Genomic DNA, 180,087 nt, shown 5'->3' on the forward strand with positions numbered 1-180,087 from the left:
GCCGTGGTCAACGTGACCGATCGTGCCCACGTTCACGTGCGGCTTGGTGCGGGTGAATTTACCTTTTGCCATTTTTCGACTCCGAAAAAAACGATTTCAACGCATGCAGATGGGTCGCAAGCCTGTCGTTGCAACCCCAGAAAACTGGTGCCCTTTGCGGGAATCGGACCCGCGACCTCTCCCTTACCAAGGGAGTGCTCTACCACTGAGCCAAAAGGGCTTTTGTTCTAACCAAATCGCTTCCGGCGCCGAACCGGGTCTCTGGAGCGGGAGACGGGAATCGAACCCGCGTCATCAGCTTGGAAGGCTGGGGTTCTACCATTGAACTACTCCCGCATCGGGGGCACTTCAAGGCACCCAAAGCGCTAGATCCAATCGCTCTTAGAAACCAAATTCATCGCTGGTGGAGAGGGCTGGATTCGAACCAGCGTACTCGTAAGAGGGCAGATTTACAGTCTGCTGCCATTAACCACTCGGCCACCTCTCCGGCGAACCTCGAAATATAGCACGATTTTGTGACTACACAGGATTCCCAGCAAAAGATGAAGCGTGGAAACCTGCTCGAGGTGTGAAGCCTCTGATTATGAGCGAAGTTCGGAGCCTCCCGACTGCTGCGCCTCACGCCATGCACGGGCTTGACCAAAATGACCGCAGCCGATGAATGGAACCGGTGGCCGAAGCGCAGAAAGCGGCGAGGGATGATTCGACATCAGCACCTTATGGCGCCCAACATCGATCAACGCACGCTTACTTTGCGCGTGCGAGCCCCATAGCATAAAAACAACAGGTCGTTCGCCCTGCGCCACATGGCGAATCACGGCGTCGGTCAGCACTTCCCAGCCGCGGCCTGCATGGCTGGCCGGCTGGGCTTCCTCGACCGTCAGACAGGTGTTGAGCAGCAGCACGCCGTGCGTCGCCCACTTCACGAGACTGCCGCCCGGGTTCGGAAACGCCGGCGGCGGCGTGCCCAGATCGCGCTGGAGCTCCTTGAAGATGTTGCGCAGCGATGGCGGCAGCGCCACGCCCGACGCCACCGAGAAGGCCAGCCCCTCGGCCTGCCCGCGCCCGTGGTACGGGTCCTGGCCCAGGATCACCACCCGCACGTCTTCCGGCGGCGTGAGTTCCAGCGCCCGCAGCGGCTGCGGCGGAAAGATCACCGCCCCGGCGTCGAGGCGCTCGCGCAGGAAACCCTGCAGCTTCTGGCCGACCGCGCTGGCGAAGAACTCGTCGACCAGCGGCTGCCAGCCCGGCGCCACCGGCCAGTCGGCAGGATCGCTGCTCGACAGCTGGTCCGGCCGCGTCATTTGAACAATGCGGCGAGCGCCTCGCCGGGTTCCTTGGCGCGCATGAAGGCTTCGCCGACCAGGAAGGCATTGACGCCCGCGGCGCGCAGCGTGGCGACGTCCTCGCGCGTGGCGATGCCCGATTCGGTCACCGGCAGGCGATCGGCCGGCAGCTTCGGCAGCAGATCGATCGTCGCCTGGATCGACACCTCGAAGTTGCGCAGGTTGCGGTTGTTGACGCCGATGAGCGGCGTCTTGAGCTTCAGTGCGCGATCGAGTTCGCCCGCGTCGTGCACCTCGACCAGCACCGCCATGCCCAGCCCGCGCGCGATGGCTTCGTAGTCCTTCATCTGCGCGTCGTCGAGGCAGGCGGCGATCAGCAGGATGGCGTCGGCGCCCATCGCGCGCGACTCGTACACCTGGTAGGCGTCGACGATGAAGTCCTTGCGCAGCACCGGCAGGTCGCACGAGGCGCGCGCCTGCTTCAGGTAGTCGACGCCGCCCTGGAAGAACTGCTTGTCGGTCAGCACCGAGAGGCAGGCCGCGCTCACCACGCCGTCGCCTTCGGCATAGCTTTGCGCAATGTCGGCCGGAATGAAGTCTTCGCGCAGCACGCCCTTGCTCGGGCTGGCCTTCTTGACCTCGGCGATCACCGCCGCCTGGCCGACCGCAATCTTGGCGCGCAAGGCGGCTTCGAAGTCGCGCGTGAGCACGCGGCTTTCGGCGTCGAAGCGCACGGCCTCGAGCGGGGCACGCTTCAGCGCGGCAGCGACTTCCTGGCGTTTGACGGCGACGATCTTGTCGAGAATGTCTGACATGGCTTGCTCTGCTTTCGATGGCACGACGGCCTGATTCTCAGAAGGAGGTGGAGGCCTTGACCAGCTCATCGAGCTTGGCCCTGGCCGCACCGGACGCGATGGCCTGGCGCGAGCGCTCCACGCCCGCCGGCACCGAGTCGACCACGTTGGCCGCATACAGCGCCGCGCCCGCGTTGAGGAGCACGATGTCCAGCGCCGGCCCGGCCTGGTTGTCCAGCACGCCGATCAGCATGGCCTTCGACTGCTCGGGCGTCTCGACGCGCAGCGAACGGTTGCTCGCCATCTGGAAGCCGAAGTCTTCCGGGTGCAGCTCGTACTCGCGGATCTCGCCGTCCTTGAGCTCGCCGATCATGGTGGCCGCGCCCAGCGAGATCTCGTCCATGCCGTCGCGGCCGTAGACCACCACCGCATGCTCGGCACCTAGGCGCTGCAGCGCGCGCACCTGGATGCCCACGAGGTCGGGGTGGAACACGCCCATCAGGATGTTCGGCGCGCCGGCCGGGTTGGTCAGCGGGCCGAGGATGTTGAAGATCGTCTTGATGCCGAGCTCCTTGCGCACCGGCGCCACGTTCTTCATCGCGGGGTGGTGGTTCGGCGCGAACATGAAGCCGATGCCGACCTGCGCGATGCACTGCGCGATCTGTTCGGGCTTGAGGTTGATGTTGACGCCCAGCGACTCCAGCACGTCGGCACTGCCCGACTTGCTCGACACGCTGCGCCCGCCGTGCTTGCTCACCTTGGCGCCGGCCGCGGCCGCCACGAACATCGAGCAGGTCGAGATGTTGAAGGTGTGCGAGCCGTCGCCGCCGGTGCCGACGATGTCGACAAGGTTCGTGGTGTCGGCCACGGGCACCTTGGTCGACACCTCGCGCATCACCTCTGCCGCAGCGGTGATCTCGCCGATGGTTTCCTTCTTCACACGCAGGCCGGTGATCAGCGCGGCCATCATCACGGGCGAACACTCGCCGCTCATGATGAGCCGCACGATGTGCAGCATCTCGTCGTGGAAGACTTCGCGGTGTTCGATGGTGCGCTGCAGCGCTTCCTGGGGGGTGATCATGGGAATGTCTCCTCGGTGTGTGCGTGTAGCCAGGCGTCAGGCCTTGAAGAAGCCGCGGATCGCCGCGACGGTGCGGTCGACGCCCGCGGCATCGACGTCCAGGTGCGTCACGAAGCGCAGGCGGTACAGGCCGGTCGCAAGGATGCCCTGCTGGTTGAGGCTGGCGAGCAACTCCGCAGAACGCGCCTGCGCCGCCCCCGTGAGATCGACGAACACGATGTTCGTGTCCGGCGCCTCGACCTTCAGGCCTTCGATGCCTTCGAGCCCCTGTGCGAGGCGCTGCGCCAGCGCATGGTCGTCGGCCAGGCGGTCGATGTGGTGGTCGAGCGCATGCGAGGCCGCGGCCGCCAGCAGGCCGGCCTGCCGCATGCCGCCGCCCGCCATCTTGCGGATGCGATGGGCGCGCGCGATGAACTCGCGCGAACCGACCAGCGTCGAGCCGATGGGTGCGCCCAGGCCCTTGCTGAAGCACACCGACACGCTGTCGAAGCACTGCGCGATGCGGCGGGCTTCGGCGCGGATGTCGCTGCGCTTGTTCAGCGCGGCCTGCGCGGTGGCGGCATTGAAGAGCCGCGCGCCATCCAGGTGCCGCTGCAGCCCCTTGCTTTTCGCCAGGTCGGTCGCGGCCTGCACGTACTCGAAGGGCAGCAGCTTGCCGCCCAGCGTGTTTTCCAGCGCCAGCAGCTTCGTGCGCGCGAAGTGCGCGTCGTCGGGCTTGATGGCCGCCTCGATCTGCGCGAGCGGCAGCGTGCCGTCGGACGCGTGGTCGAGCGGCTGCGGCTGCACGCTGCCGAACACCGCGGCACCGCCGCCCTCCCAGCGGTAGGCATGCGCCTGCTGGCCGACGATGTACTCGTCGCCGCGGCCGCAGTGCGACAGGATCGCGCACAGGTTGCTCTGCGTGCCGGTGGGCACGAACAGCGCCGCCTCGAAGCCCAGCAGCGCCGCGATCTTCTCCTGCAGCGCATTGACGCTCGGGTCGGTACCGAAGACGTCGTCGCCCAGCGGCGCTGCCGCCATGGCCTCGCGCATCGCGGGCGTGGGCTGCGTGACGGTGTCGCTGCGCAGGTCGACGATGGAAGTGCGTTCGGTCATGGTGAGTCAGTCCAGGAAGTTCTTGAGCATGGCGTGGCCGTGCTCGGTGAGGATCGATTCGGGATGGAACTGCACGCCCTCGATGCGCACGTCGTGCGCAAAGCCGGTGTGCCGCACACCCATGATCTCGCCGTCGTCGGTCCACGCGGTGACAGCCAGCTCTTTCGGGCAGCTCTCGCGCTCGATCGAGAGCGAGTGGTAGCGGTTGACGATGAACTTCTGCGGCAGCCCCGCGAACACGCCCTCTTGCGTGGTCGTGATCTCGCTGGTCTTGCCGTGCATGAGCTGCTGGGCGCGCACGATCTTGCCGCCGAAGGCCGCGCCGATGGCCTGGTGGCCCAGGCACACGCCCAGGATGGGCAGCTTGCCCGCGAAGGCCTCGATGGCCGCCACCGACACGCCCGCCTCGGCCGGCGAACACGGACCCGGCGACACCACCAGCCGCGTCACGCCCGAAGCGATCAGCGCGCCGATCTGCTCGACGGTGATCTCGTCGTTGCGGTGCACCTGCACGTCCGCTCCCAGCTCGCCGAAGTACTGGACGATGTTGTAGGTGAACGAATCGTAGTTGTCGATCATCAGCAGTTTCATGGCTTGCTCACAATCCGGTGCACGCCCTTGACGACGGGGAACACGTTGAAGTTGATGAGAAGGCCCAGCTTGAGGCCCGAGAGGCGCAATGCGGCCAGCACCTGCGCACGGTGCAGGTCGGTCAGCACATCGACCGCCTTGAGTTCGACGATGACCGACTGCTCGATCACGAAGCCCGCGCGGTACACCTCGCCCAGCGACCGGCCCTTGTAGCTGGCCGACAGCGCCACGTCGCGCGTGAAGCCGATCTCGCGCTCGGCGAGTTCGATGGCCAGCGCTGCGGCATAGGCCCCTTCGTCGAGCCCCGTGCCGAGCACGCGCTGCACCTCGACGGCGGCGCCGATGATCTCGTGCGAGAAGTCGTTCTGGATGTCGGGTACGTTGCTCATTCCAGGCCTTCCTCGACCAGTTCGGCGGCACGCAGGAGTGCGCGCGCCTTGGCTTCTGTTTCCTTCCACTCCAGCTCGGGCACCGAGTCGGCCACCACGCCGGCCGCGGCCTGCACGTGCAGCATCTGGTCCTTCACGATGCCGGTGCGGATCGCGATGGCCACGTCCATGTCGCCCGCGTAGCTGATGTAGCCGCAGGCGCCGCCGTACAGGCCGCGCTTGGTGGGCTCGAGCTGGTCGATGAGTTCCATCGCGTGCACCTTGGGCGCGCCGGTCAGCGTGCCAGCAGGGAACGTGGCCTTGAGCACGTCGATGGCGGTCATGCCGTCCTTCAGCGTGCCTTCGACGTTGCTCACGATGTGCATCACGTGGCTGTAGCGCTCCACCGCGAAGGCCTCGGTCACCTTCACGGTGCCGGTCTTGGCGATGCGCCCGATGTCGTTGCGCGCCAGGTCGATCAGCATCACGTGCTCGGCGCGCTCCTTCGGGTCGTTGATGAGCTCCACCTCGGCCGCCTTGTCGAGCTCGATCGACGCGCCGCGCGGACGCGTGCCGGCCAGCGGGCGGATGGTGATCTTCTGCTCGCCGTCGCCCGTGTTCTCCTGGCGCACCAGGATCTCGGGCGAGGCGCCCACCACGTGGAAGTCGCCCAGGTTGTAGTAGTACATGTAGGGCGACGGGTTCAGCGAACGCAGCGCGCGGTACAGCGACAGCGGCGACTCGGTGTAGCGCTTGCTGATGCGCTGGCCCACCTGCACCTGCATGAAGTCGCCGGCGGCGATCATCTCCTTGGCGCGCTCCACGGCCGCAAGGTAGTCGGCCTTGGCGAAGCTGCGCTCGGGCGGGTGCGCCTGCGTGGGCTTCACGACGGGCGCGCTCACCGAGTACTTGAGCTTGTCCTTCAGCTCGCGCAGGCGGCGCTTGCCCACGGCGTAGGCCTCGGGCTGCTTCGGGTCGGCGTAGACGATGAGGTAGAGCTTGCCCGACAGGTTGTCGATGACCGCGAGTTCTTCGCACTGCAGCAGCAGGATGTCGGGGCAGCCCAGCGCGTCGGGCGGGCAGCTTTTTTCGAGCTTGCGCTCGATGTGGCGCACGGTGTCGTAGCCGAAGTAGCCGGCCAGGCCGCCACAGAAGCGCGGCAGGCCGGGCCGCAGCGCGACCTTGAAGCGCTTCTGGTAGTCGGCCACGAAGTCCAGCGGGTTGCCCTTGGCGGTCTCGACGACCTGGCCGTCGGTCACGACTTCGGTGACGGCCTCGTCGCCAAAGCCGCTGGCACGCAGCAATGTGCGCGCCGGCAGGCCGATGAAGCTGTAGCGCCCGAAGCGCTCGCCACCCACCACCGATTCGAGCAGGAAGCTGTGCTTGCCGCCGCCCTGCGAATGGGCGAGCTTGAGGTACAGGGAAAGCGGGGTTTCGAGGTCGGCAAAGGCCTCGGCCATCAGCGGGATGCGGTTGTAGCCCTGGGCGCTGAGGCTCTTGAATTCAAGTTCGGTGATCACGGATCGTTCTCCAGTTGCCTGCCGACGCTCCTTTGGCCGGTGGCAAGGTCATTCACGAGAGTGGCCCGGTGCCGGCATGCGTGCCGGCTCGGAACCGCGGGCGCACGGCGTGCGCCGCGCAATCAAACAGTCAGCGATGTATGGCGACGCCAGGGCCAGGCTCCCCGGCTGCCTTCACCTGTTTGAATGATGTGATGAACGAACATGGAGCGCCGAGTTTAGCCCACGAAAACCAGGCCTTGTGCAACCGCAGGCTTCAGGGTTCCCCCGGAGCCTGCGGGATAAAACGAAAAGATACATTCGCACGACCGTTCGCAAATTCAAGGAGACTCACTTGCTCGCACCCCTGCTCCCGGCCGTGTTCTCCCGCCTCGCGGCGCTCGCTGTCCTCTCGGCCGCGCTCTGCGGCAGTGCCTTCGCAGCGCAGGTCGAGGTGGCGGGCGTCAAGCTCGACGACCAGATGGACCTGCGCGGCGCCCCGCTGGTGCTCAACGGCGCGGGCATCCGCTACAAGACCATCATCAAGGTCTACACGGCCGGCCTGTACCTGGGCAAGAAGGCCTCGACCACCGAGGAGGCGCTGGCCGTGCCGGGCCCCAAGCGCGTGGCGATCACGATGCTGCGCGACATCGATGCCAACGAACTCGGCAAGCTCTTCGTGAAGGGCGTGGAAGACAACTCGCCCAAGAGCGAAATGGTCAATCTGATCCCCGGCCTGCTGCGCATGGGCCAGATGTTCGCGGACCAGAAGCAGCTCAAGGCCGGCGACACCTTCACCATCGACTGGGTGCCCGGCACGGGCACGCTGATCACGGTGCGCGGCGTGCCGCAGCCCGACCCGGTGAAGGAAGTGGCGTTCTTCAATGCGCTGATGCGCATCTGGCTCGGCCCGAACCCGGCCGACTGGAAGCTGAAGGACGCGCTGCTCGGAAAGCAGTAAGGGAGCCCCTCAGGCCGCCGCGAGGTCGGCCAGCGACGCCACGAATCCGTCCGCATCCACGCCGCGCACCGGCTCGCCGTGGTTGTAGCCGTAGGTCACGAGCACCACGGGGCAGCCGGCGGCGCGCGCGGCACGCGCGTCGTTGCTCGAATCGCCCACCATCAGCGTGCGCGCGGGCACCGTGCCCAGCGCCTCGCAGGTCTTCAGCAGCGGCAGCGGATCGGGCTTCTTGCGCTCGAAGGCGTCGCCGCCGAACACCTGCTCGAAGAAGCCATCGAGCCCCTTCGCGGCCAGCAGCGGCTTGGCAAAGGCGGTCGGCTTGTTCGTCAGGCAGGCCAGTCGCAGCCCGCGCGCACGCAGCGCCTTCAGGCCCTCGACCACGCCGGGGTACGCGGCCGAGTACCGGCCGTTGATCTCCAGGTAGTGGTGCTGGTAGCGCTCCCACGCGCGATCGAACAGCGCCGCCGGGGCCGGCGCGCCCACGTGCGCCAGCGCCGACAGGATCAGGTGCTCCGACCCCTTGCCCACCATGCGCTCGATGGCGGCGGACGCCACGGGCGGCAACTCGAGGTCGCGCAGCATGCGGTTCAGGGCCTCGGCAAAGTCGCCGAGCGTGTCGACCATGGTGCCGTCGAGGTCGACGATGGCGGCGTCGAAGCGGGAGAGATCGGTGCGAAGAGTGTCCAAGACAGGCGGCTCCCGGGGAGCGAAGTGGGTGGTGGATGCGCGAGGCACGCATTGTCCCCCGGCCGCAAAATAGGCGCCCATGACCCCCACGACGCCCCCGCCCTCCGCCCCTCGCCCCATCCGCACCGCCGCCACGCTCGTCGTCCTGCGCGACGGCCCCGAAGGCCTCGAGGTGCTGATGCTGCGGCGGGCCGAGAAGGCCAATGACCAGAACAGCGGCGCCAGCGTCTTCCCGGGTGGCATGGTCGATGCGCACGACCGCCTGCTGCACCCGCTGTGCGCGGGCCTGGACGACGCCGCCGCGAGCGCGCGGCTGGGCCTGCCCGAAGGCGGGCTCGACTTCCACGCAGCGGCGATCCGCGAATGCTTCGAAGAAGCCGGGCTGCTGCTCGCGAACGATGCGCAGGGCCGGCCGGTCGAGCTGCTCGCGCTCACGTCGGGCGAACTCGACGGGATGCGCGCCGCCGCCGAACGCAGCACCGACGCCCTGCTCGCGCTGTGCGCCGAACGGGGCTGGTGCCTCGCCGTCGACCGCATCGCGTACTTCAGCCACTGGCTGACGCCGCCCGGCATGCCGCGCCGCTTCGACACGCGCTTCTTCGCGGCCGCGATGCCCGCCGGCCAGGACGTTCACCCCGACGGCCGCGAGACCGTCGAGCACCTGTGGCTGAAGCCTGCCGACGCGGTCAGCCCCGAACGCGGCCTCAAGCTGCTGAACGTGACGCGGCGCGTGCTCGAGCACCTGGCCACCTTCGCCCGCGTCGACGACTTCATGGCCCATGCGCGCGCGCTGCGCCGCATCCCGCTGACCATGCCGCGCCTGGCCGACGGTCCCAAGGGCCGACGCCCGGTGAACATGGAAGAGCCCGCCTACGACGAGATCGGGCACCTCGATCCCGACGGCCAGGGCGGCGGCCGCTATGCGCTCGAAGCGGGCCTGGTCACGCCGCTGTCCGCGCGCGTGCTGCGCGTCGTGCACGACAGCGGCCTCAACAGTTTTCTCATCGGCGGCACCGAGGGCTGGGCGCTGGTCAACCGCGTGCCCGGCGACGCGGCGCACGAGGCCGCGCTGCGGGCGGCGGCGCCCGGGCCGGTGCGGTGGGTGTTGTCGGCCGATGCGGCGCCGCAGTCCCTGGACCTCGGCGGCGCCACGCTCCAGGTGCTGGGCGCACAGCGCTTCCTGCTGGCCGAGGAGCGCATGCTGTTCACGGACGACACGACGACCACCGCCGTCGAGACGGATCACCGCGTCGAATGGATCGTGCCCGCGCGCGGCTTCATGCGCCGCCCGGCGTCGGCGCTCGCCGACTGAGCCGCGTCTTCAGGCCTGCTGCGCTTCCGTCAGCGCCTGCGCCGCCACCACCGCTTCGGTGCGGTTGCGCACGTTGAGTGCCCGGAAGATGGCTGCCAGGTGGATCTTCACCGTGCCTTCGCTGATGCCCAGGCTGCGCCCGATCAGCTTGTTCGGCTTGCCTTGCGACAGCAGTTGCAGCACCTCGACCTGCCGCTCGGTGAGCACGCTGCGCAGGTGCTCGAGCGTCTGGGTGCCGCCACCGCCGTTGCCGCCGCGCGCAAAGGGTTCGCCCGCCGCGGCCGACGAGGGCGACACGCCGGCCACGATGCCCGGCGGCAGCGCCGTGAGCATCATCGGCGGCACGTACACGCCGCCCGCCAGCACCAGGCGCACGGCCGACAGCATGACGTCGGGCGAATAGGCCTTGGGAATGAAGCCGAGCACGCCGCGTTCGAGCGCGCTGCGCATGATGGACGGGTCTTCGTAGCCCGACAGCACGATCACGGGCACGGCCGGGTGTCGTCGCCGGATCTCGTCGATGTGGGCCTGCCCGTCCGCACCGGGCATGTTGAGGTCGATCAGGGCCAGGTCGAGATCGTCGGTCGCGCCGGCAAGCAGTTCGTCGACGCTCAGCGCCAGGACGAACTCGATGCCAGCTCCCAGCTCCGACAACTTGGCTTTGACCGCCTCGATGACGAGCCGGTGGTCGTCGGCGATCAGAATTTTCATGGCATACCCCAGTGTCCCAACGTCAATGTGCATTGGATTCTTCTGCGACTGCGAAGATAACGGCGATTGCCCCGTCCAGCAAGGCCGCCGCGCCCCACCAACGGCATAGACCCCAAGCGGTATGGCGGCCCCGTGGGCCCGTTGAAAAAATGAACGCCCACTCCAACGACCGGGGACATGGGCATGTGCGATCGCTGCAGACGCCGGTGCAAGGCATGCTTCGCAATGCACGCTTGAGAAGCGGGCATCCCTCATGGCCCGCCTGCTCGACTGCTTCTCGCCCTTCATTGCCTTCGGTCTCGGCCTGGACGCGTCGATCGCGGCCGGCCACCCCACCCTCACCCACGGCGACGCCCAGCGCGAGGCCCTGCGCCTGCTGGACATCGCACGCGCCGACGCCGACGTGGCCGGCGCCACCGCCACGCAGATCGAGTCGGCCGCCTTCGCCATGGTCGCGTGGCTCGACGAGATCCTGGCGCGCCACCCCGACGCGGTGGACGGCGCCGCGCCGCTGCAGGTGCAGCTGTTCAACTCCAACAACGCGCACAGCGAGTTCTTCCACCACCTCTCGGCCCTCAGCGCGCAGGACCACGCGGTGCGCGAGGTCTACTGGCACGCGCTGGCGCACGGCTTCAAGGGCCAGTACTACTTCGAGTCGGGCGACGAGGGCGAGCTCGGCAAGCTGAAGGACCTGCACGGCCGGCAGCTGCAGCCGCCGCCGCTCGAACTCGGCAGCCTCGCGCAGGACCACATCACGCCCCAGCCCTACGGCGTGCCCGACCCGCGCGGCCCGGCCGACATGCGCCGGCGCGACCGCACCGTGCTGCGCACCGGCGCCGCGCTCGCCGTGCTCGTGCCCGCGCTCTTCCTGCTGTGGCACTGGCTGGCGGGGCCGCCGACCGCCGGCACGGCGCTCACGCAGCGCATCGACCGGCAACTCGCCAGCTACGCCTGCGCCGACCTCGAGGCCTCGATCGACCCCGACGGCCGCCCGCGCGTGACCGGCTTCGTCTCGCAGCGCGACGACCTGCTCAAGGTGGCGGAGGACGTCGCGGCCATTCCCGGCGTGCGCGCGCCGCAGTTCGACATCGGGCTGCGCGTGTGGCCGCATTGCGAGGTGTTCGCCATCCTCAAGCCCTCGCAGGCACGCAACCGCCAGAAGAACCACGGGCTGAGCGTGAGCGCGCCGTCCGCGCGCGACGGCCGGCTGCGCGAGGGCGACGCGGTGCGTGTGCAGGTGGTCGCGCCGCGCCACGAGAGCTACATCTGGGTCGACTACTACACCGCCGATGGTTCCGTGATGCACCTGAACACCGGGCCGGCCCCGACGCGGCTGCGCGCGGGCGAGTCGCTGGAACTCGGGTCCGACATTCCCTCGAGCTGGCTCGTGAGTCCGCCCTTCGGCAACGTGCTGATCACCGTGCTGTCGGCGCCGATGCCGTTCAGCGAAACCTCCGACCGCCCGCCGTACGAGATGGCCTCGGCCTACCTGCTTCGCCTGCGCGAGGCGCTGGCGGCCAGCCGGAACAGCGAGCGGCTGATCGCCGATTTCATCTCCCTCGAAACCGTGGCGCGCTGACCTCGCCCTTCCCCACCATGTTCGACACGCTGTCACCCGTGCACCTCTTCTGGCCGCTGCTCGCGGTCTGCCTCGCCGGCCTGGCGCTGCTGTACGCCGCCGTGCGCGACGCCGGCCGCGGCGCGCGGCGACGGGGACTGCTGCGGCGCGTCGACGCCCTCGGCGCGCCCGCCGACCACGCCGCCGTCGACGCGCTGAAGGAGGCCATGGCGCAAGCGCGCACCTCGCTGCGGCAGGCGCCGCGCACGCGCGCGACGGCGCCGTGGTTCCTCTTCATCGGCGGCCCGGCCACCGGGCTGCCGGGGCTGCTCTCGGCCGCCCGCGCCGAGTGCGTGGCGCCGCCGCCGCACGAGGCACCCGGCACGCCCTGGTGGCGCTGGTGGACCACCGGCGCGCTGACGGCCATCGAGCTGCATCCCGACGCCATCGGCGACCAGGCCGGCACGGCGCCCGCGCGCGGGCTCTGGCTGCAGTCGCTGCTGGCGCTTGCCGAGCGGCGCGAACGCCTGCCGCTGCACGGCGTGGTGGTGTGCGTGGCGGCCGGCGACCTGCTGTACGGCGACCCGGCCCTGCGCAAGCGCGCCACCGCGAACATGCGCCGTCTGCTCGACGAAGCCAGCGACACGCTGCGCCTGCAGCTGCCGGTCTACCTCGTCGTGACGGGCCTCGAAGGCCTCAAGGGCTACGCCACGCTGCGCGCCGCGCTGCCGCCCGAGGTGCTCGCGCAAGCGCTCGGCCACCGCGTGGAGCACCCGTTCGCGGCGCACGCAGCGCGCGCCGCCGACCGGCTCGATGCGCTGTTCGATCCGCTCGTGGCGCAGCTGCACGGCCTGCGCATGGCCCTGTTGCGCGAGCAGCCAGGCCCCGCGGGACGGCTCGCGCTGCATGGCTTCGTGGAGAGCGTGCGCACCTTGCAGCCGGCCTTGCGGCAGGTGGCGCAAGGGCTGTTCGAGGGGCACGGCAAGGGAGTACGCGCGCCGCGCTGGCGCGGGCTGTACCTCACGGCGACGGCGTCGGAGAACGGCACGGGCGCCGCGTTCGTGAGCGACCTGTTCGGCCGCTTCCTGCCGTCGGACCAGCCGCTGGTGCGGCCGGGGCGCTTTGCGCCCACGGTGCCGGCGGAACTGCGCTGAGGCCGCCGTGCAGCTGGCGTTACTTGGCGGCGTCCACCCGGATCTGCCGCGCGCCGAAGGTCACGTTGAGCACCTGCGCCTGGCCCGGCGTGACCGCGCGCACCTCGCGCCAGCGCGCGCGGTCGAGGTCGCGGAACGCGGCCATCACGCCGATCGCCTTGGCATCGGCCGGCAGCGTGAGGTCGAGCTTCTTGCTCTCGCCGGGGCGCAGCAGCATTTCTTCGCGCTGCACCAGTTCGGCGCCGAGCGTGGCCTGGTCTTTCTCGAACAGCGAGAAGAAGTCGGCGCCTTCGAAGGGCCCCGGCGTCTTGAGCGCGTAGACGCGCACCGTGAGCGGCGAGGCGCGGCCGCGCGCGTCGGGGTTGGCATCGGCGCCGGCCGTGAGCGTGATCGACACCGGCGTGACCACCGGTTTGCTCGCGCAGCCCGCCATCAGAAGACCCGCTGCAGCAAGGCCAAGGGCTGCGATACGGCGTCGCGATGCGACAGCAAGGAGGCCCTCATAGGACGAATGGTGTGTACCCAGCGTGCGCATGCTATTCCCTTCGTTGCATTGACCGGTCCTGACGCATCTTTGATTATCACCAGCGAACTCGAACAGGCAACATGCTGACTCCCCAACTCGTCGACGCACTGCTCACGCCCATCGGCGAGGCCTCGCCTTGCGGGGACGACCTGGAGTACGACGCGGACTTCATGGCCCTCACGACGGCGGCACAAGGCAAGGCCGAGCAGCAGTTCGGCGACACCGTGATCCCCGCCGTCGAACCCGACTGGCGCGACGTGGCCGAACGCGCCGATGCGCAGCTGCGCCGCAGCAAGGACGTGCGCGCCGCCGTGCTGCTGCTGCGCGCCGCGACGCGCCTGCAGGGCGTGGCCGGCTTCACGGCGGGCCTGCAATTGCTCACCTCGCTGCTCGACACCTTCTGGGACGGCATACATCCAAAGCTGGATGCGGACGACGACAACGACCCCACGATGCGCCTGAACGCGCTCGCGCCGCTGAGCGACGACAGCATGGTGCCGCGCGACCTGTACGACGCCGCGGTGGGCAACGCGCCGGGCGTGGGCCCGATCCGCGTGCGCGACATCGCCATTGCGCACGGCGTGCTCAACGCCGTCGGCGGCGAGGCCTCGTATTCGCCCGCGCAGGTGCATGGCGGGCTCGAGGCCCTGCACGCCGCGCACCCCGAACAACTGCAGGCCGCCATCGGCCTGCCTGCACTGCTCGATCGCCTGCAGAAGCTGCTGGGCGAGCGCACCGGCCGCACCGATGCGGTGGACCTGGGCACGCTGCGCACTGTGTCGCGCACGGTCGCCAAGGCCTGCACGGCGGCAGCCGGCGCACCGGAAGCCTCGGCCGATGAAGGCGTGGCCACAGACGGCGACGCACCCTCCGGCAACGCAGCCCGCCCGGCCGCGCCGCGCGGCGAGATCCAGAACCGCCAGGACGCGGTGCAGATGCTCGACCGCGTCATCCGCTACCTCGAACAGGCCGAGCCCGGCAACCCCGCGCCGCTCCTGATCGAACGCGCCAAGAAGCTCATCGGCGTGAGCTTCCTGGACATCATGGCCAACCTCGCGCCCAACGCGATGGACACCATCGAGACCGTGACGGGCAAACGCCAGTCCGAATGACCGCCGCCGTTTCCACCCGTCCCCTTTCATTCCCGCAAGGAGCATCGCCATGGCCAAGAGCAGTCAGAAATTCATCGCACGCAACCGCGCGCCCCGGGTCCAGATCGAATACGACGTGGAGCTCTACGGCGCCGAGAAAAAGATCCAGCTGCCCTTCGTGATGGGCGTGCTGGCCGACCTGTCGGGCAAGCCCGCCGACCCGCTCGCGCCCGTGGTCGACCGCAAGTTCCTCGAGTTCGACGTCGACAACTTCGACGCCCGCATGAAGGCCATGAAGCCGCGCGCCGCCTTCGCGGTCGAGAACTCGCTCACCGGCGAGGGCGACCTGAAGGTCGAGCTCACCTTCGACAGCATGGACGACTTCTCGCCCGCCGCCGTGGCCCGCAAGGTGGGCGCGCTCAACAAGCTGCTCGAAGCGCGCACGCAGCTGTCGAACCTCGTGACCTACATGGACGGCAAGGGCGGCGCCGAAGACCTGCTGGCCAAGGTGCTCGAAGACCCGGCCCTGCTGCAGACGCTGGCCGCCAGCAAGAAGCCCGGGGACGGCGAAGCCGCCGCCTGAGCCCACCCCCGATTCCTGACAGACACACACCGGTACACGAGGAGAAACCATCATGGCCGACGCACTCGAGCAGAGCGCACTGAAAGACGTTGCGTACGCGGGAAGCGACTTTTCGTCGCTGCTGCAGAAAGAATTCAAGCCGCGCAGCGACGAAGCCAAGAGCGCCGTCGAAGCCGCCGTGCTCACGCTGGCGCAGCAGGCGCTGAGCAACAGCACCGTCATCGGCAAGGACGTGACCAAGTCGATCCAGGCCATGATCGCCGCGATCGACGCCAAGCTCACCGACCAGGTGAACAAGATCATCCACCACCCCGACTACCAGAAGCTCGAGAGTGCGTGGCGCGGCCTGCACTACATGGTGAACAACACCGAGACCGACGAGAACCTGAAGATCCGGGTGATGGACATCTCCAAGCAGGAGCTGGCCAAGAACCTCAAGAAGTTCAAGGGCGCGGCCTGGGACCAGAGCCCGATGTTCAAGAAGATCTACGAGGAAGAGTACGGCCAGTTCGGCGGCGAGCCCTTCGGCGCGCTGGTGGGCGACTACCACTTCGACCAGAGCCCGCCCGACGTCGAGATGCTCGGCGAGATGGCCAAGATCGCCGCCTCGGCCCACGCGCCCTTCATCACCGGCGCGAGCCCCAACCTCATGCAGATGGAGTCGTGGCAGGAGCTGGCCAACCCGCGCGACCTGACCAAGATCTTCTCCACGCCCGAGTACGCCGGCTGGCGCTCGCTGCGCGAGTCGGACGACTCCAAGTACCTGGGCATGTGCATGCCGCGCTTTCTGGCGCGCACGCCCTACGGCGCCAACACCAACCCGGTGGAAGAGTTCGACTTCGAGGAAGACACCGCCGGCGCCGACCACAGCAAGTACGCCTGGGCCAATGCCGCCTATGCGATGGCGACCAACATCAACCGCTCGTACAAGCTGTACGGCTGGGGTTCGCGCATCCGCGGCATCGAGTCGGGCGGCGCGGTGGAAAACCTGCCGCTGCACACCTTCCCCAGCGACGACGGCGGCGTGGACCAGAAGTGCCCCACCGAGATCGCCATCAGCGACCGGCGCGAGGCCGAGCTGTCCAAGGCCGGCCTGCTGTCGATGATCCACCGCAAGAACTCCGACTTCGCGGCCTTCATCGGCGCCCAGTCGCTGAACAAGCCGGCCGAGTACGACGACCCCGATGCCACGGCCAACGCCAACCTGGCGGCGCGCCTGCCCTACCTCTTTGCCTGCAACCGCTTTGCGCACTACCTGAAGTGCATCGTGCGCGACAAGGTCGGCAGCTTCAAGGAGCGCGAGGACATGCAGCGCTGGCTCAACAAATGGATCATGAACTACGTGGACGGCGACCCCGCCAACTCGTCGGAGACCACCAAGGCCCAGAAGCCGCTGGCCGCCGCCGAGGTGATCGTGGAAGAAGTCGAGGGCAACCCGGGCTACTACACGTCCAAGTTCTTCCTGCGCCCGCACTACCAGCTCGAAGGCCTCACGGTCTCGCTGCGGCTGGTGTCCAAGCTGCCGACGGCCAAGGGGGCCGGTTGAAAAAAATCTGCGGATTCTTCTTGAATTCCGGGTTCCGTTTCGTTCTATGAGTAGCTGCCGGGCATCGGAACTTTTCTCCCACCGCCGGCAGCCATTTTTTCCGTTTCGATCATCAACCGCCCGAATGCAATCGGGTTCCAAGGAGTAGGAACATGTCATCTGACTTTCACATCAAGCTCGACGGCGTCAAGGGCGAGTCTTCTCACAAGGACCACAAGGACGAGATCGAGATTTCGTCGTGGTCCTGGAACGTGAGCAACGCATCGGGCGCGGGATCGGGCGGCGGTTCGGGCAAGGGCAAGGCCACGCCGGGTGAATTCAATTTCACGCACACCTACGACAAGGCATCCCCCGTGCTCGCCAAGAACTGCGTGAGCGGCAAGCACTTCAAGGACATGGTCATGACCTGCCGCAAGTCGGGCGAAGGCCAGCAGGAGTACCTGAAGGTCACGCTCAAGGAAGTCTTCATCTCCAGCGTGGGCCCCGGCGGCGCACAGGGCGGCGACGTGCACGAGCAGGTGTCCTGCAGCTTCAAGGACATCGAGTTCGCCTACAAGGGACAGGACGAAAAGGGCGCCGGCGGCGGCGAGGTGAAGTTCGGCTGGAACGTTGCCACCACCGAAACCCGCTGACGGGCGACGGACCCGCCAGCCCCGTCCGCCCCAGGCACCGCACGGTGCCGGGGCCGGTCCCTGCCCGTGTCCTCACCGGAGCAATGCCATGGCATTCAGCACCACACTCATCGGTACCAGCGGCAAGCTGCACACGACCTACAACTCCGATTGGTCGGTCGGACGGATCGGCTCCAACACGCGTGAAGACGTGATGCTGGTGCAGGCCCTGTTCAAGATCTTCTACTACGAGCTGCTGGGCTTCAACCACGACTTCGACCCGCCCCCCGGCGCGACCGAGGTGATCGTGGTGGACGGCTACTACGGGCCGGTCACGCAGAAGCACATCACGCACTTCCAGGAACAGGCGATCGCACGCGGGCGCAAGGTCCTGCCGGACGGCATCTTCGATCCGTTCCGCGAGCCCGGTGCGTCCAGCACGATCAGCAAGACGCGCTACGCGCTCGACCTGCTGAACAACGGCTGCGCCAACAGCTGCGAAGAGCAGAACATCGACAACTACAGCAACCTGCCGAACCGGGAAGACATGCCCGCGTTGCTGCGCAGCGCGCTGAAGAAAGTCAAGAAGAAGGCCAGCAAGTACAGCTGAACAGTCTCAGCGGCCCCAAGCAAAACGCCCATCCATCGGATGGGCGTTTTTCTTGAAGGATGGCGCCACGCTCAGGGGTCTGTCGACGCGACGTTCTCGGGCAGCAGCCGCGTCAGGTCGTCGTCGGCGTCCTCGATCACCCACAGCGTGAGCGCCGTGTAGTTGTCGTGGCCCGGCTTGGCGTTGGCCTTGATCTGCGCGTCGAGCAGCTCGGTCCACTGGCTCGGTGTGCGCGAGGCGTGCAGCGTGTCGACCAGGCACTCGTCGCCCAGCGGCTCCCACACGCCGTCGCTGCACAGGAGCAGCACGTCGCCGGGCAAGAGGCGCATGCGGTCGGACACCGCGATGTCGGGCGCCTCCTCGATCGAGCCCAGTGCCGACAGCAGCATGTTGCGCTGCGGATGCAGGCGCGCGCCCTCCTCGTCGAGCATGCCGCCCGCCACCATCTGCTGCACCAGGCTGTGGTCGGTGGTGCGCGCCACGATGGCGCCGCCGCGGAACAGGTAGGCGCGGCTGTCGCCGCTGTGCACCCAGGCCAGCACCTCGCGCTCCAGGTCGATCACCGCGAACACCACCGTGGAGCGCATGCCGGCGAGCTTGCCGCCTTCGGCCTGGCGCGCCACCACGTCCAGGTTGGCGCGCTCGATCAGCGCGCGCAGCGCGGCCTCGTCCAGCGAGGGCGCGCCCGAGAAGCCGCCGAGCACGCTGGCGCGCACCGTGGCGGCCGCCACGTCGCCGCCGCCGTGGCCGCCCGCGCCGTCGGCCACCAGGCAGGCGACGTAGCGCTCGTCGTGCCAGTGGCCGTGCACGTCCTCGTTGTAGGTGCGCCCGCCCTGCCGGGAGAGCGTGACGATTTCGATTTCCAAGCGGGGTGCCTCGCGAGTGCTGGGGGTTGTTCTGGTTGTCTTCTCAGGTGTCGGACTTCAGGCGCGCCATCTGCTCTTCGTAGGCCGCGAGGAAGGCCTTGCCGAAGAGGCTGTGGAAGTCGTCCTCGGCCTCGCTCGCGATGCCGCCGTACAGCGCCACGAACTGGTCCCAGAGCTTGGCCTTGCGGTTGGCGGCAAAGAGCGCGTCGAGCGCGGTCTTCGCGCTGATCTTCTTCTCGAGCTCGGCCGGCTCGAAGCGTCCGATGACATGGGCCAGCGCCGCGCGCATGCCCACCATCACGCCGAACTGGTGCGCGCGCAGGTCGTCGAAGGCGTCGCGCATCGCGGCCTCGGGCGGCATGAAGCCGCGCACGCCGGGGCCCAGCAGGTGCGCCAGCGCGACCTCGACCGTGGGCGAGAACTTGAGCGGGTTGTTGGCCTGCGACGCGATCATCGTGACCTCGGCGCGCACCTCGCGCTTGAACTCCTGGCGCGTGAGCAGCAGCTGCAGCGTGCCCTCGGTGGCGGTGCGCAGCATCGAGCCGATGCGCTCCATGAGCCCGGGCGTGAGCATTTCGGGCGGCTGGTGCGTGCTCGCCAGGCCGCGCAGGAAGGCGGCGAGCAGCTCGTCGTCGGAGGCGGCGCGCGTGGACGCTGCTGCTGGTGCTGGTGCTGGTGCCAGCGGCGCGACATACACGGGCGGCGGCGGTGGCGGAGGGGGCGGCGGCTCGGCGACGCGGCCGGCGTTCTCGGGCCCGCTGATGCGGATCGGCTGGCCGGTCACGTCGTCGAACTTCGCCAGCGGGGCCACGGGCACAGGCGCAGGAGGGGGCGGCGGCGGTGGCGGTGGCGGCGTGATGGCCTTCGGCGGCTCGAAACCGAACTGGTCGATCGGCAAGTGATCGGAACGCGGCACCGGCGTGGCGGGCGCCGCGCGCTGCAGTGCGGCCAGCGGGTCGGCGTCCGATGCGGTGTTGGGCTGCAGCAGCGGATCGGCCAGCGGCGACAGCGCAAGCGGATCGCCGCCGATGCCGCCGGCGCCCGGCGAACCGCCGAACAGGTCGTCGATGCTCGCGGCCTTGCCGTGCGCGGGCGGCGCGCCCAGGTCGGAAAAATCGTCGAGCGCGCCAAGCCCGGCAGAGGGTGCGGCCGACGGCGTGGGGCCCAGCAGGTTCGCGAACGGGTCGACCTGGTCGGCCTGCGCATTGCGCGAGCCGCTGGCCATGGGGTCGGGAAAGAGCAGCGACTCGGCGGGCGCGGCGGCGGCGCGGGCTGCAGCAGGCGCCGGGGCGGGAGCGGCCGGCGACCCGAGTCCCGCGAGCAGGTCGGCGAACGGATCGTCGCTGCTGGCGGCGGGCGCGGCGGCCGGCGCCGACATCACGGTGTTGGGGATGACCGGCGCGCGGGGTGCCGCCGCGGCCGCCATCACGCGCACTGAGAGTTCGAAGCTGCCGATGACGAGCCGCGCACCGTCGGTCAGCGCCGCTTCCTTGCCCGCGCCCAGCGACACGCCATTGCATTGCATCGCGTTGCTGCCGCGATCGACGATGAAGTACTGGCCGTCGCGGCACAGCACCTGCGCGTGCACGCGCGAGACGGTGCGGTCGGGGTCGTCGAGCACCAGCGCGTTGGTGTCGGCGCGGCCGATGGTGCCGCCGCCGGGTCCGAAGTCCGCGGCGATGGACGGTCCGGCCGGCATGCCTTGCCGGGTGATGACAGCGATATGGATCATGAATCGGCCCCCGATGGCGGCTGCGCCCGTGCAATCTCGCAAGGAGTATTCATTCCGTGGGGCCGGTTGGCAATCTCGCCTTAAGAGGTATGCCGCATGCGCGTCGTCGCGGCCTCACGGCGCCAGCAGCAGCACGAGCGACTGGCTCGGCACCGCGCGCACGCCCGGGCAGTTGGTGCTGTTCTGCAGCGAGTTGCTGGTCAGGCGCGTGGCGGGCATGCCCTGGAACAGCACGGTGAACGCACCCGTGAGATGGCGGCACGGCCCCATCACGGTGCCGGAGGCCACGCCCAGCAGCACCCCGGGGTTGTCGCCGTTGCTCATCGGGATCGTGGTGCCCAGGTTGTGCGCCGGGCCGCCCATGATGAGGATCGTGGGGCAGTTGGGAATGGCCATCGCGCCCATCGCGATGTTCGGGTACGGAATGGGCAGCGGCGACGGCGCGGCCGGCGTCATGCAGACGTCGGGGAAGGCCATGTCGGTGCCCATGAGCTGGCAGTTGGCGAACATGGGACGTCTCCTCAACCGAAGTGGATCTGCGCGCCGCGCGTCTTGACCAGCTTGCCGCCGTTGACCATCACATGCTCGGCCTTGAGCTGCATCAGCTGCTGCGCCTCGTGGTCGATGTGCATGGCCTGCACGCGGTCGGTGCCCTGCGTGGTGCGCAGGTAGTGGCGGCTGAAGTGGGTGACGCGGTCCATCACGCTCGAGAGCACCGAACCGACGAACTTGATGGTGCCCGCGCACAGCCGGAACTGCCGCGCGGCCACCTCCACCTCGTCGGCCACCAGGTGGGTGCGACGCCCGCGCAGCTCGAGCTGGTCGGCATCGAGCTGCAGCCGCGCGGCCTCCAGGTGCAGGGCGCCGTCGCACCGCAGCACGACCGGCTGCGCCGCGTCGCGCTGCAGCACCGCCAGCACCCACAGCTCCGACGGGCCGGTGCGCAGGCAGGCCACGGTGTCGCCGACGGCCGGCACCAGCAGGCAGCTGGCCGCACGCCGCGCCTGCACCTCGCCCCGCAGGCCGACGCGCACACGCACGGTGGCATCGGGCCCGACGGCGGTGACGAGGCCGCCCTGGCAGGCGCCGGCGATGGCGACGGTGGGGTCGACCGCCGGCGCGCAGACCGGTTGGCTCTGGCTGTGCGGGCTGCGCTGGCTGGGGCTTCTGCCGGGGGTTCGGGTCTTGCTCATGGGGCTCTCCAGGATGTGCGGATGGGGTCAGGCGGCGACGGCGCGCCAGCGCTCGGCCTCGGCGCGCTGCGGGTCTTGCGTCAGCGCGCGGGCGTGGTCGTCGATGCGCGCGCCTTCGGTGAGCGCGCCGTGCAGCTGGACGCGCAGCAGCGAGGCGCCCTCCATGTCGCAGCCGCGCAGGTCGGCGTGGCTGAGGTCGGCGTGGTCGAGCACCGCGTTCTGCCACTGCGCGCGTGCCATGCGCGCACCGGCGAAATGCACCTGGTGCAGGCGGGCGCGTGCGAACACGCTGCCTTCGAGCAACGCGCCGGTGAACAGCGCCTGCGTGAGGTCGGCGCCCGAGAAGTCGACGCCGGCCGCCTGCGCCTCGCAGAAGATGGCGCGCGGCGCCTGCACGCCGGCCAGCCGCGCACCGCCCAGCAGCGCGCCCTGGAAGCTGCACTGCGGCAGGCGGGCGTCGGTGAAGTCGGCGCCCTGCAGGTCGACCCCGGCGAACTGGCAGCCGCGCAGCGACTGGCCGCGAAAGTCCTGCCCCACCAGCGGGGTCTTGACGAACACCGTGCGCTCGAAGTTGCCGCCGCTCCAGTTCAGGTGACGCACGTCGCATTCCATCAGCGTCGCCTGGCGCCAGTTGACGCGCTCCGCGCTGGCATCGAACAGGCTGCACTGGTTGAAGGTGGCGTTGTCCAGGCTCGCGTCCTGCAAGCTGGCGTGGGCGAACTTGCTGCGGTTGGCCACGAGCATGGACGCGTCGGCGCCGGCCAGCCGCGCGTGCGACACCTCGCACTCGTTCAGGGTGGTGGCATGCAGCCGTGCCTCGCCCAGGTCGGCGTGCGTGAGCTGGCACTGGTTGAAGGTGGCCCGCCGCAGATCGGCCGTGCCCAGCAGCGTGCCGCGCAGGTCGCACTGATCGAACACCGCCTCGTGCAAGTCGGCGCCGCGCAGGTCGGCCCGGCGCAGGTCGACCTTGCTGAACAGCGCGCCGGCCAGCGCGGCGCGCGCGAAGTGGCCGCCCTGCAGATCCAGCGACTCGATGGGCTCGCCGATGGCGGCGGCCATGGCCAGGACTTCGGGCGTCATGGCACGGGCTGCGCCTGCTCGGCGGCGCTCAGCCGCGGCCAGGTGCGGGTGCGTGTGAGCAGCGCGTCGTCCAGCCGCACATCGCCGTCCAGGCGCACGCGCGACAGGTCGGCCTGGAACAGGTTGCTGCGTCGCAGGTCGGCGCCGCGCAGGTCGGCATGCTGGAGCATGGCGTCGCGCAGGTCGGCGCCGGACATCCGCGCCCCGCGCAGCACGGCCTTGCGCAGCAGCGCACCGCGCGCCGAGGCCAGGCGCCAGTCGCTGCCGGGCATGCGCGCGCCGGTGAAGTTGGCGCCGTCGGCCACGGCGCCGGCAAAGCTGGCGTCGGCCAGCGCCACGCCGCCGAAGTTGGCATGCGCGAGGTCGGCATGACCGAGGTCCGCGCCCGTCATGTCGCACGCGGGCGTGACGACCACGCCGGCGGCGCGCGCCTGCGTCCAGCGCGCGCCCTGCAGTTGGCAGTCGACGAAGTTGGCGCCCGCGAGGTCGGCGCCGCGCAGATCGATACCGCGCAGGTCGCACTCGACGAAGCTGGCGCCGGCCAGCGTCGCGCCCGTGAAGGCGACGGTGCGCAGGTCCGCGCGATAGAACACCTGCCCGTCGGCCTGCGCCTCACTCCAGTCGCAACGGCCCCAGGCCGCTTCCAGCAACGAGGTGCCGCCCAGCTGTGCGCGCGCGCCGCGTGCGCCTTCCAGCTGGCAGCGCTCGAGCACGGCGGTGCGCAGGTCGGCGTCGTCCAGCACGCAGCCGTCCAGGCGGCTCGCGCCCAGGTTGGCACCCTCGAAGTTGGCGCCGATGGCGATGGCGCCGCTCAGCTCGGCATGCGCCAGCACCGCATATGAAAAGTTGGCGCCCGAGAGGTTGGCCTGGCGCAGGTCGGCGCTTTCGAGCCAGGCGCCGGTGAAGTCCGCGCCGCGCAGGTCCAGCCCGTGCAGGTCGGCGCCGGTAAGGTCCATGCCGCGGAAGGCGCGAAAGCCCGATGCCGCCGCCCGCCGGATCTCGTCGCGCAACGCCGCGGCCGCATCGGGCGCCATGCGATCGACCGGCGGCTGCTGGTGCGCCGCCTGCAGGTAGCCCAGCGAGTCGGCGCCCTCTTTCTGCAGCAGCGGGCCGTAGACCACCTCGGGCCGGAAGTCGCGTTTCTCGTGCCGCGCGGTCTGTTCGAGCTGCTTCAGGTCCTGCTCGGCGCGGTAGGTGGGCGGTCCGCGGTGCTGCAACTGCGCCAGGTCGACGCCGCGCTCGCGCGCCATCGCGATGGCCTGCTCCATGTGCGCGAGCACGTCGTTGAGTGCATGCAGCTGCTGCAGCTCGGAGGCTTCGATCTGCCGCTGCAGCACCTCGGCCAGCTCGTCGGGCTTGGGCACGGGCTCGCGCGGCGGCATCGTCACGCCCAGCGCGTCGGGGTCCTTGCCGAGCCCGCGCAGCTGTTCGCGGGCCATGGCCACATCGAGTTCGGCGCGCCGGTACTGGGCCTGCGCCTGCACGCCGTCGCTGGCAAAGGGCGCGCGCGCGGCCTCGGCGTGCGGATCGGTGATGTCCAGGCCCTCGGGCAACAGGTCGCTGTCGCGCAGGCTGTGGACCAGGCCCAGGCGCGGATCGGCGCGCTGCGCGATCACGTGCAGGTAGTGCGCATCGGGGCGCGGCGCCTCGGTGATGCGCTCCACGCCGCAGGTCATGCCGCGGATGTCGCTGCCGTCGTCGCTGGCCATCTCCGCCAGGCCGTGGAAGACCAGCACCAGCCGCTGCGCATGCGGAAAGCACCACACGGTGGTCAGGCGCATCGGCACTTCGCGCAGCGCGTCGTCCTGCCCCGCACCCATCGCGTAGGCGGCGAACACGCGCGCGCGCAGGCCGGGCAGGCGCCCGGTGAGCGTGGGGTGCTCGGGATGCAGGTGGACGAACTCGAGCTCCTCGTCGCCGCGCAGCGGTTCGGCAAACCACTGGTCGGCGGGGGCCACGTTGAAGAAGCGCCAGTCGGTGTCGGGCGCAAAGCCGGGCGCGTGCTCGCGCATGTACTCCGGCCCGTAAGTGCCGCGCCAGGCGGCACGCGCCGGGTGCATCGGATCGAGGCGGCCGAAGCCGGCCGGCTCCGCCACTTGGTCGGGATGGTGCAGCGGTGCATGCGGCCATTCCACATTGGGCAGCGGGCGCACGCCCTGCACGGCGGCCCGGCCGATGCCTGCCGGGTTGGCCGCGAAATCGGCACCGCCGTAGGCGCGCTCCCAGCCGATCGGCATCTGCGTGTAGGGCTGCGGCGCGCTGGCGCGTTCGCCCTCCCAGTGCCGGTCGCCCATCACCACCAGCGTCTTGCTCACCGGCCCCACGCGCACGCGCACCGCGCAGCCGGTGGCCGGTGCCGACGGCGGGCAGGCCCGGCCGTGCACCAGGAATTCGGCGGTGAGCTTGGCCACGCCTTCGTCGACCAGGGGCTGCGCCATTTCTTCGGCCAGAAAGTCCCACATCGACTGCTCGCCCCACAGCCGGCCGTGCGCGCCCTGTTCCAGCGGCACATGCAGCAGCGCGCTGATGCACAGCGCGCGCCGGCCCCGGTACTCGATCGGGCGGGTGGACAGGCCCAGGGCCTGCGGCTTGTTGATCTGCATCGCGTGCGGCCCGGCCCGTCAGGGCGTGCCCGACCCGCCGGAGCTGTTGGGGTCTTGCGAGCTGGTGGGTCCGGGCGTGCTCTGGGGCCCGTCCGCCGCCGGCGGCTGGTTCGAGCTGACGGGCTCCGCCGGTTGGCTCGAACTGGCAGGCTCACTGGTGGGCCCTGCCGGTTGGCTCGAACTGGCGGGTTCGCTCGGCCCCGCCGGCTGGCTCGAACTGGCGGGCTCGCCGGTGCCGGCCGGTGCCGTCTGCGCCGGCGAGGGCTGGGGGGTCGGCTGGGGCGCGGGCACCGAGCCGTCCTCGGCCGGCTTGAGCGCATCGGCCTGGTCCTCGGCACCGCTGCCCATCGCGCGGCCCATCGCGCCGATCGGACCGCCCACCACGGCGCCCGCGACACCCAGCACCGGCGACGCGATGATCGCGAACGGCCCGGTCACCAGGCCCAGCGCTGCGCCGGTACCCGCACCGATCGCCGTGTCGGTGCCGTAGTGCGAGCCCGCCAGCGCCTCGCCCTGCGCCTTGCGATCGCGCGCCAGTGCGGCCATGTCCTGCAGCCGCTTCTGCAGGCCGGGAATGCGGCCGACGTCCGGGTCCTTGGCCGCCTCCTCGAGCTGCTTGGCCGCGTTCTCGTACTGGGTGAAGGTGGCGTCCACGTCGCGCGCACCCAGGAACAGCCCGCGGATCGCGCCCACCGCCGAGAAGAGCGCGGCCACGCGGTTCAGCGGTGGCGGTCCACCGCCCCCGCCCCCGCCGCCGCCGGCCTTGAAGATGTGGATCGGCGCCTCGCGCAGGCTGCCGAGCTTGCGCTCGATGCCCATCGAGGCCACCGTCTCGAGCTTGAGCGCGATGGTGTTCTCGATCTGCATGCCCATGAAGTTGGCCACCGCCAGCCCCACGGCGTTGTCCATGCTCATGCCCAGGAAGGTGGAACGCGCCGCGCCCAGGTTCGCCTCGCTGTTGGTGCCGATGTAGCCGCTGCTGTTGGCGCCGAGCACCGTGGTGTTGGAGCCCAGCGAGGTCTGGTTGATGTCGCCGATGGCCATCAGGTTGATGTGCGTGTTGCTCACCAGGCTGTACTGCATGAAGTTGGCCTGGAACGGCGCCACGCCGGCGTCCATCTTCATCGAGTTGCCGCCGGTCACCTTGAACTCGATGTGGCCGGCCTCGAAGGTCATGCGCGACGCCTTGTGCGCCATGTTGCCGGCGATGGTCACCGTCTGGTTGCCGCCCACGGTGCGGCTTTCGTTGGAGGCCGTGAAGTCGGTGCGCGCGGACTTGGTCTCGATGCGGTGGTCGCCCTTGACGACCAGCGCGTGCGCGCCGTCCACGTTGGTGGTCTGGTTGGCCACCACGTGCACGTCCTGGCTGGCGCCGACGGTGATCTTCTGCGCCACCTTGACGCTCTTGGTCTCATTGTTGGTGACGTTGACCGTGCGGTTGCGCTGCACGCTCACGGTCTGGTCGCGATCGACCTTGAGCGACTGGTCGCGGCCCACGCTGCCCGAGTCGTCACGCTCCACGCTGCGACTCATGTCGAGTTCGGCGTGGATGTTGATGTTCTCGGACCCCTTCTTGTCCTCGAACATGATCTCGTTGTAGTTGTTCACGCCGCCGCCCGGCGTGGACCGGGTCCGGAAGCCGCTCTGCGTGGGCGATTTGTACGGAATCGGCTGGTCGTCGTTGTAGACGCGGCCCACGATCACCGGCCGGTCGGGGTCGCCGTTGAGGAAGTCGACGATCACCTCCTGGCCGATGCGCGGCGCGAAGTAGCCGCCCCAGCCCTTGCCGCCCCAGGGTTGCGACACGCGCACCCAGCAGGTCGACTTCTCGTTGCTCTCGTCGTAGCGGTCCCAGTGAAAGTGCACCTTCACGCGGCCGTGGTCGTCCACGTGCAGCTCGTCGCCCTTGGGGCCGACCACGATCGCCGTCTGCGGGCCGGGCATGGTCACGCGCGGCGTGAGGCGCGGCGCGCGGAACGGGCGGTCGACCGGCATCACGGTGAGCAGGAAGAGGCTGCTGCCGGTCTGCGCGGCGGCCAGCGCGGGCGTGGCGGCGATGAGTTCTTCCAGCACCGGCAGCGTGTCGGCGTTCACGGCGTCGTCGCGCAGCACCTCGGCCAGCGCGCGCTGCACGGGCTGGGCCGGCGCGCTGGCGCTCACGCCTTCGTAGCCGCGGTGGCTGGCGATGAAGGTGCAGGCGGCGATCACGTAGTCGCCGTTGCGCGTGCCGTCGGGGTCGTCCTCGAACTTGAAGCTGCGCCCGGCCGCGACGTCGGGCCACGGCGTGAGCGCCCAGTGGCGGTCGCGGCGCGCGTTGAGTTCGTCGCCGCGCAGCTTGGCGCGCGTCTCGGCGTCGTCGCCGCTGAAGTAGCCGCCGGGGAACTCGAACATCTCGAACTCAGCGAGCTCGTGCTGGTCGGAGCTGTCGATGTCGGCGCCCAGCTTCTTCTTGATGGCCTTGAAGTCGCTGTCGCGCGACGAATGCTTGCCGGTGTCGAACTGCCGCGCGCTGACCCAGCGCGAGATCTCGTTGAAGCGCGGCTCGGCCGCGTTGACGGCCATGTGGCGCAGCGTGTCGGTCGCGGGCAGCTTGTCGTGCGCCATGTCGCTGGCGTCCGACAGGTGCATGGTGCCGGGCGCGTCGTGCGCGTCGAACCAGTAGTAGATGCCTTCGTCCTCCAGCAGGCGCGACAGGAACTGGTAGTCGCTCTCCTGGTGCTGCACGCAGTAGCGGCGCGGGTTGTGCGTGCCGATGACGTTGGTGGCCTTGGTCTTCTTGAAGCGCTTGATCGGGCTGTCCTCGAACACCGCGTCGAGCACCTCGAGCACCTTCTTTTCCTGGTGGATGCGCGAGTTGGCGCGCTTGGTGAGCAGCCAGAACCACGAGCGCAGCGCGATGCGGTACTCGTAGTGCCGCCCGATGTGGCCCGCGCGCACGAAGCGCACCGCGTGGCCCTGGCAATGCCGCTCGTGCGCGCCGCCGTCGGCGTCCTTGAACTCGATGACGACGTCGAAGGCGTGGCCCAGGATGTCCTTGGCGGCGAGGTCCTTGTTCCTGGACAGCACGGTGAGCTCGTAGGCCGCGGGGCGCGCCAGCGCCTCGTGCCCGACGATGCGCCAGAACATCAGGTCGTCCTTGGCGGGCGAATCGCTCTCGATGCGGAACTCGTGGTCGGCCATCTTGGGTCTCTCGGAAGTGGGGCGTCGCGCTGCAGGGGGCTCAGTCGAACGCGTAGGTGAAGTCGGCGTCCTTCACGTCGAGCGCCACGCGGCGGATCTCGCCACCCGAGGCCAGGCGTTGCAGGTACTCGACCGAAATGGTGGGCAGCACGGTGTTGGTGAGGATCGCGTCGATCACGCGCCCGCCCGACTCCGGGTCCTGGCAGCGCGCGACCACCTGCTCGATCACCGCCTCGGTGTATTCGAAGGGCACGCCGTGGTTGGTCTCCACGCGCTTCTTGATGCGGCCCAGCTGCAGCCGCACGATCTTCTTCATCATCTCGGGCGACAGCGGGTAGTAGGGAATGGTGACGATGCGGCCCAAGAGCGCGGGCGGGAACACCTTCATGAGCGGCGCCTTCAGCGCATCGGCCAGCGCGTTCGAATCGGGCAGCAGCTCGGGGTCGCGGCACATGCTCATCACGAGCTCGCTGCCGGCGTTGGTGGTCAGCAGGATGATCGTGTTCTTGAAATCGATCATGCGGCCCTCGCCATCTTCCATCCAGCCCTTGTCGAAGACCTGGAAGAAGATCTCGTGCACGTCGGGGTGGGCCTTTTCCACTTCGTCGAGCAGCACCACGCTGTAGGGACGGCGGCGCACCGCCTCGGTCAGGATGCCGCCCTCGCCGTAGCCCACGTAGCCCGGAGGCGCACCCTTGAGCGTGGAGACGGTGTGCGCCTCCTGGAACTCGCTCATGTTGATGGTGATGATGTTCTGCTCACCGCCGTACAGCGCCTCGGCCAGCGCCAGCGCGGTCTCGGTCTTGCCCACGCCCGAGGTGCCGCAGAGCATGAAGACGCCGATGGGTTTCTGCGGGTTGTCCAGCCGCGCGCGCGAAGTCTGGATGCGGCGCGCGATCATCTCCAGGCCGTGCTTCTGGCCGATGACGCGCTGGTTGAGCGTGTCGGCGAGCTTGAGCACCGCCTCCACTTCGTTCTTCACCATGCGGCCGACGGGAATGCCGGTCCAGTCGGCGACCACCGAGGCCACGGCCTGCTCGTCGACCGACGGCAGGATGAGCGGCGACTCGCCCTGCACCGCGTGGATCTTCGCCTGCAGTTCGTGCAGCTCGGCCAGCAGCGTGGCGCGGTCGGGGCCGGCCTCGGCGGCGGTTTCACCGGCCGCCGGTTCATCGACCGGCTTGTTGCCCGCGCGCAGCTTGCTGCGCAGTTCGAGCAGGCGGTCGACCAATCCCTTCTCTTCCTGCCAGCGCGCGTTCAGCGCTTCGAGCTGCACCTTCGATTCGGCCAGCAGAGTGGCCACCAGCGCGGCGCGCTTGGTCACGTCGATGCCGATGGCTTCTTCGCGGCCGATGATCTCCTGCTCGACCGTGAGGCCCTCGATGCGGCGCATGCAGTCTTCGACTTCGGGCGGCGTCGCGTGCTGCGACACGGCCACGCGCGCGCAGGCCGTGTCGAGCAGGCTCACGGCCTTGTCGGGCAACTGGCGCGCGGGAATGTAGCGGTGCGAGAGCTTCACGGCCGCCTCGATGGCCTCGTCGAGCAGCTGCACGCGGTGGTGCTTCTCGAGCACGCTGGCGACGCCGCGCAGCATCAAGATCGCCTTGGTCTCGTCGGGCTCGGGCACCTGCACGACCTGGAAGCGCCGCGTGAGCGCCGGGTCTTTCTCGATGTACTTCTTGTACTCGGCCCAGGTGGTCGCGCCGATGGTGCGCAGGTTGCCGCGCGCCAATGCCGGCTTGAGCAGGTTGGCCGCATCGCCGGTGCCGGCCGCGCCGCCTGCGCCGACCAGCGTGTGGATCTCGTCGATGAACAGGATGATCGGCGTGGGCGAGCTCTGCACCTCGTCGATCACCTGGCGCAGGCGCTGCTCGAACTCGCCCTTCATGCTCGCGCCGGCCTGCAAGAGGCCGATGTCGAGCGTGAGCAGCTTCACGTCCTTCAGCTGCGGCGGCACGTCGCCGCGCGCCAGGCGCTGCGCGAAGCCTTCCACCACCGCGGTCTTGCCCACACCCGCCTCACCCGTCAGCAGCGGGTTGTTCTGGCGGCGGCGCATGAGGATGTCGACGATCTGGCGGATTTCCTCGTCCCGCCCGGTCACCGGATCCATCTCTCCCTTCTTGGCTTTCTCCGTGAGGTCGACAGCAAATTTCTTGAGGGCGTCACCCTTGCCCATGGCGGCCGGCGCCATGGCGCCCGAGTCTTCGCCGGGTGCACCGCTGCCCATGCCGGTGCCGTCCTGGGCACGCATCTGCGCTTCGGGCGAGGCGTCGCAAATCTTGGGGAAGTTGTCGGCCAGGTCTTCGACCTTGATCTTCTCGAACTGCTTCGACAAGCCGAACAGCGGGTTGCGCAGGCTCTGCGTCTTGAGCATGCCCACCAGGATGTAGCCGGTGCGCACCTGCGCCTCGCCGAACTGCAGGGTGGCGTAGGTCCAGGCGCGCTCGATGGCGTTCTCGATGTGCGGCGAGAAATCGCTGATGGCGGTGGCGCCGCGTGGCAGGCGGTCGAGCGCGGCCGTCATGTCCTTCGCGATCACCGACACATCGAGGCCGTAGTGCTGGATCACGCGGTGCAGGTCGGAGTCCTGCGCCTGCAGCAGCTGGGCGAACCAGTGCTCCAGCTCCACGTACGGGTTGCCGCGCATCTTGCAGAAGACGGTGGCGCCCTCGATGGCCTTGTAGGCCAGCGAGTTGAGTTTGCCGAAGAGGGCGGTGCGGCTGATTTCACTCATGGAGGACTCCGTATCTCTTCTGAACGAATGAAGATGGGTTTATTGAAAAGAGGCGGGCTGCTTCGGCAGGCGCGCCCTCGACGGCTGGCTGGCAATGCGCACGTCGGCCGCATCGCGCGTGCGCGCGCGTTCGCCGAGCCACGAGACCCAGCCCAGGCGCGGGCCGTTGCCCCGGGCCTGGCCCAGGCGCGTGGGCGGCACCTGTACTTTCTCGAGCACCAGCTGCGCATCCCATTCGAGGGTGTCGCCGAGCAGCTGCTGCATCCAGCGCTGCAGCACGGGCTGCGCGTCGCCGGTGGGCAGGAACATGCGGTACTGGTCGATCGTGAGCGGCCCCAGGTGCAGCCGCACGCGGTGCTGGCGGTCCCACGCGCGCGTGCCGAGCATCGCGCCCATGCCCATCGAGCGCGAACTCTCGCCCTGCCCCAGCCGCGTGACCTCGTCCGTGGGCACGCGCATCCAGTGGCCGACCCAGCGCTCCAGCTTCACCGGCACGCCGAAATAACTGCACAGCACCGACTCCACGCTTTCCGCGTTGTGCACGCGGCGCGCGAGCCAGCCCGAGAAATGCAGGCGCGCGTCGTCATGGATCTCGTCGCGGTCGATGCGCCCCGGCGTGCCGATGCCGACCAGCGCGCCGACCTGCAGGCGAAAGCGGTCTTCGCCCGGCCGGTCGAGTGCCACGGCGGGCCGCGACTGCGCCCACGCGCGGTAGAAGTGCAGCGAGAAGCGGTGCGAGAAGGTGTCGAGAAAGGCCAGCCAGGTCGGGTCGCCGTGGTTCAGGCTGCGCTCGCGGATGAAGTCGCTCAGGTGCACCGGCAGCGGGCCGTTGGGGCCGATGTAGCCGAAGAAGTGCTGGCGCAGGCGCGGCGGCGAGTGCGCGGTGGCCGGCTCGAAACGGCTGAAGCTGGCGGGCGCGAACGACAGCGAGGGCTCCTGCCCCACGCGCACCGGCTCGGCGCTGGGCAGCAGGGCGCGGCCCCAGCGCGGCGTGGTCTTCGCGACGGACTCGATGCGCCGCATCACGGCGAAGTAGTCGAAGTCCCACGGCTGCGCCGACCACCCGCGCAGCGCGAGGTCCACGCGGCTGTTCACAGAATCTGGCGTGTCCCGCACAGCGGCCTCCAGCGCATGGCTTCGCCCTTGCCCGCGACGCGCAGCACGGTCTCGACGAAGTGGTTCACCTCGACATGGCGCGCGAGAAACTGCGCCAGCACGGCGCCGAACAGGAAGGCGCTGTGGCCGTGGAAGGCGTCCTTGTCGACCTCCAGCGTCACCTCGAGCCCCCGCCCGAAGGCGATCGGGCCCGCGAGCGGCAGGCGCCGCGCCACGGGCTTGCTCTTCACCGACAGCAGCCCGCGCACCTGGCCCTGGCGCATCTCGTCGGCATGCACGGCGTAGAGCATGAGCGTCTCGCGCAGCGCGGCGGCGCCCTGCTCCGGCGTGCTGTCGGACAGCGACAGGTAATTGAGCGCCAGGTGATCGATGACGCGCCAGCCCAGCCCCTGGCTCACGACCGGCGACACCGGCCGCGACGGCCCGCGCACCATGCGCACGCGCTGTACGGGAAAGGAGTCGACGCAGTCGAAGTCGTTGTCGCGCCCCAGCGGCATCAGCAGCGGCAGGTCGCGGTTGGTGCACAGCGCGGTCACGGCGAGCTGGCGCAGCGTGGCGGCATACGGCGCCTGCTGCGGGTCGACGATCTGCATGTAGACCTCGGAGCCGATGTGGCTGCTGCGGTGGCCTTCGGTGCGCTGGCGCACCGAGAGCATGCGCGGCTCGCGCGTGGTCGTGAAGTAGGCCGGGTGGCTGTTGCGGCTGCCGTGGAAGGCCGAGTAGAACGGCCGGAACGGCTGCTCGGCCACCGCGGCGTCGGCCCCGGGCGCGCCGTGGCCGATGACCTCGGTGACGGTGTGCACCTCGAAGTCCTGCGGCCGCGTGCGGTCGGGCACCAGGTGGAACTGGCTCACGCCCTCGGTCACGGGCACGCGGTCGAGCCGCTTGGTGAAGAGGTTGACGGCGGGCACGCAGTGCAGCTGCACGTTGTCGGCGCTCACCAGCTTCTCGAGCGCCGCATCGCCGCGCGAGAACAGCAGCACGATCTCCAGCTCGGTCACCGGCATCGTCGCGAGCAGCGCCTGCAGCCCGCCGATGCGCACGAACTGGAAGCGCTGCGGGAACGCGAAGTACTCCTGCAGCAGCCGAAAGCCCGAGAAGCCCGTGGCCGTGACCGGCAGCAGCGCCTCGTCGTCCCCGAAGCCGACCGCGCCGATGGCGCTGCCCGGCAGGCTGCGCATGGCGCCTTGCAAGGCGCCACCGGCCGTGAGCGGGCGCACCCACACGCCCACGGGCTGGCCCAGCGCGCATTCGTGCAGCTGCCAGGCCACGTCTTCCGCGCCGCCGAAGTGCAGCACCAGCTCGTCGAGCGCGATCTGGCTGAAGTCCAGCCCCGCCGTGGCGCGCAGTGCGATGCGCAGGCCGCCGCGGATGGCGCGCGACTGCGGGTGGGTGTTCAGCGGCAGGTCGGGCGCGTAGGTGAAGTACTGGGCGCGCTGCACCTCGATCGGCCAGATGCGCAGCGCGGCGGCGGTGCGGAACTCGCAGTGCGTGTTCTGCCCCACGGCCTGGCGCGCGCGCAGGCCGGCGCCGCGCGGCAACGTCGGGCCGGCCGCGAGGTTGGCGTCTTCCGGGTCGGGCACGAACGACACCACCGTCATGGCCGGCGTCGGCGCCAGGAAGTGCGGGTAGACGATGTCCAGCAGGTGGCCCGTGAAGCGCGGGTATTCGGCGTCCAGCTTCAGGCCCACGCGCGCCGAGAGAAAGGCCGTGGCCTCGATCAGCCGCTCCACGTACGGGTCGGCGACCTCCTGGCCCTCGATGCCCAGCCGGTGCGCGATCTTCGGGAACGCACGGGCGAACTCCGAGGCGCTTTCGCGGAAGTAGCGCAGCTCCTGCTCGTACAGGCTCAGCAGCCGAGGGTCCATGTGGACTTACCTTGGGTTTTGCGCCATGTCCACGATCTCTATGCGGCCCTCTTCCAGATCGACGCGGCTTCGCATGAGGAACTCGAGCGGCACGGGCTGCGCCCACAGCATGCCGCGGATCTGCAGGCCAATGCTGTTGTGGGACTCCAGGGCCGGGCCTTCCATGACGAGTTCGACTTCGAGTGTGCGGGACAAAATGCGCGGCTCGAACTGCAGGATTGCGTTCTTCAAAGCCTGTTCCATGCTGACACGCTGCACCGACGAGGTGAACTGGCCAGACAGCATAGGCAATCCGTAGTTGATGACGGAGCGCGCGGCATTCGGGTGCTGCTTGTCGTCCATCGACAGGCCGTGCCCCGTGGCATTGAAGAGCCAGCCGAGGTCGCGCAGCACGGCCTGGCGCAGCGCCTGCTTGGTGAGCGTGCGCTTGTCGTCGCCCTCGCGCTTCTCGTCGGGCGCGTGGTCGACGAGGCGGTCCAGCAGCGAGGGCTGCAGCCGCTCCTGCGCAGTGAGCTCAGCCACCGCCGCTGCTTTCGCCGCCCTCGGCCGCGTCGGCGGCAGCGGGCGTGAAGAGGATCTCGCGCACGTCCATCAGCGCGTACTCGCCCGCGTCGCTGCCGAGCACGCGCTGGCCGTAGCCGGCCCAGACCTCGGGGCGCAGCTCGCGCCACTCGGTCTTGCGCGCCAGGCGCAGCTCGCCGTCGTTCTGCGCCTCGGTGCCTTCGTAGCGCGTGGGAATGAGGGCCAGCGTTTCGCCGCCGTTCTCGAACTGCAGGTGCGCGGGCATCCAGACGCAGTCGCGCAGGTCTTCGGGCGGCTCGATCTTGATGTGCGCCAGCCGCGCGTAGGGAATCCAGTAGTACTTGCCGTTGACGAAGGCCTCGAGCACCGGGCCCAGGCGCATGTCGGCGTCGGCCAGCCATTCGAAAGGCACGCCGTCGATGGTGCCGGCGATGGCGGGCGCGCCGTCGAAGGCGCGCTGGCGCAGGTCTTCGGCCAGCCCGCTCTCGCCGCGGCCTTGCCGCAGCAGCGATTCGATGAGCAGTGCCAGCCATTCATCGGGCTGGCCGAAGATCATCGGCGTGCGCGTGCCGGCGAACACGTCGGCGCGCAGGCCTTCGCAGCGCACGGCCTCGCCGTACACCTGCTTCATGGGCACGGCGAGCGCGTCGAGCTCGGCCGCGACGGTGAGCTGGTTGAGCGCGCGCTCCCACTGCCCGAGCACGCACAGGAGCTGCGCCATGAAGACGCGGTGCTTGGAGTCGGAGGGCTTGGCGCGCACGTCGTCGCTCAGGGCCTTGAGGGCGGCCACCGGGTCGGCGGCCTTGAGGAAGTCTGCGGCGGTCGTCGTCATGGCGGTGTGCTCCTGGGGGCGTTCGGAATCAGGTCCGGGTGAACTGGCATTCGCGCACCGCGCCGCGCGCGCCGCTGGTCTTCTGCGGGGCCGACTTGATCTTCACCGTGCGGTAGCTGATGGAGACCAGCTCCGAGGGCACGCCCCAGTGGCCGCCGGAGTTGAGCACCAGCCGGCAGATGCGCGCGTTCTCCAGCGAGATCTCGAAGGTCGCCTGCGCCTCGGGCGACTGCGGATCGCCGCCGGCCTTGTAGGCGCTGATGACGACCTTCAGGTCTTTCTCCTGCGCGCGCAGCAGGCTGGCGAGCGTGGCCGTGGCCGCGTCGCTGCGGCGTGCGACGACCAGGTTGTGGGGCACGACCTGGTTCTGCGCGGATGATTCGGGCACCTGCACCGACCAGTAGTAGCCGCCGATGTTCAGGCGCGCCTTGCCGTCGTCGAAGACGCGTTCGAGTTCGCCTTCGACGGGCGAGCCCTTGCTCTCGATCATCATGACCAGGTCGGTCTCGGCCGAGCCGGTGCCGATCAGTTCGTAGAACTGCCGTGCGTCTTCGGGGCTCCAGGAGCCGTCTTCGAGAAATGCCATGTCAACCTCCGGATTCGGACAAAGAAAACTGGACCGGGACCACGCGCGCCCGCCTCATGGCCGCGCACCACCGTCTGCCGTGCCAGCGCTCCTGCGCAGCAAGGCCGCGAACACCTGGCGCTCGCCGCCAGCGGCCGGCGGCTGGCCGCCGCGCACGCGCACTTCCGACACGTCGGCCTGCGCCGCGGTGGCCACGCCGAACAGGCGAGGCGCGCTGTGGGGCGCGGCCGGCACGGCCATGACGAGCAGGCGCGCCTCGCCGGCCGCATCGAGCCAGGGCAGGTCGAAACGCTTGACCGCCGGCTGCTCGGGCGTGCCGCGCTTGAAGCGGTTGGTTTCGCCGGCCCCGTCGGGGTACACCGCCTGCAGCGCGCCGCGCGCGTCGATGCCGGTGATGACGAGGTCGAGCGAACGGCCGCTGGTGTTGCGCACGTTCAGGCGCACGCGCTCCCCCGTCCGCAGTGCAGGCAATGCAGGCAGCACGCTCGCGGCCTCGGCGACCGGCACGCTGCGCAGCAGCCGGTCGGCACTCCAGACTTCGAGCGCCGCATCGAAACCGTCGAGCTGGCCACCCCTGGCATGGGCCTGCAGCTGCGCCAGCCACTTGAGCTGCGCCATCGCCTGCAGGCGGCGGCGCAGCGCGGCCACGTCGGGCACCACGACGGTCGAGGCGGCGGCGCCGAACACGGGCGCGAGCGCTTCGAGGCGATGGCCCGCGGGGCCGAGGTCGGTCCAGCGCACGTCAGCGCTCGCGGGGTCGTCGGCCAGGCGGATCGCGGCCGGGTAGTCGAGGCTCAGGCCGGCGGGCAGCGGCTTGTCGGCGCGCACGCGCAGGGCCGTCGCGGCCGGCTCGGCAATGGGCGTGACGCTCCAGAACGCGCTGCCCGGCAGGTCTTTCAGCGCCGCGGGCACGGCGAGCCAGGCGCCGCCGAGCTTGATCTGCGCGATGGCGGCCGGCGCGCGGCGCACGGTGCCGTCGTCGAGCGTGGCGAGCACGCGCACCTCCTGCTGCGGCGCCAGGCCGTCGAGCAGGCCGGCCTTGACGGCCAGGCTGTCGCCGCTGCGCTGCGCGCCCCACACCGGGCGCGTGGACGCGGGCGCGCCGCTGTTGGCGAACAGGGGCGCATCGAGGTTGCCCTCGGCCACGGGCGACGGCAGCTCGCGCGTGGGAAAGCGCTGCGCGAGCTCGTCGATGACCGGCGGGTACAGCGCGAGCACGCCGTCGAACAGGTCGCGCCAGGTGGCGGGCTTGCGCGCCAGCGACTCGACCACGGCCCAGGTCAGGAGGCCCTGCGGCCGGGCGCTGCGCGCCTTGCGCGGCAGGCGCAGCTCGGGCGTGATCTGGTGGCTCTCGGACGCGAACAGCGCCACGTAGCGGGCGCGCGGCACGGCGTCGCCGGTCGCTGGCGGAGACAAGGACCGTGCGGGCGATGCACCGCCCATGAGCTGCGTCGTGCGCAGGCCGCGCCAGCGCACCTCGTCGTCGGCCGGGCCCTCGGCGGTCGCGGGCGCATCGCCCGTGCCGCGCGTCATGGAGTTGGCGGAGCAGGTGTCGAACACCGAAGCGACGAAGACGTTCTTCGCGAGGAAGGCCTGGATCCAGGCGTCGAAGTCGACGTCGCGCAGGTCGCCACTGAGCGCGGCATCGGCGCCGAACGTGCCGCGCACGTCGCGCGCGAGAAAGTTCTCGGACAGGCCGTCGGGCTCCTGGTAGCGCTTGGCCACGTCGCGCAGGCGCGTGCCGTGGCCGGAGAAGTACAGCAGCACGAAGTCGCCGCTGGCCGACTGCGCGAGCAGCCGCGCCAGGGCCTCGTGGATGGCCTGCGATTCGGGCAATGCGGCGCCGGGCACGCCGTCGGCGAGCACGGCGATGTCGGGCGCGGTGAAGCCCTGCTTCAGCAAGGCATCGCGCATGAGCATCACGTCGTTGCGCGGCGCCTGCAGCCACAGGGCCTGCGGCTGGTTGACGAGTTCGGAGACGCCGACGAGCAGCGCGCGCTGCGCGGCCTGCGCGGCGACACCGCCCGCGCCCCACACCACCAGCGCGAGCAGGAACCGCAGGCTGCACGCGCGCAGGTTCATGGCGGCTCCGAGGCCGGTCCGGCCGACGCGACCAGCGGCGACGTCGCGAGCACCGACAAAGCACCGACCGGATCGGCCACGCGCAGACGCCACACGCCGTTCGGCCCCGGCCCGCCGACCACTTCGGCCGACATCGTGCGCAGCAGGCGATCGGCCTCGTCGATGCGAACGCCCTCGTTCCAGCGCACGACCAGGTTGGCCTGCGCCGCGACCGGCGCCGTGGGCACCGAGCGGAAGCGCACCTCATCGTCTTCGGTGGTGCCACGCCCGCCGATGAGCCCCACGTTCTGGATCACCGCGAACAGCGCCACCGCCGCAAAAGCCGGGCGTGCCCAGCCTTCGGCGCCGAACCAGCGGCGGATGCTGCCCCACCAGCCGTCCTCGGGCCGCGGAAGCGGCCGGGCGGGCGATGGCGGCGGCGCGGCGGGGGCCTCCTCCTGCGGTTGCGCCAGCGCGCGGCCGAGTTGCAGGCCGGCATCGCGGTACAGCGCCTGGTAGTCGGTGCGCGGGTCCTGCGGGCCCAGCGGCGTGCCCGAGAGCACCGAGAACGCGCCGGCCACGCCGCGCAGCGCGATGCGCCCGGGCTCGGGCGCGATGTCGGGCGCCGCATGCGCGGCCCATTCGTCATGCATCGCGCGGATCGCGGCGAGCCGCGTGGCCGACACCTCGCCGAGCACGCGCGCGGCCAGCTGCGGGCTGGGTTCGAGCGTGAGCACGTTCCAGGCCTGGACCACGCCGAACATCGGCTCGAAGGGCTCGTCGTCGGGCTCCAGCAGCACGTCGAAGGGGCCGGCCCAGTCGGGCTCGCCCGCGGCCATCCAGCCCTGCCAGAGGTCGCCGTGGATGCAGCGGTCGAGCAGCACGCCGAGCAGGCGCCCGTCGTGCACCACGCTCACGAGGCGGCCCGGCGCCCAGCGCGCGGTGAAGGCGCGCCGGGCGACAGCCTCGCGGCGCCGGGCCAATTCGGTCAAGGGTAGAAGCAGGTCCGACACCACCGGCGTGCCCGCGCCCGCGCTGCCGTGCGGCATCGCGATGGGTGCGGCGTCCGGCGCGGCATCGCCGGGCGGCGCACCGGTTTCGAACGCATGGCGGATCACGCTGAGCGGGGGCCAGAGGTCGGTGGTCATGGCGTCTGTTCCTGAATGGCTATGTCTTCAGACATAAGACGCTTCAGCCCCGAGGATTTTGAAAACCTGCAGGATCGCCGCCATGTTGTCGGCCTCGATGGCGATGCCCAGGGTCTGGCCGATCCAGCTGCCGATGCGGGTCTGCGCATAGCCGGCGCCCAGCCCTTCGCGCTTGTGCACGAGGCCCAGCCGGCCGGCGCGGTAGTGGTACGAGGCGATCGCATGGCGCGAGGCCACGCCCGACAACCCGCCCTCGGCCTCCTGCCCGAAGCCCTCGCACAGCAGGATGCGCTCGGGCTCGGGCAGCCCGGCGATGAAGGCGCGCGCCGCCAGCTGCACGGCCTGCGCGCTGAGGCCGTGCTCGGCCAGGCAGCCGTCGAGGTCTTCGCCCGGGCCAAGTTCGTCTTCGAGCTGGGCCTCGGTGATCTGGTCGCCGATGGAGACCTTGCGGCGAAACGAACTGGCGCGCGTGCAGTCGATGAGGTAGCGGCGGAAGTACGCGCACAGCGCGAAGGCGGTGGACGGCGCGCTGTGGCCGGCGCGCTCTTCCGACTCGTCGGGGTCGGCATCGAGCCGCAGCACCTTCACGTAGATGAACTGCGCCACCAGCTCCTGCCGCCCCTCGCCCAGCACCTGCAGCTCGGGCGGGTTGCAGGCCACGAGCGCATCGCCCACGATGCGGTACATGGTGCCCATGTCGTCCGAGGACAGCGTCTGCCGGCGCCGCCAGAGGCGGACGAGTTCAGAGCTCTCGGCGGACGAAAGGGTTTCCTGCATGAAGGGCCAAGGGGGTCGAAAGAAAAGAGGTCAGTCGTCGACGCAGACGCCTTCCGTGGGCACGAGGCACTGCGGAAGATTGGCGCCGACCGGGCCACCGCGCGTGCGGATCGCACCTGACACCGCCGCCTGCGCCACGGCGAGGCCGCGCGGCAGCAAGATCCACAGCTGCCCGCGCTCCTTCATGCGGCGCGCGTTGGTGGCGGCCTGCTGGCCGTTGCCGAAGAAGTAGTCGGCCCGCACCGCGCCGCGGATGGCGCCGCCGGTGTCCTGCGCGATGGTCAGGCGCTGCATGGGCGCGCCGCTGCCAGGCGTGCGCGTCGACACGAACACCGGGTAGCCCAGCGGCGTGCTGCGCGGATCGACCGCGATCGAGCGGCCGGCCGACAGCGGCACGCCGAAGGCGCCCACCGGGCCGCCCGCGGGCGAGGTCGACTCCTTGAAGAACACGTAGCTCGGGTCCTTGATGCCGGAGCCGGTCACCGCGCCGGCCGTGCGCCGCCCCGGCACCACCACCGCGCCGCTGGCCGTGGGCCGCGCCAGCGTGAAGCCGCGCGTGCGGATCACGCTGTTGTCGATGGCGCCCGTGTCTTCGTCGTCGCCGTCGTCCAGCGTCAGCTCGAGCGAGCCGCCGCGCACCTTCACGGCGCTGCGCGGCTTGCCGTTGGCGGCCTGCGCGATGGTCGGGCGGAAGGGCTGGCCGTTCTGCTCGGCATACGCCACGCGCACGACCTCGCCGCTGGGCAGCTTGATGCGGCCCGAACCCTGGATCTGCATCTCGTACAGCGCGGTGGCGCTGCTCACGAAGGCCAGCACCTTGGCGTTGGGCGCGCCCTTGGTCTCGATCTCTTCGCGCGTGTAGTACGGCAGCAGGCGCTTGCCGTCGATGCGCAGGCGCACCTTGCGGTCGAGCGTGTCGCGGGTGATGGCCGACAGGTCGAGCGCGTACAGGCCCGGTGCGCCCATGTCGCGCGTGCTCAGGCCGCTTTGCACGACCACGTTGCGGCCTTCGACCTTCGCGGCCACCGTGCCGCTGCCGGCCGGGAGCTTGCGCGCATCGACGAACAGCATGTCCTCGGGCTGGCCGTAGACCGGGTAGATGAACGGCGCGACGTAGGTGCGGCTGCCCGCGATCTCGGGCTCGAAGTAGCCGGTGACCACGCCGTCGGGCTTGCGGTCGTCGTCGCGGATCTGGTAGGCCGAGAACTCGCTCTCGAAGAAGCCGCGAATGGCCTGCGTGCTCTTGCCGTCGACCTTCAGCGCGCGCTCGCACACCTCTTTCCATTCGGCGCCGCGACCGTTGAGCACCTTGCAGCTGCCCAGGAAGGCCGGCCAGCTTTCCGAGAAGTCGTCGCGCGCCCAGCCCGGCACGGCGTCGAAGCCGACCGAGGTGTAGGTGGCGAGCTGGGTCGAGAAGGTGCGCGCCTGCCCGGCAACGCTGCCGCCAGTGGGGCGCGCCGGTGCGGTCGCGGGGTCGGCCGTGGTGGGCGCGGTGGTGGCCGTGCCCGTGGCGGTCGGCGGCGTGTTGGCGCAGGCGGCCAACAGCACCAGTGCGACCACGGCGGCCGTTCGGCAAAGGGGAAGCGCGAAGTGCGGCGACGGTGACGTGTGCATGAAAGTCTCCTGGTCGTGGAAAGGGGGCCGAAAGCGGCCGACGCTCTACAGACGATTACTTCTCGACGATTTTGAAATTCGCGACGCCATAGACGTCGTTGCACGGCGGGGCGCCCGGCGCGCAGACCGGTTTGCCCAACAGCGGTGACGGCCCCGTGCCGCGCGTGGCTTCGAGTGCCGCGAGCACCGGCAGCGGGAACTGCGGGAACACGCCTTCGTTCTGCACGCCCGAGGCGCCGAAGTCGCGCTCGTGCTCGCTCACGAGCACCGCGAACTGGTTGGTGCCGGCCGGCCCGCCGGCGTCCATCGGCCAGGAGGCGCGCGGCAGCGCCAGCGCGGCGTTGGCGGTGATCTTGTTGTACTTGTCCAGCAGGTTCGGGAACAGCAGGAACATCTCGCCGCCGCTGGACAGCAGGAACACGTAGACGAAACCGTCGCGCTTGCTGCGCACCTCGAAGGCCAGCTTGTCCTTGCCGATGGCGACCTCGGCCTTCTTCGGCGTGGCCGTGACCTCGAAGCCCGGGGCGGCGCCTGCCGCGAGCGATTGCAGGGATTCGGCGGGGGTGCGTGGCTTGGGAGGCGGCGGGGGTGGCGGCGGCGGTGGGGCCTCGGCGACCTGGGTGGGGGTGTCGGGTGGGGGCGCGGGCGTGGCGGTTTGCGCCGTCTTGCCGGCATCGCCTTCGCTGCCCGAGCGGCCGAGGAACCACCATCCGCCGCCTACTGCAACGATCAGCACGGCGGCGGCGACGGCGCCGAGGACGGCCTTGTTGCTGCCGCTCTTGCTGTTGTCAGCAACAGGTGACTTGGCGGCGATCGGCTTCGGCATGTGGGCCGTGCCGATCACCGTCGGTGCATCGGCACCCGACTGACTGCTTCGCGCACCCGACGGCGGCACGGTGCGCGGCGTGGGCGCGATGCTGTGGCCGACCTCCAGGCCCAGCGCAGCGCGCAGCTCCGCCATCGACTGCGGCCGTGCCTCGGGCCGCACGCCCAGGCCCGCGTCGATCGCTGCAAGCAACCGGTCGCTGTAGCGCTGGCGCAGGATGTCGTTGCCCGCCAGCGGCACGTAGCTGTCGGACAGCAGCCGCGCCACCGAGGGCGGCGGTGCGCGGCCGCACACGGCGACGTGCATCACTGCGGCGAGCGCGTAGACGTCGGTCCATGCGCCCTGGGACATGTCGGGCATCTCGGCGTACTGCTCGATGGGCGCGTAGCCGGGCTTGAGGATGACGGTGATCGCCTGCGTCTTGTCGGTGATCACGCGGCGCGCGGCGCCGAAGTCGAGCACCACGGGGCGGCCGGAGCCTTCGAGCAGGATGATGTTGTCGGGGGCGATGTCGCGGTGGTAGCAGTGGGCGTTGTGCATCACGGCCAGGGCTTGCGTGACGCCGTCCATGATGCGGGTGAGCCAGGCTTCGTCGACGCCTGCGGGGATCGCTACGAGTGCCTCGCGCAAGGTGTCGCCCTTGTAGAAGGGCATGACCATGTAGGTGGTGCCCTTTTCTTGCCAGAAGCGGTAGACCTTGAGGAGCGAGGGGTGGTCGAACTGGGCGAGGAGGCGGGCTTCGTTGATGAAGCTGCGCATGCCCAGGTCGAAGGTTTCTCTGTGTCTTTCTGAGAGGGGGACTACGGTGCCGTCTTGCTGTCTTGTCGATAGGGACGTGGGGAGGTATTCCTTGATGGCTACTACGCGTTCAAGCGTGTGGTCCCAGGCTTCGTAGACGACGCCGAAGCCGCCTTGGCCTACGACTCGGGTGACTTCGAATTCGGCGAGGCGGCTGCCTACGGGGAGGAGGCCTGCGTCGTGGGTGGCTGTGGCGGGACTTGTTACCGGGGTGCCTGAGGCTGTGGTGAAGCCGCCGGCTGTGATGACTGTGGCCCCGCCTGTGTCAGCTTCGGTTGTGGGCGTGCGTGAGACGACTCGGGTGCGGTCGTCTTCCGGGGGAAGGGCGTTGTCGGTCATTGACCTGCTCCTGCTAGGTGAACGCCGTTTTGGGTTTGCTTCCCGAGGCCGGGTCTCGCCCCGGCAGGCGACCTACTTTTCTTTGCTTCGCCAAAGAAACGTAGGCAAAAGAAAGGCGACCCTACTGTCTGCGTCCCTACGCTTCGCTTCGGGCAACCTGCGGTGCTCGCGTTTCGCGGGGTCTCGCCCAAACTCGCTTCGCTCAAACAAGGGCGAGCCCTGATCCGCGAAACGCTGCGCTCCTCGGCGCATACAGAAGGGCTTTGGATACCAGCGGGCCATCGCTCCGCTCGGCCAGTGGGCTGCAGCAGGCGCTTTGCGCCTGCTGCAGCGGGGATTGGCAGTGGCGTCCGCAGAGAAATGCGCGCAGGCGAAGCCGCGCGCATGGGCGTTGGATTGGGCTGTTGGTATTGCAGGGCCGAGCGCAGCGACGGCCCGAGTTCCCCCTCCCCTCTGGCTGCGCCGAGGAGCGCAGCGTTTCGCGGATCAGGGCTCGCAGCTGTTTGAGCGAAGCGAGTTCTGCGAGACCCCGCGAAACGCGAGCACCGCAGGTTGCCCCGTAGCGAAGCGCAGGGGTCGCAGACAGTGGGGTCGCCTTTTCTTTGCTTACTTTCTTTTGGCGAAGCAAAAGAAAGTAAGTCCGCCGCCGGGCGGAACTCCCGGCCTCGGGAAGGAAAAGGAAGCACCGCCCTCATTCCCCACCCCCAAGAAACAAAGCCTCAAACTGCAAATCCCGAGGAAGCCCAGTAGCCAACATCCGAACCCCGCCTTCCAAACCAGGCGTCTCCATCCAAAGCGAGGTTCCAGCCAAAGGCAGCTCGAGCGATCGGCCCTCAACAGCGGCCTCGTCGGCAGCAGAAGTCACAAACAACTGACTCAGCACCGCATCAAACCGCAGCGCATCCAAATCACCCTCAAGCCCTTCAAGCACAGCCTGCGTCCCCAACGCCCACCACCGAAGCGCAGCAACAAGCGCCTCTCCATGCAGCGCACCAGGTACGCCTTCATCCAATTCAACGGCAAGAGTGAACGGAAAGTACCGCCCCACCCCATCCACCGAAGGCATCAACACCCCCATCCACCCCCGTTCCCCCACCACCTGCGCCCCCAGCGCAAAGCACCACACAGGCGCCTCCAGGTAGTGAGCAGTCCAATCCGCATGCCGATCCCGCAGCCGTGCCAACCCGCGCTGCAACCACGGGTCCCACACCGAGCGAAACGCCTCTGGCAACCGCCGATGCGCAAAGTCCCCCATCCCCGGCAACTTGCCAAACCACCCCGGCAACTCAGAGGAAACGAAGAGAGAAGAAGAAGAGGCCAGACTCACAACCCCTCCGGACAAGAAAACTCCCGCAATTCCTTCAACCGGATCGGATGCTGCACGCTGTTCGTAGTCACCTCAAACCGCGTCTTCCGCGCCCCCACCTGGAACGTGATGAAGAACTTCTCCGGCGCATCCCCCGCTTCCAGTTGCCCGTCGTCCAACGTACGGAACAAAGCCCAAGGCCCATCCATCGCCGACCCCGAACTCCCCGTCGTCGACGGTGGACTCACCTGAACGCGCACCTGGTTGCTCCCCTTCGGCCCCGGCCACTGCACCGCCATCGGCACCACCGGCCCGTGCGCGTACTTCACCAGCTGCCCGTCCACGTCGAGGATGAACTGCGTGATGCCCGCATCCATCTCCACCGGCTTGAAGTCCAGCCGCATCGACGGCCCACGACCGCCGCCGCGGAAGAAGATGTCCTTGATGCGCGCCGCACGCTCGAACTGCGCCAGCGCCTGCGTGGTGATCGCGCCGCGCTCGGCCACGGGCTTGTAGCGCCACGGCCGGGTGCTGGTGTCCACGATCGCGGCCAGGCGCTTCTGGAAGAAGTCGTCCATCAGGCCGCCGGCGCCGAACATCTGGCCGAAGTCCTCGGGCAGCACGTCGCGCTTGCTGCTTTGCACGAAGGGGTAGCGGCCCGCGATGGCGCGGTTGCAGAACTCGGTCACGGGGCGCAGGTCCTGGCTCAGGTTGCCGCGCTCGGCCACCTGCGCCTGCGCAGCGCCGGTCTGGCTCAGGTTCTCGATCATGCTGCGCACCGGCTCGGGCAGGCGGCCCGCGTCCGACTTGAGCTTGCCGGCCACGTCGCCCGGCGGCGGCGAGGTGCGGCCCTTCACGGCCGTGTCGACGGCGTTGAGGTACACGTACACCTCGTTGAAGAGCTTGAGCGCGTCGTCGATCGGCGCGGGCTGGTTCGGGCCGCCCGCGGTGACCAGGCGGCGCAGCGACTCGAAGCGGTCGTCCACGATGCTCTCGATGCGCTTGCCCGGCGCCACCTGCTTGCCGGGGTCGCTGCCGAACAGGTCTTCCAGGCCCTTGCGCGTGTTGCGCACGGTCTCGGTGGCCTTGCTGACGACGTCCTTGTTGGCATCGGCCGCAGGAATCAGCGTGGTCTGCTTGACCACCGCACGCAGGAAATTCGCGAGCGGCGAATCGACGCCCGACAAGATGCGCGCGGTCTCGATGTTCTTCTCCAGGCCGCTGACGCGGATCAGTCGCACGTCGGCCAGCAGCGCCTCCCACTGCTTGACGTACTCCTCGAGGTACAGGCGCCGCACGCGGTCGGTGAGCGCGCCGAGCGCCGCGGCGTCGCGCAGGCGCTCGCTGGCGTTGCGGTCCTGGCCGAGCACCCACGGGTCTTCGGCGGCCAGCAGGCCGGTGAGCACCACGACCTCGTTCTGGAAGCGCTTGTGGTACCCGTCGTAGGTGAACATGCCCGGCACGCCCTCGCTCAGCGGCTTGCCGCTGATGCGCTCGAACACGAGCGGGCCCGACGGGCCGGTGGCCTGTGCCACGCTGAAGCCCGGGATGTCCTTGGTGGCGCGCTGGCGCTTCAGGCGGCTGAACACGCGCTGCTCCAGCGGGTAGCTCGCGAGCACGGCGCGCACGCTGCGCACCAGGTTCTCGTCCATCTTCAGCGGCGAGCGCGGCGGGCCCTGGGCGATGAGCACGTCGAGCTGGTCTTCGAGCGCCTTGCGCTGGTCTTCGGGAATGCCGCGGTCGAGGTTGCGTGCCCAGTCGAGCGTGATCCAGGCCTTCAGCGCCTCGGGGTCGAAGCGCTCGGGCTGGTAGAGCATCAGATAGCTCTTCAGGGCTTCATAGGTGAACTCGAGGTTGTCCTTCTGCGCGGTGCGCAGCTGGTCCTCGATGCGCTTGGCGATCTGCGGCAGGAAGGCGTCGTTGAGCGCGCGCTGGTGCGTGAGCATGGCGGCGGCATCAAGCTTGTCGCCCTGGTACAGGCCCAGCGTCATCGACAGCGGCTCGTCGCCCTGGCGGTTGTCGGGCGTCTTCCAGATGTCGCGCAGGCCCTGCAGCACGGGCGCGATCTCGACCAGGTTCTGCACGCGCGTCGGCAGCGCGGCCAGGGTCTTCTGCGCGGGCTCGACGCGGGCCTCGACCGACTTCAGGTAGTTGTTGTTCTGCCAGGTGCTGTAGCCCCAGGCTGCGAGCAGGCCGACGGTGACCAGCGTCATCGCGGCCACGCCCGCCAGGCGCAGCGTGTTGCGGCGGCGCTCCAGCTTCACGTCGGCGCCGGCCAGGCGTTGCTCGGGGAACACCACCTCGCGCAGCAGCGCGGTGAGAAAGTAGCTGCGCCCGCTGGACTTCTGCGGTGCGAGCATGGCGCGCTCGATGCCGAAGCTGCGCGCCAGGCTGCCCATCACGCGGTCGATCGGGCTGCCCTCCTGCGTGCCGCTGGTGAAGTACACGCCGCGCACCCACGGCGGCTGCGCAAAGCGCGAGCCGGTGAACACCTGTTCGAGCAGATCAGAGAGCAACGGGCCGACCGAGCCGAACTGCGCCGGAAAACCGAAGATCGCCGCGCGGCGCGTGCCGTCGGTCTCGCGCTGCATGCGCGCGATGAGGCCGTCGTTGACGCGGTTGTGCAGCAAGGCGAACTCGCGCTGGAAGGCGGCCGACAGGCCCTTCTCTTCAAGCTGCACGTTCTCGTCCGCCGGCAGTGTGAAGCCGAAGACCTGCGCGCGCTGTTCCTTGCCGAGGTCGTCGAAGTAGTCGGTGAAGCCGTAGAGCAGGTCGCTCTTGGTGACAAGCACGTACACCGGCAGGCGCGTGGTGAGCTTGCTGTCGAGTTCGAGCAGGCGCGCGCGGATCGAAGCCGCGAGCTGCGTGCGCGCCTCGGGGCCCTGGCTCAGCAGGTCGCCCACGCTCACGGTGAGGAACACGCCGTTGAGCGGCCGGCGCGGGCGCGCCTTTTTCAGCAGGCCGAGGAAGCCTTCCCATGCACTCTTGTCTTCCGACTGGTGGCTGTCCTGCGTGGTGTAGCGCCCGGCGGTGTCGATGAGCACGGCCTCGTCGGTGAACCACCAGTCGCAGTTGCGCGTGCCGCCCACGCCGCGGATGGCGCCGGGGCCGAACTTCTCGGCCAGCGGGAACGAGAGGCCCGAGTTGACGAGCGCCGTGGTCTTGCCCGCGCCCGGTGCGCCGATGAAGACGTACCACGGCAGGTCGTACAGGTAGCTGCCGCCCGAGATCGACAGCCAGTCGCGCCAGCCCGGCTTCTTGCCGGCGGCATGCAGGCGCATCTGCTTGAGCGTGGCGACGGCTTCGCTGAAGCGCGTGTCGAGGATCTTCTGTTCGCCGTCGACCGGTGCACCGGTCTTGGCGGCCGGCGCCTTCATGAGGCCGTCGGTCAGGTGCTGGCTTGCGCGGCGCGCGCGCCAGCGGCGGTACAGCGCGCGCAGCACCACGATGAGCACGATCACGCCGATGACGATGGCGCGTGTCATCTCGCCTTCGAGCGGCGCGAGCGAACCGATCTTCACCAGCGGGCCGATCCACCAGATCAGCAGCGCGACGACGAGCAGCGCGAGCAGCGTCAGCAGCAGCGGGCTGAACAGGAAGCCGAAGATTTTCTTGATCATTTCGTCGCTCCCGGGGCTGCGGCAGCGAGCCGTTCGGGTTCGGTGAGCAGCACGATGTCGACACGGCGATTGCGCGCGCGGTTGGCCGGCGTGTCGTTGGCCACCACGGGCTCGGCGTCGGCCTTGCCGTCCGAGCGCATGCGCGCGGGTTCGACCAACGTGGAGAGCGCGCCCTTCACCGCATCGGCGCGCGCGGCCGACAGGTGCCAGTTCGACGGATAGCGCAGCGAGCGGATCGGCTGGTTGTCGGAGTGGCCGGTGATGAGCACCTCGCCCTTCACCTCGGCCAGCGCCTGGCCGATGCGACGCAGCACCGGCAGCGAGGCCGCCATGGGCTCGGCACTGCCCGAGCCGAAGAACGAATCGCCGCGCAGCCGCACCACGCTGCGGTCAGCCTCGTCGGTCACGGTGACCAGGCCCTGCTTGATCTCGGGTTCCAGGAAGCGCGCGAGCCGCGGCGACTTGGCCGGCGCGGCGGGCGGCGCGATCTGGATGTTGGGCACGCGCAGGCTCGACACGGCCGCGTAGGTGGTGTCCGAGCGGTGGTTGAGCGTGAGCCGCAGGCCGAACCATGCGAGCGCCAGCAGCAGCGCGAAGCCGGCCGCGAACACCCACAGCGGCAGCGACTCGCGCAGCCGCACCGTGCCCGCGCCCTGCCCGCGCCAGTGCGGCGACAGCTCGGGTTCGACCGGCGGACGGTCTTTCGCGATCAGGTCGGCCAGGCGCTGGCGCACCGAGTCGAGTTGCGCACGGCCGTTGTCGACCACGCGGTAGCGGCCCTCGAAGCCGAGCGCAAGCACGCTGTAGATCAGCTCCAGCAGCTGGCGGTGCGTGGGCACATCCTGCGCGAGCTTGGCCAGCAGCTGGAACACCTTTTCGCCGCCCCAGGTCTCGTTGTGGAACTGCACCAGCAGGCTCTGCTTGTTCCAGCCGGCCTGCACGCCCCAGGGCGTGTTGGCCACGGCTTCGTCGAGCGCGGTGCACAGCACATAGCGCGCGGCCAGCACCGACTCGTTGCCCACGCCCGCGCGGCGCGCCGCGGCGTCGAACTGGTTCACCGCATCGGCGGTGGACGCGCGCAGCGCCGGCACGTTCGGCGGCTGCGCGAGGTTGCGCAGCTTGCCGATCAGCACCAGCAGCTTGCCCGCGGCCGAGACCAACGGATTGAGCAGGCCGATCTCGCCCACCTCGGCCACGGGCGTCGGATCGGCGCCGCCGAAGAACGGCGCGGGCGCAGCGGCCGGCGGCGTGCCGCCCGGCGTGCGCGGCTTGGGCTTGATGACCGTGCGCTCGGACTCGAAGGCGGCAAAGGGGTCGGGAGGGGTGCTCATGGTGATGTTCCGTTTCCGTCAGCCGGAGGCGGCTAGGAACGAATGGCCCAGAACGCGAGGTCCAAGCCGGGGAAATCGCCCGCGATGTGCATCGCGATGCCGCCCGATTGCTCGAGCTGTCGCCACAGGTCGCTGTTGCGCGTTTCGAGTTCGAAGTAGTTGGCGCCCGTGTGGAAGGGAATCTGGCGCGGCGCCACCGGCATGGGCGTCAGCGTGACACCCGGCAGCGCGAGGTTCACGAGATCGCGGATGCGCTCGACCGGTCCGATCTTCACCTGCGTGGGGAAGCGCGCGCGCAGCGCCTCGCTCGGCATGTTCGCGTTCACCACGAGCACGAAGGTCGCCTTGCGCTGCAGTTCGACGTCGGTCACCATCGCCACGCGCACGCCGTGCTTGCGGTCGTGCAGCTCGATGCGGATCGCCGACTGCTCGAACACCATCGACAGGCTGCGGCGCAGGTCGTCCATCACCGGGCGGAAGCTCAGCGCCAGGTCGTCATGGATGTAGGGCCCGAAGCGCATCACGCGGCGCGTGTCGCGGAAGCTCGCGAGATCGCCAGCCAGCCCGAGCGCGTGCTCGAAGAAATGCTGCGGGTGCAGCATCGCGCTCTTGGCCAGGTGCGCAAAGATGGCCTCGTTGCGGTTCACCGCCTGCAACAGCATGAAGTCGGCGATCTCGGCCACGCCGCCGGTGCCGCCTTGCGTCATGCGCCCCGCCAGCGCCTCGCCGCGCTGGCGCAGCAGGCCCAGCAGCTCGTCGAGCCAGGCGCGGATCACCGCGTGGCCGGCCACGTCGAGCAGCGGCGGCAGCATCGCGCGGTCGAGCTGCACCTGGTTGTCGACCCGGCGCTCGACCACACGGGCCACGCCCAGCGTCGCCCAGGCATCGGTCGCTTCGCTGGCACGCATCAGGCGCGTGTGGAGCTGGCCGAGTTGCAGCATCGCGGTGCGCTCGCCGGCCGTGTTGGAGTCGGGCACGTCCGACTCCAGCACGCGGTGGCGCACCAGCTCTTCGTATTCTTCAGCGTCGGCCTCGCGCGCCCCGGCGCGGCGCAGCGGCAGCGCCAGCACCACGGCCTCGTCGCGCATGGACGCGGGAATGTCGATAGGCTCGGGCAGCGGATCGACCGCCGGCATGTCGAACACCGTGCCATCGCCGAAGATCCCCACCGCCCGCACCAGCGCCAGCTTGCCCAACGTGAGCGCCGCCGCGTCGATCTCGACTTCGGCGAATCCCCAGGCGTAGGGCGTGGTGGTGCGCAACAGCACATGCCGCGCATGATCGGCATGGCGCTCGCTCTGCTGCAGGTGCTGAGGCTGCAACAGCATCCCCTCGCTCCAGACCACTTTGGTTCGCCAACTCATCCGCACTCCGTCAACGGCAAGGGTGCCGGGAAGAAAGAAACACGAAGTTTCCGGCGCGGGGGGCTGCGGGCAAATCCGTCTAATGGCCTAGACGGTGGCGATTTGCGTACGGCAAAGGGAGTAGATGGCCAGGGAGAGCGCGTCGAAGGACACGGCCCGGGGAATGAAGCAGCGGCGCGGCGGCTTCAGCGAGGTGCGGCAGAACCGCGCAGCGCCTCCACCTGCGCCGCATACGCCTTCTCGATGCGCTGCAGCCGCTGCTCCCGTGCCGCATCGTTGACCCAAGCCGCCGACAACGCGCGCTGGCGCCCCAGCTGGTATTCCAGCTTGGCTTCCGGCAGCAGCGCACTGTCGTCCGCCGCGACGTAGCCGTACGCCGCGCGCAGGTTCTTCAGCACCTCGCGCTCGGCGTCGGCGCGCGGGCCCTTGCCCTTGCCGTAGCCGATCAGGAAGGCCTGCAGCTTCGCCTGGAACTCGGGCGGGTAGTCGCGGCGCACCACCATCGGCGCGCCGGGCGGTGGCTCGGACTCCCAGATCACCTGCAGCCGCGCGGCCTCGACCGGGAACTGCTGGCGGAAGCGCTCGAAGTCGGTGGTGTTGTTGGTGGCCACGTCGGCGTCGCCGTTGGCCACGGCCAGCGCGGTGGCCTGGTGGGTGCCGACGAACTCGCTGCGAAAGCGCGTTTCCATCTCGATCTGGTTGGGCAGAAAGAGCTGGCTCTGCGGCACGATGAAGCCGGTGACCGAGCGGCTGTCGCCGCGCGCGAGCCGCCAGCGTTCGGGCTGGGCCAGCAGGCCCTCGAGCGTGTTGAGCGGCCCGGTCTTGCGCGCGAGCAGCACGGCGCGGTGCTCGGGCATGCCGTCGCGCCGCGCGATCTGCGCCACCACCTTCATGCGCCGCTGCATGACGGCGTCGAGCGCCATCTTGGCCGAGAGAAAGGCCATGTCGATCTCGTCGCGGCCGATGGCACGGTCGAGCTCTTCGTACGACGGCACCGAGTACGCGCTGACGGGCAGGCCCAGCGCGCGGCTCATGTCGGCCATGAGCGGCGTCCACAAGGCGCGCGACTCGACGGTGCCGCCCAGTGGCAGCACGCCGAAGCGCACCTCCTTGATCACCGGCGTGCCTTTGGCGGAGGGCACTGGTGCAGGCTGCGCGCCCGCCGGCCATGGCGCCATCAGCGACGACACGGCCAGCGCGAGCATCGTGCGACGGTTCAAGGGCTCACATCCTTCAAGACAGCCAACTGGTCGGCATAGCCGTTTTCCAGCCGCTGCAGCCGCGCCTGCCGTGCCGCGTCGTTGACCCACTGCGCGGTCTTCGCGTTCTGCATCGCGAGCTGGTAGGCGAGCTTGGCAGCGGGCAGCAGCGAGCTGTTGTCGGCGGCCACGAAGCCGGCCAGGTCGTGCAGCGACTTGAGCACCACGCGCTCGGCGTCGCCGCGCGCTCCCTTGCCGCGGCCGTAGGCGACCAGGAAGGCCTGCACGCGCAGGCGCAGCTCGGGCGGGTATTCGCGGCGCACGACGATCTGCGCGTGCGGGATCAGCTCCGACTCCCACAGCACCTGCAGCCGCTGCGCCTCGGCCGGAAAGCGCAGCTTGAAGCGCTCGAAATCGGCCGAGTTGTTGGTGGCCACGTCGGCCTCGTTGTTGGCCACGGCCAGCGCATTGGCCTGGTGCGTGCCGACGACCTCGCTCAGGAAGCGCGTCTCCATGACGATGTGGTTCGGCAGAAAGAACTGCAGCTGCGGCACGATGAAGCCCGACACCGACTGCCGTTCGCCGCGCGCCAGCCGCCAGCGCTCGGGCTGGTCGACGAGGTTTTTCAGCGTGTTGAAGGGCGGCGCCTTGCGCGTGAGCAGCAGCCCACGGTAGCCGGGCAGGCCGTCGTGCCGCACGACCTGGGCCACGACCTTCATGCGCTTCTGGCTCACGGCGTCGAGCGCCATCTTTCCCGACAGGAACGCCATGTCGACTTCGCCGCGCTGGATGGCCTGCTCCAGCGCTTCGTACGAGTTGACGGAGAGCACGCTCACCGGCCGCTGGATGGCGCGGCTGAGTTCGGCCAGCAGCGGGTCCCAGTCGCTGCGCGACTCGAAGGCACCGCCCAGCGGCAGGATACCGAAGCGCACCGGCGCGTCCGCAGCGGGCGCCGAAGCCTGCGCCGCCGCCGGCAGCGGCAGCAGCAAGAGCCCCATGGCCAGCGCCAGGGCCGCACGGCGGCCGGTGCCGGGGAAACTGCCGAAACGACGCAAGAAGGCGTGCATGGAAGGAGCGGAAGACACGGGGCCCGCGGCGAGCCGGCGGGGTCTAACATGGGCGACGCGGACGCCATTACATCCCAAATGCGAGTCTTTCTCGTGATGTTTTTCCGGTCTTCCCTGTTCGGGGCCGTGGCCCTAAGCTCGCGCCCCATGCGTTCAAGGCCTTCATGAACTGGAACTTCCGCCTCCTGCGCGGGCTGGCCCGCCTCACCTTCGCCCAGCAGCTGATCCTGCTGGCGCTGGTGCCGGCGACGGCGGCCACGCTGGTGGCCATCGCGGTGCTCACGCGCCAGCACCTGGGCAACCTCACAGAGCTGATGCGCGCCAACGCGCAGACGGTGGCGCTGCAGGTGGCCACGGTGGCGCAGGCGCCGCTGGCGCGCATGGACCGGCGCGCGCTGGCACGCACCGCGCAGACCGGCACCTACCAGCCGCACGTGCAGCAGGTGCAGATCTGGACGGAAGACGGCGAGATCGTCGCCAACTCCGAGACCGTCGACCGCCGGCGCGGCGAAGGCCTGCAGGTGGTGGTGCCGATCGTCAGCGACGACGGACGCCACAACGGCAAGGTGATGGTCGAGATCGGTCTGGACGCGGTGCAGAGCGCGCGCCGCTCGGTCTGGCTCAACGTGGCGCTGGTGCTGGCCATGAGCCTGCTGGGCGTGGGGCTGGCGGGCTGGTGGGCGGCGCGCCGCATCAGCGAGCCGATCCGTGCGCTGGGCGAGGCGGTCGACCGGCTCGGCGCGGGAGAGGCCGCCAGCGTGGCGATCGAGGGCACCTCCGAGGTGCGCCATCTGCAGCACGGCTTCAACCAGGCGGCACGCGCGCTCGCCGAAAGCCACCGGCTGCTGCAAAGCCGCATCAACGAGGCGACGGCCGAGCTGGCGCGCAAGAACCAGCTGCTCGAGGTGGCCAGCCAGGCCAAGACGCGGCTGCTGGCCGCCGCCAGCCACGACCTGCGCCAGCCGCTGCACGCGCTCACGCTGTTCTCCGACGGGCTGGCCAACGGCGAGACCGACCCGGTGAAGCTGCAGCGCATCGGCCACATCCGCGAATGCGTGGATTCGCTCGACCGGCTGTTCTCGGAACTGCTGAACCTGTCGCAGCTCGACGCCGGCGTGCTGCAGCCGCAGTGGGCCGACTTTCCGCTCGACCGGCTGTTCGACGAGATCAGCCGCAACTTCCGCCCCGTGGCCGAGCAGCAGGGCCTGCGGCTGGTGGTGCGCAAGACCGAGCTGTGGGTGCGCTGCGACTACGTGATGCTCTCGCGCATCCTCAACAACCTGGTGTCGAATTCGCTGCGCCACACGGTCGAGGGCGGCGTGCTGATCGGCGCGCGCGCCCGCGGCAAGGGCGTGCGCATCGACGTGGTCGACACCGGCGTGGGCATTGCCGCGCACCACCAGGCGCGGGTGTTCGAGGAGTTCTACCAGGTCGAGCCGGCCAGTCGCAGCAACGCGCCCGGCGGCGCGCGCGGCATGGGCCTGGGGCTGGCCACGGTGCAGCGGCTGGCCGAGCTGCTGAACACGCGCGTCGAGCTCAGCTCGCGCCTGAACAAGGGCACCTGCGTGCGCGTGCAGGTGCGCGCCGCGCCCGCCGCGCTGCCGGCACCGGTGGCACCGGCCCCCGCGGCGGCCAGCGCCGACGACGAGAGCAACGGCGACAGCCTGGCGGACCTGCGCATCCTCGTCATCGACGACGAGCGCACGATCCTCGAAGGCCTGAGCGTGGTGCTGTCCAACTGGGGCGCCACCGTGCTGGCCGCGCAGACGCGCGCCGAGGCGCTGGCGCTGGCCGACCACTGGGACACGCCGCCCGACGTGGTGGTGAGCGACCTGCTGCTGCAGGGCGGCGACAACGGACTGGACGTGATCGCCGCGCTCGAGCGCCACCCGAACGGCATCGGCGCCGGCACCGCGCGCCTGCTGGTCACCGGCGAGACCAAGCCCGACCGCCTGCGCGAGGTGGCCGCCGCCGGCATCGCCGTGCTCTACAAGCCAGTGTCGCCGCGCGTGCTGCGCCAGGCGATCCAGGCGCAGCGCGCGGCCGCGCTGGTGATTGCGGCGGGCCTCTGACACGGTACCTTCCCTGTAGGCGCCGGGTAGTCCGTCGGACATAGACCAAGCAGCCGCCGCGGTGTGATCTTCCTCACACGCGCAGGCCCTCGCGCATGCGGGCATAAGCCCTCCGCCTTATCGCGGGAAACAGGGCACGTCCTTACATTGGACCATTGCCTCTCGCTGCACAAAGCAGTCCATGTCCGTCGCTGTGAACCCTCCCATTCCGCTTTTCTCCGGAAGAGTGCACCGTGCTGTCCACGCGCTGCTGGCCTTCGGTCTCGTGTTGTGCCTGGCCGCCGCGCCGCGCGTGGCATCGGCGGCCACGCTGACGGTGCTCGTCGGCGACGACCAGGCCGCGTCGGCCGAGTTCGTGCAGCAGCTGCGCACCGGCCAGCCGGCCTCCGGCAAGTTCGAACTCGTGCGCATCGGACCGGGCGCCACGGCCGCGGAACCGGCCAGCGCCGACACCGAGCCCGCCGCCAACACCGGCGTGCGCACGCGCAGCCTACGCACCGCGAGCGATGCGGGCCTCACCGTGGCGGTGGGCACCGCCGCCGCGCGCGCCGCCCTCGAACGCCCCGGTGCCGAGCCGCTGGTGCTCGCGATGCTGAGCCGGCTCGACTACGAGACCCTCAAGGCCGCCAGCCCCACTGCCCTGCGGCGCGGCGACCGGCGCGTGGGCGTGCTGCTGCGCGACCCAGCCATGGCCGACCAGCTCGCACTGGTGAACGCCGTGCTGCCGCAGAAGCGCCGCCTGGGCGTCATCGCCACGCCCGAATCCGAGCCACTGGTGCGCGAACTGCAGCGCGCCGCGCAAGGCGCCAACCCGGCCTGGGACCTGCAGGTCGAGATCGCGCCCGACGCACGCTCGCTCGCCGCCGCGCTGCGCGCCCTGGTGCCACGCAGCGACGCCCTCATGGTGCTGCCCGACCTGATCGGCGACAGCCAGGCCGCCACGCTCTCGGTGCTGCATGCCGGCGCCGGCGCGGGCCTGCCGGTGTTCGGCGCCAGCGAGGGGCTGGTGCGCTCGGGCGGCCTGGCGGCGGCGGTCTCCACGCCCGGCCAGCTCGCGCAACAGGCGCGCCAGCTCGGACAGAAAGTGGCCAGCGCAGGCAGCACCGGCAACAGCAACAGCCCGCTGGTGGAGGCGGCCACGCCGGCCACCGTGCGGATCAACGCGACCGTGGCACGCGGGCTCGGCCTGCGTCCGCCGGAGGAACGGGAGCTCACCGAACGACTCGCAGCCCCGCGATGAGCACCACGCCGGTCCCCCCGAGCCCGCTGGTCCGCCCGACGGCGGCGGGAGCGGCCACGGCGACCGAATCGCCACCGCCCCCTCCCCCACCGGCCGCCGCCTCGCTCGTCGTGCGCGGCAACCTGCAGCGCGACCTGTTCCGCCTGGGCGTCGTGCCCTGCGCGGCAGTGGCGCTGGCGCTCACCGGCTGGTTCACGCACAACCGGCTGCAGACGCTCGAAGCCGCCTTCGACGCCGAAGGCCAGGCGGTCGCCCGGCAGGTGGCGGCGATGTCCGACCTGAGCCTGTACGCGGGCGACCTGCCGGCGCTGCAGAACGTGGCGTCGGCAGCGTTGCGCGGCGGGCAGGTGACGCGGGTGGAGATCAGCAACAGCGCGGGCGTGTACGTCACGGCCGGGCCCAAGAACGAATCGCTCGCGCAGCTGCGCATGTTCAGCGCGCCGGTCACGCTGCGCGAAGCCTCGCGCGCCAGCGCCTTCGCGCCGGCTGGCTCCACCGCGGCGGGCGACACGCCCATCGGGCTGGTGCAGACCTTCCGCGACACCACCGCCTACACGCACGAGCGCAGCCGCTCGCTCATCGCCGGCATCGGCATCGCGCTGGTCGCGCTGCTCGCGGCCTGGGCCTCGGTGCGTCACATGGCGCGCACGGTGGCGCGGCCGCTGCGGCGCGTGTCGCGCACGGTGGCGGCGCTGGAGGCCGGCCACTTCGAGGTGCGCTGCGACGTGGTCGAAGGCGGCACGCGCGGCACGCACGAGCTGGCCGTGCTCGCGCACGACATCGACCGCCTCGCCGAACGCCTGCAATACAACCGCCAGGTGAGCGAGGAGCGCGTGCGCGAGGCCACCGCCGTCGCGCTGCAGCGCATGGCCGAGGCCGAGCAGGCCGCCCTGTCGCGCGCGCGCTTCCTGGCCGCCGCGAGCCACGACCTGCGCCAGCCGCTGCATGCCATGGGCCTGTTCATCGACGGCCTGCTGCCCAGCGCCACCGAGGCGCAGCGCCCGGCCGTGCTGCGGCTGCAGGAGAGCACCGGCTTCATGGGCGTGCTGCTCGACGACCTGCTCGAAATCTCACGCCTCGATGCGCAGGTGCTCACGCCCGCCATCACGCGCGTCTCGCTGGCCGCGCTGTTCGACCAGCTCGACGCGCAGCACGCGCCCGCCGCCAATGCGGCGCAGGTGCGGCTGCACTGGCGCGACCGCGGGCTGGCGGTGCGCAGCGACGCGGCGATGGTGCAGCGCATCGTCGGCAACCTGGTGGCCAACGCGCTGCGCCACGCACCCGAAGGCGGCACCGTGCTGGTGGCCGCGCGGCGCAGCCGGGCCGGCGTGCGCATCGAGGTGCGCGACAACGGCGTGGGCATCGCGCCCATCCACCAGGGCCGCATCTTCGAAGAGTTCTACCAGGTGGCCAACACCGAGCGCGACCGGCGCCGCGGCTTCGGCCTGGGCCTGGCGATCTGCGCGCGCATCGCCACCCTGCTGGGCACCCGCATCACCGTGCGCTCGGCGCTGCAGGCGGGCAGCACCTTCGCGTTCACGCTGCCGCCCGCGCGCAAGGCCGACGTCGCGCCGCCCGAGCCCGCACCGGTGGCACCGGCGCCGCTGGCCGGCCTGCGCTGCCTCGTGGTGGACGACGACCCCGCCATCCTCGACGGCACGCACGCGCTGCTCACGCAGTGGGGCTGCGAGGTCGAATGCGTCACCACCGGCGCCGAGGCGCTGGCGCGGCTGGGCACCGGCGACATCGTCTACGACGCCGTGCTGTGCGACCTGCAACTGGCCGGCGACGCCGACGGCGTGGAAGTGATCGACGCCGCCCGCCGCCTGCAGCCCGGCGCGCTCGCCGTGCTGGTGTCGGGCGCCACCGGGCCCGAGGTGCTGCAGCGGCTGCGCCACGGCGGCGTGACGCTGTTGACCAAACCGGTGGCGCCGGCCAAGCTGCGCGCACTGCTCACCACGCGGCGCCACGCGCCCGGCGCCTGACCCCGCATGCCCACCGCCATCGACCTGAAAGACGTCCGCCCCTTCGTCGCCACGCCCTGCCACGGCGGCGCGGTCGGCACCGAGTGCGCGCGCAGCCTGCTCGGCCTGGTCAACCTCGCGTGGACCCACGGCTTCGCGATGCAGACGCGCTTTCTGGACGGCGACAGCCTCGTCACGCGCGCGCGCAACCGGCTGGCCGCCGAGTTCCTGGCCGACACGCGCTGGACGCACCTGTTCTGGATCGACGCCGACATCGGCTTCGAGCCCGAGGCCGCGCTGCGGCTGCTGGGCGCGGGGCGCGACGTGGTGGCCGGCGTGTACCCGCACAAGAGCGACGGCTGGCCCGAAGGCGGCCTGCGCGCGCCGCTGCCGGCCGGCACCACGCGCGCCGACTTCGAGGCGCTGCATGCGGCGTTTCCGGTCAACGTGAACGATGCGGGCGCACGCGTCGACGCCGACGGTTTCCTCGAAGTGCTGGACGCGCCCACCGGCTTCATGCTGATCGCGCGCCGCGTGCTCGAGCAGATGGCGCAGGCGCTGCCCGAGCTGCGCTACACACCCGACCGCATGGACGACCCGGTCGCCGCGGCGCGGCCGCACTACCGCTTCTTCGACGTGTTCGCCGAGCCGGGCAACGGGCGCTACCTCAGCGAGGACTACGGCTTCTGCCGGCGCTGGCAATCGATCGGCGGGCGCGTGCATGTCGACACGCGCTCGCGGCTGTCGCACCAGGGCCTGCGCACCTACCGCGGCGACTTCGCGAGAACGCTGGGGTTGGGCGACTGAGCCGCTTGCAGGTCGGGCGGCAAGGTGCGGCGGTCGTAGTCGCGGTCGGGCTCGATGCGCATCAACTGCAGCCCCGGACCTTCTTCCGCGAGGTAGTCGTAGCCGATGGCCTGGAACTGCCGCGCCGGATCGAGCCGCGTGTACAGGTCGCGCCGCGCCACGCGGTCCGCATGCCGGATGCTTTTGAGGTGGTAGAGCCGGTAGCGGCTGTAGAACATCAGGCCGTGGCGCTGCGCGTCGTCGGGCAGCCAGGGGCCGTGCAGTTCCGAACTCGATTCAAACGAGATCTGCTGCGGCAAACGGAACAGCCGTGCGCGCGACTTGCGGCCCCACGGGCCGTCGCTGCGCCAGGCGTCGGGCGAGTTCCAAAGCTCGCAGGACACGAGCGACAGGCTGGCGAGCTGGTTGTCCGGCAGCGAATCGACAGTCGCGTGCAGGTGGCGCAGGAACAGCTGCTCGTAGCGCTCGTCGGCATCGCACACCAGCACCCAGCCCGCGCCGTGGCGGCGCGCCGCTTCGAGCAGGCGGCGCTTGTTCTTGTTCTCTCGCCACACATGCGCGCCGTCGGCGCACGGCGGGTTCGACAGCAACTCCAGCAGCATCGGTTCGCGCCGCAGGATGTCGGCGGTGCCGTCGGTCGAGCCGTCGTCGAGCGCGACGATGCCGTCCACATGGCCGCGCAGGTGGTCGAGGCAACCCGGCAGACAGCGCGCTTCGTTGCGCAGCTGCAGCACGCAGACGATGCGCAGCCGCGAGGTGAGACGCTGTGCGATCAGCGGGCGCGCGCACCGCGGGCAATGAAAGGCGCTGGGCTCGTGGTGCAGCAGGCGCGCGCAGACCTCGCACTGGCGACGCGAACCCATCGGCACCACGGGTGCGGCGGCCGGCCAGTGCGGCGCTTCGGCGGACCATGCGCTGGTGCTGTCGTCGCGTGCAATGCGGTCGAAGTCGCAGCCCCAGCCGGCATCGCCTGCACGCGCCTCGTGCGGCGTGCATTTGATCCAGTCGACGTCGCGGTCGAACTGCTCGCCGCCCGTGCGCGTTTCGTCCGACAGGTGCAGCAGGTGCGCGTCCGGGCAGGCCAGCAGCTGCCAGCCCGCCATCTCCAGGCGCACGCGCAGGTTGTCGTCGTCGCCGCCCCATTCTTCGAACGATTCGTCGTAGCCGTGCACGGCCTCGAAGGCCTCGCGCGCGCAGCACAGCGAGCCGTAGAAGGTCTGCAGCAGCAGCTCGGGCGGCACCTGGCGTGCGAAGACGGCGTCGAGCGTGTCCGTGAGTTCGTCGAAGCGCGCGAAGCCGACACGACCGACCGCCACGCCGCGCGCGTGCCCCATCGCGGCGTGCAGCAGCAGGGCCGGCGCATCGCCCACGTAGGCGGACTCGGGCGAATGGACCAGCACGAAGCACCCCGCGCTGCAGCGCACGCCGGCATTGATGGCCTTGCAGGGCGGGCGCCATCCATGCGCCACCTCGTTCACCAGCACCTTCCAGCGGATCTGCGGAAAGCGTTCGACCAGCGCCAGCACGCCGGCTTCCTCGCCGGGCTCGTCGAGTGCGATCACCACCTCGATGCCGGGCCGCGCCCAATACCCCGCGTTCATCGGCAGCACACGCTCGAATTCGGCAAGCTTGCGGTAGAAAGGCAGCACGACGCTGAGCCACGGACGGTTCGTGTCGGCCTCACGACCTTCCGACGCCATGATGTTCACTGCATCGCTCCTTCGGCGATGACGCACCGGAGATGCCCATGCAAGGCTGCTACATCAACCTCGAGCGAAGCACCGAGCGCCGTGCCGCGATGGACGCGCAGCTGCAGCGGCTCGGGCTGACGAATGTCCGGCGGCACGCAGCCATCGACGCACAGGCACTCGCACCCGGCAACACGGCGATCACGCCCGGCGAGCGCGCCTGCTTCCTCTCGCACGCCGAAGCCCTCACCCGCGCGACCCCCGACGAAGCGCTGCTGGTGCTCGAAGACGACGCACAGCTCAGCGAGGCCCTGCCGGCCGTGCTGCGCAGCGGCGCGCTCGCGCAACTGGAAGCCGAAGGCTGCGACATCGCGTTCCTCGAATGCCAGCCCGTGACCTCGACGCAGCACCTGCTCGCGCTCTGGCACAGCCTGCAGCGGCGCCTGCCGCCACGGGACAGCGGTGCGCCGCGTCATGCGCTGTCGGGCATCGACTTCCTCGATGCACGCACGATCTACAACTGGGGCGCGGTCGCCTACCTCGTCACACCGAAGGGCCTGCGCGTGCTGCCCGCGCTGCTGCAGGAAGCGCTCGCGCACGGGCCATTGCAACCCTACGACCTGACGCTGGGCAGCTTCCTGCGCGATGGCCGCCTGCAAGGCGTGGTGCTCTCGCCCTTCCTCGCCACGCCGGCATGGGGCAGCCATGCCGACAGCACCCTCGGCAGCCCAACGGAATCGGCCGCGCACGACGTGCTCGGCGGTGCGCTGCGGCGCCTGTTCTTCGCCGGACCGCTCGACGGCCTCGAGGCCCATGCCGCGCCGTGGCGCCACGCCCCGCTCACCGACGACCCGCAGCTGCGGCTGCTCGCGGACCTGATGGCGCAGCTCTTCGTGCTCACGGCCCGCGATCACGCGCCGCGCTGACACGCGTGCGGTCTCAAAAGTCCGAACAGCCGTTGCGCCGCTCGGTGTTCACGCAGCTCAGCAGGTTGGGCCGCGAGCGCACGCGCGACCATTCGCGCGCCAGCACGTCGGCACCCTGCTGCGCGCGGTCGCCGTCCAGCGGGCCGGTGGCCAGGCAGATCGGCGCCTGGCCGATGTTCCGGTCGTACAGGTACGAGGTCAGCGGCTCGCGCACCACGTCCACCGAAGGCAAGAGCGGCAGGCCGCTCACGCGCAGCTGGCCCGGCACCACGCGCACCGCATAGCCCTCGGCCGAAGTGAAGGTGCCGTTGATCGGGTACAGGCCCGTCGGGCTGCCCGGCAGCGCCGGCGAGAACATCGAGCCGCTGAAGCCCGCACCGGTGTCGCCCAGGATCAGCCCCGTGATGCTGTAGATGAAGAAGGGGTTGGGCGCGCCCACGGTGCGCGAGGCGTCGGCGATCACGATGGTCGCGGTCGGCTGCTGCGCGTAGATGAAGTGGTTGTCGCCCGGCGTCACGCTCACGGTGCACAGGCCCAGGTAGGCGCAGTGATAGAAGTTCGGCAGCGGGCCCGAGCCGGCCAGGCCGCCGCGCGTTTCGCCGACCCAGGTGTCGGCCCACACGCGCCACAGCGCACCCGAGATGCCGTGGCCGCCCGGGTTCTGGAAGCGCGCCGCCGCCACGAGGTCGGTGCCGCTGCTGCTGCTGACGGGCGCGCCCAGTGTGAGGTCGCCGCTCAGCGTGCGCACGAACACGGTGTTCGCGGCCATCGAGTCGGCCGAGGTGACCTGCGGCAGGTTGCCCGCCGCATCGAAGCCCGTGACCGACACCGGCCCGATGGTGACCGCGTTCGCGTCCACGTAGGCAAAGCCGCCCGCCGCGCCGCCGCCGACCGTGGTCACGTCGTTGCCCGGATTGCGCAGGTCGACGCTGCCGCTGCGCGAGCGCGCGAGCAGCGTGCCCGCCGTGATCGTGCCCGCGCCCGACTGGCTCACGTTGCCGGCCGACAGCAGCCCCAGCGTCGCGGCCGAGACCGGCGCGTTGAGCGCGATGCCGCCGCCACCGCCTTCGTTCTGCAGCGTGAGCGCGCCCGAGGTCGTGAGCGCGCCGGCCACCGTGATGGCGCCCGCGTGCGTGGTGCTGCCCGCGACGATGGTCGGCGCCGACAGCTGCGCGAACTCCGCGCCCGACACCGAGAAGCCGTTGACCGTCGGGCCGCCCAGCACGATGGGCGTGGCCGTGTCGTCCGACGCGACCATGTTGGCATCGACCCCGCCCGGGCGCAGGTCGATGGTGCCGGCCGCGACCACCGGCGCCTCGATCACGATCGAATCGCCGCTGCCGTCGTTGCTCGCGCGCAGCAGCACGTTGCCGCTGCTGCGGATGCCGGGCAGCGCGCCCGGCGCAGTCGGCGCACCGCCGGCCTGCAGCACGACGCCGCGCCCGCCGTTCTGCGAACGGCCCGTGACCTCGATGTTGCCCCCGCCCGTGGTGACGAGCTGCGCGCCGTTTTCCAGCCGCACGCCGCTGTCTTCGGTCACGCCCGGCGCCGAGGGGTCGTTGTTGAAGTTGTAGCCGCGCACCGCGATGTTGCCGCTGCCGGTGGTGATGGAACTGCCGCCGTTGATGAGCACGCCGTGCGCCGCCGCGAAGGTCGACGAGGCCTGGCGCCGCGCCACGCCCTGCACCGTGACGTTGCCGCTGGTGGTGCCGATGGTGCTCGGGCCGATCTGGCCGCTGGTGATGACCACACCGCTGTCCCAGGTGGTCGAGGTGCCGCGGATGTCCACGTTGCCGGTGGCGCTGGCGATGCGCGCGCCCTGCAGCAGCACGTCGCCGCCTTCGATGCGCACGTTGCCGCCCGCGCCCGCGTTGCTCTGGCCGACGCGCGTGTCGACCTGCACGTCCTGCGTGAGGATCACGGTGCCGGTGGGCGCACCGGGCTGGCCGCTGAGCAGCGACACGTTGCCGCCGTCGGTGATGACCTGCCCGCCGTTCAGGCGGATGAAGCCGCTGCCGGGCGTGCCCGTGCCCAGCGCGTTCATCGTCACGCTGCCGCCCTGCGTGAGGATGTTGCCCCCGAAGTCGATGAAGCCGCTGTTGCCCGAGGGCGTGCCGTCGGGGTTGACGCCCGCGTTCATCACCACGTTCAGGTCGTCGCCGCCGGTCGCGCGGATGGTGGTGCCCGGCGTGCGCGTCTGGATGCCGCTGGCGGCGTCCAGCTGCAGCGTGAGCGGGCCCTTGGAACCGGTGTAGCTGATGTCGACGTCGGCATCGAGCGTGATGACGCCGCCACCGCCCGTGCCGGTGCCCGTCGTGATCTTCACGCTGGTGCCGCCGTTGAGCGCGGTGTTGATGTCGCCGTCCTGGATGGTCGAGTTGGCGACCGCGTCATAGGGGTTGGTCGGCAGCGTGCCCGCGGCCGTGCCGTGGGCGATGGTGAGGTCGAAGGGGTCGATGAACCACTGCCCCGCCGCGCCCACCGGTGCCGACGCGTCGACGCGCGCGCCGCGCAGGTCGAAGCGCCCGGCCGAGGTCTCGATGCGCCCGCCGTCGCCGCCGGCCGCGCCGCCGCGCGCCGAGAGCTGACCGTGCGCGCGCAGCGACTCGGTCGCCACCACCTTGATGCTGCCGCCGTTGCCCGCGCCCGTGCCCGCGTTGGCTTCCAGGCGCGTGTTGCCGCCGACGGCGATGGCGTTGGTGGCCGCGATGTCGATGCTGCCGCCGCCGGTCGCGCCGCTGGCGTCCAGGCGCGCCACCGCGGGCGAGCCGTCGGAATTCGTGGCGCCGTCGATGAGCACGTTGCGCCCTTGCACCGAGATGCTGCCGCCCTTGCCGCTGTCGCTGGCCACCGAGGCCAGCGTGCCGACGCTGGTGCCCACGCCGGAGATGAAGGTGACCATGCGCATCGAGACGTCGGTGCCCTGGGCGTCGATGGCGATGGTGCCGCCGCTGGTGCGCAGCGCCGTCGGATGGTCGGCGTCGACCGTGACGGCCACGCCGTAGGTGGGCGTGGTGGACGGCGTGATGATGATGTCGGGGCTGCCGAGCGTGGCGCTGAAGCCTTCGCTGCCCGCGTGGCCGATCACGTCGATGCGCCGGCCCGCGCCGGCCGAGACCTCGCCGCGGATGGCGACACCGTTGCCGCCGCCGGCCGACATGTTCCCCGCCGCGAAGCCCGTGTCGGTGCGCAGGCCGTCGAGGTTCGCGCCCTGGCCTTCGATGCGCACGTCGCGCTCGCCGGCGACGGTGGCATCGTCGATGACGACCGCCGTGCTGGCGCCCACCGCGGCCCCGCCGATGTTGGAGGTCCAGGTCGGGCCCTGGCCCTTGATGCCGATATCGCCCACGGACTTCAGCACCGCGCCGCTGCCGATGGCCACGCCGCTGCGCCCGTAGCCCGCGAGGCCGTCGACCTGCAAGCCGCCGGCGCCCGCTTCGACCGTGCCGCCCGTGATCGACACGCCGTTGCTGCCGCGGAAGATGAAGTCGCTGTTGTTCTGGTCGTCGATCCAGGTGCGGCCCTGGCCGCGCATCGTCACGCGGCCTTCGCCGCGGGTGGTGACCTGGCTGCTGGCGAGCGTCACGCCGTCGCGCCACACGAAATCGCCGGTGTCGCCGCCGAGCGGGACGATGCCGCCGATGGCGCGGCCGTTCTGCGTGTCGCCCTGGCCGAAGAAGCGCACGTCGCCGCCGTTGGCCGCGATGGTCGCGCCGGTCAGCACGATGGCGCCGGCATAGTCGGTCTCCGCAGAAGGGTTGCCGCTGCTGTTGTTGATGTTCTTCGCGTTGGTGGCGACACGGCCGGTCGCGTCGGCGTTGAAGTCGACGTGCAGCGCGCCTTGCTGCGATGTGATGGCCGAGCCCTCGTTCATCACGATGCTGCCGGCCGAGTCGACGCGCAGCCGCGCCGTGCCGCCTTCGCTCTTGACGACCTGCACGCCGGGCGCAAAGGTCACGCCCGCGCCGAGGCCGGTGCGCCCGCTCGCCAGCGTCACGTCGGTGCCGCGGCCCAGCGTGTCGCCGACACTGCCGGCGCTCACGGAGCCGCCGGTGAAGGCCGGCAGTTTGCTGTCATACGCCGGCACGTTGCCGGCCTCGACGATGCCCAGGTCGGACTGCTTCGCGTTCACCGTCCAGCTGCCGTTGGCGCCGCCCTGCGCGCCACCGCCTGCGTCCACACGCACGGCCTGCACACGCACCGCATCGGCTTCGTTGGAGATCGCACCGCCCTTGCCGGCGCCCGCGCCGCGCGCGGTCATCTCGCCGTAGGCCTGCAGCCGCGACTCGCGCTCGGGCGCCGGATCGGCCTCGCCCACCAGGGCCTGGCCCTGGGCACTGGCCGTGGTGACGGTGCCGCCGGCGCCGCCCGTGGTGGCGTCGGCGCGCAGCACCGAGGTGGACGACAGCGCCACGTCGTAGCCATGCACCGACACGCTGCCGCCGCCGGCCTGGCCGCTGGCATCGATCACCGCGCGCTGGTCGCCGCCGCCGGTGCCTTCGATGCGCACCTGCCCCGCCGCGATGCGGATGGTGCCGCCGTGCTGCCCCGCGCCCATGCCGGTGGCATCGAGCGTGCCGCCGTTCATCTCGATGCGGTTGTTGCTGCCGGCGCCGAGCACGATCTCGCCGTTGACGTTCTCCAGCGTGCGCGCGCGCACCGTGCCCGACTGGTTCACCACCAGCTCGCCCGCCGTGGTGGAACTGCCGATGAGCATCACGCGCCCGCCGTCGGCCTGCAAGGTGGCACCTGCGGCGTTGACCACCTTGGCACTCGTGGCCATCGCATCGGCCGCGACCACGAGGTTGGTGAGCCCGTCGTTGCCCAGGTCGAAGCTGATCTTGCGGCCCGAGGCCAGTGCGACGGTGCCGCGGTTGGCGGTGATGCTGCCGGTGTTGGTCACCTCGGCGCCCATCAGCACCACGGGGCCACCGGTGGCGGTGAGCACGCCGGCGTTGCTCACGGCCGTGGTCTTGTTGTCGTCGCGCAGGAAATCGAGCTTGGTGCTGGCAGCAGTGAGGAAGTCGTTGTCGGTGGTGGTCAGTGCCAGCGTGGACGCCACGAGGCCGCCCACGTTGACCGTCGCGCCCTGGCTGAACATCACGCCGTTCGGGTTGACGAGGAACACGCGCCCGGGGGACGTGAGCTGTCCGGCGATGGTCGAGAGCTCGTTGCCCGTCACGCGGTTGAGCAGGATGCTGGCCGCGGCCTGCGACGGGTTGGTGTGGCTGATGTTGACCGCGTCCTTGGCACCGATCGAGAAGCTGTTCCAGTTGATGATCGCGCGCAGCGACGACTGCGAGATGCCCAGTGCCTGCCCGCCCGCACTGGAGGCCGACGTGGTGGTGCCCACGGTCACGCCGCCCTGCGTGGTGTAGCCGTTCGGGCCGAAGCTCGGCAGGATGGTTTGTGCCAGCGCCGGGGCCAGGCCCATGCAGGCGATCGAAAGCGCCAGCGGACGCAGCGGATGCCGGGGTTGGAAGGTGGTGCGGGGCTTCATGGTCAGAACGCCTTCTGCAGCTGCACGTACAGCCGCGGGTTGCGCCCGCCGCCGTCGGTCTGCGCGGGCGGTGTGCCGGCGCGCCAGGCGAGCGTGGCGTTGATCGAGAAGTTGCCCGGGCGCGACCAGCTCAGGCCGATGCCGTAGCCGCGCAGGCTGTGGGAGTTCTCGCCGTCGAAGGGCGAGGGATGGCGCGCGATCTTTCCGCGTGCCGCGTCGTAGAACAGGTAGGGCGTGATCTCGTCGGTGGCGGCCCAGCGGTATTCGAAGGTGCCGATCAGGCCCTGGTCCACCAGCAGTTCGCCCGAGGGGTAGGCGCGCACCGCGCGTGCGCCGCCGAGCGCGAGTTTTTCCGAGGCGTCGAGGTTCTTGCTGGCCCACTGGCCGCCGACCGAGAAGTACAGCGAGTGGCGCGGCACGATGGCCTGCAGGCGCGACACCTGGAAGCTCAGCTTGGTGAAGCCGCCTTCGGTGTGGCGCCCGCCGAACTGCTGGTCGGACTGGAAGCTCTGCGCGTCGCGGATCGACAGGTCGCCGTGGTACAGCGTGCCCGAGCTGGCCCAGTAGCCGCCGCCCAGCACCTCGTCGCGCCGCTCCCAGGCCCAGCCGATGCCGAAGCCCTGCACGCGCTTCTTGGCCGTGAAGTCGACGCCGCGCAGCTCGTCGGTGAGGTCCTTCACGTCGGCCGTGAGGCGCAGGAACAGGTTCTGCTGGCGCTGGCGGATCAGCGGGTAGTTGAGCGACACGTCGAGCACGTCGGCGCGGCCACGCGCGTCGAGGTCGACGAACTTGCCGCCCAGGTCGTAGCTCACGCGCGAGATGCCGATGCCCGCGCGCAGGCCGCTGGTGCCCAGCGGCGCCTCGTAGGCCACGCGGCCGTACTGCAGCGCGTTGCTGTTGGACAGCAGCAGGCGCGCATCGAGGTTGTCGCCGATGCCGAAGGGGCTGAGCCAGCGCGCCGTGCCGCCCACGCGGTAGCGCCCCGCCTCCTTGGTGCCGTGGTTGTCGGCCTCGGCCGAGAAGGCCCAGCGCGCGCCGGCCTCGACCTCGACCGACAGGTCGGTGGTACCAGCCTGCGCGCCTTCCTGCAGGCTCGACGAGACCTTGAGGCCGGGCTGGTCCGACAGCAGCAGCATGGCGCGCTCGTAGGCCGGCGCGTTCACCGCCTCGCCCGGCTGCAGCGCCGCCAGGAAGCCGCGCACGCGCGCCTCGCTGATCGGCGCCTCGGGCGCGACCAGCACGTCGACCTTGCCCAGCCGGCCTTCGATGATGCTGATCTCGACGATGCCGTCACGCACGGTCTGCACCGGCACCACCGCCTGCGCGAGGAAGTAACCGCGTTCCTTGTAGCGCGTGGTGATGGCCTGCGCGAGCCCTTCGAGGTCGCCGAGCGTGACGTCGCGGCCGATGTAGGGCGCGGTGATGGTCTGCAGCTCTTCGTTGCTCAGCGCCTTCACGCCGTTCAGGCGCAGGTCGTTGAGCTTGAAGCTGCCCGCGCCTGCTGCAGGCCGGGGCGGCGCGGGCAGGGTTTGCGGCGCGACGGCGCCGGTGGCCTGCGCCACGGGGCGGTCGCAGCTGCCGCACGGGTCCTTGGTGGGCAGCAAGGTGGTGGCTTCCTGCGCATGGGCGCGGGGCATGGCGACCCACAGCGTGGCGCCGACGAGTGCAGTCGCCGCGATGGCGATCGGCGTCGGCCGTGGACGAAGGCGGATCGCAGGGGCCATGGCAGTGCTTCTTTGCAGGAGGGAGCGTGGCGAAGACATGGTCAGCTCCCGACGGTGAGGCGCCAGTTGCCGATCAGGTTGAACGGCGCCCAGAAGAAGGGGTGGGACATCTTGGGGTCCTTCAGCACGGCCAGTTGCCCGGCCTGCATCGCCTTCTGGATGTCGCGGCCCTTGGCCAGTTCGCCGTAGAGCGTGCCCATGAGCACGGCGGTGGCGTCGTCCGACACGGGCCACAGCGAGGCGATGAGGCTGGAGCTGCCGGCCGAGAGGAACGAGCGCGTGAAGCCCAGCACCTCGTCGCCCTGCGCGATGCGTCCCAGGCCCGACTCGCAGGCCGAGAGCGTGACCAGCGCCGTGCCGTCCATCGGCAGCGCCAGGATCTCGTGCGCTTCGAGAAAGTTCTGCTTGCCGCCTTCGTTGGCCAGCAGGATGCGCGAGTACAGCGGATCGACCTCGTCGGCCTCGGCGTGCGCGGCCACGTGCATCAGCGGCGAGCGCGAGGCCACGTCGCGAAACTGCGTCTTGGTGGCGGCCGCGCCCATGTACACCGTGTTGCGCGGGAAGAGTTGCGCGAGCTGCTTCACCTCGGTCTCGGCGCCCGGCAGGTCGTACTTGTCCTCGATGCGCGGATTGCCGAAGGCCGTGAGCGACGCGTTCACGCGCGGCGTGCGCTGCGCCAGCTGCACCGCGATGCTGATCGACGGCGCCACCGACACCGGGTGCGTCTCGATGAGGTAGCGCCCGTCCAGGCGCAGCGCCTGGAACGGCAGGTAGTGCAGCGGCCCGTGCGGCACCACCACCACGCGCTGCCCCGGCACCAGGCCCAGCGGCCCGAGCAGCGCGGCGCCCAGCTTGTCGGCGTTGGTGATGGCGGCGCGGCGGCCACGCACGATCGAATTGCGGAAGGTCTCGACGAGCTCGGTGAGCTCCTCGCGCTTCACCGCGATGCGCTTTTCGACGATGCTGTCCGGCCCCACGACCCAGACCATGAGACGGTCGGGCAGCGCGTGGAACTGCACCACGCGCTCGTCGGCCGCCAGCGTGCGCTGCAGCGCGGCCACGCCGACCGTGCCGGCCGACGATTCGCTGAGCTTCGCGCGGCCGCGCACCGCATCGAGCAGCGCGCGCGAGCGGCTGTGCTCGCTCACCTCGAAAGCGCGCTGCGGATCGCCCGCTTCGCTGTACACCGCCACGCCGCGCTCGAACACCGACTGCAGGTCGGAGAACAGGCCCATCTTCACTTCTTCGCTGCGAAAGCGCGCGCGCACCTGGTCGACATCGGCCAGCGCGCGGCCCGCAGCCTCGGCGGCGGCCTGCTTCTGGCCCAGCGCGAGTTCGCTGCGCGCCACGCCGTCCCAGGCCCAGAGCCGGTAGTAGGCGGTGTCGGTGCCGACCTGGCGCGTGGTGAGCGCGCGGTACTTGTCGCGTGCCTCGGCCGGCTTGTTCTCGGCCAGCAGCAGGCGGGCGCGCGTGCGTTCGAGCTGCGCGGCCAGCGGCGCCTCGCGCGGCTCGGCCATGTCGCCGAGCACCTGGCGCGCGCGTGCCGCGTCACCCGATTCGATGAGCGCGTTGACCAGCGAGGCCTGCACCAGCGGCGCATAACGCGGCGAACTGTTGGCCAGTGCCTCGTCGTAGCTGAGCACCGCGCCGGCGAAGTCGCCGCGCCGCGTGCGCACGTCGCCGATCACCTTCTGCACCGGGCCGACCACCAGCTTGGGGTCGCGCGCGGGATGGCGCAGCGCTTCGCGCGCGAACTCCTCGGCCTTCTCGAGCTGGCCCGAGTAGCTGTAGACGATCGCCAGGTCGCGGTTGGCCACGGCGCGCAGGTTCGGGTCGCTGGTGGCGTTGGCCAGGTGCAGAGCCTTGCTCGCGGCGCGCACGCTCTGGCGGAACTCGCCCGCCTCGGCCAATGCGACTGCCTGGCTGCAGTATTGATAGCCCGAGAGCTTGACCGCGTCCTGGCCGTAGAGCACCGCGCCTTCGCTGGTCAGGGCCAGCAGCGTGTCGGTGTCGGCCAGCCGCGCCTGCGCCATGCGGTCGGCCGCGGCTTCGGCATTCGGGCCGCCCGCTGAAGCAGCGGGGGTTGCAGGTGGTGGCGCCGGACGTTGTGCCTGCGCCGAAGGGCCGCCGGGGCCCAGAAGCAGCACACCCACCAGGCCGACCGCACCGGCAAGACCGGCACGGCGACGCGCCGGATGCGCACATCCCCATCTCGAAAACCACGCCATTGAACCCCCTCGACCCATGCACTCGCTGCCGCGAACGCTCGACGCCGCGGGAGTGCGCGCCGTTCAGGCCTCGTGGGAAAGTCTAGGAGCGGGTGTTCACCTCGCCTATTCGCAATACGGTCTAGCGCAAATGGCGTAGAGCCGGTTCACGCTAGGCGGGCACGCTGTCGATGTTGAGTCGGTCCCAATGCCGGTGCTTCGCAATCGCCGCAATGAAGTCGTGCGCGATCTGCGTCGCCGCCGTGGCGTCGCCCAGGTTGGTGACAGGCGTCTCGGCCACCACCACGCCGGCCGGCGCCTCGCCCTCGGGCGTGACGCCCAGCGTGGCCAGCAGTTGCACGCCCTCGCCCACCGCGCAGATCGGCTTGCAGTGCTTGTAGGCCTCGAGCACGAAGTGCACGGCATCGCCTTGCGCCGCGAGCGCGGCGGCGCCCTCGGCACCGGCGGGCACGAGCACGGCGTCGAACAGCACCGAGGCGGTGTTGGTGAAGGTCATGTCGACGTCGATCTGACGCTTCGACGCGCTGGCCACGGTGCCGAGCTTCGGGCCCACCACCTTGCACAGCACGCCCACCTGTTCGAGCGCGTCGCGAATGGGCTTCAGCGAGGCCGAGTCGACGCCGTCGGCCACGAGGATCGCGACCTTGCGCGTGCGCACCACGCCGTCGGCGCTGCCGTCGCTCATGCGCAGCGCGGGCGATTCGTCGATGGGCAACTCGATGCGGTGCTCGCGAAAGCCCGAGTACCCTGCGGCCGCTTTCGCATCGGGCTCGCCGATGCCCAGCGGCTCGGCCACGCGGCGCGCGAGTTTCTCGTCGACGTGCGCGAGGTTGTCGACCATGCGCTGGCGGATCGCCGGCACTTCGAGCTTCGAGAGTTCGAAGCGGAAGGCCGCGACGATGTGCTCCTTCTCGGCCATGCTCTGGCTGTTGAAGAACAGGCGCGCCTGCGTGAAGTGGTCGTCGAACGACGGGCTGCGGCGCCGCACCTTCGGCGACTCGATCTCTTCGGGGAACGACTGGAAGCCGTGGCTGCCGCCGTCCACGCGGAACTCGGTGCCGCTGCCCAGCGTGTTGGGCTCGTAGGCGACCTGGCCGCGCGCGATGGTCTGGCGGTGCATGCCGTCGCGCTGCATGTTGTGGAACGGGCACACGGCCTTGTTGATCGGCAGCTCGTGGAAGTTGGCGCCGCCCAGTCGCGAGATCTGCGTGTCGGTGTAGCTGAACAGGCGCCCTTGCAGCAGCGGGTCGTTGCTGAAGTCGATGCCGGGCACGACGTGGCCCGGGTGGAAGGCCACCTGCTCGGTCTCGGCGAAGAAGTTGTCGGGGTTGCGGTTGAGCACCAGCTTGCCGATGCGCTGCACGGGCACCATCTCTTCGGGGATCAGCTTGGTCGGGTCGAGCAGGTCGAAGCCCAGCGACTCGGCCTTCTCGGGCGCAATGAGCTGCACGCCCAGCTCCCACTCGGGGAAGTGGCCCTGCTCGATGGCCTCCCAGAGGTCGCGGCGGTGGAAGTCGGGGTCCTTGCCAGCGATCTTCTGTGCCTCGTCCCACACGAGGCCGTGCACGCCGAGCTTGGGCTTCCAGTGGAACTTCACGAAGTGGCTCTCGCCGCGCGCGTTGACGAAGCGGAAGGTGTGGACGCCGAAGCCTTCCATCATGCGCAGGCTGCGCGGAATGGCGCGGTCGCTCATGGCCCACATCAGCATGTGGGTGCTCTCGGGCATGAGCGAGGCGAAGTCCCAGAAGGTGTCGTGCGCGCTCGCGGCCTGCGGCATCTCGTGGTGCGGCTCGGGCTTGACGGCGTGGATGAGGTCGGGGAACTTCATCGCGTCCTGGATGAAGAACACGGGGATGTTGTTGCCCACGAGGTCGTAGTTGCCCTCGCGCGTGTAGAACTTGACGGCGAAGCCGCGCACGTCGCGCACGGTGTCGGCCGAGCCGCGCGAGCCGGCCACGGTCGAAAAGCGCACGAACACGGGCGTCTTCGCATCGGGGTCCTGCAGGAAGTCGGCGCAGGTGTACTGCGACATCGACTGGTAGACCTGGAAGTAGCCATGCGCCGCCGAGCCGCGCGCGTGCACGGCGCGCTCGGGAATGCGCTCGTGGTCGAAGTGCGTGATCTTCTCGCGCAGGATGAAGTCTTCGAGCAGCGTCGGCCCACGCACGCCCGCCTTGAGCGAGTTGTGGTTGTCGGGAACCTGCAGGCCCTGGTTGGTCGTCAGGTGCGTGGGGTGCTCGGTGGTGAAACCCTCGAGCTGCAGCTGCTTGGCGTTGGCGCCGTCACCGGTCTTGGCGGTGCTGGCGCGGCGGCCTGCGGCGGCCTTGTTCTGGGGGGACATCGGGGTTCTGGGCATCGATGCGGGTCGGCTCAGCCGGCCTCGTTGCTGTTGCCGCTGCCGATGAAGATGTCGAGCACGTTCACCACGGCGATCAGGCCGATGCAGGCGGTCACGGCAGCCACCGCCCAGATCAGGATGTCGTCGCCCCAGGTGCCCATGAGCGAATCGAACAGTGCCGAGATTTCCATGATGTTTTTCCCTCCGAGAGAAGCGGGGCCGCGCGCCGGCAAATCCGCAAAGAGGAAGCTTAGGTGGGGCCCGGTGCGCGGGCCGTAGTGGCCGCCCCTCCCCGTCTGTGGGAGAAGGTGGGCGTCACCGGTAGGAGGGCGCCGACAGGCGCGAGCCTCAGACGGTCGGGTCGAGCACGCGCTCGCTGGGCCGCGCGAAGTAGAACCACTCGGCGCCCGGCAGCGCCATCGCGTTCGGGAACACGATGAAGCCGTCGTCGGGCGCGCTGACCAGCGTGCCGTCGTGCCGCATGCCCACGGGTTCGCCGCGCTGCACGGGGTCGAAGGTGGCCCAGTCGCGCACGAAGCTGTCGTCTTCGTGCAGGCGGTCGGTCACGCTGGCCAGGCGCAGCAGTTGGGGCGGCTGCGGGGGCGCGGCCGACAGGCCCGGCGGCAGCGCCGCCATGCCCAGCAGCGCGAGCGTGCGGCGGATGGCCGCCCACGCCACCTGCGGCGCCTGCGGGTCCTGGTGCTGGCCGCATTCGAGGGTGACGCCGTAGCCGCCGCAGCTGCGGATGTATTCGTTGGTGCCGCGGCCGAAGTCGATGGCGGCCTCGTCGACGGCGGCGCCGCGCTGCGCGAGGCCGGCGGCGTAGATGTCGAGCCAGCCCTCGACGACGATGGGCGTGCCGATGTGCAGCGCGAGCCGGCCTTCTTCCTGCGCGCGCGCAAAGGGTTCGAGGCTGCCGCTGTTGTCGCGCGGGCCAATCATCGCGAAGGCCTCGCCCTCGCTCTGGAAGGAATGCAGGTCGAGCAGCACGTCGTGGCGCGCGATGACGGGCGCCAGCCGGTTGGTGATGCGGGCTTCGTAGTCGGCGGGCGTGTCGCTCGGGCGGAACAGGCGGTTGAGGTTGCGCTGGCCCTCGCGCTGCAGGCGCCGCCGCGCGAGCGGGTTGGCCACGGGCACGAGCGTGAGTTCGCCGCGCAGCAACTGCAGCGCGCCGCTATCGAACTCGGCCAGCACGCGCGCGATGCCTTCGGTGCCGCAGGTCTCGTCGCCATGCACCCCGCCGATCACGAGCAGGCGCGGGCCGGGGTTCAGCGACGCGAAGGCATGCAGGCGCAGGCTGTCGGTGGCGGTCGCGGCGTCGTCGAAAAGCGGGGTGGACATGCGGGCGATTATGCGGAGGCGACTGTGGCCACGCAAAAGGCAAGACCCTGTGGCATGGCGGGCGCACAGCGCGAACCTACAGCCGCGCCCTGGCCCGTCCTACCGCCCCGTGGCGGGGCGCCGCGCAAGCTGGCGCCAGACCCGAACTTTGAAGGAGCACACGATGGCCGAGCCCCCGCGCAAGGACAAGAAGGACACCACCCGCGTCGCACAGGACGGCGAATCGGCGCCGCGCCTGCCGCACGAGCGCGACCAGTCGTCGGACAGCCAGGTGATGCAGGACGGCCAGCCGCCCGAGAAGGGCCGGCGCGGTTACGAGGACGTGGAACGCGGCGTGGTCGACACCGACCGCGGGCTCACGCCCGAGCGCACCGCCGACGGCAAGGTCAGGCCTTGACGGTGGCCAGCTGCTGGCGCATGTCGCCGATCACCGCGCCGTAGTCCTTGGCGTTGAAGATCGCGCTGCCCGCCACGAAGGTGTCGGCGCCGGCCGAGGCCACGCGGGCGATGTTGTCGGCCTTGATGCCGCCGTCCACCTCCAGGCGGATGTCGCGCCCGCTCTGCTCGATGCGCTTGCGCGCCTGCTCGATCTTGCGCAGCGCGGAGTCGATGAAGCTCTGGCCGCCGAAGCCGGGGTTGACGCTCATGATGAGGATCAGGTCGATGTCGTCGATGGCCCAGTCCAGCGCCTCGAGGCCGGCGCCCGGGTTGAACACCAGGCCGGGCTTGCAGCCGGCGGCCTTGATGGCCTGGATGCTGCGGTGCACATGGGTCGAGGCGTCGGGGTGGAAGCTGATGTAGTCAGCGCCCGCTTGCGCGAAAGCCGCGGCCAGCGCGTCGACTGGCTGGATCATCAGGTGCACGTCGATGGGCACGGGCGTGCCGTCGGCGGTCTTGGCGTAGGGCTTGAGGGCCTGGCAGATCATGGGGCCGAAGGTCAGGTTCGGCACGTAATGGTTGTCCATCACGTCGAAGTGGATCCAGTCGGCGCCGGCCGCGATCACGTCGGTCAGTTCCTGGCCGAGGTGCGCGAAGTCGGCGGAAAGAATGGAGGGCGCAATGCGGAACGGGGTGCTGCTCATAACCCCGGATTCTCGCAGCCGTCGGAAGTCCGAGGAAAGGCCTCCGTTACCATGCGCCCCATGTCACACAGCCCCTTCAGCGTACAGGTCGAACCGCGTTACCTGGCCGACCAGTCCTCGCCCAAGGACAACGTCTACACCTTCTCCTACACGATCACCGTCACCAATGTGGGGACGGTGGGCGCGCAATTGATCGCGCGCCACTGGCTCATCAACGACGCCTCGGGCCATGCGCAGGAGGTCAAGGGCCTCGGCGTGATCGGCCAGCAGCCGCTGCTGGCGCCCGGCGAATCGTTCCGCTACACCAGCGGCTGCCGCCTGCAGGCGGCCAGCGGCACCATGCACGGCAGCTTCTTCGTGGTGACCGAAGAAGGCGAGCGTTTCGACGTGCCGGTTCCCATGTTCGTGCTCGAAGCCGACGTTGGCGGAACCCCGGTCTCCCGGGTGCTGCACTGAGCGCGCGACGCGCTCTTTTTCTTTCTTTTCTCTTCCGCTCCCCCATGGCTGCCGCATCGCGCGATCTGCAGGGGCTGCTTGCCGGCCTCGACCCCACGGCCGATGTGGCGCAGCGCCACATCTGGCTCATCAACCTCTTCGACTGGCTGCGCGGCGACCGTGCCTCGCCGCAGGCCGCCATCGGCCGCGTGCAGCTGCTGCTCGACGCCGTCGAGGCACGCCCCGAGCTGTGCGACCGGCTGCGCGCCTGGTGGCGCGCGTTCACGCAGTCGGTCGACCTCACGGCGCTGCTGGCCGACTACGGCTTTGCGCCGCGCACCGCCTTCCTGAGCGAATTCGGCGAGCGCATGCGCCGCAAGATCCTGCCGGGCACGCCCGAGACCACCGACGCCTCGGACCTGTTCCGGCTGGTGCTGCCCGGCGTGTTCGACGCCGGCTGGATCGCGCTGCTCGACGACACCCAGCTCGCGCGCATCGGCGCGCTGCTGGCCGACGCCGCGCCCATGCCCGACGGCTCGGCGCGCTGGCGCCACACGGTGATGGACGCCGTCACCTACTGCTGCAGCCAGGTGGTGGCGACGGGCTTTTCGCCCGAGCTGCGGCTGCGCATCAGCCCCGAAGCGGGCGAGGCGCGCCCTTTCCACGCCCTCATGGCCGACCTGGACGCGCTGCGCGAGCAGATGTTCGCCCTGCCGCGCGACGAAGAATCCCTGCAGGCCGCCTTCGTGGCCTTCCGCGACCGGCTCGACGCCTGCCGCTCCAGCGCCTCGTCGGTCTACACGCACCTGGAGGACAACGGCATCTCGGTCGGCCTGGTGTTCCGGCTGCGCCAACTGCGCGAGCGGGTGCTGCGCATCCGCGAGCTGCTCGACTGCCTGATGTCGCCCGTGCCGGGGCCCAGCATGGCGCGGCTGGTCGGCAAGCTGGTGCTGGCGGGCGGCGAGCGCAACAGCATCCGCGCGCTGATCGCCTCCAACTCGTCGATGCTCGCGGCCAAGGTGACCGAGCGCAGCGCCGAGACGGGCGAGCACTACATCACCCGCGACCGCCGCAGCTACCTGCAGATGGTGAAGAAGGCCGCCGGCGGCGGCGCCTTCACGGCGCTGACGGTGCTGGCCAAGTTCGGCATCTACGCGCTGGCTTTGTCGGCCTTCTGGAGCGGGCTGGCCGCGGGCCTCATGTATGCGGCCAGCTTCGTGGCGATCCAGCTGCTGCACCTCACGCTGGCCACCAAGCAGCCGGCCATGACCGCCCCCGCCATGGCGGCGCGGCTGCGCGACATCAAGTCGGACGACGCCGTGGACCAGTTCGTCGACGAGGTGGCCAACCTCGTGCGCTCGCAGGTGGCGGCCGTGCTGGGCAACGTGCTCCTGGTGGTGCCGGCGGTGGGCCTGCTGGTGCTGGGCTGGCAGGCCGCGCTGGGCCGGCCGCTGCTGGACGCGGCGCATGCCGCCTCGACGCTGCATTCGCTGTCGCTGCTCGGACCGACCGTGCTTTTCGCGGCAATCACCGGCATCCTGCTGTTTTCGTCCAGCATCATCGCCGGATGGACAGAAAACGCCTTTGTCCTGCATCGCCTGGACTCCGCCATGCGTTACAACCCTCGCATCGGCGCCTTTCTCGGTGCCGCCCGGGCCCGTCGCTGGGCCGCCTTCATGCGCACACACATCTCAGGCTTCGCCTCCAACATCTCGCTGGGACTCATGCTCGGACTGCTGCCCGCGTTCGCGGGCTTCTTCGGGCTCGGGCTGGATGTGCGCCATGTCACGCTGTCGGCCGGCCAGATCGCGGCCGCGGCGGCATCCATCGGGTTGCCGGCACTGCACCAGCCGGCCCTGTGGTGGGCGGTTGCGGCGATCCCGGTGATCGGCGCGCTCAATGTGAGCGTGAGTTTCTACTTCGCTTTCCGGCTGGCGCTGCGCGCGCACAGCGTGAGCCTCGGTGACCGCGCCCGCATCCGCAGCGCGATCTGGGCCCGCTGGCGCAGCCGGCCGGTGAGCTTCTTCCTGCCTACATGAACCTGACCGCACTCCTCGCCGAACTCCAGGGCTTCTGGGCCGAATGGGCGCGCCCCTCGGCCGGCCTGCCCACCGTGCTCTGGGCCCTGCTGGTGGCCGCCGCCGCGGCCTCCGGCCACCTGGTGCAGCGCTACCTGGGGATGCCGAAGGTCATCGGCTATTCGGTGGTGGGCGCGGTGGTGGGTTTTGCCGGCTTCGAGGGCGCGATCTGGCCGCTGCGCGGCATCAGCCTCTTCTTGCTGGAGCTGGGCGCGGCCGTGGTGCTGTTCGAGGCCGGTGGGCGGCTGCCGCTGCGCTGGTTCCGCCACAACCCGATGGTGCTGGTGCAAAGCCTGCTGGAGGCGGGGCTGACCTACTTCGGCGTGTACTGGATCTTGATTCTTCTGGGCCTGCCCGAGCCGGTGGCCAACCCCATCGCGCTGATGGCGATCGTCGCCTCGCCGGCCGTGCTCAGCCGCGTGATCATGGACACCCGCGCCGCCGGCCCGGTGACCGAGCGCGCCATGACGCTGGCCACGCTCAACACCTTCTACGCCCTCACGCTGGGCTACGCGCAGGCCGGCCTGATCGAGCGCGCACCGCAGTCGCTGATGCTCAAGCTCTACCCGGTCGCGGTGGTGCTGGGCATGTCGTTCGTGGTCGGCGCGATCATGGCGCTGGCGCTGCGCTCGGCGCTGCGCGTGATGAGCCCGAACAGCGAGAACACCTCGATCCTGCTGCTGGCGATCATCGCGGCGGGCGCGGCGCTCACGGCCCACATCGGCGGCTCGGCGCCGCTGGCGGCGCTGATCGGCGGCGTGCTGCTCAAGACGCTCAACCCCAAGCCCTGGGCCTGGCAGCGCCAGCTCGGCACCGCCTCGTCGCTGCTGACCATGCTGATGTTCGTGCTGGTGTCGATGGTGGCGGCCCAGGCCGACTGGACCCTGCCCGTGGCCAGCGTGGTGCTGGCCGTGATCGGCGTGCGCCTGGTCACCAAGATCTCGGGCGTGGCCATTGCCAACCCGGGCAGCGGCGCCAGCTGGAAGCAGGCCTTCTGGGTCGGCTGCGCGATGACGCCGCTGTCGTCGATCGCCCTGCTGATCGCCTCCAATTTCGCCTCGGCCTCGCCGCTTCTGGGCACCATGATCACGCAGGTCGCCCTGCCCTCGATCCTGCTGATGGAAGTGATGGGCGCCGTGCTCGCCACCGTGGCGATCCACGCCGTGGGCGAGAGTTCGGTCCCCTGGACGCCACAGGCCTTCAGCACCACGGAAGACACGCAGCGATGAGCAGCAACAGCAACCCCACCTCCGTCCTCCCGATCGATCCGGACAGCGACGACGTGCGCTCCGCGCCGTTGCCCGCCGATCCGGCGAGCCGCGCCGTCAAGCTCGAGCCCTTCAACAAGTCGGAGGCGCTGTCGCTGGGCGTGGAGCTCGAGCTGCAGCTGGTCAACACGCACGACTACGACCTCGCGCCGTACGCCGAGGACATGCTGCGCCTGATGGCGCAGACGCCGCTGCCCGGCAGCGTGGTGCCCGAGATGACGTCGAGCATGATCGAGATCTCGACCGACATCTGCCATTCGGCGCAGGACGTGATCACGCAGCTGTCGCCGATCCGCGAGGCGCTGATCAAGAACGCCGACAAGCTCAACATCGCGGTGGTCGGCGGCGGCACGCACGCGTTCCAGCAGTGGCACGAGCGGCGCATCTACGACAAGCCGCGCTTTCGCGAGCTGTCCGAGCTGTACGGTTACCTGAGCAAGCAGTTCACCATCTTCGGCCAGCACGTGCACATCGGCTGCCCCGACGCCGACTCGGCGCTGTTGATGCTGCATCGCATGTCGCGCTACATCCCGCACTTCATTGCGCTGTCGGCCTCGTCGCCGTTCGTGCAGGGGCAGGACACGCAGTTCGACTCGGCACGCCTGAACTCGGTGTTCGCGTTCCCGCTCTCGGGCCGCGCGCCCTTCACCACGAGCTGGAAGGAATTCGAGGCCTACTTCGAGCGCATGACCCGCACCGGCGTCGTGCGCAGCATGAAGGACTTCTACTGGGACATCCGCCCCAAGCCCGAGTTCGGCACCATCGAGATCCGCGTGTTCGACACGCCGCTCACCATCGAGCGCGCCGCCGCGCTGGCGGGCTACGTACAGTCGCTGGCCGCATGGTTCCTGCAGGAGCAGCCTTTCGAGCCGAGCGAGGACGACTACCTCGTCTACACCTACAACCGCTTCCAGGCCTGCCGCTTCGGCCTGGACGCGGTGTACGTCGACCCGGCCAGCGGCCAGCACATGCCGCTGCGCGACCACATCCTGATGACCATGACCCAGCTCGAATGGCACAGCGAGGCGCTCAACGCCACGCAGGCGCTGGGCGAGCTGCGCACCAGCGTCGAGGCCAACCGCAACGACGCGCGCTGGCTGCGCGAGAAGCAGGGCAAGGAACGGCTGCTGGCGGAAGTGGTGCGCCAGGCCTCGCTGCGTTTTCGCGGCGCGGCCTGACGTTGTTCAGGCGGCCACGGCCTCCTGGGAGAACTGCCGGCGGTACACCGTCGGCGACACCTTGAACGCCGTGGCGAAGTGCTTGCGCAGCAGCACCGCCGAGCCGAAGCCCGCATCGGCCGCCACGCGCTCCACGGAACGGTCGGTCGTTTCGAGCAGCCGCTGCGCCAGCGCCAGGCGCTGGTTCTGCAGCCACTGGCCGACCGTCGTGCCCGTCGATTCGCGAAAACGCCGCGTGAAAGTGCGCCGGCTCATGAGCGCACGCCGGGCCAGGTCATCGAGTTCGTGCGGCACCTGCAGATGCCGCCCCAGCCATTCGAGCAACGGCGTGAGCCGGTCGCGCTCGGCCGCCGCCGGCACGGGCTGCTGGATGTACTGCGCCTGACCGCCCTGCCGGTGCGGCGCGACGACCATGCGCCGCGCGGCGCGGTTCGCGGTGTCGGCGCCGTAGCGCACGCGCAGCAGGTGCAGGCAGCAGTCGATGCCCGCGGCCGTGCCCGCCGAGGTGAGCACGTCACCGTCGTCCACGTACAGCACTTCGGGCTGCAGCACGACCTGCGGGTACTGTTTGGCGAAGGCTGCGGCCAGGTGCCAGTGCGTGGTGGCGGGCCGGCCGTCGAGCAGGCCGGCCTCGGCCAGAACGAAAGCACCCAGGCACAGCCCGACCACGGTCGCGCCGCGCCGGTGCGCCGCCTGCAGCGCACGGATGAGCGCGGGCGGCGCGGGCCGGCCGTCGTCGCGCCAAGACGGCACCACCACGATCTGCGCGCGGCGGATCGCCTCCAGCCCGTGCGGCACCACGAGCGTGAAGCCCGCGTTGGTGGCCAGCGGCCCGGGCTCGGGCGCACAGACCTGCACGCGAAAACGCGGCGCGCCGGTGTCGGTGCGGTCTTCGCCGAACACCATGCAGGGCACGGAAAGGTGGAAGGGGCTGATGCCGTCGAAGGCGACCACGGCAATGGTCTCGGCGATGGTTTTGGCGGCAGATGAGCGCATGGCCCGATCTTATCGATGAATGGCTTTCGGGCCACTGTCGCAAAACCCGTGGTGCGCGAAGAATCGAGCCATTCCAGACACAACCACCGAAGGAGATCCCCATGAGCCAGTCCGCACCGCGCCGCGCCCTCGTCGTCATCGACGTGCAGAACGAATACTTCGAAGGCGGCGGCCTGCCCATCGAATACCCGCCGGTCGAAAGCTCGCTGCCGAAGATCGCGCAGGCCATGGACGCGGCGCGCGCGGCCGGCGTGCCGGTGGTGGTGGTGCAGCACCACGCGCCGAAGGGCGCGCCGGTCTTCCAGGCCGACAAGTTCCACGGCCAACTGCACCCCGAGATCGCCCAGCGCCCGCGCGACCACCTCGTCACCAAGGCCTTCCCGAGCGTCTTCACCGGCACCGACTTCGCCGACTGGCTCGCGCGCCACGAGATCGACACGCTGAGCGTGACCGGCTACATGACGCAGAACTGCGACGCGTCCACCGTGTTCGAAGCCATGCACCGCGGGCTGAACGTGGAGTTCCTGTCGGACGCCACCGGCGCGCTGCCTTACGAGAACGCAGCCGGCCGCGTGAGCGCCGAGGAAATCCACCGCGTCTTCAGCGTCGTGTTCCACAGCAACTTCGCCGCCGTGGCGACGACCGATGCGTGGATTGCTGCGCTGAAGAGCGGCACGGCGATCGAGAAGGACAACGTGGTCATGTCCAACCGCCGCGCGCGCGGCGTCTGAACTTCACAAGAGTTCAGGCCAGGTTCAGCGGCTGCAGCACGGGCTGCCAGCGCTGAACCGCGATCTTCTTGAAGCCGCGGCCGTTGGGGTGCAGCTCGTTGGCCCAGTCGGTCGGGCCCAGCGTGCCCCGGCTGTCCACCACGTGCAGGTGCTGCGGGTCGCCCGCGGCGATGTTCTGCAGCATGCCGTGGAAGCCGTCGATGAGGTGGTCAACGCAGGGCTTGAACAACTCCGGTGCTACGCCCGCGTCGACCAGCGCCGGGCGCAGCCAGCCTTCGCGCCCGAACAGCGCCTTGCCCGTGGGCGGCGCGTAGTCGTAGCTGTGCATGACGATGTGGCAATCGACGCTGGTGCGGGTGTAGATGAGGCCGATGAGCGCGCGGTACTGCTCGTCCATGTCGACGAGGAACTGGTCGAAGCCGCCCTTGCCGTTGCGAAAGCACTGCGCGGCCTGCGTCTCGCCCGTGCAATCGGACTTGAGCAGCGGGCGCAGGTCGTTGAAGCCCGCGAAGTCGTTGCCGCCGCCGCTGATGAACACCGCCGACAGCGTCGGCCCGTACAGGCGCAGCGACTCGCGCACGGCGTTGCGGTACTTGCCTTCGACGTAGTCCTGGGCTTCCGCGCCGTTCATGCCCTTGGCCAGGATCACGTGGCCGCGCGCGCCGACCACGTCGCCCAGGAAGTTCAGCAGGCTGCCGCCCGGCAGCGGGTACCAGAACCACGAATCGCCGAAGGCGAGGATGGTCGCGGTGCCGTGCGGGCCCATCTGCATCTTGGTCTCGTCCCAGTAGACAGCCATGGCGAACTCCTCGTGTAGAGGGCGCCATGGTTCTCGCAACCGCCGCGCGGCGCCATCCCCCGTTCGCAGTAGAACCTGCTGCTCAGTCCCGCAGCGACTGCACCAGCAGCACCAGCTCCGCCTGCCGGTGGCAGTCGGTCTTGCGCATCACGTTGCGCAGGTGGCTGCGTGCCGTGTGTTCGGAGCAGTGCTGCGCGGCGGCGAAGTCCTTCACGGTCTTGCCGCTTGCGAGGAGCAGCGCAAGCCGTGCCTCGGTCGGACTCAGTCCGAGCAGGCTTTCCAGCTGCCGCGGCTCCACGGGCGCCGCCTCGGCCGAATGGGCGAAGACCACGAGCGCGCGGTGGCGCTGGCGCAGCACGGCCAGCGGGTGCGAGGGTTTGAGCGGCAGCACCGTGATGCGGACCACGCTGCCGGCCACGGGCAGGTGCAGCACGCCGGCCCGCGCGCCACCGGCCGGGGCGCAGGCCTCGCGCACCCGCTGCTCGAAGGCCGACTGCAGCGCGGACGACGCGAGCCGCAATCGCCCCTGCGCGCTGTCGAACAGGCCGCCGCGGCCCGCGCACCCCGCCGCGCGCGCGTTCAGGTGGTCGATGCGGCAGGCCTCGTCGACCACGGCGATGCCCTGCGGCAGCGCGTCGAGCGCCGACAGCCCGGTGGCCGCGTGCTCGCCCAGCTGCATCATGCGGGCGCGCAGCTCGCTGGCGCGCACCAGGTGCGGCGACAGGCGCCGGCAGAAGGCCTCGCTCTCGGGGCCGTAGGGCGCCTCGGCCCGGGGGCGGATGAAGCCGAGCACTTCGCGCGTGTCGTCGTCGGCGCGCAGCCCCATGGCCAGCGTGTGGCGCAGGCCGAGCGGTGCCAGCCAGTCGACATAGATCGGACTGCGCGACAGCGTGCGCGCGCCGAAGTAGGCGTGGTCGGTCACCGGCGTGCCCAGCGGGGCGTTGACCGGCATCTGCATGCGGATGTCGTCGCGCGCCAGGTGCTGCTCGTACTCGCGCACCTTGTCGGGCGGGCTCTCCAGGTTGGCGAGCCCCGCGCCCACCACCGAGCAGTCGGCGCGGCGCACCGTGAGCGTGTGAAAGCACGCGGCACCGAGCACCTCGCGCATGGCATCGAGCGCGTCGTACCAGTCGCCGGGACAGGTGATCCCGTCGTACAGCAAGGCAACGATCCGGTCGGTGTCTGCCTCGGCGGACACGCCTCCCTGCACGATGGCTGTCATGGCGGCCTCCTCCTGTTTGGACTTTCGGTGTATCCGCTTGCATGACGGTATTACAAAATGCTTCCAGTGTCAGCCCCCATTTCCCGCGGGCGCCGCGGCGGGCGGCCCCGCGCCAGGTCGTTATGCTCTCGCACCCATGGGTGAATTCGACCTGATCACACGCTATTTCAAACGTCCCGCCACGCGCTCGCCGCTGGGCGTGGGCGACGACTGCGCCTTGCTCGCGCCGGCCGCGGGCATGCAGCTCGCCGTGTCCTCCGACATGTTGGTGGAGGGGCGGCACTTTCTCTCGACCGTGGAGCCGGCCCGGCTCGGCCACAAGGCGCTGGCCGTGAACCTCAGCGACCTGGCCGCCTGCGGCGCGAAGCCGCTGGCCTTCACGCTCGCGCTGGCGCTGCCCGGCGTGGACGAACCCTGGCTCGAAGGTTTTTCGCGCGGCCTGTTCGCGCTGGCCGACGCCCACGGCTGCGAGCTGGTGGGCGGCGACACCACGCGCGGCCCGCTCAATATCTGCATCACCGTGTTCGGCGAAGTGCCGGCCGGCGCCGCGCTGCTGCGCTCGGGCGCGCGCGCGGGCGACGACCTGTGGGTGAGCGGCTCGCTCGGCGATGCGCGGCTGGCGCTCGAGGTGTTCCGCGGCACGCTGAGCCTGCCCGCCGAGGCCTTCGCACAGGCTCGCGCACGCATGGAACAACCCACGCCGCGCGTGGCGCTGGGCCAGGCGCTGCGCGGCATCGCCACCTCGGCGGTGGACGTGAGCGACGGCCTGATCGGCGACCTGGGCCACATCCTCGCGGCCAGCGGCGTGGGCGCCACGCTCGACGCCGATGCCACCACGGCGCTGATCGCGGTCGACACGGCCGGCCTGCCCACCGAGGCGCTGCGCACCTGCGCGCTCTCGGGCGGCGACGACTACGAGCTGGTGTTCACTGCGCCGGCCTCGGCCCGCGATGCAGTCCTGCAGGCCGGCGTGAACAGCGCCACGCGCGTGACGCGCATCGGCCGCATCGAGGCGGACGCGGGGCTGCGCATCGTCGATGCGAGCGGCGCGCCGGTGTCACAGCGCTTCGGCTCCTTCGACCACTTCGTCTGATCAAGAGCCGCGCATCACCGCGCGCATCTTGTCCTGCGCGGTGTTGATCGCCGCCGACTGCTTGCCCATTTGCTGCGCCATCTTGTTGAGTTCGTCCCCCACGGCCGGGTCGGTCACGGTGAGCGTGCCGCCGGAAACCCGAAGCTTCGACTTGTTCTTCTCCATGAAATCGGCGATGGCCAACGCACTGTCGATCACGGCGTCGACCGGAGGGAACACCTCCTTGAACGTGGTGGCGGGCGTGGTCACGGTCTTCTCGTAGGCCTTGGCATAGACCTGCTTCAGGTCGTCGGGCTGCTTGAGTTGCGCGCGTGCCGCATCGGCCTTGGCCAACTGCTGATCGAGCGCGGTGCGAAGGCCGCCCAGGCCCTCCTTGGCGGCCTTGAGATCGTCACGGCGTGCCGGCAGATCGACGAACGAGCGCAGCGCGCCCTTGTTCATGACCTGCGTCATCGGCTGGCTCACCGACTTGTTCATGCCTTCGTTGAAATCGGTGATCACCGCGTAGTGCTGCGCGTAGTCGCCGAACGAGGCTTTTTCTTCGGCGGTGGGCGTGGGCACGCGCAAGCCGGGCTTGTCGAGCACGCGGGTCTGCAGGTAGGCGATGAAGGCGCTGCGCTGCTCGGCCTCCTTGTTGCCGCAGGCCACGAGCAGCATCGACAGCATCAGGCCGAATGCCAGGACCAGCCATGCGGAAGAGAAACGGGACCGTGTGGTTGTTGTCATGGGGGCACCTGCTTTCGCGCAAAGAGAAAAGACCGGCCAGCATACGACCGGCCCGCCCCCGCGGCTACTGCAGGCTCTGCTTCAGCGCCTCGATGAACGCCCGCGCCGCCGCCGACAGCGAATGGCCGCGCTTGGTGACGATGGAGATGTCGCGCACCACGCGCGGCGCGCTGAGCACCTTCACCACGAGCACCGGGTTCTTCTCGGCGCGCGCGAAGGCCGACGGCATGATCGACGCGCCCATGCCGGCCGCCGTCATCCACAGCGCGGTGGACAGGAAGGACACCTCGTTCACCACGTCGAGCGTCACGCCCGCCTCCGCCGCCGTGCCGTCGATCAGCGGGCGCACGCCGTAGCCGGGGCGCACGGTGATGACCGGGTGGCGCCCCAGGTCCGACCAGCGCACCACGCGTGCCTTGGCCAGCGGGTGGTCGGTGCGGCACACCACGGCGAGGTGATCGCGCAGGAGGCGCTGCACCTCGACCTCGGGGCCGGGCCGCTCGGGCGTGCCGATGCCGAAGTCGACATGCTCGCCGAGGATGCGCGACAGGAACTGGTCGGGCGCACAGTCGTTCACCAGCACGCGAACTTTCGGATGCTGCTCGCCGAAGGCACGCAGCGCATCGGGCAATAAAAATCCGGCCAGCGTGGGCGTGATGGCCAGCGTCACGCGACCGCGTTCCAGCGTGGCGAGTTCGCGGAAATCGGCCGAGAGCGAATCGACGTCGCGCAGCACGCGCTCGACGGTGGAAATCATCTGTTCGGCTGCGGCCGTGGGCTTGAGCGCGCGCGTGGTGCGGTCGAACAGGCGCGTGCCCAGGCCCTCTTCGAGCTGGCGGATCAGCATGCTCACGGCCGACTGCGTGACGAACAGCCGCGTGGCCGCGGCGCCCAGCTTGCGCAGCTGGTAGACCGCGAGGAACGCACGCAGCTGGCGGATCGTAGGACTGAAGTTCGTATTCATCAGAAAATTTGAAAAATCATTCGGAATTTCTTGATTTACGAATGAATGCTGCCATCGTTCAATCTCCGATCAAAGCACCGAATTCAAGGAGAGGCCCGAATGACAGCACCCATCGCCCGCGGCATGCACGCATTTCGTGGGCGACGCAGGCAACTGCTGTGGGCCGTGGCCGGCGCGCTGGTGGCCGGCACCGCCCTGGCACAGGCCCCGGCAGGCGATTTCCCCACCAAGCCGATCCGCATGGTCGTGACCTTCCCGCCCGGCGGCAGCGCCGACGGCGTGGTGCGCATGCTGGTGCCGCGCCTGAACGAGAAGCTGGGCCAGCAGGTGGTGGTCGACAACCGCCCCGGCGCGGGCGGCAACGTGGGGCTGACGCTGGTGGCCAAGGCGCCGGGAGACGGCTACACGCTGGGCGTGGGCGCGGCGGGCGCGCTGGCGGCCAACGTGAGCCTGTACCCGCAGATGCCCTTCGATCCGCAGAAAGACCTCAAGCCCGTGGGCATGCTGGCGGCCATTCCCTTCGTGCTGGTGGGCCACCCGTCGGTGGCCGCGAAGACGCAGCGCGAACTCATCGCGCTGGCCAAGGCGAAGCCGAACACGCTGTCGATCGGCCACGGCGGCAACGGCACGGCCATGCACCTGTCGGCGGCGCTGTTCAACCAGATGGCGGGCACGCGGCTGGTCGAGGTGCCCTACCGCGGCTCGGGCCCGGCGGCGCTCGACGTGCTGGGCGGGCAGATTCCGCTGGCGGTGGTCGACCTGCCCTCGTCGCTGCAGCAGATCCGCGCCGGCAAGCTGATCGCCTTCGCCGTGACCAGCCCGCAGCGCCTGCCGATGCTGCCCGAGGTGCCGACGGTGGCCGAGGCCGGCCTGCCGGGCTACGACTCGACGGGCTGGTTCGGCGTGGTCGCGCCGGCCGGCACGCCGGCGCCGGTGGTGGCGCGGCTCAATGCCGAGCTCAACGCCGCGCTCGGCGACGAGCAGGTGAAGACCGCGATGCGCGCGCTCGGCGTGGAGCCGGCACCGGGCTCGGTCGAATCCTTCGACAGCTACATCCGCGCCGAGACGAAGAAATGGGCCCAGGTGATCCAGGACGCCCACATCAAGCTCGATTGAACGACAAGCCGATAGAGACATGACGAAGACCGCCGACACCTCGATGCAAGCCGACGTGCTGATCGTCGGCGCCGGCCCCGTGGGCCTCACGCTGGCGATGGACCTGGCCTCGCGCGGCGTCTCGGTGATCCTGTGCGAGACGCGCCGCTTCGCCGAGCCGCCGAACGTGAAGTGCAACCACGTGGCCTCGCGCACCATGGAGCAGTTCCGCCGCCTGGGCGTGGCGCAGCAGCTGCGCGATGCGGGGCTGCCGGCCGACCACCCGAACGACGTGGTGTTTCGCACCACGGTGACGGGCACCGAGCTCACGCGCATTCCCATTCCGTGCCGGCGCGACCGCTATACCGAAACCGAGGGCCCCGACGCATGGTGGCCCACGCCGGAGCCGCCGCACCGCATCAACCAGATCTACCTCGAGCCGATTCTGCTGAAGCACACGGCCGCGCTGCCGGGCGTGACGCTGCTCAACCGCACGCGCTTCGAGCGCTTCTCACAAGATGCCGAGGGCGTGAGCGCCATCGCCACCGACATGGACAGCGGCGCCACGCGCAGCATCCGCTGCCGCTACATGGTCGGCTGCGACGGCGGCAGCTCGCCGGTGCGCAAGCAGATCGGCGCCAAGCTCGAAGGCACGGCCGTCATCCAGCGCGTGCAGTCGACCTTCATCCGCGCGCCGCAGCTGCGCGACATGATTCCGGGCAAGCCCGCGTGGTCGTACTACGCGATGAACCCGCGCCGCTGCGGCACGATGTTCGCCATCGACGGCCACGAGACCTGGCTGGTGCACAACCACCTGAACGCCGAAGAGCCCGAGTTCGACTCGGTCGACCGCGACACCTCGATCCGCGAGATTTTGGGCGTGGGGCCCGACTTTCATTACGACATCATCAGCAAGGAAGACTGGATCGGCCGGCGCCTCGTGGCCACGCGCTTTCGCGACGGCCGCGTGTTCCTCGCGGGCGACGCCGCGCACCTGTGGGTGCCCTACGCGGGCTACGGCATGAACGCCGGCATCGCCGACGCGCTCAACCTCTCGTGGCTGCTGGGCGCCTGCGTGCAGGGCTGGGGCGACGAGGCCATCCTCGACGCCTACGAGGCCGAGCGGCTGCCGATCACCGAGCAGGTGTCGCAGTTCGCGATGGACCATGCGCAGAAGATGATCCGCGCGCGCCGTGCCGTGCCGCCGGACATCGAGGCGCCCGGCCCGGCGGGCGACGCGCAGCGCGCCGAGATCGGCCGCGAGGCCTATGCGCTCAACGTGCAGCAGTTCTGCTGCGGCGGGCTCAACTTCGGCTACTTCTACACGGGCTCGCCGATCATCGTGCCCGACGGCGAGCACCGCGCGCCGCCGTACTCGATGGGCGAGTTCACGCCCTCCACCGTGCCCGGCTGCCGCGCGCCGCATTTCTGGCTGGCCGACGGTCGCTCGCTGTACGACGCCTTCGGCCCGGGCTACACGCTGCTGCGCTTCGACCGCAGCGTGGACGTGCGGCCGCTGGAGCGCGCGGCCGCCGCGTACCGCATGCCGCTCACGGTGCTCGACATCGAGACCGCGAGCCTGCCCAAGGCCTATGCGCACCGCCTCGTGATGTGCCGCGCCGACCAGCACATCGCGTGGCGCGGTGCGCACCTGCCGGCCGATGTGTACGACCTCGTCGCCACCTTGCGCGGCGAAACGCGCCGCGAACGTGGCCGCCGGCGCGCGCTGGCCTGGGAAGGCGTGCTGGCCTAGCGCCGCGCCACCGCGCGCCACGCCAGCCAGGCGGCGATGGCAGGCGCCAGCGCGAAGACCGTGAACAGCCAGATCGCCGCCGAACGCGCACCGTCCACACCGCCGGGCACCGTGAGCCCCGCCGCATTCGCCACCAGCCCGGCGACGGCCGCACCGACGGCCATGCCGTACAGCTGCACGGTCGTGATCGAGGCGGAGGCCAGCCCCTCTTCGCCGCGCGGCGCCAGCGCCATCACGCGCGTCAGCAGGTGCGGCCAGCCGATGCCCACGCCGAAGCCGACCGCGGCCAGCGCCACGGCCACGAGCGAGGTCTCGACATTGGCGTCCAGCGCACCCGGCGTCGGCAACAGCCACGCGAGCGCCAGCAGGCCTGCGGTGCAGACCACCGGCCCGGCGCGCAGCATGCGGTCGGCGCCTGCGCCAGTGCGGCCCGACGAGGTCAGCGAGCCGATGCTCCAGCCGCCCGCCATCGCCGCCGTGAGGTAGCCCGCCGCAAGCGGCGTGTGGCCGTGCAGCAGCTGCAGGAAGTAGGGCACGAAGATCTCGGTGGTGGTGCCGATCAGCAGCAGCGCCACGCTTGCGTAGATGGCGCCCAGCGGCGTGCCAAGCGCATAGGCGCCGGTCGGCAGCAGGCGCACGGCGCCGGCGCGGCGGTCGATGCGGGTGGCGGCGAAGCCGATGGCCAGGCCCAGCGCCACGCCCACGGCCTGCCCCGCGAGGCCGGGCCAGAAACCGCTGGCGGCAATCACCAACACCGACAGCGCCAGCAGCGCGATCTGCGGCGTCGGCACGCGCGGCATCTGCGCCGGGCGGTCATGCCGGATGCCGGCCGCGGGCCGCAGCTGCACCGCCACCAGCAGGGCCTGCGCCGCCGCCACCGGCAGCAGCGCCCAGAAGGCCCAGCGCCAGTGGCCGGCCTGCGCGAACAGCCCGCCCACGGCCGGCCCGCACAGCGTGGCGACGCCCCACATGCCCGACACCAGCGCCACCGCGCGCGGCCACAGCCGGGGTTCGAACACGCGCTGGATCAGCCCGTAGCTCAGCGCCGCCAGCAGGCCGCCGCCCAGGCCCTGCACCGTGCGCCCCGTGAGCAGCCACGGCATGGCCGGTGCCAGCGCGCAGCCCACCGAGCCGGCGGTGAACACGGCCAGCGCCGTGAGGCAGGCGCCGCGCGGCCCGCGCGCGGCCAGCAGCCGCACCGACAGCGTGGCACCGAGGATCGAGCCGACCACGAACAGGGTCGTGCTCCAGGCGTACCAGTCGAGCCCGCCGATCTCGCGCACCACCGAGGGCAGCACGGTGGTCACGATGTGGACGTTGACCGCGTGCAGCGCGACGCCGCCGGTCAGCGCCAGCGCGCGCCAGCCGTTGCGCCCGCTGAACAGCTCGCGCCAGGCGGCGGTGGGCGGCGGCGCGCCAACGGCGGCAGCGTCGAGAGAAGAAGTGGAGGAAGACATGGGACAGAGGAGAACGCCAAAGGAGCCTGGATACTAGGCGGCGCCCCTCAATTAAACAAGTTATTGCTTTGATAAATAGAAACTTCGGCGCGCTGCCGTCGCACAGGATGCGCGACACTTCGAAACCGATGCACGCCGCTTCTTCTTCCCCTTCTTCCTCGATGGATTCTTCTTCCGCCACCACCGGCGCCCTGCCCCGTCCCCCGATGCGTCGCCCCACCCTGCGTTTCCTGCTCTCGCACCCCGCGCACTTCATCGCGCTGGGCTTCGGCTCCGGGCTGTCGCCCTTCGCGCCGGGCACCGTGGGCACGCTGTGGGCCTGGGCCGCGTTCGTGGTGATGCAACTGTGGTTCACGCCCGCGACCATCGGCTGGATCATCCTGGCCGGCCTGCCGATCGGCTGGTGGGCCTGCACGGTCGCTGCGCGGAACATGAACGTGTCCGACCCCGGCGCCATCGTGTGGGACGAGGTGGTCGCCTTCTGGCTCGTGCTCTGGCTGGTGACGCCGGCCGGCCTGTGGGCACAGGTCGTGGCCTTTGCGCTGTTCCGTTATTTCGACGCCGCCAAGCCCGGCCCGGTGGGCTGGGCCGACGCCGCCTTCAAGCCGCACGACCCCGCGCGGGTGCAGTGGTGGCGCGCGGGCTTCGGCATTCTTCTGGACGACCTCGTGGCGGCCTTCTGCACGCTGCTGGTCATTGCGCTGTGGCGCGCATGGTGACCCCGATGCAACCTTCCGCTCCCCCGGCCTTGGCTGAACAGGACGTCCCCGCGCTCGTCGCGACGCTGGCCGAACGGCTGCAGGCCCGGGGCTGGATGATGGCCACCGCCGAAAGCTGCACCGGCGGCCTGATCGCCGGCGCCTGCACCGACCTGGCGGGCTCCAGCGTGTGGTTCGAGCGCGGCTTCGTCACCTACTCGAACGCCGCCAAGACCGAGATGCTGGGCGTGGACGCCGCACTCATCGAGGCCCACGGCGCCGTGAGCGAGCCCGTGGCACGCGCGATGGCCGAGGGCGCCATTGCCCGTGGCGCCCCGGCGCGCGCGGCCGTGGCCGTGACCGGCGTGGCGGGCCCCGCGGGCGGCTCGCCCGACAAGCCGGTGGGCACCGTGTGGTTCGGCTGGTCGGTCGACGGGCAGGTGCGCACCGAGCGCCGGCGCTTCGACGGCGACCGCGCCACGGTGCGCGCGGCCACGGTGCACTACGCGCTGCAGACGCTGGTCCAGCTGCTGGCGCGCTGATCGCACGCGGGCTGTTCAGGCCTGCATGAAATCGCCGACCGGCCGGCGCGGCGCGGGCGGCACCGGCGCCGTCGGAAAGCCCAGGCGGCACATCATCTGCACGGTCGGGCTGCGCGCATGGCGCGACGGCGCGGCGCCGATCAGCATGTCGTGCGCCGCCGCGTGGTGCGGCGCCATCTCCGGAAATTCCTCGAGCGGCTGGCTCATCGGCTGCATGCCCAGGCCCAGGTCGGTGGCGCGCAGCTGCTGGCGCACGTAGGCGCGGCCCGCGGCGATCTGCTCGCTGCGGCTGTTGCCGCCGGTGCTGATCCAGACGAAGCCCATCGCCGTGTGGGCCTGGTCCTCGAACATCCGCAGCGTCTGCCGGAAGGAGAGGCTGTCTTCGGCCGCCGGCACCTCGCGGTCGAAGCGACCCAGCGCGACCGCCATGCGCAGCGCCGGGTCGTTGAGCGAGAAGCCGTCGCGGTGCGCCAGGATTTCCTGCGGCCCGATGCGCAGCAGGCGCAGGTTCTCGCGCGCCGTGTGGGGCGTGACCAGTTCCACGCGCGCCGCCGCCGCACACAGCTTGCGCAGCGGCAGCACGCGGGCCATGTCGACCGTGCCGGCCGATTGCACGCCCCCACCCGCCCCCGAGGCCACGGCCGCGGTGAGCCCCTGCAGCATGTCGGCCGACACCGTGCGGCCGGTGTCGAAGCGCTGCTTGGGCGTGCGCCGCCGCAGCACCTGCGCGAACAGCGGATCGGGCGTGCCGCCGCGCGACAGCGTGAGCCGCGCCACCGGCAGGTCGGGCCACTGCTGCGGTGCATCGCCCACCAGCTCGCCCTGCGGCCACAGCTGCACGCGCGCCTGCACGCCCTGCTGGGCCAGCGCCATCACCAGCAGCTCGATGAACGCGCCGTGGCCGATCATGAGCTGGCGGCCGAAGGGGTCGGTGGCGGGCTGCACGCGGGCGCGGTCGGCGTGCAGCACGATGGCATCGGGCTCGCGCAGGTCGACCCGCCAGGGCTGGCCGTTGTAGGCCGTGGGCGCGGTGACGGCATAGGCGACGGCGCGCTTGCGCACATCGGGCTCGTCGCCCGGGCCGTTCCAGATCTCGAAGGCGGCGGCCGGCACGTCGGCGTGGAGCCACCAGGTGGCCAGGGCCGTGGCGCCCGCCGCCACCGCGAGGCCGCCGCCCAGCAGGCGCACGAAATTTCTGCGTTCTCTCATGGGCTCGATCGGTTGAAGCATCGGGCGCGTGACACACAGCCTGCCCGTGGCCGATTGCAGCACCGCGCCGCGCGGCGCCATGCGACCCCCTGTCGTTTCCGACAGGGGTAGGTCGGGCCGGCTCAGGGCGTGAGCAGGCCCAGCGCCAGGGCCCGCGCGCAGGTGGCGGTGCGGCCCTGCGTGTCGAGCTTGCGGGCGGCGCCCACGAGGTGGAAGTACACGGTACGCTCGCTGATGTGCAGGATCTCGGAGATTTCCCAGGTCGACTTGCCCACGGCCACCCAGTGCAGCACCTCGCGCTGGCGCGCGCTCAGCACCGGCACCTTCGCGTCACCCTGCAGCCGGCGCACGGTCGAATGCAGGCAGGAGGCGAAGTAGTTCATCGGCGCCAACGTCGCACGCAGTTCGCGCAGGTCGGCGGTGGCGTCGGTGGTCAGGGTCATGAAGGCCCAGTCGATGCCGGGCGTCCACAGCGGCACGGTCAGCCCCGCCTTCAGCCCGTGCTCGCCGGCGCTGCGCAGCAGGCCGCGGGCGCGCTGCCCGATGTCGGCGCGCGTGTGGCTCACCTGCCCGAGCCAGCTCCATGCGGTGGCCGGCATGCCGGCACGCACATGCTGCACGCGGGCGTCGGCCTGTTCGCCGGCGCTGCTGCGCAGCGACTCGTAGCGGGTGCGGGCCCACGCCGGGGGCAGGTCGTGGAAGAACACCAGCGCGTCCTGCGCGGGGGCGTCGGCACGGGGCGCGGGCACCGGGCGCTTGAGCACGTAGGCGCCGTGGTTGAAGCCCATCGCCCGCATCGCGCGGCGGTTGACCTGCGCGACCTCCTCGAGCGTGCGGGCGGCCATGACGGCCTCGACGAACTGCCAGTCGTTGATCACCTCGGCCATGGATGCGTCCCCTCGGGTTGTGTGCGGCGGGCGCAGCGACTGTGGTTCTGGTTTTTCTGCGCCACCGCCAGGGCGCCGGCCCTGCAAGGACCGGCATCGGGGCGCATGTTAATGCGGGACACCCGGAATCACCCGTGCACTTCCTTGCACGGCGCATCCGGGCGATGATCCGGCACCACCCATCCCGAGGCCCCATGACCGCTGCCACCCACGCCCCGACCATCGAGCGCTTCTACAGCGCGTTCTCGCAACTCGACGCCGCCACCATGGCCGCCTGCTACGCGCCCGACGCGGTGTTCGACGACGAGGCTTTTTCGTTGCGCGGCCGGCGCGAGATCGGCGGCATGTGGCGCATGCTCTGCGAGGCCACCAAGGCCAAGGGCGCCGACGTGTGGCGCCTGAGCTGGCGCGACGTGCAGGCCGACGCCCGCACGGGCAGCGCGCACTGGGACGCGCACTACCGCTTCAGCGCCACCGGCCGCCTGGTCGACAACAGCATCGACGCGCGCTTCACTTTCACGCCCGACGGCCTGATCGCCACGCACCGCGACAGCTTCCCGTTCTGGACCTGGTCGCGGCAGGCGCTGGGCACGCCGGGCCTGCTGCTGGGCTGGACGCCGATGCTGCGCAACAAGGTGCGCGCCACCGCCGCCGCCAACCTCGCCACTTTTCTTGCACGCCAACCCTCATGACCACTTCTTCTTCGACCGCCCTCACCTTCACGAACAACGAGGCGCAGCACCGCTACGAAGCCTCGCTCGACGGCAAGCTCGCGGCCTACGCCGAGTACAACCTGCTGACCGACGCGATCATGTTCACGCACACCGAGGTGCTGCCCGAGCATGAGGGCAAGGGCGTGGGCTCGGGCATTGCGAGGCACGTGCTCGACGAGGCGCGCGCCAACGGGCGGCATGTGATTCCGGTGTGCCAGTTCATCGCGGGCTACATCCGCAAGCACCGCGAGTACGCCGACCTCGTGCGGCCGGACATTCAACGCGCCTTCAAGATCTGACGGAGGCCGCCTTCGGCGCGGGCAGCCACGCGAAGGCGGCGATGCCGGTCACCAGCAGCGCCGCAATGACCGCCAGCACGGCGGTCAGCGGATCGCCGCCATGCGCCGCGGCCACCGAGGCGGCCACGCCCGTGCCCCACTGCATGAACGCGACGCCCAGGAACATCGCCATGGTGAAGACGGCCATCGCGCGGCCCGTGAGCGCGGCCGGGTAGGCCACGCGCACGTCGGCGTACTGCCAGACGATGAAGCCCGAGAGCACGCCGATGAGCACCATGCCCGCAATGTCCAGCCAGGCGGAATGCACCACGGCGATGAGCGCGAACAGGCCGGCGTAGAAAAGGCCGCAGGCCACGATCCAGCGGCGGCGCGCGGCGCCGTCGCGGTCGAAACGGCCGAACAGCGGCGAGCCGAACAGCGCGATCACCGACACCACGAGCGCGACGTTGCCGCTTTGCACCAGCGAGTATCCGTGGCGCTCCATCATCAGCGGACCCAGCCACAGCCCGCGCAGCGAGATGAAGGCCGCATACGTCACCGCACCCAGCACCATGATGCCCAGCGTGTGCGGCATGGCGAACAGCGCGCCGAACTGGCGCACGGCTTCGGGAATCGATTCTTTCACCTGCGGCACGGCCGACGCGGGCTCGTGCACCCAGCGCCAGATCGCGAGCCAGGCCAAGGCAGACGCCAGCGCGAGCACCAGGAAGCCCGCGCGCCACGAGTAGGCCTGCACCAGCCACGCGAGCGGCGTGCCGGTGGCCAGCATGCCCAGGCCGCCGATGGCCAGCACCAGGCCCGACACGGTGGCGAAACGCGCCGCCGGAAAGTGCCGCGCAATGAACACCGTGCACACAAGGAAGGCCGGCGCGCAGCCGACGCCGATCAGCGCCTGCCCGGCCACCAGCACGAGGTAGTTCGGCGACACGGCCGACAGCAGCGCGCCCGCGATCGCGACGGGAAAGGCCACGAGCACGGTGCGGCGCACGCCGTGCAGGTCGATGCCGATGCCCATGAAGAGCTGCATCGCGCCGAACGCGAAGTGGAAGGCGCCCGAGAAGATGCCGAGGGCCTGGGCGGAAAGATGAAAGTCCGACTGCAGCGGGCTCGCCATGATGGCGCCGACGGTGCGGAAGGCCTGGCTGAGCGCAACCCCTGCGCAGAGGGCGAGGACCATGACCCAGGCGGCTCGGGGTGTCAGGGGCTGTGCTGCAGGGCTCATGATTCGTCAGTGTTCTTGCTGTGATTCAGGGCGCGTGCACAGGCCACCGGGTACTTCCCTCCGCGAATGTCCCCCGGGGCTTCGCCCCTCCTCCTTGATTTCGCTGCGGGAAGCACCCAGTGTCCTGCGCACGATGGGCGCGGTCGTTGTGTGGCCGATCAACAGCTGCACTGCCCAACGCTCACGCCGATGGGGTGCCTTGCGCAGCGAAATTAAGGAGGAGGCCGCAGGCCGGGGGACATTCGCGGAGCAAGGTACCCCGTCGGCGGGAGCGCGCCCCGAACGGCAAGCCGTCCGGGACGCCTGGGACTCAACCCAGTCACTCACCGTGGCACTTCTTGTACTTCTTGCCGCTGCCGCAAGGGCACGGATCGTTGCGGCCGGGCGTGGCCTCCTTGCGGATCGTCTCGACCTTCGGGCCCAGGCTCTTCCAGAGCTGGCGCAGGTCGTACACCGCCCAGATTGCGGCGCCGAAGTCGTCCAGGCGCTGCTGGCTCACGCTGGGCGGGCCGTTCTCGTCGTACATCGACAGCGTGGGCTTGGCGGTGTCGTCCTCGGTCAGCGCGACGATGTTGTCGAGCGCGTCGTCGAGCATCTGCGCGGCTTCCTTGTCGCGCGGGGCGGCCCAGTCCTCGGGCCAGTTCTCGACCGCGTACATGAAGCCCAGCGCCCAGACCTGGGCGAACGAAGGGATCTCTTCGGCGGCCATCTCGGCACGCTCTTCCTCGGGCAGCGAGGCGATGGCGCCTCGGGTGTCGAGCACCTCGGGCTGCCAGCTGCGCTCGTCCTCGAGCGATTCGACCGGCGCGTCGAGGCCTTCCTCGATCTCGCGCCAGCGGCGCTTCCAGTTCCAGACGAACTCCATGTGCTGGGCCGGCACGAAGTGGTCGCCCAGCAGCACGGGCCAGTATTCGGTGGGGTCGATGGGGCGGCGCGTGCAGATCAGCGCGGCCATGAAGCCTTCGCAGAACTCCCACTGGGGAATTTCCTCGTCGTGCTCGCGCATGGCGTCGAGCGCGCTGTCGAGGGCGTCGAAATCGTCGGGCCCCAGGGCTTGCGAGGAGGCGGCCAGGGCGGTGTCAGGGGTATCGGGGGTGTCGGGTGTGGTCGTCATGGCAGCAGTCATGGCAGGTTGGGGGCAGCCCTCTATGATGCAGCAGGCTCCAGCCGACATCTGATGACTATGCCCACGATTATTCCGTTTCCCGCACGCTACAGCGCGTTCGCCCTGTGTGTGCTGGGTTTGGTCGCCTGCCTGGCGCTGGTTCTGGCCTCGCCGCACCTGTGGCTCGCGTGGATCGGCGTGGCCGCGTTCGCGGTGCTCACCGGCACCGGCGTGCACGACCTGCGCCAGGCGCGCCACGCCATCCTGCGCAACTACCCGGTCATCGGGCACCTGCGCTTCCTGCTCGAGTTCATCCGCCCCGAGATCCGCCAGTACTTCATCGAGAGCGACGCCGAGGCCGCCCCCTTCTCGCGCGCCCAGCGCTCGCTGGTGTACCAGCGCGCCAAGGGCGAGCCCGACAACCGGCCCTTCGGCACCCAGCTGAACGTGTCGGCCGCAGGCTACGAGTGGATCAACCACTCGATGCAGCCCACGAAGCTGGCCGGGCACGATTTCCGCATCGTGATCGGCGGCACGCCGCAGCCGGCCGATGCGAACCTGGCGCAAGTCTGTACCCAACCGTACAGCGCGAGCGTGTTCAACATCTCGGCAATGAGCTTCGGCGCCCTGTCGGCCAACGCCATCCTCGCGCTCAACCAGGGCGCGCAGATGGGCGGCTTTGCGCACGACACCGGCGAGGGCTCGATCTCGCAGCACCACCGCGTGCACGGCGGCGACCTGATCTGGGAAATCGGCTCGGGCTACTTCGGCTGCCGCAACGACGACGGCACCTTCAATGCCGAGCGCTTCACCGCCAACGCGCGCGACCCGCAGGTGAAGATGATCGAGATCAAGCTCAGCCAGGGCGCCAAGCCCGGCCACGGCGGCGTGCTGCCGGCGGCCAAGGTCACGCCCGAGATCGCGGCGGCGCGCGGCGTGCCGGTGGGCGTGGACTGCGTCTCGCCCTCGTCGCACAGCGCGTTCTCCACGCCGACCGAGATGATGCATTTCGTCGCCAGGCTGCGCGAGCTGTCGGGTGGCAAGCCGACCGGCTTCAAGTTCTGCCTGGGCCACCCGTGGGAATGGTTCGGCATCGTCAAGGCGATGCAGGCCACCGGCATCACGCCCGACTTCATCGTGGTCGACGGCGCCGAGGGCGGCACGGGCGCGGCGCCGGTCGAGTTCAGCGACCACGTCGGCGCGCCCCTGCAGGAAGGCCTGCTGCTGGTGCACAACACGCTGATCGGCGTGAACCTGCGCCACCGCATCAAGATCGGCTGCGCCGCCAAGGTGATCACCGCCTTCGACGTGGCCCGCATGATGGCGCTGGGCGCCGACTGGTGCAACGCGGCGCGCGGTTTCATGATGGCGCTGGGCTGCATCCAGGCGCAGAGCTGCCACACCGGCCACTGCCCCACCGGCGTGACCACGCAGGACCCGGTGCGCCAGCAGGCGCTGGTGGTGCCGACCAAGGCCGACCGCGTGCGCAACTTCCACCGCAGCACGCTGCATGCGCTGCAGGAGCTGGTGCAGGCCGCGGGCCTCGACCATCCGCAGCAGATCACCGCGCACCACATCGTGCGCCGCATCTCCGACACCGAGGTGCGCCTGCTGAGCAACCTGGTGATGCAGGTGCAGCCCGGCGCGCTGCTCGGGCCGCTGGACAACCAGCACACCGTTTTCCGCACCTACTGGCCGCTGGCCAGTGCACAGAGTTTCCAGCCCGTGACGCAGGGCCCGCACGGGCTGCTGGCGCCGGGCTTCGCCATGGCCGCATGAATCCACTGAGACGAGGAGGCGCCGCGACGCGCCTGTACAGCCAACGGGGCGCCGCATCGGCGCCCGCGCCGCTCGACGACGCCCCGGGTTCGGCGCCCGGCGACTACGCCGAGTTCCTGCGCGTCACCCTGCCCAGGCAGGCCAAGAACGTGGCCAGCCACCGCTTCGGCAGCGAACGCGTCTGGCTCAAGAAGGCCGGCCCGCGCCACGGCAAATGGGGCTATCGCGTGATGGCGCTGGCCGCGCGGCTGGCCGGCCTCGACGTGATCAAGCCCGTGCCCAACCCGGGCGGCGAGGCCGCCATCGCCACCGAGGCACGGCGCCTGAAGCAACTGGCCGCGGCGGGTCTGCGCGTGCCGATCGTGCTGGCGCAGCAGGCCGACGGGCTGCTGATTTCCGACCTCGGCGAAAGCGGCCGTGCCACCGTGGTGCTGCAGGAGCGCATCGACCAGGCCGCCGCCGCCGGCCCCGCCGCCCTGCTCGCCGTGTGGCGCGAGGGCCTGGCCGCCATCGCCGCCGTGCACCTGTGCGGCCAGCACCTGAGCCAGGCCTTCGACCGCAACCTCGTGCAGTGCCCCGACGGCGTGATCGGCTACATCGATTTCGAGGACGACCCCTCCGAGGTCATGACCCTGGCCGAATGCCAGGCCCGCGACTGGCTGAGCTACCTGCACTCCACGGCCATGATGCTCGAGGCCGCCGCACCGCAGGCCGCAGGCCAACACTGGCATGCGGCACTGAGCAGCGTGAACGAGGAAGTGCGCGAGCGCATCGCGAACGCGGCGCGGCGCATGAAGTGGGCGCAGAAGCTGCCGGCCAGCCGGCGCTGGGGGCGGGATACGCAGCGCGTGCGGGCCGTCGCGCGCTTGCTGGGACAGTGGTACGAGCTGAACAAGGCCTGAGCCAGATCGGCGTGGCCTACGCCAGCGCCGAGCGCACCGCCACACCGCGCAGCGCCAGCCGCTTCTTCATCGACAGCACCGCCTTGTCCTTGCTGAACAGCTGCGCCCCGTGCGCGACGGACAGGTCGATGAACACCTGGTCGTCCGGATCGCTGCACACGCAGGGCGCGCGCGCCGGCACCTCGGTCACCAGCTGCACGCGCGCATCGAAATCCGCGAGCACCACGGGAATCGTCAGCTCGCGCTGCGCCATGCGCCGGGCGATCAGCGGGTAGCCCAGCACGCGTTCCAGTTCGCTGCGCATCGCGGGCGTGGCCAGCCAACGCAGCGCGCCGCGTGCGAGGTCGTCGACCAGTGGCGCCCAGGCCGGGTCTTCGAAGACCAGCAGGTCGAGGGCGATGTTGGTGTCGATGACGACGAGGTCGGAGGCAGGCAAGGTCATGGGGGGCGTGAAAACGGTCGAGCGCCGATGTTGCACCATGCGGGCGCCACGGCCGCCAGCTAGCGCGCCGCCGGCCGCCCCGCAGGCATGGCCAGCACCTTCGCGTCGGCGACGAGCCGCGCGTAGGCGAAGTCGGTGAAGGCCTTGATCCGCGCGACCTCCTTCAGGTCGGGATGCGTCAGCACCCAGACCTGCGTGTCGAGCGCCTCCCGCGGCGGCTCGACCTGCACCAGCTCCTCCTCAGCGTCGGCCAGCATGCACAGGAGCATGCCCAGGCCCAGGCCGCGCTTCACGAGCTGCGTCATGCCGACGAGGCTGTCGACGCGCGCCGCGATCCGCGCCGGCGGCACCTGCTCGCGCAGCCACTTGGCCTGCAGCAGGTGCGACAGGCCTTCGTCGGGCGCGACCCAGTCGTGCGCAGCCAGCGGGGTCGTCGCCGGGTGCTTCGCGAGGTAGGCCTTCGACGCGTACACCGCCGTCTGCAGGCGCCCGGCCCGGCGCCCGACCAGGTGGTCCGGCGGGGCGTTGGTCGGGCGGATCGCCACGTCGGCCTCTCGCTTGGTCAGGCTCAGGAAGAGGTTGTTCATCACCACCTGCAGCTCGATGCCCGGGTGCAGCGCCCGGAAGTCCGCCAGGATCGGTCCGAGCAGCCCGGCCATGAAGGTGTCGGTGCTGGTGATGCGGATGACGCCGGTCAGCCGCAGGTCGAGCCCCATGAGGTGGCGCTGCGCGGCGTCGATCTGCTCGCCCACGCCCTGCAGGCGCTCGCGCAGCGCCTCGCCGGCCAGCGTCATCGCGTAGCCGGCGGGCAGGCGGTCGAACAGGCGCACCGCCATGCGCGCCTCGAGCGCGCCCAGGCGCCGCAGCACGGTGGAGTGGTTCACACCCAGCTGCCGCGCGGCGCCGGAGAGCGAGCCGGCCTGGCCCACGGCCAGGAACACGCGAAAGTCGTCCCAGTCTGTGTCCTGCATTTATGCATACCCCGGATGCGATTTTTTCGAATGGCTTTGCAAACGTGCCGATCCTACAGTCGTCCGCAGGGGGCCGCGATTCGCCTGCCCCTCATCCACACCACACGGAGGTCGACCCACCATGGACGCGTTTTTCATTCCCGCCTCGCTCGTCGCCGGAGGCCTGCTCGCGGTGCAGGCCGGCGCCAACGCCCAGCTCTCCAAGGCCACGGGCAGCCCGTTCACCGCCACGACCTTGCAGCTGTCGGTCGGTACGCTGGCCCTGCTGGCGGTGGCGCTCGCCACGGGCACGCTGACGGCGCTGGCCGGCCTGCCGGGCGTGCCGTGGTGGCACGTGATCGGCGGCACGGCCAGCGCCTTCTACGTGGTCTCGACCATCCTGCTGTTCCCGCGCCTGGGCGCGGTGGCGGCGGTCGGCCTGTTCATCGCGGGGCAGATGCTGGCCTCGTTCGCGCTCGACACCTTCGGCCTGCTCGGCGTGGCACCCAAGGCGCTGACACCGGCCATGGCCGGCGGCACGCTGGCGGTGCTGCTCGGGGCCGGAGCCATCGTCGCCGGGCAGGCCGGCAGCCTGCGCCAGGCGCTGGCGGGCAAGGCCGGCTGGATCGTGCTGGCGCTGCTGGCCGGCGCGGTGCTGCCGGTGCAGGGCGTGGTCAACGGCCTGCTGCGACAGGACCTGGGCGCGCCCTTCGCGGTGGGCGCGGTGAGCTTCTTCGTGGCGACGCTGGCAATGGCCCTGGCGCTGCTGCTCGTCACGCTGTTCCGGCGTGCGCCCGCCCCTGCGGCGGTCGCACCGCAAGGCACCGCGCTGCGCGGCATGCCGTGGTGGGGCTGGCTCGGTGGCTTGGCGGGCGCGGCCTATGTGACGACGGTGTTCACGGCGATCCCGGCCATCGGCGCCGCGGCCGCGGTCGGGCTGACGGTGGCGGGGCAACAGGTGGCGTCGGTGTTCGTCGACCGCTACGGCTGGTTCCGGCTGCCGCAGCGCCCGGTGTCGGGCCTGCGCATGGCGGGCGTGGCCGTGCTGCTGCTCGGCGTGGCCATCATCAAGCTGCTGTGAAAGGAGCGAACACCATGGCCTGGTTTCTTCTGCTTGCCGCCGGACTGGTGGAGATCGTGATGGCCCTCGCGCTGAAGGCCGCGGCGGGCTGGGAGCGCCCCGGCGCCGGCGCGCTGGGCCTGGGCGCCGCGCTGGCGAGCATCGTGCTGCTCACCGCCGCGATGAAGACGCTGCCGGTCGGGACGGCCTACGCGATCTGGACCGGCATCGGCGCCATCGGCGTCACGCTGATCGGCATCTTCTTTTTCCAGGAGAGCGCGGCGCCGCTGCGGCTGGCGTGCATCGCGCTGATCTTCCTGGGCATTGCAGGCCTGAAGCTGCAGAGCTGATTCAGGTGCCGGCGTCTGGCGGCGCCGCCCGGTTCGAGCCCCGCACCATGTCGAAGCGGAACAGCCGGCATTCGATGGGGCCGTTCCACATCGGCACGCGGCGCGACTCCTTCAGGCGCATCTGCTTGGGCAGCTTCAGGTCGGGCGTGAGCACCCAGGCGGTCCAGCCCGCGTAGTTCTTCTTCCAGTGGGTGGCGAGCTGCGGAAAGAAGTCACCGCCGTCGCCGCCTTCACCGTCGCCCGGGGTCTGGGCGGCTTCGCGGGCGCCGAAGCGGGCCACGCCACCGACCTCGATGCGCTCGCCGTACGGCGGGTTGAGCATGATCACGCCGCCCTCGGCCGGCGGCATGCGCTGCAAGGCGTCGCCGCCGCGGAACTCGATGGCGCCCGCCACGCCCGCGCGTTCGGCGTTGCGCTCGGCGAAGTCGACCATGCGGTGCGACACGTCGGAGCCGAAGACGGCGATGGCGCTCGCATGCTGCGCGTTGGCGGCTTCATTCTTGATGGCGGCCCAGACATGCGCCTGGAACGGCAGCAGCTTCTCGAAGCCGAAGCGCCGCAGCGAGCCCGCCGCGATGCCGCTGGCGATCTGCGCGGCCTCGATGGCGATGGTGCCGCTGCCGCAGCAGGGGTCGTACAGCGGGGCCTTCGCGACCTCGCCGGTCTCGGGGTTCCACCAGCCGCTGGCGGCCAGCATGGCGGCGGCCAGGGTTTCCTTCAGCGGGGCGTCGCCCTTGTCCTGGCGCCAGCCGCGCTTGAACAGCGGCTCGCCCGAGGTGTCGATGTACAGCGTGCAGCTGTCGGTGGTCAGGTGCGCAAAGATGCGGCAGTCGGGCCACTGGGTCTCGATGCTCGGGCGCACGCCGTTGGCCTTGGCGCGGAAGCGGTCGGCCACGGCGTCCTTGATGCGCAGGGTGGCGAAGTTCAGGCTCTGCAGCGGGCTGTGCTGGGCCGTGGTCTCGATCTTGAAGGTCTGCTTGGGCGTGAACCAGATCTCCCAGGCCACGCCGTTGGCGATGGCGTACAGGTCGTTCTCGTTGCGGTAGGGCCCATGGGCCAGTTCGACCAGCACGCGCTGCGCGAGCCGGCTGTGCAGGTTGAGCTTGAGGCCGTCGCGCCAGTCGGCGCGCACGCGCACGCCGCCGCGCAGGGTGAGCAGGTCCTGCCCGGCACGGCCGGTCAGGGCATGCACCTCCTGGGCAAGGAATTCCTCGACGCCGGCGGCGCAAGGCAGGAAAAATGAGAGATCGTTCACGGAAAGTCGGCCATCGGGAAGCCCGCTAAGGGCCCCCATTGTCGCCGGGGCTGGGGCCTTCTCTATATAGTCGATTTGCCCATGACGCCCACCCCCGCCTCCGCGGCCCCCCCGGCAGACGCCCGCGACGGCGACCACCGCTTCGCGATCCAGTGCGAAGTGCTGCGCTTGTCGATCCGTCCGCTCGGGCCGGTGCTGCTGGTGCAGTACCTGCTCAACTGCGGCGTGGCGGCGCTCTTCGCCTGGCAGTTCTCGCCGGTGCGCGCGCTGGTGTGGCTGGCGCTGGTCACCGGTGTCACGGTGATGCGCGGCTTCTTTCCGCAGCGCCTGCCAGAGCCCTTCACCCCCGCCACCCTGCGCGCCGCGCAGCGCCAGCACACGCTGCGCACGGCCATCTGGGAGCTGGCGCACGGCCTGGCGGGCGTGCTGCTGTTCAACCCCGAGCGGCCCGACCTGCAGCTGCTGCTGGGCCTGATCCTCATGGGCATGACGCTGTCGTCGGCGTTCTCGGTGTCGTTCTACACGCCGGCCACGCAGCTGGCCATCACGCTGCTGCTGGCGCCGGTGATCGTCACGGGCCTGTGGCTCGGGGCGCCGGTGATGATGGCCGTCGCGGTGATCGGCATCGGCCTGACCGCGATGATGTGGAAGCTGGTGGCCGACCATTCGCGCCAGCTCGAGGAGAACATCGGCCTGCGCCTGAACGAGCGCACGCTGCGCGAACAGGCGCTGGCCGGCCTGCGCGCCTCCGAGCAGGCCCAGGCCGAGCGGCTGCGTTTCTTCTCGGCGGCCAACCACGACCTGCGCCAGCCGGTGATGGCCATCGGGCTGCAGGCCGAGGTGCTGCGCCAGCAGCTGCAGCACGGCACCGACAGCGCGGCCGTGCAGCACACGGTGGCCTCGCTCTCGCGCGCGCAGCAGGCGCTCGAGGGCCTGACCAACCAGCTGCTCGAGATCGGCCGCATCGAGGCGGCGGTCGATCCGCTGCGCCCGGCGGCGGTGGCGCTGGCGCCGCTGCTGAACGAGCTGGCGCGCCAGGCCGGCGAAGGCCGCGTCGCGGTGCGCTGCCCGGCGGAGGCGGTGGCCTGGACCGACGCCGTGGCGCTGCGCCGCGTGCTCTCCAACCTGCTGGACAACGCGCTCAAGTTCACGCCGCGCGGGCGCGTGCTGCTGGCCGTGCGGGCGCGCCGCCGGCCCGGCACGGACACCGGGCGCGCGTGGCGCGTCGAGGTGCGCGACAGCGGCATCGGCATCGCGGCCGAATCGCAGACGCGCGTGTTCGACGACTTCGAGCAGGTCGGCAACGTGGAGCGCAACCTGCAGCACGGCCACGGCCTGGGGCTGGCGATCGTGCGGCGGCTGGCGGGGCAGCTGGGCATCGAGGTCGCGCTGCGCTCGGCGCCGGGCAAGGGCTCGGTCTTCAGCTTCGAGCTGCCGGCGGCCCGCCTCGGTGCGGCGGCCGTGCCGGCCCCCGCGCCCTCCGTGGCGCTGGACGAGCCCGACGCCGACGCCGAGCTGCGCCCCGGCCTCGCCGTGCTGGTGGTCGAAGACAACATCGTGGTGGCCGACAGCCTCTCGGCGCTGCTGCGGCACTGGCACGTGGCGCCGCGCATCTACGCCAGCGCCGCCGAGGCGCTCGCGCTGGCCGACCTGGACGCGCTCGACGCGGCGCTGTGCGACATCCGCCTGCCCGGCGCGTTCAACGGCATCGCGCTGGCCGAGCGGTTGGCGCAGCGCAAGCCCGCGCTGACGATCGCGCTGATCTCGGCCGACATCACCGAGGCCACGCAGCAGCTGGCCGCCACGCGCGGCTGGCACGCGCTGCGCAAGCCGGTGCAGCCGGACGCGCTGCGGCGCGTGCTGCTGCGGGCCCAGCAGCAGCAGCAGCAGCAGCAGCAGCAGCAACCGCCGTCGTCGACGTAGCGCTCGGCGCGGGCCGGCCCCGCTGCGGTGTCATCGCTTCCGAGCTATGCTCCGCGCACAGGCCGCCGCCGCCCCTGCCCCGATGCCCGTCGAACCACTTTCCGCCCCTGCCGTTGGCGCCGCCGCCCTGCGCGAGCCCCGCTACGGGCGGGTCGCGATGGCCCTGCACTGGCTGCTCGCGGCGATGATCGTCGGCTCGCTCGGCGTCGGGCTCTACATGACGGGCCTGCCCTTCTCGCCCCAGCGCCTGAAGCTCTACAGCTGGCACAAGTGGGCCGGCATCACCATCCTCCTGCTGTCGGCGCTGCGGCTGCTGTGGCGCCTCACGCACCGCCCGCCGCCGCTGTCGGCACGGGTGCTGGCGGCCATGCCGACCTGGCAGCGGGCCGCCCACCGCATCAGCCATGCGCTGATGTACCTGCTGTTCTTCGCGGTCCCGCTGTTCGGCTGGGCCTACAGCTCGGGCATGGGCGTGCCGGTCGTGTGGTTCGGCCTGCTGCCGCTGCCCGACCTGGTGGCGGTCGACAAGGACTTCGCCGAGGCCGTGCTCAAGCCGCTGCACCAGCGCAGCGCCTTCCTGCTGGCCGGCGTCACGCTGCTGCACGTGGCGGCGGCGCTCAAGCACCACTGGATCGACCACGACGGTCTGTTGCAACGCATGTGGCCCGCGCCACGCAAGGAATCCGCCGGATGACGACCCGTCTTTTGTGGGGCACCGCCGCCCTCCTCGGCCTCGCGCTGCACGCCGCGGCCGAACCCATGCCGGCCACCACCGCGAAGTTGGTGCCCGAGAAAAGCCAGATCGCCTTCGTCAGCAAGCAGATGGGCGTGCCGGTGGAAGGCAGTTTCAAGCGCTTCGACGCGCAGGTCGCCTTCGACCCGAAGAAGCCCGAGGGCGGCTCGGTCGTGCTGCAGATCGACACCGCCAGCGCCGGCTTCGGCGTGCCCATGAGCGATGCCGAGCTGCCCAAGCCGACCTGGTTCGACACCGCGCATTTCCCGCAGGCCAGCTTCCGCTCGAGCGCCATCAAGGCGCTGGGCGAGGGCCGCTTCGAGATGGCCGGCAAGCTCACCATCAAGGGCGTCAGCAAGTACGTGACGGTGCCCGTGAGCATCGTGTCGTCGGGCGGCGCGTATTCGGTCGCCACGGGCACCCTCACGATCCAGCGGCTCGACTACAAGGTGGGCGACGGCGAATGGACCGACACCTCGGTGGTTGGCAACGAGGTGCAGGTGCGCTTCAAGCTGACGCTCGCGGGCCTCGGGCCGCTGTGACGACGATTTCATTTCCCATGCATCCTTCTTCCCTTGCCATGAACAAGCTCTTCTTCGCCGCGGCCCTTTGCGCGGGCGCGGCCCTGCCCCTGGCCGCCACGGCCCAGGAATACACCGCGCCGCCGCTGGCCGCCAAGCCCGCGGGCGGGCCGGTCAAGAACGCCAGCTACGTGATCGACCCGACCCACACCTTCGTGATGTACGAGATGGGCCACTACGGCACCACCACCAACCGCGGCCGCTTCAGCACCAAGGACGGCTCGGTGCAGATCGACGGCAGCGGCACCGGCGGCAAGGTCGACATCACGATGGACATCAGCTCCATCAACACCGGCGTCGACCTGCTCAACCGCCACGTGCAGAGCAAGGACTTCTTCAACGTGGCCGAATTCCCCACCGGCCGCTTCGTGGCCGAGCGCATCGACTTCAGCGGCGACAAGGTGACCGATGTACCCGGCACGCTCACGCTCATGGGCCAGACCAAGCCGGTGACGCTGAAGGCCGTGCGCTTCAACTGCTACCTGAACCCGCTCATCAACCGCCAGGTCTGCGGCGGCGACTTCGAGGCCACCGTGCAGCGCAGCGACTGGGGCATCACCTGGGGCCTGAACTTCGGCTTCGAGAACAAGGTGAAGCTGCTGGTGCAGGTCGAAGCCGTGAACGTGCAATGAACCCATCCCCCACCGGAGTCCACTCATGACCGACGCCCACCTCCTGTCCCTGCTCGGCATTGCCGGCGCCATGGCCGTGGGCGCGATGAGCCCGGGCCCGAGCTTCGTGATGGTGGCGCGCACCGCCGTGGCCTCGCGCAGCGACGGGCTCGCGGCGGCGCTGGGCATGGGCGCTGGCGGGCTGGCGTTCTCCATCGCGGCGCTGGCCGGGCTGCAAGCGGCGTTCCTCGCGGTGCCGGGCCTGTACCTCGCGATCAAGGCCTTCGGCGGCGCGTACCTGATCTACCTGGGCTTTCGCATCTGGCGCGGCGCGCGCCAGCCGCTCGCGATCACGCCCGACACGGACGCCTCGCCCCGAAGCCAGGGCCGCAGCGGACGCACCTTCCTGCTCGGCCTGGCCACGCAGGTCAGCAACCCGAAGACGGCGGTGGTGTACGCGAGCATCTTCGCGGCCTTCCTGCCGCGCGAGGTGCCGCTGGTGCTGGCGCTCGCGGTGCCGGCGGTGATCTTCTGCATCGAGACGGGCTGGTACGCGATCGTCGCGCTGGCGCTGTCCTCGGCCGCGCCACGCGCGGCCTACCTGCGCTACAAGACCTGGATCGACCGCGCGGCCGGCGGCGTGATGGGCCTGCTGGGCCTGCGGCTCGTGTGGTCGGCGGTGCGCGGCACCTGAGCCGCTACAGCAGGCTCTCCGGCGTGAGCGGCGCCAGCAGCTCGAGCATGGTGCGGTCCCAGAAGCCCGAGTCGGGCTCTTCGTGCAACACCGTGGTCTTGCCGCCTTCCTCGCTGACCCATTCGATGCGCCGCGAGCCGCCTGCCGCTGCATCGCCGCCCTCGGCAAAGCGCAGCCGGTAGGCGCCCTGCTGCTTGAGCACGTCGAGCAGCTTCAGGGTCTGCTGCGCCATCTCGGGGCTGCGGATGAACAGGCCGATCTCGGTGTTGTGGACCTCGGAGCGCGGATCGAAATTCATCGAGCCGACGAACAGGATGCGCTGGTCGATCACCGCCGACTTGGCGTGCAGCCGCCCCACCGACGTGCCGAACAGGCCGAGGCGGACGCTGCGCCGCGTGCGCGCGGAACTCAGCTCGTGCAGCTCGGCGCCCAGCGCCAGCATGTCGGCGCGGTAGCGGCGGTAGGCGGTGTGCACGAGCGGCTCGTCGGTGGCGGCGAGCGAGTTGGTGACCACGCTGATCTTCACGTTGCGCCCGCGGATCTCGCGCATCACCTCCAGCCCCGACGCGCCCGGGATCAGGTAGGGCGAGACCAGCGTCACCTCGCTGCGCGCGCGGCGCATCTGCTCGACCACGTTGTAGCGCACGCTGTCCACGTCGAGCAGCGGCACGCCGCCGTACGACGCGGTCTTGCCGATCACGCGGTCGGGCGAATCGGCGTACGCCTCGGCGGTGGTCCAGATCAGGCCGAGCTTGCCGGCGTCGAGGTCGTCGGCCACCGGGCTGTAGCCCAGCAGGTCGTTGGGCGCGGGCCTGGGCGGCGGCGGCGTGGTGTCGGGGCCGGTGGCGGCGTCGAAGCGGCGCTGCAGCTCTTCGCGCGGCAGGTCGGTGTGCACGACCGCGCCGATCGGGCGCACGTGCGGACTGTTCCAGTACTGGTCGAACAGCACGCCCAGGCGCGGGATCAGCGCGCCCGTGACGAAGGTGTCGAGGTCGATGAAATTCGGGCCGGTGGTGCGGCGGAAGTACTGGTTGCCGATGTTGCGCCCGCCCGCCACCGCCATCGCACCGTCGGCGATGAAGAGCTTGTTGTGCATGCGGCGGTTAACGCGGCTGAAGTCGAACAGCGACGCGGTGAAGCGCTTCAAGAGGCTGCCGCGCCCGGCCGGGAACGGGTTGAACAGGCGCAGCTCCACGTTCGGCGTGGCAGCCAGCCCGAGCAGCAGCTCGTCTTCGCCCGAGGTGTACAGGTCGTCCATCAACAGGCGCACGCGCACGCCGCGCTGGGCCGCATCGCGCAGGGTGCGCAGCAGGTAGCGGCCGGTCTCGTCGTTCTCGATCTGGTAGTACTGCACGTCGAGCGTGCGCTGCGCGCGGCGCGCCAGCTGCAGCCGCGTGTCGAAGGCGAAGTCGCCGCCGGGCATCAGGCGAAAGCCGCTGAGGTCGGGGTCGGGCTGCGAGGCCAGCGCGATCTTGCCGAGCGCAGTGTCGGTCGAGACGGCGATGGCCTTGGTGGGCGGGCGCGGTGCGTCGTCGGGCAGCGTTGCGCAGCCGGCAAACAGCAGCGCCGCCGCGACGACGACCACCCAATGCCCACAGCGCGACAGCAGGCGGCTCGTCATCGTCGGTCTTCTAGAGTGCCTTGCGCAGATTGGCGGGCGCGATGCGCAGCGCTTCGCGGTACTTGGCGACGGTGCGGCGCGCGCACTCGATGCCCTGCTCTTTCAGCATCTCGGAAATCTGGCTGTCGGACAGCGGCTTCTTGATGCTCTCGGAACTCACGAACTGCTTGATCAGCGCGCGCACTGCCGTGCTCGACGCGTTGCCGCCGGTCTCGGTGCCCAGCGCCGAGCCGAAGAAGTACTTGAGCTCGACCGTGCCGAAGGGCGTGGCCATGTACTTGGCGGTGGTCACGCGCGAGATGGTCGACTCGTGCAGGCCCAGTTCGTCGGCGATCTCGCGCAGCACCAGCGGGCGCATGGCCAGCTCGCCGTGCACGAAGTAGCTCTTCTGGCGCTCGACGATGGCGTTGCTCACGCGCAGGATGGTGTCGAAGCGCTGCTGGATGTTCTTGATGAACCAGCGTGCCTCCTGCAGCCGCTGCGACAGCGCCTGGCTGCCCTCGCCCTTGTGCGACTTGAGCGCGCCGGCGTAGATGTCGTGCACGCGCAGGCGCGGCATGACCTCGGGATTCAGCATGACGCGGAACTTCACGTTGGTGCCGCGCCCGGTCTTGGTGACGATCACGTCGGGGATGACGATGTTGCGTTCGACGTCGACAAAGCGGCGGCCCGGCTTGGGCTCCAGGCGCGCAATGATCTGCAGCGCCGAGCGCACCAGCTCTTCGTTGGTGCGCGTGAGCGTGGCCAGGCGCTTGAAGTCGCGCCGCGCGAGCAGCTCCATCGGCTGCTTGCAGATCGCGATGGCGGTCTTGCGGATGAGCGCTTCGGCCTCGGTCTCGTCTTCGTTCGCGAGTGCTTTCAGCTGGATGCTCAGGCATTCGCCGAGGTCGCGCGCGCCGACACCGGCGGGCTCCAGGCTCTGCAGCAGGCCGAGCGCCACCTGGAAGTGGTGCACGAGGTCGTCGAACTGGTCGTTGTCGTCGCCCGCCAGGCCCGAGGCCAATGCGGGCAGCGAGTCTTCGAGGTAGCCGTCGTCGTTGAGCGATTCGATCAAAAAGCGCAGCGCGGCGCAGTCGTTCTCGTTGAGCCGCAGGCTCAGCGCCTGGCGGTGCAGGAAGGACTGCAGCGACTCCTGGCTGCGCGCGAGCTCGGTGGCGTCGGCGCGCTCGTCGTCGCCCAGGTTGTTCTGGCGTGCGGGTGCGTCGCTGCCCCACTCGCTGTCGTCGGGTGCCATCTCGACGGTGCCGTCGCCTTCCCAGTCGGGCTCGCGCTCGGTGATCTCGGCGGCGGGGCCATCGGATTCGGGCGTGGACGTGGTTTCGCTGGCGGTGGTCGTCGCGCTGCTGGTCGGCCCCGGGGCGAAATCGCCTTCGCCGGTTTCACCGCCATCGTCGCGCGGCACGGGCGTGTCGACAGCATCGAGCCCGAACTCCTCGCGCGCCGCTTCTTCCGCGGTGCGTTCGAGGAACGGGTTCTCGTCCAGCATCTGCTCCACCTCCTGGCTCAGTTCGAGCGTGGAGAGCTGCAGAAGCCGGATCGACTGCTGCAGCTGTGGCGTCAAGGCCAGATGCTGCGAGACGCGAAGGGACAGCCCTTGCTTCATGGAGACGCGACCCTCCCTTACATGCGGAAGTGCTCGCCCAGGTACACCCTGCGTACCTCGGCGTTGTCGACGATCTCCGAGGGTGTGCCTTGTGCCAGCACGTGCCCGTCGCTGATGATGAACGCGTGATCGCAGATGCCCAGCGTTTCACGCACGTTGTGGTCGGTGATGAGCACGCCGATGCCGCGCTCTTTCAGAAAGCTGATGATCCGCTGGATCTCGATCACCGCGATCGGGTCGATGCCGGCGAAGGGCTCGTCCAGCAGGATGAAGCGCGGCTGCGTGGCCAGCGCGCGTGCAATTTCAACGCGGCGGCGCTCGCCGCCCGACAGCGCGAGCGCGGGCGAATCGCGCAGGTGGTCCACGCGCAGGTCGGCCAGCAGGTCGGCCAGTCGCTCTTCGGTGTGCTGCTTGGTCAGCGGCATCATGCGGCCGTTGGCGTCGGGCTCGCGCTGCAGCTCGAGCACGGCGCGCACGTTTTCCTCGACCGTGAGCTTGCGGAAGATCGAGGCCTCCTGCGGCAGGTAGCTCAGGCCCATGCGCGCGCGGCGGTGGATGGGCATGTGGGCGATGGGCTCGCCGTCGATGGTGATCTCGCCGGCGTCGGCGCGCACCAGCCCGACGATCATGTAGAACGAGGTGGTCTTGCCCGCGCCGTTGGGGCCGAGCAGTCCGACGACCTCGCCCTTTTGCACATCGAGCGAGACGTCTTTCACGACCGTGCGGCTGCCGTAGCTCTTCTTGAGGCCGCGCGCTACGAGGCGGCTGCCCGGAATGCCGTCGGCGGTCTGGGTTCCTGCGGTTTCGATCACTTGCGCCCTTCCCCTTCGGGGCCGCCCAGCGTGGTGCTCGGGCGCAGCCCGGCGCCGGGCGCGGGGGTGGGTGCCGGGGCCGCAGGCTTCTTGCCGCCGGCTGCCGGTGCGGAACCGCCCGCCGCCGGGGCCGCGGCGGCCTTCGGCGTGAGGATGGCCTTCACGCGGCCGCCGCCGCCCGCCGAGACGCCGGCGTTCGGCGGCACGAGGGAGCCGTTGACGGTGTAGGTGTCGTTGCTCTGGTCGTAGACGATCAGCGCGCCGCTGCTCTCGTCGTTGGCCGTGGCGCCGATCAGCCGGCGCATGACGGCGCGGCGGATGAACTTGACGTTGTCGGCGCGGCTGTCGTACTCGATGACTTCCGACTCGCCCTCGATCCACTCGTCGCCGGCGTTGCGCTTCTGCTTGTAATAGGCCAGCTTGCCGGGCGCCGCCGTGACCACGCCGTACTGGTAGCCCTCGGCGTCCTGGCGCACGTCCAGCCGCGCGCCGCGGATGATGATCGTGCCCTTCGTGACCAGCACGTTGCCGGTGAACACGCTGGTCTGTTTCAGGTCGTCGTAGCGCATCGAGTCGGACTCGATGTTCATCGGCTTGGTGCGGTCGGCGGTTTCGGCCAGGGCGCCCGAGGCGGCACCGGCCAGCAACAGCGCACCGAAAGCCAGGCGGCCAAGGCGACGAAGGGTGGGGAATGTGGGGATGGAGGGCAATGTCATAAAGGCACGAAACTTGCTCTGAAACATTGTATGCGTGGGATGGCGATTGCCCACCGCCGCCAATGAAAAAGCCCGCCGAAGCGGGCCTTGCATTCGACCAAGAAAGCAGGTCGCCGGGTCGATCAGCCCTTCTTGGCTTCGCCGATGAGGAAGGTCGCGACCTGCAGCACCTTGGACATGCTGCCGGCGGTTTCGCCGTCGACATACCAGCGGCCCGCCACGGCCAGGGCCGGCACGCCGGCGACCTTGTAGGCCTCGGTCTGCTGCGCCGCGCGGCGGGCCTTGCTGGCCACGCCGAAGGACGCAAAGGTTTCCTTGAACTTGGCGCCGTCGAGGCCGGCACGCTCGGCCCAGGCCTGGATGTTGGCGTCGCCGTTCAGGTTCTGGCGCTGCGCGTGGATCGCGGCGAACACCTTCGGGTGGTATTCCTCCAGCTTGCCCATGGCTTCGAGCGTGAAGTACAGGCGCTGCTTAGCCTCGACGTCGTTGCCCACGAAGGGCACCGGGATGCGGCGGAACGCCACTTCCTTCGGGGCTGCCTTGACCCAGGCTTCGAGCGAGGGCTCGAAGTCGTTGCAATGCGGGCAGTTGTACGAGAAGAACTCGACCACCTCGACCTTGCCGGCGGGTGCATCGACGGGCACGCGCTTGTCGAGCACGAGGAAATCGGTGCCGGCCTTGGGGGCGCGCTGGGCGTGTGCCGGAACGGCAGCCAGCGAAAGCAGCCCGATCGAAGTGGCGGCCAGCGAAAAGTCACGACGTTTCATGGAAAAGGTTCTCCTGTGGGTACCGCAGTACAGAGCCGGCGCGCCGCCGGGAGTTCCCCGTGGACGGCGCGACCGAGGCGCTGGAATTGACAAACGAGTGCGGCAGATGCCGCGCGGGCGAGAGCTTAAAGGCTGTTCAAGAAAGGCGCTGACGGGTCAGCGCTGCACGCGCACCAGCGCCGATTCGAGACCGCCGCCATCGAGCCGCTCCTTGAGCCGGTCCGCGTCGTCCTTCTTGTTGAACGGGCCCGCGCGCACGCGGTAGACCGTGCGACCGGCCTGCTCGCGCTCGGTGACCTTGGCCTCGACGCCCATCAGCGACAGCTTGGCGCGTTGCGCCTCGGCGTCGTCGGTGGTGCGGAAGGCGCCGGCCTGCACGAAGTACATGAAGGGGTCGGCACCCGACGACGACGGCGCGGCGGCCGTGTGGCTCGGCGCGGCGGACGCGGTGGTCGTGCTGCCGCCTGCGCGGGCGCGGGCCAGGTCGCCCAGCGGATCGTTCGACGGCGGCAGGGCGTTGGCTTCGGCCGGCACCGGCGCGGGGCGTGCCGGCTTGGGCGCCACCACGACGGGGGCCGGGGCGGTGACCGGCGCGGTGGCGACGGGCGGCGTGCCGGGCGCCACGGTGGCGGGCGCGCCGGTGATCGGGTTCACCGGGCCGGTGGCCGTGGCGGCCGGCGGCGTGGCGGCCGGCTTGGGCGCGCCGGCCTTGCCGGCCAGCGGCGCGTTCGGGTCCCAGTCGCGGTTCTTGCGGGCTTCGGCTTCGTCCTGCTCGGCACCGCCGCGTTGCGTCTTGTTGACGAACGGGATCGGCACCTTGGTGACGTAGACCGCGATGCCCAGGGCGACGCCCAGACCGAGCACCAGGCCGATGATCAGCCCGATGACGATGTTGCCGCGTTGTCTGCTTGTCTTCTTCATGTTCAGAGGGTGATTCACATCTTGCTCGGCGCACTGACGCCGAGGATCGCGAGGCCATTGTGCAGCACCTGCGCGGCCGCTGCGACGAGTGCGAGACGCGCCAGCTTGACCGGCTCGTCGTCCACCAGGATGCGCTCGGCATCGTAGTAGCTGTGGTAGCTGGCCGCGAGTTCGCGCAGGTAGAAAGTCACGTCGTGCGGGGCGAAATCCTTCGCTGCCGCCGTCAGCATGGCCGGGTACTTGGCCAGCAGCAGCATCAGCGCCTGGGCTGCCGGGCTGTCCAGCGGCGACAGGTCGACCGCCTTGAGCGCGGCCACGTCGCCACCCCACGCCGCGAGCACCGAGCAGATGCGCGCGTGGGCGTACTGCACGTAGTACACGGGGTTGTCGTTGTTCTTGGTGACCGCGAGGTCGACGTCGAAGGTGTATTCGGTGTCGGGCTTGCGGCTGAGCAGGAAGAAGCGCACGGCATCGGTGCTGGTCCACTCGATCAGGTCGCGCAGCGTGACGTAGCTGCCGGCGCGCTTGCTGATCTTGACCTCTTCGCCGCCCTTCATGACGCGCACCATGGTGTGCAGCACGTAGTCGGGGTAGCCCTCGGGAATGCCTTCGCCGGCGGCCTGCAGGCCGGCGCGCACGCGCGCGATCGTGCCGTGGTGGTCGGTGCCCTGGATGTTCACGACCTTGTGGAAACCGCGCTCCCACTTGGCGATGTGGTACGCGACGTCGGGCACGAAGTAGGTGTACGTGCCGTCCTGCTTCTTCATCACGCGGTCTTTGTCGTCGCCGTAGTCGGTCGACTTCAGCCACAGCGCGCCGTCCTGCTCGTAGGTCTTGCCGGCGGCCACGAGCTTGGCCACGGCCGCCTCGACGCGGCCGCTGGTGTAGAGGCTGGACTCGAGGTAGTAGTTGTCGAAGCGCACGCGGAAGGCCTGCAGATCGAGGTCCTGCTCGCGGCGCAGGTAGGCCACGGCGAATTCGCGGATGCTGTCCAGGTCGTCGATGTCACCGCTGGCGGTGTACTCGCGGTCGTCCGACTTGACGGTCTTCTTGGCCTTGAAGTCTTCGGCGATGTCGGCGATGTAGTCGCCGTTGTAGGCCGGGGCTTTTTCGCCGCTGGGCCACTCGGGGTCGCCGGGCTTGAAGCCCTTGGCGCGCAGCTGCGTGCTGTTGGCCAGCGTCTGGATCTGCACGCCGGCGTCGTTGTAATAGAACTCGCGCCACACGCTCTGGCCCTGCGAAGCCTGCAGGTTGCAGATGGCGTCGCCCAGCGCGGCCTGGCGGCCGTGGCCGACGTGCAGCGGGCCGGTCGGGTTGGCCGAGACGAACTCGACCAGCACCTTTTCGCCGGTGGCGGGCTGCTGGCCGAAGGTTTCGCCGGCGGCCAGCACCTCGCGCACGATCTGCTGCTTGGCGGCAGCCTTCAGGCGGATGTTGAGGAAGCCGGGGCCGGCGATCTCGATGGCCTCGACCCATTGGCCGAAAGCGGGGGTGGCGAGCAGCGCAGCGCTCAGTTCCTCGGCCAGTTCGCGGGGCTTGCGCCCCAGCGGCTTGGCGAGCTGCATGGCAGCGGTGCTGGCGAAATCGCCGTGCGCCGCCACCTTGGGCGACTCGAACGCGGCTTTGGCGCCAGCGCCGGGAGAGAGGGTTTCGAGCGTGTTCGCGAGCGCCGCGAGCAGCTCCTGTTTGACCAATAGCATCTGTGAATTTTACCGGGGGCAAACCCGGACCCAGTTAACGATCGTCATCCGATGGGCGATGTCGCCCGTTAGGATGGTCGGCCCCGAGGCGGGGCGTCTGTCACAACCCAACCTTGCAAGGACATATCCACCATGAAGAAGCTCCTTTCCCTGGTCGCCTCCACCGTCGCGCTCGGCGCCTGCCTGTCGTTCAGCGCCTACGCGCAGGACAAGGCACCCGCCCCGGTCGTGGCCCCCGCTGCCGCCGCCGCACCTGCGGCAGCCCCTGCCGCTGCGGCCGCACCCGCCGGTGGCGCCAGCTGCGATGCCAAGGCGATCGACAAGAACGGCAAGCCCCTGGCCGGCGCCGCCAAGAACAGCTTCATGAAGAAGTGCACCAAGGCCGCCGCCGCACCCGCCTGCGCCGCCAAGGCGGTCGACAAGAACGGCAAGGCCCTGGCCGGTGCCGCCAAGAACAGCTTCATGAAGAAGTGCGAAGCCGACGCGGCCAAGGCCTGATCCGGCGCGGCGCCGCCCTGCGGCGCTGACATTTGTTACCCCCCGAAGTCAAAGGGCCCGCTCACGCGGGCCTTTTCTTTTTGTCTTTTGTATTGATTACTTGCCGAAGCCGCGCGCCAGGAACACCGCCACCAGCGGGATCAGCGCGATCAGGTGCGCCTGGATCATCACCAGCTTGCGCGTCTTCAGGATGTCGGCCTCCGCCGGCAGCTTGCCCGTGGCGCGCAGCGTCTTGCGCCAGCGGAAGTAGGTCAGCGTCGGGAAGATCGACAGCACGCCCACGATGATGAACAGCGTGAGCTTCACGTGCAGCAGCGGGTTGGTCCAGTACCAGGCCGTGCCCTTCACGCCCCACCAGGTGCGCGCGATGCCGGTGGCCAGCACCGCGATGGCGGCGATGCCGTAGACCATGTCGACCTTGGCCAGCCGCTCGACCACGGCGGCATTGAGCCATTGCACGCGGCACAGCGCGGCTTCACTGGAGATGAACACGACCATCGTGAGGATGGCCAACAGATGCAGGTAGGCGAGGATGGCTTCGAGGGTCATCGGAAACTTTCTTCATCGGGGTTGCAAGCAAATGCAAAAAGCATTGTGCCGCCCGGTCACGATTTCAGGACCGCCCGCCCCAGAATTCCGGCTGCCCGTACTGCGCTTTGAGGAAATCAAGCCACAGTCGCACGCGCAGCGGCAGGTGCTTGGTGCCTGTGAACACCGCATAGATGCCGTTGGGCGGCGCGGCAAAGTCGTCGAGCAGGGGCACGAGCAGCCCGGCGTCGATCTCGGCCTCGACCTCCCAGGTGCTGCGCCAGGCGATGCCGTGGCCTGCCAGGCACCAGTCGTGCAGCACCTGGCCGTCGGAACAATCGAGCGGGCCGCTGGGGCGCAGGTGAATCAGTTCCTGCACGCCCTCCTCGCTGGTAATGCGAAAGGCCCAGCCGCGCGTCTGCGAGGCGTCGCTCGACAGCGTGAGGCAGGCAAAGCGCGACAGTTCGCTCGGGTGTTTGGGCGCGCCGTGGCGGCGCAGGAACTCGGGCGTGGCGACGCAGCGGCGGCGGTTGTCGGCCAGGCGCACGCTCACCAGCGACGAGTCGGGCAGGTCGCCCACGCGCACGGCGCAGTCGAAGCTCTCGCCCGTGACGTCGACCACGCGGTCGCTGAGGTTCAGCGAGATCGTCACCTCGGGATGCAGCGCATGAAAGCGCGGCACCAGCGGCGCGACGTGGCGGCGGCCGAAGCCGGCCGGCGCGGTCACGCGCAGGTGGCCGCTGGCTTTCACGCCGCCGGCGCTCACGCTGGCCTCGGCGTTCGCGAACTCGGTCAGGAGGCGCTGACAGTCTTCGAGAAAGGCGCTGCCCTCGTGCGTGAGCGCGATGCGCCGCGTGGTGCGCACCAGCAGCTTGACGCCCAGGCGCTCTTCGAGCGCGTCGATGCGACGGCCCATGATCGCGGGCGCCACGCCTTCCGCCTTGGCCGCCGCGGTGAGGCTGCCGCGGGTCGCGACCGAGACAAAGGATTCGAGCTGCTTGAGGCGGTCCATGGCGCGGGAACTATATCGCCCGCCACCGAAGATCAGTCACCGGCCGTGACGCCCTGCGCCCGCAGCGCGGCGATGTCGCCGTCGCTGTAGCCCACTTCCTTCAGCAGCGCCGCGCTGTGCTCGCCGATGTGCGGCGGCTGCAGCCGGATGCCGGGGCGTTCGCCGCCGAGCGTGAACGGCGCGAGCGGCACCTTGGCCATGTGGCCGTCGTTCATGCGCACGGGCGCGAGGCCGCCGGTGGCGTTGAGGTGCGGGTCGTCGAACAATTCTTGCGGCTTGGTGATGGGCGCGAAGGGCAGCTCGTTCTGCTCGAACACCGCGCTCAGTTCGGCCGCGCTGTGGTTGGCGAGGTGCGAGCGCAGGATCGGCATCATCCACTCGCGTGCGCGCACGCGGTCGTTGTTGGTCTTCAGGCGCGGATCGGCCAGCATCTCCTCGAGGCCGAAGGCCTTGCAGAAGATGGCCCACTGCTTGTCGCTCACAGCCGCCAGGAAGATCTGCTCGCCGTCCTTCACCGTGAACACGTCGTACACGGCCCAGGCCGAGATGCGGCTGGGCATCGGGTCGGCGGCCTTGCCCGTGGCGGCGAACTGCATCATGTGCTGCGCGACGAGGAACACGTTGTTCTCGAACAGCGCCGACTGCACCTCGCAGCCCTTGCCGGTGAGCTCGCGCTGGCGCAGCGCGGCCATCGCACCGATGGCGCCGAACATGCCGCCCATGATGTCGTTCACGCTGGTGCCCGCGCGCAGCGGGTCGCCGGCACGGCCGGTCATGTAGGCCAGGCCGCCCATCATCTGCACCACCTCGTCGAGGGCCGTGCGGTGGTCGTACGGACCGGGCAAAAAGCCCTTGTGGCTCACGTAGATGAGGCGCGGGTTGAGCTTGGCGAGCGTGTCGTAGTCGAGCCCCAGCTTCTTCATCGTGCCGGGCTTGAAGTTCTCGCTCACGATGTCGGCGGTGGCGATGAGGCGCAGCGCGGCCTCCACGCCCTCGGGCTTCTTCAGGTCGAGCGCGATGCTCTTCTTGTTGCGGTTGAAGGTCGGGAAGAAGCCCGCACCCGAGCCCAGCAGGCGGCGCGTGTTGTCGCCTTCGATGGGCTCGACCTTGATGACCTCGGCGCCCAGGTCGGCCAGCAGCAGGCCGCAGGTCGGGCCCATGACCATGTGGGTGAACTCGACGACGCGCACGCCCGCGTAGGGCAAGGGATTGGCTTCAGACATGAGAGGTGGTTTCCTGGACAAAGCCCTTGGGCAGGCCGGCTTCGGGCGTCATGCCGTAGACCGGCTCGCCGGGCAGGCCGGCCTTGAGCGGCGCGCGCGCCGCGATGAGTTTGTCGATGTCGATGCCGGTGCGCACGCCCATGGCCTCGAACATGAAGACGAGGTCTTCGGTGACCGCATTGCCCGACGCGCCCGGCGCATACGGGCAGCCGCCGAGGCCACCGAGCGAGGCGTCGAAGGTGCGCACGCCCTCGTCCCACGCGGCCAGGCAGTTGGCAATGCCCAGGCCGCGCGTGTTGTGCATGTGGGCCGCGCCCGCGTGCACGCCGAGTTCGGCGCGCAGCCGCTTGAAGAGGCGGCGCACCTGTGCGGGGTTCGCATAACCCACGGTGTCCGACAGGCCGACCTCCTGCGCACCGGCCTCGACGCACTGCACGGCCAGGCGGATCACGTCGTCTTCCGGCACCAAGCCCTGCAGCGTGCAGCCGAAGGCGGTGGAGATGCCGGCTTCGAGCTTCACCTGCGGCGCGAGGGCTCCGCGCAGCTCGGCGATGGCGCGCACCTCCTCGACCATCTCGGTCGGCGTCTTGCGCACGTTGGCCAGCGAATGCGCCACGCTGGCCGACACCGGCATCGTGAGCTTGTGCACGCCGGCTTCGAGCGCGGCCTGCGCGCCCTTGCGGTTGGGCACCAGCGCCATCACCACGAGGCCGGGCAGCGTGATGGCATGGCGCACCACCTCGGCGGCGTCGGCCATCTGCGGCAGCAGCTTCGCGGGCACGAACGAGGCGACCTCGATCTCGCGCAGGCCGGCGGCATGCAGCGCATCGATCCAGCGCAGCTTGTCGGCCGTGGGCATGGTGGCCTTCACGGACTGCAGGCCGTCGCGCGGACCGACCTCGCTGATGAGAACGTCGGGGGAGGTCATCGGGTGCTTTCTTGACTGTTCTATCTTGCAGAACTATATTCTGTTAAACAGAATTAAATCGGCAAGCCTGCCGACTGTCAAGCCACGCCATGCCCCGCAAAGCCCAGACCGAATCGGTGTCCGACCTCAACGCCGCCCCCGGCGGCGCCGCCGCGGTCGACCGCGCGCTGAGCCTGCTGTCGGCCTTCCGGCCCGGCGACGAGGCGCTGTCGCTCGCGCAGTTCGCCGAGCGCACGCAGCTCTACAAGAGCACGGTGCTGCGCCTGCTGGCCTCGCTCGAACATGCGCGGCTGATCCGCCGGCAGGACGACGGGCGCTACGCGCTGGGGCTGGAGATCGCGCGGCTGCACGGGCTGTATGCGGCGTCGCAGTCGCTCGACCGCCTCGTGCTGCCGGTGCTGCGCACGCTCGCCGCCGCCACCGGCGAAAGCGCGGCGTACCACGTGCGGCAGGACCAGGGCGACAGCTGGGTGCGGCTGTGCCAGTTCCGCGTCGATTCCTCGCACGTCGTGCGCGACCACGTGCGCGCAGGCGACCTGCTGCCCAACGACCGGGGCGCGGGCGCGCGCGTGCTGATCGCCTTCGGGCCCGAGGCCGAACGGCCGCGTGGCGCGAAGGAGCGCAAGCTGTACGACGCGATCCGCGCACAAGGCTATTGCGCGCTGGTGGGCGACCGCACGGCCGAACTGGCGGGCATCTCGGCGCCGGTGTTCCATGCGGATGGCGGCCTGGCCGCGGCGGTCACGCTGACGATGCCGACGCACCGCTATGACGCAGCCTACATCGAGCCCGTGCGCGCAGCGGCGAAGGCGCTCAGCGGGCAGGTCTGAGCATCAGGACTCCGCTTTGAAGCCGGAATTCTTGATCGGCAGTTCCCACCGCTTCAGGTGCGTCGCCTGGATGCTTGCCAGCTCCGCCGGCCCCGCATGCGCCGGCACGAGGCCCAGCGCGTAGATTTTTTCCTGCACATCGGGCATGCGCAGCGCGTCGGCCACGGCCTTGTCGATGCGCGCGACCAGCTCGGGCGACATGCCCGGCGGGCCGTACAACCCGAAGAAGGCATCGGCCGTCACATTGATGCCCGCTTCTTTCAGCGTCGGCACGTCGGGCAGCGCGCGGCTGCGCTTTTCGCCAGTCACCGCGAGGATGCGGACCTTGCCCGCGCGGTGGTGCTCGATGGTTTCCGAGGCGGTGTCGACCATCAGCGGCACCTGTCCGCCGATGAGGTCCTGCGCGGCCGGCGCGCCGCCGCGGTAGGCGACGTGCGTCATCGGCACGCCCGACGCCTGCGCCAGCAGCTGGCCCGCGAAGTGCGGCACCGTGCCGGCGCCCGAGGTCGCGTAGTTGGCCTTGCCCGGGTTGGCCTTCATCCAGGCCAGCACCGCCTTCAGGTCGCCCGCCGGTGCGCCCGGTCCGGCAGTCACGGCGAAGTCGAAGGTGCTGCCGAGCGAGATCGGCGTGAAGTCTTTCACCGTGTCGTAGCCGAGGTTCGCGTACAGCCACGGGTGGATCACCATCGCGCCGCTGGGCGAGAAGATCAGCACGCTGCCGTCCGGCGGCGAGCGCTTGAGTTCGGCCAGCGCGAGCCGGCCGGCCGCGCCGGGCTTGTTGTCGACGATGACGTTCTGTCCGAGCGACACGCGCATCTTGTCGGCCAGGATGCGCGCGACCACGTCGGCCGACCCGCCCGGCGGAAAGCCGATCAGGATGCGCACCGTGCGCTCCTGCGCGAACGCCATCGGCGCGAAGGCCGTGGCGGTGATGACGGCAGCGGCCTGCGCTGCGAACTGGCGGCGTTGCATGGGGCGGTCTCCTCGGGGTGGTTGTTCTTCGGTGCGCTCTGTGCGTGTAGCCGTCAGCGCAGCGCAGCCAGCAGCGCCTCGTTCTGCGCCGGCAGGCCGACGCTCACGCGCAGCCATTGCGGCAGCCCGTAGGGGCCGAGCAGCGAGACCTCGATGCCGGCGGCCAGCAGGCGCGCGTGCACGGCAGGCGCATCGCCGACCTGCACCATCAGGAAGTTGCCCGACGACGGCACGTGCGGCAGGCCCAGCGCGGCAAAGCCCGCGGCGAGCTGTTCGCGCCCGGCGGTGTTGAGTTCGTAGGTGCGCGCCAGGAAGTCGGCGTCGCCCAGCGCCGCCACGGCCGCGGCCTGGGCCGGCGTCGTCACGTTGAAGCGCGGGCGGTGCGCGTTCATGCGCGCCGTGAGCGCCGGCTGCGACACGCCGTAGCCGATGCGCAGCCCCGCCAGGCCGAAGGCCTTGGAGAAGGTGCGCGCCACGATCAGGTTGGGCAGGCGGCGCACCCATTCGATGCTGTCATAGCGCTGCGCGGGCGCCAGGTACTCGGTGTAGGCCTCGTCGAGCAGCACCGTCACGTGCGCGGGCACCGATTGCAGAAACTCGCGCAGCGGCGCAGCATCGATGAAGGTGCCGGTCGGGTTGTTCGGGTTGGCCACGAAGACCAGCTTGGTGTCGTCGCCGATGGCGGCGCGCATCGCGTCCAGGTCGTGGCCGAAATCGCGCGAAGGCACGACGGTGGCGCGCGCGTGGGCGTGCGCCGTGGCTGCCGCATAGACGATGAAGCCGTACTGCGAATAGACGACGTTCTCGCCCGGCTTGAGGCTGACCTGCGCCGCGAGCTCGAGGATTTCGCTCGACCCGCTGCCCAGCGTGAGCCACTCGGGCGGCACGTCCAGCCGCGCGGCCAGCGCCTGCTTGAGTGCGGTGCCGTTGCTGTCGGGGTAGTTGCCCGCACCTTCGAGGGCGGCGGCGGCGGCGCGGCGGGCCGACTCGGGCATGCCGAGCGGGTTTTCGTTGGAAGCCAGGAGGATCATTGCGGCGGGAGCTGATTATTTAAGAAGTTAAATATATACAGCTGCCACCGGCCCGGCCTCAGGGCCTACCCTTTGAAGCGGCGCTTGAGTTCCGATCGATTACCTTCATTTTTGTCACAGATAAATCTCACTTTCGGCCCTTACTGGCTCGCAAAGTATCGAATACAGTTCTCCCATGGCTTCACCTGGGGCAAGTGCGCCCCACTGCTGCGCCGCCCCCGATTTCCTGTTTTTTGCATTGCGTTCCCCAAGGAGAAACACATGACCGACCGCACCACCGCCCACCGACTCCAGGTCGCGACCGAACTGCACCGCTTCGTCGAAGAGAAGGTCCTGCCCGCCAGCGGCGTGGCCAGCGACGTGTTCTGGAAGGGCTTCGATGCCATCGTCCATGACCTGGCGCCCAAGAACGTCGCCCTGCTCGCCGAGCGCGACCGCCTGCAGAGCGAACTCGACGCCTGGCACAAGAAGAACCCCGGCCCGATCGCCGACATGCCGGCCTACCGCGCCTTCCTGGAAAAGATCGGCTACCTGCTGCCGCAGCCCAAGGGCGTGAAGGCCACCACGGCCAACGTCGACTCCGAACTCGCGCTGCAGGCCGGCCCGCAGCTGGTGGTGCCGATCCTGAACGCGCGCTACGCCCTGAACGCCGCCAACGCGCGCTGGGGTTCGCTGTACGACGCGCTGTACGGCACCGACGCCATTCCCGAAACCGGCGGCGCCGAAAAGGGCAAGGGCTACAACCCCGTGCGCGGCGCCAAGGTCATCGAGTTCGCACGCAACGTGCTCGACCAGGCCGCCCCGCTGGCCAACGGCTCGCACAAGAACGCCACCGGCTACAGCGTGAAGGACGGCCAGCTGGTCGTCGCGCTGCAGGGCAGCACCACCGGCCTGGCCGATGCGTCGCAGTTCGTCGGCTACCAGGGCGACGCCGCCGCGCCGTCGTCGGTGCTGCTCAAGCACAACGGCATCCACCTGGACATCCGCATCGACCGCAGCACCGCCATCGGCAAGAGCGATGCGGCCGGCGTGAGCGACCTCGTGCTCGAAGCCGCGCTCTCGACCATCCTCGACCTGGAAGACTCGGTAGCCGTGGTCGACGCGGCCGACAAGGTCGTCGCGTACGCGAACTGGCTGGGCATCGTGCAGGGCACGCTCACCGAAGAAGTCGCCAAGGGCGGCAAGACCTTCACGCGCGGCCTGAACGCCGACCGCGAGTACACGGGCGCCAACGGCCAGCCGCTGAAGCTGCACGGCCGCTCGCTCATGTTCCTGCGCAACGTGGGCCACCTGATGACCAACCCGGCCATCCTGTACGAAGGCGGCAAGGAAATCCCCGAAGGCATCCTGGACGCCGTGGTCACCACCACCATCGCCATGATCGACGTCAAGCGCAAGGGCAACTCGCGCACCGGCAGCATCTACATCGTCAAGCCCAAGATGCACGGCCCGGCCGAAGTGGCCTTTGCCAGCGAGCTGTTCGGCCGCGTCGAGCAGCTGCTCGGCCTGCCCGCCAACACCGTCAAGCTCGGCATCATGGACGAGGAGCGCCGCACCAGCGTGAACCTGCAGGCCTGCATCGCCGAAGCCGCCGCGCGCGTGGCCTTCATCAACACCGGCTTCCTGGACCGCACCGGCGACGAGATGCACACCGCCATGCAGGGCGGCCCGATGATCCGCAAGGGCGACATGAAGTCCAGCGCCTGGATCGGCGCCTACGAAAAGAACAACGTGCTCGTCGGCCTGAACTGCGGCCTGCGCGGCAAGGCGCAGATCGGCAAGGGCATGTGGGCCATGCCCGACCTGATGGCCGCCATGCTCGAGCAGAAGATCGCCCACCCCAAGGCCGGCGCCAACACCGCCTGGGTGCCCTCGCCCACCGCCGCCACGCTGCACGCGCTGCACTACCACCAGGTCAGCGTGACCGCCGTGCAGCAAGAGCTCGAGAAGATCGACGCCGACGGCGAGCGCGAGAACATCCTGAACGCGCTGCTGCAGGTGCCGATCGCTGCGCAGGCCAAGTGGACCGACGCCGAGAAGCAACAGGAAATCGACAACAACGTGCAGGGCATCCTGGGCTACGTGGTGCGCTGGGTCGACCAGGGCGTGGGCTGCTCGAAGGTGCCCGACATCCACAACGTCGGCCTCATGGAAGACCGTGCCACGCTGCGCATCTCGAGCCAGCACATCGCCAACTGGCTGCTGCACGGCGTGGTCACCAAGGCGCAGGTCGACGAGGCCTTCCAGCGCATGGCCAAGGTGGTCGACGAGCAGAACGCCGGCGACGCGCTGTACCAGCCGATGGCCGGCCACTTCGACACCTCGGCCGCCTACAAGGCCGCGCAGGACCTGGTGTTCAAGGGCATCGAGCAGCCCAGCGGCTACACCGAGCCGCTGCTGCACGCCTGGCGCCTGAAGGTCAAGGCCGCGGCCTGACGCGCGCCTTGCGCAGCGCCGGCCACCGCCGGCGCTGACGCCTCGGAGACACGCAACGAACGGCGCCCTCGGGCGCCGTTCTGCATGGGGCGCGACATGCCGGTAGCATCGACGCCGCCCTCTTCTCTCTCTCCGGTCTCCGTCTCTCCCGATGAACAAGCACGCGGCTTCGCCGCCCCCGACCCGCGGGTCGACCTCGGCCGCGGCCATGCTGGTCGCACTGGCCACCGCCTTCGCGCTGAGCCAGGCCTTTCGCACCGTCGGCGCCATGATGGCCACGCCGCTCACGCAGCACTTCGGCCTCACGCCGCAGGCGCTGGGCACGTGGGCCGGCACCTTCCATTTCACCTTCGGCATCATGCAGCTCGCGATGGGCGTGTCGATCGACCACTTCGGCGTGCGCCGCACCGTGCTCACCGCCTTTCCGCTGGCCATCGCGGGCGCCGCGCTGTGCACCGTGGCGCCGGGCTTCGGCGCGCTGCTGCTGGGGCAGGCGCTGATCGGCGTGGGCTGCGCGCCGGCCTTCCTGGCCTGCACCGTGTTCATCGCGCGGCACTTCGACGCCGCGCGCTTCACCGCCATGTCGGGGCTGGTGATGAGTCTCGCGGGCATGGGCATCCTGTTCACCGGCACGCCGCTGGCGCTGCTGATCGAGGCCGCCTCGTGGCGCGCCGGCTATGCCGCGCTGACCGCCTTCGCCGTGCTCTCGTGGATCGTCATCTTCTGGCGCGTGCACGAGCCCGCACGCACGACGACAACAACGATCGCATCGGACGAGCCCGCGCCCGAACGCCAGTCGCTGCGCCAGGCCGTGCGCGACCTGCTGCCGCTGTTCGCCATGCCGCACACGCTCGGGCTGCTGTGTTTCGCCTGCGTGTCGTATGCGGCCTTCATCACGCTGCGCGGCCTGTGGCTCGGCCCCGTGCTGCACGACCGCCACGGCCTCTCGCTCGTGGCCAGCGGCAACGTGGCGCTGGTGATGACCGTCGCCGGCATGGCCAGCCCCATGCTGTTCGGCCGCCTCGACCCCGGCGGTGCGCGCCGCACGCGCTGGATGATGCGCTGCGCCTTCGCCGGCGCGGCGATGTTCGCCATCATGGCCCTCACGCAATCGCGCGCCATCGACATCGGCCTGCCGATCGTCTACGGCATGCTGTCGGGCTACAGCGTGCTGCTGTACGCGTACACCAAGAACGCCTACCCGGCGGCCGTGACGGGCCGCGCGATGGCGCTGCTCAACATGGCCATGTTCCTGGGCGTCTCGCTGATGCAATGGACCACCGGCGTCGCCGCCTCCTGGGCCGTGGCCCAGGGCAGCGAGCCGTTCCGCGCGGTGTTCCTCACGGTGAGCGGGATGCTGGCGGCGGGGACGCTGGCGTTTTGGCTGCTGCCGCGGGCGAAGGTGCCAGTGCGTCCCACGCCCTGATCGCCGACACGCGGCCTCACACCGCATCCCCCAACCGCGCCCGCACCTCGCGCCGGCTCAACTGGCGCTTGGCGACGGCATAGACATCGTGACGCCCATACATGTCGAAGTGCGTGGGCAGGCCCGGCGCTGAACGTCGCGCCGCGCCGCAGCGCGTGACCATGCAGCGGCGCAGCACGTCGTAGCACCTGGGCTCCGGCTGTGCCATGCCTGCGCGCTCGGGAAACTTCGCCAGCACGACCTCGAACCAGCAGCCCTCGACGCAGTGCCACTGCGTGGTCTCGTCGATCACGTGGTAGACCGCGTAAGGCGTGTCGCCGCGCCGCGCGGCCCGGTCCACACGGCGCGCCGCGCGCGCCTCGCGCAGGCGCCGGTTCGGCAGCAGGATGCCGGTGACCGGGTGCACGAACAGCTCGACGCCCGGCGCTTCGTGCAGCGGCACGCCGTCGCGGGTTCCCCAGCGGTAGGGCCGCACCCGCACTTCGCCGTCGCACAGCACCGCGTCGCGCGCCACGAAGTCGTCGACGTGCAGGAAGATGTGCGCCTGCACCGTGCTGCGGCGATCGATGCCGCTGCACAGCTCGGCGTACACCTTGTCCCACGGCCGGTGCACCTGCTTGTGCAGCCAGCGCTTGAGCGGCTGGAGGTTTTCGCTCAGCCACTTCGGATGCTGCAGGCCGCGCTTCATGCCCAGGTGCGAACCGCGCTCGGGGCTGTTGCGCCACGGGCGGCCATCGCCCTGCACGCGCCAGCCGCCGCGCGGACGCTCGACGATCACCTTGTCCATGTCGTCACGCATCGTCGGCCCTCCGCCCGAAATCGCGCGCGGCCTTCTGCAGCGCCACCTTCTGCGCGCGCCGCTCGGCGCGGTGGGTGCGCAGGTGGCGGCCCGCGCCCTGGCTGGATTCGCGGCGCGCCATCGCGGCCACCACGGGATTGCGCGGTGCCGACGCGGGCACCGCAAAGTAGAACCGGCCCAGACGCTTGTCGTCGTCGCGGGCCTTTCGTTGAGCACTCATGTGCACACACTCCGAAAAAACAAAAAGGCCCCGGCGAATGCAGTTGCGCGCGGGGCCCTTGTCGATTCGGCCGCGGCGGATGCGAAGGTGCACATCCGGCCGGGGCGGTCGGTGTGCGTCAGGTGTTCAGTGAACGGTTCATTGAATGGTGTTCTCGCCCGGGAGGTTGATCGTCGCCGTGCGCGGTGTCTGGAAAAACGGTCGCTGAAAAAGGAAGGGCGGATTCTGGCGAGGGCTCGCGCCGCACGCAAGCGGGGCGCGCAGTGCTGTGGCGCAAAGCTGACACGAACGCGCGCGTTGAATCCGCTTCGCGCATCGCGCCGTATGGCATCTCAAGCGCACCGCGCCTCCGAGCTGTTGGCGGTTTCCACAGAGCCTTTCCTTCCAGGAGACATCCATGAAAAAACTCGTGATCGCCCTCGGCGTGTCGGTCCTGCTCGGCGCGTGCGCCGGCAGTGGCATGAGCAACGCCAGCAGCAGTGCCGCCACCCCCATGGTCGGCGGCGCGCCGATGTACCCGACGAAGGACATCGTCGACAACGCGGTGAATTCGAAGGACCACACGACGCTGGTCGCCGCGGTGAAGGCGGCCGACCTCGTGGCCACGCTCAAGAGCCCGGGCCCGTTCACGGTGTTCGCGCCCACCAACGCCTCGTTCGCGGCGCTGCCGGCCGGCACGGTCGACACGCTGCTCAAGCCCGAGAACAAGGCCACGCTCACCAAGGTGCTGACCTACCACGTGGTGCCCGGGCGCATGGACAGCGCGGCGCTGACGAGCGCGATCAACGCGGGCGGCGGCAAGGCGATGCTCAAGACCGCCAGCGGCGGCACGCTCACGGCGACGATGAGCGGCGGCACGGTGTGGGTGACCGACGCCAAGGGCGGCACGGCGGCGGTGACGATCGCCAATGTCTACCAGTCGAACGGCGTGATCCACGTCGTCAACAAGGTGCTGCTGCCAGGTTGAGTCAGCTCCGCTGCGCGGCCTCCGCTTCGTCGCGCAGCCATTGCGCGAAGTCCTGCGCGTCGCGGTTGCCCGCGGCGCGCCGCGACATCTCGATGAAGTAGCCGCGGTGCGATGCCACGCCCTGGCCGAGCGGCGCCACGAGCCGGCCGTCGCGCACCAGTTCGCGCAGCAGCGGCAGGCGCCCGATGACCACGCCCTGCCCCGCCACCGCGGCGGCCACCGCATCGGCGTACTGCGAGAAGCGCAGCGTGCTCTTCATGCGCAGGTCTTCCAGCACCATCACCTTGAGCCACGGCTCCCAGTCGGCGGTCGGGGCTTCGCTGTGGTCCGGGTATTCGATGGTCAGCAGCGTGAGCTTGGAAAAATCGGACAGCTCGCGCAGCGACGCGGCCACCTGCGGCGCGCACAGCGGGATCACCGACTCCTCGAACAGCGCCGGGCCCACGCCGCGGCCGATGGGCACGAAGCGCACCGCAAGGTCCAGCCGGCTCACGTCCAGGTCGAGCACGTCGAGCGTGGCCGACACACGCACGTCGACCTGCGGATGCGTGCTGGTGAAGCGCGCCAGTTTCGGAATGAGCCACAGCGACGCGAAGCCCGGTGTGGTGGTGATCGACACCTGCCGCGGCGCGGCGCTGGCGCGCACGCGCGCAGTGGCGTCGCGCAGGCGCTCCAGGCTGTCGGTGACGGCGCGCTGCAGCACGCCGCCGGCCTCGGTGAGCGCGAGCGCACGGTGGCGGCGCTCGAACAGCAGCACGCCCAGGCTGGCTTCGAGCTGCTGGATCTGCCGGCTCACGGCCGACTGCGTGAGGTGCAGCTCGCCCGCCGCCAGCGTGAAGCTGAGCCGGCGCGCGGCGGCCTCGAAGCTGCGCAGCAGTTCGAGCGGCGGGAGCTCGCCGGCAGGGGTTTTCGCATTCTCTGGAGGCATGCAACGAGTTCCGAATGACCGCGTGTAAGAGAGGGTTCGGCTCACTATATTCATTCGTATCACGAATGCAATGGAGGTTCCCATGAGCACCACCGACCGGTCCCCTTCCACCTTTTTCTCCTCGTCGAGCTCGCGCTTCCACGTGAGCCTGCCCAGCCGCGCCGTCTTCGCCGTGCCCGACGGCGCGGGCGTGGGCATCGAGTGCCGCAGCGGCGCGGTGTGGATCACGCTCGACCGCGACCCGCGCGACATCGTGCTCGGGCCGGGCGAGCGCTTCGAGAGCACCGAGCACCGGCGCGTGCTGGTGTCGGCGCTGGAGTCGTCGTGCATCTCGGTGTCGGACGCGCAGCCCGCCGCGCTGCCGAACCCGGCCTCGCGCGCACAGGCTCGCGTGCGGTCGCCTTGGCGACTGGCGCTGCACGGGTTGTCCCCGGCTTGACCGCGGGCGCCATGGCATCGAACCTCGATGCCATGGACCGCCCCCGCAGGGAGCAGCACCGCGCGCCGCCGTGACGACAGGCGGCTTTTTGCTTTGGGCGTCCGTTTTCCTTCTTGGCCTTGAAAGGGACACGCCCATGACCACCACTTTTGGCGGAGCGCTCGCATGACCGCGCTGCAACCCACACCCCAACCCTGCGTGCTGTGCGAGCAGGCCGACGGCATCGCCACGCTCACGCTGAACCTGCCGCACAAGCTGAACCCGATCGCGAAAGACCTGCAGGTCGAACTGCGCGACGCGCTCGAGCGCATCCGCGACGACCGCACGGTGCGTGCCGTGATCCTCACGGGCGCCGGCAAGGCCTTCTGCGTGGGTGCCGACCTGAGCGCGATGGCGCCGCCCGGCGAGCCCGGCCAGACGCTCGGCGACCAGACCGCCGAGTGGATGCAGAAGCTCAGCAACCCGCTCATCGAGACACTGCGCACGCTGCCGGTGCCGGTGGTGGCCGCAGTCAACGGCCCGGCGGCCGGTGCGGGCGTGGGCCTGGCACTCGCGGCCGACGTGACCATCGCGGCGCGCAGCGCCTACTTCTACCTGCCCTTCCTGCCCAAGCTCGGCATCGTGCCCGACCTGGGCTGCACCTGGGCCATCCCGCGCCGCGCCGGCCGGGCGCGCGCGATGGGCATGGCGCTGCTCGACGAGCGCCTGAGCGCCGGGCGCGCCGTGCAGTGGGGCCTGATCTGGGCTTGCGCCGACGACGAGCAACTGATGGACGAGGCCCGCGCCATCGCGCAGCGCCTGGCGCGCCTGCCGGCGCATGCGGTGCTCGAAGCGCGCGAGGCCTTCGAGGCCTCGGAGCACCACACGCTGAAAGAACAACTGCACTATGAGAGCGAGCGCCAGCGCGCGCTCATCGACCGCCCCAGCTTCCGTGAAGGCGTGAGCGCCTTCCTGCAGAAGCGCCCTCCTGTTTTCGAAACCCGCTGACGTCCCCATGACCATCGAACGCACCCTCTTCACCGCCGACCACGAGGCCTTCCGCGACAGCTTCCGCCGCTTCATGGACAAGGAGATCGCGCCCTTCCACGACGACTGGGAAGAGCAGGGCTATGTGGACCGCGCCGTCTGGTCCAAGGCCGGCGAGAACGGCTTCCTGTGCATGGCGCTGCCCGACACCTACGGCGGCGCGGGCGCCGACCTGCTCTATTCGGTGATCCAGTTCGAGGAGCTGTGGGCGCGCGGCTTCACGGGCATCGGCTTCGGCCTGCACAACGAGATCGTGGCACCGTACATCCTGCGCTACGGCACCGAGGCGCAGAAGCAGCACTACCTGCCCAAGCTCGCCAGCGGCGAGATGGTCGGCGCCATCGCCATGAGCGAGCCCGGCGCGGGCAGCGACCTGCAGGCCGTGAAGACCAGCGCCATCCGCCAGGCCGACGGCAGCTACCTGCTCAACGGCAGCAAGACCTTCATCACCAACGGCTGGCATGCCGACCTGGTGATCGTGGTCGCCAAGACCGACCCGGCCGCGGGCGCGAAGGGCACGAGCCTGTTCCTCGTCGAGCGCGGCATGCCGGGCTTCGAGAAGGGCAAGCGTCTGAAGAAGCTGGGCCTGAAGGCACAGGACACCTCCGAGTTGTTCTTCAACGACGTGCGCCTGCCCGCCGAGGCGCTGCTGGGCGAGGTCAACCGCGGCTTCGTCTGTCTGATGGAGCAGCTGCCCTGGGAGCGGCTGCAGATCGCGATCAGCGCGGTGGCCGCGTCGCAAGCGGCCATCGACCACACCGTGGCCTACGTGAAGGAGCGCAAGGTGTTCGGCCAGCCCGTGGGCAACTACCAGAACACGCGCTACACGCTGGCCGAGCTGCAGACCGAGGTGCAGGTGGCGCAGGTGTTCGTCGACAAGTGCATCGAGCTCTTGATGGCCGAGAAGCTCGACACCGCCACCGCGAGCATGGCCAAGTACTGGACCAGCGACCTGCAGTGCAAGGTGATGGACGAGTGCGTGCAGCTGCACGGCGGCTACGGCTTCATGTGGGAGTACCCGATCACCCGCGCGTATGCCGACGCGCGCGTGCAGCGCATCTACGGCGGCACCAACGAGATCATGAAAGAGGTGATCACGCGCGCGATGGGCCTCGGCGGGCGCTGAAGCGCCCCGCATTTGGCACCACTGGCGCCATGGAAAGGGCTGCGGGAGAATGCCGCGCATGCCCATCCTCAACGCCTTCTACGCCCAGTCGGGCGGCGTCACCTCGGTCATCAACGCCTCGGCCTGCGGCGTGATCGAGACGGCGCGCCAGCACCCGGACCGCATCGGCACGCTCTATGCCGGACGCAACGGCATCCTCGGCGCGCTCACCGAGGACCTGATCGACACCAGCGCGGAGCCGGCCGAGGCGATTGCGGCGCTGCGCAGCACGCCCTCGGGCGCGTTCGGCTCGTGCCGCTACAAGCTCAAGTCGCTCGAGAAGAATCGGCGTGAATACGAGCGCCTGATCGAGGTTTTCAAGGCGCACGGCATCGGCTACTTCTTCTACAACGGCGGTGGCGACTCGGCCGACACCTGCTTCAAGGTGAGCCAGCTGTCGCAGTCGATGGGCTACCCGCTGCAGGCCATCCACGTGCCCAAGACCATCGACAACGACCTGCCGCTGACCGACTGCTGCCCGGGCTTCGGCTCGGTCGCGAAGTACGTGGCGGTGTCCACGCTCGAAGCCTCGTTCGACGTGCGCTCGATGGCCGCCACCTCCACCAAGGTGTTCGTGCTCGAGGTGATGGGCCGCCACGCGGGCTGGATCGCCGCGGCTGGCGGGCTGGTGGCCGACCATGGCATTCCGGTGGTGGTGCTGTTCCCCGAGATCGAGTTCGATGCGGCCCGCTTCCTGGCGCGCGTCGATGCCATGGTGCAGCAGCACGGCTACTGCTCGGTGGTGGTGTCCGAGGGCTGCCACCACCCCGACGGCACCTTCCTGGCCGAGCAGGGCGCGCGCGATGCCTTCGGCCATGCGCAGCTGGGCGGCGCGGCGCCGGTGGTGGCGCAGATGGTGAAGGAGGCGCTGGGCCACAAGTTCCACTGGGCAGTCGCCGACTACCTGCAGCGCGCGGCGCGCCACATCGCCTCGGCCACCGACGTGAAGCAGGCCTACGAGCTGGGCCAGCGCGCGGTCGAGCTGGCGCTCGAAGGCCGCAACGCGGTGATGCCGACCATCGAGCGCACGAGCGATGTGCCCTATGCCTACACGCTGGGCGCGGCGCCGCTCGAAGCGGTGGCCAATGTCGAGAAGCCGATGCCGCGCGATTTCATTTCGGACGACGGCTACGGCATCACCGAGAAGTGCCGCCGCTACCTGCTGCCGCTGATCGCGGGCGAGGACTACCCCGCCTACCGCGACGGCCTGCCGGTGTACGCGACGCTGCGCAACGTGGCGGTGCCGAAGAAGCTGCCGGCCTTCGCGCTCGCATGACGGTGGTCATCGACACCGCGCGCTGTCCGCTGTGCGGCGAGGCGAACCGCTGCGCGATGGAGGTCGAGCGCGAGACCGGGCAGGCGCAGCCGCCCTGCTGGTGCATGGCCGCCGATTTCTCGCTGGCCCCGCTCGACACGCTGCCGCCGGCGCTGCGCGGCCAGGCCTGCATCTGCGCGCGCTGCGCCGCAGGAAAGCCGCCACTTCAGGACTGAGCGACGTCGCCCTGCGACTGCGATTGGGTCTGCCCCTGTGCAGGCTCGGCAGCTTCCGTCGCGGCTTCCGCCACATCCCCCGCCGTCACCATCGTCGGCGCCGTGCCGCTGCGCTGCGCGGTGACCACGCCGTGGATGAACTGCAGCTTGCCCACCGCCGCGCGCGGCAGCACGAAGGGGTAGTAGTCGGGCTGGCCCATGCTGCGCGACAGCTCGTTGAGCATGCTGGTCAGCAGCACCCAGCCGTTGATGAAGTCCAGGAATTTCGCGGCGTCGGGATGCTCGGGCTGCCACAGGTCGGCTGCGGTGAACAAATCGCTCTGCAGTTCCACGTTGCTCGCGTCGATGCCGAAGCTCATCGCCGTGTCCGCCGTGTCGGCCATGTGCAGGTAATGGGCCCAGGTCTCGGCCCAGTCTTCCCACGGGTGCATGCTCGCGTAGCTGCTGACGAAGCGCTGCGCCCAGTCGGGCGGCGGGCCCTGTTCGTAGTGCTGCTGCAGCGCGGCGCCGTAGTCGGCGCGCTCGTCGCCGAAGAGCACGCGGTAGTCGTCGATCCAGCGCGTGGGCAGCACCAGCAGGTCCCAGTAGTAGTGGCCGATCTCGTGGCGAAAGTGCCCCAGCAGCGTGCGGTAGGGCTCGTGCATCTCGGCGCGGATGCGCTCGCGCACGGCGTCTTCGGCCTCCTCGGCGTTGAGCGTGATCAGGCCGTGCTCGTGGCCCGTCATCACGTGCGGGGCGCCCGGCATGTTGCTGAGGAAATCGAAGGCCAGCCCGTGCACCGGGTCGGCATGGCGGCTCACCACCGGCAGGCCGAGCGCGAGCAGCTGCGAGATCAGGCGGCGCTTGGGCATCTCGAGCTTGCGCCAGAGTTCGCCGTTGGCCTCCACCGACAGGTCGGGGATGGTGCGCGTGACGCTGCAGGCCAGGCAGTAGCCGGGCGCCAGGCCCTGCGTGTCGGCGGGAATGGTTTCGCCCTCGCGCGGCTGCGCCACCATCCAGTTGCAGGCGGCCGGCGTCATGAGGTTGGCGCAGCGGCGGTAGGTGGCGCCGTGCGGGTCGCCGAAGACGGTGAAGGTGTCGGGCAGCGCGCCCTCGCCTTCGGCCGGCGCCAGCGGCACCACGCCGAGCCGGTCGATCACGTAGCCCAGCGGCGTGTGGCAGGCCAGGCATTCGCTGTTGCGCAGGAACACGGGGCGCCCGCACTGGCAGCGGTAGGCGCGGCTGACGGTGGGCGCGGCGAGTTCGGCCGCGAGCGTGGGGGCCGCATCGGGCACGGCCGGGTCGTGGACGGAGTCGGGGGTCGATGGATGCATGGCTTGTTCTTTGGAGACTTGACGCACAGGGGACAGCCGCCGCATTGTGCGACCCGCGCGCGCGGCGTCGGCCGCGCAAACACCGATATGCTTGTAGGACGACGGACCCGCGACCGTCCCTGCGCCGCCCCATGACCTCCCCACAAACCCCTGACACGCCGCCCTCCATGGGCGCCCTGCGCGCCCGCTACGGCGAGCGCTACCGCTGGTACCTGCTGCTGTCGGTCATGGTGGGGACGATGGCGTCCATCATGTCCTCGACCATCGTCAACGTGGCGATCCCCGACATGAGCCACCACTTCGCGCTGGGCCAGGAGCGCGCGCAGTGGGTCAGCTCGGGCTTCATGGTGGCGATGACGGTGTCGATGCTCACCACGCCCTGGCTGCTGTCGCGCTACGGCTACCGGCGCACCTACGTCGGCACCATGCTCCTGCTGCTGGCCGGCGGCGTCGTGGGCGGCGTGGCCAACCACTACCCGCTGGTGCTGCTGGCGCGCGTGGCCGAGGGGCTGGCCGCGGGCGTGGTGCAGCCCATTCCGGCCATCATCATCCTGCGCGCCTTCGAGCCGCACGAGCAGGGTCGCGCCAGCGGCATCTTCGGCATGGGCGTGGTGCTGGCGCCGGCCATCGGGCCGAGCATCGGCGGCGTGCTGGTCGACCTGTTCGGCTGGCGCTCGATCTTCTTCATGGTGGTGCCCTTCTGCCTGGCCTCGATCTGGCTGGCCTACAGGTTCGTGCCCAAGACCGCGCCCGGCGGGGTGGCCGCGACGCGCGGCAGCGGGCTCGATGCGCGCGGCCTGGCGCTGGGCACCGTGGGCACGCTGTGCCTGCTGAACGGGCTGGTCGAGCTGCGCGGCGATTCGCCGCTGCAGGCCGCGCTGCTGCTGGCCGGCGCGCTCGTGGCCTTCGCCGCCTTCGTGTGGTGGCAGCGCCGGCTCATGGCCTCGGGCGGCGCGCCGCTCATGAACCTCGCGCTCTTTCGCTACCGCCAGTTCGCCATGGGCAGCCTGGTCGCCTTCATCTACGGCACCGCGCTGTTCGGCTCGACCTACCTGCTGCCGGTGTACATGCAGGTGGGGCTGCACCTGTCGGCCTCGCACGTGGGCACCACCCTGCTGCCGGCCGGCATCGTGCTGGCCTTCACCATCGCGGGCGTAGGCCGGCTGGCCGACAAGCAGCCGACCTGGCTGCTGGTGAGCATCGGCCTGGCGCTGCTGGCGGTGTCGTTCGCGCTCATGGCCGTGCTGCGGCTGGACAGCCCGCTGTGGCTGCTGGTGGTGTTCGCGATCGTCGGGCGCATCGGGCTGGGCTTCATCCTGCCCTCGCTCAACCTCGGGTCGATGCGCCCGCTGGCCAAGCCGCTCATTCCGCAGGGCGCGAGCGCGATCAGCTTCGTGCGCATGCTCGGCGGCGCCGTGGGCGTGAGCCTGTGCGCCATCATTCTCGAATGGCGCCTGGCGGCGCACGGCGACTCGCTCGCCAACCCGGTGAGCACCGCGGCGCGGCTGGCCGCCTTCGACGAGGTGTTCCTCATGCTGGCCGGCCTGTGCGCGCTGGCCGTCTGCGCGGCCTGGCAGCTGCGCGAGCCGCCCGGCGAGGACACGGCGCAACACAGGGGGTAAACCCCGGCGGCGCGGGGACTCGCTTTCGCTTTCAATTGTTATCAGTTGTATCTAAAAGCGGAATCGGTTCCATGCATCGCAGACGTTTTCTCGCCGCCTCGGCCGCGGCGACGGCCGGACTCGGCCCCCTCCTTTCCTTGCCTTACACCGCCCTGGCCGCCGAGAACGGCGTCAGCGAAGGCGAGATCGTCCTCGGCCACACCGGCATCCTGAGCGGCCCGCTGGGCGTGCCGATCAAGGTCGTGATGGCCGGCGCCGGGCTGGCCTTCGACGCAGTCAATGCGCAGGGCGGGCTCGCGGGCCGCAAGCTCAAGCTGGTCTCGCTCGACGACGAGCTCAAGCCCGAGAAGGCCGTCGCCAACTACGAGAAGCTGCTCGCCGAACACCGCGCCTTCGCCTTCTTCGGCTGCGTGGGCTCGGGCACCACGGCCGCCGCGGCCAAGGTGCTGGGCCAGAGCGGCGCGCCGATGGTGGGCGGCTACGCGGTGTCGGACTCGGCGCGCGAGAAGGTCGCCGGCGCAGGCTACTTCGTGCGCGCCACCTTCGCGCGCGAGGCGCAGGCGCTGGTGCAGCACCTGAGCACCATCGGCGTCTCGCGCATCGCCGTGGCCTACCTGGACAACCCCGGCGGCGCCGAAGTGGCGCGGCTGGTCGAAGCGGCGCTCGACACGCTCAAGCTCAAACCCGTGGCGGCGGTGCCCGTGAAGGGCGACGGCACGACCAACGAGGCCGCGGGCAAGGCGCTGGCCGACAGCCAGGCGCAGGCCGTGCTCATGTATCTGGGTGGCGGCATCGGCGGCGAGGTCATGAAGAGCGCCTGGACCGCCGGCGGTCGCCAGATGTTCTACGGCATGTCGATCGTGCCGGGCGACGTCACCGCCAAGCTCGTCGGCGACAAGACCAGCGGCCTGGCCATCTCGCAGATCGTGCCCTACCCCTGGAGCGAAGTCGACGCCACCGCGCGCGAGTTCCGCCAGCTGGCCGAGCGCGCCAAGGTCGACATCGGCTACCTCAGCTACGAAGGCTATGTGAACGCGCTCGTGATGATCGAGGCCCTGCGCCGCACCGGCCGCGACCTCACGCGCGCCAAGCTGCACGCCACGCTGAAGGCGATGAAGCTGCGCATCGGCAACATGGAGATCGACTTCACGGGTGCGAGCAACACGGGCTCGCGCTTCATCGAGATGGTGCGGGTGACGAAGGAAGGGCGGTTCCTGCGATAGAGACCGAGACCGGCTCTGCTCACAGCCCCAGCTGCGTGAGCGCCCAGGCCACCGTGCCCAGCTGCATCACGTTGAGCACCATGCCCGCGATGTGGAGTTTTCGGAACTGCACGATCGACGTGTCCGTCGCCGGGATCGTGTGGCGCAGCAGGTCCATGCGCGGAATGATGAGCCAGCGGCGCAGCGCGAAGGCCAGGCCGGCGATGAAGGCCATGCCGACTGCGAAGAAGGGCTTGCCGCACCACGCATAGCTGAGCGCCGCCGCGCTCGCGGTGAGCACCACGGCCACGTAGTAGACGTTGAACAGGCCGCGGATGAAGCGCGAATCCAGCGGGGTGTCGTGCGAGAGCACGAGCAGGGGCAGCGAGCCCATCATGAAGAACCCCATCCAGACCAGCAGGATGACGGTTGCCATGAGCGCAACGACGATGGGAAGCATCTTTGAAAACCCTCCGCGGCGCGCAAGCATACGCCCGGGCGGGCGTGGCGTCTCTGGGCGCTTACACGGCGCGCGCAGCCGCCGGCACCCGCGCCCCGCCGTCGGCCACCAGCGCCGCGCCGGTCACGAACGAGGCTTCGTCGCTGGCCAGGAACAGGCACACGGCGGCCATCTCCTCGGGCGTGGCCATGCGGCCCAGCGCGATGCGCGCCACCGTCTGCGCGCGCGCGGCGTCTTCGTCGATGCCGCGTTCGGCGGCCAGGTCGCGCATCTCCTGGCGGCTCATGGGCGTGTCGACCCAGCCGGGGCACAGCGCGTTCACGCGCACGCCCTGCGGGCCGTAAGCCTGCGCGGCCGAGCGCGTGAGCGCGACCACGCCGGCCTTGCTGGACGCATAGCTCGCCATGCCGGCGCCTGCGTTGAACGCCGCGACCGAGGCGACGTTGACGATGGCGCCACCACCCTGCGCGACCATGCCGGGCAGCACGGCGCGCTGGCAGCGCATGGTGCCGCCGAGGTTGACCTCGTGCAGCCGCTGCCAATCGCCGTCGTCGATGTCGGCCGCGTCGTCGCTCTGCACGATGCCGGCGCAGTTCACCAGCACGTCGATGCGTCCGAACGCGGCCTGCACCGCGGCCACGGTGGCGCGCACCGCCGCGTCGTCGGTCACGTCGCACTCGAAGGCCGGGCCCTCGCCCACCGGTTGCGGGCGCGGCCAGCCGGCCACCGCGACGCGCGCGCCCTCGGCCGCGAAGCGTGCGGCCACGGCGGCGCCGATGCCGGTCGCAGCGCCGACCACGAGGCAGGCCTTGCCGTGCAGGCGCGCGTTCATTCCGATGCCTCCGCGAAGAACGGGCTTTCAGGCAGCGTCGAGCCGCCATCGACCACGATCGTCTGCCCCGTGATGTAGCGCGCCGCCGGGCTCGCCAGGAAGCGCATCGCGTAGGCGATGTCCTCGGGCCGCCCCAGTTCGCCGGCCGGAATGTGGCGCGCGATGCGCGCGGCCTTGGCCGGGTCGGACAGCAGCGAGCCGCCCTGCTTGGCGATGTAGCCCGGCTCCACGCCGTTCACGGTGATGCCCTCGCGCGCGTACTCCAGCGCTGCGGTGCGGATGAAACCGTTCACGCCGGCCTTGCTGGCCGCGTAGTGCGCGCTGCCCGGCATGGCCACGCGCGGCCCGGTCACCGACGAGGTGACGAGCAGTCGCCCGCCGCCACGCGCGCGCAGGTGCGGCACAGCGGCCTGCGTGAGCCAGAAGCAGGCCTTGAGGTTGACGGCCAGCGTGTGCTCCAACTGCTCGTCGGTCATCGCGTCGATGGCGGCCCACGGGTTGACGGCCGCGTTGTGGACCACGATGTCGAGCGCACCGAACACGCGCACGGCCTCGGCCACCGCGCGCTCGGCCTCGTCGCGCCGGCCGATGTCGCAGGCCAGCGTCTGCGCCGCGAATCCACGCGCACGCAATTCAGCCGCCACCGCCTCGCCCGCACTGCCGGTGCGGTTGGCGATGAGCACCGAGGCACCGGCTTCGGCGAACACCTGCGCGATGGCCGCGCCGATGCCGCGCCCGCCACCGGTGATCAGCGCGACCTTTCCCTGCAGGCCGAAGAGATCGGGCGTGCTCATCCCTTGCACTCCCGCACGAACTCGGCGAAGGCCGCGTTGTGCTCGTCGACCTCGCGCTCGGTGGTGCCGGGGCAGCACAGCATCATGTTGTGGAAGGGCGTGATGAGCACGCCGCGGTTCATCATGTACAGGTGCAGCAGCGCCTCGAGTTCGCCGTCGCGCGTGCGGCGCACGTCGCTCGCGTTGCGCGGCGCGTCGGCACAGAAGAGCGTCTCCACGCGCGCGCCGACCTGCGTCGCATGCCACGGCAATCCTGCGGCGGCGATGCTGGCGTTGACGCCTTCGGCCAGGCGCTGCGCGAGCACCAGCATGCGATCGAAGGCCTCGGGCGTGAGCACCTGCGAGAGCACCGCACGCATCACGGCCACGGTGAGCGCGTTGCCCGCCAGCGTGCCGCCGAAGCCGGCGTGCGCCGACTGGCGCTTCGTGGGGTGCAGCTTGGGCAGCACCTGCCAGACGCGCTCGGCGGTCTCGGCGCTCAGCCCGAAGGCGGCGGCGGGAATGCCGCCGGCGATGGCCTTGCCGATCACGAACATATCGGGATCGAGCCCGTGCTGTCGCGTGTAGCCGCCGGGGCCACTCGAGATGGTGTGCGTCTCGTCGATGACCAGCAGCGTGCCGGTCTCGCGCGTGAGGCGGCGCAGCGCGTCGTGAAAGCCGGGCGCGGGCGCGATCATTCCGTAGTTGGTCATGGCCGGCTCGGCCAGCACGCAGGCCACGTCGCCGGCGCGCAGCGCGCGCTCCAGCGCGGGCACGTCGTTGAACTCGACCACGGCCGACAGCTGGTCGTGCGGAAAGCCGTTGGGGTGGATGTCGTTGCGCATCGCGACGGCGCCGTCGCGCAGCTCCACATGCGCCTCTTCCACCGAGCCGTGGTAGCAGCCCGAGAACACCAGCACGCGCGGCCGGCCGGTGACCATGCGCGCCAGGCGGATGCAGGCGCGGTTGGCGTCCGAGGCCGAGGTCGTGAGGTTCCAGTACGGCAGGCCGAAGCGGCGCGACAGCTCTTCGCCGACCCAGGCCGCGTCGTCGGTCGGCAGCATCAGCGAGCTGCCCACGCGCGCCTGCCGCGTCAGCGCCTCGACCACCGCCGGGTGGCCGTGGCCGCACATGCCGCCGGTGTCGCCCAGGCAGAAGTCGGCATAGCCGTTGCCGTCCACGTCGACGAAGCGCGCACCGTAGGGCAGCTGCGCGTCCTGCACGTACAGCGGCCAGCCGCCGATCCAGCGGCGCATCCAGTGCGAAGGCGCGCCGTAGAGCCAGGCCTGCTGGCCCTGCGCAAATCGTTCGCCGCTGCGCGCGTGGGTGCGCGCATAGCGCGCCTGTTCGGCCTGCATCAGGGCCTGCACGCGCTCGCGCGGCACGGTGGGTTCGAAGGTCGGGGTCATCGCAAACTCGGTCAAAGGGAAGAAGAAGGAGAAACGCCCAGCATCGAGAGCGCCTGCGCGTAGCTCGCGCCCGGATGCATCACGTCGAAGTGCACAGTGCGCAGGCCCACGCGCTGCGCGCCAGCGATGTTGCGCAGCTGGTCGTCGACGAACACGCAGGCGTCGGCGGGCAGGCCGAGCTGGTCCAGGCATTGCTGGTAGGCGCGCGCATCGGGCTTGAGGATGCCGGTGTGCGTGGCGTCCACCACCACGTCGAAGACGCTCATGAAGGGCAGGCGCTGACGAAAGCCCGCGCCGTAGAACAGGTCGAGCTCGTTCGACAAAATCGCGAGCCGGCAGCCGGCACGCCGCGCCGCCTCGATGGCCGCGAGGGCCTCGGGGCGGATCGCGGCCTCGGGGTCGGCGCCACGCGCGCGCTGCACGAAGGTCTCCATGCGGTCCCAGCGTTCGCCGACCAACGCGCCCACTTCGCGGGTGCGCGCCATCCAGTAGTCGCGCTCCGAGAGCTTGTCGGCCTGCATGTCGCGCCACAGCGGATCGCTCGCGAGGTCGAAAGGGCCGCGCCAGGTGAGCGTGCCGCGCGGCAGCGACAGCGCCTCTTCGGTGAGGGCGTGGGTCTCGAACAGCGTGCGGCTGATGACGCCGCCGAAGTCGAGCACGAGGGCTTGTGCGGCGGGGCTCATGCGCGGCTCCCAGCGGGCACGGTGCCGTCGGCCACCCAGGCATCGAACACGCGCAGTGCGGCGTCGCAGAAGGCGCCGTCGTTGATGTGTGCGTCGAGCTCGACGAGCCGCGCCGGGTCCACGCTGCCGCGCAGCGCTTCGGTGAAGGCCGCGAGGCCTTCGGGGTCGTGCAGCGGCTCGCCCGGGCGATCCCAGCCTTCGATGCCTTGCAGCGGCATCAGCAGGCAGGTGGCACCCTCGGCGCGCGCGAGACGGCGTGCGATCTCGCTCGCCACATCGCGGCGGAACGCGGGCGCGCTCAGTGCCGAAGCCAGCAGCCGGTTGTGGATGTGCGTGGGCCGGCCTTCCAGGCCTTCGGGCGTGGACTGCCAGGCCGGGTAGTCGAGCATGTCGATGGCACCGGGCGCGACGATCTGCGGCGTGCCCGCGCGGCCGGCGCCGAGCAGCCGGTCGGGCCCGGCCGTCACGCACGAGCCGCCGAGCTGGTTGGCCAGCTCCTGCAGGCTGAAATCCATCACCGCGCAGAAGCGGCCTTCGGCGGCCAGTGCCTCGAAGGCACGACCGCCCATGCCGGTGGTGTGGAACACGGCGACCTCGTAGCCGCGCGCTTCGAGCGCGGGCTTGAGCGTCTTCATGTAGGTGAGCGCGCTGGAGCCCAGCGAGGTCATGCCCACCAGCGGTTTCTGGAAGGCCGGCACGCAGGCCTGGCGGCAGGCGCCGAGCACCGCGCCCGCGGCCTGGCTCAAGGCCGAGCGGCACAGGCTGTTGAGGCCGTAGAGCCCGCCGGCCCACAGCACCATGATGAGGTCGGGCGGAATGCGCTCGGGCGGCAGCAGGTGCGAGTAGGCGATGGTCGACACCAGCACCTTCGGCACGCCCAGCGGCAGCGCCTGCGCCACGTCGAGCGCGAGGTCGGTGCCCATGGTGCCGCCCAGCGCGAGCAGGCCGTCGATGCGGCCCTCGGCCTGCCAGCGCGCGGCGAGCCTGGCGGCGCCGCGCGCCATCAGCGTCATGGCGCTGTTCTCGTCGCCGCTGGCCGCCACTTCGGCCACGGTCTTGCCGGCGGCCGCGGCCACTTCGGTGTTGGGAATGTCGGGCGTGAAGGGTGCGCCGTCGAGCACGCCCACGTCCATCACGACGACGCGGCCGCCGCCGGCCTCGATGCATTCGCGCATGAACAGCAGCTCGGCGCTCTTGGTGTCGGCGGTGCCGATCAGCAGGATCGTGGGCGATGCACTCACAGCGTCGCGTCCACGTCGGCGAACGCACCTTCGAGCGCATCGACCATGAAGTCCACCTCCTCGCGCGTGATGACCAGCGGCGGCGAGAGGATGAGGTTCGGCCCCGAGATGCGCACCATCAGCCCGCGCTGGTAGGCTGCCTGCGCCACCTTCGCGGCAATCGGGTTGCCGCGCGGCAGCGTGGTGCGCGTGGCCTTGTCGGCCACCATCTCGATGCCCAGCATGAGGCCCATGCCGCGCACGTCGCCGACGAAGCTGAACTTGTCGACGAAGGGCCGCACGCGCGCCTGGAAATGCGCGCCCACGCGCGCGGCGTTGCCGGGCACGTCGAGCGCCTCGATCTGGTCCAGCGTGGCGAGTGCCGCAGCGGCCGCCACCGGGTGCGCGCTGTAGGTGTAGCCGTGGCCCACCGCGGCCTGGCCCGTGGGGTCGTTGAGGAAGACCTCGGCCACCTTGTTGCCGATGGCGGTGGCGCCCAGCGGCACGTAGCCCGACGAGATGCCCTTGGCCAGGCACCACAGGTCGGCCTTCACGTTCCACAGCCGCGTGCCGAACATCGCACCGCCGCGGCCGAAGCCGGTGACGACCTCGTCGGCGATGAGCAGCACGCCGTACTTGTCGCAGATCTCGCGCACGCGCGGCCAGTAGTTGGGCGGCGGCACGATCACGCCGCCCGCGCCCTGGATCGGCTCGGCGATGAAGGCGGCCACGGTGTCGGGGCCCTGGAACTGGATCTCGCGCTCCAGCTGCATGGCGCAGATCTCGCCGAGTTCTTCCGGGTCCTGCGTGTAGGGGTTGCGGTACAGCCACGGCGTGTCGACGTGAAAGCACCCCGGCAGCAGCGGCTCGTAGGCGCGGCGGAAATTCAGGTTGCCGTTCACGCTCATGCCGCCGAAGTGCACGCCGTGGTAGCCCTGGCGCAGCGCGATGAACTTGAAGCGGTCGGCCTGGCCCTTGAGCTTCCAGTACTGGCGCGCGAGCTTGAGCGCGCCTTCGACCGCATCGGAGCCGCCGTTGCTGAAGAACACGGCGGCCACGCCGTCGGGTTCCATGGTCTTGACCAGGCGCGCCGACAGCTCGATGGCGCGCGGGTGCGTGGTGCCGCGGAACACGTTGTAGAAGGGCAGCTCGTCCAGCTGCGCGACGATGGCGTCGCGCACCGGCTGGTTGCTGTGACCCAGGTTCGCGGCCCACAGGCCGCCGACGCCGTCGAGCATCTTGTGGCCGTCGACGTCCCAGATCCAGCAGCCCTGGCCGCGCGCAATGATGTCGGGCTTGCTCTTGAGCATGGCCTGCGGATGCGCCATGGGGTGCCACAGGTACTGGGCGTTGTCTTGCTTGAGCGCCGCCACGGCGGCGGCTTCGGTCGTTGTCATGCAGGTCTCCGGAAGTGTTCGATGCGCGTGCTCAGGACGGCACGCCGACGGTGAGGGTCTTGACCTCGGTGTAGTGCAGCAGGCCCTCGGCGCCCATCTCCTGGCCGATGCCGCTTTCCTTCCAGCCGCCGAAGGGCATCTCGGGCTGCGAGACGCCGAAGTGGTTGATGCCGACCATGCCGGCCTCGAGCGCGTCGCCCAGGCGGTGCGCGGTGTGCAGGTCGCGCGTGAAGGCGTAGGCGCCCAGGCCGTAGGGCAAGGCATTGGCCTGCGCGATGGCTTCGTCCAGCGTGTCGTAGGGCTGCAGCACGGCGATGGGGCCGAAGGGCTCCTGGCGCATCACGCGGCTGTCGGCCGGTGCGTTCGCGATCACGGTGGGCTCGAAGAAGAAGCCGGGGCGCTGCACGCGGTGGCCGCCGCACAGCAGTTGCGCGCCGCGTTCCACGGCGTCGTCGACGAAGCGCTGCATGTCCTCGATGCGGCGCACGTGCGCGAGCGGACCCATCTGCGTGGCGGGGTCGGTGCCGTCGCCCAGGCGCAGCGCGCGCGCGGCCTGGACGAAGGCCTCGCTCCATTCGCCGAAGCGCGCGCGCGGCACGTAGAAGCGGATCGGCGACGCGCACACCTGGCCCGCGTTGCGGAACTTGGCGGCGAGCGACTGCTTGAGCGCGAAGGGAAAGTCGGCGTCGTCGCAGACGATCACCGGCGCGTGGCCGCCGAGTTCGCCGGTGAAGCGCTTCACATGCCGCGCCGCCTGCTCGCCCAGCAGCTTGCCCACGGCCACCGAACCGGTGAACGACACCTTGGCGATGGCCGGATGGTCGATGAGGAAGGACGACACCTCGGCCGGGTCGCCGCACACCATGTTCAGTGCATCGGGCGGCACGCCCGCGTCGAGAAAGGCGCGCACCAGCAGCATGCAGGTGCCCGGCGTTTCTTCCGCCGGCTTGATGACCACGCTGCAACCCGCGGCCAGTGCGCTCGCGAGCTTGCGCGCCGGCAGGTTGGCCGGAAAGTTCCACGGCGTGAAGGCCGCCACCGGCCCCACGGGCTGGCGCATCACCGACTGCGAAAGGATGCCCTCGACGCGCGGCGGCACGAGGCGCCCGTACAAACGCTTGGCCTCCTCCGCCTGGAAGTCGATGATGTCGGCCGACAGCGTGACCTCGCGCAGCGACTCGGCCAGCGGCTTGCCTTGCTCGAGGGTGAGCACGTGCGCGATGGCCTTGGCTTGCTCGCGGATGTTCTGCGCGGCGGTGCGCAGGATGTTGCAGCGTTCGAGTGCGCTCTTGGCGCGCCACTGCACGAAGCCGCGGCGCGCGGACGCGGCTGCTTCGGCGAGTTCGTCGCGCCCGGCCAGCGGCAGCTGCGCGATGGTGGCTTCGGTGGCGGGATTGACGACCGCGCGGCGGCCGCCGGCGGTCTGCGTGCGCCATTGGCCGGCGATGTGCAGTGCGAGTTCGGGGTAGTCCATGCCCTGCACGATAGGGAGCGAGCCCCTTGCCGCGTTATCGAAAACTGGCAAACCTCGCGCGGCCTCGTGCGTCGCGCGCAAAGGCCTTCCTATACTGTCCGCGCCGATCTTCTTTCACGACGCCTCCACGCCACGACCTCACCGTGCCCCGTTCACGCACCCCTTCCAGGCCCAGCGCCAAGCCCCTGCCCAAGGCACGCAGCAGCGCCGCGAGCGCCCCGGTCTTCGACCTCGAGACCTTCCTGCCCTTTCAGCTCTCGGTGGTCGCCAACCGAGTGAGCCAGACGGTGGGCCAGTCGATCGCCAGCCGCTTCTCGCTGCAGATTCCGGAGTGGCGCATCGTCGTGGTGCTGGGCAAGTACGGTGCACTGTCGGCGCTCGAAATCGCACAGAAGACGAGCATGGACAAGGCCCGCGTGAGCCGCGCGCAGCACCGGCTGGTGGACCTGGGCCTGGCCAACATGCACCCCTCGGCCGACGACCGCCGCAAGGTCATCGTGTCGCTCGAGGAAGAAGGCCTGGCGCTGTACCGCGACATGGTGCCACTGGCGCACGACACGGCGCAGCGCCTGTTCTCGCAGCTCACCGCAGATGAGCGCCAGGTGCTGCAGACCATCGTGCAGAAGCTGTTCGACAGCACCACCGGCTTCGAGCCCAGCGGCGAACTCGAATAGGCCACGGTCGGGTGGCTTAGGGGTTTGCCCTGTCACTTTAAGATCGTTGTCAACGAAACAATCTGGTCTGGAGATTGCTTCCGGCACGGGTCTTCGCACCCCTGCCACCGCTTCGCCGGACCGCCATGACCAGCCAGACCGCCTCCGTTCTTCCTGCCCCCGCCCCCACCGTCGCGACGCGCTGGACCCTGTCCACGCACGACATCGACGCCTACGCCAGCGGCCAGAACGGCTGGCACCTGGCGTGCGACATGCTCTCGGGCGGCAGCTTCGCCGGCTTTCTCGACCACGTGCAACTGCCCGGCCTGCGGCTGGTGCGCGAGACCACCAACCGCGCGCTGCGCCAGCACGGCGAGATGAATCCCGACTGCTGCGGCTTCGCCCTCACCTGCCGCCAGGACGGCGAGGCGCGCTTCTCGGGCCAGCGGCTGGACACCGAATCGGTGATGGTCGGGCGCTGCGACGAGCTCGACCTGTGCAGCCCGCCGGGCTTCGAGCTGACGGGCATCGTGGTCGACAACGCGCTGCTGCATTCGCTCACCGAACGCCTGAACGACCGCGCGCCGCCGGCCTGGCTCGAACGGCGCGTGGTGCTGCACTTCGACGACCCCACCATGCAGTCGCTGCGCGGCACCTTGCGCGGCGCCTTCAGCGCACTCGACGCGATGCCCGGCCTGCTCGACGACCCCGTCGCCACGGAGCAGCTGCGCGACGACGTGCTGCTGGCCTGGCTCAACGCCCTGCCCGAAGACGTCGACCTGCGCGAGCTGCGCGCCACCGAGGCGCACCGCCGCGTGGTGCGCCGCGCCTGCGAGCTGATGATGTCGCGGCCCGACGAGCCGCTGTCGATGCTGCAGGTGTGCAGCCGCATCGGCGCGAGCCAGCGCAAGCTGAACTACTGCTTCCAGGAAACGCTGGGCCTGAGCCCCGCGCGCTACCTGCGGGCGCTGCGCCTCAATGGCGTGCGCCGCGCACTCAAGCGGCCCGAGTCGCGTTCGGTGCAGGACATCGCGGCGCACTGGGGCTTCTGGCACCTGAGCCAGTTCGCGACGGACTACCGGCGCCAGTTCGGCGAACTGCCCTCGCAGACGCTGCGCGGCGCGGCGCTCACGAGGCACTGATCCGGTGCACGGGCCGAGGGGAATCCCTCGGTTTTCGAGGCGCCAGTTTTGCCGTTTTTTGATACCTGCTTGCGGAGGCGGTCGCTATCGTTGACCGCCATATGTCCGCCACGCTGCCAACTCTGCCGAGTGCCCGTTCGCTCGCCGCCGCCCTGCAACGCCGCGAGCTCTCGTGCCGCGAACTGATGCAGACCTGCCTTGCGCGCATCGAGCGCTTCAACCCGCAGGTCAACGCGCTGGTGTCGCTGCAACCGCCCGAAGCGATGCTGCGCCAGGCCGATGCCTGCGATGCACAGTTGGCGCGCGGCGACGCGGTCGGCCGGCTGCACGGCTTCCCGATGGCGCCGAAGGATTTCGTCGCCACCGCCGGCCTGCCGACCACGATGGGCAGCCCGGTGTTCGCGAAGCAGGTCACGCCGCACGACGCGATCATGGTCGAGCGGCTGCGCCGCGCCGGCGCGCTCTTCGTGGGGCGCAGCAACACGCCCGAGTTCGGCCTGGGCTCGCACACCTACAACACGGTGTTCGGCACCACGCGCAACGCCTGGAACCTCGGCCATGCAGCCGGCGGCAGCAGCGGCGGCGCCGCGGTGGCGCTCGCGCTGCACATGCTGCCGGTGGCCGACGGCAGCGACATGATGGGTTCGCTGCGCAACCCCGCGGCCTGGAACCATGTGTACGGCCTGCGCCCGTCGCTGGGCCGCGTGCCCACCGGGCCGGGGCCGGAGCTGTTCTTCCAGCAGCTGGGCTGCGAAGGGCCGATGGGCCGCACACCCGAGGACGTGGCCTGGCTGCTGTCGGTGCAGGCGGGCTACGACGCACGCTCGCCGCTGAGCCTGGCCGGCGACGGCGAGGCCTTCGCGCAGCCGCTAGATGCAGAGTTGCGCGGCCAGCGCATCGCGTGGCTCGGCGACCTCGGCGGCCACCTGCCGATGGACCCGGGCGTGATGGCGCTGTGCGAATCGGCGCTGCGGCACTTCGACTCGCTGGGCTGCAGCGTCACGCCCGCCGTGCCCGCTTTCGACTTCAACGCCCTGTGGACCGCCTGGCTGCGCCTGCGCGGCTTCATCGTCGCCGGCGCGCTGCGCGGGTTGCATGCCGACCCGGCCACGCGCGCGCAGCTCAAGCCCGAGGCCTGCTGGGAGATCGAGCAGGGCGAGCGTCTGAGCGCCGCCGCGCTGCATGAGGCCGCGGTCACGCGCACGCAGTGGCATGCCGCGCTGCTGCAGCTCTTCGAACGCTTCGACTTCCTGGTGCTGCCGGCCGCGCAGGTGTTCCCGCTGCCGGTCGACACGCACTGGCCGCGCGAGGTCGGTGGCCGCGCGATGGACACCTACCACCGCTGGATGGAAGTGACCATCGGCCCCTCGCTCGCCGGGCTGCCCGCGATGGCGATCCCGGCCGGCTTCTCGCAGGCCGAGGGCACGCGCGGCCTGCCGATGGGCCTGCAGCTCATCGGCCGCCCCGGCGCCGACCTCGACGTGCTGCGCATGGCGCACGGCTGGCACCAGGCCGTGCCCTTCGCGAACATGCAGTCGCCGCTGCTGCAGCAGTAGCAAGCCCCCTGTTTCCCGTACTCCGACACATCTCACACAACCCGAGGAGAGAACCCATGCGCAGACGTTCGCTGATTGCTGCCGGCCTGGCCGCCGGCCTGTCCCCCATCGCCCTGCCTGCCCTGGCGCAGGGCCTGGGGGGCAAGACCCTGAACCTGATCGTGCCCTACCCCGCGGGCGGCGGCTCCGACATCAACGCGCGGCTGGCCGCGCCCGAGCTCTCGCGGCTGCTGGGCCAGCCGGCCATCGTCGACAACGTGCCCGGCGCCAGCGGTTCGCTCGGCGTGATGAAGGCGGCCAACGCGCCGGCCGACGGCTCGGCGCTGCTGGTGGGGTCGCCGATGGAGCTGATGCTCACGCCGCTCACGCTCAGCAGCGCGCGCTACAAGGCCGAGGACTTCCGCCCCATCGGCGTGATGGCCGTCACCTCGATGGTGCTGCTGGCGCGCAAGGACCTGGGCGCGGGCAGCGTCGACGAACTCATTGCACTGCTGCGCCGCCCCGACACGAAAGAGCTGAGCTACGGCAGCATCGGCCCCGGGTCGCTCTACCACCTGCTGGGCGAGCGCTTCATGCAGCAGACGGGCACCAAGATGCTGCACGTGCCCTACAAGGGCTTCGCGCCGCTGGTGAACGACCTGCTGGGCGGGCAGATCGACCTGGTGTTTGCGCCGCTGGCCGGCAACGTGCCCGACCTGCTGGACGCCGGCAAGGTCAAGGCGCTGGGCATCGCGGCCTCGGCGCCGCACGAGCGCTTCACGGCCATTCCGCTGGTCCGCAACAGCAAGGGCCTGGACGACTTCGTCTACAGCCTGTGGGCGGGCATCCAGGTGTCGCACCGCGTGCCCGAGGACGCGCAGCAGCGGCTGCACACGGCCTTCAACCAGATGATGCTCAAGCCCGAGCTGCGCCGCGCGCTGGAACTCGGCGGCAGCAAGGTGGCGCCCGAACAGACGCTGGCCGAACTGCGCCGCGGCTACCAGGCCGACATGGAGCGCTACCGCGCCATCGCCAAGTCGGTGAACCTGCGGCCCGAATGACATCCGCGGGCACGGGCCCGCGTTTTGCCAGTTTTCGATAACGCCGCGGCGGCGCGCAGAGAGAGGATGCGGACCTGTCCATCCTTCATCCGCCAAGGAGAACCTCCATGTCCGCCGACCTTTTCCCCGCAGCCTCCGGCGCCCTCACGCGCCGCCAACTCGTCATCGGCGGCGGCGCGGCCGCGCTGGCCGGCGTGCCTGCGCTGGCGCATGCGCAATCGAAGACCATCAAGATCGGCTACCTCACCACGCTGTCGGGCGTTCGCGCCAACTTCGGCGAGGCCGACCCCTGGAGCCTGGAGCGCGTGCGCGCCACGCTGAAGGACGGCCTGACCATCGGCGGCACGACCTACAAGGTGGAGATCGTGGTGCGCGACACGCAGTCCGACGCCAACCGCGGCGCCACCATGTCCAGCGAACTGCTGCTGCGCGAGAAGGTCGACCTGCTGCTGGTGCAGGACAGCGACGCCGCACTGGCCGCCGGCCAGCTGTGCGACGTCAACGGCGTGCCGATGGTGTCGACCATGGGGCCGTGGCAGGCCATCACCTTCGGGCGCGGCTCCACGCCGCAAAAAGGTTTTCCGTTCTCGTTCCATTTCTTCTGGGGCGCCGACGACGTGCTGAAGAACTTCTTCGGCATGTGGGAGCCGCTGAAGGTGGAGCGCACGCTGGGCACGCTGTACATCGACAACGGCCCGGGCCACGCCTTCGCCGATCCGGCCACGGGCATCCCGGGCGGCGCCAAGCAGCGCGGCTACAAGGAGACCAACGGCGGCTTCTTCAAGATCGCGACCGACGACTTCAGCAATCAGGTGTCGAGCTTCAAGGCGGCGCGCGCGAACATCGTCTCGGGCTTTGCCTACGCCAACCACTTCGCCACCTTCTGGAAGCAGGCGCAGCAGGCGGGCTACCGGCCCGAGGTGGTGACCATGGCCGCGTCCTTCCTGTTCCCGAGCGCGGTGGAGTCGCTGGGCGCGGCGGGCAACGGCATGTCAACCGAGGTCTGGTGGACGCCCAACTTCCCGTTCAAGTCCTCGCTCACGGGCCAGAGCGCCAAGGCGCTGGCGGCCGACTGGGAGGCCACCACCGGCAAGCAGTGGACGCAGCCCATCGGCTACGGCCACGCGCTGTTCGAGGTCGGCATTGCCGCGCTGAAGAACGCCACGAACCCGAAGGACAAGAAGGCCGTGCGCGACGCGCTGGCCAACCTGCAGCTCGATTCGGTGGTGGGACGCATCGACTTCAAGGGCAGCCCGATCAAGAGCGTGGCCGTCACGCCGATGGTGGCGGGCCAGTGGCGCAAGACCAAGGCGGGCAGCAAGTTCCCGTACGAGCTGGTCATCACGCACAACAGCACGGCCAAGCAGATTCCGGTGGAAGACGAGCTCAAGCTGCTGTCGCAGCTCAAGGCTGCATGAGCGATTGCCTCGTCATCGACGGCCTGTGCAAGCGCTACGGCGAGATCGTCGTGGCCGACCAGGTGGCGCTCTCGCTCGCGCGCGGCGAGTGCCTGGGCGTGGTCGGGCCGAACGGCGCGGGCAAGAGCTCGCTGTTCAACCTGATCACCGGCGTGGCCGTGCCCGATGCCGGCAGCATCCGCCTCGAAGGCCGCGAACTGGTCGGGCTGCGCGCCGACGCGCGGGCGCGGCTGGGCGTGGCGCGCGCCTTCCAGATTCCGCAGCCCTTCGCGCACCTGAGCGCCTACGAGAACGCACTGGCCGCCGCCACCTTCGCCGCGCGGTTGCCGCGCGCGCAGGCCGCGCGCCAGGCCTGGGCCGTGCTGGAACGCACCGGGCTGGCCGACCGCGCCGACGTGCCGGCCGGCCGCCTGCCGCTGCTGGACCGCAAGCGCCTCGAGCTGGCCAAGGGCCTGGCGGCGCGGCCGCACCTGCTGCTGCTCGACGAGATCGCCGGCGGCCTCACCGAGGCCGAGGTGCAGGTGCTGGTGGCGCTGGTGCTCGAGCTGAAGCAGGACGTGGCGATGATCTGGATCGAGCACATCGCGCAGGCCTTGATGGCCGTGGCCGACCGCATCATGGTGCTGAACTTCGGCCGCAAGCTGCTGGAAGACACACCCGCCGCCGCCATGGCCAGCCGCGAGGTGCGCGAGGTCTACATGGGCGTGGGCGACGAAGACACCGTGCAGGAGCGCACCCATGCCGCTGCTTGAAGTGCGCGACCTGTGCAGCCACTACGGCGACCTGCAGGCGCTGTTCGACCTGTCGCTCGACGTGGCGGAAGGCGAGGCCACGGCGCTCATCGGCGCCAACGGCGCCGGCAAGTCGACGCTGATCCGCGCCATCGCCGGGCTGGGCTCGCGCAGCCGGGGCGGCATCCGCTTCGACGGTCAGGCCATCGAGGCCGAACCGGCCGAGCGCATCGCGCGCCGCGGCATCGCGCTGGTGCCCGAGGGGCGGATGCTGTTCCCCTCGCTCACCGTGGAAGAAAACCTGCGCATGGGCGCGCTGTGCGGCCGCACGGGCCACTGGACGCTGCCAACGGTGTACGCGCTGTTCCCGATCCTGCAGGAGTTTCGCCACCGGCCGGCCACGCAGCTGTCGGGCGGGCAGCAACAGATGGTGAGCATCGGCCGCGCGCTCATGGCCAACCCGCGCCTGATGCTGTGCGACGAAATCTCGCTGGGCCTGGCGCCGGTGGTCATCGAGCAGATCTACCGCGCCTTCGGCGACATCCGCGCACAGGGCACGGCGCTGCTGGTGGTGGAGCAGGACGTGACGCGCGCCTGCCGCATCGCGCAGCGCGTGTACTGCCTGCTCAAGGGACGCGTCACGCTCGCGGGCCGCGCCACGGACTTCAGCGCCGCGCAGATCGCCAACGCCTACTTCGGACACTGAACACCTCCCCACCATGGCCTGGCTCGAAACCCTCATCAACGGCGTGCTGCTCGGCGGCCTCTACGCGCTCTTCGGCCTCGGGCTGGCGCTGGTCTTCGGCGTGATGCGCATGGTCAACCTCGCGCACGGCGAGTTCGTGGTGCTCGCGGCGTACTTCGCGGTCTTCTTGGCCACGCAGTTCCCCGGCGTGTCGCCGCTCTTCTTCATCGCGCCGGTGGCGCTGGCGGCCTTCGGCATGGGCTACCTGCTGCAGCGGCTGCTGCTGAACCGCGCGGTGGCCACCGACGATCCGCTCACGCCGGTGCTGGTCACCTTCGGCATCGCGGTGGTGCTGCGCAACCTGATGGTCGAGCTGTTCGGTGCCGACCCGCGCGCGCTGGACGGCGGCGCGCTGGCCACGGCGGGCTTCGAGATCGGCGGGCTGCGCATCGGCTGGTACCCGGTGCTGGTGCTGGTGCTCGCGGTGCTGGCCTTCGGTGCGCTGCAGTGGCTGCTGCAGCACTCGCGCTTCGGGCTGGTGGTGCGCGCCACCTCGGACCACCGCGAGATCGTGCGCACGATGGGCGTGCGCCCGCGCCATGTGTATGCGGTGGTGATGGGGCTGTCGCTGGCCTTCGCGTCGGTGGCGGGGCTGCTGCTGGCGCTGCGCACCTCGTTCACGCCCTTCTCGGGCGTGGAGCGGCTCTTGGGCGCGTTCGAGGTCGTGATCATCGGCGGCCTGGGCTCGTTCCGCTGGGCGCTGGTCGGCGGCATCGCGCTGGGCGTGGCGCAGCTCGTGGGCCAGCGGCTCGATTCCAACGCGGGCGCGCTGTACGCCCACCTGCTGTTCTTCGCGGTCCTGATGGTGCGCCCCAACGGCATCGCTGGCGCACGTACCTGAGATGACTTCGATGCGCCCTCCGTCCCTCGCCCCCTGGATCGGCTTCACCGCCGCGGCCCTTGCCATCGCGTTCGCGCCCACCGTGGCCGACGGCGGGCTGCTGCGCCTGCTCAGCGAGGTGCTGATCACGCTGGCCATGGCCCAGATGTGGAACCTGCTGGCCGGCTACACCGGGCTGGTGTCGATGGGCCACCAGGCCTTTGCCGGCATCGGCGCCTACCTGCTGTTCGTGGCCTCCGACCGGCTGGGCATCTCGCCCTACTGGATGGTGCCGGTGGCGGGCCTGGGCGGCGCGCTGCTGGCCGCCGTGGTGGCGCCGCTGATGTTCCGCCTGCGCGATGCCTACTTCTCGATCGGCATGTGGGTGCTGGCCGAGATCGTGCGCCTGCTGGTCGCCAAGTTCCCGCTGTTCGGCGGCGAGTCGGGCGTGCCGCTGCAGGCGGTGCGGCTGGTGGAGGCCGAGACCTTCCAGCAGAACGCGTTCTGGATCTCGGGCGCCATCGGCCTGGCGGCGGTGGCCGGCGTGTACCTGCTGATGCGCTCGCCCTTCGGCCTGGGGCTGATGGCGGTGCGCGACAACGAGCTGGCCGCCACCAGCATCGGCGTGAACGTGTGGCGCAACCGCTTCATCGCCTTCGTGCTGTCGGGGCTGGGCTTCGGGCTGGCCGGCGGGGCGCACTTCATGGGGACGATGTTCGTCTCGCCCGACTCGGCCTTCGACATCAACTGGGTGGTGACGGCGATGTTCATCGTGATCATCGGCGGCATCGGCACCATCGAGGGGCCGCTGATCGGCACGGTCATCTACTTCGGGCTGCGCGAGCTGTTCAACACCTGGTTCGCGATGTCGGGCGGCTGGTACCTGATCGCGATGGGCTGCATCGCGATTGCGGTCATGCTGCTGGCACCGCGCGGCCTGTGGGGGCTGGCGCGTGAACGCTGGGGCTGGCGCGGCCTGAGCGTGCAGCGCCATCCGCCGCCGCGCGACGAAGCCTCGCTTTCCGCACCTCTTCCTCCCTCCACGCAACAAGGACGCACCGCATGAAGACCACCGCCTTCTTTCACGACGAACGCACCTTCTGGCACGTGCCCGGCGGGCTGCATGCCCTGTTCCTGCCGGTGGGCGGCTGGGTGCAGCCCATGGCCGGCAGCGGCATGGCCGAGTCGCCCGACTCCAAGCGCCGCATCAAGTCGCTGATGGACGTGTCGGGCCTGAGCGCCCAGCTCGACGTGCTGAGCGCGCCGATGGCCAGCGAAGAAGACCTGCAGCGCGTGCACCCTGCGGGCTACCTGCAGAAGTTCAAGGCCGCCAGCGACGCCGGCGGCGGCGACCTGGGCGAGGTCGCGCCCTTCGGCCCGGGCAGCTACGAGATCGCGAAGCTCTCGACCGGGCTGGCCATTGCCGCGATGGACAGCGTGCTGCAGGGCCGCCACCGCAACGCCTTCGCGCTCACGCGTCCGCCGGGCCACCACTGCCTGCGCGAGCACAGCATGGGCTTTTGCCTGTTCAACAACATCGCAGTGGCCATCGAGACCATGAAGGCGCGCCACGGCCTGGGCCGCGTGGCCGTGATCGACTGGGACGTGCACCACGGCAACGGCACGCAGGAGATCTTCTACGACCGCCCCGACGTGCTCACGCTGTCGCTGCACCAGGAGAACTGCTTCCCGCCCGGCTACAGCGGCGCCGAAGACCGCGGCACGGGCGCGGGGCTGGGCTTCAACGTGAACATCCCGCTGCAGCCCGGCGGCGGGCACGCGGCCTACATGCACGCCTTCGAGCGCATCGTGACGCCGGTGATCGACCGCTACCAGCCCGAGCTGATCGTGGTGGCGAGCGGGCTGGACGCCAACGGCGTCGATCCGCTGGCGCGCATGCAGCTGCACCCCGAGTCGTTCCGCCAGATGATGCGGCAGGTCAACGCGCTGGCCGCGAAGCATTGCGACGGGCGCGTGGTGGTGGTGCACGAGGGCGGCTACTCGGAAGCCTGCGTGCCCTTCTGCGGGCTGGCGGTGGTGGAAGAACTGTCGGGCCACCGCACCGAGGTGGAAGACCCGTTCAGCGACTTCTTCGGGCTGCAGCAGCCCTCGGCGCGCTTCGATGCGTTCCAGCGTGAATTGATTGGCGAGATGGCGGCGTTGCACGGGCTCTGAGGCGGTCGCATGGACTAAGCTCGTCGCTGCCGGCCCGTGGCCGCGCGTCCTGCTTCAGAGTCCATGCCCCGTTTCATCACCCGCCGCACCGTCGTCGTTCTCTCCGCCCTCGTCCTCGTCGCCCTGCTCGGCCTGTGGGCCGCGAGCCGCTTCAACGTCAACCCGACGCACGCACCCGGCGAGGTGATCGACCAGTTCGAGGGCGTGCCGGTGTACTACAACGGCGCCATCAACCACGTCGACGGGCGCAGCGTGACGCCCGACGGCTACAACATCGGTCTGCGCTGGCAGTGCGTGGAGTTCGTCAAGCGCTACTACTACGAGCGCCACCAGCACCGCATGCCCGAGGCGCGTGGCCATGCCAAGGCCTTCTTCGACGCGGCCGTGGCCGATGGCGCGCTGAACGCGGCGCGCAACCTGGTGCAGCACCGCAACGGCGGCGCGAGTGCGCCGGCGGTGGGCGACATCGTGGTGTTCGCGCCGTGGCTCTTCAATCCCTACGGCCATGTGGCGATCGTGTCGCGCGTGGACGCCGACGCGGTCGAGATCGTGCAGCAGAACCCCGGGCCCTTCGGCAGCTCGCGCGAGCGCCTGCCGCTGGCGCTCGCTGAAGGGCGCACGCATCTGGGCACCGAACGCGTGCTCGGGTGGCTGCGGCTGCCCGCCTCCTCCTCCAAATCCTGAATCGCGGTCTAATCACAGCCATGTGCCAATTGCTAGGGATGAACTGCAACACGCCGACCGACGTGACCTTCAGCTTCACGGGGTTCGCGCAGCGCGGTGGCCGCACCGACCACCATGCCGACGGCTGGGGCATCGCGTTCTTCGAGGACCGCGGGCTGCGCCACTTCGTCGACCACCAGCCGGCCTGCGAGTCGCCGGTGGCGGAGTTGATCCGGCGCTACCCGATTCAAAGCCGCAACGTCATCGCGCACATCCGCAAGGCGACGCAGGGCGAGGTCAACCTGCAGAACTGCCACCCCTTCGTGCGCGAGCTGTGGGGCCGCTACTGGGTGTTCGCCCACAACGGCGACCTGAAGGACTTCCGCCCGCGCCTGCACGGCAACTTCCACCCGGTGGGCAACACCGACAGCGAGCACGCCTTCTGCTGGATCATGCAGGAGCTGGCCAAGTCGCACGCGGGCGTGCCCAGCGTCGAGGAGCTCACGCTCACGCTGCGCGAACTGGCGCCGCAGCTGGCGGCGCACGGCACCTTCAACTTCATGCTGTCCAACGGGCAGGCGCTGTGGGCGCATGCCTCCACCAACCTCTGGTACGTGGAGCGCCGCCACCCCTTCGTGACGGCGCAGCTCTCGGACGAAGACCTGGAGATCGACTTCGCCCAGCACACCACGCCCACCGACCGCGTGGCCGTGGTGGTGACGGCGCCGCTCACCACCAACGAGACCTGGACGCCCTTCGCCTCGGGCGAGTTGCATGTGTTCGTGGACGGCCAACGGATGCCACGCTGAGGCCCGGCATTCAGTCTTTTGGCTGACACTTTTTTGCAACAGCGCAAGAAAGTATCGATGAGTGAGTGCAAACAATGAACAATAACTGTTCTCATTTGCATCCGATCAATCTTTCATGCCCGCACCCCGCTTCTTTCTCCGGCCGACCGTGGCCGCCTCGCTGCTGGCCCTTCACGCCCTGACGGCCCTGGCGCAGACGCCGCCGGCCGAACCCGCCAGTGGCACGCTGAGCACCGTCACCGTCGAAGCCAGCGCCGACGCCTCGGCCGAAGGCCTCACCAAGCCCTTCGCGGGCGGGCAGGTGGCGCGCGGCGGGCGCGTGGGCATCCTGGGCAACCAGGACATGATGGATTCGCCCTTCTCCAGCACCAGCTACACGCACGAGCTGATCCAGAACCAGCAGGCCAAGAGCGTGGCCGACGTGCTGCAGAACGACCCCTCGGTGCGCGTGGCGCGCGGCTTCGGCAACTTCCAGGAGTCGTACTTCATCCGCGGCTTCGTGGTGAATTCGGACGACATTGCGTACAACGGCCTGTACGGCCTGCTGCCGCGCCAGTACATCTCGTCGGAGCTGTTCGAGCGCGTCGAGGTGCTGCGCGGCGCGAGCGCGTTCCTGAACGGCGCCACGCCCACGGGCGGCGGCATCGGCGGCAACATCAACCTGCTGCCCAAGCGCGCGCCGAACGACCCGCTCACGCAGGTCACTTTGGGCACGGCCAGCGGCTCGCAGAGCTATGTGTCGACCGACATCGCGCGCCGCTTCGGGCCCGATCAGAGCCTGGGCGTGCGCCTGAACGCAGCCCACCGCGACGGCGGCACCGGCGTGAACGCCGAGCAGGTCAAGCTCGACGTGGCCTCGGTCGGCTTCGACTGGCGCAGCCGCAACGCGCGCATCTCGGCAGACCTCGGCCACCAGGAACACCGGCTCACGCGCACGCGCCCGAACGTGACGCTCGGCGCCGGCGTGACGCGCGTGCCGTCCGCGCCCGACAACCAGCTGAACTACGCGCAGCCCTGGACCTACTCCAACGAGCGCGACACCTTCGGCTCGCTGCGCGGCGAATACGACATCACCGACAACGTGACGGCCTGGATCGCCGGCGGCGCGCGCAAGAGCCACGAAGGCAATGCGCTGGCCGGCCTCACGCTCACGAACAACCTCGGCATGGGCAACATGTCGCGCTTCGAGAACCAGCGCCAGGACAGCACCCGCACGGCCGAAGCCGGCGTGCGCGGCAAGTTCACGACCGGCCCGGTGAACCACACGGTGGTGGCCTCGTACTCCTACTACCAGCTCAAGGAGAAGAACGCCTACAAGTGGGACTTCTTCAACCCCCTGAAGACCAACCTGTATGCGCCCGTCGGCTACCCGATCCCGGCCTACACGGCGAGCGCGTTCCGCGGCAACGACATGGACAACCCCGCGCTGCTGACGCAGACGCGCCTGAGCAGCCTGGCGATCGGCGACACGCTGTCCTTCCTGGACGACCGCGCGCAGCTCACGCTCGGCGTGCGGCGCCAGAAGCTGGAAAGCACCGACTTCGCCTACGACACCGGCAAGCCCACCGCGTACGAGAAGAGCCGCACCAGCCCGATGGCCGGCTTCGTGTTCAAGCTGCAGCCGCAGGTGTCGCTGTACGCGAACTACATCGAGGGCCTGAGCAAGGGCGACACCGCGCCCACGGTGTCGACCGCCGGCGCCGTGCGCAACGCGGGCACGCAGCTCTCGCCCTATGTGTCCAAGCAGAAAGAGATCGGCATCAAGTTCGACGGCGGCCGCATCGGCGGCGGCCTGGCCTTCTTCACCACCGACAAGCCGCGCGCCCTCGTCAACAGCGCCGGCTACTACGTGGCCGAAGGCCGCGACCGCCACCAGGGCCTGGAGCTGACCGCGTTCGGCGAAGCAGCCAAGGGCGTGCGCCTGATGGGCGGCATCACCTTCCTGGACGCCAAGCAGCGCGCCACGGGCGACGCCACGACCGACGGCCGCCGCGTCATCGGCATCGCGAAGACGCAGGGCACCCTGGGTGTGGAATGGGACGTGCCGGGCGTGCGCGGCCTGTCGCTGGACGGCCGCGTGGTGTCCACGGGCCCGAGCTACGCCGACGCCGCCAACACGCTGCGCGTGCCGGGCTGGACGCGCTTCGATGTCGGCGCGCGCTACCTCACCGAGGTGGCCGGCAAGCTGGTGACGCTGCGCGCGCGCATCGACAACCTGACCAACCGCAACTACTGGGCCTCGGTGGGCGGCTACCCGAACAACGGCTACCTGGTGCTCGGCGCGCCGCGCACCTTCACGCTGTCGGCGTCGGTCGACTTCTGATCAGGCCGAGGCCAGGTGCGCCTCGAGCGCATCGATGAACATCTTCGGCACGTCGAAGCCGGTCTGTTCGGTGATCTCCTGAAAGCAGGTCGGGCTGGTCACGTTGATCTCGGTGACCGAGTCGCCGATCACGTCGAGCCCGATCAGCAGCAGGCCGCGCGGCGCGAGCACCTTGCCGATGGCTTCGGCGATCTCGCGGTTGCGCGCCGTGAGCGGCTGGGCCACGCCCTTGCCGCCGGCCGCGAGGTTGCCGCGCACCTCCGTGCCCTGCGGAATGCGCGCCAGCACGAAGGGCGCCGGCTCGCCCGCGATGATCAGGATGCGCTTGTCGCCCTGCGTCACCTCGGGCACGAAGCGCTGCACCATGATGGTTTCGGCACCGTCCTTGTTGAGCGTCTCGACGATGGAGCCGAGGTTCAGCGCATCCTGCTTGACGCGGAAGATGCCCATGCCGCCCATGCCGTCGAGCGGCTTGAGGATGATGTCGCCGTGCTCGGCATGGAAGTCGCGCACGGCCTGCGCGCTGCGCGTGACCAGCGTGGGCGTGACGAACTGCGGAAACTCCATGATCGCGAGCTTCTCGGGGTGGTCGCGCAGCGCACGCGGCGAGTTGACCACCTTCGCGCCCTCGCGCTCGGCCTGCTGCAGCAGGTGCGTCGAGTAGATGTACTCGGCGTCGAAGGGCGGGTCCTTGCGCATCAGCACGGCGTCGAAGTCCTTCAGCGCCTTCGATTCGACGATGTCGACGCGGTACCAGTCCTTCGGGTCACCCGTCAGCGTGATCTGCTGCACCACCGCCGAGACGCGCCCGCCGGAGGTCCACTGGATGTCCTGCGGCAGGCAGGCCGCGATGCGGTGGCCGCGGCGCTGGGCCTCGCGCATCATCGAGAAGGTCGTGTCCTTGTAGATCTTGAAGTGATCGAGCGGGTCGGCGACGAAGAGGATGTTTTTCATCAGGCGTTCTTTCCGGCGCCGGGAGCGGCGGCTGTGGAGGGGGTTTCTGGCGGCATGTTGCCGGAAGCGGCGATGTCCTTGCCGGCCGGGGCTTTTTCAACTGGCACCTGTGCGCGGCCGACCTGCTGCACCGCCAGCGCCACCGCGCCGGCCACCACGCCCCAGAAGGCGGAGCCGATGCCGGCCAGCGTCACGCCCGAGAGCGTGACCAGGAAGGTGATGAGCGCGGCCTCGCGGTGCGCCTCGTCGCGCACCGCTGCCGCCAGCCCGCCGCCGATGGTGCCCAGCAGCGCCAGCCCGGCGATGGCCGCGACCAGTTCTTTCGGAAAGGCCGTCAGCAGGCCCGTGACGGCCGCGCCGAACAGGCCGATCACCACGTAGATGGCGCCGCAGCTCACGGCCGCCGTGTAGCGCCGCGCCGGGTCTTCGTGCGCCTCGCGGCCCATGCACATGGCGGCCGTGATCGCGCTCAGGTTGAGCGCGAAGGCGCCGAAGGGCGCGAGCACCAGCGTGGCGAGGCCGCTGATCGTGATGAGCTTGCTGACCGGCAGGTCGCTGTAGCCGCTGGCGCGGATCGCCGCCACGCCGGGCAGGTTCTGCGAAGCCATGGTCACGACGAACAGCGGCAGCGCCAGGCTCACGATGGCCTGCCAGGTGAACACCGGCGCCGTGAACACCGGCCAGGTGAGCGAGAAGTGCACAGTCGACCACGCCAGCTCGCCGCGCGCGGCCGTGAAGGCGATGGCCACCAGCAGCGTGAGCGGCACCGCGTAGCGCGGCAGCAGGCGCTTGCCCAGGAGGTAGGTGGCGAGCATCAGCAGCACCAGCGGCAGCGCGGTCTGCGCCGCCGTGAAGGCCGAAATGCCGAAGCGCGCGAGCACGCCGGCCAGAAGCGCCGAGGCGATGGCCATCGGGATCTTGTTCATCACGCGCTCGAACCAGCCCGTGGCACCCGCGAGCACGATCAGCACCGCGCAGACGATGAAGGCGCCCACCGCCTCGCCCATGCCGTAGCCCGCGCCGGCCACGGCCAGCACGGCCGCACCGGGGGTGCTCCAGGCGATCATGACGGGCTTGCGCCACCACAGCGAGGGCAGCGCCGAGGCCAGCCCCATGCCGATGCCCAGTGCCCACATCCACGAGGCCACCATCTCGGGCGTGGCGCCGAAGGCCTGGGCGGCCTGGAACACGATGGCCACCGAACTCGTGAAACCCACGAGCACGGCGACGAAGCCCGCGGTGAAGGCCGAAAGGCTCAGGTCCTTGAAGAATCGCATGCCGCGATTCTGCCGGGGCGCGCGGCGTGGCGCCGCGGGCCTCAGATTTCGATCTTCGAACCCAGCTCGACCACGGCGTTGTTGGGCAGGCCCAGGAAGGCCGCCGCGCCGCTCGCGTTGTGGTGCATCTGCGCGAACAGCTTCTCGCGCCAGGGCGCCATGCCGCTGCCCAGCGTGGGGATCACGACGTCGCGCGAGAGGAAGTAGCTGGTCGTCATCGGCTCGAGCTGGCAGCCGCGCATGCGCGCGTTGTCGAGCGCGCGCGGCAGGTCGATGTCGTTCTTGAAGCCGTAGTGCACGATCACCTGCCAGCAGTGGTTGCCCAGCGCCTCGATCTCGATGCGCTTGTCCATCGGAATCCAGGGCACCTCGTGGTTGCGCACGGTGACGAACATGTTCTGCTCGTGCAGCACCTTGTTGTGCTTGAGGTTGTGCAGCAGCGCGTTGGGCACCACGCCCGGTTCGGCCGTGAGGAACACGGCCGTGCCGTCCACGCGCGCGGGCGGGCTCATGAACACCGAGCCGAGGAAGGACTTCAGGTCGATCGCGTCGGCGTGCTGCGCCTCGCCCATGAGGCGGCGACCTTCCTTCCAGGTGACCATCAGCGTGAACACGGCGCCGCCGATCAGCAGCGGGAACCAGCCGCCTTCGAACAGCTTGAGCAGGTTCGAAGCGAAGAACAGGAAGTCGACCACGAAGAAAATCGCGGTCGAGGCGATGCACAGCGCCAGCGGCAGCTTCCACGCGTAGCGGATCACGAAGAAGGTCAGGATCGTGGTGATCAGCATGTCGGTGGTCACGGCGATGCCGTAGGCCGCGGCCAGGCTGCTCGAGGTGCGGAACATCACGACCGCCATCACGATGGCCACAAACAGGCCCCAGTTGACCAGCGGAATGTAGATCTGGCCCGCGGTGCGCACGCTGGTGTGCTCGATGTTCAGGCGGGGCAGGTAGCCCAGCTGGATCACCTGGCGCGTGACGCTGAAGGCGCCGGTGATGAGCGCCTGCGAGGCGATCACCGTCGAGAGCGTGGCCAGCAGCACCAGCGGAATGAGGGCCCATTCAGGCGCCATCATGAAGAACGGGTTCTTCACGGCCTCGGGGTTCTCCAGCAGCAGCGCGCCCTGGCCTAGGTAGTTGAGCGTGAGCGCCGGCATGACGACCGAGAACCACGCGATGCGGATCGGTTTCTTGCCGAAGTGGCCCAGGTCGGCGTACAGCGCCTCGGCGCCGGTCACGCACAGCACCATGGCGCCCAGCAGGATGAAGCTGGTGCCCGGGTTGTCCCAGATGAACTTCAGCGCGTACCAGGGGTTCAGCGCCTTGATGATCTCGGGGTGGTGCGCGATCTGCCACACGCCCAGCACGGCGATGGCCGCGAACCACGCCAGCGTGACGGGGCCGAAGAACTTGCCGATGCCCGCCGTGCCGCGCTTTTGCACCGCGAACAGGCAGAACAGCACGACCAGAGTGATCGGGATCACGTAGTGCTTGAAGTGCGGCGACACCACCTCCAGGCCCTCGACCGCCGACAGCACCGAGATGGCCGGCGTGATCACGCCGTCGCCATAGAACAGCGAGGTGCCGAAGATGCCGACGATCAAGAGCAGCTGGCGCAGCCTCGGCTTGTCGGCCACGGCCTGGGAGGCCAGCGCGAGCATCGCGACCAGGCCGCCCTCGCCTTCGTTGTCGGCGCGCAGCACGAGCACGACGTACTTGATCGACACGATGACCGTGAGGGTCCAGAAGAACATCGACAGGATGCCGTAGACGTTCTCCACGGTGAACGGCACATGGCCGTGACCGAAGACTTCCTTGACCGCATAGAGAACGCTGGTGCCGATGTCGCCGTAGACGACGCCGATGGCGCCGACGATGAGGCCGGCAGAGATGTTTTTGGGGGCTGACACGGGGGTCGATGGGAAAAGGTTGGCTCGCAATGATCGACGCGTCAGTCACGCCGGGGTGCCGCGGCCGCGCCGCGCATCCCTCCGCCCTTTTGGTTCCGTTGCTGTGGGGCCGCTATTTTGCCGTTGCCCGCCGACGCCGCAACCCGCCCCCGCCGCTCATTCGTAGATTTCGGCGTCCGGGTCGGTCGCTTCCATCTCGTAACTGGCCGCGACCATGGCCAGACGGCCCACCACGCCATACATGTAAAAACGGTTGGGGGCGCTGGCGCCGGGCTTGGCGCCCGGCTGCGGCAGCTGCGCGCTTTCCGAGAAGGCCAGCGGCACGTAGCTGGCGCCCGGCTGCTTGAGGTTCTCGTCGGCGGCGCGCTCGGCGTGCACGCGGTAGAAACCGCCCACCACGTAGCGGTCCATCATGTAGACCACGGGCTCGGCCACGCCGTTGTGCACGCGCTCGTTGGTGAGCACGCCTTCCTGCACGATCAGCTCGGTGGGCTCGCGCAGGTCGCGCCCGGCGCTGGTCTTGGCGGGCGACGAGGTGGCGGTGCGCGACTTGCCGATCAGCGCCTCGACCTCCTTGGCGTCGCGCACGGTCACGACGCCGGGGCTGCCGCTGCCGCTGTGGCCGCCCTTGACGACCACGAAGGGCTTCTCGTTGATGCCGTATTCCTTGTACTTGCGGCGCACCTTGGTGAGCACCGCGTCGACATGGCTGGTGAGCACGTCGATGCCGCGGCCCTCGGCCACGTCGACGCCTTCGGCGCGCGCGTAGATCGGGTTGATGAGCCACGGGTCGATGCCCAGCAGCTTGCCGAAGCGCTTGCACAGCTCTTCGTAGCTGTGCAGGTGGTTGCTCTTGCGACGCACCGACCAGCCCGCGTGCAGCGGCGGCAGCAGGTACTGCTCGTGCAGGTCTTCGAGGATGCCGGGCGTTCCTGCAGAAAGCTCGTTGTTGAGCAAAATTGTGCAGGGATCGAAGTTCTTCAGGCCCAGGCGGCGCTTGGAGCGCACCACCGGTTCGAGCGTCACGGTCTCGCCGTTGGGCAGCTCGATCTTCTTGGGCGACTTGATGGCCGGATCGATCGAGCCGATGCGCACATTGAGGCCCGCCATATGGAAGATGCGCACCAGTTGCGCGACGTTGGCGAGATAAAAGGTGTTTTTCGAGTGGTTTTCAGGAATGACGAGCAGGTTGCGCGCCTCCGGACAGATCTTCTCGATGGCCGCCTGCGCGGCCTGCACCGCCAGCGGCAGCATTTCCTTGGTGAGGTTGTTCCAGCCACCGGGGAACAGGTTGGTGTCGACCGGGGCGAGCTTGAAGCCCGCGTTGCGGATGTCGACGGCGCTGTAGAACGGCGGCGTGTGCTCCATCCACTCGAGGCGGAACCAGCGCTCGATGGCGGGCATCGAGTCGAGCACCCGCTGCTCCAGTTCGTTGATCGGGCCGGTCAGGGCAGTGACGAGATGCGGAACCATGCAGCGGCCTTGTTGGTTTTGTGCTTAAAGGTGGAGTGGAATTGTAGGATTTGGGGATGGCGCGCCCGATGACAAGCAGCCAAAGAGAACAAAGCACCCCAATCCACAACACACGTTGCAAGAACACCGCGGCACGGGCCTCGCCGCGCCGCCGGCCCGATGGCCCCGGCCCTTCGGACCCCGATTAACCGCGGACTTCGCCCTGCCCCAGCACCACGTACTTGAGCGAGGTCAGGCCTTCGATGCCGACCGGGCCGCGCGCGTGGAACTTGTCGGTGCTGATGCCGATTTCGGCGCCCAGCCCGTACTCGAAGCCGTCCGCGAAGCGTGTGCTCGCATTTACCATCACGCTGGCCGAATCGACCTCGCGCAGGAAGCGCTGGGCGTTGATGTGGTCGCGCGTGACGATGGCGTCGGTGTGGTGGCTCGAGTAGCGGTTGATGTGCGCAATGGCCTCGTCCAGCCCCGCCACCACCTTGATGCTGATGACGGCGGCCAGGTACTCCTCGGACCAGTCGGACTCGACCGCATCGATCACCTTCGCCTGCGGATGGTGCGCCTCGCTGGCGCGCAGGATCGCGGCGGCGGCCGGGTCGCAGCGCATCTCGACGCCCTTGGCGGCGAAGATGGCGGCGATCTCGGGCAGGAAGTGGTCGGCCACCGAGGCCGCCACCAGCAGGCCTTCGGCGGCGTTGCAGGGGCTGTACTTCTGGGTCTTGGCGTTGTCGACGATGCGCAGCGCCATGTCGAACTCAGCCGTGTCGTCCACGTAGACGTGGCAGTTGCCGTCCAGGTGCTTGATGACGGGCACCTTGGCGTCGCGGCTGATGCGCTCGATCAGGCCCTTGCCGCCGCGCGGAATGATCACGTCGACGAACTCGGGCATGGCGATGAGCTGGCCCACGGCCTCGCGGTCGGTGGTCTGCACCAGTTGCACCGCATCGACCGGCAGGCCGGCTTCGGCCAGCGCCTCGGACACCAGCAGCGCCAGCGCCTTGTTCGAGTCGATGGCTTCCGAGCCGCCGCGCAGGATGGCGGCGTTGCCCGACTTGATCGCCAGGCTCGCGGCCTCGATGGTCACGTTGGGGCGGCTCTCGTAGATCATGCCGAAGACGCCGATCGGCACGCGCATCTGGCCCACGCGGATGCCGCTGGGCTGCTGCTTCATGCCGATGATCTCGCCGATCACGTCGGCCATGCCGGCCAGCTGCTCGCAGCCCTCGGCCACGGTCTCCAGGACCTTGGGCGTGAGCTTGAGCCGGTCGACCATCGGGGCCGACAGGCCGGCGGCCGTGGCGCGCTCCAGGTCCTTTTGATTGGCGACGGCCAGCGCGGGGCCGGCTTCGCGCAGGCGCCGGGCCAGCGCCTTCAGTGCTCTGTTTTTGGTAGCTGCATCCGCACGGGCCATGAGGAATGCAGCGGCTTTGGCTTGCAGACCGAGGGTCTGCATGTGCTCGCTGACGTTGAACGCGTTCATGACCGGCATTTTCCCACGCGGACCTTCGGCCCGGCTGACGCGGGCCTTTTGATGGCGATCGACGTCAGGCGCGACGCGGCGCGGCGGCCGTGCTGCAGGCGCGGCACAGCATCAGCGCCAGCCGCTGCAGCGCCTGCCAGCCGCTGGCGGGCCAGTCGGGCTGCTTCAGGCCCTTGCAGATGCCGTCGACCAAGTGGGCCGCGCGCAGCAGCCGGGTCAGCATGCGGTCGTCCAGGCGCGGCAGCACGCGCTCGAAGGCGCGCTCGCGCGGGCCCCAGATGCGGTTCTCACGCAGCGCCATCGGCAGCGGACGGCCGGCGGCCATGGCGTCCTTCACGCGCTTGAGGGCGCGGATGTCCTCGGCGATCGTGTAATGCACCAGCACCTCGGCCTCGCCCTCGGCCTGCAGGCCGTCGAGCATGCGCGCCACGCGCTGCGGGTTGCCGGCCAGCACGGCCTCGGACAGCTTGAACACGTCGTAGCGCGCCACGTTGTTGACGGCGCCCTCGACCTGCTCCCAGCTCAGCTCGCCCGCCGGATGCAGCAGCGCGAGCTTCTGGATTTCCTGGTGCGCGGCGAGCAGGTTGCCTTCGACGCGGTCGGCAAAGAACTGCAGCGTGCGCTGGCCTTCGTCGCCGGGCATCACGCGCTGGTTCTGCAGCCCCAGGCGCTGCGCGATCCATTGCGGCAGCGCGGCGCGCTCGATCGGGTCGACCTGGATGCTCACGCCGTTGTTCTCCAGCGCCGAGAACCACGCGCCGGTGCGCGTGGCCTTGTCCAGGCGCGGCAGCATCACCAGCGTGAGCGTGCTGTCGTTGCCGGGCGCGCCCTCGGCCAGCTGCTGCAGGGCGACGCTGCCGTCCTTGCCGGGCTTGCCCGAGGGAATGCGGATCTCGACGATCTGCTTGTCGGCGAAGAGCGAAAGCGAGCCCCCCGCCGCCAGCACCGCGCTCCAGTCGAAGTGCGCGCCGGCCACGGTGTACGAGCTGCGCTCGGTGTGGCCCTGGGCGCGCGCGGCGGCGCGGATGGCGTCGGCCGCCTCCTGCGCGAGCAGGGGCTCGTCGCCGTGGATCGTGTAAAGCGGCTTCAGGCCCTTTTGCAGGTGGGCGCCGAGCTGGGCACTGGCAAGTTGCATTGAAAAAAGAACGGAAGCGACGCTTACAGGGACTGCACCGCCGCCAGCCGGCGCATCAGCTGCTGCGCGATGTCGGCCTGCATGTCGCGGAACAGCAGGTCGGCCTCGCTCTCCTTGGCCAGCGCATTGGTTTCGTTGAAGCTCAGGTCGCGCGTCTGCGAGACCTCGGACGCGGCCAGCAATTCCTTGCCGCCCGGCGTGCGCAGGCTGAAGCGGGCGCGCAGGCGCAGCTGCACCTCGCGCACCAGGCCGGCGGAGTTGGTCGAGATGACGAAGCGGTCGCGGTCTTCGCCCAGCACCACGAGCACGGCGTCGGCGGTGCTCGCCTCTTCCTTGGGCACCAGCGTCACGTTGCCGGCCGCGCGCAGCTCGCGCCGCAGCTGGTTGATGAGCGCCGTATTGCCTTCGAGCGACAGCGTCTTGAACGCGAAGTTCGGCGCCTTGCGCAGCGCGAAGCCGCAGCCGGACAGGGCCAGCGAAGCGCCTGCCACGCCGAGGCCCAGGAGAAAGCCGCGGCGCGGCTGCGAGGCATTGCGAATGTTCATGCGTCTGTCGTTTCCGTCGTTCTGCAGTGTCGGGTTCAGATGACCACGTTGACCAGGCGCCCGGGCACCACGATCACGCGCTTGGCCGGCGCGCCTTCGGCGAAGTTGACGAAGTCGTCGCAGGCGAGCGCCAGCCGCTCGATCTCGTCCTTCGAGGCGCCGGCGGGCACCAGCAGCTTGCCGCGCAGCTTGCCGTTGACCTGCAGCATGAGCTCGACCTCGTCCTGCGCCAGCGCGGCCACGTCGACCACGGGCCAGGGGGCGTCGAGCAGGTCGCCCGAGGCCTTGTCGTAGCCGAGCTGCTGCCACAGCTGGTGCGCGATGTGCGGCGTGGCCGGGTACAGGCAGCGCAGCAGGATGCCGAAGCCCTCGCGCGCGGCAGCTGCGTCGCCCGCGCTGCCGTCGGACTTGAAGCCTTCGAGCGCGTTGAGCAGCTTCATCGCGCCCGACACCACCGTGTTGTATTGCATGCGCTGGTAGTCGTAGTCGATCTGGCGCAGCACGGTGTGCACCTCGCGGCGCAGCGCCTGGGCGGGCTTGCCGAAGCTCTGGCCGGCGAGCGCCACCGGCGCCACGTCGGCCTGGGCCACGCCGTAGTTCCACACGCGGCGCAGGAAGCGGTAGCTGCCTTCGACGGCCGCATCGTTCCACTCGAGCGTGGCTTCGGGCGGCGCAGTGAACATGGTGTACAGGCGCGCGGTGTCGGCGCCGTACTTCTCGATCAGGTCCTGCGGATCGACGCCGTTGCGTTCGCTCTTGCCCATCTTGCCCACGCCGCCGTACTCGACCTTGGTGCCGTCGGCCAGCGTGCCGCCAGTGATGCGGCCCTGCGCGTCGAGCACCGCCGTGACTTCGAGCGGCGGGAAGTAGTCCTTGCCGCCCTTCTCGTTGCGCTTGTAGAAGATGTGGTTGAGCACCATGCCCTGCGTGAGCAGCTTGGCGAAGGGCTCGTCGGCCTTCACGAGGCCGAGGTCGCGCATGACCTTGGTCCAGAAGCGCGCGTACAGCAAGTGCAGGATCGCGTGCTCGATGCCACCGATGTACTGGTCCATCGGCATCCAGTAGTCGGCGCCCTCGGCGACCATGGCCTTGTCGTTGGTCGGGTCGCAGTAGCGCATGAAGTACCACGACGAATCGACGAAGGTGTCCATCGTGTCGGTCTCGCGCCGCGCGGCCTTGCCGCACACCGGGCACACCACGCCGGCGTGGAAGCCTTCGTGCTTGGCCAGCGGGTTGCCCGAGCCGTCGGGCACGCAGTCGGTCGGCAGCACCACGGGCAGGTCCTTTTCGGGGACCGGCACCGCGCCGTGTTCTTCGCAATGGATGATCGGGATCGGCGTGCCCCAGTAGCGCTGGCGGCTCACGCCCCAGTCGCGCAGGCGCCAGGTGGTCTGCAGCTCGCCCAGGTCCTTCTGGCCCAGCGCATGCGCCACGGCGGCCACGGCCTCCTTGTAGGTCATGCCGCTGAAGTTGTCGGAATTGATGGTCACGCCGCGCTGCTTGTCGCCGTACCAGTCCTGCCACTTGTGATAGTCGAAGTGCGGCTCGTCGTCGACCAGCACGACCTGGATGATCTCGATGCCGTACTTGTTGGCGAAGGCGAAGTCGCGCTCGTCGTGCGCGGGCACGCCCATCACGGCGCCGTCGCCGTAGCCGATGAGCACGTAGTTGCCGACCCAGACCGGCACCTGCTCGTCGGTGATCGGGTGCTTCACGGTCAGGCCCGTGGGCACGCCCTTCTTCTCTTGCGTGGCGAGCTCGGCCTCGGTCGTGCCGCCACCCTTGCATTCTTCGATGAAGGCCGCGACCTTCGGGTCGAGCGTGGCGGCGTGCGCGGCCAGCGGATGCTCGGGCGCGACGGCGCAGAAGGTGACGCCCATGATGGTGTCGGCGCGCGTGGTGAACACGTACATGCGGCCGTCCTGGATGAGCTTGCCGCCCGCGTCCCGGATGTCATGCGTGAAGGCGAAGCGCAGGCCCTCGCTCTTGCCGATCCAGTTTTCCTGCATGAGCTTGACGCGCTCGGGCCAGCCCGGCAGCTTGTGTTGCGTGTGCTCGAGCAGTTCTTCGGCGTAGTCGCTGATCTTCAGGTAGTAGCCCGGGATCTCGCGGCGCTCGACGGTGGCGCCGGTGCGCCAGCCCTTGCCGTCGATCACCTGCTCGTTGGCCAGCACGGTCTGGTCGACCGGGTCCCAATTCACGACCTGGGTCTTGCGGTAGGCGATGCCCTTTTCGAGCATCTTCAGGAACAGCCACTGGTTCCACTTGTAGTAGCTCGGATCGCAGGTGGCGATCTCGCGGCTCCAGTCGATCGCCAGGCCCATGGCCTGGAGCTGGCCCTTCATGTAGGCGATGTTCTCGTAGGTCCACTTGGCCGGTGGCACGCCGTTCTTCAGCGCCGCGTTCTCGGCCGGCAGGCCGAAGGCGTCCCAGCCCATGGGCATCAGCACGTTGTAGCCGCTCATGCGCAGGTAGCGCGTGAGCATGTCGTTGATCGTGTAGTTGCGCACGTGGCCCATGTGCAGCTTGCCGCTCGGGTACGGCAGCATCGAGCAGGCGTAGTACTTCTTGCGGCTCGCGTCCTCGGTGACACGGTAGACATCGGCGGCGCGCCATTGCGCCTGGGCAGCGGACTCGACGTCGCTGGGTTTGTAGCTGGGGTTCATGACATCTCGGCAGGGCCCGGCTCGACGGCGGCCGGGAAGGCGGATTATCGCGCCGTGCGTGATCGTCCCCCGGGCCCCATGCCGGAATCAGGCCCTTTCCTGCGGCGGCGGGGCGGGCGTCCACTCGTCGCCGAACAGTTCCGGCTCGCTGTAGGCCTCCAGATTCGCCCAGTGGTGGGCCGCATCTTCCCGGTAGAACAGGCTGGCCAGCCCCGCCGCCAGGCGCCGCGCGCCGTCGCTGATGGCGGGAATGTCGCCCGACACCGTGCCGTGCGACAGCGCCGCCGGGTAGCAGAAGCAGTGGATGCGCGCGAGGCCCGGACAGGCACCGGGCGCGTTTTCCTGGAATTCGAAGGCCGGCCCGAGGTCGGGCGAATCGGTCAGCTCGCGGTCTTCATCACCGGGCGCGGGCGTAAAACGGTCTTTCCAGGTACGAATGTGCGCTGCAATGCCTGCGAATTCGGGGCGAGCGGCCCAGTCGACCTGGAAACCGGTCGACACGATCAAAAAGTCGAACTCGAAGTCGCCCTTGGGCGTGGTGACACGCAGCGCCTCGCCCTGCGGCGCCACGGCGAGGATGGGGCAGCCGAAGTTGAAGAAGGCGTTGGCGTGCCGCGACACCCGCAGCGTGCTGCCGTGCGGCGGCGGCACGTTCAGCACGTTGATGTAGTGGCGGATGCGCCATTTCAGTTCGTCGGGCAGGTCGTAGTGCCCCTGCGTGAGCCCCGGCACCCCGGCGCCCTTGCCCTTGTTGACGCGCGGCAGGTCGGGCCGGCGGATCAGCAGCTCGACGCTGTGCGCGCCGGCCTCGAGCGCGGTGGCGGCGCTGTCCATGGCCGAGGAGCCCGCGCCGACCACGCCCACGCGCAGGCCTTTCAGGCGGCCGTAGTCCATCTCGTCGGAGGAATGCGCCCATGCCGCGCGCGGCAGGCCGTCCACGAACGCCGGCACGGCCGGGCCGCCCAGGCCGTCGCGGCCGGTGGCCAGCACGACGCGACGCGCCAGCACGCGGCGCACGCCCTCGGGCGTGCGCAGGTCCAGGCGCACGGCGCTGGCGTCGGGCAGCGGTTGCAAGCCAGTAACAGCGGTGTCGTTGCGCACATCCACGCCCATCACGCGGCGGTACCAGACCAGGTAGTCCATCCATTGCAGGCGCGGGATCTTGTCCATCGCGGCCCAGGCCTCGGTGCCGAACTGGGCCTCGAACCACGCGCGGAAGGTCAGCGAGGACAACCCCAGCGCCGGGCCCGTGAGCTCCTTGGGCGAGCGCAGGGTTTCCATGCGTGCCGTGGTGGCCCAGGGGCCTTCGCGCCCGGCCGGCGCGCGATCGAAGACCACCGCGCGGATGCCCTGCTGCGCCAGCGCGCCCGCCGCGGCCAGCCCGGCCTGGCCGCCGCCGATGATGGCCACGTCGAGCACGGGTTCGCCGTCGACCTGGCGCGGCGGCACCCAGGCGCGGGCGGGCCAGCCCAGGTAGTCGAGGTCCTGGGCGAGCCGGCGTTCGAGCGCGGCGAGGCCGATGGGTGGGGCAGAGGGAGAGAAGGCGGTGTCGTCGGTGGTCATCGGTCGGGTGTCGGGGCGGCAGCGCCCCGCCCTGCTGAATTTACCCACTTCCGCGCGGCGCCCGCCTGCCACAGCGTACCGCTGGCCCGGATTTCGCATGCCACAATGAATTTCGACCACAGGGGCAGGCATGAGCGGCAGCAACGGCGAATGGTGGCGGGGCGCGGTGATCTACCAGATCTACCCACGCAGCTTCATGGACAGCAACGGCGACGGCGTCGGCGACCTGCCCGGCATCACGTCGAAGCTCGACCACGTCGCCCGCCTGGGAGTCGACGCGGTCTGGGTCTCGCCCTTCTTCCGCTCCCCCATGAAGGACTTCGGCTACGACGTGGCCGACTACCGCGCGGTCGATCCGCTGTTCGGCACGCTGGCCGACTTCGACGCGATGCGCGCACGCATGCATGCGCTGGGCCTGAAGCTGATCATCGACCAGGTGCTCTCGCACACCTCCGACCAGCACGCCTGGTTCGCCGAAAGCCGCAGCTCGCGCGACAACCCCAAGGCCGACTGGTACGTCTGGGCCGACCCGAAGCCCGACGGCACGCCGCCCACGAACTGGCTCTCGGTCTTCGGCGGCTCGGCCTGGCAATGGGACTCGCGCCGCAAGCAGTACTACCTGCACAGCTTTCTCACGGAGCAGCCCGATCTCAACTTCCATTGCGCCGACGTGCAGGACGCCCTGCTCGGCGAGGTGCGCTTCTGGTGCGAGCGCGGCGTGGACGGCTTTCGCTTCGACGCCTGCAATCACCAGTTCCACGACGCACTGTTGCGCAACAACCCGCCCGCCACGGTCGAATCGATGGGCGAAGTCAGCACCGTGCGCGCCGACAACCCGTATGCGATGCAGGTCCACCTGTACGACAAGAGCCAGCCCGAGAACCTCGTGTTCCTCGAGCGCCTGCGCCAGCTGCTCGACGGCTACGGCGCGGTCGCGCTGGGCGAGGTCGGCGACGAGAACGCGCCGCCTGTCATGGCGCAGTACACCGAACTCGGCAAGCGCCTGCACCTGGCCTACAGCTTCAGCCTGCTCACCGCCGACCACAGCCCGAAGCACCTGCGCCACCAAGTCGAATCGCTCGACACCGCATTGGCTGTGACGGGCGGCTGGGGCTGCTGGGCGGTGTCGAACCACGACGTGCCGCGCGTCGCCACGCGCTGGAGCGACGGCACCGCGCCCGACACCCGCCGCGACCGGCTCTGGCTCGCGCTGCTGCTCGCGCTGCGCGGCAGCGCCAGCCTCTACCAGGGCGAAGAGCTCGGCCTGCCCGAGGCCGAGGTGCCCTTCGAATTGCTGCAAGACCCCTACGGCCGCGCCTTCTGGCCCGAGTTCAAGGGCCGCGACGGCTGCCGCACGCCGATGCCCTGGACCGCCGAGGCGCCCAACGCCGGCTTCAGCACCGGCACGCCCTGGCTGCCGGTGGACGGCGCGCACCTGCCGCTGGCCGTCGACCAACAGGAAGCCGACCCCGGCTCGATGCTCGCCTTCAGCCGCGCGCTGCTGCACTGGCGGCGCACCCAGCCGCTGCTGCGCACGGGCGCGCTGGCGTTCGTCGACGCGCCCGCGCCGCTGCTGCACATCGTGCGCAGCGAGGGGGACGCGGTGCTGCATGCGATCTTCAATACAGGAATCGAACCTGTCTCGGTTACCTTGCCCGCGCCGCTGGTGCCGCTGGCCGGCCACCCGCTCGCGCCGACCGCGACCGTCACCGCCGATCCAAAACCCCTGCTGACATTGGCGCCTTATGGCGTGTGCTTCGGCACGACGGCCGAAGCAGGAGGACGCTGAACCCCATGCCCCCTTCTTCTCCCTTCCTCCAAGCTGCCGACATCCAGGCGCTGATGCGCGCCGAGCATGGCGACCCGTTCGCCGTGCTCGGCCCCCACGAGACCGCCGACGGCCTCGAGGTGCGCGCGCTGATGCCCGGCGCGCGGCAGGTGGCCGTGGTGCATTCGCGCACGGGCTGGCCGCTGTCGATCCTTGCGCGGCACGAGGGCTCCGACCTGTTCAGCGGCCTCGTGCCCGCGGCCGAGGCGCGCATGGGCTACTCGTTCCAGGTCGACTGGGAGACCGGGCACGCCTCGCGGCTCGAAGACCCGTACCGCTTTCCGTTCGTGCTCGGCGAGACCGACGTCTGGCTGCTGGCCGAGGGCACGCACCTGCGGCCGTGGGAGCGGCTGGGCGCGCACCTGCGCGAGATCGACGGCGTGAAGGGCGTGGCCTTTGCCGTGTGGGCGCCGAATGCGCGGCGCGTGTCGGTGGTCGGCGACTTCAACAACTGGGACGGCCGGCGCCACATGATGCGGCTGCGCCGCGAGTGCGGCGTGTGGGAGATCTTCGCGCCGCATGTGGCGACCGGCGACAGCTACGAGTTCGAGATCCTGTCGTCGCGCGGCGAGGTGCTGCGCAAGGCCGACCCCTTCGCGTTCTCGTCGCAACTGCGCCCCGGCACCGCCTGCGTCGTGGCGCCGCTGCCCGCGCCCGTGCCGATGCCCGCCGGGCGCGCCGAAGCCAATGCGCGCGAGGCTCCGATCAGCATCTACGAAGTGCACCTGGGCTCGTGGCGCCGCAAGCACCACGGCCAGGAATGGCTGGACTACCGCGAACTGGCCGACACGCTCGTGCCCTATGTGCGCGACATGGGCTTCACGCACATCGAGCTGCTGCCCATCACCGAGCATCCCTTCGACGGCTCGTGGGGCTACCAGCCCATCGGCCTGTATGCGCCGACCTCGCGCTTCGGCACGCCCGGCGACTTCCGCCATTTCGTCGAAGCCGCGCATGCCGCGGGGCTGGGCGTGATCCTCGACTGGGTGCCCGCGCATTTCCCGACCGATGCGCACGGCCTTGGCAACTTCGACGGCACCGCGCTGTACGAGTACGCCGATCCGCGCGAGGGCTTCCACAACGACTGGCAGACGCTGATCTTCAACTACGCCCGCACGGAGGTGCGCAACTACCTCGTCGGCAATGCGCTGTACTGGCTGGAGCGCTACGGCGTGGACGGCCTGCGCGTGGATGCGGTGGCCTCGATGCTGTACCGCGACTACAGCCGCAAGGCCGGCGAGTGGGTGCCGAATGCACAGGGCGGGCGCGAGAACCTGGAGGCCATCGATTTCCTTCGCCGCATGAACCGCGTGGTGGGTGTGGAGCGTCCGGGGGCCGTGACGATCGCTGAAGAGTCGACGAGCTTTCCTGGTGTGACGCGACCGCCGGAAGACGGCGGGCTGGGGTTTCACTACAAGTGGAACATGGGGTGGATGAACGACACGCTGGCGTATGCCGGGACCGATCCGGTCTACCGCAAGCACCATCACCAGCAGATCACCTTCGGGCTGATGTACGCGCACAGCGAGAACTTCGTGTTGCCGCTGTCGCATGACGAAGTGGTGCACGGCAAGGGGTCGATGATCGGGCGCATGCCCGGCGATGAATGGCAGAAGTTCGCGGGGCTGCGCAACCTGTATGGGTACCTCTGGGCTTATCCGGGGAAGAAGCTGCTGTTCATGGGCGGGGAGTTTGCGCAGTACGCGGAGTGGAATGCGGATCGCGGGCTGGACTGGCACTTGCTCGAGCATGCGGGGCATCAAGGGGTGCGGCGGTTGGTGCGCGATCTGAACAACGTGTATCGGCACTTTCCTGCTTTGCATGAGCTGGACCATGAGGGCTCTGGGTTCGAGTGGTTGGTGCATGACGATGTGGCGCAGTCGGTGTTTGCGTTTGTTCGGCGGGCTCGGGATGGGGGGGTTGTTGTGGTGGTTTGCAACTTCACGCCTGTGCCTCGGCTTGGGTATCGGCTGGGGGTGCCTGTGGCTGGTTCTTACCGGGAGGTCATCAATACCGATGGGGTGGTTTACGGTGGGAGTGGCGTGGGGAATGGGGTGGTTGAGAGTGCTTCGGTGCCTTGGCATGGGAAGGCCGATTCGATCGTGATCAGCGTGCCTCCACTCGCTACTTTGATGTGGGTGTTGAATTGACTCGCTCTGGGCTGGGCTGTGTTCCGGGGCCGGGTCTCGGCCCGGCGGCCGACCTACTTTTCTTTGCTTCGCCAAAGAAACGTAGGCAAAAGAAAGGCGACCCT

Annotated in this window: 151 protein-coding genes, 3 tRNA genes and 2 pseudogenes; 63 read left to right on the plus strand and 93 right to left on the minus strand. The window is 70.0% G+C overall.

The window, feature by feature from the left end; all coding sequences use genetic code 11:
* The 11 genes and pseudogenes from AC1RAA_RS28630 to trpE form a co-directional block, all read right to left on the minus strand.
* Positions 1 to 72 (minus strand): annotated as a pseudogene (locus AC1RAA_RS28630) (GTP-binding protein); the annotation flags it as partial.
* A 73-nt stretch (positions 73 to 145) separates the two neighbouring features.
* Positions 146 to 220 (minus strand) — tRNA-Thr (locus tag AC1RAA_RS28635).
* A gap of 42 nt (positions 221 to 262) precedes the next feature.
* A tRNA-Gly gene (locus AC1RAA_RS28640) sits at positions 263 to 336 on the minus strand.
* 65 nt (positions 337 to 401) lie between these two features.
* Positions 402 to 487: transfer RNA gene (locus AC1RAA_RS28645), tRNA-Tyr, on the minus strand.
* A 94-nt stretch (positions 488 to 581) separates the two neighbouring features.
* Positions 582 to 1,304, minus strand: a complete 723-nt coding sequence (locus tag AC1RAA_RS28650; protein ID WP_487848673.1) for a uracil-DNA glycosylase — start codon at positions 1,302 to 1,304, stop codon at positions 582 to 584.
* Entirely contained in the window at positions 1,301 to 2,101 is an 801-nt protein-coding gene (trpC, locus tag AC1RAA_RS28655; RefSeq protein WP_492732258.1) for an indole-3-glycerol phosphate synthase TrpC, read from the minus strand. The genes AC1RAA_RS28650 and trpC overlap by 4 nt, the downstream gene beginning before the upstream one ends.
* 37 nt (positions 2,102 to 2,138) lie before the next feature.
* Positions 2,139 to 3,161 (minus strand): anthranilate phosphoribosyltransferase, encoded by a 1,023-nt coding sequence (gene trpD / locus AC1RAA_RS28660; protein ID WP_492732259.1) that lies wholly within the window; start codon positions 3,159 to 3,161, stop codon positions 2,139 to 2,141.
* Positions 3,162 to 3,197: 36 nt separating this feature from the next.
* Positions 3,198 to 4,256: a low-specificity L-threonine aldolase gene (gene ltaE / locus AC1RAA_RS28665; protein WP_492732260.1), complete on the minus strand. Its 1,059-nt coding sequence runs from the start codon at positions 4,254 to 4,256 to the stop codon at positions 3,198 to 3,200.
* Between the two features lie 6 nt (positions 4,257 to 4,262).
* The gene (locus tag AC1RAA_RS28670; RefSeq protein WP_070063896.1) at positions 4,263 to 4,847 is read right to left on the minus strand and encodes an aminodeoxychorismate/anthranilate synthase component II; all 585 of its coding nucleotides are present in this window, start codon (positions 4,845 to 4,847) and stop codon (positions 4,263 to 4,265) included.
* Positions 4,844 to 5,236: a GxxExxY protein gene (locus AC1RAA_RS28675; RefSeq protein ID WP_492732262.1), complete on the minus strand. Its 393-nt coding sequence runs from the start codon at positions 5,234 to 5,236 to the stop codon at positions 4,844 to 4,846. Before AC1RAA_RS28675 ends, AC1RAA_RS28670 begins: the two co-directional genes overlap by 4 nt.
* Positions 5,233 to 6,735 carry an anthranilate synthase component I gene (gene trpE / locus AC1RAA_RS28680; protein WP_056584602.1) on the minus strand — a complete coding sequence of 501 codons (1,503 nt, stop codon included), beginning with the start codon at positions 6,733 to 6,735 and terminating at the stop codon, positions 5,233 to 5,235. The genes AC1RAA_RS28675 and trpE overlap by 4 nt, the downstream gene beginning before the upstream one ends.
* Positions 6,736 to 7,069: 334 nt before the next feature.
* Between trpE and AC1RAA_RS28685 the strand changes: the two genes are divergently transcribed.
* Complete coding sequence (locus tag AC1RAA_RS28685) at positions 7,070 to 7,675, plus strand: chalcone isomerase family protein (protein WP_095743420.1); 606 nt, start codon at positions 7,070 to 7,072, stop codon at positions 7,673 to 7,675.
* A 9-nt stretch (positions 7,676 to 7,684) separates the two neighbouring features.
* On the opposite strand, the gene AC1RAA_RS28690 is transcribed toward AC1RAA_RS28685, so the two are convergent.
* Positions 7,685 to 8,362 carry a phosphoglycolate phosphatase gene (locus AC1RAA_RS28690; protein ID WP_492732264.1) on the minus strand — a complete coding sequence of 226 codons (678 nt, stop codon included), beginning with the start codon at positions 8,360 to 8,362 and terminating at the stop codon, positions 7,685 to 7,687.
* A 79-nt stretch (positions 8,363 to 8,441) separates the two neighbouring features.
* Here AC1RAA_RS28690 and AC1RAA_RS28695 point away from each other — a divergent pair, with 79 nt between their 5' ends.
* Complete coding sequence (locus AC1RAA_RS28695; protein ID WP_492732266.1) at positions 8,442 to 9,674, plus strand: NUDIX hydrolase; 1,233 nt, start codon at positions 8,442 to 8,444, stop codon at positions 9,672 to 9,674.
* A 9-nt stretch (positions 9,675 to 9,683) separates the two neighbouring features.
* Here the strand turns inward: AC1RAA_RS28695 and AC1RAA_RS28700 are convergent, their stop codons facing one another.
* Positions 9,684 to 10,385 (minus strand): response regulator transcription factor, encoded by a 702-nt coding sequence (locus tag AC1RAA_RS28700; protein WP_095743417.1) that lies wholly within the window; start codon positions 10,383 to 10,385, stop codon positions 9,684 to 9,686.
* Between the two features lie 253 nt (positions 10,386 to 10,638).
* On the opposite strand from AC1RAA_RS28700, the gene AC1RAA_RS28705 reads away from it, so the two are divergent.
* Together AC1RAA_RS28705 and AC1RAA_RS28710 are read left to right on the plus strand one after the other, a co-directional pair.
* The gene (locus AC1RAA_RS28705) at positions 10,639 to 11,964 is read left to right on the plus strand and encodes a DotU family type IV/VI secretion system protein (protein ID WP_492732268.1); all 1,326 of its coding nucleotides are present in this window, start codon (positions 10,639 to 10,641) and stop codon (positions 11,962 to 11,964) included.
* A 17-nt stretch (positions 11,965 to 11,981) separates the two neighbouring features.
* A complete protein-coding gene (locus AC1RAA_RS28710; RefSeq protein WP_487848680.1) occupies positions 11,982 to 13,097 on the plus strand; it encodes a type VI secretion system protein in 1,116 nt (371 codons plus the stop codon).
* A 19-nt stretch (positions 13,098 to 13,116) separates the two neighbouring features.
* Here AC1RAA_RS28710 and tssJ read toward each other — a convergent pair whose 3' ends face one another.
* Entirely contained in the window at positions 13,117 to 13,632 is a 516-nt protein-coding gene (gene tssJ / locus AC1RAA_RS28715) for a type VI secretion system lipoprotein TssJ (protein WP_492732269.1), read from the minus strand.
* A 71-nt stretch (positions 13,633 to 13,703) separates the two neighbouring features.
* Between tssJ and tssA the strand changes: the two genes are divergently transcribed.
* From tssA to AC1RAA_RS28740, 5 genes are all read left to right on the plus strand, one after another.
* Positions 13,704 to 14,735, plus strand: coding sequence for a type VI secretion system protein TssA (gene tssA / locus AC1RAA_RS28720; protein WP_492732271.1), 1,032 nt, complete (start codon positions 13,704 to 13,706; stop codon positions 14,733 to 14,735).
* A gap of 49 nt (positions 14,736 to 14,784) precedes the next feature.
* Positions 14,785 to 15,297, plus strand: coding sequence for a type VI secretion system contractile sheath small subunit (gene tssB, locus AC1RAA_RS28725; RefSeq protein WP_062482197.1), 513 nt, complete (start codon positions 14,785 to 14,787; stop codon positions 15,295 to 15,297).
* A gap of 52 nt (positions 15,298 to 15,349) precedes the next feature.
* The gene (gene tssC / locus AC1RAA_RS28730) at positions 15,350 to 16,843 is read left to right on the plus strand and encodes a type VI secretion system contractile sheath large subunit (RefSeq protein WP_062482199.1); all 1,494 of its coding nucleotides are present in this window, start codon (positions 15,350 to 15,352) and stop codon (positions 16,841 to 16,843) included.
* A 152-nt stretch (positions 16,844 to 16,995) separates the two neighbouring features.
* On the plus strand, positions 16,996 to 17,475 hold the full coding sequence (locus AC1RAA_RS28735; RefSeq protein WP_056584576.1) for an Hcp family type VI secretion system effector: 480 nt from the start codon (positions 16,996 to 16,998) through the stop codon (positions 17,473 to 17,475).
* A gap of 88 nt (positions 17,476 to 17,563) precedes the next feature.
* Positions 17,564 to 18,064, plus strand: coding sequence for a peptidoglycan-binding domain-containing protein (locus AC1RAA_RS28740; protein WP_062482201.1), 501 nt, complete (start codon positions 17,564 to 17,566; stop codon positions 18,062 to 18,064).
* 71 nt (positions 18,065 to 18,135) lie between these two features.
* Here AC1RAA_RS28740 and AC1RAA_RS28745 read toward each other — a convergent pair whose 3' ends face one another.
* From AC1RAA_RS28745 to phnD (AC1RAA_RS28860), 24 genes are all read right to left on the minus strand, one after another.
* Complete coding sequence (locus tag AC1RAA_RS28745; protein WP_070063885.1) at positions 18,136 to 18,930, minus strand: PP2C family protein-serine/threonine phosphatase; 795 nt, start codon at positions 18,928 to 18,930, stop codon at positions 18,136 to 18,138.
* A 43-nt stretch (positions 18,931 to 18,973) separates the two neighbouring features.
* Positions 18,974 to 20,662: a type VI secretion system-associated FHA domain protein TagH gene (gene tagH / locus AC1RAA_RS28750; protein ID WP_492732273.1), complete on the minus strand. Its 1,689-nt coding sequence runs from the start codon at positions 20,660 to 20,662 to the stop codon at positions 18,974 to 18,976.
* 114 nt (positions 20,663 to 20,776) lie between these two features.
* Positions 20,777 to 21,172 (minus strand): DUF4150 domain-containing protein, encoded by a 396-nt coding sequence (locus AC1RAA_RS28755; RefSeq protein WP_062482207.1) that lies wholly within the window; start codon positions 21,170 to 21,172, stop codon positions 20,777 to 20,779.
* Positions 21,173 to 21,183: 11 nt separating this feature from the next.
* Positions 21,184 to 21,855 carry a DUF3540 domain-containing protein gene (locus tag AC1RAA_RS28760; protein ID WP_492732275.1) on the minus strand — a complete coding sequence of 224 codons (672 nt, stop codon included), beginning with the start codon at positions 21,853 to 21,855 and terminating at the stop codon, positions 21,184 to 21,186.
* Positions 21,856 to 21,882: 27 nt separating this feature from the next.
* Positions 21,883 to 22,935 carry a pentapeptide repeat-containing protein gene (locus tag AC1RAA_RS28765; protein ID WP_492732276.1) on the minus strand — a complete coding sequence of 351 codons (1,053 nt, stop codon included), beginning with the start codon at positions 22,933 to 22,935 and terminating at the stop codon, positions 21,883 to 21,885.
* Positions 22,932 to 25,538 (minus strand): DUF2169 family type VI secretion system accessory protein, encoded by a 2,607-nt coding sequence (locus AC1RAA_RS28770; RefSeq protein WP_492732277.1) that lies wholly within the window; start codon positions 25,536 to 25,538, stop codon positions 22,932 to 22,934. The genes AC1RAA_RS28765 and AC1RAA_RS28770 overlap by 4 nt, the downstream gene beginning before the upstream one ends.
* 18 nt (positions 25,539 to 25,556) lie before the next feature.
* Positions 25,557 to 28,718, minus strand: coding sequence for a type VI secretion system Vgr family protein (locus AC1RAA_RS28775; protein WP_492732279.1), 3,162 nt, complete (start codon positions 28,716 to 28,718; stop codon positions 25,557 to 25,559).
* Between the two features lie 40 nt (positions 28,719 to 28,758).
* Positions 28,759 to 31,452 carry a type VI secretion system ATPase TssH gene (tssH, locus tag AC1RAA_RS28780; protein WP_492732281.1) on the minus strand — a complete coding sequence of 898 codons (2,694 nt, stop codon included), beginning with the start codon at positions 31,450 to 31,452 and terminating at the stop codon, positions 28,759 to 28,761.
* 39 nt (positions 31,453 to 31,491) lie between these two features.
* Positions 31,492 to 32,547, minus strand: coding sequence for a type VI secretion system baseplate subunit TssG (tssG, locus tag AC1RAA_RS28785; protein WP_492740680.1), 1,056 nt, complete (start codon positions 32,545 to 32,547; stop codon positions 31,492 to 31,494).
* Positions 32,544 to 34,436 carry a type VI secretion system baseplate subunit TssF gene (gene tssF, locus AC1RAA_RS28790; protein ID WP_492732283.1) on the minus strand — a complete coding sequence of 631 codons (1,893 nt, stop codon included), beginning with the start codon at positions 34,434 to 34,436 and terminating at the stop codon, positions 32,544 to 32,546. The genes tssG and tssF overlap by 4 nt, the downstream gene beginning before the upstream one ends.
* Positions 34,437 to 34,442: 6 nt before the next feature.
* Complete coding sequence (gene tssE, locus AC1RAA_RS28795; protein ID WP_062481207.1) at positions 34,443 to 34,958, minus strand: type VI secretion system baseplate subunit TssE; 516 nt, start codon at positions 34,956 to 34,958, stop codon at positions 34,443 to 34,445.
* On the minus strand, positions 34,951 to 35,790 hold the full coding sequence (locus AC1RAA_RS28800) for a type VI secretion system accessory protein TagJ (protein WP_492732285.1): 840 nt from the start codon (positions 35,788 to 35,790) through the stop codon (positions 34,951 to 34,953). Before AC1RAA_RS28800 ends, tssE begins: the two co-directional genes overlap by 8 nt.
* Positions 35,791 to 35,818: 28 nt before the next feature.
* A complete protein-coding gene (locus AC1RAA_RS28805; protein ID WP_056584544.1) occupies positions 35,819 to 36,376 on the minus strand; it encodes a type VI secretion system tube protein Hcp in 558 nt (185 codons plus the stop codon).
* A gap of 54 nt (positions 36,377 to 36,430) precedes the next feature.
* Positions 36,431 to 38,458 carry a caspase family protein gene (locus AC1RAA_RS28810; RefSeq protein ID WP_492732286.1) on the minus strand — a complete coding sequence of 676 codons (2,028 nt, stop codon included), beginning with the start codon at positions 38,456 to 38,458 and terminating at the stop codon, positions 36,431 to 36,433.
* Complete coding sequence (locus AC1RAA_RS28815; RefSeq protein ID WP_492732288.1) at positions 38,455 to 39,585, minus strand: hypothetical protein; 1,131 nt, start codon at positions 39,583 to 39,585, stop codon at positions 38,455 to 38,457. The genes AC1RAA_RS28810 and AC1RAA_RS28815 overlap by 4 nt, the downstream gene beginning before the upstream one ends.
* A 27-nt stretch (positions 39,586 to 39,612) precedes the next feature.
* On the minus strand, positions 39,613 to 40,362 hold the full coding sequence (locus AC1RAA_RS28820; RefSeq protein WP_062482983.1) for a hypothetical protein: 750 nt from the start codon (positions 40,360 to 40,362) through the stop codon (positions 39,613 to 39,615).
* A 30-nt stretch (positions 40,363 to 40,392) separates the two neighbouring features.
* Entirely contained in the window at positions 40,393 to 41,976 is a 1,584-nt protein-coding gene (gene mltA / locus AC1RAA_RS28825) for a murein transglycosylase A (RefSeq protein WP_492732291.1), read from the minus strand.
* 55 nt (positions 41,977 to 42,031) lie between these two features.
* On the minus strand, positions 42,032 to 43,939 hold the full coding sequence (locus tag AC1RAA_RS28830; protein ID WP_492732293.1) for a protein kinase domain-containing protein: 1,908 nt from the start codon (positions 43,937 to 43,939) through the stop codon (positions 42,032 to 42,034).
* Positions 43,940 to 44,630: 691 nt separating this feature from the next.
* A complete protein-coding gene (tagF, locus tag AC1RAA_RS28835; RefSeq protein ID WP_492732295.1) occupies positions 44,631 to 45,266 on the minus strand; it encodes a type VI secretion system-associated protein TagF in 636 nt (211 codons plus the stop codon).
* Positions 45,263 to 48,865 (minus strand): type VI secretion system membrane subunit TssM, encoded by a 3,603-nt coding sequence (gene tssM / locus AC1RAA_RS28840; protein WP_492732297.1) that lies wholly within the window; start codon positions 48,863 to 48,865, stop codon positions 45,263 to 45,265. Before tssM ends, tagF begins: the two co-directional genes overlap by 4 nt.
* Positions 48,862 to 50,196 carry a DotU family type VI secretion system protein gene (locus AC1RAA_RS28845; RefSeq protein ID WP_492732299.1) on the minus strand — a complete coding sequence of 445 codons (1,335 nt, stop codon included), beginning with the start codon at positions 50,194 to 50,196 and terminating at the stop codon, positions 48,862 to 48,864. Before AC1RAA_RS28845 ends, tssM begins: the two co-directional genes overlap by 4 nt.
* 32 nt (positions 50,197 to 50,228) lie before the next feature.
* Positions 50,229 to 51,560, minus strand: coding sequence for a type VI secretion system baseplate subunit TssK (gene tssK / locus AC1RAA_RS28850; RefSeq protein WP_492732301.1), 1,332 nt, complete (start codon positions 51,558 to 51,560; stop codon positions 50,229 to 50,231).
* Positions 51,561 to 51,745: 185 nt separating this feature from the next.
* Positions 51,746 to 52,765 (minus strand): phosphate/phosphite/phosphonate ABC transporter substrate-binding protein, encoded by a 1,020-nt coding sequence (gene phnD / locus AC1RAA_RS28855; RefSeq protein WP_492732401.1) that lies wholly within the window; start codon positions 52,763 to 52,765, stop codon positions 51,746 to 51,748.
* 11 nt (positions 52,766 to 52,776) lie between these two features.
* Entirely contained in the window at positions 52,777 to 53,826 is a 1,050-nt protein-coding gene (gene phnD, locus AC1RAA_RS28860; RefSeq protein ID WP_492732303.1) for a phosphate/phosphite/phosphonate ABC transporter substrate-binding protein, read from the minus strand.
* Positions 53,827 to 53,990: 164 nt separating this feature from the next.
* Here phnD (AC1RAA_RS28860) and AC1RAA_RS28865 point away from each other — a divergent pair, with 164 nt between their 5' ends.
* The 4 genes from AC1RAA_RS28865 (at position 53,991) to AC1RAA_RS28880 (ending at position 59,909) form a co-directional block, all read left to right on the plus strand.
* Entirely contained in the window at positions 53,991 to 55,898 is a 1,908-nt protein-coding gene (locus AC1RAA_RS28865; RefSeq protein WP_307697131.1) for an ATP-binding response regulator, read from the plus strand.
* Positions 55,899 to 56,124: 226 nt separating this feature from the next.
* Positions 56,125 to 57,138, plus strand: a complete 1,014-nt coding sequence (locus tag AC1RAA_RS28870; protein ID WP_492732305.1) for an ABC transporter substrate binding protein — start codon at positions 56,125 to 56,127, stop codon at positions 57,136 to 57,138.
* The gene (locus AC1RAA_RS28875; protein ID WP_492732307.1) at positions 57,135 to 59,123 is read left to right on the plus strand and encodes a hybrid sensor histidine kinase/response regulator; all 1,989 of its coding nucleotides are present in this window, start codon (positions 57,135 to 57,137) and stop codon (positions 59,121 to 59,123) included. The genes AC1RAA_RS28870 and AC1RAA_RS28875 overlap by 4 nt, the downstream gene beginning before the upstream one ends.
* A gap of 6 nt (positions 59,124 to 59,129) precedes the next feature.
* Positions 59,130 to 59,909 (plus strand): hypothetical protein, encoded by a 780-nt coding sequence (locus AC1RAA_RS28880; protein WP_492732309.1) that lies wholly within the window; start codon positions 59,130 to 59,132, stop codon positions 59,907 to 59,909.
* Here AC1RAA_RS28880 and AC1RAA_RS28885 read toward each other — a convergent pair.
* Positions 59,867 to 61,609, minus strand: coding sequence for a galactosyltransferase-related protein (locus AC1RAA_RS28885; protein WP_492732403.1), 1,743 nt, complete (start codon positions 61,607 to 61,609; stop codon positions 59,867 to 59,869). The two genes, AC1RAA_RS28880 and AC1RAA_RS28885, sit on opposite strands and share 43 nt — an antisense overlap.
* Before the next feature lie 47 nt (positions 61,610 to 61,656).
* Between AC1RAA_RS28885 and AC1RAA_RS28890 the strand changes: the two genes are divergently transcribed.
* The gene (locus AC1RAA_RS28890; protein WP_492732311.1) at positions 61,657 to 62,523 is read left to right on the plus strand and encodes a glycosyltransferase family 25 protein; all 867 of its coding nucleotides are present in this window, start codon (positions 61,657 to 61,659) and stop codon (positions 62,521 to 62,523) included.
* 13 nt (positions 62,524 to 62,536) lie between these two features.
* Here AC1RAA_RS28890 and AC1RAA_RS28895 read toward each other — a convergent pair whose 3' ends face one another.
* The 6 genes from AC1RAA_RS28895 to AC1RAA_RS28920 form a co-directional block, all read right to left on the minus strand.
* Complete coding sequence (locus AC1RAA_RS28895) at positions 62,537 to 68,023, minus strand: two-partner secretion domain-containing protein (RefSeq protein ID WP_492732313.1); 5,487 nt, start codon at positions 68,021 to 68,023, stop codon at positions 62,537 to 62,539.
* A 2-nt stretch (positions 68,024 to 68,025) separates the two neighbouring features.
* Positions 68,026 to 69,747, minus strand: coding sequence for a ShlB/FhaC/HecB family hemolysin secretion/activation protein (locus tag AC1RAA_RS28900; protein ID WP_492732315.1), 1,722 nt, complete (start codon positions 69,745 to 69,747; stop codon positions 68,026 to 68,028).
* Positions 69,748 to 69,788: 41 nt separating this feature from the next.
* Positions 69,789 to 71,900 (minus strand): CHAT domain-containing protein, encoded by a 2,112-nt coding sequence (locus tag AC1RAA_RS28905; RefSeq protein WP_492732317.1) that lies wholly within the window; start codon positions 71,898 to 71,900, stop codon positions 69,789 to 69,791.
* A gap of 226 nt (positions 71,901 to 72,126) precedes the next feature.
* The gene (locus tag AC1RAA_RS28910; RefSeq protein ID WP_492732319.1) at positions 72,127 to 74,316 is read right to left on the minus strand and encodes a catalase; all 2,190 of its coding nucleotides are present in this window, start codon (positions 74,314 to 74,316) and stop codon (positions 72,127 to 72,129) included.
* A gap of 29 nt (positions 74,317 to 74,345) precedes the next feature.
* Positions 74,346 to 74,504: a hypothetical protein gene (locus tag AC1RAA_RS28915; protein WP_167394958.1), complete on the minus strand. Its 159-nt coding sequence runs from the start codon at positions 74,502 to 74,504 to the stop codon at positions 74,346 to 74,348.
* Between the two features lie 157 nt (positions 74,505 to 74,661).
* Positions 74,662 to 75,654 (minus strand): succinylglutamate desuccinylase/aspartoacylase family protein, encoded by a 993-nt coding sequence (locus tag AC1RAA_RS28920; RefSeq protein ID WP_492732321.1) that lies wholly within the window; start codon positions 75,652 to 75,654, stop codon positions 74,662 to 74,664.
* A 163-nt stretch (positions 75,655 to 75,817) separates the two neighbouring features.
* Here AC1RAA_RS28920 and AC1RAA_RS28925 point away from each other — a divergent pair, with 163 nt between their 5' ends.
* Complete coding sequence (locus tag AC1RAA_RS28925; RefSeq protein WP_492732323.1) at positions 75,818 to 76,051, plus strand: hypothetical protein; 234 nt, start codon at positions 75,818 to 75,820, stop codon at positions 76,049 to 76,051.
* On the opposite strand, the gene rpe is transcribed toward AC1RAA_RS28925, so the two are convergent.
* On the minus strand, positions 76,041 to 76,736 hold the full coding sequence (gene rpe, locus AC1RAA_RS28930; protein ID WP_159278724.1) for a ribulose-phosphate 3-epimerase: 696 nt from the start codon (positions 76,734 to 76,736) through the stop codon (positions 76,041 to 76,043). The genes AC1RAA_RS28925 and rpe overlap by 11 nt on opposite strands.
* Before the next feature lie 60 nt (positions 76,737 to 76,796).
* Between rpe and apaG the strand changes: the two genes are divergently transcribed.
* The 4 genes from apaG to AC1RAA_RS28950 are packed head-to-tail and all read left to right on the plus strand — an operon-like array spanning position 76,797 to position 81,695.
* Positions 76,797 to 77,192 carry a Co2+/Mg2+ efflux protein ApaG gene (gene apaG / locus AC1RAA_RS28935; protein WP_095949675.1) on the plus strand — a complete coding sequence of 132 codons (396 nt, stop codon included), beginning with the start codon at positions 76,797 to 76,799 and terminating at the stop codon, positions 77,190 to 77,192.
* Positions 77,193 to 77,236: 44 nt separating this feature from the next.
* On the plus strand, positions 77,237 to 79,210 hold the full coding sequence (locus AC1RAA_RS28940; RefSeq protein WP_062481011.1) for a site-specific recombinase: 1,974 nt from the start codon (positions 77,237 to 77,239) through the stop codon (positions 79,208 to 79,210).
* Entirely contained in the window at positions 79,207 to 80,478 is a 1,272-nt protein-coding gene (locus tag AC1RAA_RS28945) for a cation:proton antiporter (protein WP_062480997.1), read from the plus strand. Before AC1RAA_RS28940 ends, AC1RAA_RS28945 begins: the two co-directional genes overlap by 4 nt.
* Positions 80,475 to 81,695 (plus strand): YbdK family carboxylate-amine ligase, encoded by a 1,221-nt coding sequence (locus AC1RAA_RS28950; protein ID WP_062480995.1) that lies wholly within the window; start codon positions 80,475 to 80,477, stop codon positions 81,693 to 81,695. Before AC1RAA_RS28945 ends, AC1RAA_RS28950 begins: the two co-directional genes overlap by 4 nt.
* 6 nt (positions 81,696 to 81,701) lie before the next feature.
* Here AC1RAA_RS28950 and AC1RAA_RS28955 read toward each other — a convergent pair whose 3' ends face one another.
* Positions 81,702 to 82,691, minus strand: a complete 990-nt coding sequence (locus AC1RAA_RS28955) for a GlxA family transcriptional regulator (RefSeq protein ID WP_487848713.1) — start codon at positions 82,689 to 82,691, stop codon at positions 81,702 to 81,704.
* A 101-nt stretch (positions 82,692 to 82,792) separates the two neighbouring features.
* Between AC1RAA_RS28955 and AC1RAA_RS28960 the strand changes: the two genes are divergently transcribed.
* Positions 82,793 to 83,422, plus strand: coding sequence for an isochorismatase family protein (locus AC1RAA_RS28960; RefSeq protein ID WP_492732326.1), 630 nt, complete (start codon positions 82,793 to 82,795; stop codon positions 83,420 to 83,422).
* A gap of 13 nt (positions 83,423 to 83,435) precedes the next feature.
* Here the strand turns inward: AC1RAA_RS28960 and AC1RAA_RS28965 are convergent, their stop codons facing one another.
* Together AC1RAA_RS28965 and AC1RAA_RS28970 are read right to left on the minus strand one after the other, a co-directional pair.
* The gene (locus AC1RAA_RS28965; RefSeq protein WP_062483039.1) at positions 83,436 to 84,221 is read right to left on the minus strand and encodes an SGNH/GDSL hydrolase family protein; all 786 of its coding nucleotides are present in this window, start codon (positions 84,219 to 84,221) and stop codon (positions 83,436 to 83,438) included.
* 82 nt (positions 84,222 to 84,303) lie between these two features.
* On the minus strand, positions 84,304 to 85,443 hold the full coding sequence (locus AC1RAA_RS28970; RefSeq protein ID WP_492732327.1) for a helix-turn-helix transcriptional regulator: 1,140 nt from the start codon (positions 85,441 to 85,443) through the stop codon (positions 84,304 to 84,306).
* Between the two features lie 136 nt (positions 85,444 to 85,579).
* Between AC1RAA_RS28970 and thiL the strand changes: the two genes are divergently transcribed.
* Positions 85,580 to 86,536: a thiamine-phosphate kinase gene (thiL, locus tag AC1RAA_RS28975; protein WP_492732329.1), complete on the plus strand. Its 957-nt coding sequence runs from the start codon at positions 85,580 to 85,582 to the stop codon at positions 86,534 to 86,536.
* Here the strand turns inward: thiL and AC1RAA_RS28980 are convergent, their stop codons facing one another.
* Both AC1RAA_RS28980 and AC1RAA_RS28985 read right to left on the minus strand, forming a co-directional pair.
* On the minus strand, positions 86,537 to 87,262 hold the full coding sequence (locus AC1RAA_RS28980) for a DUF3053 domain-containing protein (RefSeq protein WP_139702156.1): 726 nt from the start codon (positions 87,260 to 87,262) through the stop codon (positions 86,537 to 86,539).
* 64 nt (positions 87,263 to 87,326) lie between these two features.
* Positions 87,327 to 88,226 (minus strand): LysR family transcriptional regulator, encoded by a 900-nt coding sequence (locus tag AC1RAA_RS28985; RefSeq protein ID WP_062482610.1) that lies wholly within the window; start codon positions 88,224 to 88,226, stop codon positions 87,327 to 87,329.
* Between the two features lie 99 nt (positions 88,227 to 88,325).
* Between AC1RAA_RS28985 and AC1RAA_RS28990 the strand changes: the two genes are divergently transcribed.
* On the plus strand, positions 88,326 to 89,342 hold the full coding sequence (locus tag AC1RAA_RS28990) for a Bug family tripartite tricarboxylate transporter substrate binding protein (RefSeq protein WP_492732331.1): 1,017 nt from the start codon (positions 88,326 to 88,328) through the stop codon (positions 89,340 to 89,342).
* A gap of 19 nt (positions 89,343 to 89,361) precedes the next feature.
* Positions 89,362 to 91,074: an FAD-dependent oxidoreductase gene (locus AC1RAA_RS28995; protein ID WP_307697014.1), complete on the plus strand. Its 1,713-nt coding sequence runs from the start codon at positions 89,362 to 89,364 to the stop codon at positions 91,072 to 91,074.
* On the opposite strand, the gene AC1RAA_RS29000 is transcribed toward AC1RAA_RS28995, so the two are convergent.
* Complete coding sequence (locus AC1RAA_RS29000) at positions 91,071 to 92,531, minus strand: MFS transporter (protein ID WP_492732333.1); 1,461 nt, start codon at positions 92,529 to 92,531, stop codon at positions 91,071 to 91,073. The genes AC1RAA_RS28995 and AC1RAA_RS29000 overlap by 4 nt on opposite strands.
* 161 nt (positions 92,532 to 92,692) lie before the next feature.
* Here AC1RAA_RS29000 and AC1RAA_RS29005 point away from each other — a divergent pair, with 161 nt between their 5' ends.
* Both AC1RAA_RS29005 and AC1RAA_RS29010 read left to right on the plus strand, forming a co-directional pair.
* On the plus strand, positions 92,693 to 93,250 hold the full coding sequence (locus AC1RAA_RS29005; protein WP_235926901.1) for a phosphatidylglycerophosphatase A family protein: 558 nt from the start codon (positions 92,693 to 92,695) through the stop codon (positions 93,248 to 93,250).
* Positions 93,251 to 93,255: 5 nt separating this feature from the next.
* Entirely contained in the window at positions 93,256 to 93,771 is a 516-nt protein-coding gene (locus AC1RAA_RS29010; protein WP_492740683.1) for a CinA family protein, read from the plus strand.
* A 15-nt stretch (positions 93,772 to 93,786) separates the two neighbouring features.
* On the opposite strand, the gene AC1RAA_RS29015 is transcribed toward AC1RAA_RS29010, so the two are convergent.
* Entirely contained in the window at positions 93,787 to 94,980 is a 1,194-nt protein-coding gene (locus tag AC1RAA_RS29015; RefSeq protein WP_492732337.1) for an Acg family FMN-binding oxidoreductase, read from the minus strand.
* Positions 94,981 to 95,102: 122 nt separating this feature from the next.
* Positions 95,103 to 95,867, minus strand: coding sequence for a helix-turn-helix transcriptional regulator (locus AC1RAA_RS29020; protein ID WP_139702162.1), 765 nt, complete (start codon positions 95,865 to 95,867; stop codon positions 95,103 to 95,105).
* A gap of 194 nt (positions 95,868 to 96,061) precedes the next feature.
* On the opposite strand from AC1RAA_RS29020, the gene AC1RAA_RS29025 reads away from it, so the two are divergent.
* Both AC1RAA_RS29025 and AC1RAA_RS29030 read left to right on the plus strand, forming a co-directional pair.
* On the plus strand, positions 96,062 to 96,559 hold the full coding sequence (locus tag AC1RAA_RS29025) for a nuclear transport factor 2 family protein (RefSeq protein ID WP_070063749.1): 498 nt from the start codon (positions 96,062 to 96,064) through the stop codon (positions 96,557 to 96,559).
* Positions 96,556 to 96,879: a GNAT family N-acetyltransferase gene (locus tag AC1RAA_RS29030; RefSeq protein WP_307587648.1), complete on the plus strand. Its 324-nt coding sequence runs from the start codon at positions 96,556 to 96,558 to the stop codon at positions 96,877 to 96,879. The genes AC1RAA_RS29025 and AC1RAA_RS29030 overlap by 4 nt, the downstream gene beginning before the upstream one ends.
* Here AC1RAA_RS29030 and AC1RAA_RS29035 read toward each other — a convergent pair.
* Positions 96,869 to 98,056 carry an MFS transporter gene (locus AC1RAA_RS29035; RefSeq protein WP_492732340.1) on the minus strand — a complete coding sequence of 396 codons (1,188 nt, stop codon included), beginning with the start codon at positions 98,054 to 98,056 and terminating at the stop codon, positions 96,869 to 96,871. The genes AC1RAA_RS29030 and AC1RAA_RS29035 overlap by 11 nt on opposite strands.
* 364 nt (positions 98,057 to 98,420) lie before the next feature.
* Positions 98,421 to 99,215 carry a UPF0149 family protein gene (locus tag AC1RAA_RS29040; protein ID WP_062480299.1) on the minus strand — a complete coding sequence of 265 codons (795 nt, stop codon included), beginning with the start codon at positions 99,213 to 99,215 and terminating at the stop codon, positions 98,421 to 98,423.
* Between the two features lie 69 nt (positions 99,216 to 99,284).
* On the opposite strand from AC1RAA_RS29040, the gene AC1RAA_RS29045 reads away from it, so the two are divergent.
* Positions 99,285 to 100,985 carry an FMN-binding glutamate synthase family protein gene (locus tag AC1RAA_RS29045; protein ID WP_070063746.1) on the plus strand — a complete coding sequence of 567 codons (1,701 nt, stop codon included), beginning with the start codon at positions 99,285 to 99,287 and terminating at the stop codon, positions 100,983 to 100,985.
* On the plus strand, positions 100,982 to 101,887 hold the full coding sequence (locus AC1RAA_RS29050; RefSeq protein ID WP_062480302.1) for a BUD32 family EKC/KEOPS complex subunit: 906 nt from the start codon (positions 100,982 to 100,984) through the stop codon (positions 101,885 to 101,887). The genes AC1RAA_RS29045 and AC1RAA_RS29050 overlap by 4 nt, the downstream gene beginning before the upstream one ends.
* A 16-nt stretch (positions 101,888 to 101,903) precedes the next feature.
* Here the strand turns inward: AC1RAA_RS29050 and AC1RAA_RS29055 are convergent, their stop codons facing one another.
* On the minus strand, positions 101,904 to 102,329 hold the full coding sequence (locus AC1RAA_RS29055; protein ID WP_139702167.1) for a PIN domain-containing protein: 426 nt from the start codon (positions 102,327 to 102,329) through the stop codon (positions 101,904 to 101,906).
* Between the two features lie 59 nt (positions 102,330 to 102,388).
* The gene (locus AC1RAA_RS29060; RefSeq protein ID WP_489059946.1) at positions 102,389 to 103,300 is read right to left on the minus strand and encodes a LysR family transcriptional regulator; all 912 of its coding nucleotides are present in this window, start codon (positions 103,298 to 103,300) and stop codon (positions 102,389 to 102,391) included.
* 121 nt (positions 103,301 to 103,421) lie between these two features.
* Between AC1RAA_RS29060 and AC1RAA_RS29065 the strand changes: the two genes are divergently transcribed.
* Both AC1RAA_RS29065 and AC1RAA_RS29070 read left to right on the plus strand, forming a co-directional pair.
* The gene (locus tag AC1RAA_RS29065; RefSeq protein WP_492732343.1) at positions 103,422 to 104,360 is read left to right on the plus strand and encodes a DMT family transporter; all 939 of its coding nucleotides are present in this window, start codon (positions 103,422 to 103,424) and stop codon (positions 104,358 to 104,360) included.
* A gap of 14 nt (positions 104,361 to 104,374) precedes the next feature.
* Positions 104,375 to 104,689: a DMT family transporter gene (locus AC1RAA_RS29070; protein WP_139702170.1), complete on the plus strand. Its 315-nt coding sequence runs from the start codon at positions 104,375 to 104,377 to the stop codon at positions 104,687 to 104,689.
* A 1-nt stretch (position 104,690) separates the two neighbouring features.
* On the opposite strand, the gene AC1RAA_RS29075 is transcribed toward AC1RAA_RS29070, so the two are convergent.
* Positions 104,691 to 105,944, minus strand: coding sequence for a THUMP domain-containing class I SAM-dependent RNA methyltransferase (locus AC1RAA_RS29075; RefSeq protein ID WP_492732345.1), 1,254 nt, complete (start codon positions 105,942 to 105,944; stop codon positions 104,691 to 104,693).
* 81 nt (positions 105,945 to 106,025) lie between these two features.
* Between AC1RAA_RS29075 and AC1RAA_RS29080 the strand changes: the two genes are divergently transcribed.
* From AC1RAA_RS29080 to AC1RAA_RS29100, 5 genes are all read left to right on the plus strand, one after another.
* Positions 106,026 to 107,867: a sensor histidine kinase gene (locus AC1RAA_RS29080; protein ID WP_492732347.1), complete on the plus strand. Its 1,842-nt coding sequence runs from the start codon at positions 106,026 to 106,028 to the stop codon at positions 107,865 to 107,867.
* 82 nt (positions 107,868 to 107,949) lie between these two features.
* Positions 107,950 to 108,561, plus strand: a complete 612-nt coding sequence (locus AC1RAA_RS29085) for a cytochrome b (RefSeq protein WP_062480330.1) — start codon at positions 107,950 to 107,952, stop codon at positions 108,559 to 108,561.
* Positions 108,558 to 109,142: a YceI family protein gene (locus tag AC1RAA_RS29090; protein WP_062480316.1), complete on the plus strand. Its 585-nt coding sequence runs from the start codon at positions 108,558 to 108,560 to the stop codon at positions 109,140 to 109,142. The genes AC1RAA_RS29085 and AC1RAA_RS29090 overlap by 4 nt, the downstream gene beginning before the upstream one ends.
* Before the next feature lie 38 nt (positions 109,143 to 109,180).
* On the plus strand, positions 109,181 to 109,813 hold the full coding sequence (locus AC1RAA_RS29095) for a YceI family protein (protein WP_492732348.1): 633 nt from the start codon (positions 109,181 to 109,183) through the stop codon (positions 109,811 to 109,813).
* A 25-nt stretch (positions 109,814 to 109,838) separates the two neighbouring features.
* The gene (locus AC1RAA_RS29100) at positions 109,839 to 110,486 is read left to right on the plus strand and encodes a LysE family translocator (RefSeq protein ID WP_095949694.1); all 648 of its coding nucleotides are present in this window, start codon (positions 109,839 to 109,841) and stop codon (positions 110,484 to 110,486) included.
* Positions 110,487 to 110,490: 4 nt separating this feature from the next.
* On the opposite strand, the gene AC1RAA_RS29105 is transcribed toward AC1RAA_RS29100, so the two are convergent.
* The 7 genes from AC1RAA_RS29105 to argS form a co-directional block, all read right to left on the minus strand.
* Positions 110,491 to 112,107, minus strand: coding sequence for a phospholipase D family protein (locus AC1RAA_RS29105; RefSeq protein ID WP_492732350.1), 1,617 nt, complete (start codon positions 112,105 to 112,107; stop codon positions 110,491 to 110,493).
* Between the two features lie 10 nt (positions 112,108 to 112,117).
* A complete protein-coding gene (gene rpoN, locus AC1RAA_RS29110) occupies positions 112,118 to 113,710 on the minus strand; it encodes an RNA polymerase factor sigma-54 (RefSeq protein ID WP_492732352.1) in 1,593 nt (530 codons plus the stop codon).
* A gap of 17 nt (positions 113,711 to 113,727) precedes the next feature.
* On the minus strand, positions 113,728 to 114,522 hold the full coding sequence (lptB, locus tag AC1RAA_RS29115; protein ID WP_070063734.1) for an LPS export ABC transporter ATP-binding protein: 795 nt from the start codon (positions 114,520 to 114,522) through the stop codon (positions 113,728 to 113,730).
* Positions 114,519 to 115,238 (minus strand): lipopolysaccharide transport periplasmic protein LptA, encoded by a 720-nt coding sequence (lptA, locus tag AC1RAA_RS29120; RefSeq protein ID WP_492732353.1) that lies wholly within the window; start codon positions 115,236 to 115,238, stop codon positions 114,519 to 114,521. The genes lptB and lptA overlap by 4 nt, the downstream gene beginning before the upstream one ends.
* Before the next feature lie 122 nt (positions 115,239 to 115,360).
* Positions 115,361 to 116,005: a thiol:disulfide interchange protein DsbA/DsbL gene (locus tag AC1RAA_RS29125; protein ID WP_070063733.1), complete on the minus strand. Its 645-nt coding sequence runs from the start codon at positions 116,003 to 116,005 to the stop codon at positions 115,361 to 115,363.
* A 156-nt stretch (positions 116,006 to 116,161) separates the two neighbouring features.
* The gene (locus AC1RAA_RS29130) at positions 116,162 to 116,926 is read right to left on the minus strand and encodes an SPOR domain-containing protein (RefSeq protein ID WP_095949698.1); all 765 of its coding nucleotides are present in this window, start codon (positions 116,924 to 116,926) and stop codon (positions 116,162 to 116,164) included.
* A 14-nt stretch (positions 116,927 to 116,940) separates the two neighbouring features.
* Positions 116,941 to 118,626 (minus strand): arginine--tRNA ligase, encoded by a 1,686-nt coding sequence (gene argS, locus AC1RAA_RS29135; protein WP_070063731.1) that lies wholly within the window; start codon positions 118,624 to 118,626, stop codon positions 116,941 to 116,943.
* 132 nt (positions 118,627 to 118,758) lie between these two features.
* On the opposite strand from argS, the gene AC1RAA_RS29140 reads away from it, so the two are divergent.
* Entirely contained in the window at positions 118,759 to 119,124 is a 366-nt protein-coding gene (locus tag AC1RAA_RS29140) for a hypothetical protein (protein ID WP_062479731.1), read from the plus strand.
* A 96-nt stretch (positions 119,125 to 119,220) separates the two neighbouring features.
* Here AC1RAA_RS29140 and AC1RAA_RS29145 read toward each other — a convergent pair whose 3' ends face one another.
* The 4 genes from AC1RAA_RS29145 to AC1RAA_RS29160 all read right to left on the minus strand — a co-directional run bounded on the left by AC1RAA_RS29145 (position 119,221) and on the right by AC1RAA_RS29160 (position 122,815).
* Positions 119,221 to 119,673 carry a DUF2214 family protein gene (locus tag AC1RAA_RS29145; protein ID WP_056584391.1) on the minus strand — a complete coding sequence of 151 codons (453 nt, stop codon included), beginning with the start codon at positions 119,671 to 119,673 and terminating at the stop codon, positions 119,221 to 119,223.
* A 64-nt stretch (positions 119,674 to 119,737) separates the two neighbouring features.
* On the minus strand, positions 119,738 to 120,664 hold the full coding sequence (locus tag AC1RAA_RS29150; protein WP_070063730.1) for a LysR family transcriptional regulator: 927 nt from the start codon (positions 120,662 to 120,664) through the stop codon (positions 119,738 to 119,740).
* Between the two features lie 32 nt (positions 120,665 to 120,696).
* A complete protein-coding gene (locus tag AC1RAA_RS29155) occupies positions 120,697 to 121,887 on the minus strand; it encodes a CaiB/BaiF CoA transferase family protein (RefSeq protein ID WP_070063729.1) in 1,191 nt (396 codons plus the stop codon).
* Complete coding sequence (locus AC1RAA_RS29160) at positions 121,880 to 122,815, minus strand: hydroxymethylglutaryl-CoA lyase (RefSeq protein ID WP_095949701.1); 936 nt, start codon at positions 122,813 to 122,815, stop codon at positions 121,880 to 121,882. Before AC1RAA_RS29160 ends, AC1RAA_RS29155 begins: the two co-directional genes overlap by 8 nt.
* 89 nt (positions 122,816 to 122,904) lie before the next feature.
* Between AC1RAA_RS29160 and AC1RAA_RS29165 the strand changes: the two genes are divergently transcribed.
* Positions 122,905 to 123,645: an IclR family transcriptional regulator gene (locus AC1RAA_RS29165; RefSeq protein ID WP_070063727.1), complete on the plus strand. Its 741-nt coding sequence runs from the start codon at positions 122,905 to 122,907 to the stop codon at positions 123,643 to 123,645.
* 3 nt (positions 123,646 to 123,648) lie between these two features.
* Here AC1RAA_RS29165 and AC1RAA_RS29170 read toward each other — a convergent pair whose 3' ends face one another.
* Together AC1RAA_RS29170 and hisC are read right to left on the minus strand one after the other, a co-directional pair.
* Complete coding sequence (locus tag AC1RAA_RS29170; protein WP_492732357.1) at positions 123,649 to 124,617, minus strand: Bug family tripartite tricarboxylate transporter substrate binding protein; 969 nt, start codon at positions 124,615 to 124,617, stop codon at positions 123,649 to 123,651.
* A gap of 53 nt (positions 124,618 to 124,670) precedes the next feature.
* A pseudogene (gene hisC / locus AC1RAA_RS29175) lies at positions 124,671 to 125,654 on the minus strand (histidinol-phosphate transaminase); the annotation flags it as partial.
* 255 nt (positions 125,655 to 125,909) lie between these two features.
* Between hisC and AC1RAA_RS29180 the strand changes: the two are divergent.
* A complete protein-coding gene (locus tag AC1RAA_RS29180) occupies positions 125,910 to 128,084 on the plus strand; it encodes a malate synthase G (RefSeq protein WP_070063724.1) in 2,175 nt (724 codons plus the stop codon).
* A 151-nt stretch (positions 128,085 to 128,235) separates the two neighbouring features.
* Positions 128,236 to 129,510 (plus strand): MFS transporter, encoded by a 1,275-nt coding sequence (locus AC1RAA_RS29185; protein ID WP_492732359.1) that lies wholly within the window; start codon positions 128,236 to 128,238, stop codon positions 129,508 to 129,510.
* Positions 129,511 to 129,526: 16 nt separating this feature from the next.
* On the opposite strand, the gene AC1RAA_RS29190 is transcribed toward AC1RAA_RS29185, so the two are convergent.
* Positions 129,527 to 130,309, minus strand: coding sequence for a hypothetical protein (locus AC1RAA_RS29190; RefSeq protein ID WP_492732361.1), 783 nt, complete (start codon positions 130,307 to 130,309; stop codon positions 129,527 to 129,529).
* Positions 130,302 to 130,529, minus strand: a complete 228-nt coding sequence (locus tag AC1RAA_RS29195; RefSeq protein WP_062479749.1) for a hypothetical protein — start codon at positions 130,527 to 130,529, stop codon at positions 130,302 to 130,304. Before AC1RAA_RS29195 ends, AC1RAA_RS29190 begins: the two co-directional genes overlap by 8 nt.
* Positions 130,530 to 130,926: 397 nt before the next feature.
* Here AC1RAA_RS29195 and AC1RAA_RS29200 point away from each other — a divergent pair, with 397 nt between their 5' ends.
* Positions 130,927 to 131,496 carry a fasciclin domain-containing protein gene (locus tag AC1RAA_RS29200; RefSeq protein WP_139702187.1) on the plus strand — a complete coding sequence of 190 codons (570 nt, stop codon included), beginning with the start codon at positions 130,927 to 130,929 and terminating at the stop codon, positions 131,494 to 131,496.
* Position 131,497: 1 nt separating this feature from the next.
* On the opposite strand, the gene AC1RAA_RS29205 is transcribed toward AC1RAA_RS29200, so the two are convergent.
* A complete protein-coding gene (locus AC1RAA_RS29205) occupies positions 131,498 to 132,424 on the minus strand; it encodes a LysR substrate-binding domain-containing protein (protein ID WP_062479753.1) in 927 nt (308 codons plus the stop codon).
* 82 nt (positions 132,425 to 132,506) lie between these two features.
* Here AC1RAA_RS29205 and AC1RAA_RS29210 point away from each other — a divergent pair, with 82 nt between their 5' ends.
* The 5 genes from AC1RAA_RS29210 to AC1RAA_RS29230 all read left to right on the plus strand — a co-directional run bounded on the left by AC1RAA_RS29210 (position 132,507) and on the right by AC1RAA_RS29230 (position 136,545).
* Positions 132,507 to 132,863 (plus strand): DUF2917 domain-containing protein, encoded by a 357-nt coding sequence (locus AC1RAA_RS29210; RefSeq protein ID WP_062479754.1) that lies wholly within the window; start codon positions 132,507 to 132,509, stop codon positions 132,861 to 132,863.
* 165 nt (positions 132,864 to 133,028) lie between these two features.
* Positions 133,029 to 133,850, plus strand: a complete 822-nt coding sequence (locus AC1RAA_RS29215) for an enoyl-CoA hydratase-related protein (RefSeq protein WP_492732363.1) — start codon at positions 133,029 to 133,031, stop codon at positions 133,848 to 133,850.
* 7 nt (positions 133,851 to 133,857) lie between these two features.
* Positions 133,858 to 135,015 carry an acyl-CoA dehydrogenase family protein gene (locus AC1RAA_RS29220; RefSeq protein WP_307636079.1) on the plus strand — a complete coding sequence of 386 codons (1,158 nt, stop codon included), beginning with the start codon at positions 133,858 to 133,860 and terminating at the stop codon, positions 135,013 to 135,015.
* 58 nt (positions 135,016 to 135,073) lie between these two features.
* Complete coding sequence (locus AC1RAA_RS29225) at positions 135,074 to 136,330, plus strand: 6-phosphofructokinase (protein WP_492732364.1); 1,257 nt, start codon at positions 135,074 to 135,076, stop codon at positions 136,328 to 136,330.
* Entirely contained in the window at positions 136,327 to 136,545 is a 219-nt protein-coding gene (locus AC1RAA_RS29230) for a cysteine-rich CWC family protein (RefSeq protein WP_159273620.1), read from the plus strand. The genes AC1RAA_RS29225 and AC1RAA_RS29230 overlap by 4 nt, the downstream gene beginning before the upstream one ends.
* On the opposite strand, the gene AC1RAA_RS29235 is transcribed toward AC1RAA_RS29230, so the two are convergent.
* Positions 136,536 to 137,858: a zinc-binding metallopeptidase family protein gene (locus AC1RAA_RS29235; protein ID WP_492732366.1), complete on the minus strand. Its 1,323-nt coding sequence runs from the start codon at positions 137,856 to 137,858 to the stop codon at positions 136,536 to 136,538. The genes AC1RAA_RS29230 and AC1RAA_RS29235 overlap by 10 nt on opposite strands.
* Positions 137,859 to 137,989: 131 nt before the next feature.
* Here AC1RAA_RS29235 and AC1RAA_RS29240 point away from each other — a divergent pair, with 131 nt between their 5' ends.
* Positions 137,990 to 139,480, plus strand: coding sequence for a DHA2 family efflux MFS transporter permease subunit (locus tag AC1RAA_RS29240; protein ID WP_492732368.1), 1,491 nt, complete (start codon positions 137,990 to 137,992; stop codon positions 139,478 to 139,480).
* Positions 139,481 to 139,617: 137 nt separating this feature from the next.
* Positions 139,618 to 140,703: an ABC transporter substrate-binding protein gene (locus AC1RAA_RS29245; RefSeq protein ID WP_492732370.1), complete on the plus strand. Its 1,086-nt coding sequence runs from the start codon at positions 139,618 to 139,620 to the stop codon at positions 140,701 to 140,703.
* Positions 140,704 to 140,722: 19 nt separating this feature from the next.
* Here the strand turns inward: AC1RAA_RS29245 and AC1RAA_RS29250 are convergent, their stop codons facing one another.
* From AC1RAA_RS29250 to AC1RAA_RS29285, 8 genes are all read right to left on the minus strand, one after another.
* Positions 140,723 to 141,118, minus strand: coding sequence for a hypothetical protein (locus AC1RAA_RS29250; RefSeq protein ID WP_492732371.1), 396 nt, complete (start codon positions 141,116 to 141,118; stop codon positions 140,723 to 140,725).
* A gap of 85 nt (positions 141,119 to 141,203) precedes the next feature.
* The gene (locus AC1RAA_RS29255; RefSeq protein WP_492732372.1) at positions 141,204 to 141,974 is read right to left on the minus strand and encodes an SDR family NAD(P)-dependent oxidoreductase; all 771 of its coding nucleotides are present in this window, start codon (positions 141,972 to 141,974) and stop codon (positions 141,204 to 141,206) included.
* Positions 141,971 to 142,768, minus strand: coding sequence for an SDR family oxidoreductase (locus AC1RAA_RS29260; protein WP_492732374.1), 798 nt, complete (start codon positions 142,766 to 142,768; stop codon positions 141,971 to 141,973). The genes AC1RAA_RS29255 and AC1RAA_RS29260 overlap by 4 nt, the downstream gene beginning before the upstream one ends.
* On the minus strand, positions 142,765 to 144,156 hold the full coding sequence (locus tag AC1RAA_RS29265) for a transaminase (protein ID WP_159273614.1): 1,392 nt from the start codon (positions 144,154 to 144,156) through the stop codon (positions 142,765 to 142,767). Before AC1RAA_RS29265 ends, AC1RAA_RS29260 begins: the two co-directional genes overlap by 4 nt.
* Positions 144,157 to 144,167: 11 nt before the next feature.
* Entirely contained in the window at positions 144,168 to 144,839 is a 672-nt protein-coding gene (locus tag AC1RAA_RS29270) for an HAD-IA family hydrolase (protein ID WP_492732376.1), read from the minus strand.
* The gene (locus AC1RAA_RS29275; RefSeq protein ID WP_492732378.1) at positions 144,836 to 146,080 is read right to left on the minus strand and encodes a Tm-1-like ATP-binding domain-containing protein; all 1,245 of its coding nucleotides are present in this window, start codon (positions 146,078 to 146,080) and stop codon (positions 144,836 to 144,838) included. Before AC1RAA_RS29275 ends, AC1RAA_RS29270 begins: the two co-directional genes overlap by 4 nt.
* Positions 146,077 to 147,456, minus strand: a complete 1,380-nt coding sequence (locus AC1RAA_RS29280; protein ID WP_492732379.1) for an aminotransferase class III-fold pyridoxal phosphate-dependent enzyme — start codon at positions 147,454 to 147,456, stop codon at positions 146,077 to 146,079. Before AC1RAA_RS29280 ends, AC1RAA_RS29275 begins: the two co-directional genes overlap by 4 nt.
* 31 nt (positions 147,457 to 147,487) lie before the next feature.
* Positions 147,488 to 148,930, minus strand: a complete 1,443-nt coding sequence (locus tag AC1RAA_RS29285; RefSeq protein ID WP_492732381.1) for an NAD-dependent succinate-semialdehyde dehydrogenase — start codon at positions 148,928 to 148,930, stop codon at positions 147,488 to 147,490.
* 143 nt (positions 148,931 to 149,073) lie between these two features.
* On the opposite strand from AC1RAA_RS29285, the gene AC1RAA_RS29290 reads away from it, so the two are divergent.
* The 13 genes from AC1RAA_RS29290 (at position 149,074) to AC1RAA_RS29350 (ending at position 163,005) form a co-directional block, all read left to right on the plus strand.
* Positions 149,074 to 149,604, plus strand: a complete 531-nt coding sequence (locus AC1RAA_RS29290; protein ID WP_159273609.1) for a MarR family winged helix-turn-helix transcriptional regulator — start codon at positions 149,074 to 149,076, stop codon at positions 149,602 to 149,604.
* Between the two features lie 125 nt (positions 149,605 to 149,729).
* Entirely contained in the window at positions 149,730 to 150,725 is a 996-nt protein-coding gene (locus AC1RAA_RS29295; protein WP_492732383.1) for a helix-turn-helix domain-containing protein, read from the plus strand.
* 101 nt (positions 150,726 to 150,826) lie between these two features.
* Positions 150,827 to 152,281 (plus strand): amidase, encoded by a 1,455-nt coding sequence (locus AC1RAA_RS29300; protein WP_492732385.1) that lies wholly within the window; start codon positions 150,827 to 150,829, stop codon positions 152,279 to 152,281.
* A gap of 56 nt (positions 152,282 to 152,337) precedes the next feature.
* Complete coding sequence (locus AC1RAA_RS29305; RefSeq protein WP_492732387.1) at positions 152,338 to 153,321, plus strand: Bug family tripartite tricarboxylate transporter substrate binding protein; 984 nt, start codon at positions 152,338 to 152,340, stop codon at positions 153,319 to 153,321.
* 107 nt (positions 153,322 to 153,428) lie between these two features.
* Positions 153,429 to 154,739 carry an ABC transporter substrate-binding protein gene (locus AC1RAA_RS29310; protein WP_159273605.1) on the plus strand — a complete coding sequence of 437 codons (1,311 nt, stop codon included), beginning with the start codon at positions 153,429 to 153,431 and terminating at the stop codon, positions 154,737 to 154,739.
* Positions 154,736 to 155,491 (plus strand): ABC transporter ATP-binding protein, encoded by a 756-nt coding sequence (locus AC1RAA_RS29315; RefSeq protein WP_159273604.1) that lies wholly within the window; start codon positions 154,736 to 154,738, stop codon positions 155,489 to 155,491. The genes AC1RAA_RS29310 and AC1RAA_RS29315 overlap by 4 nt, the downstream gene beginning before the upstream one ends.
* Complete coding sequence (locus AC1RAA_RS29320) at positions 155,478 to 156,176, plus strand: ABC transporter ATP-binding protein (RefSeq protein ID WP_159273603.1); 699 nt, start codon at positions 155,478 to 155,480, stop codon at positions 156,174 to 156,176. The genes AC1RAA_RS29315 and AC1RAA_RS29320 overlap by 14 nt, the downstream gene beginning before the upstream one ends.
* Positions 156,177 to 156,189: 13 nt before the next feature.
* On the plus strand, positions 156,190 to 157,056 hold the full coding sequence (locus AC1RAA_RS29325) for a branched-chain amino acid ABC transporter permease (protein WP_062477701.1): 867 nt from the start codon (positions 156,190 to 156,192) through the stop codon (positions 157,054 to 157,056).
* Between the two features lie 10 nt (positions 157,057 to 157,066).
* The gene (locus tag AC1RAA_RS29330) at positions 157,067 to 158,101 is read left to right on the plus strand and encodes a branched-chain amino acid ABC transporter permease (RefSeq protein WP_492683475.1); all 1,035 of its coding nucleotides are present in this window, start codon (positions 157,067 to 157,069) and stop codon (positions 158,099 to 158,101) included.
* Positions 158,098 to 159,210: a class II histone deacetylase gene (locus AC1RAA_RS29335; RefSeq protein ID WP_492732388.1), complete on the plus strand. Its 1,113-nt coding sequence runs from the start codon at positions 158,098 to 158,100 to the stop codon at positions 159,208 to 159,210. The genes AC1RAA_RS29330 and AC1RAA_RS29335 overlap by 4 nt, the downstream gene beginning before the upstream one ends.
* Before the next feature lie 63 nt (positions 159,211 to 159,273).
* On the plus strand, positions 159,274 to 159,894 hold the full coding sequence (locus AC1RAA_RS29340) for a CHAP domain-containing protein (protein WP_492732390.1): 621 nt from the start codon (positions 159,274 to 159,276) through the stop codon (positions 159,892 to 159,894).
* 20 nt (positions 159,895 to 159,914) lie between these two features.
* Positions 159,915 to 160,682, plus strand: coding sequence for a class II glutamine amidotransferase (locus AC1RAA_RS29345; RefSeq protein WP_062477710.1), 768 nt, complete (start codon positions 159,915 to 159,917; stop codon positions 160,680 to 160,682).
* 115 nt (positions 160,683 to 160,797) lie between these two features.
* The gene (locus AC1RAA_RS29350; protein ID WP_492732391.1) at positions 160,798 to 163,005 is read left to right on the plus strand and encodes a TonB-dependent receptor; all 2,208 of its coding nucleotides are present in this window, start codon (positions 160,798 to 160,800) and stop codon (positions 163,003 to 163,005) included.
* Here the strand turns inward: AC1RAA_RS29350 and gshB are convergent, their stop codons facing one another.
* From gshB to AC1RAA_RS29395, 9 genes are all read right to left on the minus strand, one after another.
* Complete coding sequence (gshB, locus tag AC1RAA_RS29355) at positions 163,006 to 163,959, minus strand: glutathione synthase (RefSeq protein WP_095743317.1); 954 nt, start codon at positions 163,957 to 163,959, stop codon at positions 163,006 to 163,008.
* Entirely contained in the window at positions 163,959 to 165,236 is a 1,278-nt protein-coding gene (locus tag AC1RAA_RS29360) for a benzoate/H(+) symporter BenE family transporter (protein ID WP_492732392.1), read from the minus strand. The genes gshB and AC1RAA_RS29360 overlap by 1 nt, the downstream gene beginning before the upstream one ends.
* Before the next feature lie 41 nt (positions 165,237 to 165,277).
* On the minus strand, positions 165,278 to 167,146 hold the full coding sequence (locus AC1RAA_RS29365) for a potassium transporter Kup (protein WP_159273598.1): 1,869 nt from the start codon (positions 167,144 to 167,146) through the stop codon (positions 165,278 to 165,280).
* A gap of 156 nt (positions 167,147 to 167,302) precedes the next feature.
* Positions 167,303 to 168,619 (minus strand): glutamate--cysteine ligase, encoded by a 1,317-nt coding sequence (gene gshA / locus AC1RAA_RS29370; protein ID WP_062477724.1) that lies wholly within the window; start codon positions 168,617 to 168,619, stop codon positions 167,303 to 167,305.
* A 184-nt stretch (positions 168,620 to 168,803) separates the two neighbouring features.
* Entirely contained in the window at positions 168,804 to 170,096 is a 1,293-nt protein-coding gene (locus AC1RAA_RS29375) for a glutamate-5-semialdehyde dehydrogenase (RefSeq protein ID WP_307636103.1), read from the minus strand.
* A 64-nt stretch (positions 170,097 to 170,160) separates the two neighbouring features.
* Positions 170,161 to 171,231 carry a DNA polymerase III subunit delta gene (gene holA, locus AC1RAA_RS29380; protein ID WP_062477727.1) on the minus strand — a complete coding sequence of 357 codons (1,071 nt, stop codon included), beginning with the start codon at positions 171,229 to 171,231 and terminating at the stop codon, positions 170,161 to 170,163.
* Positions 171,232 to 171,254: 23 nt separating this feature from the next.
* A complete protein-coding gene (locus AC1RAA_RS29385; RefSeq protein WP_492732394.1) occupies positions 171,255 to 171,776 on the minus strand; it encodes an LPS-assembly lipoprotein LptE in 522 nt (173 codons plus the stop codon).
* A gap of 35 nt (positions 171,777 to 171,811) precedes the next feature.
* The gene (gene leuS, locus AC1RAA_RS29390; RefSeq protein WP_492732395.1) at positions 171,812 to 174,442 is read right to left on the minus strand and encodes a leucine--tRNA ligase; all 2,631 of its coding nucleotides are present in this window, start codon (positions 174,440 to 174,442) and stop codon (positions 171,812 to 171,814) included.
* 87 nt (positions 174,443 to 174,529) lie between these two features.
* Positions 174,530 to 176,005, minus strand: coding sequence for an FAD-dependent oxidoreductase (locus AC1RAA_RS29395; RefSeq protein ID WP_492732396.1), 1,476 nt, complete (start codon positions 176,003 to 176,005; stop codon positions 174,530 to 174,532).
* Positions 176,006 to 176,135: 130 nt separating this feature from the next.
* Here AC1RAA_RS29395 and AC1RAA_RS29400 point away from each other — a divergent pair, with 130 nt between their 5' ends.
* Both AC1RAA_RS29400 and glgB read left to right on the plus strand, forming a co-directional pair.
* A complete protein-coding gene (locus tag AC1RAA_RS29400) occupies positions 176,136 to 177,794 on the plus strand; it encodes an alpha-amylase family glycosyl hydrolase (protein ID WP_492732398.1) in 1,659 nt (552 codons plus the stop codon).
* A gap of 5 nt (positions 177,795 to 177,799) precedes the next feature.
* On the plus strand, positions 177,800 to 179,983 hold the full coding sequence (gene glgB / locus AC1RAA_RS29405; RefSeq protein ID WP_492732399.1) for a 1,4-alpha-glucan branching protein GlgB: 2,184 nt from the start codon (positions 177,800 to 177,802) through the stop codon (positions 179,981 to 179,983).
* Positions 179,984 to 180,087 lie beyond the last annotated feature (104 nt).

The sequence above is a fragment of the Variovorax sp. GW823-FHT04F07 genome (genome assembly GCF_058795995.1).

What these genes read in the sequence shown, in the direction of transcription:
- AC1RAA_RS28650 (WP_487848673.1), bottom strand. Translation starts at nt 1,304, where the DNA reads ATGACGCGGCCGGACCAGCTGTCGAGCAGCGATCCTGCCGACTGGCCG.
- trpC (WP_492732258.1), bottom strand. Translation starts at nt 2,101, where the DNA reads ATGTCAGACATTCTCGACAAGATCGTCGCCGTCAAACGCCAGGAAGTC.
- trpD (WP_492732259.1), bottom strand. Translation starts at nt 3,161, where the DNA reads ATGATCACCCCCCAGGAAGCGCTGCAGCGCACCATCGAACACCGCGAA.
- ltaE (WP_492732260.1), bottom strand. Translation starts at nt 4,256, where the DNA reads ATGACCGAACGCACTTCCATCGTCGACCTGCGCAGCGACACCGTCACG.
- AC1RAA_RS28670 (WP_070063896.1), bottom strand. Translation starts at nt 4,847, where the DNA reads ATGAAACTGCTGATGATCGACAACTACGATTCGTTCACCTACAACATC.
- AC1RAA_RS28675 (WP_492732262.1), bottom strand. Translation starts at nt 5,236, where the DNA reads ATGAGCAACGTACCCGACATCCAGAACGACTTCTCGCACGAGATCATC.
- AC1RAA_RS28695 (WP_492732266.1), top strand. Translation starts at nt 8,442, where the DNA reads ATGACCCCCACGACGCCCCCGCCCTCCGCCCCTCGCCCCATCCGCACC.
- AC1RAA_RS28700 (WP_095743417.1), bottom strand. Translation starts at nt 10,385, where the DNA reads ATGAAAATTCTGATCGCCGACGACCACCGGCTCGTCATCGAGGCGGTC.
- AC1RAA_RS28705 (WP_492732268.1), top strand. Translation starts at nt 10,639, where the DNA reads ATGGCCCGCCTGCTCGACTGCTTCTCGCCCTTCATTGCCTTCGGTCTC.
- AC1RAA_RS28710 (WP_487848680.1), top strand. Translation starts at nt 11,982, where the DNA reads ATGTTCGACACGCTGTCACCCGTGCACCTCTTCTGGCCGCTGCTCGCG.
- tssJ (WP_492732269.1), bottom strand. Translation starts at nt 13,632, where the DNA reads ATGCGCACGCTGGGTACACACCATTCGTCCTATGAGGGCCTCCTTGCT.
- tssA (WP_492732271.1), top strand. Translation starts at nt 13,704, where the DNA reads ATGCTGACTCCCCAACTCGTCGACGCACTGCTCACGCCCATCGGCGAG.
- tssB (WP_062482197.1), top strand. Translation starts at nt 14,785, where the DNA reads ATGGCCAAGAGCAGTCAGAAATTCATCGCACGCAACCGCGCGCCCCGG.
- tssC (WP_062482199.1), top strand. Translation starts at nt 15,350, where the DNA reads ATGGCCGACGCACTCGAGCAGAGCGCACTGAAAGACGTTGCGTACGCG.
- AC1RAA_RS28735 (WP_056584576.1), top strand. Translation starts at nt 16,996, where the DNA reads ATGTCATCTGACTTTCACATCAAGCTCGACGGCGTCAAGGGCGAGTCT.
- AC1RAA_RS28740 (WP_062482201.1), top strand. Translation starts at nt 17,564, where the DNA reads ATGGCATTCAGCACCACACTCATCGGTACCAGCGGCAAGCTGCACACG.
- tagH (WP_492732273.1), bottom strand. Translation starts at nt 20,662, where the DNA reads ATGATCCATATCGCTGTCATCACCCGGCAAGGCATGCCGGCCGGACCG.
- AC1RAA_RS28755 (WP_062482207.1), bottom strand. Translation starts at nt 21,172, where the DNA reads ATGTTCGCCAACTGCCAGCTCATGGGCACCGACATGGCCTTCCCCGAC.
- AC1RAA_RS28760 (WP_492732275.1), bottom strand. Translation starts at nt 21,855, where the DNA reads ATGAGCAAGACCCGAACCCCCGGCAGAAGCCCCAGCCAGCGCAGCCCG.
- AC1RAA_RS28765 (WP_492732276.1), bottom strand. Translation starts at nt 22,935, where the DNA reads ATGACGCCCGAAGTCCTGGCCATGGCCGCCGCCATCGGCGAGCCCATC.
- AC1RAA_RS28770 (WP_492732277.1), bottom strand. Translation starts at nt 25,538, where the DNA reads ATGCAGATCAACAAGCCGCAGGCCCTGGGCCTGTCCACCCGCCCGATC.
- AC1RAA_RS28775 (WP_492732279.1), bottom strand. Translation starts at nt 28,718, where the DNA reads ATGGCCGACCACGAGTTCCGCATCGAGAGCGATTCGCCCGCCAAGGAC.
- tssH (WP_492732281.1), bottom strand. Translation starts at nt 31,452, where the DNA reads ATGAGTGAAATCAGCCGCACCGCCCTCTTCGGCAAACTCAACTCGCTG.
- tssF (WP_492732283.1), bottom strand. Translation starts at nt 34,436, where the DNA reads ATGGACCCTCGGCTGCTGAGCCTGTACGAGCAGGAGCTGCGCTACTTC.
- AC1RAA_RS28800 (WP_492732285.1), bottom strand. Translation starts at nt 35,790, where the DNA reads ATGACGACGACCGCCGCAGACTTCCTCAAGGCCGCCGACCCGGTGGCC.
- AC1RAA_RS28805 (WP_056584544.1), bottom strand. Translation starts at nt 36,376, where the DNA reads ATGGCATTTCTCGAAGACGGCTCCTGGAGCCCCGAAGACGCACGGCAG.
- AC1RAA_RS28810 (WP_492732286.1), bottom strand. Translation starts at nt 38,458, where the DNA reads ATGAACCTGCGCGCGTGCAGCCTGCGGTTCCTGCTCGCGCTGGTGGTG.
- AC1RAA_RS28815 (WP_492732288.1), bottom strand. Translation starts at nt 39,585, where the DNA reads ATGACCACCGACCTCTGGCCCCCGCTCAGCGTGATCCGCCATGCGTTC.
- AC1RAA_RS28820 (WP_062482983.1), bottom strand. Translation starts at nt 40,362, where the DNA reads ATGCAGGAAACCCTTTCGTCCGCCGAGAGCTCTGAACTCGTCCGCCTC.
- mltA (WP_492732291.1), bottom strand. Translation starts at nt 41,976, where the DNA reads ATGCACACGTCACCGTCGCCGCACTTCGCGCTTCCCCTTTGCCGAACG.
- AC1RAA_RS28830 (WP_492732293.1), bottom strand. Translation starts at nt 43,939, where the DNA reads ATGACCGACAACGCCCTTCCCCCGGAAGACGACCGCACCCGAGTCGTC.
- tssM (WP_492732297.1), bottom strand. Translation starts at nt 48,865, where the DNA reads ATGATCAAGAAAATCTTCGGCTTCCTGTTCAGCCCGCTGCTGCTGACG.
- AC1RAA_RS28845 (WP_492732299.1), bottom strand. Translation starts at nt 50,196, where the DNA reads ATGAGCACCCCTCCCGACCCCTTTGCCGCCTTCGAGTCCGAGCGCACG.
- tssK (WP_492732301.1), bottom strand. Translation starts at nt 51,560, where the DNA reads ATGAGTTGGCGAACCAAAGTGGTCTGGAGCGAGGGGATGCTGTTGCAG.
- phnD (WP_492732401.1), bottom strand. Translation starts at nt 52,765, where the DNA reads ATGCTCGCGCTGGCCGTGTCGTCGCTGATGGCGCCATGGCCGGCGGGC.
- phnD (WP_492732303.1), bottom strand. Translation starts at nt 53,826, where the DNA reads ATGCACGCCTTCTTGCGTCGTTTCGGCAGTTTCCCCGGCACCGGCCGC.
- AC1RAA_RS28865 (WP_307697131.1), top strand. Translation starts at nt 53,991, where the DNA reads ATGAACTGGAACTTCCGCCTCCTGCGCGGGCTGGCCCGCCTCACCTTC.
- AC1RAA_RS28875 (WP_492732307.1), top strand. Translation starts at nt 57,135, where the DNA reads ATGAGCACCACGCCGGTCCCCCCGAGCCCGCTGGTCCGCCCGACGGCG.
- AC1RAA_RS28880 (WP_492732309.1), top strand. Translation starts at nt 59,130, where the DNA reads ATGCCCACCGCCATCGACCTGAAAGACGTCCGCCCCTTCGTCGCCACG.
- AC1RAA_RS28885 (WP_492732403.1), bottom strand. Translation starts at nt 61,609, where the DNA reads ATGGCGTCGGAAGGTCGTGAGGCCGACACGAACCGTCCGTGGCTCAGC.
- AC1RAA_RS28890 (WP_492732311.1), top strand. Translation starts at nt 61,657, where the DNA reads ATGCAAGGCTGCTACATCAACCTCGAGCGAAGCACCGAGCGCCGTGCC.
- AC1RAA_RS28895 (WP_492732313.1), bottom strand. Translation starts at nt 68,023, where the DNA reads ATGAAGCCCCGCACCACCTTCCAACCCCGGCATCCGCTGCGTCCGCTG.
- AC1RAA_RS28900 (WP_492732315.1), bottom strand. Translation starts at nt 69,747, where the DNA reads ATGGCCCCTGCGATCCGCCTTCGTCCACGGCCGACGCCGATCGCCATC.
- AC1RAA_RS28910 (WP_492732319.1), bottom strand. Translation starts at nt 74,316, where the DNA reads ATGTCCCCCCAGAACAAGGCCGCCGCAGGCCGCCGCGCCAGCACCGCC.
- AC1RAA_RS28915 (WP_167394958.1), bottom strand. Translation starts at nt 74,504, where the DNA reads ATGGAAATCTCGGCACTGTTCGATTCGCTCATGGGCACCTGGGGCGAC.
- AC1RAA_RS28920 (WP_492732321.1), bottom strand. Translation starts at nt 75,654, where the DNA reads ATGTCCACCCCGCTTTTCGACGACGCCGCGACCGCCACCGACAGCCTG.
- AC1RAA_RS28925 (WP_492732323.1), top strand. Translation starts at nt 75,818, where the DNA reads ATGGCCGAGCCCCCGCGCAAGGACAAGAAGGACACCACCCGCGTCGCA.
- rpe (WP_159278724.1), bottom strand. Translation starts at nt 76,736, where the DNA reads ATGAGCAGCACCCCGTTCCGCATTGCGCCCTCCATTCTTTCCGCCGAC.
- apaG (WP_095949675.1), top strand. Translation starts at nt 76,797, where the DNA reads ATGTCACACAGCCCCTTCAGCGTACAGGTCGAACCGCGTTACCTGGCC.
- AC1RAA_RS28940 (WP_062481011.1), top strand. Translation starts at nt 77,237, where the DNA reads ATGGCTGCCGCATCGCGCGATCTGCAGGGGCTGCTTGCCGGCCTCGAC.
- AC1RAA_RS28945 (WP_062480997.1), top strand. Translation starts at nt 79,207, where the DNA reads ATGAACCTGACCGCACTCCTCGCCGAACTCCAGGGCTTCTGGGCCGAA.
- AC1RAA_RS28950 (WP_062480995.1), top strand. Translation starts at nt 80,475, where the DNA reads ATGAGCAGCAACAGCAACCCCACCTCCGTCCTCCCGATCGATCCGGAC.
- AC1RAA_RS28955 (WP_487848713.1), bottom strand. Translation starts at nt 82,691, where the DNA reads ATGCGCTCATCTGCCGCCAAAACCATCGCCGAGACCATTGCCGTGGTC.
- AC1RAA_RS28960 (WP_492732326.1), top strand. Translation starts at nt 82,793, where the DNA reads ATGAGCCAGTCCGCACCGCGCCGCGCCCTCGTCGTCATCGACGTGCAG.
- AC1RAA_RS28965 (WP_062483039.1), bottom strand. Translation starts at nt 84,221, where the DNA reads ATGGCTGTCTACTGGGACGAGACCAAGATGCAGATGGGCCCGCACGGC.
- AC1RAA_RS28970 (WP_492732327.1), bottom strand. Translation starts at nt 85,443, where the DNA reads ATGACAGCCATCGTGCAGGGAGGCGTGTCCGCCGAGGCAGACACCGAC.
- thiL (WP_492732329.1), top strand. Translation starts at nt 85,580, where the DNA reads ATGGGTGAATTCGACCTGATCACACGCTATTTCAAACGTCCCGCCACG.
- AC1RAA_RS28980 (WP_139702156.1), bottom strand. Translation starts at nt 87,262, where the DNA reads ATGACAACAACCACACGGTCCCGTTTCTCTTCCGCATGGCTGGTCCTG.
- AC1RAA_RS28985 (WP_062482610.1), bottom strand. Translation starts at nt 88,226, where the DNA reads ATGAATACGAACTTCAGTCCTACGATCCGCCAGCTGCGTGCGTTCCTC.
- AC1RAA_RS28990 (WP_492732331.1), top strand. Translation starts at nt 88,326, where the DNA reads ATGACAGCACCCATCGCCCGCGGCATGCACGCATTTCGTGGGCGACGC.
- AC1RAA_RS28995 (WP_307697014.1), top strand. Translation starts at nt 89,362, where the DNA reads ATGACGAAGACCGCCGACACCTCGATGCAAGCCGACGTGCTGATCGTC.
- AC1RAA_RS29000 (WP_492732333.1), bottom strand. Translation starts at nt 92,531, where the DNA reads ATGTCTTCCTCCACTTCTTCTCTCGACGCTGCCGCCGTTGGCGCGCCG.
- AC1RAA_RS29005 (WP_235926901.1), top strand. Translation starts at nt 92,693, where the DNA reads ATGGATTCTTCTTCCGCCACCACCGGCGCCCTGCCCCGTCCCCCGATG.
- AC1RAA_RS29010 (WP_492740683.1), top strand. Translation starts at nt 93,256, where the DNA reads ATGCAACCTTCCGCTCCCCCGGCCTTGGCTGAACAGGACGTCCCCGCG.
- AC1RAA_RS29015 (WP_492732337.1), bottom strand. Translation starts at nt 94,980, where the DNA reads ATGAGAGAACGCAGAAATTTCGTGCGCCTGCTGGGCGGCGGCCTCGCG.
- AC1RAA_RS29020 (WP_139702162.1), bottom strand. Translation starts at nt 95,867, where the DNA reads ATGGCCGAGGTGATCAACGACTGGCAGTTCGTCGAGGCCGTCATGGCC.
- AC1RAA_RS29025 (WP_070063749.1), top strand. Translation starts at nt 96,062, where the DNA reads ATGACCGCTGCCACCCACGCCCCGACCATCGAGCGCTTCTACAGCGCG.
- AC1RAA_RS29030 (WP_307587648.1), top strand. Translation starts at nt 96,556, where the DNA reads ATGACCACTTCTTCTTCGACCGCCCTCACCTTCACGAACAACGAGGCG.
- AC1RAA_RS29035 (WP_492732340.1), bottom strand. Translation starts at nt 98,056, where the DNA reads ATGGTCCTCGCCCTCTGCGCAGGGGTTGCGCTCAGCCAGGCCTTCCGC.
- AC1RAA_RS29040 (WP_062480299.1), bottom strand. Translation starts at nt 99,215, where the DNA reads ATGACGACCACACCCGACACCCCCGATACCCCTGACACCGCCCTGGCC.
- AC1RAA_RS29045 (WP_070063746.1), top strand. Translation starts at nt 99,285, where the DNA reads ATGCCCACGATTATTCCGTTTCCCGCACGCTACAGCGCGTTCGCCCTG.
- AC1RAA_RS29050 (WP_062480302.1), top strand. Translation starts at nt 100,982, where the DNA reads ATGAATCCACTGAGACGAGGAGGCGCCGCGACGCGCCTGTACAGCCAA.
- AC1RAA_RS29055 (WP_139702167.1), bottom strand. Translation starts at nt 102,329, where the DNA reads ATGACCTTGCCTGCCTCCGACCTCGTCGTCATCGACACCAACATCGCC.
- AC1RAA_RS29060 (WP_489059946.1), bottom strand. Translation starts at nt 103,300, where the DNA reads ATGCAGGACACAGACTGGGACGACTTTCGCGTGTTCCTGGCCGTGGGC.
- AC1RAA_RS29065 (WP_492732343.1), top strand. Translation starts at nt 103,422, where the DNA reads ATGGACGCGTTTTTCATTCCCGCCTCGCTCGTCGCCGGAGGCCTGCTC.
- AC1RAA_RS29070 (WP_139702170.1), top strand. Translation starts at nt 104,375, where the DNA reads ATGGCCTGGTTTCTTCTGCTTGCCGCCGGACTGGTGGAGATCGTGATG.
- AC1RAA_RS29080 (WP_492732347.1), top strand. Translation starts at nt 106,026, where the DNA reads ATGACGCCCACCCCCGCCTCCGCGGCCCCCCCGGCAGACGCCCGCGAC.
- AC1RAA_RS29085 (WP_062480330.1), top strand. Translation starts at nt 107,950, where the DNA reads ATGCCCGTCGAACCACTTTCCGCCCCTGCCGTTGGCGCCGCCGCCCTG.
- AC1RAA_RS29090 (WP_062480316.1), top strand. Translation starts at nt 108,558, where the DNA reads ATGACGACCCGTCTTTTGTGGGGCACCGCCGCCCTCCTCGGCCTCGCG.
- AC1RAA_RS29095 (WP_492732348.1), top strand. Translation starts at nt 109,181, where the DNA reads ATGAACAAGCTCTTCTTCGCCGCGGCCCTTTGCGCGGGCGCGGCCCTG.
- AC1RAA_RS29100 (WP_095949694.1), top strand. Translation starts at nt 109,839, where the DNA reads ATGACCGACGCCCACCTCCTGTCCCTGCTCGGCATTGCCGGCGCCATG.
- AC1RAA_RS29105 (WP_492732350.1), bottom strand. Translation starts at nt 112,107, where the DNA reads ATGACGAGCCGCCTGCTGTCGCGCTGTGGGCATTGGGTGGTCGTCGTC.
- rpoN (WP_492732352.1), bottom strand. Translation starts at nt 113,710, where the DNA reads ATGAAGCAAGGGCTGTCCCTTCGCGTCTCGCAGCATCTGGCCTTGACG.
- lptA (WP_492732353.1), bottom strand. Translation starts at nt 115,238, where the DNA reads ATGACATTGCCCTCCATCCCCACATTCCCCACCCTTCGTCGCCTTGGC.
- AC1RAA_RS29125 (WP_070063733.1), bottom strand. Translation starts at nt 116,005, where the DNA reads ATGAAACGTCGTGACTTTTCGCTGGCCGCCACTTCGATCGGGCTGCTT.
- AC1RAA_RS29130 (WP_095949698.1), bottom strand. Translation starts at nt 116,926, where the DNA reads ATGAAGAAGACAAGCAGACAACGCGGCAACATCGTCATCGGGCTGATC.
- argS (WP_070063731.1), bottom strand. Translation starts at nt 118,626, where the DNA reads ATGCTATTGGTCAAACAGGAGCTGCTCGCGGCGCTCGCGAACACGCTC.
- AC1RAA_RS29140 (WP_062479731.1), top strand. Translation starts at nt 118,759, where the DNA reads ATGAAGAAGCTCCTTTCCCTGGTCGCCTCCACCGTCGCGCTCGGCGCC.
- AC1RAA_RS29145 (WP_056584391.1), bottom strand. Translation starts at nt 119,673, where the DNA reads ATGACCCTCGAAGCCATCCTCGCCTACCTGCATCTGTTGGCCATCCTC.
- AC1RAA_RS29150 (WP_070063730.1), bottom strand. Translation starts at nt 120,664, where the DNA reads ATGGACCGCCTCAAGCAGCTCGAATCCTTTGTCTCGGTCGCGACCCGC.
- AC1RAA_RS29155 (WP_070063729.1), bottom strand. Translation starts at nt 121,887, where the DNA reads ATGTCTGAAGCCAATCCCTTGCCCTACGCGGGCGTGCGCGTCGTCGAG.
- AC1RAA_RS29160 (WP_095949701.1), bottom strand. Translation starts at nt 122,815, where the DNA reads ATGACCTCCCCCGACGTTCTCATCAGCGAGGTCGGTCCGCGCGACGGC.
- AC1RAA_RS29165 (WP_070063727.1), top strand. Translation starts at nt 122,905, where the DNA reads ATGCCCCGCAAAGCCCAGACCGAATCGGTGTCCGACCTCAACGCCGCC.
- AC1RAA_RS29170 (WP_492732357.1), bottom strand. Translation starts at nt 124,617, where the DNA reads ATGCAACGCCGCCAGTTCGCAGCGCAGGCCGCTGCCGTCATCACCGCC.
- AC1RAA_RS29180 (WP_070063724.1), top strand. Translation starts at nt 125,910, where the DNA reads ATGACCGACCGCACCACCGCCCACCGACTCCAGGTCGCGACCGAACTG.
- AC1RAA_RS29185 (WP_492732359.1), top strand. Translation starts at nt 128,236, where the DNA reads ATGAACAAGCACGCGGCTTCGCCGCCCCCGACCCGCGGGTCGACCTCG.
- AC1RAA_RS29190 (WP_492732361.1), bottom strand. Translation starts at nt 130,309, where the DNA reads ATGCGTGACGACATGGACAAGGTGATCGTCGAGCGTCCGCGCGGCGGC.
- AC1RAA_RS29195 (WP_062479749.1), bottom strand. Translation starts at nt 130,529, where the DNA reads ATGAGTGCTCAACGAAAGGCCCGCGACGACGACAAGCGTCTGGGCCGG.
- AC1RAA_RS29200 (WP_139702187.1), top strand. Translation starts at nt 130,927, where the DNA reads ATGAAAAAACTCGTGATCGCCCTCGGCGTGTCGGTCCTGCTCGGCGCG.
- AC1RAA_RS29205 (WP_062479753.1), bottom strand. Translation starts at nt 132,424, where the DNA reads ATGCCTCCAGAGAATGCGAAAACCCCTGCCGGCGAGCTCCCGCCGCTC.
- AC1RAA_RS29210 (WP_062479754.1), top strand. Translation starts at nt 132,507, where the DNA reads ATGAGCACCACCGACCGGTCCCCTTCCACCTTTTTCTCCTCGTCGAGC.
- AC1RAA_RS29215 (WP_492732363.1), top strand. Translation starts at nt 133,029, where the DNA reads ATGACCGCGCTGCAACCCACACCCCAACCCTGCGTGCTGTGCGAGCAG.
- AC1RAA_RS29220 (WP_307636079.1), top strand. Translation starts at nt 133,858, where the DNA reads ATGACCATCGAACGCACCCTCTTCACCGCCGACCACGAGGCCTTCCGC.
- AC1RAA_RS29225 (WP_492732364.1), top strand. Translation starts at nt 135,074, where the DNA reads ATGCCCATCCTCAACGCCTTCTACGCCCAGTCGGGCGGCGTCACCTCG.
- AC1RAA_RS29230 (WP_159273620.1), top strand. Translation starts at nt 136,327, where the DNA reads ATGACGGTGGTCATCGACACCGCGCGCTGTCCGCTGTGCGGCGAGGCG.
- AC1RAA_RS29235 (WP_492732366.1), bottom strand. Translation starts at nt 137,858, where the DNA reads ATGCATCCATCGACCCCCGACTCCGTCCACGACCCGGCCGTGCCCGAT.
- AC1RAA_RS29240 (WP_492732368.1), top strand. Translation starts at nt 137,990, where the DNA reads ATGACCTCCCCACAAACCCCTGACACGCCGCCCTCCATGGGCGCCCTG.
- AC1RAA_RS29250 (WP_492732371.1), bottom strand. Translation starts at nt 141,118, where the DNA reads ATGGCAACCGTCATCCTGCTGGTCTGGATGGGGTTCTTCATGATGGGC.
- AC1RAA_RS29255 (WP_492732372.1), bottom strand. Translation starts at nt 141,974, where the DNA reads ATGAACGCGCGCCTGCACGGCAAGGCCTGCCTCGTGGTCGGCGCTGCG.
- AC1RAA_RS29260 (WP_492732374.1), bottom strand. Translation starts at nt 142,768, where the DNA reads ATGAGCACGCCCGATCTCTTCGGCCTGCAGGGAAAGGTCGCGCTGATC.
- AC1RAA_RS29265 (WP_159273614.1), bottom strand. Translation starts at nt 144,156, where the DNA reads ATGACCCCGACCTTCGAACCCACCGTGCCGCGCGAGCGCGTGCAGGCC.
- AC1RAA_RS29270 (WP_492732376.1), bottom strand. Translation starts at nt 144,839, where the DNA reads ATGAGCCCCGCCGCACAAGCCCTCGTGCTCGACTTCGGCGGCGTCATC.
- AC1RAA_RS29280 (WP_492732379.1), bottom strand. Translation starts at nt 147,456, where the DNA reads ATGACAACGACCGAAGCCGCCGCCGTGGCGGCGCTCAAGCAAGACAAC.
- AC1RAA_RS29285 (WP_492732381.1), bottom strand. Translation starts at nt 148,930, where the DNA reads ATGGACTACCCCGAACTCGCACTGCACATCGCCGGCCAATGGCGCACG.
- AC1RAA_RS29295 (WP_492732383.1), top strand. Translation starts at nt 149,730, where the DNA reads ATGACCAGCCAGACCGCCTCCGTTCTTCCTGCCCCCGCCCCCACCGTC.
- AC1RAA_RS29300 (WP_492732385.1), top strand. Translation starts at nt 150,827, where the DNA reads ATGTCCGCCACGCTGCCAACTCTGCCGAGTGCCCGTTCGCTCGCCGCC.
- AC1RAA_RS29305 (WP_492732387.1), top strand. Translation starts at nt 152,338, where the DNA reads ATGCGCAGACGTTCGCTGATTGCTGCCGGCCTGGCCGCCGGCCTGTCC.
- AC1RAA_RS29310 (WP_159273605.1), top strand. Translation starts at nt 153,429, where the DNA reads ATGTCCGCCGACCTTTTCCCCGCAGCCTCCGGCGCCCTCACGCGCCGC.
- AC1RAA_RS29315 (WP_159273604.1), top strand. Translation starts at nt 154,736, where the DNA reads ATGAGCGATTGCCTCGTCATCGACGGCCTGTGCAAGCGCTACGGCGAG.
- AC1RAA_RS29320 (WP_159273603.1), top strand. Translation starts at nt 155,478, where the DNA reads ATGCCGCTGCTTGAAGTGCGCGACCTGTGCAGCCACTACGGCGACCTG.
- AC1RAA_RS29325 (WP_062477701.1), top strand. Translation starts at nt 156,190, where the DNA reads ATGGCCTGGCTCGAAACCCTCATCAACGGCGTGCTGCTCGGCGGCCTC.
- AC1RAA_RS29330 (WP_492683475.1), top strand. Translation starts at nt 157,067, where the DNA reads ATGCGCCCTCCGTCCCTCGCCCCCTGGATCGGCTTCACCGCCGCGGCC.
- AC1RAA_RS29335 (WP_492732388.1), top strand. Translation starts at nt 158,098, where the DNA reads ATGAAGACCACCGCCTTCTTTCACGACGAACGCACCTTCTGGCACGTG.
- AC1RAA_RS29340 (WP_492732390.1), top strand. Translation starts at nt 159,274, where the DNA reads ATGCCCCGTTTCATCACCCGCCGCACCGTCGTCGTTCTCTCCGCCCTC.
- AC1RAA_RS29345 (WP_062477710.1), top strand. Translation starts at nt 159,915, where the DNA reads ATGTGCCAATTGCTAGGGATGAACTGCAACACGCCGACCGACGTGACC.
- AC1RAA_RS29350 (WP_492732391.1), top strand. Translation starts at nt 160,798, where the DNA reads ATGCCCGCACCCCGCTTCTTTCTCCGGCCGACCGTGGCCGCCTCGCTG.
- gshB (WP_095743317.1), bottom strand. Translation starts at nt 163,959, where the DNA reads ATGAAAAACATCCTCTTCGTCGCCGACCCGCTCGATCACTTCAAGATC.
- AC1RAA_RS29360 (WP_492732392.1), bottom strand. Translation starts at nt 165,236, where the DNA reads ATGCGATTCTTCAAGGACCTGAGCCTTTCGGCCTTCACCGCGGGCTTC.
- gshA (WP_062477724.1), bottom strand. Translation starts at nt 168,619, where the DNA reads ATGGTTCCGCATCTCGTCACTGCCCTGACCGGCCCGATCAACGAACTG.
- AC1RAA_RS29375 (WP_307636103.1), bottom strand. Translation starts at nt 170,096, where the DNA reads ATGAACGCGTTCAACGTCAGCGAGCACATGCAGACCCTCGGTCTGCAA.
- holA (WP_062477727.1), bottom strand. Translation starts at nt 171,231, where the DNA reads ATGCAACTTGCCAGTGCCCAGCTCGGCGCCCACCTGCAAAAGGGCCTG.
- AC1RAA_RS29385 (WP_492732394.1), bottom strand. Translation starts at nt 171,776, where the DNA reads ATGAACATTCGCAATGCCTCGCAGCCGCGCCGCGGCTTTCTCCTGGGC.
- leuS (WP_492732395.1), bottom strand. Translation starts at nt 174,442, where the DNA reads ATGAACCCCAGCTACAAACCCAGCGACGTCGAGTCCGCTGCCCAGGCG.
- AC1RAA_RS29395 (WP_492732396.1), bottom strand. Translation starts at nt 176,005, where the DNA reads ATGACCACCGACGACACCGCCTTCTCTCCCTCTGCCCCACCCATCGGC.
- AC1RAA_RS29400 (WP_492732398.1), top strand. Translation starts at nt 176,136, where the DNA reads ATGAGCGGCAGCAACGGCGAATGGTGGCGGGGCGCGGTGATCTACCAG.
- glgB (WP_492732399.1), top strand. Translation starts at nt 177,800, where the DNA reads ATGCCCCCTTCTTCTCCCTTCCTCCAAGCTGCCGACATCCAGGCGCTG.